The 217,906-nt window shown below is 59.8% G+C and carries 185 protein-coding genes, 11 pseudogenes and 2 riboswitches; of the genes and pseudogenes, 103 read left to right on the top strand and 93 right to left on the bottom strand.

Annotation, left to right across the window (positions count from 1 at the left end; all coding sequences use genetic code 11):
• On the top strand, positions 1-345 hold a 345-nt coding region (locus H3V53_RS02700), incomplete at its 5' end, for a c-type cytochrome (protein WP_336596608.1).
• 99 nt (positions 346-444) lie between these two features.
• On the opposite strand, the gene H3V53_RS02705 is transcribed toward H3V53_RS02700, so the two are convergent.
• Positions 445-2,532, bottom strand: coding sequence for a UvrD-helicase domain-containing protein (locus H3V53_RS02705; RefSeq protein WP_336596609.1), 2,088 nt, complete (start codon positions 2,530-2,532; stop codon positions 445-447).
• Between the two features lie 329 nt (positions 2,533-2,861).
• Here H3V53_RS02705 and H3V53_RS02710 point away from each other — a divergent pair, with 329 nt between their 5' ends.
• From H3V53_RS02710 to H3V53_RS02745, 8 genes are all read left to right on the top strand, one after another.
• Positions 2,862-3,911 (top strand): oxidoreductase, encoded by a 1,050-nt coding sequence (locus H3V53_RS02710; RefSeq protein ID WP_336596610.1) that lies wholly within the window; start codon positions 2,862-2,864, stop codon positions 3,909-3,911.
• Positions 3,912-4,124: 213 nt separating this feature from the next.
• On the top strand, positions 4,125-4,484 hold the full coding sequence (locus H3V53_RS02715) for a hypothetical protein (RefSeq protein WP_336596611.1): 360 nt from the start codon (positions 4,125-4,127) through the stop codon (positions 4,482-4,484).
• 228 nt (positions 4,485-4,712) lie between these two features.
• A riboswitch (glycine riboswitch) is annotated at positions 4,713-4,822 on the top strand.
• A gap of 52 nt (positions 4,823-4,874) precedes the next feature.
• A riboswitch (glycine riboswitch) is annotated at positions 4,875-5,017 on the top strand.
• 83 nt (positions 5,018-5,100) lie between these two features.
• Positions 5,101-6,219, top strand: a complete 1,119-nt coding sequence (gene gcvT / locus H3V53_RS02720; RefSeq protein WP_336596612.1) for a glycine cleavage system aminomethyltransferase GcvT — start codon at positions 5,101-5,103, stop codon at positions 6,217-6,219.
• 89 nt (positions 6,220-6,308) lie between these two features.
• Positions 6,309-6,689, top strand: coding sequence for a glycine cleavage system protein GcvH (gene gcvH, locus H3V53_RS02725; protein ID WP_054918217.1), 381 nt, complete (start codon positions 6,309-6,311; stop codon positions 6,687-6,689).
• A 64-nt stretch (positions 6,690-6,753) separates the two neighbouring features.
• A complete protein-coding gene (gene gcvP / locus H3V53_RS02730) occupies positions 6,754-9,684 on the top strand; it encodes an aminomethyl-transferring glycine dehydrogenase (RefSeq protein ID WP_336596613.1) in 2,931 nt (976 codons plus the stop codon).
• Between the two features lie 135 nt (positions 9,685-9,819).
• Complete coding sequence (locus H3V53_RS02735) at positions 9,820-10,956, top strand: alginate lyase family protein (RefSeq protein WP_336596614.1); 1,137 nt, start codon at positions 9,820-9,822, stop codon at positions 10,954-10,956.
• 101 nt (positions 10,957-11,057) lie between these two features.
• Entirely contained in the window at positions 11,058-12,446 is a 1,389-nt protein-coding gene (locus H3V53_RS02740; protein ID WP_336596615.1) for an L-serine ammonia-lyase, read from the top strand.
• Positions 12,447-12,537: 91 nt separating this feature from the next.
• Positions 12,538-14,238: a thiamine pyrophosphate-binding protein gene (locus H3V53_RS02745; protein WP_336596616.1), complete on the top strand. Its 1,701-nt coding sequence runs from the start codon at positions 12,538-12,540 to the stop codon at positions 14,236-14,238.
• A gap of 258 nt (positions 14,239-14,496) precedes the next feature.
• Here H3V53_RS02745 and H3V53_RS02750 read toward each other — a convergent pair whose 3' ends face one another.
• Together H3V53_RS02750 and putA are read right to left on the bottom strand one after the other, a co-directional pair.
• Positions 14,497-15,645: an ABC transporter substrate-binding protein gene (locus tag H3V53_RS02750; protein WP_054918229.1), complete on the bottom strand. Its 1,149-nt coding sequence runs from the start codon at positions 15,643-15,645 to the stop codon at positions 14,497-14,499.
• Positions 15,646-15,733: 88 nt separating this feature from the next.
• The gene (putA, locus tag H3V53_RS02755) at positions 15,734-19,675 is read right to left on the bottom strand and encodes a trifunctional transcriptional regulator/proline dehydrogenase/L-glutamate gamma-semialdehyde dehydrogenase (RefSeq protein ID WP_336596617.1); all 3,942 of its coding nucleotides are present in this window, start codon (positions 19,673-19,675) and stop codon (positions 15,734-15,736) included.
• 308 nt (positions 19,676-19,983) lie between these two features.
• Here putA and H3V53_RS02760 point away from each other — a divergent pair, with 308 nt between their 5' ends.
• Entirely contained in the window at positions 19,984-20,142 is a 159-nt protein-coding gene (locus H3V53_RS02760; RefSeq protein WP_336596618.1) for a hypothetical protein, read from the top strand.
• Positions 20,143-20,415: 273 nt separating this feature from the next.
• Here the strand turns inward: H3V53_RS02760 and H3V53_RS02765 are convergent, their stop codons facing one another.
• The 3 genes from H3V53_RS02765 to hemE all read right to left on the bottom strand — a co-directional run bounded on the left by H3V53_RS02765 (position 20,416) and on the right by hemE (position 25,873).
• Positions 20,416-21,840: a YeiH family protein gene (locus H3V53_RS02765; protein ID WP_336596619.1), complete on the bottom strand. Its 1,425-nt coding sequence runs from the start codon at positions 21,838-21,840 to the stop codon at positions 20,416-20,418.
• Between the two features lie 173 nt (positions 21,841-22,013).
• The gene (locus tag H3V53_RS02770) at positions 22,014-24,329 is read right to left on the bottom strand and encodes a primosomal protein N' (RefSeq protein ID WP_336596620.1); all 2,316 of its coding nucleotides are present in this window, start codon (positions 24,327-24,329) and stop codon (positions 22,014-22,016) included.
• A 440-nt stretch (positions 24,330-24,769) separates the two neighbouring features.
• On the bottom strand, positions 24,770-25,873 hold the full coding sequence (hemE, locus tag H3V53_RS02775; RefSeq protein ID WP_336596621.1) for a uroporphyrinogen decarboxylase: 1,104 nt from the start codon (positions 25,871-25,873) through the stop codon (positions 24,770-24,772).
• A 179-nt stretch (positions 25,874-26,052) separates the two neighbouring features.
• On the opposite strand from hemE, the gene H3V53_RS02780 reads away from it, so the two are divergent.
• Entirely contained in the window at positions 26,053-26,835 is a 783-nt protein-coding gene (locus H3V53_RS02780; RefSeq protein ID WP_336596622.1) for a transporter substrate-binding domain-containing protein, read from the top strand.
• Positions 26,836-27,620: 785 nt separating this feature from the next.
• On the opposite strand, the gene H3V53_RS02785 is transcribed toward H3V53_RS02780, so the two are convergent.
• From H3V53_RS02785 to H3V53_RS02920, 28 genes are all read right to left on the bottom strand, one after another.
• Entirely contained in the window at positions 27,621-29,351 is a 1,731-nt protein-coding gene (locus tag H3V53_RS02785) for an AMP-binding protein (RefSeq protein ID WP_336596623.1), read from the bottom strand.
• A 208-nt stretch (positions 29,352-29,559) separates the two neighbouring features.
• A complete protein-coding gene (locus H3V53_RS02790) occupies positions 29,560-29,985 on the bottom strand; it encodes a F0F1 ATP synthase subunit epsilon (protein ID WP_336596624.1) in 426 nt (141 codons plus the stop codon).
• A 156-nt stretch (positions 29,986-30,141) separates the two neighbouring features.
• Entirely contained in the window at positions 30,142-31,536 is a 1,395-nt protein-coding gene (gene atpD / locus H3V53_RS02795; RefSeq protein WP_054918193.1) for a F0F1 ATP synthase subunit beta, read from the bottom strand.
• A gap of 91 nt (positions 31,537-31,627) precedes the next feature.
• Entirely contained in the window at positions 31,628-32,518 is an 891-nt protein-coding gene (gene atpG / locus H3V53_RS02800) for a F0F1 ATP synthase subunit gamma (RefSeq protein ID WP_336596625.1), read from the bottom strand.
• 89 nt (positions 32,519-32,607) lie between these two features.
• The gene (gene atpA / locus H3V53_RS02805; RefSeq protein WP_054918188.1) at positions 32,608-34,149 is read right to left on the bottom strand and encodes a F0F1 ATP synthase subunit alpha; all 1,542 of its coding nucleotides are present in this window, start codon (positions 34,147-34,149) and stop codon (positions 32,608-32,610) included.
• A gap of 58 nt (positions 34,150-34,207) precedes the next feature.
• Positions 34,208-34,747 (bottom strand): F0F1 ATP synthase subunit delta, encoded by a 540-nt coding sequence (locus H3V53_RS02810; RefSeq protein WP_336596626.1) that lies wholly within the window; start codon positions 34,745-34,747, stop codon positions 34,208-34,210.
• 2 nt (positions 34,748-34,749) lie between these two features.
• Positions 34,750-35,220, bottom strand: a complete 471-nt coding sequence (locus H3V53_RS02815) for a F0F1 ATP synthase subunit B (protein WP_012402379.1) — start codon at positions 35,218-35,220, stop codon at positions 34,750-34,752.
• A gap of 138 nt (positions 35,221-35,358) precedes the next feature.
• Positions 35,359-35,628 carry a F0F1 ATP synthase subunit C gene (atpE, locus tag H3V53_RS02820; RefSeq protein ID WP_007180033.1) on the bottom strand — a complete coding sequence of 90 codons (270 nt, stop codon included), beginning with the start codon at positions 35,626-35,628 and terminating at the stop codon, positions 35,359-35,361.
• An 84-nt stretch (positions 35,629-35,712) separates the two neighbouring features.
• Positions 35,713-36,564, bottom strand: coding sequence for a F0F1 ATP synthase subunit A (gene atpB / locus H3V53_RS02825; protein ID WP_336596627.1), 852 nt, complete (start codon positions 36,562-36,564; stop codon positions 35,713-35,715).
• 156 nt (positions 36,565-36,720) lie between these two features.
• Positions 36,721-37,266, bottom strand: a complete 546-nt coding sequence (locus H3V53_RS02830; RefSeq protein WP_336596628.1) for an ATP synthase subunit I — start codon at positions 37,264-37,266, stop codon at positions 36,721-36,723.
• Between the two features lie 281 nt (positions 37,267-37,547).
• Positions 37,548-38,696 (bottom strand): SLC13 family permease, encoded by a 1,149-nt coding sequence (locus H3V53_RS02835; RefSeq protein ID WP_336596629.1) that lies wholly within the window; start codon positions 38,694-38,696, stop codon positions 37,548-37,550.
• 12 nt (positions 38,697-38,708) lie between these two features.
• On the bottom strand, positions 38,709-39,599 hold the full coding sequence (locus H3V53_RS02840) for a ParB/RepB/Spo0J family partition protein (protein WP_336596630.1): 891 nt from the start codon (positions 39,597-39,599) through the stop codon (positions 38,709-38,711).
• A 38-nt stretch (positions 39,600-39,637) separates the two neighbouring features.
• Positions 39,638-40,408 (bottom strand): AAA family ATPase, encoded by a 771-nt coding sequence (locus tag H3V53_RS02845; RefSeq protein WP_054918179.1) that lies wholly within the window; start codon positions 40,406-40,408, stop codon positions 39,638-39,640.
• Positions 40,409-40,456: 48 nt separating this feature from the next.
• Positions 40,457-41,134 (bottom strand): 16S rRNA (guanine(527)-N(7))-methyltransferase RsmG, encoded by a 678-nt coding sequence (gene rsmG, locus H3V53_RS02850; protein ID WP_336596631.1) that lies wholly within the window; start codon positions 41,132-41,134, stop codon positions 40,457-40,459.
• Complete coding sequence (gene mnmG, locus H3V53_RS02855) at positions 41,131-43,089, bottom strand: tRNA uridine-5-carboxymethylaminomethyl(34) synthesis enzyme MnmG (RefSeq protein ID WP_336596632.1); 1,959 nt, start codon at positions 43,087-43,089, stop codon at positions 41,131-41,133. The genes rsmG and mnmG overlap by 4 nt, the downstream gene beginning before the upstream one ends.
• A 173-nt stretch (positions 43,090-43,262) precedes the next feature.
• Positions 43,263-44,024, bottom strand: a complete 762-nt coding sequence (locus H3V53_RS02860) for an ATP-binding cassette domain-containing protein (protein ID WP_054918169.1) — start codon at positions 44,022-44,024, stop codon at positions 43,263-43,265.
• Positions 44,024-45,808, bottom strand: a complete 1,785-nt coding sequence (locus H3V53_RS02865) for a branched-chain amino acid ABC transporter ATP-binding protein/permease (protein WP_336596633.1) — start codon at positions 45,806-45,808, stop codon at positions 44,024-44,026. The genes H3V53_RS02860 and H3V53_RS02865 overlap by 1 nt, the downstream gene beginning before the upstream one ends.
• 4 nt (positions 45,809-45,812) lie before the next feature.
• Positions 45,813-46,868, bottom strand: a complete 1,056-nt coding sequence (locus H3V53_RS02870) for a branched-chain amino acid ABC transporter permease (RefSeq protein WP_336596634.1) — start codon at positions 46,866-46,868, stop codon at positions 45,813-45,815.
• A 220-nt stretch (positions 46,869-47,088) separates the two neighbouring features.
• Positions 47,089-48,249: an ABC transporter substrate-binding protein gene (locus H3V53_RS02875; protein WP_054918164.1), complete on the bottom strand. Its 1,161-nt coding sequence runs from the start codon at positions 48,247-48,249 to the stop codon at positions 47,089-47,091.
• Positions 48,250-48,495: 246 nt separating this feature from the next.
• Complete coding sequence (locus tag H3V53_RS02880; RefSeq protein WP_336596635.1) at positions 48,496-49,662, bottom strand: ABC transporter substrate-binding protein; 1,167 nt, start codon at positions 49,660-49,662, stop codon at positions 48,496-48,498.
• A gap of 29 nt (positions 49,663-49,691) precedes the next feature.
• A complete protein-coding gene (locus H3V53_RS02885) occupies positions 49,692-49,952 on the bottom strand; it encodes a hypothetical protein (protein WP_336596636.1) in 261 nt (86 codons plus the stop codon).
• A gap of 214 nt (positions 49,953-50,166) precedes the next feature.
• Complete coding sequence (locus H3V53_RS02890; protein WP_336596763.1) at positions 50,167-51,138, bottom strand: branched-chain amino acid ABC transporter permease; 972 nt, start codon at positions 51,136-51,138, stop codon at positions 50,167-50,169.
• Complete coding sequence (locus tag H3V53_RS02895; RefSeq protein ID WP_336596637.1) at positions 51,138-52,022, bottom strand: branched-chain amino acid ABC transporter permease; 885 nt, start codon at positions 52,020-52,022, stop codon at positions 51,138-51,140. The genes H3V53_RS02890 and H3V53_RS02895 overlap by 1 nt, the downstream gene beginning before the upstream one ends.
• 92 nt (positions 52,023-52,114) lie before the next feature.
• A complete protein-coding gene (locus H3V53_RS02900) occupies positions 52,115-53,332 on the bottom strand; it encodes an ABC transporter substrate-binding protein (RefSeq protein ID WP_336596638.1) in 1,218 nt (405 codons plus the stop codon).
• A gap of 106 nt (positions 53,333-53,438) precedes the next feature.
• Entirely contained in the window at positions 53,439-54,194 is a 756-nt protein-coding gene (locus H3V53_RS02905) for an ATP-binding cassette domain-containing protein (RefSeq protein WP_054918157.1), read from the bottom strand.
• On the bottom strand, positions 54,191-54,970 hold the full coding sequence (locus H3V53_RS02910) for an ABC transporter ATP-binding protein (RefSeq protein WP_336596639.1): 780 nt from the start codon (positions 54,968-54,970) through the stop codon (positions 54,191-54,193). Before H3V53_RS02910 ends, H3V53_RS02905 begins: the two co-directional genes overlap by 4 nt.
• A 249-nt stretch (positions 54,971-55,219) precedes the next feature.
• Positions 55,220-56,911, bottom strand: a complete 1,692-nt coding sequence (locus H3V53_RS02915) for a GMC family oxidoreductase (RefSeq protein ID WP_336596640.1) — start codon at positions 56,909-56,911, stop codon at positions 55,220-55,222.
• Between the two features lie 39 nt (positions 56,912-56,950).
• Positions 56,951-58,468: a CoA-acylating methylmalonate-semialdehyde dehydrogenase gene (locus H3V53_RS02920; protein WP_336596641.1), complete on the bottom strand. Its 1,518-nt coding sequence runs from the start codon at positions 58,466-58,468 to the stop codon at positions 56,951-56,953.
• A 149-nt stretch (positions 58,469-58,617) separates the two neighbouring features.
• Between H3V53_RS02920 and H3V53_RS02925 the strand changes: the two are divergent.
• Positions 58,618-59,516 (top strand): annotated as a pseudogene (locus H3V53_RS02925) (LysR family transcriptional regulator).
• 299 nt (positions 59,517-59,815) lie between these two features.
• The gene (locus H3V53_RS02930; RefSeq protein WP_054918151.1) at positions 59,816-60,346 is read left to right on the top strand and encodes a CYTH domain-containing protein; all 531 of its coding nucleotides are present in this window, start codon (positions 59,816-59,818) and stop codon (positions 60,344-60,346) included.
• Positions 60,347-60,365: 19 nt separating this feature from the next.
• On the opposite strand, the gene H3V53_RS02935 is transcribed toward H3V53_RS02930, so the two are convergent.
• Positions 60,366-60,857, bottom strand: coding sequence for an Lrp/AsnC ligand binding domain-containing protein (locus H3V53_RS02935; protein ID WP_054918149.1), 492 nt, complete (start codon positions 60,855-60,857; stop codon positions 60,366-60,368).
• 142 nt (positions 60,858-60,999) lie between these two features.
• Here H3V53_RS02935 and phhA point away from each other — a divergent pair, with 142 nt between their 5' ends.
• Together phhA and H3V53_RS02945 are read left to right on the top strand one after the other, a co-directional pair.
• The gene (gene phhA, locus H3V53_RS02940) at positions 61,000-61,890 is read left to right on the top strand and encodes a phenylalanine 4-monooxygenase (RefSeq protein WP_336596642.1); all 891 of its coding nucleotides are present in this window, start codon (positions 61,000-61,002) and stop codon (positions 61,888-61,890) included.
• A 122-nt stretch (positions 61,891-62,012) separates the two neighbouring features.
• On the top strand, positions 62,013-62,309 hold the full coding sequence (locus H3V53_RS02945; protein WP_336596764.1) for a 4a-hydroxytetrahydrobiopterin dehydratase: 297 nt from the start codon (positions 62,013-62,015) through the stop codon (positions 62,307-62,309).
• Between the two features lie 100 nt (positions 62,310-62,409).
• On the opposite strand, the gene H3V53_RS02950 is transcribed toward H3V53_RS02945, so the two are convergent.
• Entirely contained in the window at positions 62,410-62,640 is a 231-nt protein-coding gene (locus tag H3V53_RS02950; protein WP_054918143.1) for a DUF3717 domain-containing protein, read from the bottom strand.
• Positions 62,641-62,754: 114 nt separating this feature from the next.
• Between H3V53_RS02950 and H3V53_RS02955 the strand changes: the two genes are divergently transcribed.
• Both H3V53_RS02955 and H3V53_RS02960 read left to right on the top strand, forming a co-directional pair.
• Positions 62,755-63,441 carry a response regulator transcription factor gene (locus H3V53_RS02955; RefSeq protein ID WP_007581727.1) on the top strand — a complete coding sequence of 229 codons (687 nt, stop codon included), beginning with the start codon at positions 62,755-62,757 and terminating at the stop codon, positions 63,439-63,441.
• Between the two features lie 268 nt (positions 63,442-63,709).
• A pseudogene (locus tag H3V53_RS02960) lies at positions 63,710-64,936 on the top strand (sensor histidine kinase N-terminal domain-containing protein); the annotation flags it as partial.
• A 502-nt stretch (positions 64,937-65,438) separates the two neighbouring features.
• Here the strand turns inward: H3V53_RS02960 and H3V53_RS02965 are convergent.
• The 11 genes from H3V53_RS02965 to H3V53_RS03015 form a co-directional block, all read right to left on the bottom strand.
• Positions 65,439-66,302: a DUF2092 domain-containing protein gene (locus H3V53_RS02965; protein WP_336596643.1), complete on the bottom strand. Its 864-nt coding sequence runs from the start codon at positions 66,300-66,302 to the stop codon at positions 65,439-65,441.
• A 47-nt stretch (positions 66,303-66,349) separates the two neighbouring features.
• Positions 66,350-66,649, bottom strand: coding sequence for a hypothetical protein (locus tag H3V53_RS02970; protein ID WP_336596644.1), 300 nt, complete (start codon positions 66,647-66,649; stop codon positions 66,350-66,352).
• 472 nt (positions 66,650-67,121) lie between these two features.
• Positions 67,122-67,475: a RidA family protein gene (locus H3V53_RS02975; RefSeq protein ID WP_336596645.1), complete on the bottom strand. Its 354-nt coding sequence runs from the start codon at positions 67,473-67,475 to the stop codon at positions 67,122-67,124.
• Positions 67,476-67,534: 59 nt separating this feature from the next.
• Positions 67,535-68,716 (bottom strand): NAD(P)/FAD-dependent oxidoreductase, encoded by a 1,182-nt coding sequence (locus tag H3V53_RS02980; protein ID WP_336596646.1) that lies wholly within the window; start codon positions 68,714-68,716, stop codon positions 67,535-67,537.
• Positions 68,709-70,139: an FAD/NAD(P)-dependent oxidoreductase gene (locus H3V53_RS02985; protein ID WP_336596647.1), complete on the bottom strand. Its 1,431-nt coding sequence runs from the start codon at positions 70,137-70,139 to the stop codon at positions 68,709-68,711. The genes H3V53_RS02980 and H3V53_RS02985 overlap by 8 nt, the downstream gene beginning before the upstream one ends.
• A complete protein-coding gene (locus tag H3V53_RS02990) occupies positions 70,129-70,470 on the bottom strand; it encodes a (2Fe-2S)-binding protein (protein WP_336596648.1) in 342 nt (113 codons plus the stop codon). The genes H3V53_RS02985 and H3V53_RS02990 overlap by 11 nt, the downstream gene beginning before the upstream one ends.
• A 7-nt stretch (positions 70,471-70,477) precedes the next feature.
• On the bottom strand, positions 70,478-71,614 hold the full coding sequence (locus tag H3V53_RS02995) for an NAD(P)/FAD-dependent oxidoreductase (RefSeq protein WP_336596649.1): 1,137 nt from the start codon (positions 71,612-71,614) through the stop codon (positions 70,478-70,480).
• Positions 71,611-72,408, bottom strand: a complete 798-nt coding sequence (locus H3V53_RS03000; RefSeq protein ID WP_054921997.1) for an ABC transporter permease subunit — start codon at positions 72,406-72,408, stop codon at positions 71,611-71,613. The genes H3V53_RS02995 and H3V53_RS03000 overlap by 4 nt, the downstream gene beginning before the upstream one ends.
• Positions 72,409-72,412: 4 nt before the next feature.
• Positions 72,413-73,285, bottom strand: coding sequence for an ABC transporter permease (locus tag H3V53_RS03005; protein WP_336596650.1), 873 nt, complete (start codon positions 73,283-73,285; stop codon positions 72,413-72,415).
• Entirely contained in the window at positions 73,272-74,342 is a 1,071-nt protein-coding gene (locus tag H3V53_RS03010; RefSeq protein WP_336596651.1) for an ABC transporter ATP-binding protein, read from the bottom strand. The genes H3V53_RS03005 and H3V53_RS03010 overlap by 14 nt, the downstream gene beginning before the upstream one ends.
• Before the next feature lie 106 nt (positions 74,343-74,448).
• On the bottom strand, positions 74,449-75,513 hold the full coding sequence (locus H3V53_RS03015) for an ABC transporter substrate-binding protein (RefSeq protein WP_336596652.1): 1,065 nt from the start codon (positions 75,511-75,513) through the stop codon (positions 74,449-74,451).
• A 135-nt stretch (positions 75,514-75,648) separates the two neighbouring features.
• Here H3V53_RS03015 and H3V53_RS03020 point away from each other — a divergent pair, with 135 nt between their 5' ends.
• From H3V53_RS03020 to H3V53_RS03045, 6 genes are all read left to right on the top strand, one after another.
• A complete protein-coding gene (locus H3V53_RS03020) occupies positions 75,649-76,608 on the top strand; it encodes a LysR substrate-binding domain-containing protein (RefSeq protein ID WP_336596653.1) in 960 nt (319 codons plus the stop codon).
• 219 nt (positions 76,609-76,827) lie between these two features.
• A complete protein-coding gene (locus H3V53_RS03025; protein WP_336596654.1) occupies positions 76,828-77,424 on the top strand; it encodes a (2Fe-2S)-binding protein in 597 nt (198 codons plus the stop codon).
• Positions 77,421-78,431 (top strand): FAD binding domain-containing protein, encoded by a 1,011-nt coding sequence (locus H3V53_RS03030; protein ID WP_336596655.1) that lies wholly within the window; start codon positions 77,421-77,423, stop codon positions 78,429-78,431. The genes H3V53_RS03025 and H3V53_RS03030 overlap by 4 nt, the downstream gene beginning before the upstream one ends.
• A complete protein-coding gene (locus tag H3V53_RS03035) occupies positions 78,428-80,662 on the top strand; it encodes a xanthine dehydrogenase family protein molybdopterin-binding subunit (protein WP_336596656.1) in 2,235 nt (744 codons plus the stop codon). Before H3V53_RS03030 ends, H3V53_RS03035 begins: the two co-directional genes overlap by 4 nt.
• Positions 80,663-81,207: 545 nt before the next feature.
• Positions 81,208-82,791, top strand: coding sequence for a methyl-accepting chemotaxis protein (locus H3V53_RS03040; RefSeq protein ID WP_336596657.1), 1,584 nt, complete (start codon positions 81,208-81,210; stop codon positions 82,789-82,791).
• A 624-nt stretch (positions 82,792-83,415) separates the two neighbouring features.
• Positions 83,416-84,744 carry a protein kinase gene (locus H3V53_RS03045; protein ID WP_336596658.1) on the top strand — a complete coding sequence of 443 codons (1,329 nt, stop codon included), beginning with the start codon at positions 83,416-83,418 and terminating at the stop codon, positions 84,742-84,744.
• Between the two features lie 484 nt (positions 84,745-85,228).
• On the opposite strand, the gene H3V53_RS03050 is transcribed toward H3V53_RS03045, so the two are convergent.
• The 8 genes from H3V53_RS03050 to H3V53_RS03085 form a co-directional block, all read right to left on the bottom strand.
• A complete protein-coding gene (locus H3V53_RS03050) occupies positions 85,229-86,374 on the bottom strand; it encodes an extracellular catalytic domain type 2 short-chain-length polyhydroxyalkanoate depolymerase (RefSeq protein WP_336596659.1) in 1,146 nt (381 codons plus the stop codon).
• Between the two features lie 171 nt (positions 86,375-86,545).
• Positions 86,546-87,862 (bottom strand): MFS transporter, encoded by a 1,317-nt coding sequence (gene tcuC, locus H3V53_RS03055; RefSeq protein ID WP_336596765.1) that lies wholly within the window; start codon positions 87,860-87,862, stop codon positions 86,546-86,548.
• Between the two features lie 67 nt (positions 87,863-87,929).
• Complete coding sequence (gene tcuB, locus H3V53_RS03060; RefSeq protein WP_336596660.1) at positions 87,930-89,144, bottom strand: tricarballylate utilization 4Fe-4S protein TcuB; 1,215 nt, start codon at positions 89,142-89,144, stop codon at positions 87,930-87,932.
• Complete coding sequence (gene tcuA / locus H3V53_RS03065) at positions 89,131-90,540, bottom strand: FAD-dependent tricarballylate dehydrogenase TcuA (RefSeq protein ID WP_336596661.1); 1,410 nt, start codon at positions 90,538-90,540, stop codon at positions 89,131-89,133. Before tcuA ends, tcuB begins: the two co-directional genes overlap by 14 nt.
• 94 nt (positions 90,541-90,634) lie before the next feature.
• The gene (locus H3V53_RS03070) at positions 90,635-91,555 is read right to left on the bottom strand and encodes a LysR family transcriptional regulator (RefSeq protein ID WP_336596662.1); all 921 of its coding nucleotides are present in this window, start codon (positions 91,553-91,555) and stop codon (positions 90,635-90,637) included.
• Between the two features lie 630 nt (positions 91,556-92,185).
• Entirely contained in the window at positions 92,186-92,743 is a 558-nt protein-coding gene (locus tag H3V53_RS03075) for a carboxymuconolactone decarboxylase family protein (RefSeq protein WP_336596663.1), read from the bottom strand.
• Positions 92,744-92,900: 157 nt separating this feature from the next.
• Complete coding sequence (locus H3V53_RS03080; protein WP_336596664.1) at positions 92,901-93,794, bottom strand: LysR family transcriptional regulator; 894 nt, start codon at positions 93,792-93,794, stop codon at positions 92,901-92,903.
• Positions 93,795-93,908: 114 nt separating this feature from the next.
• Positions 93,909-94,817: a LysR family transcriptional regulator gene (locus H3V53_RS03085; protein ID WP_336596665.1), complete on the bottom strand. Its 909-nt coding sequence runs from the start codon at positions 94,815-94,817 to the stop codon at positions 93,909-93,911.
• Positions 94,818-94,921: 104 nt separating this feature from the next.
• Between H3V53_RS03085 and H3V53_RS03090 the strand changes: the two genes are divergently transcribed.
• The 3 genes and pseudogenes from H3V53_RS03090 to H3V53_RS03100 form a co-directional block, all read left to right on the top strand.
• Positions 94,922-95,728 (top strand): phytanoyl-CoA dioxygenase family protein, encoded by an 807-nt coding sequence (locus H3V53_RS03090; RefSeq protein WP_336596666.1) that lies wholly within the window; start codon positions 94,922-94,924, stop codon positions 95,726-95,728.
• A 277-nt stretch (positions 95,729-96,005) separates the two neighbouring features.
• A pseudogene (locus H3V53_RS03095) lies at positions 96,006-97,295 on the top strand (FAD-binding oxidoreductase); the annotation flags it as partial.
• Positions 97,296-97,849 (top strand): annotated as a pseudogene (locus tag H3V53_RS03100) (MFS transporter); the annotation flags it as partial.
• Positions 97,850-97,984: 135 nt separating this feature from the next.
• On the opposite strand, the gene H3V53_RS03105 reads toward H3V53_RS03100, so the two are convergent.
• Together H3V53_RS03105 and H3V53_RS03110 are read right to left on the bottom strand one after the other, a co-directional pair.
• On the bottom strand, positions 97,985-98,944 hold the full coding sequence (locus H3V53_RS03105) for a substrate-binding domain-containing protein (protein WP_336596667.1): 960 nt from the start codon (positions 98,942-98,944) through the stop codon (positions 97,985-97,987).
• A gap of 182 nt (positions 98,945-99,126) precedes the next feature.
• Positions 99,127-100,140, bottom strand: a complete 1,014-nt coding sequence (locus H3V53_RS03110; protein ID WP_336596668.1) for a substrate-binding domain-containing protein — start codon at positions 100,138-100,140, stop codon at positions 99,127-99,129.
• 166 nt (positions 100,141-100,306) lie between these two features.
• Between H3V53_RS03110 and H3V53_RS03115 the strand changes: the two genes are divergently transcribed.
• The 3 genes from H3V53_RS03115 (at position 100,307) to H3V53_RS03125 (ending at position 103,910) form a co-directional block, all read left to right on the top strand.
• Positions 100,307-101,902: a glycoside hydrolase family 68 protein gene (locus H3V53_RS03115; RefSeq protein ID WP_336596669.1), complete on the top strand. Its 1,596-nt coding sequence runs from the start codon at positions 100,307-100,309 to the stop codon at positions 101,900-101,902.
• Positions 101,903-102,013: 111 nt separating this feature from the next.
• Positions 102,014-102,268, top strand: coding sequence for a GntR family transcriptional regulator (locus H3V53_RS03120; RefSeq protein WP_054922050.1), 255 nt, complete (start codon positions 102,014-102,016; stop codon positions 102,266-102,268).
• A 25-nt stretch (positions 102,269-102,293) separates the two neighbouring features.
• Positions 102,294-103,910, top strand: coding sequence for a glycoside hydrolase family 32 protein (locus H3V53_RS03125; RefSeq protein WP_336596670.1), 1,617 nt, complete (start codon positions 102,294-102,296; stop codon positions 103,908-103,910).
• Between the two features lie 157 nt (positions 103,911-104,067).
• Here the strand turns inward: H3V53_RS03125 and H3V53_RS03130 are convergent, their stop codons facing one another.
• Positions 104,068-104,346: a hypothetical protein gene (locus H3V53_RS03130; RefSeq protein ID WP_336596671.1), complete on the bottom strand. Its 279-nt coding sequence runs from the start codon at positions 104,344-104,346 to the stop codon at positions 104,068-104,070.
• Between the two features lie 36 nt (positions 104,347-104,382).
• Positions 104,383-105,135 carry an adenylate/guanylate cyclase domain-containing protein gene (locus H3V53_RS03135; RefSeq protein WP_336596672.1) on the bottom strand — a complete coding sequence of 251 codons (753 nt, stop codon included), beginning with the start codon at positions 105,133-105,135 and terminating at the stop codon, positions 104,383-104,385.
• A gap of 778 nt (positions 105,136-105,913) precedes the next feature.
• Between H3V53_RS03135 and H3V53_RS03140 the strand changes: the two genes are divergently transcribed.
• Entirely contained in the window at positions 105,914-107,155 is a 1,242-nt protein-coding gene (locus tag H3V53_RS03140) for a cystathionine gamma-synthase family protein (RefSeq protein ID WP_336596673.1), read from the top strand.
• A gap of 36 nt (positions 107,156-107,191) precedes the next feature.
• Here H3V53_RS03140 and H3V53_RS03145 read toward each other — a convergent pair whose 3' ends face one another.
• Positions 107,192-108,052 carry an IclR family transcriptional regulator gene (locus H3V53_RS03145; protein WP_336596674.1) on the bottom strand — a complete coding sequence of 287 codons (861 nt, stop codon included), beginning with the start codon at positions 108,050-108,052 and terminating at the stop codon, positions 107,192-107,194.
• A 300-nt stretch (positions 108,053-108,352) separates the two neighbouring features.
• On the opposite strand from H3V53_RS03145, the gene H3V53_RS03150 reads away from it, so the two are divergent.
• The 8 genes and pseudogenes from H3V53_RS03150 to H3V53_RS03185 all read left to right on the top strand — a co-directional run bounded on the left by H3V53_RS03150 (position 108,353) and on the right by H3V53_RS03185 (position 116,165).
• Positions 108,353-109,444, top strand: coding sequence for an ABC transporter ATP-binding protein (locus H3V53_RS03150; RefSeq protein ID WP_336596675.1), 1,092 nt, complete (start codon positions 108,353-108,355; stop codon positions 109,442-109,444).
• A complete protein-coding gene (locus tag H3V53_RS03155) occupies positions 109,437-110,342 on the top strand; it encodes an ABC transporter permease (protein WP_336596676.1) in 906 nt (301 codons plus the stop codon). Before H3V53_RS03150 ends, H3V53_RS03155 begins: the two co-directional genes overlap by 8 nt.
• A gap of 38 nt (positions 110,343-110,380) precedes the next feature.
• On the top strand, positions 110,381-111,175 hold the full coding sequence (locus H3V53_RS03160; RefSeq protein WP_336596677.1) for an ABC transporter permease: 795 nt from the start codon (positions 110,381-110,383) through the stop codon (positions 111,173-111,175).
• 23 nt (positions 111,176-111,198) lie between these two features.
• Positions 111,199-111,516, top strand: coding sequence for a (2Fe-2S)-binding protein (locus H3V53_RS03165; protein WP_419539405.1), 318 nt, complete (start codon positions 111,199-111,201; stop codon positions 111,514-111,516).
• Positions 111,513-112,955: an FAD/NAD(P)-dependent oxidoreductase gene (locus H3V53_RS03170; RefSeq protein ID WP_336596679.1), complete on the top strand. Its 1,443-nt coding sequence runs from the start codon at positions 111,513-111,515 to the stop codon at positions 112,953-112,955. The genes H3V53_RS03165 and H3V53_RS03170 overlap by 4 nt, the downstream gene beginning before the upstream one ends.
• The gene (locus tag H3V53_RS03175; RefSeq protein WP_336596680.1) at positions 112,948-114,075 is read left to right on the top strand and encodes an NAD(P)/FAD-dependent oxidoreductase; all 1,128 of its coding nucleotides are present in this window, start codon (positions 112,948-112,950) and stop codon (positions 114,073-114,075) included. The genes H3V53_RS03170 and H3V53_RS03175 overlap by 8 nt, the downstream gene beginning before the upstream one ends.
• Before the next feature lie 20 nt (positions 114,076-114,095).
• The gene (locus H3V53_RS03180; protein ID WP_336596681.1) at positions 114,096-115,142 is read left to right on the top strand and encodes an ABC transporter substrate-binding protein; all 1,047 of its coding nucleotides are present in this window, start codon (positions 114,096-114,098) and stop codon (positions 115,140-115,142) included.
• A gap of 108 nt (positions 115,143-115,250) precedes the next feature.
• Positions 115,251-116,165, top strand: a pseudogene (locus H3V53_RS03185) (LysR family transcriptional regulator).
• A gap of 282 nt (positions 116,166-116,447) precedes the next feature.
• Here the strand turns inward: H3V53_RS03185 and H3V53_RS03190 are convergent.
• Positions 116,448-117,099: pseudogene (locus tag H3V53_RS03190) on the bottom strand (peroxiredoxin-like family protein).
• 308 nt (positions 117,100-117,407) lie between these two features.
• Between H3V53_RS03190 and H3V53_RS03195 the strand changes: the two are divergent.
• From H3V53_RS03195 to H3V53_RS03210, 4 genes are all read left to right on the top strand, one after another.
• A complete protein-coding gene (locus tag H3V53_RS03195; RefSeq protein WP_336596766.1) occupies positions 117,408-118,721 on the top strand; it encodes a DUF3422 family protein in 1,314 nt (437 codons plus the stop codon).
• A gap of 1,502 nt (positions 118,722-120,223) precedes the next feature.
• Complete coding sequence (locus H3V53_RS03200; protein WP_336596682.1) at positions 120,224-120,652, top strand: PRC-barrel domain-containing protein; 429 nt, start codon at positions 120,224-120,226, stop codon at positions 120,650-120,652.
• Positions 120,653-121,199: 547 nt separating this feature from the next.
• Complete coding sequence (locus H3V53_RS03205; protein ID WP_336596683.1) at positions 121,200-121,826, top strand: low temperature requirement protein A; 627 nt, start codon at positions 121,200-121,202, stop codon at positions 121,824-121,826.
• Positions 121,795-122,424 (top strand): low temperature requirement protein A, encoded by a 630-nt coding sequence (locus H3V53_RS03210; protein ID WP_336596684.1) that lies wholly within the window; start codon positions 121,795-121,797, stop codon positions 122,422-122,424. Before H3V53_RS03205 ends, H3V53_RS03210 begins: the two co-directional genes overlap by 32 nt.
• A 113-nt stretch (positions 122,425-122,537) precedes the next feature.
• Here H3V53_RS03210 and H3V53_RS03215 read toward each other — a convergent pair.
• Positions 122,538-122,687, bottom strand: a pseudogene (locus H3V53_RS03215) (CHAD domain-containing protein); the annotation flags it as partial.
• 87 nt (positions 122,688-122,774) lie between these two features.
• Here H3V53_RS03215 and H3V53_RS03220 point away from each other — a divergent pair.
• The 10 genes from H3V53_RS03220 (at position 122,775) to H3V53_RS03265 (ending at position 131,659) form a co-directional block, all read left to right on the top strand.
• Positions 122,775-123,005 carry a hypothetical protein gene (locus H3V53_RS03220; protein WP_336596686.1) on the top strand — a complete coding sequence of 77 codons (231 nt, stop codon included), beginning with the start codon at positions 122,775-122,777 and terminating at the stop codon, positions 123,003-123,005.
• 254 nt (positions 123,006-123,259) lie between these two features.
• Positions 123,260-124,504 (top strand): urea ABC transporter substrate-binding protein, encoded by a 1,245-nt coding sequence (locus H3V53_RS03225; protein ID WP_054922074.1) that lies wholly within the window; start codon positions 123,260-123,262, stop codon positions 124,502-124,504.
• A 61-nt stretch (positions 124,505-124,565) separates the two neighbouring features.
• Positions 124,566-125,447: an ABC transporter permease subunit gene (locus tag H3V53_RS03230; protein ID WP_054922076.1), complete on the top strand. Its 882-nt coding sequence runs from the start codon at positions 124,566-124,568 to the stop codon at positions 125,445-125,447.
• A 44-nt stretch (positions 125,448-125,491) separates the two neighbouring features.
• Positions 125,492-126,586, top strand: coding sequence for an ABC transporter permease subunit (locus H3V53_RS03235; protein WP_336596767.1), 1,095 nt, complete (start codon positions 125,492-125,494; stop codon positions 126,584-126,586).
• Positions 126,583-127,293, top strand: coding sequence for an ATP-binding cassette domain-containing protein (locus H3V53_RS03240; RefSeq protein ID WP_054922077.1), 711 nt, complete (start codon positions 126,583-126,585; stop codon positions 127,291-127,293). Before H3V53_RS03235 ends, H3V53_RS03240 begins: the two co-directional genes overlap by 4 nt.
• On the top strand, positions 127,290-127,997 hold the full coding sequence (locus H3V53_RS03245) for an ABC transporter ATP-binding protein (RefSeq protein ID WP_336596687.1): 708 nt from the start codon (positions 127,290-127,292) through the stop codon (positions 127,995-127,997). Before H3V53_RS03240 ends, H3V53_RS03245 begins: the two co-directional genes overlap by 4 nt.
• Positions 127,998-128,010: 13 nt before the next feature.
• Positions 128,011-128,997: an acetamidase/formamidase family protein gene (locus tag H3V53_RS03250; RefSeq protein ID WP_054922081.1), complete on the top strand. Its 987-nt coding sequence runs from the start codon at positions 128,011-128,013 to the stop codon at positions 128,995-128,997.
• 57 nt (positions 128,998-129,054) lie between these two features.
• A complete protein-coding gene (locus H3V53_RS03255) occupies positions 129,055-130,209 on the top strand; it encodes a transporter substrate-binding domain-containing protein (RefSeq protein ID WP_336596688.1) in 1,155 nt (384 codons plus the stop codon).
• Position 130,210: 1 nt separating this feature from the next.
• Positions 130,211-130,861 (top strand): ANTAR domain-containing response regulator, encoded by a 651-nt coding sequence (locus tag H3V53_RS03260; protein WP_336596689.1) that lies wholly within the window; start codon positions 130,211-130,213, stop codon positions 130,859-130,861.
• A 33-nt stretch (positions 130,862-130,894) separates the two neighbouring features.
• Positions 130,895-131,659, top strand: a complete 765-nt coding sequence (locus H3V53_RS03265; RefSeq protein WP_336596690.1) for an SDR family NAD(P)-dependent oxidoreductase — start codon at positions 130,895-130,897, stop codon at positions 131,657-131,659.
• Between the two features lie 15 nt (positions 131,660-131,674).
• On the opposite strand, the gene H3V53_RS03270 is transcribed toward H3V53_RS03265, so the two are convergent.
• Positions 131,675-132,109, bottom strand: a complete 435-nt coding sequence (locus tag H3V53_RS03270) for a MarR family transcriptional regulator (RefSeq protein ID WP_028369949.1) — start codon at positions 132,107-132,109, stop codon at positions 131,675-131,677.
• A gap of 160 nt (positions 132,110-132,269) precedes the next feature.
• Between H3V53_RS03270 and H3V53_RS03275 the strand changes: the two genes are divergently transcribed.
• The 7 genes from H3V53_RS03275 (at position 132,270) to H3V53_RS03305 (ending at position 139,794) form a co-directional block, all read left to right on the top strand.
• On the top strand, positions 132,270-133,358 hold the full coding sequence (locus H3V53_RS03275; protein WP_336596691.1) for a substrate-binding domain-containing protein: 1,089 nt from the start codon (positions 132,270-132,272) through the stop codon (positions 133,356-133,358).
• Between the two features lie 197 nt (positions 133,359-133,555).
• On the top strand, positions 133,556-135,073 hold the full coding sequence (locus H3V53_RS03280) for an amidase (RefSeq protein WP_336596692.1): 1,518 nt from the start codon (positions 133,556-133,558) through the stop codon (positions 135,071-135,073).
• Between the two features lie 40 nt (positions 135,074-135,113).
• Positions 135,114-136,340, top strand: coding sequence for an urea ABC transporter substrate-binding protein (locus H3V53_RS03285; RefSeq protein ID WP_336596693.1), 1,227 nt, complete (start codon positions 135,114-135,116; stop codon positions 136,338-136,340).
• Positions 136,341-136,374: 34 nt separating this feature from the next.
• The gene (locus H3V53_RS03290; RefSeq protein ID WP_054922088.1) at positions 136,375-137,241 is read left to right on the top strand and encodes a branched-chain amino acid ABC transporter permease; all 867 of its coding nucleotides are present in this window, start codon (positions 136,375-136,377) and stop codon (positions 137,239-137,241) included.
• A complete protein-coding gene (locus tag H3V53_RS03295; protein ID WP_336596694.1) occupies positions 137,238-138,362 on the top strand; it encodes a branched-chain amino acid ABC transporter permease in 1,125 nt (374 codons plus the stop codon). Before H3V53_RS03290 ends, H3V53_RS03295 begins: the two co-directional genes overlap by 4 nt.
• A complete protein-coding gene (locus H3V53_RS03300) occupies positions 138,359-139,078 on the top strand; it encodes an ABC transporter ATP-binding protein (RefSeq protein WP_035993574.1) in 720 nt (239 codons plus the stop codon). The genes H3V53_RS03295 and H3V53_RS03300 overlap by 4 nt, the downstream gene beginning before the upstream one ends.
• An 11-nt stretch (positions 139,079-139,089) precedes the next feature.
• Positions 139,090-139,794 carry an ATP-binding cassette domain-containing protein gene (locus tag H3V53_RS03305; protein ID WP_336596695.1) on the top strand — a complete coding sequence of 235 codons (705 nt, stop codon included), beginning with the start codon at positions 139,090-139,092 and terminating at the stop codon, positions 139,792-139,794.
• 438 nt (positions 139,795-140,232) lie between these two features.
• On the opposite strand, the gene H3V53_RS03310 is transcribed toward H3V53_RS03305, so the two are convergent.
• Positions 140,233-141,663, bottom strand: coding sequence for an MFS transporter (locus H3V53_RS03310; protein ID WP_336596696.1), 1,431 nt, complete (start codon positions 141,661-141,663; stop codon positions 140,233-140,235).
• A gap of 501 nt (positions 141,664-142,164) precedes the next feature.
• Positions 142,165-143,070 (bottom strand): DMT family transporter, encoded by a 906-nt coding sequence (locus H3V53_RS03315; RefSeq protein ID WP_336596697.1) that lies wholly within the window; start codon positions 143,068-143,070, stop codon positions 142,165-142,167.
• A 198-nt stretch (positions 143,071-143,268) separates the two neighbouring features.
• Between H3V53_RS03315 and H3V53_RS03320 the strand changes: the two genes are divergently transcribed.
• The 6 genes and pseudogenes from H3V53_RS03320 to H3V53_RS03345 all read left to right on the top strand — a co-directional run bounded on the left by H3V53_RS03320 (position 143,269) and on the right by H3V53_RS03345 (position 145,809).
• Positions 143,269-143,568, top strand: a complete 300-nt coding sequence (locus tag H3V53_RS03320) for a LacI family DNA-binding transcriptional regulator (RefSeq protein WP_336596698.1) — start codon at positions 143,269-143,271, stop codon at positions 143,566-143,568.
• On the top strand, positions 143,532-144,368 hold the full coding sequence (locus H3V53_RS03325; protein WP_336596699.1) for a substrate-binding domain-containing protein: 837 nt from the start codon (positions 143,532-143,534) through the stop codon (positions 144,366-144,368). The genes H3V53_RS03320 and H3V53_RS03325 overlap by 37 nt, the downstream gene beginning before the upstream one ends.
• Positions 144,365-144,859: a sugar phosphate isomerase/epimerase family protein gene (locus H3V53_RS03330; protein ID WP_336596700.1), complete on the top strand. Its 495-nt coding sequence runs from the start codon at positions 144,365-144,367 to the stop codon at positions 144,857-144,859. Before H3V53_RS03325 ends, H3V53_RS03330 begins: the two co-directional genes overlap by 4 nt.
• Positions 144,858-145,301: pseudogene (locus tag H3V53_RS03335) on the top strand (IS21 family transposase); the annotation flags it as partial. The gene H3V53_RS03330 and the pseudogene H3V53_RS03335, both read left to right, overlap by 2 nt.
• On the top strand, positions 145,298-145,684 hold the full coding sequence (locus tag H3V53_RS03340) for an ATP-binding protein (RefSeq protein ID WP_336596701.1): 387 nt from the start codon (positions 145,298-145,300) through the stop codon (positions 145,682-145,684). The pseudogene H3V53_RS03335 and the gene H3V53_RS03340, both read left to right, overlap by 4 nt.
• Positions 145,681-145,809, top strand: a complete 129-nt coding sequence (locus H3V53_RS03345) for an amino acid ABC transporter substrate-binding protein (RefSeq protein ID WP_336596702.1) — start codon at positions 145,681-145,683, stop codon at positions 145,807-145,809. The genes H3V53_RS03340 and H3V53_RS03345 overlap by 4 nt, the downstream gene beginning before the upstream one ends.
• On the opposite strand, the gene H3V53_RS03350 is transcribed toward H3V53_RS03345, so the two are convergent.
• The 3 genes from H3V53_RS03350 to H3V53_RS03360 are packed head-to-tail and all read right to left on the bottom strand — an operon-like array spanning position 145,784 to position 146,744.
• Positions 145,784-146,059, bottom strand: coding sequence for a hypothetical protein (locus H3V53_RS03350; protein ID WP_336596703.1), 276 nt, complete (start codon positions 146,057-146,059; stop codon positions 145,784-145,786). The two genes, H3V53_RS03345 and H3V53_RS03350, sit on opposite strands and share 26 nt — an antisense overlap.
• Before the next feature lie 47 nt (positions 146,060-146,106).
• Entirely contained in the window at positions 146,107-146,496 is a 390-nt protein-coding gene (locus H3V53_RS03355) for a type II toxin-antitoxin system VapC family toxin (protein WP_336596704.1), read from the bottom strand.
• Positions 146,493-146,744, bottom strand: a complete 252-nt coding sequence (locus H3V53_RS03360) for a type II toxin-antitoxin system Phd/YefM family antitoxin (protein ID WP_336596705.1) — start codon at positions 146,742-146,744, stop codon at positions 146,493-146,495. The genes H3V53_RS03355 and H3V53_RS03360 overlap by 4 nt, the downstream gene beginning before the upstream one ends.
• 154 nt (positions 146,745-146,898) lie before the next feature.
• Between H3V53_RS03360 and H3V53_RS03365 the strand changes: the two genes are divergently transcribed.
• Positions 146,899-147,165 carry a CppA family protein gene (locus tag H3V53_RS03365; RefSeq protein WP_336596706.1) on the top strand — a complete coding sequence of 89 codons (267 nt, stop codon included), beginning with the start codon at positions 146,899-146,901 and terminating at the stop codon, positions 147,163-147,165.
• A gap of 14 nt (positions 147,166-147,179) precedes the next feature.
• Here the strand turns inward: H3V53_RS03365 and H3V53_RS03370 are convergent, their stop codons facing one another.
• The 3 genes from H3V53_RS03370 to H3V53_RS03380 form a co-directional block, all read right to left on the bottom strand.
• Entirely contained in the window at positions 147,180-147,410 is a 231-nt protein-coding gene (locus H3V53_RS03370) for a hypothetical protein (protein WP_336596707.1), read from the bottom strand.
• Positions 147,411-147,740: 330 nt separating this feature from the next.
• Positions 147,741-148,367 (bottom strand): site-specific integrase, encoded by a 627-nt coding sequence (locus H3V53_RS03375; RefSeq protein WP_336596708.1) that lies wholly within the window; start codon positions 148,365-148,367, stop codon positions 147,741-147,743.
• Between the two features lie 55 nt (positions 148,368-148,422).
• On the bottom strand, positions 148,423-148,968 hold the full coding sequence (locus H3V53_RS03380) for a hypothetical protein (protein WP_336596709.1): 546 nt from the start codon (positions 148,966-148,968) through the stop codon (positions 148,423-148,425).
• A gap of 417 nt (positions 148,969-149,385) precedes the next feature.
• On the opposite strand from H3V53_RS03380, the gene H3V53_RS03385 reads away from it, so the two are divergent.
• Positions 149,386-149,787, top strand: a complete 402-nt coding sequence (locus tag H3V53_RS03385; RefSeq protein ID WP_336596710.1) for a hypothetical protein — start codon at positions 149,386-149,388, stop codon at positions 149,785-149,787.
• Between the two features lie 1,309 nt (positions 149,788-151,096).
• On the opposite strand, the gene H3V53_RS03390 is transcribed toward H3V53_RS03385, so the two are convergent.
• The gene (locus H3V53_RS03390; RefSeq protein ID WP_336596711.1) at positions 151,097-151,411 is read right to left on the bottom strand and encodes a DUF6471 domain-containing protein; all 315 of its coding nucleotides are present in this window, start codon (positions 151,409-151,411) and stop codon (positions 151,097-151,099) included.
• Between the two features lie 726 nt (positions 151,412-152,137).
• Here H3V53_RS03390 and H3V53_RS03395 point away from each other — a divergent pair.
• From H3V53_RS03395 to H3V53_RS03420, 6 genes are all read left to right on the top strand, one after another.
• The gene (locus tag H3V53_RS03395) at positions 152,138-152,956 is read left to right on the top strand and encodes a hypothetical protein (RefSeq protein WP_336596712.1); all 819 of its coding nucleotides are present in this window, start codon (positions 152,138-152,140) and stop codon (positions 152,954-152,956) included.
• 199 nt (positions 152,957-153,155) lie between these two features.
• Positions 153,156-155,246 (top strand): hypothetical protein, encoded by a 2,091-nt coding sequence (locus H3V53_RS03400; protein ID WP_336596713.1) that lies wholly within the window; start codon positions 153,156-153,158, stop codon positions 155,244-155,246.
• 110 nt (positions 155,247-155,356) lie between these two features.
• A complete protein-coding gene (locus H3V53_RS03405) occupies positions 155,357-156,043 on the top strand; it encodes a hypothetical protein (RefSeq protein WP_336596714.1) in 687 nt (228 codons plus the stop codon).
• Between the two features lie 72 nt (positions 156,044-156,115).
• The gene (locus H3V53_RS03410) at positions 156,116-157,297 is read left to right on the top strand and encodes a hypothetical protein (protein WP_336596715.1); all 1,182 of its coding nucleotides are present in this window, start codon (positions 156,116-156,118) and stop codon (positions 157,295-157,297) included.
• 2 nt (positions 157,298-157,299) lie between these two features.
• Positions 157,300-158,691: a TniQ family protein gene (locus tag H3V53_RS03415; RefSeq protein WP_336596716.1), complete on the top strand. Its 1,392-nt coding sequence runs from the start codon at positions 157,300-157,302 to the stop codon at positions 158,689-158,691.
• Positions 158,692-158,799: 108 nt separating this feature from the next.
• Positions 158,800-159,132: a hypothetical protein gene (locus H3V53_RS03420; RefSeq protein WP_336596717.1), complete on the top strand. Its 333-nt coding sequence runs from the start codon at positions 158,800-158,802 to the stop codon at positions 159,130-159,132.
• A 54-nt stretch (positions 159,133-159,186) separates the two neighbouring features.
• Here H3V53_RS03420 and H3V53_RS03425 read toward each other — a convergent pair whose 3' ends face one another.
• On the bottom strand, positions 159,187-160,755 hold the full coding sequence (locus H3V53_RS03425) for an integrase catalytic domain-containing protein (RefSeq protein ID WP_336596718.1): 1,569 nt from the start codon (positions 160,753-160,755) through the stop codon (positions 159,187-159,189).
• 1,801 nt (positions 160,756-162,556) lie between these two features.
• Between H3V53_RS03425 and H3V53_RS03430 the strand changes: the two genes are divergently transcribed.
• Positions 162,557-163,264 carry a papain-like cysteine protease family protein gene (locus tag H3V53_RS03430; protein WP_336596719.1) on the top strand — a complete coding sequence of 236 codons (708 nt, stop codon included), beginning with the start codon at positions 162,557-162,559 and terminating at the stop codon, positions 163,262-163,264.
• Positions 163,265-163,313: 49 nt separating this feature from the next.
• Here H3V53_RS03430 and H3V53_RS03435 read toward each other — a convergent pair whose 3' ends face one another.
• From H3V53_RS03435 to H3V53_RS03445, 3 genes are read right to left on the bottom strand one after another with little or no spacing between them, the layout of a single operon-like run.
• The gene (locus H3V53_RS03435) at positions 163,314-165,002 is read right to left on the bottom strand and encodes a M48 family metalloprotease (protein WP_336596720.1); all 1,689 of its coding nucleotides are present in this window, start codon (positions 165,000-165,002) and stop codon (positions 163,314-163,316) included.
• Positions 164,999-165,373 (bottom strand): hypothetical protein, encoded by a 375-nt coding sequence (locus H3V53_RS03440; protein ID WP_336596721.1) that lies wholly within the window; start codon positions 165,371-165,373, stop codon positions 164,999-165,001. Before H3V53_RS03440 ends, H3V53_RS03435 begins: the two co-directional genes overlap by 4 nt.
• The gene (locus tag H3V53_RS03445; RefSeq protein WP_336596722.1) at positions 165,370-166,872 is read right to left on the bottom strand and encodes a CHASE2 domain-containing protein; all 1,503 of its coding nucleotides are present in this window, start codon (positions 166,870-166,872) and stop codon (positions 165,370-165,372) included. Before H3V53_RS03445 ends, H3V53_RS03440 begins: the two co-directional genes overlap by 4 nt.
• Before the next feature lie 721 nt (positions 166,873-167,593).
• On the opposite strand from H3V53_RS03445, the gene H3V53_RS03450 reads away from it, so the two are divergent.
• Positions 167,594-168,424 (top strand): type II toxin-antitoxin system death-on-curing family toxin, encoded by an 831-nt coding sequence (locus H3V53_RS03450; RefSeq protein WP_336596723.1) that lies wholly within the window; start codon positions 167,594-167,596, stop codon positions 168,422-168,424.
• Between the two features lie 477 nt (positions 168,425-168,901).
• Here the strand turns inward: H3V53_RS03450 and H3V53_RS43540 are convergent, their stop codons facing one another.
• Complete coding sequence (locus H3V53_RS43540; RefSeq protein ID WP_419539407.1) at positions 168,902-169,534, bottom strand: helix-turn-helix domain-containing protein; 633 nt, start codon at positions 169,532-169,534, stop codon at positions 168,902-168,904.
• Positions 169,535-170,058: 524 nt separating this feature from the next.
• On the opposite strand from H3V53_RS43540, the gene H3V53_RS03455 reads away from it, so the two are divergent.
• From H3V53_RS03455 to H3V53_RS03490, 8 genes are all read left to right on the top strand, one after another.
• Entirely contained in the window at positions 170,059-170,901 is an 843-nt protein-coding gene (locus tag H3V53_RS03455) for a metallophosphoesterase (RefSeq protein WP_336596724.1), read from the top strand.
• Between the two features lie 39 nt (positions 170,902-170,940).
• Positions 170,941-171,804, top strand: coding sequence for a hypothetical protein (locus H3V53_RS03460; protein ID WP_336596725.1), 864 nt, complete (start codon positions 170,941-170,943; stop codon positions 171,802-171,804).
• Complete coding sequence (locus H3V53_RS03465; RefSeq protein WP_336596726.1) at positions 171,801-172,280, top strand: hypothetical protein; 480 nt, start codon at positions 171,801-171,803, stop codon at positions 172,278-172,280. Before H3V53_RS03460 ends, H3V53_RS03465 begins: the two co-directional genes overlap by 4 nt.
• Positions 172,277-172,570, top strand: coding sequence for a hypothetical protein (locus H3V53_RS03470; RefSeq protein ID WP_336596727.1), 294 nt, complete (start codon positions 172,277-172,279; stop codon positions 172,568-172,570). The genes H3V53_RS03465 and H3V53_RS03470 overlap by 4 nt, the downstream gene beginning before the upstream one ends.
• The gene (locus H3V53_RS03475) at positions 172,567-172,860 is read left to right on the top strand and encodes a hypothetical protein (protein ID WP_336596728.1); all 294 of its coding nucleotides are present in this window, start codon (positions 172,567-172,569) and stop codon (positions 172,858-172,860) included. Before H3V53_RS03470 ends, H3V53_RS03475 begins: the two co-directional genes overlap by 4 nt.
• A 123-nt stretch (positions 172,861-172,983) precedes the next feature.
• The gene (locus H3V53_RS03480) at positions 172,984-173,328 is read left to right on the top strand and encodes a hypothetical protein (RefSeq protein WP_336596729.1); all 345 of its coding nucleotides are present in this window, start codon (positions 172,984-172,986) and stop codon (positions 173,326-173,328) included.
• Positions 173,329-173,698: 370 nt separating this feature from the next.
• Positions 173,699-174,565: a helix-turn-helix transcriptional regulator gene (locus H3V53_RS03485; RefSeq protein ID WP_336596730.1), complete on the top strand. Its 867-nt coding sequence runs from the start codon at positions 173,699-173,701 to the stop codon at positions 174,563-174,565.
• 171 nt (positions 174,566-174,736) lie between these two features.
• Positions 174,737-175,726, top strand: coding sequence for a Wadjet anti-phage system protein JetD domain-containing protein (locus H3V53_RS03490; protein WP_336596731.1), 990 nt, complete (start codon positions 174,737-174,739; stop codon positions 175,724-175,726).
• An 810-nt stretch (positions 175,727-176,536) separates the two neighbouring features.
• On the opposite strand, the gene H3V53_RS03495 is transcribed toward H3V53_RS03490, so the two are convergent.
• From H3V53_RS03495 to H3V53_RS03505, 3 genes are all read right to left on the bottom strand, one after another.
• Positions 176,537-177,085, bottom strand: coding sequence for a papain-like cysteine protease family protein (locus H3V53_RS03495; protein ID WP_336596732.1), 549 nt, complete (start codon positions 177,083-177,085; stop codon positions 176,537-176,539).
• 7 nt (positions 177,086-177,092) lie between these two features.
• A complete protein-coding gene (locus H3V53_RS03500; RefSeq protein ID WP_336596733.1) occupies positions 177,093-178,082 on the bottom strand; it encodes a hypothetical protein in 990 nt (329 codons plus the stop codon).
• A gap of 92 nt (positions 178,083-178,174) precedes the next feature.
• Positions 178,175-179,557, bottom strand: a complete 1,383-nt coding sequence (locus H3V53_RS03505; RefSeq protein WP_336596734.1) for a DUF1906 domain-containing protein — start codon at positions 179,555-179,557, stop codon at positions 178,175-178,177.
• Between the two features lie 282 nt (positions 179,558-179,839).
• On the opposite strand from H3V53_RS03505, the gene H3V53_RS03510 reads away from it, so the two are divergent.
• The 3 genes from H3V53_RS03510 (at position 179,840) to H3V53_RS03520 (ending at position 182,783) form a co-directional block, all read left to right on the top strand.
• Positions 179,840-180,520, top strand: coding sequence for a hypothetical protein (locus H3V53_RS03510; protein ID WP_336596735.1), 681 nt, complete (start codon positions 179,840-179,842; stop codon positions 180,518-180,520).
• 290 nt (positions 180,521-180,810) lie between these two features.
• Positions 180,811-181,491 (top strand): carboxypeptidase-like regulatory domain-containing protein, encoded by a 681-nt coding sequence (locus H3V53_RS03515; protein ID WP_336596736.1) that lies wholly within the window; start codon positions 180,811-180,813, stop codon positions 181,489-181,491.
• Positions 181,492-181,961: 470 nt separating this feature from the next.
• Positions 181,962-182,783, top strand: coding sequence for a glycine-rich domain-containing protein (locus H3V53_RS03520; protein WP_336596737.1), 822 nt, complete (start codon positions 181,962-181,964; stop codon positions 182,781-182,783).
• A gap of 516 nt (positions 182,784-183,299) precedes the next feature.
• Here the strand turns inward: H3V53_RS03520 and H3V53_RS03525 are convergent.
• Positions 183,300-184,481: an MFS transporter gene (locus tag H3V53_RS03525; RefSeq protein ID WP_336596738.1), complete on the bottom strand. Its 1,182-nt coding sequence runs from the start codon at positions 184,479-184,481 to the stop codon at positions 183,300-183,302.
• A gap of 143 nt (positions 184,482-184,624) precedes the next feature.
• On the opposite strand from H3V53_RS03525, the gene H3V53_RS03530 reads away from it, so the two are divergent.
• The 5 genes and pseudogenes from H3V53_RS03530 to H3V53_RS03545 all read left to right on the top strand — a co-directional run.
• Entirely contained in the window at positions 184,625-185,140 is a 516-nt protein-coding gene (locus tag H3V53_RS03530; RefSeq protein ID WP_336596739.1) for a winged helix-turn-helix transcriptional regulator, read from the top strand.
• A gap of 991 nt (positions 185,141-186,131) precedes the next feature.
• The gene (locus H3V53_RS03535) at positions 186,132-186,563 is read left to right on the top strand and encodes a hypothetical protein (protein ID WP_336596740.1); all 432 of its coding nucleotides are present in this window, start codon (positions 186,132-186,134) and stop codon (positions 186,561-186,563) included.
• Positions 186,564-186,773: 210 nt separating this feature from the next.
• Positions 186,774-187,001 carry a hypothetical protein gene (locus tag H3V53_RS03540; protein WP_336596741.1) on the top strand — a complete coding sequence of 76 codons (228 nt, stop codon included), beginning with the start codon at positions 186,774-186,776 and terminating at the stop codon, positions 186,999-187,001.
• Between the two features lie 773 nt (positions 187,002-187,774).
• Positions 187,775-188,251 (top strand): GFA family protein, encoded by a 477-nt coding sequence (locus H3V53_RS43545; protein ID WP_473766653.1) that lies wholly within the window; start codon positions 187,775-187,777, stop codon positions 188,249-188,251.
• 1,750 nt (positions 188,252-190,001) lie between these two features.
• Positions 190,002-191,234: pseudogene (locus H3V53_RS03545) on the top strand (methyl-accepting chemotaxis protein); the annotation flags it as partial.
• Positions 191,235-191,685: 451 nt separating this feature from the next.
• On the opposite strand, the pseudogene istB reads toward H3V53_RS03545, so the two are convergent.
• From istB to H3V53_RS03560, 3 genes and pseudogenes are all read right to left on the bottom strand, one after another.
• A pseudogene (istB, locus tag H3V53_RS03550) lies at positions 191,686-192,333 on the bottom strand (IS21-like element helper ATPase IstB); the annotation flags it as partial.
• A gap of 3 nt (positions 192,334-192,336) precedes the next feature.
• Positions 192,337-192,978 (bottom strand): annotated as a pseudogene (gene istA / locus H3V53_RS03555) (IS21 family transposase); the annotation flags it as partial.
• Between the two features lie 126 nt (positions 192,979-193,104).
• Positions 193,105-193,917, bottom strand: coding sequence for an IS5 family transposase (locus H3V53_RS03560; protein ID WP_336596742.1), 813 nt, complete (start codon positions 193,915-193,917; stop codon positions 193,105-193,107).
• A gap of 1,123 nt (positions 193,918-195,040) precedes the next feature.
• Here H3V53_RS03560 and H3V53_RS43550 point away from each other — a divergent pair.
• Positions 195,041-195,274, top strand: coding sequence for an H-NS family nucleoid-associated regulatory protein (locus H3V53_RS43550; protein ID WP_419539411.1), 234 nt, complete (start codon positions 195,041-195,043; stop codon positions 195,272-195,274).
• A 917-nt stretch (positions 195,275-196,191) separates the two neighbouring features.
• On the opposite strand, the gene H3V53_RS03570 is transcribed toward H3V53_RS43550, so the two are convergent.
• Genes H3V53_RS03570 through H3V53_RS03580 form a run of 3 tightly spaced genes read right to left on the bottom strand, consistent with a single transcriptional unit; the run spans position 196,192 to position 200,307 of the window.
• Positions 196,192-197,544 carry an MFS transporter gene (locus H3V53_RS03570; RefSeq protein WP_336596744.1) on the bottom strand — a complete coding sequence of 451 codons (1,353 nt, stop codon included), beginning with the start codon at positions 197,542-197,544 and terminating at the stop codon, positions 196,192-196,194.
• A 13-nt stretch (positions 197,545-197,557) separates the two neighbouring features.
• Positions 197,558-199,129, bottom strand: a complete 1,572-nt coding sequence (locus tag H3V53_RS03575) for a class I adenylate-forming enzyme family protein (RefSeq protein WP_336596745.1) — start codon at positions 199,127-199,129, stop codon at positions 197,558-197,560.
• Between the two features lie 2 nt (positions 199,130-199,131).
• The gene (locus tag H3V53_RS03580) at positions 199,132-200,307 is read right to left on the bottom strand and encodes an acetyl-CoA acetyltransferase (protein ID WP_336596746.1); all 1,176 of its coding nucleotides are present in this window, start codon (positions 200,305-200,307) and stop codon (positions 199,132-199,134) included.
• A 313-nt stretch (positions 200,308-200,620) separates the two neighbouring features.
• Here H3V53_RS03580 and H3V53_RS03585 point away from each other — a divergent pair, with 313 nt between their 5' ends.
• Positions 200,621-202,186: a helix-turn-helix domain-containing protein gene (locus H3V53_RS03585; RefSeq protein ID WP_336596747.1), complete on the top strand. Its 1,566-nt coding sequence runs from the start codon at positions 200,621-200,623 to the stop codon at positions 202,184-202,186.
• Between the two features lie 135 nt (positions 202,187-202,321).
• On the opposite strand, the gene H3V53_RS03590 is transcribed toward H3V53_RS03585, so the two are convergent.
• Together H3V53_RS03590 and H3V53_RS03595 are read right to left on the bottom strand one after the other, a co-directional pair.
• Positions 202,322-203,269, bottom strand: a complete 948-nt coding sequence (locus H3V53_RS03590; RefSeq protein ID WP_336596768.1) for a GlxA family transcriptional regulator — start codon at positions 203,267-203,269, stop codon at positions 202,322-202,324.
• A 265-nt stretch (positions 203,270-203,534) separates the two neighbouring features.
• A complete protein-coding gene (locus tag H3V53_RS03595) occupies positions 203,535-203,741 on the bottom strand; it encodes a hypothetical protein (protein WP_336596748.1) in 207 nt (68 codons plus the stop codon).
• 1,215 nt (positions 203,742-204,956) lie between these two features.
• Here H3V53_RS03595 and H3V53_RS03600 point away from each other — a divergent pair.
• The 3 genes from H3V53_RS03600 to H3V53_RS03610 all read left to right on the top strand — a co-directional run bounded on the left by H3V53_RS03600 (position 204,957) and on the right by H3V53_RS03610 (position 207,547).
• A complete protein-coding gene (locus tag H3V53_RS03600; protein WP_336596749.1) occupies positions 204,957-206,264 on the top strand; it encodes an MFS transporter in 1,308 nt (435 codons plus the stop codon).
• A 101-nt stretch (positions 206,265-206,365) separates the two neighbouring features.
• Positions 206,366-206,809 (top strand): nuclear transport factor 2 family protein, encoded by a 444-nt coding sequence (locus H3V53_RS03605; protein WP_336596750.1) that lies wholly within the window; start codon positions 206,366-206,368, stop codon positions 206,807-206,809.
• Between the two features lie 213 nt (positions 206,810-207,022).
• Positions 207,023-207,547, top strand: coding sequence for a hypothetical protein (locus H3V53_RS03610; RefSeq protein ID WP_336596751.1), 525 nt, complete (start codon positions 207,023-207,025; stop codon positions 207,545-207,547).
• Between the two features lie 347 nt (positions 207,548-207,894).
• On the opposite strand, the gene H3V53_RS03615 is transcribed toward H3V53_RS03610, so the two are convergent.
• Entirely contained in the window at positions 207,895-208,854 is a 960-nt protein-coding gene (locus H3V53_RS03615; protein WP_336596752.1) for a carbon-nitrogen hydrolase family protein, read from the bottom strand.
• Between the two features lie 369 nt (positions 208,855-209,223).
• Here H3V53_RS03615 and H3V53_RS03620 point away from each other — a divergent pair, with 369 nt between their 5' ends.
• The 4 genes from H3V53_RS03620 (at position 209,224) to pdxR (ending at position 213,049) form a co-directional block, all read left to right on the top strand.
• Positions 209,224-209,439 (top strand): rubredoxin, encoded by a 216-nt coding sequence (locus H3V53_RS03620; RefSeq protein WP_336596753.1) that lies wholly within the window; start codon positions 209,224-209,226, stop codon positions 209,437-209,439.
• Positions 209,440-209,509: 70 nt separating this feature from the next.
• Entirely contained in the window at positions 209,510-210,145 is a 636-nt protein-coding gene (locus tag H3V53_RS03625) for an FMN-binding negative transcriptional regulator (protein ID WP_336596754.1), read from the top strand.
• 63 nt (positions 210,146-210,208) lie between these two features.
• Positions 210,209-211,456 (top strand): NAD(P)/FAD-dependent oxidoreductase, encoded by a 1,248-nt coding sequence (locus H3V53_RS03630; RefSeq protein ID WP_336596755.1) that lies wholly within the window; start codon positions 210,209-210,211, stop codon positions 211,454-211,456.
• Positions 211,457-211,573: 117 nt separating this feature from the next.
• Complete coding sequence (gene pdxR, locus H3V53_RS03635; protein ID WP_336596756.1) at positions 211,574-213,049, top strand: MocR-like pyridoxine biosynthesis transcription factor PdxR; 1,476 nt, start codon at positions 211,574-211,576, stop codon at positions 213,047-213,049.
• Between the two features lie 33 nt (positions 213,050-213,082).
• Here pdxR and H3V53_RS03640 read toward each other — a convergent pair whose 3' ends face one another.
• Positions 213,083-214,006 carry a DNA-3-methyladenine glycosylase family protein gene (locus tag H3V53_RS03640; protein WP_336596757.1) on the bottom strand — a complete coding sequence of 308 codons (924 nt, stop codon included), beginning with the start codon at positions 214,004-214,006 and terminating at the stop codon, positions 213,083-213,085.
• An 834-nt stretch (positions 214,007-214,840) separates the two neighbouring features.
• Here H3V53_RS03640 and grxC point away from each other — a divergent pair.
• From grxC to trxA, 3 genes are all read left to right on the top strand, one after another.
• Complete coding sequence (gene grxC, locus H3V53_RS03645; protein ID WP_336596758.1) at positions 214,841-215,104, top strand: glutaredoxin 3; 264 nt, start codon at positions 214,841-214,843, stop codon at positions 215,102-215,104.
• Between the two features lie 84 nt (positions 215,105-215,188).
• Positions 215,189-215,695, top strand: coding sequence for a DUF1993 domain-containing protein (locus tag H3V53_RS03650; protein WP_336596759.1), 507 nt, complete (start codon positions 215,189-215,191; stop codon positions 215,693-215,695).
• Between the two features lie 158 nt (positions 215,696-215,853).
• Positions 215,854-216,180, top strand: coding sequence for a thioredoxin TrxA (trxA, locus tag H3V53_RS03655; protein WP_336596760.1), 327 nt, complete (start codon positions 215,854-215,856; stop codon positions 216,178-216,180).
• A gap of 280 nt (positions 216,181-216,460) precedes the next feature.
• On the opposite strand, the gene H3V53_RS03660 is transcribed toward trxA, so the two are convergent.
• Complete coding sequence (locus tag H3V53_RS03660; RefSeq protein ID WP_336596761.1) at positions 216,461-216,904, bottom strand: hypothetical protein; 444 nt, start codon at positions 216,902-216,904, stop codon at positions 216,461-216,463.
• 458 nt (positions 216,905-217,362) lie between these two features.
• Positions 217,363-217,608, bottom strand: a complete 246-nt coding sequence (locus H3V53_RS03665; RefSeq protein WP_336596762.1) for a hypothetical protein — start codon at positions 217,606-217,608, stop codon at positions 217,363-217,365.
• Positions 217,609-217,906: the final 298 nt, after the last annotated feature.

The raw sequence follows: 217,906 nt of genomic DNA on the forward strand, positions 1-217,906 counted from the left end.
CCCGCGGACGCCGCCAGCGCGCAGGCCGCCGCCGCAATGGCAGCGATGGCGAACGTGCCGCAAAGCGCCGCGCCGGCGTCGGGCGCGACCCAGAGCGCCGACGCTTCGCTGGCGGGCAAGGCCCTGTATCAGCAGGTTTGTCAGGCGTGTCACGCGGCAGGCGTGCTGAACGCGCCGAAGTTCGGCGACAAGGAAGCGTGGGCGCCCCGCCTGAAGGAGCCCATGGATACCGTCTACAACTACGCGTTGCACGGCAAGGGGGCGATGCCGCCAAAAGGCGGATCGAACGCGTCGGACGCCGATGTCAAAGCGGCCGTCGATTACATGGTCAACGCGTCGAAGTAAGCACCGCGCACCTTTCCAGGCGCAAACGAAAATCCCCGCCTTCGAGCGGGGATTTTTTATGCCAACAGCATTTCGCGCAGCGTAAGCCGCTGCCGCCGATCAAGCCTTCTGCAGCAGCGCCTTGAGGCTCGCCAGGCGATCTTTCGGCGACATCGGCGCTTCTTCCGGCGTCGGCGGCGGCGCTTCATCCAGCCCCATCTCGGGAATGAATCGCGACGGCTCGCACACCACCGTCTCGCGCGCCCGCTTGCGCTTCTTGCACCAGTTCAGATGCAGGCTGCGCTGCGCGCGCGTGATCGCGACGTACATCAGGCGGCGTTCTTCCTCGATACGCTCGTCGTCTATCGGGCCATCGTCTTCCGAACCGCCGCGATGCGGCATGATGCCTTCCTCGACGCCCACCAGAAACACGTGCGGATATTCGAGCCCCTTCGACGCATGCACCGTCGACAAACGCACGGCGTCGGGATCTTCGTCCTTGCCTTCAAGCATCGACATCAGCGCGACCGTCTGAATCAGTCCAAGCAGATTCTTGCCGGTGTCGGCGAGACCGTCGGCGTTGTCGTAGCCGGTCTGTTCCGTGCCCGCTTCTGGCTCAGGTTTCGTGCCTTTGCGCTTCAGCCACTCAAGAAACTCCAGCACGTTTTGCCATTTCGACTGAGCCTGACGCTCGTCGAATGCGTCGTACAGGTAGGCTTCGTAGTGAATCGCCTCCATCAGATCGTCGAGCACGGACGACGCCGCATCTTTCTCGGCCCGATCTCGAAGACGCTGCATGAAATCACAGAACACGCGCAGCGGTTCGACCTGACGAGCCGACAGCCGCGCGTCGATGCCGCCCATGTACACGGCCTCGAACAGTGACACCTTCGCCTGACCCGCGAACGCGCCGAGCGCTTCGAGCGTCGTGTTGCCGACGCCACGGCGCGGCGTCGTGATCGCGCGGATGAACGCGGGATCGTCGTCGGCGTTCGCGATCAGGCGCAGATACGCGCACAGATCCTTGATCTCTGCCTTGTCGAAAAACGACTGGCCGCCCGACAGCACATACGGAATACGCTCGCGCCGCAGCACCTGTTCGAAGATGCGCGCCTGAAAGTTGCCGCGATACAGAATGGCGTAGTCGCGAAACTGCGCGCGGCGCTCGAATTTGTGCGCCGACAGCCGGAATACGACCGATTCCGCCTCGTGCTCCTCGTCGTTGCAGCCCGTGACGGTGATCGAATCGCCCATGCCGTGCTCGGACCACAGCTTCTTCTCGAACAGCTTCGGGTTGTTCGCGATCACATTGTTCGCGGCCGTGAGAATGCGCACCGTCGAGCGGTAGTTCTGCTCCAGCTTGATCACGTGCAGCTTCGGAAAATCCTTGCTGAGTTGCGCAAGGTTTTCGAGCGTGGCGCCGCGCCAACCGTAGATGGCCTGATCGTCGTCGCCGACCGCCGTGAACGCGGCGCGCGGGCCGGCCAGCAGCTTCACCAGTTCGTACTGGCACGCGTTGGTGTCCTGATACTCGTCGATCAGCAGATAGCGCAGCTTGTTCTGCCAGCGATCGCGCACCTGCTCGTTGGCCTTGAAAAGCTCCGCGGGCAGCCGGATCAGATCGTCGAAATCGACGGCTTGATACGCGTGCAGCGTCGCAACGTAATTGCGATAAACGATGGCGGCCTGATGCTCGTCTTCGTTCGATGCAATCCGCATCGCCTCGTCCGGCATGATGAGGCCGTTCTTCCACAGCGAGATGATCGTCTGGATCTTGCGGATAAAGCCCTTGTCCGTCGAGCCGACCTGCTCCTGGATCATGCCGAAGCAGTCGTCGGAATCCATGATCGAGAACTGCGGTTTCAGCCCGACGTGCTCGGCCTCCTGACGCAGAATCTGCACGCCGAGCGAGTGGAACGTGCACACCGTCAGCTGGTTGACGGGCACCTTGCGGCCTTCCTTGCCGGGCGCCGTCAGCGTCTTGCCTTCGAGCAGCTTGCCGACGCGCTCGCGCATTTCCGCCGCTGCCTTGTTCGTGAACGTGACGGCGGCGATGTGGCGCGGCTCGAAGCCCTTGTTTTCGATCAGATGCGCGATCTTCTGGGTGATCACGCGCGTCTTGCCGCTGCCCGCGCCCGCGAGCACGAGACACGGACCGTCGAGATAGCGCACCGCTTCGCTTTGAGCGGGATTCAGGCCTGCGGACATCGTGTGTGGATGAGTAGTGGATTGAGGGCGCGATGCGGGATGAACGGCCCGAGAACGTGTAACGAAACGGCGCCGGCGCGGCGCTCGTGGTGCGTCGCGTCAGGCGGCTTGCCGGCGCGTTGCCGAACCGCCCGCGATGCGCCACGCAATTGATTCCATGCGCTTTTTGCCGTTCGCTCGAGAGCCGCGATGTTAACACGAATGCCCTCGGGAATGCCGCGGCTTATGCCGTCCGGACAACGTCGGCGCGAGGCAAAGCGCGTCCGTGCCACAATTGCGGCGTTGCGCGCCGCCCCCCCTGCGGCGCGCCGCTTTTGCAGGAAGCACGCATGTCTTCATCGCTGAAAATTGGCTTGATGGGCTACGGCTTTGCGGGCGCCACGTTTCACGCGCCGGTGATCGAGCACTGCGGACGCGCGCACGTCGCCGCGATCGCCACCGGGCAGCCCGACAAGGCGCGCGAGGACTATCCGGATGCGCGGATCGTCGCCGATATCGACGCCCTGCTCGCGCTGGCCGACATCGAATGCGTCGTGATCGCGACGCCCAACGACACGCACTTCGACCTCGCGCGCCGCGCGCTCGAAGCGGGCAAACATGTGGTGGTGGACAAGCCCGTCACGCTGTCGGCCGCCGACGCGCGCACGCTCGCTGATCTCGCGGGTGGCAAGGGACTGCTGTTCGCGCCGTTCCACAACCGCCGCTGGGATGGCGACTTCCTGAGCGTGCGTGAACTGATCGCGAGCGGCGAGCTGGGGCGCATCACGCATTTCGAATCGCATTTCGACCGTTTCCGGCCGGGTATCCGGCAGCGTTGGCGCGAAGAGGCGTCGCGCGGCGGCGGGCTTTTGTTTGATCTCGGGCCGCACTTGATCGATCAGGCGCTGACGCTGTTCGGCGCGCCCGAAACGGTCTACGCCACGGTCAAGGCCTATCGCGACAACGCGAGCGCGCCGGATTACCTGCATCTGCTGCTCGGCTACGCGAATCACGAAGTGGTGCTGCACGCGAGCGCGCTGACGGCCATCGTCGCGCCGCGCTATACGATTCACGGCACGCGGGGCAGCTATGTGAAATACGGGCTCGACACACAGGAAGACCAGCTGAAAGCGGGCCTGCGCCCCGGTGACGCGGGTTTCGGCGCGGGTAACGAAGCCGGCACGTTGCGCGTACTGGAAGGCGAACACGAAGTGCAGCGCGAACTGCCGACGCGTGACGGCGTCTATGTCGATTTCTACCGCGCGCTCGCGGCCTCGATTCACGACGGCGCGCCGTTCCCCGTCAGCGCGCAGGACGCCGTGGATGTCATGACCATCATCGAACTGGCGAATCGCAGCGAGAAGGAAGGCATCCGTCTGCCGTTCGCGCGCGGCGTCTAACGAACGGGAGCGCGCGGCGCGCTTCCGTTTGCCGCCCGCCGTGGCGGACTTCACGACGCCTTTCGGGGCCTTGCAGATCGCAACCCCGTCCGTGCCGATCGCAGGATCGGCAAACAAACCGTTTAGAGAACACGCCTGCCGCACGTGATCGCGCGGCAGCGTCGTTTGCTGCTTCCCGCATTGATACGCAATCGATCAGAAAGGAGAGAACTTATGCAACGCATCATTCGCGCGCTGGGCGGCTTTGCGCTGGTTTCGTCGCTGGCCGCGTGTGTCCCGCCTCCGTCGCGGCAGATCGCCGAGCCCGGTCCGGCGGTCAATCCGCACGCCGCGGCCGTGCACCGCCTCGAACAGGTCGACGGCCGCATCGACAACATGGGCCGCCATATCGATGCCCGCGTGAATCAAGGCCACTATGCGCCGCCCGAAGGCGCCGCGCTGCACCGCCGTCTCGATACGATTCGCCAGGAGTCGCGCGACATGGCCGCGCAGCACGGCGGCGGTCTGACGGGCGACGAACAGCGCGTGCTGAATCAGGAACTGGATACGGCGTCGGCGGCGATCAACCGCTGATCGGCCGACGCGGCAAGCGCGGGCCCGAGCGAGGTCCGCGCTCTTCATCTATGTCCGCGTTCGCAGCACTCGCCGCGCGTGAGTGTTTTGCAGGCACGCAGTCGATCCGTCCACCCGTCGTCACGGCGTCATTTTTGACCGCCCGCGCGCCGCACCGCCCTGCAACGCAAGCCAGATACGGCGCGCGCGTCCCGAATTGACAAGCCACAGGCCCTCGCGTACATTCGCCGCACGCGTCGGGAGAGCGCGCCGCCTGCTGTCGTCCAGCTATCGCAGCAGCCAGCGCCGCCGAAGGGGCACACCCGCAAACTCTCAGGCAAAAGGACCGAACGCGTCGAAAAACCCCGCTTGTCATCCGGTCACAATGACCTCATACGAATGAGCGAGCGTTTTTCGCACTCTGGAGAGCGGCAGTAGCGCGAATGCACGTATCTGGCACGCGCAGGCTGCCCACCGAAGGGGCGCGCGTCACGCCCGTCAGCACTCGCTGATGGCGGCGCAATCTCTCAGGTATCGAGGACAGAGGGGGCATGCAGTTATCGCTCGTGGGCCCGAAATGGGGGCGCGAGGGGTTTCGCCGCATGGCCTTTCCTGTTTAGCGATGCCCGAGGCCCCGATGACCGAACTCAAACACACCCCGCTCCACGCCACGCACCGCGCGCTCAATGCCCGCATGGTCGACTTCGGCGGCTGGGACATGCCCGTCAACTACGGCTCGCAGATCGAAGAGCATCGCGCCGTGCGCACCGACGCCGGCATGTTCGACGTCTCCCACATGTGTGTCGTCGATTTCACGGGCGCACGCGTGCGCGCGTTCTTCGAGCGCGCGCTGGCCAATAACGTCGGCAAACTGCAGACGCCGGGCAAGGCGCTCTACTCGTGCGTGCTGAACCCGCAAGGCGGCGTGATCGACGATCTGATCGTCTACTACTTCGGCGAAGACCATTTCCGCGTCGTCGTGAATGCGGGCACGGCTGAAAAAGATGTTGCGTGGTTCAACAAGCTCAATGACGAAGAAGGCTTCGGCCTGAGCATCACGCCGCGCCGCGATTACGCGATCGTCGCCGTGCAGGGCCCGAACGCGCGCGAGAAAGTCTGGGCGACGGTGCCCCACGCCCGCGCCGCCAGTGAATCCCTCAAGCCGTTCAACGCCGCGCGCGTCACCGATACCCCGTTCGGCGAGCTGACCGTCGCGCGCACCGGCTACACGGGCGAAGACGGCTTCGAAATCATCGTTCCCGCCGATCACGTCGAAGCGCTGTGGAACGCGCTGCAGGCGCAAGGCGTGCGCCCCGCCGGCCTCGGCGCGCGCGACACGCTGCGGCTCGAAGCGGGCATGAACCTGTACGGCCAGGACATGGACGACAACGTGTCGCCCCTCGACGCCGGTCTCGCATGGACCGTCGATCTTTCCGCGCCGCGCGACTTCATCGGACGGGCGAAGCTCGAAGCGGATGGCTCGAACGCGTCGTTCGTCGGCCTGATCCTGCACAAGGACAACGGCAAGGCAGCGGGCGTGCTGCGCGCGCACCAGAAAGTCGTCACGCCGAACGGCGACGGCGAAATCACGAGCGGCACGTTCTCGCCGACCATGCAGGAATCGATCGCCTTCGCGCGCGTGCCGAAGGGCGTGCAGCCGGGCGACGTCGTGCATGTCCAGATACGTGACAAGGCACTTCCCGCCAGCGTGGTTAAACTGCCATTCGTGCGCAACGGCAAAGTGCTCGTCGGCTGATCGATCACACGATCAGCGTCACGGCACAACAACGTCGCGTGCGTCCCACTATTCAAGTCAAACCGAATCAAACCGTTTAGGAGCATCCGATGAGCATCCCGGCCGATCTGAAATACACCGAATCGCACGAATGGGTCCGCACCGAAGCGGACGGCACGCTGACGGTCGGCATCACCGACCACGCGCAGGAAGCGCTCGGCGACATCGTCTTCTTCGAAGTGCAGCAACTGAACCAGACCGTGTCGGCGGGCGATACCGTCGCCGTCATCGAGTCGGTGAAGGCCGCATCCGACATTTACGCGCCCGTGTCGGGCGAGATCATCGAAGCCAACGCGAGCGTCGCCGACACGCCGGACGCCGTGAATAGCGCGCCGTACGACAACTGGCTGTTCAAGATCAAGCCGGCTGCCGGCGCCTCGCAGGATCGACTGATGGACGCGGCCGCTTACGGCAAGTCGATCGGCGAATAAGTCTTTTACTCACGACGGGCGCGGCGTTCAGCACACAGGAACACCGCGCCGGCAGGAACACTCCATGAAGCTCGAACACCCGGATCATCTGATGAACCGCACGCCCCTCTCGCTCGCCGCGCTCGAAGTGCATGACGCCTTCGCCGAACGGCACATCGGCCCGGATGGCGCCGATCAGCAGTCGATGCTCGAAGCCCTCGGTTTCGCATCGCGCGCCGCGTTGATGGACGCGGTGATTCCGAAAACGATCCGCCGCCAGGACGCGCTGCCGCTCGGCCCCTTCGCCCAGCCGAAGAGCGAAGCCGAAGCGCTCGCCGCGCTGCGCGAACTCGCGGACAAGAACCAGGTGTTCCGCTCGTACATTGGTCAGGGCTATTACAACGCGCACACGCCCGCCGTCATCCTGCGCAACGTGCTCGAAAATCCGGCGTGGTACACGGCGTACACGCCGTATCAGCCGGAAATCTCGCAAGGCCGTCTGGAGGCGCTGCTGAACTATCAGCAGATGATCGTCGACCTGACGGGTCTGGCGATCTCGAACGCTTCGCTGCTCGACGAAGCGACGGCCGCCGCCGAAGCGATGACGCTGCTGCAACGCGTCGGCAAGCCGAAGTCGAACATTTTCTACGTGGCAGACGACGTGCTGCCGCAAACCATCGAAGTCGTGAAGACGCGCGCGAAGCCCGTCGGCATCGAGGTCAAGGTCGGCCCGGCTGCGGATGCCGCTGCTTCGAACGCATTCGGCGTGCTGCTGCAATATCCGGGCGTGAACGGCGACGTGCGCGACTACCGCGCGCTCGCTGACGCGATCCACGCTGCGGGCGGCCATGTGGTCGCCGCCGCCGATCTGCTCGCGCTCACGGTGCTCACGCCGCCGGGCGAATGGGGCGCGGACGTGGCTGTCGGCAACTCGCAGCGCTTTGGCGTGCCCGTCGGCTTCGGCGGCCCGCACGCGGCGTATCTCGCCGTGCGCGACGAGTTCAAGCGCCAGATGCCGGGGCGTCTCGTCGGCGTGACCGTCGATGCGCAAGGCAACCCCGCGCTGCGTCTCGCGCTGCAAACGCGCGAACAGCACATCCGCCGCGAAAAGGCGACGTCGAATGTGTGTACGGCGCAGGCGCTGCTCGCGATCATGGCCAGCATGTACGCCGTCTATCACGGCCCGCGCGGCCTGAAGATGATCGCGCAGCGCGTGAACCGCATCGCCGCGCTGCTCGCGCAAGGCGCGAAGCAACTCGGCTACACGCTCGTCAACGAGTCGTTCTTCGACACGCTCACGTTCGAGACGGGTCCGCGCACGCAAGCGCTGCACGATGCCGCGACGGCCAAGCGCATCAATCTGCGCCACGTCAGCGACACGCGCGTCGGCGTTTCACTCGATGAAACCACCACGCGCGCCGATCTGGCCGATCTGCTCGCGGCATTCGCGCAAGCCGCATTCGCCGAGACCGTGCCGCAAATCGACGAGCTCGATGCGAAGCTCGGTGCATCGAACACGTTCCCGGCATCGCTCGAACGCGAAAGCGCGTATCTGACGCATCACGTGTTCAACCGTCATCATTCGGAAACGGAAATGCTGCGCTATCTGCGCAGCCTGTCGGACAAGGACCTCGCGCTCGACCGCTCGATGATCCCGCTCGGCTCGTGCACGATGAAGCTGAACGCGACATCGGAAATGCTGCCCGTCACGTGGCCCGAATTCGGCCAGATTCACCCGTTTGCACCCGCCGAGCAAACCGTCGGCTACCGCGAAATGATCGATCAGCTCGAACAGATGCTGGTTGCCGCAACGGGTTACGCAGCCGTGTCGCTGCAACCGAACGCGGGCTCGCAAGGCGAGTACGCCGGCTTGCTGATCATTCACGCGTATCACGAGTCGCGCGGCGAAGGTCATCGCAATGTCTGTCTGATTCCCGCTTCGGCGCACGGCACGAATCCGGCGTCGGCGCAGATGGCGGGCATGCAGGTCGTCGTCGTCGCGTGCGATGCGCAAGGCAACGTCGATATCGACGACCTGAAGAAGAAGGCCGAGCAGCATTCGGCCAAGCTCGCGGCCATCATGATCACGTATCCGTCGACGCACGGCGTGTTCGAACAGAACGTGCGTGAAGTCTGCGAAATCGTGCACGCGCACGGCGGCCAGGTCTACGTGGACGGCGCGAACATGAACGCGATGGTCGGCCTCGCGGCGCCCGGCCAGTTCGGCGGCGACGTCTCGCACCTGAACCTGCACAAGACGTTCTGCATTCCGCACGGCGGCGGCGGACCGGGCGTCGGTCCCGTTGCTGTGGGCGCGCATCTGGCGAAGTTCCTGCCGAATCAGACGTCGACCGGTTACGAGCGCGACGCAAACGGCATCGGCGCGGTGTCGGCCGCCCCTTACGGCTCGGCGTCGATCCTGCCGATCTCGTGGATGTACATCGCGATGATGGGCGCGCAGAACCTGACGGCCGCGACGGAAACCGCGATCCTCAACGCGAACTACGTCGCGAACAAGCTCGCCCCGCATTACCCTGTGCTGTACTCGGGTCCGGGCGGGCTGGTTGCGCACGAATGCATTCTCGATCTGCGTCCCATCAAGGAAACGAGCGGCATCAGCGTCGACGATGTGGCAAAGCGCCTGATGGACTACGGCTTCCACGCCCCGACGATGAGCTTCCCGGTGCCGGGCACGCTGATGGTCGAGCCGACGGAATCGGAATCGAAGGAAGAGCTCGACCGCTTCATCGAAGCGATGATCGCGATTCGCAACGAAATCCGTGACGTCGAGGAAGGCCGCAGCGATCGCGAAGACAATCCGCTGAAGCATGCGCCGCACACGGCGGCTGTCGTCGTCGCGAACGAATGGGCGCATGGCTATGCGCGCGAAACGGCGGCGTATCCGCTGCCGTCGCTGATTGCGAAGAAGTACTGGCCGCCTGTGGGCCGCGCCGATAACGCATACGGCGACCGCAATCTGTTCTGTTCGTGCGTGCCTGTGGCCGATTACGAATAACGCCGATGTGTTGAAGTCGTGTGAACCGCGCGCCGCTTTCTCCCGAGCGATGCGCGGTTCTTCCCGCAGTCCTGTCGCTTGGCGCGTCAAACCGGTACCATCACACACCGAATCAGCCCAACGAAGGAGTTTCGCATGGTGCGACAGGTGCGAATGATGCAGCCGACGACACAGCGTACGCGCGCGCCGCAATATCCCCGTTCCGCTTTCCCGTTTGCCGCACTGCTGTTGCTGGCTGCCGCGTTCTGCGCACCGGCCGCCCATGCCGCAATGAATCTCTGCGCCGCGCCGGCGCTGCAAACCAGCGAGCGCACCAACGCCGATCCCGGCGTCAAGGCGCTCGTGAGCAATGTGCAGGCCCATCTGAACGAGCCGGCGCATGCCGTGCGCCAGTTGCATACGGAAGGCACGCTGCCGCACGAAGGCATCTACGATCAAAGCAAGGAAGCCGAGAAAGATCTCGACCTGTTGCGCGATGCCGCGCTCGCGTGGCGCGCGACCAGCGACGACCGCTATCTGAAACTCGTCGACCGTCTGCTCACCGCGTGGGTCACGACCTACGAGCCGTCGTACAACCCGATCGACGAATCGCCGTTCGAGGGCCTGATTCTCGCGTACGACATGACGGCGAGCGCGCTGCCCGTCAAGACCCGCAACGCGACGATGTCGTTTCTGACAAAGCTCGCCAACGGCTATATCGCGCAGATCGACGCGCAAAAGCGGCCGCTCGCGGGCACGTTCCGCAACAACTGGCAGAGCCATCGCGTGAAGCTGATCGCCATGGCGGCATTCACGCTCGATAACCGCAAGATGATCGAGAACGCGCAGCGCCTGTACGTGGAGCACATCAACGACAATATCGCGCCCGACGGCACCACCGTCGATTTCGGCGAGCGTGATGCACTGCACTACGTCACGTACGATCTGCAGCCGCTCGTGACGGCCGCGCTCGCGGCGCGCCGCCACAACCGCAACTGGCTCAACGAACGCGCACCGAGCGGCGCGACGCTCGCGGCCGCACTGAACTGGCTCACGCCCTACGCAACCGGCGAAAAAACGCACGACGAATTCGTGCATTCGAGCGTGCCGTTCGATGCGAAACGCCGCGAAGCCGGTTTGCCCGGCTATAGTGGGCAGTGGGACCCGAAGAATGCGGCGGAGCTGTACCACCTCGCCGCGCGGCTCGACGGACGCTACACGCCCGTCGCGCGCAAACTGGCACCGACGCCGCCCGCGTGGCTCGCCGTGTGCCTGCCGTTACCCGCGCGTTAAGCACGCGCTGCGCGCCGCGTGTCGATCACACACGGCGCATCGAGCTGCCGCGCTACCCGCGCAACGCAGCACAGACGAATCCTTTGTTAGCAGGAGCAGTGATGGCAGTCAGCGTTTTCGATCTCTTCAAAATCGGCATCGGTCCGTCGAGTTCACACACCGTCGGACCCATGCGTGCAGCGCTGATGTTCGCGCAAGGGCTCGAGCGCGATGGCCTGCTCGACGGCACGGCATCGGTGAAAGTCGATCTGTACGGCTCGCTCGGCGCAACGGGCAAAGGCCACGGCACCGATCGCGGCGTGATGCTCGGCCTGCTCGGCGACGCGCCCGACACCGTCGATCCCGACACCATTGCGGCTCGCCTCGAACAGGTTCGCACATCGCGTACGCTCGCGTTGCTCGGCAAGCACGGCGTGCCGTTCGTGCTGAAGGACAACATCTCGTTCTACCGGCAGGCACTGCCGGAACATCCGAACGGCCTCAAGCTGCGCGCATTCGATGCCAACGGCGAGACGCTGCGCGAATCCACGTATCTGTCGGTCGGCGGCGGCTTCGTCGTGACGGCGGGTGCGCCGAACACGAAAGTGCTCGCAGCCGTCGAACAATTGCCGTATCCGTTCCGCACGGGCGCCGAGCTGCTCGAAATGTGCAAGAAGACGGGCAAGAGCATCGCGCAGCTGATGTGGGAAAACGAGCGCGCATGGCACACGGACGAAGAAACGCGGGTCGGTCTGCTGAAAATCTGGGACGTGATGCAATCGTGCGTCGCGCGCGGCTGCGGCATCAACAATCCCGACGCCGAAGGCAATCTGCCAGGGCCGTTCCAGGTGAAGCGCCGCGCGCCGCAACTGTATCGTGCGCTCACGGGCAATCCTGAACGCGCCTTGCAGGACCCGCTGTCGATGGTCGACTGGATCAACCTGTACGCGATCGCCGTCAACGAAGAAAACGCGGCGGGCGGGCGCGTCGTCACGGCGCCGACCAACGGCGCGGCAGGCATCATTCCCGCCGTGCTGCATTACTACACCCGCTTCATGCCGCACGCGAACCAGCAAGGCGTGCTCGACTTTCTGATGACGGCTGCAGCAATCGGCATTCTGTACAAGCTGAACGCATCGATTTCCGGCGCGGAAGTGGGCTGCCAGGGCGAAGTGGGCGTGGCCTGCTCGATGGCGGCGGGCGCGCTCGCGGCCGTGATGGGCGGCACACCGCTGCAAGTCGAAAACGCCGCTGAAATCGGCATGGAACACAACCTGGGCCTCACGTGCGATCCCGTCGGCGGCATGGTGCAAATTCCATGCATCGAGCGCAACGCGATGGCATCGGTGAAGGCGGTGAACGCGGCGCGCATGGCGCTGCGCGGCGACGGCAGTCACTACGTGTCGCTCGATTCCGTCATCAAGACGATGCGCGAAACAGGCGCCGACATGAAAACCAAGTACAAGGAAACGTCGCGCGGCGGGCTGGCAGTGAACATCATCGAATGCTGATCGTCGAATGTTGTTGCCGCTTTTACGCATGACTTCGGCAGCGCGTACGGCGTAAGCTGTCGAAGCTCTTCTGACTGGAGGTGTCTTCGCAATGTCGCTGTCTTCCGATGCTTCATCCACGACTACGGGCGCGCGGCTCATCGTCGACGCGCTGTTGACGCATGGCGTCGAGCGTGTGTTTTGCGTGCCCGGCGAGAGTTTTCTGGCCGTGCTCGATTCGCTGCACGACGAGACGTCGCAGATCCAGACGGTCGTGTGCCGTCACGAGGCGGCCGCCGCCAACATGGCGGAAGCCGTCGGCAAGCTGACGGGCCGTCCGGGCGTGGCGATCGTCACGCGCGGGCCGGGCGCGACGCATGCATCGATTGGCGTGCACACCGCGTTTCAGGACTCGACGCCGATGATCCTGCTGATCGGCCAGTGCGCACGCGAGCATCTGGACCGCGAGGCGTTCCAGGAAATCGACTATCGGCGCATGTTCGGGCAGATGGCGAAATGGGTCGCGCAAATCGACGACGCGCGCCGCATTCCCGAGTACATGAGCCACGCGTTTCACACGGCGACGTCGGGCCGTCCCGGCCCTGTCGTGCTGTCGCTGCCGGAAGACATGCTGAGCGACGCCTGCGCAGTCGTGCCCGGCGCGCCTGCTTATCGACGTGTCGCCGCAGCGCCGGCGCCGCAGCAGATCGAGCGTCTGCGCAGCCTGCTCGAAGGCGCGAAAAAGCCGATGGTGATCGCGGGCGGCAGCGGCTGGACGCAGCAGGCCTGTGACGACTTGCGCACCTTCGTCGAAAACTGGCAGCTCCCCATCGGCCTCGCGTTCCGCTTCCAGGACACGCTTGACAACGAACACCCGAACTACGCGGGCGACGTCGGCCTCGGCATCAATCCCGCCCTCGCGAAGCGCATTCAGGACGCCGACGTGCTGCTCGCGCTCGGCCCGCGTCTGGGCGAAGCAACGACGGGCGGCTACACGCTGCTCGACATTCCGAAGACGAAGCAGACGCTGATCCATGTGCATCAGGGTGCGGAAGAACTAGGCCGCGTCTATGCTGCCGATCTGCCGATCGTCTCAGGCATGCCCGAGATCGCATCGATGCTCGCGGCACTGAAGCCGTCGGCGAAACCTGCGTGGGAAGGCACGGCGAAAGACGCTCACGACGCGTACCTCGAATGGCGCAAGCCGCGCAAGATTCCCGGCGACGTTCAGCTTGGCGAGATCATGCTGCAACTGCGCGAGCATCTGCCGAAGGACGCCATTCTCACCAACGGCGCGGGCAACTACGCGACGTGGCTGCATCGTCATTTTGCGTATCGCCATTTCCGCTCGCAGCTCGCCCCGACGAGCGGCGCAATGGGCTACGGCGTGCCCGCCGCGATCGCGGCGAAGTCGATGTATCCGGAGCGCACGGTGATTGCGTTTGCGGGCGATGGGTGCTTCATGATGTCGTCGTCGGAAATCGCAACGGCGATGCAGTACGACCTGCCGGTAATCTTTATCGTCGTGAATAACAGCCAGTACGGCACGATCCGGATGCATCAGGAGCGTCACTATCCGAACCGTGTACACGGAACGGGCCTGACGAACCCGGATTTCGCGGCATTCGCGAAGTCGTTCGGCGCGCATGGCGAATTGGTGGAACGCACGGAAGACTTCATGCCCGCGTTCAAACGCGCGCAAGAATCGAAGAAACCGGCAGTGATCGAAATTCGTCTGATTCAGGAAGCGAGCACGCCGGGCGCGACGCTGGAACAGGTGCGCGAGCAAGGGAAGAAACTGCGGGGAGAATAAACGAAAGCGAAGCAGCAACAGCGCCGGGCAGTTGAGGGCCCGTGAGGTCAAGCGGCTCGGTGTGAGCCGCTTTCTTTTGCCTACTGTCGGGCGACGGTTGCGCAGCAAACACCGTCACGCGGATGCCAGAGAAAAGCAAAGCAAACCGCAAAAAAACCAAAGCCTCGCAGAGCAAGGAACTCTACGAGGCCCAAACAAAAAACCATAGCAGCGCCAAAAGCAAAAAATCAAACCTTCAAGCGCCGCACGGCAAAAACCTTACTTACCACCCACGCTCTGCAGCGTCGTCCACTTACCGTCGACAACCTTGTACAGCGTGATACCGCCGTTCTTCAGATCACCCTTCGTGTCATAGGCGAGATCCTTCGTCGTCACAGCAGGCATGCTGGTCTTCGCCAGAACGGGCAGGTACTTCGCCGGGTCCGTCGAGTTTGCCTTCTTCATCGCGTCGAACATGGCCATTGCGCCATCGTACGCGTACGGCGAGTACGTCTGGACGTCTTCACCAAAACGCTTCTTGTACTTCGCGACATAGTCCTTGCCGCCCGGCATCTCTTCCAGCGGCAGACCCGCCAGCGAAGCCACCGTGCCGTTAGCCGCGTCGCCTGCAACCTGCAGGAACGTCGGCGTGTGGACCATTTCGCCGCCCATCAGCGGAGCCTTGATGCCGAGCGTCTTCATCTGCTTGACCATCGGCGCAGCCTGCGAATCGGCGCCGCCGTAGTAGACCAGATCAGGTTGAACCGACTTCAGCTTCGTCAGAATCGCCTTGAAGTCGACGGCCTTGTCGTTCGTGAACTCACGATCGACGATCGTGCCGCCCGCTGCCTTCGCTGCCTTCTCGAACTGATCAGCCAGACCTTGGCCGTAAGCCGTGCGGTCGTCGACGATCGCAATCTTCTTCATGCCCAGGTTCTTCACAGCGAACGTGCCCGCAACGGAGCCTTGCTGCGTGTCCGAGGTCATCATGCGGAAGGTCGTCTTGAAGCCTTGCTGCGTGTATTCCGGCGCCGTCGCCATGGCGATCTGCGGAATGCCGGCGTTCGCGTAGATGCGCGATGCCGGGATCGTCGTGCCCGAGTTGAAGTGGCCGAGCATGCCCTTGATGTTGTCGTCGACGAGCTTCTGTGCGACCGTCGTGCCCGTGCGCGGGTCAGCCTGGTCGTCGGCCACGTCGAGCACGAAGCGAACCTGCTTGCCGCCGATCACCGGCTTCGTCGCGTTCATGTCTTCGACTGCGAGCGTGATGCCGTTCTGGAAGTCCTTGCCATAGTGCGCCTGCGCACCCGTCATCGGGCCGGCGAAACCGATCTTCACGTCTTCGACCTGCTGGGCATGCGCAGTCCCCGCCAGCGACATGGCTGCGAAGAGCGTCGCGCCTGCCAGCTTTTTCATCGTGTGTTGCATATCTTCTCCTTGGTACCAGGTGTGGACGGCGCGGTGATCGGGGTCGCCGTCTCGCGCCATTTTTTTGAATCGATCAAGCGAGGTTCGCTCAGCCGATCGTCATCAAATTCGCATTACCGCCTGCTGCTGCCGTATTCACGCTCACCGAACGTTCCGTCAGCAGACGCTCGAGTGCGTAATCCTCGTCACCGCTTTGCAGCGCGCCTGCCGCGACGCCCTGCACCGACACGATCGGACCCGCGCGCTTCGCGACGTCCTTCACGAGCGCGAGCAGCTCGTCGCTGTCGCCTTCGAAGAGCACGGCATCGAACGATGCCTCCGCGCTCTTCTTCACGGCCGCATGCTGCTTGAGCGTGGCAGGCAGCGCCGCATACAGCTGCTCGCCCGCCGCGCCTTCGAACAGCGCCTTGTTGCCCGTCGCCAGCGCCGCCGCGAACTGCACGCGCGCGCCGCTCGCCGTCGACGCCACGCACAGCACCGTGCCGCGCGCGCCGAGCGTGTATGTGTTGCGCTCGCCCGTCGGACCGGACAGAACCGCCGTCGCGCCCGCCGGAACGTGCGACAGATAACCGTCGCAGCGTGCCGCCAGCACTGGCTCGCGCTCGGCGATCAGCCAGTCGCGCAACGCCGTCAGCGCCGCGGCAGGATTATCGCTTGCCGCGTTGCCGTTTTGCGCGCCATTGAGCGTGCTCTCGACCATCAGCGTGTTCGCGAGCGACTTCGGCAAGCCCGCAGGACGCGTCGCCAGCAGACGCTGCAGATAGAGCGCGCCGCCCGCCTTCGGACCCGTGCCCGACAACCCTTCGCCGCCAAACGGCTGCACGCCGACCACCGCGCCGATCACGTTGCGGTTCACGTAGATATTGCCCACGTGCGCGCGGCTGATCACGTGCGCGATGGTTTCATCGATACGCGTGTGGATACCGAGCGTCAGCCCGTAACCCGTCGCGCGAATCTGCTCAAGCAGCTTGTCGAGCGCGCTGCGGCGATAACGCACCACATGCAGGACCGGACCGAACACTTCGCGCTTCAGTTCGTCGATGCTGTCGAGTTCGATCAGCGTCGGCGGCACGAACGTGCCCGCGTTGCAGCCTTCCGGCATCGGCAGTTGCGTGACCTTGCGGCCCTTGTCGCGCATCGCGGCGATGTGCGCGTCGATGCCCCGCTTCGCGTCCGCGTCGATCACAGGGCCGACATCCGCCGACAGCCGATCGGGGTTGCCCACCGCCAGTTCTTTCATCGCGCCCGTCAACATTTCGAGCGTGCGATCCGCGACGTCATCCTGAAGACAGAGAACGCGCAACGCCGAACAACGTTGACCGGCCGAATCAAACGACGATTGCAGCACGTCCGCGACGACCTGTTCCGCGAGCGCCGACGAGTCGACGATCATTGCGTTCTGGCCGCCCGTTTCGGCGATCAGCGGAATCGGCTTGCCGTCCGGATCGAGCCGGTTCGAGAGCGTCTTGTTGATCAGACGCGCGACTTCCGTCGAGCCGGTGAACATCACGGCGCGCGTGCGCGCGTCAGCGACCAACGCGGCGCCGACCGTTTCGCCATCACCCGGCAGCAGTTGCACGGCGCCTGCGGGCACGCCCGCTTCGCGCAGAATGCGCACGGCTTGCGCGGCGATCAGCGGCGTCTGTTCAGCGGGTTTCGCGAGCACCGTGTTGCCGGCTGCGAGCGCGGCCGCCACCTGGCCCATGAAGATCGCCAGCGGGAAATTCCACGGGCTGATGCAGACGACAGGACCGAGCGGACGATGGGTATCGTTCGAGAATTCGTCGCGGATCTGCGTCGAGTAGTAACGCAGGAAGTCGATTGCTTCGCGGATTTCGGAAACGGCATTCGGCAGCGACTTGCCCGCTTCGCGCACGACGAGACCCATCAGCGTATGCATCTGCGCTTCGAGCAGATCGGCGGCGCGCGCGAGGCAATCGGCGCGCGCTTCGACGGGCGTCGCCTGCCAGATCGGCGCGGCGGCCACGGCGTGCGCGAGCGCGGCGCTCACGTGTTCCGGCGTCGCTTCGACGACCGTGCCGACGAGGTCGCGATGATCCGCGGGATTGCGCACGTCGCGCGCATTGCCGACGGCGATCTCGTTGTCTTCGAGCATCGGCGCGGCGCGCCACGGATGATTCGCGCTCGCGAGCAACGCCGACGACAGCGACGCCAGACGATGTTCGTTGGACAGATCGAGGCCCATCGAATTGGTGCGCTCCGCGCCGTACAGATTGCGCGGCAGCGGAATCTTCGCGTGCGGCGCGCCGAGCGGCACGACCTTCGACGCCTCTTCCACGGGATCGGCCACCAGATCCTTGATCGCGACGCTCTCATCAGCGATGCGATTCACGAACGACGTGTTCGCGCCGTTTTCCAGCAGACGGCGCACGAGATACGCGAGCAGCGTTTCATGCGTGCCGACGGGCGCATACACGCGGCACGGACGGTTCAGCTTGTCGCGGCCCGTGACTTCTTCGTACAGCGGTTCGCCCATGCCGTGCAGACACTGGAACTCGTACTGGCCGGGATAGTAGTTTTGGCCCGCGAGATGATAGATCGCCGACAGCGTGTGCGCGTTGTGCGTCGCGAACTGCGGATAAACGGCATCGGGCGCGCCGAGCAGCTTCTTCGCGCACGCGAGGTACGACACATCCGTGTAGATCTTGCGCGTGTAGACGGGATAACCTTCGAGGCCATCCACCTGCGCGCGCTTGATTTCCGTATCCCAGTACGCGCCCTTCACCAGACGCACCATGATCCGGTGACGGCTGCGGCGCGCCAGATCGACGATGTAGTCGATCACGAACGGGCAGCGCTTCTGATACGCCTGCACCACGAAGCCGATGCCGTTCCAGCCTTGCAGTTCGGGATCGAAACACAGTGCTTCGAGCAGATCGAGCGAGATTTCCAGACGGTCCGCTTCTTCCGCGTCGATGTTCAGGCCGATGTCGTAGCGGCGCGCGAGAATTGCGAGCGCGCGCACGCGCGGCAGCAGCTCGTTCATCGTGCGTTCCTGCTGCGAGCGCGAGTAGCGCGGATGCAGCGCCGACAGCTTGATCGAGATGCCCGGGCCTTCGTAGATGCCGCGACCGCCCGCCGCCTTGCCGATTGCGTGAATCGCCTGTTCGTACGATGCGTAGTAGCGCTGCGCGTCGGCTTCCGTCGTCGCGGCTTCGCCGAGCATGTCGTACGAGTAGCGGAAACCGCGCGCCTCGAACTTGCGGCTGTTTGCGAGCGCTTCCGAAATGTTTTCACCCGTGACGAACTGCTCGCCCATCAGGCGCATCGCCATGTCGACGCCCTTGCGGATCAGCGGCTCACCGCCCTTGCCGATCATGCGTGTGAGCGCCGACGACAGACCCGTTTCGCTATTCGTCGTCACCAGCTTGCCGGTGATCATCAGGCCCCACGTCGCCGCGTTCACGAACAGCGACGGCGCATGGCCGACGTGCGAGCGCCAGTCGCCCTTGCTGATCTTGTCGCGGATCAGCGCGTCGCGGGTCGCGCGGTCGGGAATGCGCAAGAGCGCTTCCGCGAGACACATCAGCGCGACGCCTTCCTGGCTCGACAGCGAAAACTCGTGGATCAGCCCTTCGACGCCGCCGCCCTTGCTCTTGCCGCGCAGCGTTTCGACCAGCTTGCCTGCGAGCGTCTGCACGTCGCTAGCGATGTTCGCGGGCAGACGCGCCTGACCGAGCAGGAACGGCACGCACTCCGGCTCGGGGCGTCGATACGCCGCCGTGATCGCCGCGCGCAGCACCGATTGCGGCTGCACGTTCTGCGCGAATTCGAGGAACGGATGCAGGCCGTCGCTTTCGTCGGAATCAGCCGAGCCGTCGGCCAGTTCCGTGGCGCCGTGGTGGCCCGAGAGTTCGGCGGGAAGCTGACCGTGTTCGATCTTTTCCAGGTAAGCGAAGATCGCCTGCTTGATCAGCCAGTGAGGAGTGCGCTCGAGCCGCGTGGCAGCATCTTTCAGCCGGGTACGCAGCAGGTCGTCGACTTTGACGCCAAGGGTGGTGCTCGCCATGTTTCCTTCTTCATACGCCGGGCGGACGCCGGCCAAAGACTAAAAAGTTGGCCGAATCGTACCCCTCTCAATAAAAAGGTGCAACCAATTCCATGAAACGGTTGCACCCTTATGAAAGCCTTGTCGTATAAGGGCTTGCGGCAAACGTGCACCGTCTGGATGCGCGCGGTTGCGCTCGGTGTTTTCCCTGGATCGCGATATTTTTGCAGAACCCTTATTGAAATCGAAATGCGGCCGTTATACCGGCCATGAAGTGCGCTTTGACGCACGGTACGGGGTAAGAAGGCCCGCTATAACGAGGTGACCAAATGGAAAAATGGATCGTGGTGATGGGGATCTGGATGATGTTCGCGACCTGCATGGTGCTGTTCATCCGGGGGGCAACGGGCGTGTCGCGCACCGAGCCGGTACCCGTCGAAGCGCACGACGACGAGCGCGAGATGAACATCGAGTCGCTGCGCGGCTGAGCGTGCCGCCTTCAGGCGGATACGTTCAACGCAGCGGCAAGAGAAGCGGCAAGAAGCGAGGGCAGCAGTCGCGCGGCGCGACGAGCTGATCATGAACGACGCACAAACGGCTGTCCGCGACGCTGGCGCCGAATCCCGAACTGAACACTGCGAGGCCCGGAATGCTCTGCTCAAGTGAATGCCGATCGTCGGCGCGAAACCGGCAATCGGCGCAGCAAGGCAAGCGCACATCGGGCTGCGCGCTGGTGGTCTCGTCGAGAACGGCGGGCGCGCTCACGAGCCTTGTCCCAGGCTATTCCAATAGGCTGCGAACACGTGCGCGGACAGCGCGTAGCCGATCGCGATATTGACGGCGACGCCCACCGTGAACGCGATGAACGGCTTCACGCCCGTTGCCGCGAGGGAGCGGAAGCGCGTTGTCAGCCCGATGCTGAAGAAGCAGAAGATGAACGCCCACGTGCGCAGCGCGGTGATCGGCGCGACGAATTCGGGCGTGACCACCTTGCGGTAATCGGCGAGCGTGTAGTGGCTGGCGACCCACGTCACCAGCGCCGACGCGATCACGAAGCCGATCACGAACTTCGGAAAGCGCGCCCAGATCTCGCGCGCATCGGCTTTCGCAGCGACGCCGCTATTGTCCGATTCCCAGCGCGTCGTCGCGACGATCGCGAGCAGGAACGCCCAGATGCCGATCCAGATATCGCGGCCCACCACCTTCATCAGCGTGAACGCCTGCAGCGACGCCTCCGGTGCGCCCGCAATCGCGCCGCCCGCGTGCTTCGCAAAGTCCCCGTAGGCTTGCGCCGCGGCGATACCGGCGGCGTCGGCGAATTCCGATGTGCCGATCCATGCGCCCGCGACGGCCGTCGATAAACCGAGCGAGCGCGACGCGAACGGCAGCACGAAAATCATCACGATCGCCCACAAGATGACGAGCGTGATCGCCACCGACGCGTGCTCGCGCTTCGCGCGCACGGCGCCCGCAATCGCAATCGCCGCCGACACGCCGCACACCGCGCCGCCCACGCCGAGCACGGCCGCAAAGCGCTTGTCGAGGCCGAGCGCTCTCGCCGCGACGAAGATCACGAAGAACGTGACGAGAGAGACGATCGTCGCCTGTCCGACCGCGACGGGGCCCGCCCAGACCAGCAGCGTGAACGGCAGCGTCGCGCCGAGCAGCACGATGCCGACCTTGATGTAAAACTCGACGCGCAATCCCGCCGAGAACCACTCGGGCAGCGTGAACACGTTCGAAATCAGCAGACCGAGCGCCAGTGCGACGAGCGGCGGCTCGAGGTTGTACTTCGATGCGTTGACCCACGCGCCCACCTCGAAAATCAGCAGCGACACGACGAATAGAATGGCGAACGACGCCAGGAAGTGTGTGATCCGCTGCTTCAGCACGGACAGGCTGATGCCGAACAGCGCGGCGAACACGACGAAGAGCGCGACGTAGTTGGGCGCGTGCTTTGCCAGGTCGCGGCCAGCCGCGCCGAGATCCGACCATTTGGCGGGCGCCGTCGCGAGCCATTTGATGCTGCTCCCCGAAGCAAACAGCGCCCACGCCACGACGATCACCAGCAAGCCGACCCATACGGCCCACCAGTCTTCCGTCGAAAAAAGTCCGCCGCCGCCTGTCGTTTGCGTGCGGCGCGAAGGCTGCGCGCCCGCCGGCAAGGTGTGTCTCGTATCGCTCATCGCAATGCCCGGTCTTGAGTTGGCGGCGCACGCGCTATCGATTTGTTGTGAAACATGCGCCGATTCGGCGAAATATAGTCGAGCTATAGACGGAAACGAAACGACCTTTCGTTTGATCGATATGACTTAAAGGGATTTGCGCGCAAATACGCGCGAGAAGGCGGCGCGGCGGCTCAGATGTCGAGCGGATCGACTTCGATGCTCCAGCGCAGCACGCCTTTGAGCGTACGGAGCGCCGGTTGCCATGCGCGCAACGTCGCCTGCAGCGCCGCTCGCGACGCGCTTTCGACGAGCAGTTGCGCGCGATGCACGTGCATCACCTTGACGATGGTGAGCGGCACGGCGTCGTACACGGTGACGCGGCTGGCCGCGGGAATCTCCGTAAGCAACGCCGCGGCCTGCTGCAGGAAGGCGAGCGCGGCGTCCAGCGTGCGGCCTTCGGCGCGCAGCATCGCCTGATAGACGAACGGCGGCAAGTGCGCATCGCGGCGCTCAGCGAGCGTCGAGTTGGCGAAACCGACGTAATCGTGACGGGCGAGCGCGTGATATAGCGCATGGGTCGGATAGCGCGTCTGCACCAGCACTTCGCCCGGCAGACCGGCGCGCCCCGCCCGGCCGCTGACCTGCATAAGCTGCGCGAAAAGCCGCTCGCTCGCGCGGAAATCGTGCGAAAAGAGCGCCGTGTCCGCGTTCAGGACGCCCACCAGCGAGACGCGCCGGAAGTCGTGTCCCTTCGCGATCATCTGCGTGCCGACGAGAATATCGACCTCGCCCGCATGCACATCCGAAAACAGCGCCTGCGCGCTGCCCTTGCGGCGCGTGCTGTCGGCATCGATGCGCAGCACCCGCGCGCCCGGCACGGCGCCCGCCAGCGCTTCCTCGACACGTTGCGTGCCGCGTCCGAGCGGCGCGATATCGACGTTGCCGCACTCCGGGCACGAGCGCGGAATGCGCGATTCCCAGCCGCAATGGTGGCAGCGCAGCGCGCGCTCCGGCTTGTGCAGCACCACATACGCGCTGCAACGCGGGCAGCCCGCGACCCAGCCGCATGCGTCGCAGGCCAGTTGCGGCGCGTAGCCGCGCCGGTTCAGAAACACGAGGCTCTGCTCGCCGCGCTCGAGGCGCGTCTTCAGCGCCGCGATCAACAGGCCCGACAGCCCTTCCACCGATGCGCGGCCGCGCCGCCGCTCGTCCTCGAGATCGACGAGTCGCACCGTGGGCAGCGCGGCGTCGGCGACAGCGCGGCGCGACAGCGTGAGCCGCCCGTAGCGCCCCTGATCGACCTGCCACCAGCTTTCGAGTGAAGGCGTGGCCGACCCCAGCACGACAGGCACGCCCAGTTGCTTGGCCCGCCAGATGGCCAGATCCCGCGCCGAATAGCGCAAGCCTTCCTGCTGCTTGTAAGCGGGGTCGTGTTCCTCGTCGACGACGATGATCGACAGATGCGGCAACGACGCCAGCACCGCGAGCCGCGTGCCTAGCACGATGCGCGCGCGGCCGGTGTGCGCGGCGAACCAGTTGTGGGCGCGCTCGCCCTCGGCCAGCCCACTGTGCAGCGTGACGATCGCGGTGTCGTCCATCGACGCAAAGCGCGCGCGAAAGGCCGCCTCGAACTGCGGCGTCAGGTTGATTTCCGGCACGAGGACGAGCGCCTGCGCGTGCGGATTGGCGGCCAGCAATCCCGCCAGCACGCGCAAATAGACTTCCGTCTTGCCGCTTCCCGTCACGCCATGCAGCAGGAACGGCGCGAAGCCCTGCGCGTCCCGTATCGCGTCGACGGCGGCCGCCTGTTCGTCCGTGAGGGTCGGCAGCGGGGTCGCTTGTGCGCTTTCTTGTGCGCTTTCTTGTGCGCTTTCTTGTGCGCTTTCTTGCGGATTTGGGTGCGTGTCGCCCTGCGCCGGGCGCGGCGCGGCAGGGTCGATCACATCGAGCGCGACCCAGCCTTTGGCTTGCCACGCGTCGAGCGTCGCGGAGGCCTTCGGATGGAGCGCGCGGGCATCGACAGCAGACAGCGAGTCGCTTTGCGCCAGCGCTTGCGCGAGACGGCGCAGCGCGCTCGCGCGGGCCGGCAACGCATCCGGCAGCGCCGCGTGGCCCGCGGACAGCAACCGGTAGCGCTCCTCGGGCGCGAACAGGCGCGCCCAACGCGAAGCATCGCGCAACGCCTGCGGCAGCGCCGGCAACGCGACCTCCCCGATGCCGCGCTGATAGTAGTCGGCTGCGAATTGTGCGAGTTGCAGCCAGTTTTCCGGGAGCGGCGGACACGCCGTGCAGACGACGTCCACCGATTTGAGACGGTCGACGGCCACGTCGCTGTGGGCGGTCACTTCCATCACGAGGCCGACGACGTGCCGCTTGCCGAACGGCACGCTGACGAGCATGCCCGGCTTCGGCGCCGACGCGGGGTCGCAGCGGTAGTCGAAAAGCGTCGGCAGCGGATGATCGAGCGCGACGCGAACGTAGGTTGAAGTCAGATCGTTGACCCGCATGAGCGCCGTTCGCGAAGGAAGTTGTTCACAGGCTGGAGGGCGTCGCCAAACTTAAAGTAAAACTTCAAATTCGGCGCTAAGTTTTGAATTTGCTTCGACAATTGCGCCCGGCCTCATTTTCCTGTGGATAACTTTGTTGAGAACTCGCCCCACAAGTCCCGCAGACGGCGTGGATACGGCCTCTTTGTGGGATAGCGCACATTCGTCTTAACAACCCGCAAAGCCTTGATACTTAAGGCGTCGATCAGAATTCCACGTACTTTTCAAGCTGCCGCTGGCGATCCAGCCCTCTACCGCGCCGCAGCGTGACGAATGTGCATAAGTCAAGTCTTGACAACGCGAAGAGCGGCTTTGGACGGCCCGTGGAACGCAATTTTCCCCTCTGGCCGGATGCCCGAGTCGCTGCACTGCAACACAAATGTCACATTTTGCCGCCCGCTTTAAACGGACGGGCGACCGGACCCCGCGCGAATGGCGCGGCTGTGACGATGCACTTCGTCGACCAGTTCGGCGACATGCTCAGGCGGCGTGAACTGCGAGATGCCGTGCCCCAGGTTGAAAACGTGGCCGGGGAAATTGCCGAAGCTGTCCAGTACCGCGCGCGCCTCCATGCGGATCGTGGCGGGCGGCGCGAACAGCACGGACGGATCGATGTTGCCCTGGAGCGCGACCTTCCCGCCGACACGCTCGCGTGCCTTGGCAAGGTTGACTGTCCAGTCGAGACCGACGGCATCGACACCTATGTCCGCAATGTCCTCGAGCCAGAGGCCGCCGCCCTTCGTGAAGGTGATGACGGGCACGCGGTTGCCGTCGTGCTCGCGCTTGAGCTGGCTGACCACCTGCTGGATGTAATGCAGCGAGAAGCGCTGATAAATGCCGTCGGCGAGCGCACCGCCCCACGTGTCGAAGATCATCACGGCCTGCGCGCCCGCTTCGATCTGCGCGTTCAGATATGCCGCGACAGCTTTCGCGTTGACGTCGAGAATGCGATGCATCAGGTCCGGGCGGCCGTACAGCATCGATTTGACGGTGCGGAAGTCGTCCGAGCTGCCGCCTTCGACCATGTAGCACGCGAGCGTCCACGGACTACCGGAAAAACCGATCAGCGGCACGCGCTGGCGCCCTTGCGCGTCGGTCAACGCGATACGGATCTGGCGCACGGCGTTGGTAACGTAGCGCAGCGTGCTGTCGATGTCCGGCACGGCCAGCCGCGCGACATCGTCCTCCGTGCGCACCGGACGCGCGAACCGGGGCCCTTCGCCCACCTGGAAATCGAGGCCGAGCCCCATCGCGTCGGGGACGGTCAGGATGTCCGAGAAAAGAATCGCGGCGTCGAGCGGATAGCGCTCGAGCGGCTGCAGCGTGACTTCCGTGGCGTAGTCGGGGTTCTTCGCGAGCCCAAGAAAACTGCCTGCGCGGCTACGCGTGGCGTTGTACTCCGGCAAATAGCGTCCGGCCTGGCGCATCAGCCAGATCGGCGTGTAGTCAGTGGGCTGGCGCAACAGCGCGCGCAGGAAGGTGTCGTTGAGGAGGTCGTAGGCCACGTTGCTCGCAACTGAAGGCAAAGAGGCATTTTAACCGGTGCGCGCCCGCCGCCGCCTTCGCAATGCTGGCAATTGCGGTTTGTCCTATGCCGTCCGGCCGATGTTCACCGATAGTTGCGCGGGCTATCATCAATCCCGCTGATTCCCACCAAACAACGATAAATGAAGGAGGAGACGTAATGAAAAAGGCTACCTTGGTCGTACTCGGTGCGTTGTGTTGTGCCGGCGCGGTTCAGGCGCAAGATGCCGCACCTGCGCCCGCATCGCGGCTCGACGATGTCCTTGCGCGCGGCACGCTGCGCGCTTGCACGACGGGAGACTACAAGCCGTATTCGTTTTATCGGCAGGACGGGCAGTTCGAAGGCATCGATATCGACATGGCTGAATCGCTCGCCAAGTCGCTCGGCGTGAAGCCGGAGTTCGTGAAGACGTCGTGGTCGAACCTGATGAACGACTTCGTCGCGAAGTGCGACGTCGCCGTGGGTGGCGTATCCACTACGCTGGACCGGCAGAAGCGCGCGTTCTTCACTGACGCGTATCAGATCGACGGAAAATCGCCGATCGTGCGTTGCGACGACAAGAGCAAGTACCAGACGGTGGCTCAGATCGACCAGCCGACCACGCGCGTCATTGTCAACCCGGGCGGCACGAACGAGCGTTTCGCCAAACAGTTCTTTCCACATGCCAACCTCACCGTCTATCCGGACAACGTGACAATCTTCAAGCAGATCCTGGCGGGCAAGGCCGATGTGATGGTCACGGATGCGTCGGAGACGTTGCTTCAGCAGAAGCTGAATCCGGGACTCTGTTCGGTGAACCCGGACAAGCCGTTTCAGTACGGTGAGAAGGCGTGGATGGTGCCTCGCGGAGATGTTGTGTTTCAGCAGTACGTCGACCAGTGGCTGCACCTCGCACGAGCGACAGGCGAATATCAGGCAATTTCTGACAAATGGCTTAAATAGCCGGCATTTGTGACGGCTCGGGCAGTCGCACTTACCGATTTCGATTTGCTACCGCCCGGCAAGGGCTTCCCGCGCACGGGCGTTCGATCAAGCGCTAACAAGTCCGTCCAGGACGGTGGATTTATGTTGCATTGCACCATTGCCGATTTGTACAGCGGACACGCCGCTCAAGGATGTATTGGTGGAATCCGTATGAGCATTGAGCTTCGGGCGTCCAGGGTCGTTGCTGGCTGAAGCCCGTACCGGGGTCGTTTGAGATTAGCGCAGCGCAATATTTATTTCGAACGACCGAGCGGAAGCCGCGAATTTTCACTCAAAAGGTATCGGTAATATTTGCCGGTCGTGTAAACTTTTGAAGCAAAAAATCCCGCCGCGCCTTATCTGGTGGGCGTTACAACCTGAAACACTTTGTTACCGCGCGGGCTAGGTAATTCGCCCACAATGCCTTTCACGGGTTCAGCAAGGATGCGGCCGGGTAATGGTGTCTGTAGACACGGACGGTCGGTCGGCATAGACCGAAGCTCTTTCCAAAGGGGCATCTCTGCTGGAGTCGTGATTGGCGCCCTTTCGCCAGTTTGCGGTTCCTCCAATGGTCTCCTCGCGCTAACCCCGTAGCGTGTGGTTTTTAGCGGGCTCCAGGCCCGCTTTTTTTTTTATCTCGCCAAACGTTTGCGCACCACAGTTCCATGGGCGCGGGCGTGAAAATCTCCTCCCCAAAAGCCAAACGCCGTGTGAACTGCACACGGCGCTTGCGTTTTCGATCGAGGATTACCGCCGCGTAGAGATCAGGCGGTCTTGTCTTCGCTCAGATGTAGTTCGTCGATCATTCGCTCACGCATCACGAATTTCTGCACCTTGCCCGTCACCGTCATCGGCAGTTCGTCGACGAAGCGGATGTACTTCGGAATCTTGTAGTGGGCGATCTGTCCGCGGCAGAAGTCTTGCACCTCTTCCGCCGTCAGATGCTCGCCGCCTCGCAAGACGATCCACGCGCAGATCTCCTCGCCATACCTGGCGTCTGGAACGCCGAACACCTGCACGCTCTGGATCTTCGGGTGGCGGAACAGAAACTCTTCGATCTCGCGCGGATAGATGTTCTCGCCGCCGCGAATCAGCATGTCTTTCAGACGTCCGACGATGTTGCAGTAGCCTTGCGCGTCAATAGTTGCGAGATCGCCCGTGTGCATCCAGCCGTCCACGATACTCTCGCGCGTTTTCTCTTCGTCGCCCCAATAGCCCTTCATCACGGAATACCCGCGCGTGCAGAGCTCGCCCGTTTCGCCGACGGGCACGATGTTGCCAAGCGCGTCGATCACTTTCACTTCCAGATGCGGCTGGATGCGGCCGACTGTAGTCGTCCGTTTGTCCAAGGGATCGGTTGTCGAGCTTTGGAACGACACGGGACTCGTCTCCGTCATTCCGTAGGCGATCGTGATTTCCGCAAGATGCATCTGCGACACGACGCGCTTCATCGTCTCGATCGGACACGGCGACCCGGCCATGATGCCGGTGCGCAGGCGGGTCAGATCGAATGTCGCGAAGTCCGGGTGATCCAGCTCGGCGATGAACATTGTCGGCACGCCGTGCAGCGCCGTGCATTTTTCTTCGGCGACGGCGCGCAGCGTGGCGCCGGGATCGAAGGCTTCGCCGGGGAAGACCATCGCCGCGCCCACCGACACGCAAGTCAGCACAGCCAACACCATTCCGAAGCAGTGATACAGCGGCACCGGAATGCAAAGCGAATCGTGCTCGGTGAGGCGCATCGCCATCGCGATATAGCGAGCGTTGTTCACGACATTGCGGTGCGTCAACGTCGCGCCCTTGGGGTTGCCCGTCGTTCCGCTTGTGAACTGGATATTGATCGGGTCGTTCGCGTCGAGCGTCGCGTCGATGGCGTCGAGCCTTGGCGTGTCGAGCGAAGTACGACCTTGCTCGATAACATCCGAGAACGTGAGCATGCCCGGCGTCTCGGTGTCGCACATGCGGATCACGATGCGCAAGTCCGGCAAGCGCGCGGCCTGCAGATCGCCAGGCGTGGCCGTGCCCAGTTCGGGCGCCAGTTCCTGCAGCATCTGCAGATACATCGACGACTTGAACTTCTCCGCCGAAATAATGGCCTTGCAGCCCACCTTGTTCAGCGCATATTCGAGTTCGGCGAGCCGATATGCCGGGTTGATGTTGACCAGAACGGCGCCGATGCGCGCCGTTGCAAACTGCGTCATCAGCCATTCGACGCGGTTAGGCGACCAGATGCCGACGCGATCGCCCTTCTGAATGCCAAGCGCGAGCAAACCTGACGCCAATACGTCGACTTCTTCTTTGAACTCCTTCCAGGTCCAGCGAATTTCCTGCTCGCGAAACACCACTGCGGGACGGTCCGGAAAGCGTCGAGCGGTGTCGACGAGAAACTGTCCGACCGTCGACTCGCTAAGCGGCACATCGGTTGAACCGCGGACGTACGAGAGGCCGTCTTTCGGTTCGATGAGCGCACCCACGCCTGCAGCTTGCGTTGCCATGGTGTTTGTCTCCAGAGATAAATCGCCGTATTGAAATGAGTTTGCGACCGATTGTGCGCCGGCGTTGCGCCGCGCGGCCATCAAGTCTTACCCGCAGCTTTCTAGCTGCTTCGGGCACCGGTATGATTTTGCTTACCTTTCCGTAAACGTCAAGCAGAAGATAAAAAGAAAGCAGCCGCGTGGGCTGCTTTCGGTGACGCTTTATTTCTTACTGCTGTCCGCGCAGCTTGCGCAGACGCTGGATCGCGGCCAGCTGCGCCGTCGCGTACGCGAGTTCTGCTTGCGCAGTGGCGTACTCGAGGTTCGAGCCGGTGTTCTGCAGCGCTTCTTCTGCGCGCTTGCGAGCCTGCTCGGCCTTCGCTTCGTCGAGATCCTTGCCGCGGATCGCCGTGTCGGCCAGAACCGTCACCGCGCCCGGCTGCACTTCGAGAATGCCGCCGGCGACGAACACGAACTCCTCTTCGCCGCTTTCAGATTCGATGCGCACCGCACCCGGACGAATCCGCGTGATGAGCGGCGTGTGGCCCGGCAGAATGCCGAGCTCGCCCGCTTCGCCCGGGAGCGCAACGAACTTCGCCTGGCCCGAGAAGATTTCCTCTTCCGCGCTGACGACGTCTACCTTGATGGTTGCCATTTATGTCGACTCCTGTCGGCGAGAGTTAGCGCTTTAGCGCGTACTCTCGTCTCATGCAACGCTGGTGAGCGTAGGACGAGGCGCCTGCTTTGCACGACCGCCGTCTTTCGACGGCGACACCGCGCTAGCCGGCGCCCGCTTCGTTACACCCAGCCTTTACTGGATCTTCTTGGCCTTTTCGAAGGCTTCGTCGATCGTGCCGACCATGTAGAACGCCTGCTCCGGCAGGTGATCGCACTCGCCGTCGACGATCATCTTGAAGCCACGGATCGTTTCCTTCAGCGGCACGTACTTGCCCGGCGAGCCCGTGAACACTTCAGCAACGTGGAACGGCTGCGACAGGAAACGCTGGATCTTACGAGCGCGTGCGACCGACAGCTTGTCTTCCGGCGACAGTTCGTCCATGCCCAGAATCGCGATGATGTCGCGCAATTCCTTGTAGCGCTGCAGCGTTTGCTGAACGCGGCGCGTGATCGAGTAGTGCTCTTCGCCGATCACGTGCGGGTCGATCTGACGCGAAGTCGAATCGAGCGGGTCGACTGCCGGGTAGATACCCAGCGAAGCGATGTCACGCGACAGAACGACGGTTGCGTCCAGGTGGCCGAAGGTCGTAGCCGGCGACGGGTCCGTCAAGTCGTCCGCAGGGACGTACACGGCCTGAACCGACGTGATCGAGCCCGTCTTGGTCGACGTAATACGCTCTTGCAGCTTGCCCATTTCTTCAGCCAGAGTAGGCTGATAGCCCACTGCGGAAGGCATACGGCCCAGCAGAGCCGACACTTCCGTACCGGCCAGCGTGAAACGGTAGATGTTGTCGACGAAGAACAGCACGTCGAGGCCTTCGTCACGGAAGTGCTCGGCCATCGTCAGGCCCGTCAGCGCGACGCGCAGACGGTTGCCCGGCGGCTCGTTCATCTGGCCGTACACCAGCGCGACCTTGTCCAGAACGTTCGAGTCCTTCATTTCGTGGTAGAAGTCGTTGCCCTCACGGGTACGTTCGCCCACGCCCGCGAACACGGAGTAACCGCCGTGCTCCTTCGCGATGTTGTTGATGAGCTCCATCATGTTGACGGTCTTGCCCACGCCAGCACCGCCGAACAGGCCCACCTTGCCGCCCTTCGCGAACGGGCAGATCAGGTCGATAACCTTGATACCCGTTTCGAGCAGTTCCGTCGACGGCGACAGTTCGTCGAACGCCGGCGCCTTCTGGTGGATCGAGCGCGTGGTTTCGGCCGCGATCGGGCCGGCTTCGTCGATCGGACGGCCCAGCACGTCCATGATGCGACCGAGCGTCGGCTTGCCGACGGGCACGCTGATCGGCTTCGCGGTGTTCTTCACCATCACGCCGCGACGCAGACCATCCGACGAACCCAGACAGATGGTACGAACCACCCCGTCGCCCAGCTGCTGCTGGACTTCGAGCGTCAGTTCCGAACCTTCGAGAATGAGCGCGTCGTAAACCTTCGGCATGTGTTCACGCGGGAATTCCACGTCGATCACCGCGCCGATGCACTGTACGATCTTGCCTTCTACCAAAGCAGTAGTACTCATCGCTTTTCCTTTAGATACTCAATTCTTCACTCGCGCAACGGCGCATTTCGGTGGACTCGCCAGATGGCGCTTCCGCGTGTCGACGTCAGCGTCAGACTGCTGCGGCGCCACCGACGATTTCCGACAGTTCCTTCGTGATCGCTGCCTGGCGGCTCTTGTTATACGAGAGCTGCAGTTCGTTGATGACCGTCTTCGCGTTGTCCGAAGCGGCCTTCATCGCGACCATGCGTGCAGACTGTTCCGAGGCCATGTTTTCCGCGACGGCCTGATAGACCAGCGCTTCGACATAACGCACCAGCAGTTCGTCGACGACCGTTTGTGCGTCCGGCTCGTAGATGTAGTCCCACGCCGTATTCGGCGTCGGGCTATCCTGCTCGCCTTCCTTGCGCTCGAACTGCTCCGTCGACAACGGCAGCAACTGCTCGATCACCGGCTCCTGCTTCATCGTGTTGATGAAACGGGTGTACGCGAGATACACGGCCGAAACCTTGCCTTCCGAGTACATGTCGAGCTGAACCTTCACCGCGCCGATCAGCTTCTCGAGGTGTGGCGTGTCGCCCAGTTGCACGACGTTAGAAACAGTCTTCGCGCGCAGGCGGTTCAGAAAACCGAGGCCCTTGCTGCCGATAGCCGTTGCCTCGACCGTCTTGCCCTGACCCTCCAGCTCCTTGAACTTCTGGAGCGAAGCACGTAGCACGTTCGTGTTCATGCCGCCGCACAGACCTTTGTCGGTCGTGACGAGGATGAAACCCGTCGACTTCGCGCTTTCGTTCGACACCATGAACGGGTGACGATACTCGGGCGTCGCACTGCTCATGTGCGCAGCGATATCGCGGACCTTGTCGGCGTACGGGCGAGCAGCGCGCATGCGCTCCTGGGCGCGGCGCATCTTCGATGCGGCCACCATCTCCATCGCTTTCGTGATCTTGCGCGTGTTTTGCACGCTCTTGATCTTGCCGCGAATTTCCTTCATTCCAGCCATAGCTTGCTCCTTGATCGAAGCAGCGCAGACGCGCTTGCACGCGCCACGCTGCTTCAAGGTCCGTTTATGCCTTGCGGATCACTCGCGGATCAATAAGCGCCCGACTTCTTGAAGTCCTTGAGTGCGGCGTGCAGCGCGCCCTCGTCGTCCTTCGACAAGTCTTTGTTGTCTTCGATGCGCTTGATCAGGTCAGCATGCTTCGACTTCAGGAATTCGCGCAGGCCCTTTTCGAAGGGCAGAACTTGCGCGACGTCCAGATCGTCGAGGTAGCCGTTGTTCGCTGCGAACAGCGACACCGACAGTTCCCACACTTGCAGCGGCTGATATTGCGGCTGCTTCAGCAGTTCCGTCACGCGGCGGCCGCGCTCGAGCTGCTTGCGGGTGGCTTCGTCGAGGTCCGATGCGAACTGCGCGAACGCAGCCAGCTCGCGGTACTGTGCGAGGTCGGTACGGATACCGCCCGACAGCTTCTTCACGACCTTCGTCTGAGCCGCGCCGCCAACGCGCGACACCGACACGCCAGCGTTAATTGCCGGGCGGATACCTGCGTTGAAGAGGTCGGTTTCCAGAAAGATCTGACCGTCGGTAATCGAGATCACGTTCGTCGGAACGAACGCCGTCACGTCGCCTGCCTGCGTTTCGATGACGGGCAGTGCCGTCAGCGAGCCGCTCTTGCCCTTCACTTCGCCGTTCGTGAATTTCTCGACGTACTCTTCCGAGACGCGAGCAGCACGCTCCAGCAGACGCGAGTGCAGATAGAACACGTCGCCCGGGTAGGCTTCACGGCCCGGCGGACGGCGCAGCAGCAGCGAGATCTGGCGATATGCCCAAGCCTGCTTGGTCAAGTCGTCGTAAACGATCAGCGCGTCCTGGCCGCGGTCGCGGAAGTATTCGCCCATCGTGCAGCCGGCGTACGGTGCCAGGTACTGCATCGCGGCCGACTCCGAAGCCGAAGCGGCGACGACGATCGTGTACGCCATCGCGCCCGTTTCTTCGAGCTTGCGAACCACGTTCACGATCGACGAAGCCTTCTGGCCGATCGCGACGTAGATACAGATCAGGTCCTTGCCCTTCTGGTTGATGATCGCATCGACCGCAACGGCCGTCTTGCCGCACTGGCGGTCGCCGATGATCAGCTCGCGCTGGCCACGGCCGATCGGCACCATCGAGTCGATCGACTTCAGACCCGTTTGCACCGGCTGCGACACCGACTTACGCCAGATCACGCCCGGAGCGATCTTTTCGATCGGGTCCGTCAGCTTTGCGTTGATCGGGCCCTTGCCGTCGATCGGGTTGCCCAGCGCGTCGACCACGCGGCCAACCAGTTCGGGACCGACCGGCACTTCGAGAATGCGGCCCGTCGTCTTGACGATGTCGCCTTCCGAGATGCTTTCGTATTCGCCCAGAATCACCGCGCCGACCGAGTCGCGCTCGAGGTTCAGCGCGAGGCCGTACACGTTGCCCGGGAATTCGAGCATTTCGCCCTGCATCACTTCCGACAGGCCGTGGATGCGCACGATACCGTCGGTCACGGAGATCACGGTGCCCTGGTTGCGAACGTCTGCGCTCGCTTCAAGGCCCTGGATCCGGCTCTTGATCAGCTCGCTGATCTCAGAGGGATTGAGTTGCATTATTCGCTCCTGATAGTCATTTCTGTTGCGTGCCAGCCGCCACAACCACGTGAGGGCTTCAGGCGGTCAGAGCCGTCTGCATGCTGGCGAGCCGCGCGCGGACCGAGGTATCGAGCACTTCGTCGCCGACCGTCACGCGAACGCCGCCGATCAACGACGAGTCCACCTGGACCGTCGGCTTCAGCTTGCGTTTGAATTTGCGTTCGAGGCTTGCGACGAGGTCGTCCAGCTGCGCACCTTCGAGGGGGAATGCGCTGACGATCAGCGCATCGGCCGCACCTTCGCGGGCGTTCTTCAACTCTTCGAACTGCGTGGCGATTTCCGGCAGAAGCGGCAGACGATGATTGTCGACCAGCATCTGAACCAGATTCTTCGCTTGCGCATTGTCCTTGAGCGGCGATTTCACCGCGGCCAGCAGCAGGTCGCTGATCTGTGCACGGCTGATTTTCGGGCTCGAGGCAATCGACAGCACATCGGGCAGACGCGCAACCTGTGCCAGCTCCTGCACGAATTCGGACCAGGCGGCGATGTCACCAGCTTCGGCCACGCCAAACAGCGCTTCTGCGTACGGACGGGCGATGGTTGCAAGTTCGGCCATGATCAGAGCTCGGCTTTGAGTTGATTCAGCAGGTCGGCGTGAGCCGCCTGGTCGACTTCGCGCTTCAGGATCTGCTCGGCACCCTTCACGGCGAGCGCGGCGACTTCGCCACGCAGCGCTTCGCGCGCCTTCACGATCTGCTGATCAGCGTCGGCTTTCGCCTGGGCAATGATGCGAGCGGCTTCGGCTTGCGCCTGCGCCTTGATTTCGTCGGCGACCGCGACGGCACGCTTTTCGGCGTCAGCGATGCGTTGCTGGCCTTCGTTGCGTGCCTGGGAGAGTTCCTGGTCGACGCGCTTGTGCGCGGCTTCGAGTTCCAGCTTGCCCTTTTCAGCGGCCGAGAGACCGTCGGCGATCTTCTTCGAGCGCTCGTCGAGGGCGTTGATCAGCGGCGGCCACACGAACTTCATCGTGAACCACGCGAGGATCAGGAACACGACCATTTGCGCAAACAGGGTTGCGTTGAGATTCACGGTGTTTCCTTAAACGTTGCTTGTTCGGAGGAGGAAACGGCAAGGCGCTCATCGATTCAGTGCTCGATCAGCGCCTTAGTGCCCGTTCCGCTTTGCGCCCTCATCAGTTATAGATCAGGCGCGCACTTCCGAGGAACCTCAGCCTGCCAGCTTCGACAGCAGCGGGTTCGCGAACGCAAACAGCATTGCCACACCAACGCCAATCAGGAACGCCGCATCGATCAGACCAGCCAGCAGGAACATCTTGGTTTGCAGCGGGTTCATCAGTTCCGGCTGGCGAGCGCATGCTTCGATGTACTTGCCACCCATCAGACCGATACCGATACAGGCGCCGATTGCACCCAGGCCGATGATGATGCCGATACCGATGGCGGTCAGACCCTGGATGTTGGCGATGAAAGCTTGCATGATCACTCCTTGTGAAAAGTCTTTTTGGAACTGGGATTTAAAAAACTACGATTCTGAAACTCTGATTCTTTGGCGACGCGCCGGTTAGTGAGCGTCGTGTGCCTGGCCGATGTACACCAGCGTCAGCATCATGAAAATGAACGCCTGCAGCAGAACGATCAGGATGTGGAAGATCGCCCACACGCTGCCTGCGATCACGTGGCCGATGAAGCCAAGCACCGTCGTGTCCGCACCGAAGTTCCAGATGCTCCCGAGCAGGGCAATCAGCAGGAACAACAGCTCGCCCGCGTACATGTTGCCGAACAGCCGCATGCCGAGGGAAACCGTCTTCGCGACGAACTCGATGATGTTCAGTGCAAGGTTCGGGATCCACAGCAGCGGATGCGCGCCGAACGGAGCGGACAGCAGCTCGTGCACGAAGCCGCCTGCGCCCTTGATCTTGAAGTTGTAGTAAATCATCAGCACGAACACGCCGAGCGCGATGCCGAGCGTGCCGTTCAGGTCGGCCGTCGGCACGATGCGGTGGTGCGAGATGACTTCGGACAGACCCAGCCAGCCGATCACGCGGCCCGGTAGGTCGACGGGGAGAAAGTCGAGCGAGTTCATCAGCGCGACCCAGACGAACACGGTCAGCGCGAGCGGCGCGATGAAAGCGCGGTTGCCGTGGATCATCGACTTCGATTGATCCTCGACCATTTCGACCAGCATTTCGACTGCGCACTGGAAGCGGCCCGGCACGCCGGACGTCGCCTTACGCGCAGCGAGACGCAGGATCAGGATGGTGACGAGACCGCACACGATCGACCAGAAGAGCGTATCGAGATTCCAGACGTGGATATCGAAGATCGACGTCTGATGAGCGGTGGAAAAATTCTGCAAGTGGTGCGCAATGTACTCGGACGGGTCCAGAGCGCGCGTTCCTTCGCTAGCTGCCATATCGTTAATGCCACCCAAATTGTCGAAAATTTTTCCGGGCCGCTCCCGCCGCAATGCTGTATTGCGGGAACACGCCAGCGCGGGCTTCTGTCAAACCCGCGCGCCTCGTGCTGACGTCACGTTGCTCATGCACGTGTCAGCGATGTCTCGTTTGCTTCACCGCCAGGCGAGCGCGACCCAGTACGTCTTGAGAGCGATGAGATAAGTCACGAGCAGCGGAATCCACCGCACGTCGTGATACCAGAATGCGACGGCAATAAACATCGCAATCGTTGTCCCCATCTTGAGCGCTTCGCCGATCATCCAGCTCATCACCGTTTCGGCGCCGCTCAACTTCTTAAGACGTGCCGCGAACAACGCGCTCGGCACCCAGCAAATCGCTCCCCCCAGGAACGCGGACAGCGCAGCATCGCCCGGCGGCTTGTAGAACAGCCACCACAACAGCGTCGCACCCAGGGACAAAACCATTTGCGCAATCACGACCTTGAGCGGTGTAACGCGCGATGGACGACTCACCTGCGGACCGAACAGCTTTTCAGCTTCAGCCCGCGTGAGCGGAACGATATTGTTATCTTGCTGCTCGGCATCCCACGCTTCGTCATGCGTTGCGCGCTGGTGACCCGGCGCTTGCGAACCGATGCGCTCTTCGCGGTGTTCGTCGTGCCGTTGCTGCGGCGTTTGGTTCGACGTTTTGACCGCCATCGCAGTGTTCCGCAAAGTCCTGTTTCAGCCCGCGAGCTTTCGCGCCGCTTACGGGGGTGCCTAGCAAATAAATCCGGGCGATTGTAAGCGATAGTTGCAGCCAATTCAAGACTTTAGCCCGACCAATAACCACCGTGAAACGGCGCTTCATGATGCGGGAAAACCCCGTTTTCAGCGCACCGGACGGCAAATGTAAGGCAGTCGCGGCCGGACAGGAACCGCGTCGCGCGATGCGCCGTGACGGCGGTTCTGGATGCTCATTTTCCGCGCGCGCACAAGTGTCAAAAATGCAACAGCAACCATCCGCCGACCGCGCCGCCGACCACCCAGAACGGGACCGAAAAGAGATGAAACTGCATCCACATTCCGCGCTGTCCTGAAAGCCTCATTGCAATGAGATTGGCCAGCGAACCGATCGCAAATCCGAATCCGCCGACACTCACTCCGAACGCCAACGCACGCCAGTCTTTCGAAAACTCAGCGAGCATGATCGCGGCTGGGACATTGCTGATGAATTGCGACAGTACTGCGCCTGCGGCATAGGCGCGCAGCGGCGTGGTGAGATGCAATTGGCCAACTGCGTTGTGTACCCAGGGCAATGCCGCGACGCTTCTTAAGACAATGAACATGAACACGAAGATCAACAGCAAAAGCCAATCGATCTTCAGGACAATTCGCGGACGCCAGAAGATAAATCCCAAGCCGACGCCGATCAGTCCGATCCCAGCTCGGTGGGCATCTGCGAGCAGGACGAACGCCACGAACAGTATCGCGGCGACACCCAGCAGCGGACGATCGACGGGGTGCGGCTCCGTGTCGCCCGACAGGTCCAACGGGATAGGCCTGAACGCAACTGCCGCGAGGGCGTACATCATCGCCATCAGCGCCAGGCACAACGGCGCAAGCGCCAGCACAAAGCCGCCGAACGATACGCCGCTCGTCTGCCACAGAAACAGGTTTTGAGGATTGCCGAGCGGCGTGAGGATCGATCCTGCATTGACCGCTATGGCAATGAAAATCACAAGGCGCTTGAGCGGCAGCGGCGTCAATTCGTTCAGCGACAAGGCGAGCGGCACGACAACGAACAATGCGACGTCGTTGGTGAGCAACGTCGACAGCGCCGCGGCGAGCGCGATCAACAACCAGGCGAGCCCGCGCTGCGAATGAATCCGGTGGACCACACGATGCGCGAGCCACATCAGGAATCCTGAATATTCGACAGCCTTCGTCAGGATCAGCAGCCCAGCGAGGGTCAGCACGGTTTGCCAGTCGACCAGCGAAGGCAAAGACTTCCACGGTCGCGGATGGAAAATCTGCAGCACGATCAACGCAGCGACGAGCACGGAAAGCACCGGCTCCTTCGCTACGTAGTGGATGATCGTGAGCAGCAGGCCTCGAGTTGGCTTGATGGCGTGTTCAGCAGTCGGCATCGGAAAGGCGTTTTACGATGCCGTCGCGTTGCCGCGCAACCGCGCAAGTATGCCTTCGAGCGCGTCAAGGTCGCCGAAATCGACGAGCACCTGCCCTCGTCCGCGACGTCCCAGCTTGATCTTTACCGTGGCGGCAAGCAGATCGGACAGTTCCTCTTCGAGCCGCCGCGTATCCCTGCCGCCGTCGTTGTTGGCCTTCGCCTTCACGGCGGGAGCGGCCTTAGTCGTTGCCGTAACCAGCTTTTCGGTTTCACGAACCGACATCCGCTTGTTGACCACCTGGTTCGCCAGCGTAATCTGCGTAGCGGCGTCGACGGCCAGCAATGCGCGTGCGTGGCCCATGTCCAGATCGCCGGCGAGCAGCATCGTCTGCACGGGCGAAGCGAGGTTTAGCAAACGAAGCAGGTTCGATACCGCGCTGCGCGACCGTCCAACCGATTCGGCTGCCTGTTCATGCGTGAAGCTGAATTCATCCAGCAGACGCTGGATGCCTTGCGCCTCTTCGAGCGGGTTCAGGTCTTCCCGCTGGATGTTCTCGATAAGCGCCATAGCGGCCGCCGCCTGATCAGGCACGTCACGGACCAGCACCGGCACTTCGTCGAGGCCCGCCAGGCGGGCGGCGCGAAAACGGCGCTCGCCCGCGATGATTTCAAACTTCTCCGGCGAAATGGGACGCACCAGAATCGGCTGCATCAGACCCTGCGAGCGAATGCTGGCCGCCAATTCCTGCAGCGCACCTTCGTCCATTCGCGTGCGTGGCTGATATTTGCCCGCCTGCATCTTGTCGAGCGGCAGCGTATGCGGCGCGCCGTTGATCTTCACCGCTTCCGTGATGTCCGCGCTTCCGCCAAGCAGTGCTTCCAGTCCCCTGCCCAGCCCCTTCTTCCGTGCTACTGCGTTCATCGTGGTTCCTCGGTCCGCTTTGGATGATTGGCGCTGCGTCATAGCGCTCGCACCCGTTCGATCATTTCCTGGCCGAACTGCACATAAGCCTGCGCGCCACGCGATGCGCGGTCGAACACGACGCCCGGCAGTCCGTAGCTCGGTGCCTCGGCCAGCCGCACGTTCCGCGGAATGACGACATCGAACACCTTGTCGCCAAAATGCTCCTTCAATTGTTCCGAAACCTGCTGCTGCAGCGTGATGCGCGGATCGAACATGACGCGCAGCAAGCCGATGACCTTCAGATCGCGATTGAGGTTCGCGTGAACCTGCTTGATGGTATTGACGAGGTCCGACAAGCCTTCGAGCGCGAAGTATTCGCACTGCATCGGGATGACGACGCCATGCGCGGCGCACAGGCCGTTCAGCGTCAATAGCGACAGCGCGGGCGGACAATCGATCAGCACGAAATCGTAGTCCTGGACGACGTGCGCAAGCGCCTCTTTCAGTTGACGCTCACGATTGTCCATGCTGACGAGTTCAACCTCGGCGCCGGCCAGTTCTCGGTTGGCGGGCAATACGTCATACGAAACAGCCTCCGACTTCACGCGTGCATCCGCCACCGACACGCCGTCGACCAGCACTTCGTACACAGTGTTTTCGCAAGCCGCCTTGTCGACACCGCTGCCCATCGTAGCGTTGCCTTGTGGGTCGAGATCGATGAGCAGGACCCGTTGTCCCTGCGATGCGAGGCTCGCGGCGAGATTGACCGCGGTTGTCGTTTTGCCGACTCCACCCTTCTGGTTCGCAACGCAGAAGATTTTTGCCATCTTTTAGGTGTCCCTTTGCAGCCTGTTTAATGAGATTTCGATCGAGCTTCAGTCTACGGTGACCTCGACCAGATGCCGCTCGGCGTCCAGCGACGGCACCTTTAGACGGATCACCTGCTTCACCCGTGCATCGCGCGGCAAACGCTCGATTTCCCCATCCGGTCGCACGCCCTTCATCGCCCAGATCGCGCCGTTTTCCGCGACGAGGTGACGGGCCAGTGTAACGAAATCCGCGAGTTCTGCGAATGCGCGCGAGACGATCACATCGAACTTTCCTGATACTTCGACGCCCGGCCGCAGATTCTCGACACGGCCGGTCACCACCGCGAGGTTCGCGAGGCCCAGCTCGGCCTTTGCTTGCGACTGAAACGCGGATTTTTTCTGGACGATATCGTTGACGGTCACGGACCATTCGGGGAATACGATCGCCAGCACGATGCCGGGCAGCCCCCCGCCCGAGCCGACATCCAGCACCGACGCCGCGCCGGATCGAGCGAGATGCGGAACGATCGAAAGTGAATCCAGAATGTGCTGAATCAGCATTTGCCTCGGATCGCGAATCGCCGTCAGGTTGTAGACGGCATTCCACTTTGCCAGCAATGCAACATAGTCGAGTAGCTTGTCATGCTGATCGCCGTTCAAAGCGATGCCGAGGTCGCGGACGCCCTCCCCCAGCAATTCAGCCAGCGACTCGCGAGTAGGCATCGTGTTCGGACGGGCCGTCATTGAGCCACCGGCGAGTTGTCCGCGCCCGTATCGACAGGCTTTTGCCCGCGACGGCCGAGACCGCGCTTGAGGTGAACCATCAGCAACGAGATTGCCGCCGGCGTGATGCCAGAAATACGCGACGCTTGACCGATCGTTTCAGGCCGGAACTGTGTCAGCTTCTGGCGCGCCTCGAACGACAAGCCGCGAACTTCCGCGTAATCGAGATTCTCGGGCAGCCGCGTACTCTCGTGCGCTTCGTTGCGCTCGATTTCACCGGCCTGACGCTCGATATAGCCTTGGTATTTAACGCCGATCTCGATCTGTTCCTTGATCTGGGCAAGCAGCACTTCATCGCCGGCCAGTGGCTCTGCAGGGCCGCATGCGCCTTCCCGCAATCCGCAGACACCGTCGTACGAAACACCCGGGCGGCGCAGCAGGTCCGCGAGGCTATATTCGTGATCGATAGGTTTGCCCAACAGCGCGGTGGCTTCGTCAGACGAAAGCGTCTTCGGATTGACCCAAGTCGTTCGCAGGCGCTCTGTTTCACGTGAAACAGCGTCGCGTTTGCGGCTGAAAGCGTCCCAGCGCACATCGTCGACAACGCCCAACTCACGTCCGATCTCCGTCAGCCGCATGTCCGCGTTGTCTTCGCGGAGGCTAAGACGATACTCCGCGCGACTGGTGAACATGCGATACGGTTCAGAGACGCCGCGCGTCACGAGATCATCAACCAGCACACCCAGATAGGCCTGATCGCGACGCGGGCACCACGCTTCCTTACCCTGAACGAACAAACCGGCGTTAATGCCGGCCAGCAACCCTTGGGCCGCGGCCTCTTCGTAGCCCGTCGTACCGTTGATTTGGCCCGCGAAGAACAGTCCATTGATTACCTTCGTTTCCAGCGAAGCCTTCAGGCCGCGCGGATCAAAGTAGTCGTACTCGATTGCGTAGCCGGGACGCAATATGTGCGCGTGCTCAAGGCCGACCATCGAACGCACCAGTTCGAGCTGAACGTCGAAAGGAAGGCTCGTCGAGATGCCGTTCGGATAGAACTCATTCGTTGTCAGCCCTTCCGGCTCGAGGAAGATCTGATGCGACTCTTTTGACGCAAATCGATGGATTTTGTCCTCGATTGACGGGCAATAACGTGGGCCCACGCCCTCGATGACGCCCGTGTACATGGGCGAGCGATCCAATCCGCCCCGAATGATCTCGTGCGTCTGCGAATTCGTATGCGTGACCCAGCACGGCACCTGACGCGGATGCTGTTCGACGCGCCCGAGGAATGAGAAGACGGGAATCGGATCGAGATCGCCCGGTTGCTCTTCAAGTTTGGAGAAATCGATCGTGCGCCCGTCGATACGCGGCGGCGTACCCGTCTTCAGGCGTCCTTGAGGCAACTTCAGTTCCTTGAGCCGCGCTGACAATGAGACAGCAGCCGGATCGCCCGCGCGTCCGCCCGTGTAGTTGTTGAGGCCGACGTGGATCTTCCCGTCAAGGAAGGTTCCAGCCGTCAACACAACCGCCCGCGAGCGGAAACGGACGCCAACTTGCGTCACCGCACCGACGACCTTGTCGCCTTCCACGATCAAATCGTCGACCGATTGCTGGAAAAGCCAAAGATTCGGCTGATTCTCCAAGCGACGACGGATCGCCGCTTTGTACAGCACGCGGTCAGCTTGCGCACGGGTCGCCCGGACTGCGGGGCCTTTGGACGAATTGAGGATGCGGAACTGGATACCGCCTTCGTCAGTGGCCGCCGCCATGGCGCCGCCGAGCGCATCAACTTCTTTGACCAGATGCCCCTTGCCAATACCGCCAATCGACGGGTTGCAGCTCATCTGGCCGAGGGTTTCGATGTTATGCGTGAGCAAAAGCGTTTTGTTGCCCATGCGCGCGGACGCCAATGCGGCCTCCGTGCCGGCATGACCGCCGCCGACGACGATTACGTCAAATTCTGTGGGATAAAGCATCGCGGATCTCACGCCGGAGCTCCGCGTGAGCCTAAAGAAAATTGTATGGGCGAAATTATAGCGGGTTCGCTTTTGGCCCGAATTCCGTCCAGACGGCATAGGACGAAAAAACGGCGTGTTTCACGTGAAACACGCCGTTCGTTTGACAGCCGGTCCGCAAGAAATTCCGTCGGCTACGCGACTTTTTTCGTCAGACCCAGATAGGTTTCAATCACTCTGGGGTTTTGGGCTAGCGCAATCGCCTCGCCTTCCAGAGCGAGCTCGCCTGTTTCGAGCACGTAGCCGTAATCCGAAATCTGCAACGCCGCACGCGCGTTTTGTTCGATCAGCAGGGTCGCGACGCCTGTTTGCCGCAGCGCGCTAATGATATGAAAAATCTCTTTCACAATCAGCGGCGCCAAACCCAGACTCGGTTCATCAAGCATCAGCAAGTCCGGTTTGCCCATCAGCGCGCGGCCAACGGCCAACATCTGCCGCTCACCGCCCGACAGCGTCCCAGCCGCCTGCCTGCGGCGCTCCTTCAGCCGCGGAAAAAGCTGAAAGACGGGTTCGAGCTGATCCAGGTAATTGCGCTCCCCCGCCCGCTTGCGTCGGTACGCGCCCAATACCAAATTGTCTTCAACCGTCATCGTCGCGAACAGTTCGCGCTTTTCCGGTACAAGACACATGCCGCGCGCGACGCGTTTTTCGACGGGCACGTGGCTCACGTCCTCGTTGCGGTAGATCACCGCACCCTTCGCATGCCCCGTCACCGGCAGCGCGCCCATGATCGCGTTGAGCAACGTCGACTTTCCGGCACCGTTTGGCCCGATTACCGAGACGATCTGGCCGGGACGCACGGCAATTCTTGCGTCGTGCAATGCCTCGACCTTTCCGTATCGAACGGATAACCCGCTTACTTCGAGAATCGGCGTATCCATTGTCTGCTCCGCCATCATTCCACCCCACCAAGGTACGCTTCCAGCACGGCCGGGTCGTTCTGCACGTCTTGTGGCAGGCCTTCCGCGATCCGCGTTCCAAACTCCATCACCACCAGCCGATCCGTGAGATTCATCACGAAATCCATGTCGTGTTCGACGAGCAGGACACTCATGCCTTCTTCGCGCAGCTTGCGCAGCAGCGTCGCCAGCTGCAGTTTCTCCTGATAACGCAACCCGGCCGCGGGCTCGTCGAGTAGTAGCAGAGTGGGATCGCAGCAAAGCGCACGCGCAATTTCCAGAATGCGTTGTTTGCCGAGCGCAAGACTGCCAGCCTCGTCATACATGTGCGCCTCGAGGCCGACGCGCCGGATTTGCCGTGCGGCTTCCGCCATCAGACGCGCCTCTTCGGCCGCGTTCAGCCGCACCACGCTGCGCCAGACGCCCGCATGTCCACGCAGATGCGCGCCGATTGCCACGTTCTCGAGCACGGTCATCCCTGGCAGCAGCTTGACGTGCTGGAACGTGCGCCCGATGCCGCGTTTGACGATTTCGCGTGAATTGAGCGCGTCGATACGTTCGCCCCGGAAAGTAATCGCGCCGCTCGTCGCTTGCAGAACGCCCGTCACCAGGTTGAACGTGGTCGATTTACCGGCGCCGTTCGGACCGATCAATCCGATGATCTGCCCCGCCTTCACCTCGAAGCTGACATCGTTCACCGCGACCAACCCGCCGAACTGCTTGCGTGCCCTATCGACGACCAGCAGCGATTCGCCGGCCGCCGGCTTGCTGCGCTGCGGCAACGCGTCGGCATGATCCGGCACATGCGCACGGCCACCCCGAGGAAAAATGCGCGCCACGTACGGCCAGACACCTTGGCGCGCGTACTGCAGCAGCAGCACCATCAGGATGCCGAATACGATGATTTCGAAATTGCCGTTCTCGCCCAGCAATTTCGGCAGCAGCGTTTGCAGATAGTCCTGAAGAATCGTGAGGATCGCCGCGCCCAGCACTGCGCCCCAGACGTGCGCGACGCCGCCGACCACGGCCATGAACAGAAACTCGATGCCGTGATTCAGGCCGAACGGCGTCGGATTCACGGCGCGCTGCAGATGCGCGTAGAGAAAGCCCGAAATCGCCGCGAGCACAGCGGCATAGACGAAGATCACGACCCGCATCCACGCCGTATTCACACCCATCGCCTCTGCCATCAATCCGCCACCGCGCAGCGCGCGGATCGCGCGTCCGGGCCGGCTATTAAGCAGATTCTGAACAGACACGACGGCGCCAAGCACGACGGTCCAGATCAGGTAATAGATATGGCGGCCGGATTCCAGGTTGATCCCGAGCACGTTGAGCACAGGAATGCCGTTGATGCCGTCGTACTTGCCGAGCATCTCCATGTTGCCGAACAGAAAGAACAGCGCGAGCCCCCACGCGATCGTCCCAAGCGGCAGGAAGTGCCCCGATAGCCGCATCGTCACCGCGCCCAGCAACAACGCGATCAAGGCCGTCAGCACGACCCCCACGATCAGCGCAAGCCACGGCGAAACGCCGAACTGCGTCGTCAGATACGCCGTCGCGTATGCGCCGACACCGACGAACGCCGCCTGCCCGAAGCTCGTCATCCCGCCGATGCCCGTCAGCAGCACAAGGCCGATGGCGACGATCGAATACAGTCCGATGTAGTTGAGCAGCGTGACCCAATACTCGGGTACGCGAACCGGTTGCGGCAGCACGGGCAACGCGAACATCACCACGAGGAACAACCAGAAGAACTTGTTTTGCATGATGCGTTTCATCGCGTCACTCCTCCTCTTCTTCCGCATGCGGGCTGGCGAGACTCCGCCAGAGCAGCACGGGAATGATCAGCGTGAACACGATCACTTCCTTGTACGAACTGGCCCAAAACGACGAATACGACTCCAGCAAGCCGACGAGTATCGAGCCCGCCGCCGCCAGCGGGTAGCTGACCAGCCCGCCGATAATCGCGCCGACAAAGCCCTTCAGGCCGATCAGGAAACCCGAGTCGTAGTAAATGGTCGTTAGCGGCGCGACGAGAATGCCGCACAGCACGCCGAGTCCGGCCGCGAGCGTGAACGCGAGGCGTCCCGCCTGTGTCGTGCCGATGCCGACGAGCCGCGCGCCCAACCGGTTCACGGACGTCGCACGCAGCGCTTTCCCGGAGATCGAGCGGTCGAAGTACAGATACAGCACGCCGATCAGCACCACGGCCACGCCGATCACCCACACGCTCTGCCCCGAGATCGACATGCTGCCAATGTTGAACGTCGAATCGGTGAACGCGTTGGTGCGCGATCCTTCCGCGCCGAACATCACGAGCCCGAGGCCGACCATCGCGAAGTGCACGGCGACGGACACGATCAGCAGCAGCAGCGTCGTTGCTTCCGCCACGGGCTCGTAGGCGAGGCGATAGACGAACGGCCCCATCGGCACCACGATCAGCATCGTCAGCGCGATCTGCGCGAGCATCGGCAGCGGTTGCGCGACGACGCCGCGTGTGATCGCATACACGGCGACGGGAAACAGCAGATACTTGCCGACCAGCGTCGTGAGCGTGCGCGCCGCATGGCGCCGGCGCTCAGGATGCCGCGCCATCGCGACCACGTCGACGACAAAGCAGGCGAGCCCCATCGCCATCAGCAGCCAGCAGGTCGCCGGAAACTTCTGCGTCTGCAATGCGGCGAGCGTCAGCGCGCCGTACGAGACGAACTCCCCTTGCGGGATGAAAATGGCTCGCGTCACGGAGAACACCAGCACCAATGCGAGCGCGAGCAATGCGTAGATCGCGCCCGTCGTGATGCCGTCCTGCGCGAGGATCGCCGCAATTGATAGATCCATACTTACTCGTCCTGGAACGTCGAAATTGAAACTGAGAAACAGTGAGAGCCAGCTGAACGCCTGCTGGCCGCCAAACGAAGCAGCGACACATAAAACAACTGCCGCGCCTGTGATACGGCGCGGCAGAGCTAGCCATTGTTATCGATCAGAAAATTGCTGCGTGGCTTGAGAGCGTTCTTAGACGCTCGCGCCACGCATCGCGCGAGAGGCGAGTACCGTCTTAGTCGTTCTGAAGCTTCCACTTGCCATCGGAGATCTCGACGATCACGCGAGCGCGCTTGTCGAGACCGTTGTGGTCTGTGGTCGTGATGTTCATGATGCCGTGCGAGAGTGGCAGATCCTTGACGTTCTCGAGTGCCTCGCGCAGCGCGACGCGGAATGCTTCCGTGCCCGGCTGGCCTTTCTTCAACGCCTCGGGAATTGCGCGTTCGAGCATCTGGCCTGCGTCCCAGGCATGGCCGCCGAACGTCGCGACAGAACCCACGCCGTACGCCTTCTCGTACGCATTCTTGTACGCCAGCGACGACTTCTTCACGGGGTTCGATTCGGGCAGCTGATCGGCCACGAGAATCGGGCCTGCGGGCAGCAGTTCGCCTTCGCAATCCTTGCCGCACACGCGCAGGAAGTCATTGTTCGCGACGCCGTGCGTCTGATAGATCTTGCCCTTGTAACCGCGCTCCTTCAGCGCCTTTGCCGGCAGCGCGGACGGCGTACCCGAACCCGCGATCAGCACGGCATCCGGATTCGCCGCCGTGATCTTCAGTATTTGCCCGGTCACGGAGGCATCGGTACGGTTGTAGCGTTCGTTCGCGACGAGCTTCAGATGATGCGCATCCGCTGCCTTGCTGAACACGTTGTACCAGTTCTCGCCATACGCATCCGAGAAGCCGATGAACGCCACCGACTTCACGCCATGCTTCTCCATGTACTCGGCGATCGCGTCGGCCATCAGGCCGTCGTTTTGCGGCGTCTTGAAGGCCCACGAGCGCTTCGCATCCATCGGCGAAATGATGGCCGCCGATGCCGCCAGCGAAATCATCGGCGTCTTGCCTTCCGAAACGGGATCGAGCATCGCGAGCGAGTTCGGCGTGACCGTCGAGCCGATGATGGCATCGACGTGGTTCTCGTCGATCAGCTTGCGCGTGTTCTGCACGGCACGGCTCGTGTCCGATGCATCGTCGAGCACGATGTACTCGACGCTCTTGCCGGCGATCTCCTTCGGCAGCAGCGCAATCGTGTTCTTTTCAGGGATGCCGAGCGATGCGGCGGGGCCCGTAGTGGACAACGTGACGCCAATCTTCACCTGCGCCATCGCCGTGCTCGCTCCGCAAACGAGCGCCATTGCGATCGCAGTACGGACCCATTGCTTTGTCGTTTTCATTGAATGTCTCCAAACGCTTTAAATGCGTGTCGTAATCCAGTTCGAGAACCGGGTAACTGAATCTAGTTATCGGGTATAAGCCTGCCAAGCATGGTTTTCCCTGCTCGTTGCAATTGCGTCAAATGCGGGCCTTACCGCTTTATGGTCTCCCCTGCTTTGCCTTGATCAATCATCTCGCGGGCAATAAAAAAGACGCGTCAACTACTCGCGTCTTTTTGGTTGGTTTGAATGCGTTAATCGCCTCGCTTATTCGGAAGCAAGCTTCCACTTGCCGTCGACGATTTGCACCATCACACGCGCCCGTTGATCGAGGCCCGCGTGATCGTTCACGCTCATGTTGAAGATGCCATGCGAACCCGCCATATCTTTCGTGCTTTCGAGCGCGGCGCGCAGCGCTTCACGGAATTGCGGCGTGCCCGGCTGGCCCTTCTTCAACGCGATAGGAATGGCACGTTGCAGCAGCAGGCCGGCGTCCCACGCATGACCGCCGAACGTCGAAATCGAGCCCGTGCCGTTGGCGCCTTCGTACGCATGCTTGTAGGCGAGCGAGGCCTTCTTCACAGGGTTCGAATCGGGCAGCTGATCTGCGACGAGCAACGGACCCGCGGGCAGATACGTGCCTTCGCAATCCTTGCCGCACACGCGCAGGAAGTCGTTATTCGCGACGCCGTGCGTCTGATAGTACTTGCCCTTGTAGCCGCGCTCGCGCAGCGTCTTTTCCGGCAAAGCGGCCGGCGTGCCCGCACCGGCGATCAGCACGGCGTCCGGGTTCTGCGACATCATCTTGAGCACCTGGCCCGTCACGGATGCATCGTTGCGCGCGAAGCGCTCATTCGCGACGACCTTGATCTTCGCGAGATCGGCGGCCTTGCCGAACTCCTTGAACCAGCTCTCACCGTAGGCATCCGAGAAGCCGATGAAGGCCACCGTCTTCACGCCGTGATTCGACATGTGTTGCGCGATCGCCGTCGCCATCAGGATGTCGTTCTGCGGCGTCTTGAAGACCCACGAGCGCTTCGCATCCATCGGTTCGACGATCGATGCCGCCGCCGCCATCGAGATCATGGGCGTTTGCGTTTCATTGGCGATGTCGATCATCGCGAGCGAGTTCGGCACGACGGTCGAACCGATCAACGCATCGACGTGGTCTTCACTCGTGAGCTTGCGCGCGTTCTTCACGGCTTGCGTCGAGTCGGTCGCATCGTCGAGCACGATGTAGTCGATCTTCTGGCCCGCGATTTCCTTCGGCAGAAGCGCGCTGGTGTTCTTCTCCGGAATGCCGAGCGAGGCCGCTGGGCCCGTTGCCGACACCGTCATGCCGATCTTCACGTCCGCCCATGCCACGCCGCTATAACTTGCGCACACGCCCGCCGCGACCAACGTCGCGCTGATCCACCGCAATGCCGACTTCATTCCGCTCCTCTACGCCCCGCTGTTCGCGTTCATTTGACTTTGACAAAGGCCGACCCGATGGTCGGCGAATGGCGAGTGTAGCGGACGCATACCGCGCGCGGCAAGCGCTTTGAAGGCTTTGAATCTTTAGGGAAAAACGCCGGGCACGGCGAATGAAGAGGCGCCAGATTTACAACCGGACGCGGCACGCGATGCGTGCGAAGCAGAAAAGCGAAACGGACGCCGGAAAGTAAAAAGCGCTGTTGGATCTGATCCAACAGCGCTTTTGTATGGGCACTTTTGTGCCTCATTGTCTCCTCGTTCTCCACCTGCAAAATTCGGTGCATCAGAGCTGTGTGAAGATTAAACGGGGACTGTGTCACGGGCAACTAGCATTTACCCTAGTGGTGCAGTGCCGCACAAAATTGGGGCGCATTCTTGTAGTTTCGCTCCGTAATCGCCTCATTTAGCAGCATCACACCGCAGCATTGAATCGTTCGGATGGCAAACCAATTTTCGGCCGGTTCACGCGCGCAAGGGTTTGACCCGCTGCACGATCTCGCCCACGATGCCGCGGCGAAACGCCAGCACGCAGGCAATGAAGATGAGCCCCGTCACGATCGTCGCGGATTCGCCGAGCGAGCGGAACCAGTCGACGCCCGTCACCGACGCGAGCCCGCTGCCGATGTCGCCGAGTCTGTCTTCCAGCGAGACGATCAGCGCGGCTCCCAGCAGCGGACCGAACAGCGTGCCCATGCCGCCTACGAGCGTCATCAGCACGACGAGACCGGACATCGTCCAGTACGCATCGCCGAGCGTCTCGAACCCGAGCACCAGCACTTTCAGCGATCCCGCCAGCCCCGCAAGACCCGCTGACAAAACGAACGCGAGCAGTTTGAAGCGGTTCGTGTCATAGCCGAGCGAAATCGCGCGCGGCTCGTTCTCCTTGATCGCGGTCAGCACCTGCCCAAAGGGCGAATGCACGATGCGTACGATCAGCAGGAACGCCAGCACCATCACGACGAGCACGACGAAGTACAACGTCAGGTCCGACGACAGACTCAGGATGCCGAACAGCTTGCCGCGCGGCACACCCTGCAGACCGTCTTCGCCGTGCGTGAACGGCGCCTGCAGGAACACGAAGTACACCATCTGCGCGAGCGCAAGCGTCACCATCGCGAAGTAGATGCCCTGCCGGCGAATCGCGAACAGTCCGACGACAAAGCCGAGCAGCGTCGCCGCCAGCGCACCCGCGATCACGCCCAGCTCCGGCGTCAGCCCGATCGTCTGGATCGAATAACCGGTGATATAGCCCGCCGTCGCAAGAAACATCGCGTGACCGAACGACAGCAGCCCCGTATAACCGATCAACAGATTGAACGCCGCCGCGAACAGCGCGAAGCACAGCACCTTCATCACGAACACGGGATACACGCCGGCGAACGGCGCGACGATGAGCGCAAGCAGCAGCAGACTGTAGAGCGCTTTTCTCTGCATCATTTTTCCTTGCCGAAGAGACCCGCCGGACGCACGAGCAACACGAGCGCCATGATCACGAAGACCACGGTCGCCGATGCTTCCGGATAGAACACGCGCGTGAACCCTTCGATCACGCCGAGCAGCAGGCCCGTCAATATCGAGCCCATGATCGAACCCATTCCGCCGATCACGACGACGGCGAACACGGTGATGATCATCGGCTGGCCCATCAGCGGCGAGACCTGGATGACGGGCGCCGCGAGCACGCCTGCGAACGCGGCGAGCGCGACGCCGAAGCCGTACGTCAACGTCACCATCATCGGCACGTTCACGCCGAATGCCTCGACGAGTTTAGGGTTCTCCGTGCCCGCTCGCAGATAGGCGCCAAGCCGCGTCTTCTCGATCACGAACCACGTCGCGAAACACACGACCAGCGACGCGACCACCACCCATGCGCGATAGTTCGGCAGGAACATGAAGCCGAGGTTGGTTGCGCCCGCAAGCGCAGAGGGCACGTCATACGGCTGACCCGACGAACCGTAGATCGAATGAAACACGCCTTCGACGACGAGCGTCAGCCCAAACGTGAGCAGCAATCCGTAAAGGTGATCGAGCTTGTACAGCCAGCGCAGCATCGAGCGCTCGATCAAGATGCCGAACAATCCGACGAGCACGGGCGCGAGCACCAGCATCACCCAGTACGGCAGATTGAAGTACGACAGGCCCATCCAGGTGAGCATCGCACCCAACATGAACAACGCGCCGTGCGCAAAATTGATCACGTTGAGAAGACCGAAGATCACGGCCAGCCCCAGACTCAGGATCGCGTAGAACGAGCCGTTCACGAGACCGAGCAGCAACTGGCTGAGCATCGCCGGTAGCGGAATGCCAAAGATATCCATCGAATCCGCCGTCAAAATGATATCGACGCAATTCGCTCACGCGACGCGACGGGCGGCACGTGCGCCGCCCGTCGCGTCCCGCTGCAAACCGCTTACTTCCAGAGCGCGCAGCGCGATTCAGCCTTGGTCGCGAACGCCTGTTCGCCAGGAATCGTCGCGGTGATCTTGTAATAGTCCCACGGCTCTTTCGAGTCCGACGGCTTCTTCACTTCCATCAGGTACATGTCGTGGATCATGCTGCCGTCCTGACGGATGTAGCCCTTCGCGTAGAAGTCGTCGATCTTCGCCTTGTGAAGCTGGTCCATCACCTTGTCGCTGTCGGTCGTGCCTGCCGCCTGCACGGCCTTCAGGTACGTGGTAACGGCCGAATAGTCCGCTGCCTGCAGACTGGTCGGCATCTTCTTCATCTTGTCGAAGTAGCGCTGCGCCCACTTGCGCGTGTTCGCGTCCTTGTTCCAGTACCAGCTGTCGGTGGCGACCAGTCCTTGCGTCGTTTCGAGTCCGAGGCTGTGGATGTCGGTCAGGAAGATCAGCAGCGCCGCAATCTTCATCGACTTCGTGATGCCGAATTCCTTCGCCGCCTTGATCGAGTTGATGGTGTCGCCGCCCGCATTCGCGAGGCCCAGCACCTGCGCCTTCGAGCCTTGCGCCTGCAACAGGAACGACGAAAAGTCCGATGCCGACAGCGGATGCCGCACGGTGCCGAGCACTTGCCCACCGTTCGCCTTGACCACGTCCGACGTGTTCTTCTCGAGCGCCTTGCCGAACGCGTAGTCCGCCGTCAGGAAGTACCAGGTCTTGCCGCCCTGCTTCGTCACGGCCGAACCCGTGCCTTTCGCGAGCGCCATCGTGTCGTACGCGTAGTGGACCGTGTACGGCGTGCATTGCTCGTTGGTGAGGTTATCCGCGCCCGCGCCGATGTTGATGTACGGAACCTTCTTTTCGCCCGCGACCTGGTTGGTCGACAGCGCCGTCGCCGAATTCGTGCCGCCGATGATCACGTTGACGCCGTCGCGGTCGATCCATTCGCGAGCGCGCGATGCAGCGATGTCGGCCTTGTTCTGGTGGTCCGCGTAGACGAGTTCGATCGGCTTGCCGTTGACCTTGCCGCCGAAATCGGCAATCGCCATGCGGATCGCTTCGAGGCCGCCCGGGCCGTCGATATCCGCATACAGACCCGACAGATCAGTGATATAGCCGATCTTGACGGTCTGGCCATCGGCCGCCTGCGCGCTGCCCGCAGCGAACATCGCACCCGCTGCAGCCGCGAAGCAGACGGCTGACAATCTGGCGAAAGTCTTCAGTTTCATGCGTGTCTCCTGTTTTCATGCTTGTGGTTATCAGAGGCATCTGGGTGTGTCGTGCGTCGTGCTCCCATGACGACCCCGCTTTGTGGCCGGGATGCGTCCACCCCGCTTAGACGCCGAGCAAATCGTGTAGCACCGGCATTTTGCTTTCGAGTTCCTTCGCACCGAAATGCTCCACGATGCGCCCATGCTCCATCACATAGAAACGATCGGCGAGCGGCGCCGCAAAGCGGAAGTTCTGTTCGACCATCACGATCGTGTAGCCGCGCGCCTTCAACGTCACGATCATGCGCGCGAGCGCCTGCACGATCACGGGCGCGAGTCCTTCCGAGATTTCGTCGAGCAGCAGCAGATTCGCGCCCGTACGCAGGATGCGCGCGACGGCCAGCATCTGTTGCTCGCCGCCCGACAGGCGCGTGCCCTGGCTCATCCGCCGTTCCTGCAGATTGGGAAACATCTGGTAGATCTCGTCGATGGACATCATCAACGACTTGTCGCCGACGGCCGGCGGCAACAGCAGGTTTTCTTCACAGGAGAGGCTCGAAAAGATGCCGCGCTCTTCCGGGCAATAGCCGACCCCGCAATGCGCGATTCGATGCGTGGGCATCGAAATGGTCTCGCGGCCGCCCACGCGGATCGACCCCGTGCGGCGCCCCGTGAGGCCCATGATCGCGCGCAATGTGGTGGTGCGGCCCGCGCCGTTGCGGCCGAGTAGCGTGACGACTTCGCCGCGGCTCACGGTCAGATCGACGCCATGCAGGATGTGCGATTCGCCGTACCAGGCCTGCAGCCCGGCGATCTCCAGCGCCGGCTCGCCGCTCACCACACTGACCGCTGCGTTTTCCTGTTCGCTCACTGTGCTCATGCATGCGCTCCGGCAAGCGCTGCGTCCGCACTGCCCATATAGGCTTGCATGACGAGCGGGTTCTTCGAGACTTCCGCGTATGTGCCTTCGGCGAGCACCTCGCCGCGCTGCAGAACGGTAATCGTGTCGGAGATGCCGGCAATCACATTCATGTTGTGTTCGACCATCAGAATCGTGCGACCCGCCGACACCTTTTTGATCAGTGCAGTCACGCGGTCCACGTCTTCGTGGCCCATGCCCTGCGTCGGTTCGTCGAGCAGCATCAGTTCGGGTTCCATCGCGAGCGTGGTGGCGATTTCGAGCGCGCGCTTGCGGCCATACGACAATTCGACAGTTGGCGTATCCGCGAAATCGGTCAGGCCTACCTGTGTGAGCAGATCGATCGCGCGGTCATCGAGCTGGCGCAGCGTGCGCTCGCTTCTCCAGAAATGAAATGCCGTGCCGAGCTGACGCTGCAAACCGATGCGAACGTTCTGCAATGCCGTCAGATGCGGAAATACAGCGGAAATCTGGAATGAACGGATGATGCCGCGACGCGCGATCTGCGCCGGGCGCTCGCCCGTGATATCGACGCCGTTAAAGACGATCTGACCCGCAGTGGGAACGAGAAATTTGGTGAGCAGATTGAAGCACGTGGTCTTGCCCGCGCCGTTCGGGCCAATCAGCGCATGAATCGAGCCGCGCTTCACGCGCAGATTCACGCCGTTGACTGCGGTAAAACCCTTGAACTCACGTGTGAGCCCGCGCGTCTCGAGTATCGTATCGCCGAGAATCATGTTCCCTTCCATGCGAAGTAAGGCGAAGCACTACCGCGTTTTATTCCGCGCAGATTCCGGCGCGACTCTTTTCCTTGGCGTTGAGACCCCCGTGCCAAATCGTGGCGTGGTGCACCAATGCGGACGGTGGTCCATGCCGCACCACGCAGCACGGATGCCATTGTCTCGCCAATGATGCAGCGCAATCATTGGGATTTGCACTTAGTGTTTGATGCGACCTTGAACGCGTCAAACGTTAAACGTTGCGCGTCATGCAACCGACATCGTAGAAGAGGTGGCCGTCGACATCGTGGCGCCCGCTCGCGGCGCGCGACGGTCTGCGCGGATCATGTCGCTCGCGCGTTCGGCGATCATCAGTGTGGGCGAGTTGGTGTTGCCCGATGTGATGGTCGGCATCACCGATGCGTCGACGACGCGCAGCCCTTCGACGCCGATCACGCGCAAGCGGTTGTCGACGACAGCGCCCGGATCATCGGGCGTGCCCATGCGGCATGTGCCGACGGGATGGAAGATGGTCGTGCCCACGTTGCCCGCAGCGGTCTGCAATTCTTCTTCCGTTTGAAACTGGATGCCCGGCAAGATCTCCTCGGGCCTGTACTGCTTCAATGCAGGCGCGGCCGCGATGCGGCGCGTCAGCCGCAATGCGTTTGCAGCCACATGCCGGTCGTATTCCGTCGACAGATAGTTCGGCGCGATCAAAGGCGCTGCATGAGGATCGCGCGATTCGATGTGCACGCTGCCGCGCGAAGTCGGACGCAAATGACACACCGACGCCGTGAATGCATTGAAGCGATGCAACGGCTCGCCGAACTTGTCGAGCGAAAGCGGCTGCACGTGATACTCGAGATCGGCGCGATCGAGCGACCTGTCGTTTGCATCCGACTTCGCGAAGGCGCCGAGTTGCGACGGCGACATCGACATCGGCCCGCTCTGCGTCAACAGATACTGCAGGCCGATCATCATCTTGCCCCACCAGTGCGCGGAGGCTGTGTTCAGCGTGCGCACGCCGTGCACCTTGAACGCCATGCGCAACTGCAAATGGTCCTGCAGATTCTCTCCGACGCCGCGCAGATCGCGCACGACATCGATGCCGAGATTCTGCAGACGCGCGCCGTTACCGATGCCCGAGAGTTCGAGCAATTGAGGCGAATTTATCGCGCCCGAACTCATGATCACTTCGATGCGCGCCTTCGCGAAGTACTCGGCGTCGCCGCGATATTCGACCCCAACGCACCGCTTGCCTTCGAACACCACACGTTGCGTGTGCGCGCCCGTGATGACGGTGAGATTCGGACGCGACATCGCGGGCCGCAAGAATGCTTTCGATGCATTCCAGCGAATGCCGCGCTTCTGGTTCACATCGAAAAAGCCGACGCCCGTGTTGTCGCCGCGATTGAAATCGTCGGTGGCGGGGATGCCAGTTTCTTGTGCTGCGCGTGAAAACTCTTCGAGAATCTTCCATCTGAGACGCTGCTTTTCGACGCGCCACTGACCGCCCGCGCCGTGGAATTCATTCGCACCGCCGTGGTGATCCTCGCTGCGTTTGAAGATGGGCAGCACCGCGTCCCACGACCACGAAGCATCGTTCGTGACCCGCGCCCACTCGTCGTAGTCTTCACGCTGGCCGCGCATGTAGATCATGCCGTTGATCGACGAGCAGCCGCCCAGCACGCGGCCGCGCGGATACGACAACGCACGGCCGTTGAGGCCGGGTTCGGCAAGCGTCTTGTAGAGCCAGTCGGTGCGCGGATTGCCGATGCAATAGAGGTAGCCGACGGGCACGTGTATCCAGTGATAGTCGTCTTTGCCGCCCGCTTCGAGCAGCAGCACGCTGACATCCGGATCTTCGCTCAGGCGATTCGCCAGCACGCAGCCCGCCGTGCCCGCACCGATGATGATGTAGTCGAATTCGCCTTCCAGTTTTCTTGTTGTCGTGCCCATCTTTGTCTCCTTCACATCGCTGCGCGCAGCGCGTTTTCTTTACTTCGCAACAGGCATCGTGAACTCCGCGCCCTTCGCAATGCTGTCGGGCCAGCGCTGCATGATGCTCTTGTAGCGCGTGTAAAAGCGCACGCCTTCTTCGCCGTATGCATGGTGATCGCCGAACAAGGACTTCTTCCAGCCGCCGAACGAATGCCACGCCATCGGCACGGGAATCGGCACATTGATGCCGACCATGCCGATCTCGATCTGCCGCGAGAACGCGCGCGCGACACCGCCATCGGACGTGAAGCACGACACGCCATTGGCAAACTCGTTCTTGTTGATCAGTTCGACAGCCGAGGCAAAATCAGGCACGCGCACCACGCACAGCACGGGCCCGAAGATTTCCTCCCGATAGATCTTCATGTCGGTCTTCACGTCGTCGAACAACGTGCCGCCGAGGAAGAAACCCTTCTCGTGACCGGGCACCTGATGACCGCGCCCATCGACCACGAGTTTCGCGCCCGCCTCGATGCCCGCATCGATATAACCCGACACTTTCTCGCGATGCGCCGCCGTCACGAGCGGACCCATTTCGGCTTCGGCTTCCATGCCGTTCATGATCTTCAGCGACTTCACGCGCGGCGTGAGCCTGTCGATCAGTTCGTCGGCGATATGACCGACGGCGACGGCCACTGAAATCGCCATGCAGCGCTCGCCCGCCGAGCCGTACGCGGCACCGATCAATGCATCGACGGCCTGATCGAGATCGGCATCGGGCATCACGACGAGATGGTTCTTTGCGCCGCCCAGCGCCTGCACTCGCTTGCCGTGTTTCGTGCCTTCCGTATAGATGTATTCGGCAATCGGCGTCGAGCCCACGAACGACAGCGCGCTGACATCGGGATGTACGAGCAGCGCATCGACGGCCACCTTGTCGCCGTGCACGACGTTGAACACGCCATCGGGCAAGCCTGCTTCCTTCAGCAATTCAGCAAGACGGATCGATGCCGACGGATCGCGCTCCGAAGGCTTCAGCACGAACGTGTTGCCGCACGCAATCGCGACCGGGAACATCCAGCACGGCACCATCATCGGGAAGTTGAACGGCGTGACGCCCGCGACCACGCCCAGCGGCTGACGCAGATTCCAGTTGTCGATGCCGCCGCCGATCTGATCGGTGAAATCGGTCTTCAGCAGATTCGGAATGCCGCATGCAAACTCGACGATCTCGATGCCGCGCATCACTTCGCCCTTCGCATCCGAAAACACCTTGCCGTGCTCGCTCGTGATGATCTCGGCGAGTTCGTCGTGGTGACGGTCGAGCAACTCCTTGAACTTGAACAGCACGCGCGCGCGTTTGATGGGCGCCGTCTCGCTCCACGCGGGAAACGCGGCTTTCGCGGCGGCGACGGCCGCATCGACTTCCGCGACGCTCGCGAGCGGCACACGCGACGTGACGGCGCCCGTGGCGGGATTGAACACATCGCCGAAGCGCTGGCTCGTGCCGTCGATGGGACGGCCGTTGATGGCGTGCGTCAGCGCGCGAACCTTGCCTTGATCCGTCTCGCTCATGTTGTCTCCTGGAAGAATGGTTTGTGATGATCGATGCTGCGGCGCAGCGGCGCGCGAGCGCGCATGATGGTCCAAGCGTAATCGGCAAGCGGGCCGCAAATCCAATGAGTAATGCTCAAATGCGATATAAGGCGCGTTAATATCAGCGGATGGACCTCACCCTGCTCCGCGCTTTCGCGACGGTCGCGCGCGAAGGCAATCTCACCCGCGCGGCCGCGCAGTTGCATCTGACGCAACCGGCCGTCAGCCTGCAGATCAAGAACCTGCAGACGGCGCTCGGCGTGACGCTTTTCACGCGCACTTCGCACGGGCTGGCGCTCACGCGCGACGGACAGGCGCTGCTGCCGCACGCGGAACGCGCACTGGCCGCGGCGGCCGATGTCGAGCGGGCGGCTGCGACGCTGCGCCAGGAAGTGCGCGGACGGCTGCGCATCGGCACGATTCTGGACCCGGCGTTTCTGCGGCTTGGCGGCTTTTTGCGGCAACTCGTCGAAACCTGGCCGCATGTCGAAACGCAGCTTCGCCACGGCATGTCCGGCTGGGTACGCGACCAGGTGCGCGCGGGCGAACTGGACGTCGGCTATTACATCGGCCAGCCCGACGACGACGACACGCGCGAGCCGGCGATCTTCCACGCCGTCACCCTTACACACTTCCAGTATCGGGTGCTGGCGCCCGCCGGCTGGAAAGACCGCGTCAAGGCGCGCGCGACTGGCGCTCGCTGGCATCGCTGCCGTGGATCTGGACGCCGCCCGCGTCCGCGCACAACCGGCTGCTCACGCGCCGGTTCGCGGATGCCGGCGTCAAGCCCGTCAAGGTCGCGGAAGTGGATCAGGAACCGTCGATGCTCGATCTCGTCAAATCGGGAGTTGGTCTGACGCTCGCACGCGATGCGACAGCGATTGCGGAAGCGCATGCGCACGCGCTGACGATCGTCGAAGGCGTCACGGTGCCGACCGAGCTGACGTTCATCACGCTCGCTGCGCACAAGGACGAACCGGCCATCGCCGCCGCGCTGAAGCTGATCGAGCAGCAGTGGTCGGCGTGAATGCTGGCGGGCGGCAACGCGTCGTGCGATATGAGGCGGACTCATGAAGCTGCGGCGATGTCGAGTGCGTATGTACCCTCATGCACCGTGGCCTTTAACCGCATCGCCATGTGCTTTTTGCTAGATTGACGTCTGGTCGACGTTTTTCCCCGACGCATTGACCAATGCGTCACCGAATCCCAGTCCGCTGTTTTCCGTGTTTCCTCTGGCTCTGCCGACCGGCTTGCGACGCCGGCAAACGGGGCGATTCAGTCGTCGTCAGCAGCCGTCCACGCATCTTCTTCCGACAGGAGCTTCACATGGCACGCAATATCGAAATCAAAGCCCGCGCCCAGCAGTTCGAGCAGCTTCGCGAGCGCGCCGCGGCACTTTCGCCTGACGCTCCGTTGATCTTTCGACAGCAGGACTTTTTCTACGACGTGCCGCGCGGCCGTCTGAAGCTGCGCCAGTTCGACGACGGCACCCCCGCCGAACTGATCTTCTATCAGCGCGACGACCGCGACGGCCCGAAAGCGTCGTACTACACGCGCAGCCCCGTCACCAACGCGGACGCGATGCACTCGCTGCTGGCCACCGCGCTGACCACGCGCGGCATCGTCACGAAGGAGCGCCACGTCTATATCGTCGGACGAACGCGGATTCATCTGGACCGCGTGGATGGGCTCGGCGATTTCGTCGAGCTGGAGGTCGTGCTCGCGCAGGACGACGACGAAGAAGGCGGCGAAGCCGAAGCGCACGCGATGTTCGCGAAGCTCGGCGTGCCGGAATCGGATCTGGTCGGCGTCGCGTATGTGGATTTGCTGAATCAGGAGCCGCTGAAGGCCGCTTGACCCTCCCCACGCCGCGAGGTCAGACGGCCGCCGCGCCCGGCGCCAGATGACCGAGCGGCAACGGACCGTTGCGCTTGAACGTGGTCAGCACGATGTTCGAGCGCACGCTGTCGACGCCTGGCACGCGCATCAGCTTCTTCATCACGAACGACGACAGCGCGTTCAGATCCGGCGCGACGATACGCAGCAAATAATCCGCATCGCCGACCACCGCGTGACACTCCAGCACTTCGGGCAGCACGTCGATCTGCTGCTGGAACTGCTCGATGATCGAATCGCCGTGGTGCTTCAGCTTCAGGCTCGTGAACGCCGTCACGCCCAGCCCGAGCTTTTCTGGGCGCAGCACGACGCGATAGCCGTCCACCACGCCGATCGACTCCAGCCGCTGCAAGCGCCGGCCGATCTGTGACGGCGAAAGCGGCACCTGCTCGCCTAGCTGCTGGTGCGTCGCGCGCCCGAAGCGCTGCAGGACGTCGAGCAGCGCAAGGTCGAAGTGATCGAGTTCAACCATGTAAACTCTCCGCATAGTTTCGCGAGTTCATGCACGATTATCGCATTTACGGTGCGTACTTTCGATAACTCGCGCCCTTTCCGCGCGTTCTCCGCTCTACACTTGCACGCCGTCCAATCTTGGGCGAGCCGCCCTGCCAGCCATGTCCGTTCCGAACACCGCGAAGCTCAAGGAGCAATTCGACGTCGGCCTGCAAACCCGCGCCGATTTCACCATCGATCAGCCGATGGATCGCTACGGCGGCGTCGATCACGCCGTCTGGAAGCAGCTCTACACGCGCCAGACTTCGCTCCTCGAAGGACGAGTCTGCGACGCGTTCCTGCTGGGCGTGAAGCGCCTGAATCTGTCGCCGGAAAACGTGCCTGCGTTCGATGACATCAATACGCAACTGATGCCCGCAACGGGCTGGCGCATCGTCGCCGTGCCCGGTCTGGTGCCGGACCAGGTGTTTTTCGAGCATCTGGCGAACCGGCGCTTTCCCGTCACGTGGTGGATGCGGCGCCCGGATCAACTCGACTATTTGCAGGAGCCCGACTGCTTCCACGACCTGTTCGGCCACGTGCCGTTGCTGTTCGACCCCGTCTTCGCCGATTACATGCACGCGTACGGCCGCGCGGCGCTCGCCGCGCACGCTGCGAACGCGTTGCCGCTGCTCGCGCGCCTCTATTGGTACACCGTCGAATTCGGCCTGATCCGCGACGACGCCAGCCCGAACGGCGTGAAAATCTACGGCGCGGGCATCGTGTCGAGCAAAGACGAGACGCTTTATAGCCAGCAAAGCGATGCGCCCAATCGCATCGCGTTCGACCTCGCACGCGTGATGCAAACGCAGTACCGGATCGACACGTTCCAGAAGACGTACTTCGTGATCGACGACTTCGCGCAGCTATTCGACCTCGCGCGAACCGATTTCGCGCCCCTGCTGGCAATGCTCGCCGATGCGGCACCGATTCCGGCGGGCGACATCCGCGCGGGCGATCGCGTCATCATGCGCGGCTCCGGCGAAGGCTGGGCGACGGACGGCGACATCTGAGGCGACGCTCTGCAGCACATCGCCAACCGTGAAAAAATAGAACTCGCATGGATGTACACAAGCGCGGCGGGGCCGATGCACCGGCATCGACGCAGCCGCGCACGACCTGCAGAGGTGACACGATGATCCAGAAACTTTCTTCTGAAGAACGCGCGACGCAGCTTGCGCAACTGGCTGGCTGGCAAGCCGTCGACGGCCGCGACGCGATCAAGCGGAAGTTGAAATTCGCCGACTTCAACGAGGCATTCGGCTTCATGACGCGCGTTGCGATCAAGGCCCAGGAAATGGACCATCATCCCGAATGGTTCAACGTCTACAGCACGGTCGAGATCACGCTGTCCACGCACGATGCGAACGGACTCACCGAACGCGACGTCAAGCTCGCGCGTTTCATCGATCAGATTTCGGCCGGGAAATAGCCTTGATTGAAAAACGGCCGCGAGCGGGAGTCGAAGGCCAGCGAAGCGAAGGGAAAGTCAGAAGTGAAAGCGTTTTGCAGGTAATCAGGCGACCAAACCTTCACTTCTTTAGGCCATTTATAAGGGACACGTAAGAATCCCATGCGGCGCGTGCATTCTGGTCCAAACCTTCCTGCGGCAGCGTAGTCTGTCGCTGTACAATCATCAGCGCATACGGCTTGGAGAGCGCGCTTGCCTCCTTGCACAGAACATGTTCGTCGCCACTCGAAGGCGAGCGCGTACGCCAGAAATTGATCGCGGCTTCCAGTTCGGAGATCGTAATATCGGACATGGCTTGCTGATCTTTTGAAGGCCGTATCGAACGGCTCGCCGCACGGCATTCTGTGCAGCAGGCGCCCCGCGAACCGCGTGCCTCTTGCCAACCCATTGTACTTGAGCGAAACCCATGCGACTCCTTCTGATCGAAGATGACCGCCCCATCGCACGCGGCATCCAAAGCAGTCTTGAACAAGCCGGCTTCACGGTCGACATGGTCCACGACGGCATCTTCGCCGAACAGGCACTGACGCAGAACCGCCACGAACTCGTGATCCTCGATCTCGGTCTGCCCGGCATCGACGGCATGACGCTGCTCTCGCGTTTCCGTCAGAGCAACCGTCATACGCCCGTGATCGTGCTGACCGCGCGCGACGAGCTGAACGACCGCGTCCAGGGCCTGAATTCCGGTGCGGACGACTACATGCTGAAGCCGTTCGAACCCGCCGAACTCGAAGCGCGTATCCGCGCGGTGATGCGCCGCAGCGGACCGCATGGCGACATGCCGCGTCCGGAGGTGTCGCTCGGCGGCGTGCGGCTGTCGGGCGTCGATCGCCGCATCTTCAACGACGACAAGCCGCTCGAACTGTCGCCGCGCGAGTTCGCCGTGCTCGAAATGCTGCTGCTGCGTCATGGCCGCGTGGTCAGCAAGGCGCAACTGCAGGATCACCTGACGCACTTCGGCGGCGATCTCGGCGACACCGCGATCGAAGTCTACGTGCATCGCGTACGCAAGAAACTGGAAAACTGCCGCGTCGAAATCGTCACTGTGCGCGGTTTCGGCTATCTGCTCCAGGAAATCCGCCAGGCGTCATAATGCACGTCAAGACCGTTGTGGTCTGACGGCGTCCGGGTGGTCCGACGCGCGGCCGCAAGCGCATCGACAATGCGCGGCGGTCGCCTGTGTCGTTTGGCCCGGCAGCGACGACGCGGCGTCGCGTGTGCTTCGCTCCGCATGCGTCATGCAGTTCGGGCGCAACTCACGTGCAGTCTGCGAGGCGCGCGCCGCTGAAACCCGCCGTTCAAACGTGTGGCTGATGCAGTCGATCGTTCGTCGGCGTCGGCCTTTTATCGCGGGTTCGACCATGCCCTATCCCGCCGCGAATAGTCTGCGCCGCCAGCTGCTGCGCCGCCTCGCCGCTCCCCTTTCGCTGCTCGCGCTGATGAGCGGCCTCATTGCGTACTGGCTCGCGTGGCAATACACGCAGCATGTCGTCGATCGCTCGCTCGCTGATCTCGCCACGGCCATTTCGAAGCAGATCCAGATTGCCGGACCCGACGCGCCGATCACCGTGCCGCCGCTCGCGCAGGCGATGTTCTCCGATCCTGTCGAACAGCTCGTGTACCGGATCAGCAACGGCGAAACCGAAATCGCCGGCGATCCGAAACTGCCGCTGCAAGGCTCGAACGTGCGTCGCATGCACTACGCGTACGTGTTCGAGACGGAGCATGAAGGCACGACGGTGCGCGTCGCGCAGGTGCGCGTCGATCAGCCGACGGGCAATCCCATCGTCATCGAAGTCGGCCAGCCTGTGCGACACCGGTTTCAGATCGCCGCCGAGTTTCTCGTCGCGATCATGATGCCGCTGCTGTTGCTGCTGCTCGCGGGCTGGGTGATCGTGTGGCGCGTCGTGAACCAGCAGCTCAATCCGCTGACCGATCTCGCCGATTCGCTGAACCGTCAGACGCACACATCGCTAGAACCCGTCGACGAAACCTTCGTTCCGCTCGAAATCCGTCCGCTCACGGGCGCGCTGAACGGTTTGCTCGATCGCCTGAAAACCGCGCTCGACGCGCAGCGCAAGTTCATCGCCGATGCCGCGCACCAGCTGCGCACGCCGCTCACGGCGATCAAGCTGCACGCCGAGCAGGCCGCCATCGCGCGTGATCCGCAGCAGACGCTCGCCGCCGTGAAGGAATTGCGTGCCGCTTCGGATCGCGCGGTGCGTCTGTCGAACCAGCTGCTGTCCCTTGCGCGCGCCGAGCCTGGAGAACAGGCCGCGCGTTTCGTGAATCTGGACGTCGCATCGCTTGCGTTCGAGACGGGCGCCGAATGGGTGCCGCGCGCGCTCGCCGTGCACGTGGACCTGGGTTTTCAGCGGCTGGATGATCCGTCGAACGATCATCCGCTCATCGCGCGCGGCAATCCCGTGTTGCTGCGCGAAGTGATCGCGAACCTGCTGGACAACGCGCTGAAATACGTGCCGCCGGCGCGCATCCACGGCGCGCGCATCACGATGACGGTCGCGCAAGCCGTCGTCGACAATGTGGAGATGGCGGAAGTCACTGTCGAGGACAACGGTGTTGCCGTAGTAGGTGCTGTGATAGCGGTCGCGCCCGATGCGTTCGTGTAGGTCGTGTAGCCGGAGCCTTGAACGTGCGTCGCGGTGCCGCCATAGTTGTTGGTCGCCGTGGTGCCCTGGCCATAGGTGTGCGTTGCGCTGCCGTACTGGTTGCTATAGGTGGTCTGCCCGGAGCCTGCCTTGTGCGTCGCGGTGCCGCCGTAGGCGCCCGTTGCCGTGGTGCCCTGGCCGTACGTGTGCGTGGCGCTGCCGCCGTATGGATTGCTGAAGCTCGTCTGCCCCGAGCCTTGCGTGTGCGTGGCCGTGTCGCCGTAGCGGTTGGTTGCGGTGGTGCCTTGGCCGGGGGTGTGCGTTTCGCTGCCGCCCCATGCGTTGCTGCGGGTCATCGATTCAGACCCGGACGGGCGCGACCAGCCGCCCGCGTGACCCCAGGCGCCGGCGGGGCCCGAGGCGAAGGCCGGAATCACGAAACCGGCCACGTAGATTGCAAGAGTCTTCACGAGGCGCCTCCTCATTGAGCGCTGGCGGCCCTCGCCTTCGGGGGCGGCTTGAGTCCGGGCGCGTTTGCGGCGTCGGGACGCTCGAATGCAATGGGCGCCGCGCCAGACGTGTCGGACGCCACGAACGCGTTTGCGGGAAGCTGCGGATCGAGCACCCAGTGCGTGAGCGCCAGCACATGGCGCAGGCGCGCGGGATCGTTCAGGTAGACCGCGTAGATGCGGCGCGGCAGCTTGTCCTCTGTGCCGATCCAGGCCTGCACGAACACGTCGCCCGTCACATAGGCGACCATGTCGGTCGTCGTGTCGTCGACGACGGTCGACCGGCCGATGTAGAACGCGATCTTCAATCCGTCGGCGATGTCCTTGTACGGGTCCGCGACGAGTACGTCGGTGAACGGAAAATAGATCGCGCCGACGTCATAGGCCTTCTTGAGCGCGTCGTCGATCGTCGGCGGCGCGTCGGTGACGGCCACGAGTCTCTCGGCGGGCGAGAAGGCCGTTATTGTCTTGCCGTCGTAATAGAACTCCGAGCGCGGACCGTCGCCGAGCGCGATCACCCGCAGCTTGTCGGGCCGCTGCATGAGGACTTCCGACCTGGTCGAGTAGACGAGGGGCGGGCCGATTCGGCTCGGGCTCTCATACGAGACGATGGCCGTGAACGCCATCGACTTCGCCGCCGCGAGGCGGTCGCAGGCGGACTTGATAACGTCGAGCGCGTGCTGGTCGAGTCCCGGCTGATAATCGGGCGCGGCCTGCGCCTGCTTCGCCGCGACTTTCGAGGGCACGTTCGCGCGTTGTTGCGCGCCGCCGCTCGCGGCCATGCAGACGCACAGCGCGGCGACCGCTGCGCGTCCGGCTGGTTTCCAGGCAGTCACCGCAGCCTCCGTGATCAAACGTAGCGTAAAGTCACGCCCGGCGACGATCAGGGGATCATCCCGCATTCGAACATCTTGTTGGCGATCGGCGCCGCCACGCGGTCGATGAACACGGCGCGCATCTGCGGGTCGTTGTGCATCGCCTGGACCGCCATCTGCTCGCCTTCCGGCTTCGGGCGGCCCTTTTTCTCGGCGCGCTCCTGCCACAGTTGCTCGCAGCTCGACTGCTGGTATTTCTGCACGATCCTGTTCGCGACGGCGTCGAGCATCGGGTACTGCTGGGCGGCGGCGACGTTTGCGAGCAAGAGCGTGCTCGCCATTGCACACGACAGACTGCGCTTTTTCATGATGTGCCTCGAAGGGTCCGGCAACGGGGCGGGATGATTCCCGACCTTCCTGCTTCCGGAGCCGTGGCTTGGCTCGATTTCGTCGGACACCCGGACCACTGGAGCCCCGCCGCATCCGGCCGCTCAAACCAGAGTACGAGGCCTCAGACGAGATTCATAGTAAACCTTAGTCTTATATGTCATACCTGTGCGAAGGGGTTCTGGTGTGACTGGCAATGTGATCAGGGAAAGTGACTTAACAAGCCGCTGTACTTGCATGTGTTCGTATGTAACCGGTTCGCCTGTGGCGGCGCTAGGAGGAGCATCTTGCGACACCTCTCGGACGCTTTCGGCGATCCGTTGCGCGAATACAGGAATGCCGCTCACTTGTCATAGAACCCGGCTCTGGGCGCAGGTGGGCACGAAAATCGAATAGCAGGCCGAAGTATAGTTTTCGGTGCCGCCTTAAAAACGGCTCGTCGCGAAGCCGCCGTTACGCCAGCGCGACGACGGCGATTTCGACCAGCAGTTCCGGCGCGGCGAGCTTCGCTTCGACGGTCGCGCGAGTCGGCGCGCAGCCCGGCGTAACCCACGCGTCCCACACGCTGTTCATGCCCGCAAAATCGCGCTCGATATTCGCGAGCCACACCTGGGCCGACACGAGGCGCGTCTTGTCGATGCCCGCCTTTTCCAGAAAGCCGTCGATCTTCGCCAGCACGCTCGCAGTCTGGGTTTTCACATCGGGCGCATGATCGTTCGACGTCTGGCCGCCGATGAACACGAGTCCCGCCGCCTTCACGACGCGGCTCATACGCTGATTCGTTTCGATTCTCACGATGTCGGACATCTTGCTTTGCTCCTAAGGTTTGAGTACAGGAAGGCGCGCCGGGCGGCGCGGGGGTGTGATCAGTGCGCGTCGGCGCCGGCTGTCTGCTGCGGCACGCGCTGGCGCGTAAAACGGTCGATTGCGAAGTCATCGAGCGGCAGTGAAGCCTTGCCGTCGAGCACGAGTTCGGACACGAGCCGCCCGCAAGCCGGTCCGAGCTGGAAACCGCTGCCGCAATAGCCGAACGAATAGACGAGATTCGACGCGCAGCGGCTTGGCGAGATCACGGGCAGTGCATCGTCGGTGAATGCTTCGACGCCCGCCCACGCGCGGTTCACACCGAGATGCCGCAAATGCGGGAAGAGATCGATGACGGTATTGGCGCTGCGCACGAGCCGCGCAAAATCGACTTCGCCATGCCGGCCGTGCAGATCGGCGATACCGATCAGCTTGCCGCCGATCACGACGGTGCCGTTGTCGAACTGCTTGAACGACAACGGACGCCCGGTTGCACCCAGCGTCGCGCGGCAGAACGGCGCGACGCGATGCGTGACCATCAGCATCAGCCCTTCCGGATGCACAGGCACGCGTTCACCCGCCTGTTCGGCCAGTTGTCCCGCCCACGCGCCCGCCGTGACGACGAGTTTTTCCGCGCTGAACTCGCCGCGCGGCGTCTGCGCGAACCAGCGCGTGCCGCGCTGTTCGATGCGGGTGACGGGCGTGCCTTCGAAAAACGCCGCACCATGCCGTTGCGCGGCGAGCCGGAAGGCGGTGGTGGTCTTGAACGGCAGCGCATAGCCGTCGCGCTCGACCCAGATGCCGCCCGTCACGTGCCGGGCAAGCGCCGGCTCGAGTTCGAGCACGCTCGCGCGGTCGATCAGCTTTTCGTGCGTGAAGCCGTGTGCTTCGAGTTGCGCCACGCGGGCGCGGCACTCGTCGAGTTCGGCTTTCGTTTCCGCGATCTTCAGTTGGCCGGACGGCACGAAGCCGCCATCGTCGCCGATCGTCTCGCGCAGGCTGTGCCAGATTTCACGCGACATCAGCGCGAGCGGAATCTCGGGCAGCGGCCGGCCGAGCGTGCGCACGCCGCCCGCATTGACGCCCGACGAATGCCGCGCGACGTAGTCGGCTTCGAGCACGGTCACGCTCGCGCCGCGCGCGGCCAGGTGGAACGCGCTGCTCGAGCCGTGCAGCCCGCCGCCGATGACCAGCACGTCGGCTTCGCGCACGGCGCTGGAAGAGGACAGGGCAGCGTCATTCACCGGCGAGTTCTCCTAGCGTCAGCGGCTTGATGGGCGGACGGATGCGGTAATAGCCGACTTCTTCCGGCGGCACCTTGCGCGCGTCGGCGATGATTTCGGTGACGGTCAGCCCGCACATGCGCCCCTGACACGGCCCCATCCCGCAGCGTCCGAACGACTTCGCCTGGTTCGGGCCGAGGCAGCCGAGTTCGACGAAACCGCGCACGTCGCCCGCCGTCACTTCCTCGCAGCGGCACACGACCACGTCGTCGCGCGGAATACGGTTCGTGTCGCGCGGGCGGTACAGGCTGTCCAGGAACGGACGGATGCGCATCACGCTCTCCAGCGCGCGGCGGTGCGTCGCGGCTTCGCGCTCGCAGGTGGCGGCATCGATTGCGCCGAGTTGACTGGCCGCCTGCAGCGCGGCGAGCGCGCCCTGTTCGGCCGCCGCCAGCGCACCGCCGATACCCCCGCCGTCGCCTGCGACGAAGATGCCCGGCACGTCGAGTTCGCCCCATGCGTCGGTGGTGGGTGCGAAGCATAGCTGCGCGGCGTCCCAATGGTGTTGCGCGCGCAACGACAGCGTGAACTGCGTATTCGGCACGACGCCCTGATGCAGCAGGATCACGTTCGCGTCGATCCGGTGCGCACGGCCTTGCGTCGTGAAGCTCAGCGCGGCTGCACGCTCGACACCTTGAGCATCCTGCTTCGACTCGACGCGCAGATCGTCGGCGGCTTCGTAGATGGGCACGCCCGCGGCGCGCAGCGTGCGGATCAGTTGCAGGCCCTTGCTCAGGAACGGCCAGGCGCGCAACGCCGACAGCAGATGTTTCTTCGCGCGCCAGCGGTCTTCGTGACGCGTGGTGTCGACCAGTGCGCGGATCGGCACGCCGGCACGCACGTATTGCCAGCCGAGCAGATAGAGCAGCGGACCGCAGCCCGCCAGCACGGGCGGCTCGGCGGGCACCTCGCCCGCGCTTTTCAGCAGGATCTGCGCGGCGCCTGCCGTCAGCACGCCGGGCAGCGTCCAGCCGGGAATCGGAAACGGCCTTTCCAGCGCGCCCGTGGCCAGAATCACGCGGCGTGCGTCGAAGCTGCCGACCTTGCCGTCCTTCAGATAGTGCACGGCGCGCTCGCGCGTCGCCTGCCACACGGACGCATGCGCGACATGCCGTGCGCCGGAGCGCGCGAACGCGTCGGCGAGCGATGCGCCCGCTGCATAGTCGGGGCCGAGAATCTCCTTGCGGCGCGCATCGGCGCGGCCGATCGCCCGATAAATCTGCCCGCCGACGGCGTCCTGCTCGTCGAGCAGCACCACGGACAGACCCGCGCGCGCGGCGCGCGCCGCCGCGCTCATGCCGGCGGGACCGGCGCCCACCACGACGACATCGACGGCTTCCGAAGGGAAACCCGACACGGTTTCCGGTGCGTAATCAGCGGGCATGAGCATCCTCCAGTGAAACATCGATGGGCGGCAGATCGCGCGCGCCTTCTTGCGAGCGGATGCGCATGCCGGCGCGCACTGTCACCATGCAGCTTTGCCGGCTCGGCACGCCGTCGATCTCGACGAGACACTCGAAGCACGCGCCCATCATGCAATACGGCGCGCGCGGCGCACCGGAGACAGGTGTCGCACGAAACCGCGCGATGCCGGCAGCGAGCAGCGCGGCCGCCACCGACCGGCCGCCTGGCACGCGCAGCGGCTGATCGTTGAACCAGATGTCGACGGGCGCATCGGCGCCCGGCAGGGCCTTGAAGAGCGGTGTGGAAGTCATGTCGGAATCAGTGAGCGGAAATGAGAGCAGGGGAGTCGAGAAAGCGCGTGCCCGACAGCGCCGGGATCTCGCTGGGCATCGCACCGCCGGCGATCCACGGCGCAATGCGCAGCGCGTGCGCGGCGGCCAGCGTCACGCCGCTATGGCAGGTGACGACGAACGCGCCGGGGTGACGCGCGGATTCGTCGTAGATGGGGAATCCGTCCGGGCTGTAGACCCGCAGCGCGGCCCACGTGCGCACCAGCCGCACGTTCTTCAGCAGCGGAAAGGCGCGCACGCCGCGCCGCGCGATGTCGGACAGCACGGGCGTGGTGGTGAAATCGTCGAAGCCGACTTCTTCCATCGAATCGCCGAATTGCAGCGTGCCTTCGTCGGTTTGCCGCACGTTGAGCGTCGGATAGCGCAGGAACGGCGCGACGCGCTCGCTGATCAGCACCTGGCCGCGGTTCGGCGCAACGGGCGCATGCAGGCCGACATGCGGCGCGAGCACGCGATTGCCGAGCCCGGCGGCGAGCACCACGCGCGCCGCGCGATAGATGCCGCGCTTGCCTTGCACCGCGAAGCCGCTGTTTTCTGGTGTGATGCGCAGCGCTTCCTCGTTGTTCACGAGCTTCACGCCGCGCTGTTGCATGCCCGTATGCAACGCGCGCAGCAGCTTGAGCGGATTGACGTGGCCGTCCATCGGCGTGTAGCTCGCGCCGATCACGTCCGGGCCGATTTCAGGGATACGCTCGCGCACCTCGCGTGCATCGAGCAGTTGATACGGGTAGTCGCCCAGTTCACGCTGCAAGGCGCCGAGACGCTTCGCGCGCTGGGCGATTTCAGCTTCGGAGAAAAAGAAGTGGAAGCCGCCCGGCTGGCGCAGCGCGACGTCGATGCCCGTTTCGGCGAGCAGCGCATCGGCGAGCGCGGGCCAGCGCGTCGCGGAGCTGCGCGACCAGCGCGCATACGGCGACAGTCCATAGCCTTTGCCCTGAATCCAGACCAGCCCGAAGTTGCCGCGCGACGCGCGGAACGCGCCGTCGTCCTGGTCGAGCACAGTGACCTTTGCGCCTTCGCGCGCAAGGCCCCAGGCGACGGCGGAACCGACCAGCCCGCCGCCCAGCACGAGCACGTCGGGTGTGGCGCAAGCGTGACGAATCATCGAGCTTCTCCAATCAGGATGCGGTCCAGTCCGACCATGCGGTCGAGCAGCACCATCAGCAGAACCGTGCCGACGATCAGCACCGCCGACACGGAAGCGACGAGGGGATCGATGGTCTGCGCGATCTGGTTGTACATGGCGACGGGCAGCGTGGTCGTGCCGGGTGTCGCGACGAAAATGGTCATCGTCAGTTCGTCGAAGCTCTGGATGAACGACAGCACCCAGCCGCCCGCGACGCCCGTGCGGATCATCGGCAGCACGACGCGGCGAAATGCGGTGAAGCGGCTCGCGCCGCACGACAGCGCCGCGCGTTCGGCATCGCGGTCGAGCCCGACCGCCGACGACAATGCGAGGCGCAGCGCATACGGCAGCACGATGATCACGTGCGTCGCGACCAGCGCCCAGAACGAGCCGCTCAGATGCAGCAGCGACAGAAAGCGCAGGAACGCGATGCCGAGCACGACGGCGGGAATCATCATCGGCGAGAGAAAGAAGCTCGTCAGCGCGGCGCGGCCCGTGAAGCGGTAGCGCGCAATCGCCAGCGCAGCGGGCACGGCGAGCGCGACGCCGATGGTCGCCGCCGCGAATGCCAGCCGCACGGAAAGCCAGAACGCCGACACGATGTCACCGTTCTCGAGAATCGCGCGAAACCAGCGCAGCGACGCGCCGTCGAAGGGCATCGAGATGAAGCCCTTGTCGGTGAACGCGACCAGCATCACGACGACGAGCGGCGCGAGGATGAAAGTCAGGAACAGCGCGTTGAACAGCAGGCCCCAGAATCCGTTCTGTTTCATGGCGTCACTCGAAAATATGCTTGAAACGGCGTTCGGCGAGACGGCTGCAACCCATCACGATCGCGACGTTCGCGATCAGCAGCAGCACGGCAATGCTCGCGCCGAGCGGCCAGTTCAGCGTGCCGAGAAATTCGTCGTAGGCGGCCGTGGCAACCACTTTCAGACGGCGCCCGCCGATCAGCGCAGGCGTCGCAAACGCCGACGCCGACAGCGCGAACACGATGATCGAACCCGACAGCACGCCGGGCAGGATTTGCGGCAGCACCACGCGGCGGAACACGCGCAGCGGCGAGCCGCCCAGCGACAGTCCGGCCCATTCGACTTGCGGATCGAGCTTTTGCAGCGTCGCCCACACCGACATCACCATGAACGGCACCAGCACATGCGTGAGCGCGATGATCATGCCTGTCATCGTGAAGACGAGGCGGATCGGCTCGGACGTGATGTGCATGGCCTGCAGCGCGTTGTTCAGCACGCCGTTGTTGCCGAGCAGAATCTGCCAGCCAAGCGTGCGCACGACCACCGAGATCAGTAGCGGGCCGAGCACGATCAACAGACACAACGACTGCCAGGGCCGCTTCATGCGCGCGAGCACGATTGTCTCGGGCACGCCGAGCAGCACGCTCAGCACCGTCACGGCCAGCGCGAGGCCCGCTGTGCGCAGGAAGATTTCGCCGTAGTACGGATCGGTCAGCACTTCGGCGTAGTTCTTGAGCGTGTAGGCGGCCTCGACGCCCGCCACGTCGCTGAATACGCGGAACGACAGCAGCAGGGTCAGCACGAGCGGCACGAACAGCAGGGCGCCGAACAGCAGCAGCGCGGGCGACGACAGCAACCACGGCGCGCTGCCTGTGCGCGAGTCGTCAAGCGTTGCCATGGGCGCTCTCCCGGGTCAGCACGCGCAAGTCGTCGTCGGTGAACGAGAGGCCGACTTCATGGCCTTCGCCGGGCGGCGGCGCGCCGTAATTCGGCTGCGCAACATGCAGCTTGCCGAGCGCCGTATCGACTTCGAGCAGCCACTGGTTGCCGATGAACACGCGGTTCGCCACGCGTCCATGCATGCGTGCATCGCCATTGGCGAGGCGCACCTTCTCGGGACGGATATAGACGTGCACCGCGCCTTCCACGTCGCGGCCTTCGTGCGGCACATGCAGCGTGGTGCCCGCCACGTCGACCACCGCGCAGCGCGGATTGCGCGCGCGCACTTCGCCCGGCAACGTGTTGGTGCGGCCGAGGAAGGTCGACGCGAACGGCGTGGCAGGGCGCTCATACGCATCGAACGGCGTGCTCAGCTGCGCGATGCGCCCCTTGTGCAGCACGGCGATGCGGTCGCTCATCGTCATCGCTTCGACCTGGTCGTGCGTGACGAGGATCGTCGTGATGCCGAGTCGCTTCTGGATCGCGCGCAGTTCGATGTGCATTTCCTCGCGCAGCTTCGCGTCGAGATTCGACATCGGTTCATCGAGCAGCAGCAGGTCGGGGCGCATCGCCAGCGCCCGCGCAATCGCGACACGCTGGCGCTGCCCTCCCGACAGTTCTTTCGGATAACGCCCGTCCAGCCCTTTGAGCCGAACCAGATCGAGCGCTTCGGCGATGCGCACTGCGCGCTCATCACGCTTCATGTTGCGCATTTCGAGGCCGAAGCCGACGTTGCCCGCCACCGTCATATGCGGAAACAGCGCATAGCTCTGGAACACGACGCCCATGCCGCGCTTTTCGGGACGCTCGTGCGTGATGTCCCGTCCGGCGAGCGTGATGCGGCCTGCGCTCGGCGCGACGAAGCCGGCGATCATCTGCAGGGTGGTCGTCTTGCCGCAGCCGGACGGCCCGAGCAGCGACAGGAACTCGCCGCGTTCGACGGACAGATCGAGATGCTCGACGGCAGTGAAATCGCCGTAGCGCTTCGAGATGCCTTGCAGGGTGAGAAAGGTCATGGCGTCGGTCCTGTGCGGAGTCGGGCGTAGGAACTGTGAAGCGGCTGAAGCGGCTATAAAGCTGCTATGAAGCTGCTATGAAGCGGCTATGAAGCTGTTGCGCCGCTCAGCGTTCGACCGAGCGGTTCCAGCGCTCCGTCCATTCGGTGCGATGCTGGTTGATCGTGGCCCAGTCCATTGCAGTCAGCTTGCTCACCTGTTCCGGACCGTACGGCACGCGCGCCGCGACCTCGGGCGTCAGCTTGACGGTCTTGTTGACGGGGCCGAGTCCGATTGCCTGCGCCTGCATCGCCTGCACTTCGGGGCTCAGCAGATACTGGATGAACTCCTGCGAGAGCTTGGGCTGTGCATTCTCGGCGAGCGCGCAGGCTGCCACCTGCAGCGCGACGCCGCCTTCCTTCGGATACACGAACTTGAGCGGAAAGCCCGTGTTTTGCAACGCAACGGCGCGGCCGCTGCCATACGGCGCGAGGATGACGTCGCCGGCCTGCATCAAACCGTCCATCTCGCCGGGCGTCGGCGCCCACGACAGCACGTCGGGTGCGACCTGTTTCGTCATCGCGTTGAAGCCTGGATCGATGTTCTTTTCGCCGCCGCCGTTCAGACGCGCGAGCATCACGAGCGTATGCAGTCCATACGTGTTGGTGATGGGTGGCACGCCGAGTTTGCCCTTCAGGCGCTTGTCGGTGAGCGCCTGCCATGAATCGGGCGCGGGCAGGCCGAGCTTTTTGAACGCCTCTTCGTTATAGCCGATGCCCGTCGCCACCATGCCGACGCCGACGGCCGTCGGGCCGAGCCGCGCGAGCGGATAGACGTCTTTCATCACGGGCGCATCCTCGACCTTCGCGCACAGGCCAAGCTGCATCGCCTGATACATCGGGCCGTCGTCCATCACCGCAACGTTGATCTGTTGATGGCCTTTCTGCGCCTGCAGCTTCGCGAGCGTATCGCTTGAATTGCCCGCCACATAGACGATCTTCACGTCATGCGCTTTCTCGAACGGCGGAATGACTTTCTGCCGGTACAACTGCTCGTTCGAGCCGCCGACGTTCGCGACATATAGCGTGGTTTCGGCGTGGGCGTGCAAGGGAGCGGTCAGACAGACGACGGACAGTGCGGAGGCGAGAGCGTGGAGCGTAGAACGGCAACGGCGGCGCAGCGATTCTTGCATGACGGCGATCTCCAGTCAGTGTGGGAATGGACGCTCTGGTGGCGTGTCCATGCATCACAGTCTGTGCCGTAATGGTCATATCGTCCAATACGAATAAAATAGCAATCCATACATGGCTGATATGGGTTGAAACCGATGAACCTGAAACATGTCGAGGCATTTCGGGCCGTGATGGTGGCCGGGTCGATGACGGCGGCGGCCAAAGCGCTTTTCACGTCGCAACCGAACGTGAGCCGTCTGATCTCGCAGCTCGAGCGCGAGACCGGCTTGCTGCTGTTCCAGCGAAGCGGCGTGCGGCTGATTCCGACCAGCGAGGGCACGGCGTTTTTCCGCGAAGTGGAGCGCGCGTATGTCGGCTTGCAGGGGCTCACGAATGCCGCTGCGCAAATCCGCAATCTGGGCAGCGGACGTCTGCGCATCGCGGCGATGCCTTCAGCGGGTCTCACACTCGTGCCGCATGCGATCAAGCGTTTTCAGGCGCTGCATCCCGATGTGACCGTGTCGTTGCATGTCAACACGTCGGGCACGGTGAATCACTGGACGGCGTCGCAGTTCTGCGATCTGGGTGTGGCGGTGTACATCAGCGAGGCATCGAATTGCGATGTCGAAATGCTGTCGAAGGTCGCCGCCGTGTGCGTGATGCCCGCAGCGCACCGGCTTGCTTCGAAGGATGTCATCAAGCCTGCCGATCTCGAAGGCGAGTCGTTTATCTCTCTGTGTCACGGCGACGGCACGCGCGCGCAGATGGACGAGGTGTTTCTGCGTGCAGGCGTCGAACGCAAGCTGGCAATCGAGGCGCAATACACGGCGATCTGCTGCGAGCTGGTGCGCTGCGGCATGGGCGTGACGCTCGCGCATCCAGGCGTGGCACTGGACTTCGCCGGGCCGGACATCGCGATCCGGCCGTTCTCGCCGGCGGTGATGTTTCCGATGTATCTGCTGTTCCCGCCGCACCGCCCGCGCGAGCGGCTGGCGTCCGCATTCATCGAAGTGCTGCGCGAGGAGCACGACGAGCTGATGGAGAAGATGGCGCGGATCGTGCCGGATCCAGCCCTGAAGAAGCCCCGCAAGCGAAGCGCGAAACGCGCTCTCTGATGGGCGACGGCGTCCCGGCTCCTGCGGTGCTGCCTTCGAATGTCGGGCTTGCACGGGCGGGCTTGTAGCGCGGTCTGCCATGCCTCCCGCTCGCCTGATCGTTCGCGCCGGGTCGCCGCGCAAGGCCCATGCGGCACGCGAAATGGTCCCCTATGTCGGTGGCCGCGCGTCACGGGGCATGGCGGATGCTCAGCACAGAGTTTCCACCAGGAGGCGACCATGACGAGTACCGACGCCCCGGCTGCGCTCGACGTAGCTGCTCGTGAAGGGCAACGCATCGCGATCACGCTCGACATCAATGGCGAGATTCGTCAACTCGACATCGAACCATGGACGACGCTGCTCGACCTGCTGCGCGAATGTTGTCGACTGACGGGAACCAAGAAGGGTTGCGATCACGGTCAATGCGGCGCGTGTACCGCGCTCGTCGATGGACAACGTATCAACACGTGCCTCGCGCTTGCCGTTTCGTACGATCGCTCGAAGATTACAACGATCGAGGGGCTGGCGGGCGATGAAACATTGCATCCGCTGCAGCAGGCATTCATCGATCGCGATGCGTTTCAATGCGGCTACTGCACCCCCGGACAGATCTGCTCGGCGGTCGGCATGCTGGAGGAAGGGCATGTGCACTGCGCCGACGACATTCGCGAACAGATGAGCGGAAATCTGTGTCGCTGCGGTGCTTACGTGAACATCGTACAGGCGGTGCTCGACGTCGCGGACCTGGACAGGCAACCGGGCCACGACAGTGCGATCGGCCGCCCGTATAACGACGCAGTGTCGAACGCAGGCGGCAAAGGAGGTGGGCGATGAACCGCTTCTCATACGACAGGGCAGCCGACGTCGCGCAGGCCGTGGCCGCACACCGCTCGACGGGCACGGCTTTTCTTGCCGGCGGCACCAATCTGGTCGATCTCGTCAAGGAGGGCGTCGCGCGCCCCGAGAAGATTATCGATATCCGCCGCCTGCCGCTGCGGGATATCCAGGAGACAGCGGAGGGCGGGCTGAAAATCGGGGCCCTCGCCACCAACTCAGCCGTTGCCTATCATCCCGAGATCATGCGTCGCTATCCGCTCGTGGCCGAATCGATACTGTCGGGAGCGTCGCCGCAAATCAGGAATGTCGCGACGATCGGCGGCAATCTGCTGCAACGCACGCGTTGCGTTTATTTCTATGACACAGGCACCCCGTGCAACAAGCGCGAGCCCGGCACGGGCTGCCCGGCAATAGCGGGCGTGAACCGTATGCATGCGATCTTCGGCGCAAGCGAACAGTGCATTGCCGTGCACCCGTCGGATCTGTGCGTCGCGCTGGCCGCTCTCGATGCAGTGGTGCACGTGAGCGGACCGCAGGGCGAACGTGCATTGCCCTTCGCGCAGTTTCACCGCTTGCCTGATGACACGCCGCATATCGACACCAATCTGGGTGACCATGAACTGATCACGTCGGTTGAACTGCCGAATGAAGGCTTTGCGTCACATCACGCTTATCTGAAGGTGCGCGATCGGGCATCGTATGCGTTTGCGCTCGTCGCGGTGGCCGTAGGCCTCGCGCTCGAGGGCAATGTCGTGCGCGAAGTGCGGTGTGCGCTGGGCGGCGTAGCGCACAAGCCATGGCGAGATCGGGACGCTGAGGACATGCTGCGCGGCAAGCCGCTCACACCGCAATCGGTGCGCGATTTCGCAAACGAAGTCGTGCGCGACGCGCACGGATATCGCCATAACGCGTTCAAAATCGAACTGACGACTCGCGCCATCATGCGCGCGTTCCAACAAGCGAGCCAGCGCGACCTTGGCGCGCAGAGCGAGGTTCAGCCATGAACGGTCACAGTGAAATCAGGCGTATGACAAGCGGCACGTCCGTCAATCGCGTGGACGGGAAGCTCAAGGTCACGGGAGCCGCGCGTTATGCGGCGGATTTCCACGCAGATGGCCTCGTATACGGTTTTGTCGTGTCAAGCCGGATTGCCAGCGGGCGCGTCCTGGCGATCGATGCGTCGGCGGCCCTTGAACTGGCGGGCGTGCTGCTCGTGCTCACACATAAGAACCGGCCGCAGCTACCCGTCTTTGACGGTGCATGGAAAGACCGGGTCGCGCCAGGCGGCATGCCGTTCGTGCCGCTGTGGGACGATCGCGTGTGGTATAGCGGGCAGCCCGTCGCGCTCGTTGTCGCGGAAAGCCTTGAGCTTGCGCGCCATGCCGCATCGCTCGTCCAGGTCGACTATGAGCGCTCGCCGCATCGCACGGACCTGAATGAAGCGCTCGCGGACGCTTATCCACCCTCACAGGAGAAAGGCGGCTTCGATCCACCGCCGGCACCGCGTGGCGATGCGCATGCGGCTCTCGACAAGGCACCCGTGAAAGTCGACCACTTCTACTCGACGCCCGCCGAATACCACAATCCGATGGAAATGCACGGATGCACGGTGGTGCCCGACGCACGCGGCAAGCTGACCGTCTATGAAAAAACTCAAGGTGTGGCGAACACCAGGCAGTACCTGATCAATGCATTCGGACTTGCGCACGAAGATGTCGACGTGATATCGCATTTTGTCGGCGGTGCGTTCGGCTCCGGCCTGCGACCACAATATCATTTGCCGCTCGCCGTGATGGCCGCGCGCGATCTGAAGCGACCTGTGCGGGTTGTTCTGACACGTCAGCAAATGTTCACCTTCTCGCATCGTCCCATGAGCGTGCAACGTGTCGCGCTCGGCGCGGACCACGACGGGAAGCTACGGGCCGTCATCCATGAGGCCGTATCGGAGACATCGCGGTACGAAGACTATTGCGACGTCGTCGTGAACTGGGCGGGACAGCTCTATGCATGTGACAACGTCCGCCTGGGCTATATGGTCAGCAAACTCGACTTGCCAACCCCGTCGGATATGCGTGCACCCGGCGCAGCACAAGGACTGTTTCCTCTCGAAGTAGCGATGGATGAACTCGCAGAGGCGCTCAATGTCGATCCCCTGCAACTGCGGCTCGTCAACTATGCGCAGCGCGACGGCAACAAGAACCTTCCGTTTTCCAGCAAGGCATTGCGGGAGTGCTATGAGCAGGGCGCAGCGCGCTTCGGATGGCAAAGCCGGCCGCTCGCGCCACGCTCGCTTCGCAAGGGGCACGAACTCATTGGCTGGGGCATGGCAACGGGTGTCTGGGACGCGATGCAGAATGAAGCCTCGGCGCGTGCCGAATTGTCGGCCGATGGACGGGTTGTTGTGTCGAGCGCTACCGCCGATATCGGTACAGGTACTTACACAGTCATGACGCAACTCGCAGCCGACGCGCTCGGACTGCCCCTGGAACAAGTCGAGTTCCGGCTCGGCGATACACGGCTTCCACGGGCGCCCGTTGAAGGCGGTTCGTGGACCGTGTCGTCGGTCGGCAGCGCCGTCCATGCGGCATGCACGCGGTTGAAGGCAAAGCTCGCGGTCCTCGCCCGTCAGCACGACGCTGCATTCGCGGAGCAGTCTGGTGAGGACGTGCGGATCGAAGGAACCGATGTTCGATTCGACGTGGTACCGCAGCGTCTGCCTCTGGCGGATCTTTTCACGCGTGCGGGTATCGACACGCTCGACGCCCAGGTCACCGTCACGCCGCATGACAAACAGGAGGCTTATTCGATGGGCACGCACTCGGCCGTATTTGCGGAGGTGCGCGTCGATGAGGCGCTCGGCACGATCCGGGTGACGCGCATCGTGAGCGCGGTGGCTGCCGGACGTATCGTCAATCCCAAGACGGCGGGCAACCAGATCGCAGGTGGCGCGGTATGGGGCATCAGCATGGCCCTGCACGAGTACGGCCAGTTCGATCATGAACTTGGGCGGCCGATGAACCACAACCTGGCCGACTATCATGTTCCCGTCAATGCCGACATTCGCGACATCGAGGTGATCTTCGTGAACGAGCACGACGATATCGTCAATCCACTGGGGGTGAAGGGTGTCGGCGAAATTGGCGTCGTGGGCGTAGCCGCCGCCGTCGCAAATGCCATCTGGCATGCAACTGGCAAGCGCGTTCGGGAACTACCCATTACGCTCGATAAACTCTGACCCGCGACGCCATGCGTTCTGCGTTTGCGCCTGTTCGAGCGTTTGGGCGTTGCGCCGCGAAGCGCAGACGATGACTGACGCAGGGAAAGCGTGAAGCGACAATGCACGCGGCGCCGTTCGTCACTATTCTCCGGCGCTGAGCTGGCCGCAGTAATCCAGACATCGTGAATCCGGCTGCCAGGCGTTGCGGCGCGCATTGCGCCGCACTGCAGCCCTGTCGTGACTGGCGCAAAGCCCCGCTGGTCTTTCGATCTTCGCGCAAAGTTCTGACCGCCGCGCTTGCCGCCGTCAGCGTCCGGAAATGCAGGTGCATGCTGCGCCGAAGAACGACATACTCGTATGCGAGCGTTTCCGCGTATCCGACCAAGCGCGATTGCCCGGCGGGTGATGAGCATGTTCTGGCGACGGCCGGAAAAACAGGCGCATGTGCCATCGTGTTCGGCGATGGTGGGTTAATCGATGGTTAGTGTACAAAGCCGTCCGGCTTTCTTGGCATACCGTCCGCCTCTCTCCGTGCGCGAACATGCCAGTGCGGTGCATCACCGTTGCATGGTCGCGCCATCCCTCGTCCTCGGGTCCAAGCGTTCGTGATTGCAAGTTTTTCGATCAAAACTCGCATAGCCATTGCGATGGCTGTGCTGTCTTTTCGTCTTCTGGTTGTCGGCGTGCTTGGTCTCGTCGGCATGACGTCGAGCAACGAAGTCGGGCGTGTCAGCTATGGCGAGCGCTTGCCCGGCGCCATCGCGATCGGCGACACGATGACGTATGTGTTGCGGCAACGCGTGACGCTGGATCGCGCGATGCTGCTCGAGGATGAACAGAAGGTGAGAAGTCTGCTGGACCTGGCTGGCCCGATGAAGACGCATGCACATGATTCGTGGGGACGCTACGCGTCATTGCCGAAATCATCAGAAGAGAGTCAGCTTGCTGAAGCGGTCGGGTCGAAGATGACAGCTGTGGAAGATATCTACGATAAGCTCACGGCGGCTATCGCAGCCAGGGATAAGCAACAAACCATCGACGTATCGGACGCGGGCTTTCGCATGTTCGTGGAGTTCCAGAAGAGTTGCGATCAACTCAACGACCACCGCACGCAATCGACGTCGAACGAATATCGGCATTCGGAGCGCGTATTTTCGACGTTCCGGGTCGTGACCGTTCTGGCATTGGTTGCCGGACTTGGCCCGGCGTTGCTGGCATACCTCAACATCAGGCGCGCAATCGGTGCGCCGTTGAAGACGGCACTCGAGCAAATCGGTAAAGTCGCGCGCGGCGATCTGTCGCAACGGATTGAAATGAAATCGCGCGACGAGATGGGGCTCCTGCTGCAAAGTCTGGAAGACATGCGTCAGGGTCTGGTTGAGACCGTCAAGGCGGTACGAAGCGGTAGCGAGTCGATCGGGCTGGCAGCACGGGAGATCTCGGCCGGAAACGTCAATCTCTCCGCGCGCACGGAAGAGCAGGCCGCCTCCCTGCAGGAGACGGCCGCGGGCATGGGCGAGATATCGGGTGGCGTGAAGCTCAATGCCGACAGCGCACACGAGGCAAGCCAGGTGGCGAATATCGCCATGATGTCCGCTGACAATGGCCAGCAGACGATGCGCGGCGTAACGACCATCATGGCGGATATACGCGTGCGCTCCGAGAACATGGCAGACATCATCGCCATGATAGAAGGCATCGCGTTCCAGACGAACATTCTCGTCCTCAACGCGGCGGTTGAAGCTGCGCGGGCAGGCGAGCAGGGCAAGGGGTTCGCCGTGGTGGCGGGAGAAGTGCGCACCCTGGCGCAACGTTCGTCGAGCGCGGCCAAAGAAATCAGGGACTTGATCGAATCTTCGGGCCAACTGGTTCGCCAGGGTTCCGAGCTGGTGTCGAAGGCGGGCGGCAGCATGTCGAATATATTTTCCGATGTGCGCCGCGTGACGGAGTTCGTCGGAGAGATCGCGAACGCATCGCGGGAGCAATCTTCGAACATTGGCGAGATTACACAGGCCGTCTCGCAGATCGACGAGGTTACCCAGCAAAACGCGGCGCTCGTCGAGCAGGTTGCGGCAGCCGCGCAAGCCCTTGAAGATCAGACACGGCAGTTGCAGTACTCCGTTTCGGCATTCTGTCTGCCGGTGTAACGGGACTTGAGCGGCGGACAAATCGTGGGCTTCGACCCGTTGTCTTACGCGCTACTACCGTGCGCATGTTCGAGCAGAAAATCTCGCAATAGCTTCGCACTCGCGCGACAGCACAGCGATCGACGGGCATCGCAACTCGCCTCACGATCAGCAACTGGTTGTCGAGCGCGTCATTCCGATGCTCTCGGCGAGGCAGGTCGAATTGCTGCGCGCGTGACCTTCGAGTGTAGCGGGATGATTCCGGCACGAAAATGCCGGTGCGACGGATGTAAAGTGCGCGCTCGACCTCGCGCTCGATCGGTACCGCGATGAGGCGGCTGGCGGTCTGGCAGTCGTTACCACGCGGGTCGATCGCATCCGTCGATCTCTTGTACGGATGCCAGAATCACGTTAGGTGCGTCAACGTCTGATCGTTCGAATGAAAGTGTGGAAGGACCCCGCTGGCGAGTTCTTGCAGCGTTTCCGTAATGGGTCGATGATTGCGTCTGGAATGCAGGGAGAGGTGTTGCACGCTGGCGGCGCGCATCGCCATCAACTCTGCGAGCAGCGCTTCGTGTCCCGCGTGGATCGAGCGATGCTGCACTGACCGTTTGCGACCTCTTGCCATTTTCTGACTATCGACACGTGAACACTGCTACTCTCGAAGAACTGCGTGACGGGCAACTCGCCGGTGCGCGACAGATCAAGCTCGCTTGCGGGCTGACCGAAATGCCACGCGAGATCTTCGATCTTGCCGATACCCTGGAAGTACTCGACCTGTCAGGCAATGCGCTCACATCGCTGCCTGATGACTTACCGAGGCTGCGTCGCCTGCGCATCCTGTTCGCCTCGAATAACCAGTTCACCGAGTTGCCGGCCGTGCTCGGCGATTGCGTGTCGCTGAGCATGGTCGGTTTCAAGGCGAATCGAATCCGGGACGTCTCGGGGCGAGCGCTGCCGGCTCTATTGCGCTGGCTGATCCTGACCGATAACGACATTGAAGCGTTGCCCGCGGAGATCGGCGAGCGTCCGAATTTGCAGAAGCTGATGCTTGCCGGCAACCGGCTGCGTTCGCTGCCCGAGACAATGGCCGCTTGCAGCCGCCTCGAACTGCTGCGTATTTCGGCGAACCGGCTCGACGCCTTGCCCGACTGGCTGTTGCACCTGCCGCGCCTTGCGTGGCTCGCCTACGCGGGCAATCCACTGAACGCCGCGCGCGAGCAGGCGCTGGCCGGTGCGCCGGCGTCTGAAATCGACTGGCATACGCTTGCGCTTGGACAAACGCTCGGGGAGGGCGCATCCGGCGTGACGCATCGCGCGACGCGTCTTCTGAGAGACGGGCATCCGCTCGAGGCGGTGGCCGTCAAGCTCTTCAAGGGCGCGGTGACGAGCGACGGTTTGCCGGAGCTGGAAATGGCGGCGTGCCTGCACGCTGGCCAGCACCCGAATCTCATTCCGGTGCTCGGCAAGATCACCCGTCATCCGCTCGACGAGCATGGCCTCGTGATGAATCTGATCCATCCGTCGTTCGGCAATCTCGCCGGGCCTCCTGACTTCGACTCGTGTACACGGGACGTCTATGCGGCCGATGTACTGTTCGACCGGCCGGTTGCGTTGCAGATCGCGCGCGGGATTGCATCGGCGGCGCAGCATCTGCATCGGCGCGGGATCATGCATGGCGACCTCTACGCGCACAACATCCTGCATGACGGCGCGGGGCATGTTTTGCTCGGCGACTTCGGTGCGGCGTCCCTTCACGATATCGGCAATCGCGCAATGGCGTCGGCACTCGAGAGGATCGAGGTGCGAGCGTTCGGCTGCCTGCTCGAAGAACTCGCGCAACGCTCGGCCCCCGAGGCCGATGATCTCGCCGCTGGATTCCATGCGCTGATCGAAGAATGTTTCGACGAGCGCGTCGAGATGCGGCCGTCGTTCGATGAAATCGTCGAGCGGCTGTCTGCGTTGAGCGTTTGAACGGAGCGGCCGCACCGCAATCGAAGCGGGCTCCATCAACGAGCCCGCGTGCTTCATGAGAGGCATGCATGAAATGCCATGAGTTGCGCGCCCGTCGATGACGCAGCGAACGCGCGCGGGTGGCGCGACATCCGCCGGGTCCGCTGTATGGCTTATCGCCATGATGTCTCGTGAGTGCGGTGCGCCCCATGCTCTCGAGGTCGCCCACGTCATCCTTGAAGCCGATCGGGTTCGGGCACTTGCCCGCGCGTCATTCCAGCGTATTGGCGTTCAGCCTCGAGTGAGCGCGGTTGTATATGACCAAACCCATGCAAAGCGCTAACCGACGCGAGCGAAGCACAGTTGCACGGTAACGAGTGCGCGCGATTTCACGGGTGCAACGCCGCGAGTGAGACAAGCGTCTGAACGCGCCGGTTAGATGGCAAGGCTTCCTCAAGCATCGCGCAAGGAGGGGCGCGCACGTTACTCTCATCCAGGCACGATCCTACGGTCGGCCAGTCACGCGCCGCACCATCGCGTAGAGCACCGACATCTGCAGGCCGCTCTTGAGGGCGTAGTTCGGATCGTATTGATTGGAGTAACCCCACCAGTCGAAGCATGCATTCGGATTCGTCGGCCCTGGCGCAGACGACGCAATCGTGTCGGGATACACGACCACCAGTTCATTTGTATCGGCCCATTCATTGATGCCGGCCTCGGTGACCCAGCGGTTTCCGATGAGTGACGCCTCCTGCAGACAGCCATGAAGGGCGAGCACGAATCCGCACGTTTTCCCTTGCGCGCACGCTTTGGGAACGAAAACGCTCCCCGTCGAACCCATGGAAAGGTTGGAAGACGCCCCAAACTCCGTTTGATCGAATGAAGACAGCGTACCCGACAGCTTCCCGTTGTTGCGCGGTTTTAATGGGCCGATGAACATCGTCAGCCACGTTTGGACTGAGTCGTAGACTGCGCCATTTGCCGAGCAGCGCACCATGTAGGGACTTCCGAGGGTGCCGCAATCAAGTTCGCCATCGGGCGATTCCCAGCCGTGCTCGGCGGGGTATGTATTGTCGAAATGAACATGGGCCCCATAGCGCTGGTATTCCGAATTGAGGTCAGCCATCTCACGCGGATTGACGACCTCGTCTTGCGTGCCGGACCACAGGTAGACAGGTTGCCCACTCAGGTTCGTTGCCGGGTCGATTGTGCCAAGGAACGATTGCGCATCCAGATACGCCTCGGATGCGGCAAGCGTGCTGTTGTACGACGCCTGATTCGTCGGAAGCGTCAAGCCGCCGCAGTTTGCCAAAGCGCTCGCGGCTCCTCCGGCGCCAGCACACCAGTACACTCCGCCAGCGTACACAGCGGCGCCTTTGAAGGTGGAAGAGTGAGCAACGTGCATCTGCACGGCCGCGAAACCGCCTGACGAAATACCCGCGACAAAGACCTTCGCCGGATCGATCTGAAAGCGCTGAAGTTTAATGATCCTGGACGCGTCGGCATTGGGGATACTGGCGACTGATGCCTTCGCAGAGGCTCCCAACGTGCCGGCGTCCGTACTGGCCAGATCGCCACCACCGCACCCGACGAGACTGATCGCTAATAAAACTGCCGACGCTAATCGTACGCCTGATGTCATCGTCATCATTGTCGCCTCCGCTCAGAGTGCTCATTGAACTACGGGCCACTCAGACGCGGACGCAGCAAAAATCGCTCCTGCAACGGTTGCGGTCGCAGGCTTGCTGGTACGGAAGAAGCGCCGCAACGCGTGAACGCATGGAAGCGGCGGGCGCGCGTGCGGCGGCTGACGCAGCAAGGTTCAGGCAAGCGATGCTGGCCTCGCGGCCGCGCCCTTCCGGCGATACAGCGCCAAGGTCGCGACGAGCCCACATACGGCAGCCATACTCAGCCAGTAGCCGGGCGCGGCCCTGTCACCCGTGAGTTGGATAAGATACGTCGATACGGCGGGCGTGAAGCCGCCAAAAACGGCGGTTGCGAGACTGAACGCGAGCGAGAATCCAGCCACGCGGACTTGGGCGGGCATGACTTCAGTGAGCGCTGCGACCATTGCGCCGTTGTACATGCCGAAGAAAAACGAGAGCCACAGCAGCACGATGAGCATGCGGCCGAAACTCGGCGCAGATGACAGCCAGGCGAGCGCCGGATACGAGGTGCAGATGGCGAGCACGGTGATGGCAATGAGAATCGGCTTGCGCCCGATGCGGTCCGAAAGCGCGCCACCGATCGGCAACCAGACGAAGTTCGAGAGGCCCACGCAGAGCGTAACGATCAGGCTATCGGCAGTGGTGAGCTTTAGCACAGCTTTGCCGAAGGTCGGCGTATAGACCGTGATGAGGTAGAACGTGGTGGTGGTCATGGCAACGAGGAGCATGCCCGCGAGCACCGTTCGCCAATTTTGCAGCATTGTGGCGAATACTTCGCGTGCACGCGGATGGTGGGTGCGCGCCTTGAATTCATCGGTTTCCTGCAGCGTGCGTCGCAGCAGAAAAATAACCGGCACGATCGCACAACCGACGAAGAATGGAATCCGCCATCCCCATGCGCCGATTTCGCTGGCCGTCAACAGGTCATTGAGCAGATAGCCGAGGGCGGCTGCGACCACGATTGCGACCTGCTGGCTCGCGGACTGCCAGCTCGTATAGAAGCCCTTGTGTCCCGGCGTCGCCATTTCCGCCAGATAGACAGAGACGCCGCCAAGCTCGGCGCCTGCGGAAAACCCTTGCAGCAAGCGCCCGAGCAGCACAAGGGCGGGGCCTAAAAGTCCGATTGTCGCGTATCCGGGTACGCACGCAATCAGGATCGTGCCGCTCGCCATGATCGAAAGTGTGACAATCAACCCTTTGCGGCGGCCCACTTCATCGATGTATGCGCCGAGCACGATGGCCCCCAGCGGACGCATCAGGAAACCCGCGCCGAACACCGCGAAGGTGAGCATCAGCGAGGCGAACTCGCTCGTCGCCGGAAAGAAGATGCGCGAGATGTACGTCGCATAGAAGCCGAAAAGGAAGAAGTCGAACTGCTCCAGGAAGTTGCCACTGGTTACGCGCAGGACCACGCCAACCTTCGAGGTACGACGGTGCGCGCTATTCTCGGCGTTGAGCGATGAGGGATGCATGAGTTGTCTCCATGGGTGTGTTATCTGAGTGCCCCGCCGATCGGAGGTATGGTCGTTACGACCGACCTCAATCCGAGCCGAGTTGCAGGCGGCTGGCCTGCCGCTTTTCGATCGATGACTTGAGGAGCGCCGCACATCGATAGATCCCATGGGCGAACTTGCCGTAGGGCAGCGTGGCGAAGAGCGCCATGACCACACCGAGGTGGAAAGCGAGGAGCCAGGCCATCGCAGCGGTGTCGCGCCATGCGAGGAGCGCGAGGCCCGAAGCGCTAGTCAACAGCAGCAGCGCGATGAATCCGCGGTCCATCGGGCGCTGCTTCGGATCGCCCCGGCCCGGATCGCGACGCAGGTTGAGCCAGAGCAGACCGGCCGGCCCAACGAGTAACCCGGCTCCACCGATGGTGCCGAGCAGCACGGGCAGGCTCAGAAGCGGGTAAGGCGCGTGCAGCTTGAGCGCATAGTGATAGAACGTGGCCACCACGGTTGCCGCAAAGCACAGCATGAAGCCGTAGAAAGTCAAATGATGGAAACGCCGCCGAGCGAGCGTGAAGGCATCGTTCGACTCGTTGCAGCCGTCGCCATGGCCCCCGTCGAGATACGTCAGGGTGAGCGCGTGCTTCGCGGCCTCGGCGATGGCCGGCGCGCTAGCTGTTCCCGCCGACACGTCACGCCAGAATCGCGACACGCCCACGCCGAGCGCGAGCATCGCGAAGCCGAAGACCGCGCCGAACATCGCCGCGAGCAGGTTATGCGGGAAAATCGCGTAGAAGTTGCCGGCCAATGCGCCCACGGATAGCGATCCCTTCAAGCCGATACCAAGCAGCAGGAAGAGGGCAAGTCCGATCGCGAGCGCAAGCGCGACGGTTAGTCCATTGCGCTTATAGAGCGCGCCCATCGGTGCAGGCCACGCATACTCCGCATAGGTTTCGACGCGGACTTTGGCCATCGCCTTCGGCACGTTCACGGCGAACTCATGTGGCGGCGCATACTGGCAGGCGTGATAGCACGCGCCGCAGTTGTGGCATAGGTTGGCGAGGTAGTTGACGTCCGCCTTGGCGAATTCGAGGCGCCGTGTCATCGCGGGAAAGACCGCGCAGAATCCTTCGCAGTAACGGCACGCGTTGCAGATTTGCATCTGTCGCGAGACTTCCGCTTCGTTATGCGTGAGAGGAAGTACTCGGATTATCGACGTCGTGGGCTCGCTGGTGGCGGCGTGGCGGCCCGTGACGGACGGCGGGGCGAGTTCCCGCGCTTCGCGGGCAAGTGCTTCAAGCTTCTGCACGTTGAACTCCGGTTTGATGAGCGGCCGCCATGGCGGCTTGGGCGCCGGCAATGCGTCCGAACGCGGTGCCAATCGACATGCCGACGCCCGCCGTATAACCTTGGCCGAGCACGTTGCCGGCCATCATTTCCCCCGCTACGAAAAGGTTTTCACTTGGGCGTCCGCCGAAGTGAACCTGGGCGCGGTGATTTACCTTCAGTCCCAGGTATGTGAACGTGATGCCGGGCCGCAATGCATAACCAGAGAACGGTGGGGTATCGATGGGCCGCGCCCAGTGGGTTTTCGCTGGCGTGAGGCCTTCAGTGCGGCAGTCGTCGAGTGCGGTATGGTCGAAGGTTCCCGCGCGGCAGGCAGCGTTGTAGGCCCGGATCGTCTCAACGAACGTCGCTTCCGGCAGTTCCAGTTGACGCGCCAGTTCGGGTATCGAATCGGCTTTCATGCCCGGGAAAACGGGTGGCATGAAACGCCCGATCGCCTTCGCGTCGATAATCGAGTAGCCGATCTGGTCGGGTTGCTGCGCGACCAGCCGCCCCCATATCGCATAGCGTTTCGGCCAAAAGTCTTCGCCTTCGTCATAAAAGCGGCGCGCGTCGCGATTGACCACGACTCCGAGCGACACGCAGTCGATACGCGTGCAGATGCCGCCGTCATAGAGGGGCGCGCGGGCGTCGATGGCAACGCAATGCGACTGCGACGGATCGCCGATAGCATCGGCGCCCGAGTCGATCATGTGCTTGAGCAGCACGCCCTGATTGAAGCGCGTACCGCGAATGAGGAAATTGTCGGCGGGCCATTCGCCGCGCTCGTTTTGTCCCCACGCTTCCCGCAGCCATTCCCGATTCGATTCAAATCCGCCAGCCGCGAGCACACAGGCGCGGGCTTCGAAGCGTTGTTCGCCGCTGTGCGCCGCGACGAAACGGTCTGCATCGAGTTCGATTGCGTCGACAGGCGTGTCGTAGCGGATTTGCACTCCGAGCGTCTCGGCGCTTCGGTAGTAGGCGTTCACGAGCGCCTTGCCCCCACCCATGAAGAACGCATTGGTTCGCGCGACATGCAGCGCACCGGAAAGCGGCGGCTGAAAGCGCACGCCGTGCTTGCGCATCCACGGACGGCATGTCGACGATGCCCGGATCACGAGTCGCGCCAGCGCCTCATTCGTGATGCCGCCGGTTACCTTGCGCAAGTCTTGCCAATATTCCTCTTCCGGATAAGCGTCGACCAGCACGTCTTGCGGCGCGTCGTGCATGCAGCGCAAATTACGCGTGTGCTGGGAATTTCCGCCGCGCCATTCGCGCGGCGCCGATTCGAGAAGCAGGACCGAGGCGCCGGATTCGCGCGCCATCAAAGCGGCGCACAGCGCGGCGTTGCCTCCGCCGATTACAAGAACGTCGACCATCTGAGTTGTCTCCTTTGAGGCAACTATAAGAAGCAGCGGTCGGCGCCGCTATCAGGGAGGCGGCAAGAGGTCTTCAGGTTTCGTGAAGGGTGGCTTAACGAAGCGCGGCGCCGGGCCAGCGGCCCGCGTCGACGGTGTCGCGCGCGACGTCGGCCAGCACGACGCGTGCGGCAAGCCCGGCGGGCGACAGTTCGTCGTCCGAGACGCTCGCGATCAGGTTCGGCCTCGTTGCGTATGCCTCCACGAGCGGCACGCTCGCCAGGGACGCATTCTCCGCGCGTGCGAGTGCCGCTCCCGGCTGGATCGTTGCGCCGAGCCCACCGCGTACGGCGTCCATGAGCATGGCGAGGCCGTCGACCTTGGCGGCGATGCATGGGGCGTAACCCGTGCGCTTGAATGCGGCATCGAGCAGTGCACGAAGGCCATGTGTGCCGCTAGGCAGGATAAGGGGAAGCGCGCCCAGTTTTGCGATTGAGGTCCGAGATTGCCTGGGCATGCCGGGCAGTGTCGAAGTGCCGATCACGAACAGGCGTTCGTCCAGCAAAGGGATGACGCTCCATCGTTGCGCGGGTTCTTCACGGAACAGGATCGCCAGATCGATTTGCCGCGCGCCGAGCATCGCGCCCAGATAGCCGGAGAGGCTTTCGACCATACGCAGCCGTACATCCGGATAGCGCTCGCGCATCGCTTGCATGAAGGCGAGGCCGATCACACCAGTTGTGCTCGGTGCGAGACCTACGCTGACATGGCCCGAAAGGCGAGCCTGGCGGGCGGCAACCGCGGCATCGTCGATGTGGCGCAGCGCGAGCTGCGCCTGACGCCAGAATGCCAGTCCGGCATCGGTGGGCACGACGCCGACGGAAGTTCGCTGCAGCAGGCGCGTCGAGAGCTCGCTTTCAAGCCGACTGATTTGCTGGCTGAGCGCCGACGTGACGACGCCCAGCTCAAGCGCGGCCTTGCCCATACTGCCGTGCTCAACGACGCTGACGAAATATCGTAACTGTCGAAGTTCCATCAAAACTCTCAGTGTTGGCGGTGCCGGAACTTAACTCGGGATTGTTCGGGCTCGAACGGCTCCTCGCGCTCGCATTGGGGCGCATGGTGGCCGAATCCGTATTTTACGAGCAGATCGGGACCGGCCTCGTTGTCCAGCACTACGGCGCGGCACGCGCAACGAGGCGGCGTCCGATACCCGGAACCGCATGCACGCGCAGTTTGCCGCGTGGCTCCAGCTGAGCGTCACGCGCCTCGGGTTCCGCCTGCTCTATGTCCGCCCGGATCGCGATACTGCGTTCATAAAAGCGTCGGACAGGCCGTTCTGAAAAGCCGCAAATGCTGCCAGTGCGACCGGACTGCTGCCGAGGAGACGGTAGAAATTCGGCACGACGCCCAGCTTTTGATAGACAACGTCCAGGATCGGCTTACTCTCGACGGGAGCATCGTCTCGCGTAGAGTGCAAGCGAGGCATCGACTGTTCCTTCACGAATCGACACGCCTGGCAGGCGCGACAATCCAGGGTATTGCATCAATAGAAGTGTTCCGACCGACCACGCGCGCATAGAAAATTGCGCGTGTTCAGAACGGAGCAACCAGCCATCGAGACCAGGCAGACGGACGCTTCACATGGCGCCCGTCCGTCCGGGTGTCAGGCGGCCTGACGGGCCCGGGTCTGAAGCGGCGGAAACGTCGCGTCGATGTCGGTCTTGAACGTGTTGTTGAAGAGGTTGGTGATGAAGCTGAACGCGGTCTCGGCGACGATGTCAACGATTTGCTCGTCGGTGTAACCCGCAGCACGCACGGCTTCGACATCCGCGTCTTGAATGTGACCGCGCGACGTGGCGATCTTGTAGGCGAACTGCAGCGCGGCGTCGGCCTTGGGATCGGTCGAATGACCGTCGCGATTGAGTTCCATGTCTTCCGGCGTCAGCCCCTGCAGCTTGGCGCCGAGATAGGTGTGCGCCGACAGGCAGTAGTTGCAGCCGTTCACTTCGGCGGTCATCACGTGGATGCGTTCCCGGGTCTTGTGGCCGAGGCTCTTGCCGAGCGCGCCGTGCATGTCGGCGATCGCCTTCAGGGCTTCGGGGGATCGCGAGATCAGGGCGAAGAAGTTCGGGATCACACCGAGAACTTTTTCGTAGTTCGCGAGGATGGGTTGTGCTTTGGCGGGAGCGGCTTCTTTCGAGGGGATTGCAAGGCGGGCCATGAGATTTCTCCGTTAATCCGAGCCACCGTGGCTTCGGTAGGAGAGATAGTAGTGACTTCCGCCCAAAACAATAATTGGTTATTTTTGAGAACCAAACTTCCACTCAGTGAAAGTATAGAAGGGTTGGAAAGAGGTGGATTCGGTAGAGCGAACGCCCTCAGGCCTTGCCCAGATCCGACATGGCCGACCGCAACCGGTCGGCTGCGAAGTCGAGGAAGACCCGCATCTTGAGCGGCAACAGGCGGCGCTCTCCATGGATGAGACTGACAGGAATCGACTCGACATCAAACTTCGGAAGGACGTGGACAAGCTCCCCCGTGCGGAGCGCGGCATCGCAGTGGTAGCGGTACACCCTCGTCAAACCGGTGCGCCGCAGCGCCGCCTGTACCGCAGCCTCAGCGGTGGTCACGGACAGGCGCGGAATGATGTTGATGCTGAAATCACGTTTGGTCGCGGGATCACGGAACCACCATGTCGCGGTGGAAGGGCCAGCGAAGACAACGCACGGAAGGTTTTCCAGGTCACCAGGGTGTTTGGGTACGCCGTGCGCAGCTAGCAGGTCCGGCGAAGCGCACACCAGTGTATCCATAGCGCCGACACGGGTTGCAATCATATTGCTGTCCGGCAACGTGCCAATGCGAACCGCCATATCAACGTGGTCGTCGTAGAGATGAAGATTCCGATCGGAGAGCACCAGTTGGACGTTGATCTCGGGATAGGCAGCCAGGAAGTCGGTTACGACGGGCAAGATGTACATGTGGCCAAACAACACCGGTGCAGTGAGAACGAGTTCTCCCCGAGGGGTGGTGTATTCGCCAGCCGCTGCTCGTTCGACTTCCTCGATGTCTTCCATGATGCGTTTGACCGACTCGACGTAAGCTTGGCCCGCATCGGTCAAGGTCAGCTTTCGCGTTGAGCGATGCAGCAACTTCGTGCCAAGGTACTCTTCGAGTTCGGTGACCTTCCGGCTGACGGTCGGGAGCGGCATATTCAAGGCCTTCGCCGCCGCCGTGAGGCTACCCTTTTCGATCGTGAGCAGCACGATCGACATTGCTTCCAATCTATCCATTTAGCTTCCCATCCAATTCAAGATGATCGTCTCAGCACGATGCACACGGTTTGCTGACAGTTTCGACTGGTAAGACTAATCTGTACCGCTTCGCGTTTATTCGACCTTCGCTTTTCGCTGTGCGTGCGCGGCTATCTCGCGCGCTAGCTGAACAAAAGAGCCCAGCGCAGCGGACGGATTGGGTTCCTTCCACGCGAGGTAGAGTTCGCTTTTCGCGTGCTGTTCGCGCAGAGGACGATAGACGACGTTGTCCATGTGCGTTCGTTGAACTGACGCGGGTACAAGCGTCACGCCAAACCCGGCGCTTACGAGGCCAAGGGAAGCGTAGATCTGCCCCATTTCAAAGCTCGTGGAAGGAGAGAATCCGGCAAGTGCGCACAGCTGGTTGATGGTGGCGTGATAGTCCGGTGCGACATCTTTCCGGTAATTGATGACGCGCAACTGCATACAGTCCTTGATGGAAATCTGCCGTTTGGCTGCGAGAGGATTGTCCTTGGCGATGGCAACGTAAAACGGCTCCTGGAGCAACAAGACGCTGTTCAGTTGAGTATCCGGCGGCAACGAGCGGACGAACGCCAGATCGACGTCCCCTCGGTCCAGAGCATTGATCTGTTCCGCAGAGGAAAACCATCGAAGTTCGACTGTCACCGCGGGATAACGATGCTGGAATTCACGCAGGAGCGGTGGCAGCAGTGTGTATGCGATGTGCTCGAAGAACCCGACCGCCACCCGGCCGATTTCCCCTCTTGCTGCGCGTTGCGAATCCACGATCGCGGAGTTCGTATCCGCCAGAATTCGCTTGGCCCGTTCTTCGAACACCTGGCCCGCCGACGAAAGAAACACTCGTTTGCCCCGTCGCTCAAAAAGCGCTACGCCGAGTTCCTCTTCCAGTTCCCGTATCTGCCGGCTCAACGGCGGTTGCGCCATGTGAAGTTCATCGGCCGCCTTCGTGAAGTTGAGTGTGCGTGCCACTACCAGAAAGTAGCGAAGATGACGTAGCTCCATTTGGAACCTTTTAGGTACCGATACGCGACTTATTATATCTTTTACATTGGACTCGAGGGGTCTTAGGATCATGACATCACACCAACAAGTCAGGAGATCCCCTCATGGAACTTACCGCGTCACAGTTGGAAGCGTACGAGCGCGATGGGTTTGTGGTTCTGCCAGAGCTTTTCTCCGAAGCAGAAATCGCGCATATGAAGAGCGAGTTGCGCCGAATCCAGAAGATTGACACCGACCATCTCGTGCGGGAAAAAACGGGCGGCATCGCAAAGACGATCTACAAGGTTCACGAGACGGAAAGTCCGACGGCATCGCCGGTTTTTCACTCCGCAGTGCGCTCTCCCCGATTGCTCGAGCCGGCACAACAACTGATCGGCGATGCGCAACTCTACGTCTATCACACGAAATGCAATTTGAAGACGGCAATCGACGGTTCCGTGTGGCAATGGCATCAAGATTTCGGCACCTGGCATATCGATGGCGTGAAAGAGCCGCTGATGACAACCGCGTTGGTCATGCTCGACGAGCCGACCGAAATGGGCGGATGTCTCTACTTCATCCCGGGAAGCCACAAACTAGGTTTACTCGATCCGGCATTCGATGAGGCAACCGGTTACCGCTTCTACGTGGTGCCCAAGCCGACCATGCTTGAAATTTTGTCCAGCCATCCCAAGGCCGTGCCTATCACCGGCCGCCCGGGAACAGTCGTGTTCTTCGACGCCAACATTGTGCATTCTTCGGGTCACAACCTGTCGGGTGACGATCGATGGCAGGCCTATGTCGTCTACAACCAGGTGAAGAACAAACCCGAAGAAGTCGAGCATCCGCGACCGGATTATGTGCGCTCGACCAATTTCGCTCCGCTCGAGGTTGGCTCAGACGAGATTCTCGACAGAGTTCAGATCGGTTGAACTTCCGCGGGCGTCACTCCCCAGGGCGCATATGCCTGGCGAGCAGCGGCGAGCCAGAACGTGGTTGCCAATCCGCGTACACGCTGCGTTCGGCAATCGCGGTCACATCAATCGAGCAAAGCCTTATCTCCGGAATGTCAGCGGCCGACGCGTGACCTCGCGCTTTCTCTCCAATGCGGCCATGGCAGCGGCGTGTCAGGCCTCTTCTTCCGATGGACGCGGGTGAAGCAAAGCGTAAGCAGAGTGCCGCGCAAGGACGCATGAAAGGTAAAGCGACATGAGGGTTATAAAGCTGGAAGAAGCTCGAGGCATTACCTCTGAAACAGCGTTTCTCGAAGCTTTGCGCATTGCGGGACTGGAGGTCGAGATTGACGTCAGCCATGCGACCCGCACGGTACTTGCAACAGACAATTCGATCTATCAACGCAGACCGGCCGCTGCCATTTTCCCCCGCAACGCCGCGGACGTTGAGCGCATCGCGCGGCTGCTCGCCGAGGAGCGATTTCGACGCGTCGTGGTGTCGCCCCGTGGCGGTGGTACCGGGACCAACGGCCAGTCATTGACCGACGGTATTGTCGTTGACCTGTCCCGCCACATGAACCGCGTCATTGAAATCGACCTGATTAAACGCACAGCAAGAGTTCAGGCAGGCGTCGTAAAAGATCAATTGAATGCGGCTCTCAAACCGCATGGATTATTCTTTGCTCCCGAACTGTCCACGTCGAATCGCGCCACGATTGGTGGAATGATCAGCACGGACGCCAGCGGCCAAGGCAGCTGTACCTATGGAAAGACGCGCGACCATGTCATCGCTCTGGAGACCGTATTGCTTGGAGGCGTTCCGCTCGTCTCCGAGCCGGTCGATGATGCAGCCCTCGATCAGCTTTGCGCACGGACGGATGTCGTTGGACGGGTCTACAAGACTGCCCGCGAAATTTCCGACAGCCAGGCTGAACTCATACGGGACACTTTCCCGTCGCTCAGTCGCTGTTTAACGGGCTACGATCTCGCGCATCTTCGCGAACATGACGGAAAGCTGAACCTGAACAGCCTCATCTGCGGCGCGGAGGGCACGCTGGGATTCGTTGTAGAAGCAACATTGAACGTTTTGCCGATACCTCTTCATTCAGCCCTGGTGAACGTCCAGTATGAGGGATTCATGGATGCGCTAAGGGATGCGCGCGCACTGATGGAGCATCAACCGCTGTCAATCGAGACGGTGGATTCCACAGTACTTGCGCTAGCCCGGGATGACGTTGTCTGGGCTTCGATATCCGAGTTTTTTCCGGACTATAACGAGGAACGAAGCACTCAGGGTATCAACCTGATTGAATTCAGCGCCGATGATCTCGTTCAGCTTCAGACTCGCATCGCTGAATTTGTCGAGCACATCAGCACGGACCAAAGCGTTCGGCGTCTTGGCCACACGATCGCCTGGGGAGATGTGGCGATTAGCCGTGTTTATGCAATGCGAAAGCGCGCAGTCGGCCTTCTCGGCAACGTACGCGAAAGGAGGCGGCCGCAGCCGTTTGTTGAGGACACGGCTGTCCCTCCGGAGCAACTTGCCTATATGCTGTGGCTGTACCTGACCTGGCTACCTGCTTATCTTGAGCGCGAGCGTCATTTGTCGCTCGCAATCACCGGATGGTTGGTGTCGATTTCGGCACGATTGGCATGTTATCGAGCGGCTTCGCCGCTGATCCGTTGCAGGCCCGCGGTATCGCGCCGGTTCGAAGCCGAAAATGGCCTATCTGTGTGGGTCTGATTGGTGGGGCTGTATTCACGGTTCCCGCTGCGTTCACGCCGAATCTGACACTTGCAATTCTCTATCTCAGCGTCGCAATGTTTTTTGTCCAGATGGCATGCGGTGCGAGTTGGGCGCTTGTGTCTGTGGCGGCGCCCCGGCACATGGCGGCATCCCTTGCGAGTATTCAGAACTTCGGCGGCTCGTTCGCGCCTTTTGTCACCGGTGTTGTCGTCGATCGGACGCATTCGTTTGTCGATGCGTTCCTTATCAGTGCTGGGATCGCGCTTCTGGCTGCACTCATCTATGCACTGGTGGTTGGAAAGCGCGTCGACGAGCCGAAGGTCGCTGTGTCGAAAACGACGCTCGCGACGTAATCGGTTTGCGCAGGGGGTATTTCAGATAGCGACGATGTAATCCGTGAACACGCCAAGGCCGATGTGCTGCAGACTGAGATCGCGGCCCTGCGGCATGAGAGGCGTTTCGCTCATGGTCAAAGAATGTTGCGATTGTCAGGCGCTGGTGCGTGTAACCAGCGTCAATGGCGTCTGAATGAACGCGGGCAAGTCGCCCTGTTTTTGCTGTTGCAGTAACGCCTGCAAAGCCACGTCGACGCCGTACACGGCCTGCTTGGCCGCGAACTGGTCTACCGTCGCAAGAATTCTCCCGTTTTTGAGCAGCGGCTTGATCGCATCGCTGTTGTTATATCCGGTGATAAAGACCGCTCCCGTTTTTTTCGCAGCACGCACGGCGTCGACCGCTCCCATGGCCATATTGTCGTTGCCGCACAGGAGGGCACGTATCTCCGGTTTTCGTGCGAGTATCGTCGACGCTGCCAATCTGCCCTTGTCGTACTCCCAGTCACCGGCTTCGAGCGCAACGACCTGGACATGCGCAGCCTTCATCTCATCTGTGAATCCCGCCGTGCGTTGCTGCGCATTGCGGCTTCCCGGCACACCTTCGACGATGCCGACCTGATCGCCACCGTGAAGCTTACTCGCGAGATAGCTGCCAACCAGCCTTGCGCCTCGACGGTTGTCCGGTCCGACGAACGGTACATGTACGCCTGCGGCGTTCAGCGCATCCGGGTCCAGAGGATTGTCGATCGTGAGCGTGATGATGCCGCGTCCTATGCACTCGCTCGTGACAGGAATCAGCGCCTTGGAATCTGCCGGCGCCAGGACGATTGCGCTGACGCGTTGCGAGATCAGATTGCCGACGATGCTTATTTGCCCGTCGGCATCGGTTTCGGTTGCGCAGCCATCCACGACAAGCTGGAACGGATGAGGGTAGTGCTTCTGGAACGTCTGGGCGCCATCGATCATCGTTCTCGTAAACGGATCGGACATGGATTTCAGCACGAGTGCGATCGTGTCGCTGCGGCTCGCCGCGCATAACGCGTTCGTCCAGACTAACCCCGCTGCACCGAGCGCGCTCCCAACGATGAATTGACGGCGTTGTTTATCAAGCATGGCTGGATCGATTCGAAAGCCGCGGATATCAGGCCGCCCGGCATGTTCCAGTGTACGCCCCCATTCCCGCCGGGACGGCAGTCTATGCTGATCGCACTGAAGCATGGCAGGTGTTCCCTTCGTGGGCGTCGTCGCAACCCATGCTCCGGCTTACGCTGTCCCGTCACAATGTCGGGTTGCAATCAACTTCTCGGGCCGTCCGTATCACCCGGATCGATGCGGGGTAACGCAAGCCGATGCGCACAACGTTCCCGGTCCCTGATGGCGTCCAACACGAGTTCGGCCATGGCTTTTCCAGACGCGTGGCCCGTCGGCTGCGTCACGGCGGTTACCGTGTACGGATGCGAGACATCCGAGGGCACCCCGTCATAGACGATCAACGAGACGTCGCTGCCCAACTTGCGCCCGCTATCGACGAGCGCGCGAAAGGCGCCCGTGCCTGCGAGGTTGTTGTCCACAAGCACCGCGCTTGGTGATTCGGTCAGGTTCAACAGCGCGGTCGCCGCAGCGTGGCCGCCTGCACTGTCGAATGAACACTCGATCATCAGCTCGGGCAAGGGTGCAATGCCCGCGTCTTGCAACGCGCTCACAAAGCCCTCCCGGCGCTGGACCGCAAACGTCATGGCAAGCGGCGCGCTGATCAGCGCGATGCGCCGGTGGCCGAAGTCGATTAACCGCTGCGTCGCGGCTCGTGCACCCGCTTCGTTGTCGAAATCGAACCACCAGTAAGGCCGCGCGCTATGGGTCCGGCCGTAAGCGACAAACGGAAAGTCCCACTCCTGGAGAAGCGCGATACGCCTGTCGTCCATCAGCGTGCGCGCCACGATCAGCGCGTCGACCGACCGGCCTTCGACGAGCCGGCGATACGTCTCCAGTTCCGCGTTTTGCCGGGCAGATGCAATGATCAGGTCCATGTCGTGTTCGCCGAGCGCCTCGGTAAGGCCCGCGACGACCTCGCAAAAACGTGGATCGCCCAGATCCCCGGCACCGAACGGATACACGATGCCGATCGCGTCAGCGCGGCCCGTCGCCAGCCTGCGCGCGGTGGAGTCTGCCTGGTACCCGAGCGCCCGGGCGGCCTCGATCACTCGCTGGCGGGTTGCCTCGCTGACATCGTCATAGCCGTTCAGCGCACGGCTGACCGTGGTCCTTGACAGACCTAAGGCGCTGGCCAGCGCCTTCAGATTCGTTTTCACTTTTCCCCCTCGCGGCTCCCGTCACCCCCGATGAACACGCGCGTACGTCGGGATGAGAAACACCGTCAGCATACCAAATTTGAGCGAAATTTTGACTTCCAAACCGGTTTGATCTACTATCCAAACCGGTTTGGAACTTTTCAAAACGACTTACAGGACGCTCTCCATGTACGCTGGCTATAACGCGCAAACCTTCCCGATCAACCCGCGCCTGCGCAGGCGCCTGCTGTCGGCGGCCTTGCTGTCGGCCGCTTCGCTACCCGCACTGGCTCAGACGGCGACGCCGGGCTTTCCGACGCCGACACCGCATTCTCAGCAGGCGTACGACCCCGAGAGCAGTTTCACGATGCGCTGGACGCGTGCCGATATCCGTCAGATCAAGGCGCAGTCGCACGCCGCCTCGGCGACCGACAAGAACTCACTGCCGCTTTCGCTGACCATGCCGGACATCCCGCAGGATTTCCCGCTGATCAACTCGAACGTCTGGGTGTGGGACACGTGGCCGCTGGCCGACATGCAGGCGAACCAGCTGGCATACAAGGGCTGGGAGGTGATCTTCTCGCTGACGGCCGATCCACATGCCGGCTATACGTTCGACGACCGTCACGTTCACGCGCGCATCGGGTTTTTCTACCGCCGCGCGGGCATCCCCGCATCGCAGCGGCCCGCGAACGGCGGCTGGACCTGGGGCGGTCATCTGTTCCCGGATGGCGCGAGCGTCAAGGTATTCGGCACGTCGCCCATGACCGATAACGCCGAATGGTCGGGCTCGGCGCGTCTCACGCACGGCGACAACGTCAGCCTCTACTACACCGCGACGTCGTTCAACCGGTCCGCCCCCGGCGGCGCCGACATTACGCCGCCGCAGGCGATCATCACGCGCGCCGACGGTCACATCCACGCCGACGACAGTCACGTGTGGTTCTCAGGCTTCGACGATCACGAGGCATTGCTCAAGCCGGACGGCACCTACTACCAGACCGGCGAGCAGAACACCTACTTCTCGTACCGCGATCCGTTTGTGTTCACCGATCCCGCCCATCCCGGGAAGACCTACATGGTGTTCGAAGGCAACACGGGCGGCCCGCGCGGCGCGCGCACCTGCACAGAAGCCGACCTCGGCTACGCGCCGAACGATCCGCAACGGGAAGACCTGAACGCCGTGATGAACTCGGGCGCGGTGTATCAAAAGGCCAACGTCGGTCTCGCGGTCGCGACGAATCCGCAACTGACCCAATGGAAGTTTTTGCCACCGATCCTGTCGGCGAATTGCGTCGATGATCAAACCGAGCGGCCGCAGATCTACCTGAAGGACGGCAAATACTACCTGTTCACGATCAGCCATCGCACAACGATGGCAGCGGGCGTCGACGGACCAGATGGCGTGTACGGCTTCGTCGGCAACGGTATTCGCAGCGACTTCTTGCCCCTGAACGGCGGCAGCGGTCTCGTACTCGGCAACCCTACCGACTTTTCGGCGCCGGCCGGTGCGCCGTACGCGCAGGACCCGAACCAGAATCCGCGCGAGTTCCAGTCGTATTCGCACTATGTGATGCCGGGTGGTCTTGTCGAGTCGTTTATCGATGCAATCGGCCCGCGGCGCGGCGGAACGCTTGCGCCGACCGTCAAGATCAACATCAAGGGTGACACGACGGTCGTGGACCGCACATACGGCAAGGGCGGCCTGGGCGGCTACGGTGACATTCCCGCGAACCAGTCGGCGCCGGGCAATGGCAACGGGCAGGGCGGCAACAGCCAGTAAGCCTGCTCGTGAGGCTTGCGGCCACCGCTTGCTGCAAGCCTCGACGGTCCCGATCCGCCTTATCCGCCTGAGCCGAGGACATTCCTTGCGCCGGCTCCTTACGAGTGCCGCATGAAGTTCTGGATTCCCGAATTGACCACCCGCACGCGCCCTGTGTATCTGGCCGTGGCTCACGAGATCGAAGCTGCGATTGACGCGGGCACGTTGCAACCTGGTGAGGCGTTGCCGCCGCAGCGTCTGCTCGCCGATTTCCTGGGTCTGCACGTTAATACGGTCAACCGAGCGTTACGCGAGACCGCGCGCCGCGGCCTGACTGCCGGAAACCGCCGGCACGGCACGGTCGTGTGCGGATCTTCCGGGCCATGATGCCTTCCTGATCAAAAGACATTCGATGCAAGCACCGCAACACCGATTCTTCAGGCCGCCCGTGCTGTCATCGTGGCTCTTTGCCGCGCTGGCCGCGACCGTCGCAGCATGCGCGCCGCCGTCTTCCTGCTTTGCGGCAAGCACAGCCGATACGCCACAATGGCGCTCCGCGCTTCACTACACGCCACAACGTAACTGGATGAACGACCCCAATGGCCTCGTCTACTACAAGGGCCTGTATCACCTGTTCTATCAGTACAACCCGCATGGGAACTTCTGGGGCGACATGTCATGGGGCCATGCGACGAGCCACGACCTGATTCATTGGGAAGAGCATGCCGTCGCCCTGCCTGCGAACCAGAGCGAGGAGATTTTCTCCGGCTCGGTCGTCGTTGATGCCCGCAACACGTCGGGGTTCGGAACGGCAAAGACGCCGCCCCTCGTCGCGCTTTATACGAGTGTCTACAAGGCGGGCTCCCGTCATGAAGCTGGTGTTCAGGCGCAGTCGGTTGCATACAGTACCGATGACGGCGTGACCTGGCGTCAGTACGCGCACAACCCGGTGCTGACGCTAAGTCCCGAGTCAAAGCAGTTTCGTGATCCCAAGGTGTCCTGGTTCGCACCGGGTGGCTACTGGTTGATGGCGACCGTTGTCGCCGATGCGCACGTCGTCAAATTCTACCGGTCCGACAATCTGATCGACTGGACGTTTCTGAGCGACTTCACGTTGCCTAATGTGCCGCACCGGGGCGCGCTCTGGGAAATGCCCGACCTGTTCGCCCTGCCACTCGACGGCGACCCGTCGCGACTGAAGTGGGTGATGATTGTCAACGTGAACCCATGGTCGATCGCAGGTGGATCGGGCGCAATGTATTTTGTCGGGCAGTTCGACGGCACACGCTTCGTAGCAGACGACGTTGCGCCCGCCGGCTCCGATCCCGCGCGGTACCATTGGCTGGATCACGGCGCGGACTACTACGCGGCAGGGACGTTCTCGAACGCGCCGTCAGGGAAGGCGGTGACGATCGGCTGGATGAGCAACTGGGACTACGCGAGTCATGTGCCGACCGCGCCGTGGAAGGGCGCGATGGCATTGCCGCGCGAACTCGCGCTGAAGACGATCGACGGCAGGCCGCAACTGATATCCGTGCCGCCGCCATCGTACGTGTCGATGGTGAAACAGCTTCCCGCAACGCGCATCGACGCAATCGACGTGTCGTCGGCCACGCGCGACCTTGCGCGGCCGGCGCGCGGCTCCGTGCAAAACATCAGGATGACCATCCGGCCCGACACGGCACAGCGCGTCGGTCTGATCGTGCGCGCGTCCGCCAGTGGTGACGTGGGTACGCGGATCTTCTACGACACTCGTATGCAGACGCTGATCGTGGACCGGTCGCGTTCGGGCAACACCTGGTTTTCGGGCGCATTCAGTAAGGCACACATTGTCAACCTGCCATTGAACGACGGCAGGCTCGATCTGCAGGTGGTGATTGACCGCAATTCGGTTGAGGTGTTTGCCGATCGGGGGCGCGCGGTCGTCACGGACCTGATCTTCCCCGCAGCCGGCGACAATCATGTCCGCGTTTTCGCAGAAGGCGGCGACGCCCGCTTCAGTGACGTCGCGATAACGGATATCGACTGACGCTTAACGTCAGCCAGGTACGCGTTACACGCAGCAGGACGAGCGGTGTGCAACCCGGAGAATGAAACTGAAGGGGGCGTATTACGCTAGAAGGCATCGTTGGCAGGCGCGTTGATGCAGCGTACCGCTCAGGCCGGACAACCGGCTGGCTGAAGACCTAATGCGGAAGCGCGACCATTTCGTGGCGAGTGATATCGCACGCGGCCCGGCGCGGATTGATTCGTTGCTGCTCGGCCCGGTCGACGCGAAGCGGAAGCTTCGCTACGTGCGGAGCGTGCCACTCGCCGTGTTTCAAGTTTTCCATGACCGATAAAGAGCTTCTCGAGCCCGCGATGGAGAGGAACTTTGCGGTCCAGTCTTCACGACGGAACATCGACGGGAGACGCATGAGCGTATTGACCGATCTCTCAAGCTGTCTGACTTCGTCTTTCAGCATCACACCACTCTCCACCTGTGCGATAAGGTCGATCCATTAGACCCGGCGCTCGCCATTGCATTCCGCGGCATCATAGAGCTCGGTCGGCGCTGCAAAACCCTTCAGGTCGTAATTCACCCCCTTGTTGCTGACAGCGTTCTCGCATTGGTCCCGAACGGCGCTCGTGACCAGAATTTGACCCGCTCGCGCGACGGACTGTGCGCGGGCAGCGGTGTTGACGACCGTGCCAATTGCCGTCAAATCGCGATGCGACTGACCAAATTCACCGAAGCTAACATTACCGCTGGCGATACCAACGCCAATAGACAGCGCCCCTTCAGTCAGGTCGAGATCCTTTGAAAGCTTGTTTCGTCGGACACCCCAGCGGCGCTGCATCTGTCGCGCCGCGCGCAATGCTTGTGCTGCGTGATTTTCCTGTCGGATCGGAAAATTGAATACCGCCATAACGGCATCGCCGATTGTCTTGTTTAGCAATCCGTCATACTCCCAGATCGCCTCGGCACACTCGTCATAAAACGCATCCAGAGCTAACGACATTTGATCTGGAGCCAGGTGTTGGGAAGCGGTTGTGTAGCCTCTTAGATCAGCGAAGAGTACGGTGGCATTGATGGTGATATTTCGGGCCTTCATGATACGGGTGAAGGCTAACTCGCAGAACGTGCAGAGGTTTGGATTCATCCGGCTGGGCCGTAGACCGACCATTCGATACGGGATAGAAAACGGACCACGCAACGCCACCGGGAGGTGTAGGGTTTGCCAGCACCCTTTGCAGATTTTCGAGGAATTCATCAGATCCCTCCCAACTGATCGGTGATGGTATGGGCTGCCCTGCGAAGGGGGGAGCCGATGATTCGTTAGACATTTCGAGCCCTGCTTCCGATGCTTCTGAACGGGCCGCCAGTGGCAGGTGATCCAGATTATGGGCCGCAAATCTCGGGATTGGAACAAGTCCAGGCGTTTGATATGCCTGCCCTTTGCAACGCCAAAATGACGTGAGGAGGATCGGGTGCCAATACAGACGGAGGAATTGGCTAAAGGCGCTCCCGCTGGCCGCGTCGCGCACGTCGCAGCGTGGCTGTGGCCCGGCGCTTACCCGGATTTGCCGCTAAAAGATGATGAATCAGTGCGACCACTGCGGCTCCTTCATCCACTGCTGCTGCAACGCGCTTCGTTGGTTGACAACATCAACTGCACCGCGCCATCTGGATGGCGCATCCGCTCGGAAAACCGCCATACGCATTGCGGTCGTTGTGCCAGATATACCGAGGGCAGCGAGAACACACACAGTGTCCTCGGAGAACGTACATAATTGCGATCCTCGCAGTTGAATATCGGAAGGCGGCGCAGGGCATGACGTGCGATTGAGTCCAACCACGCGTCAACGCCCGGTCTTTTGCAGACCTTCGCTAACGCTCCGTTTACAATTCGTCTTCGCCTTCCCGCCGAGCCTATTCGCTTTTGCCGTTCGCGAATTTCGAGAATTCGGGGGACGGCGATGGACATTTCGCGGCCATGAGTTACGGGAGATAATCGGCCGGAAACATTCGACTTGAGAGGCGGAGAAGGGATGGACAAGCAAGGCTTCACCACGAGCATCGTTCACGGCGACAGGATTGCGGGCACTGAGCACGGCGGCGTGCATCAGCCGATTCATACGTCCGTGCAATATGGCTTCGAGCGCGTCGAGGACCTGATCGGCGTGTTCCAGGGCACCAAAAAGGGCGGCTTCAACTATGCGCGGCAGGGCACACCCACGACTGCCGCGCTCGAGCGCAAGATCACGGGCCTCGAAGAAGGTGTCGGCACGGTCTGCTTCAGCACCGGCATGGCCGCGATCACCGCGACATTCCTGACGCTCCTGCGCGCGGGCGATCATCTGGTATCGAGCCGTTATGTGTTCGGCAACACCAACAGCCTGTTCGGCACATTGCGGATGCTGGGCGTCGAAGTCACGACCGTCGATGCAAGCGCCGTCGAGGACGTGAAGAACGCAATCCGGCCGAATACGCGCATGGTGTTCGTCGAAACCATCGCGAATCCAGGCACGCAGATTCCCGATTTGCAGGGCATCGGCGACGTGTGCCGCGAGCGCGGCATCGCGTATGTCGTCGATAACACGATTACCTCGCCAGCCTTGTTCAAGCCGAAGGCGGTCGGCGCGAGCCTCGTCGTCAACTCGTTGACGAAGACGATCGCAGGCCATGGCGCCGCACTCGGCGGAGCAGTGACCGATACGGGCCTGTTCGACTGGAGCGCGTATCCGAACATCGCCGATGATTATCGGCGCTCGGCAGCGAAAGAGCAGGGGCTTTTGCAGATCCGCAAGAAGGGGCTGCGCGACATGGGCGCGGCATTGTCCTCGGAGCAGGCGCATTCCATCGCGATGGGCGCGGAAACGCTCGCCTTGCGCGTGAAGCAAAGCAGCGACAACGCGCTCGCACTGGCGCAGTTTCTGGAAGGACACAAAGCCATCGGCAAGGTGTTCTATCCCGGCTTGAAGAGCCATCCGCAATACGGAATCGCGCAAGCGCTGTTCAAGGGCGCGTCGTGGCTGTTGTCGTTCGAATTGCTTGACGCGGCGCGCATGATCGAAGTCGTCAACGCGCTCGAGCTGCCGATCAAGGCGACCGGTCTCGCCGACACGCGGACGCTTATTATTCCCGTCGCGCCGACGATCTTTTTTGAAGCCGGTCCCGAAACGCGCAAGGCGATGGGCATTTCCGACGGCATGCTGCGGCTGTCGGCGGGTATCGAGGATATCGACGACCTGATCGCGGATTTCTCGCAAGCGCTGAAGATTGCGACGTAACTTTGGAAGCCCTGGTAGACCGACCCGGCTCGCGTGTCAAGCGATCGGCTCGGTCGTCATTGCACGCGTGAGTCCGTGCATCGGACGGCGCATTGCGACATCGAACGGATTGACCTGCGGACCGATGAGATCCGCCTGTCGTTTCAGCAACTCGACGACCATCGGCAAGCGGTCTTCGCCCAGTCGCGCGGACAACGTGCCGACGCTCAGCGCGGCAACCGCGCAACCGGTTCTGTCGATGATTGGCACCGCGACGCCCGCCATTCCCTCCAGTACGCCGCTGTTGCGTCCGGCGTAGCCGAGTTGCCTGACGCGCTCGATCTCCGTGCGCAAATACACTTCGTCGAGCACACCATAGCTGCGTAGCCTCGGCACGTTGAAGCGAATGATCTCTTCGCGCTCCGCTTCGGGCAGGAACGCCAGAATCGCAAGACTGCCCTGTCCGATGCCCAGCGCGACGCGCCCGCCGATATCCCCTGTGAACGAGCGAATCGGAAACGGCCCTTCACACATGTCGAGACACACAGCATCGAAACTGCTTTTGACAAGCAGAAAAATCGTGTCGCCGAGGCTCGCGCACAGACGCAGCAACGCGGGACGGCACAGCGCGCGCATCCCGCTCGGATTGCCTGCCTGCGCAGCAAGCGCAAAGAAGTCGACGCTGAGCCGATAGAGCTTCGTGTTCTGGTCCTGCTCGACCACACCTTCCGCGATCAGCGCATGCAGGATGCGGTGCACCGTGGCCTGCGTGAGTCCGACGGCTTTCGCGATGCGCGTCACGCGGCCGCCTTCGGGCTGAATCTCGCCCAACACGCGGATGACGGCGAACGCACGCTGCAACATGCCCGTGCCGGGCGCGTCGGGCTGCGCGGTGCCGGGTTGCTTCGAAGGTTTCATCGATGATCTCGGTCAAGATTCCACTAAACGGAATACTAGCCGAAGTTCGTGTCGAAAAACAAAGCCCGGCCGGACACGCGTGCAGAACCGCCGGAAGCTACAATTCGGTACTTTCACTGACAACGCATAGCGGAACGTTTCCAGGTGCCAAGCAAGCATGTATTCCATTCAACGAAAGAAAACGCACGTTTATATCGTCCATCGGAATTTCGAATTGACGGTCGGGAATTTGGCTAGCTAGAGTCGGTTCAACAGACACCCGTCGATTCAGCCGGTGCCCGCGCACCGAAAGGCCAGACCATGTCGTTTCTCACTTTGACTGACGTTTCGAAGTCGTTCGGCGAGCTGCACGCCGTCACGGGCATCAACCTGTCGGTGGAAAAGGGCGAGTTCGTCTCGCTGCTCGGCCCGTCGGGCTGCGGCAAGACGAGCACGCTACAGATGATCGCCGGTTTCATCGACACGACCCGGGGCCGCATCACGCTCGATGGCCGCGACATCACGCACATGAAGCCGAACAGGCGCGGCCTCGGCATCGTGTTCCAGAGCTATGCGCTGTTTCCGCACATGAGCGTCGCGCAGAACGTGAGCTTTGGGCTGGAGATGCGCGGCGTCGACAAAGCCGAGCGCGAGGACCGCGTGCGAGAAGCGCTCGCGCTGGTGCGGCTCGATACGCTCGCGCATCGCTTTCCGCGTGAATTGTCGGGCGGGCAGCGGCAGCGCGTCGCAATCGCGCGTGCCGTCGTGATCGCGCCGCCCGTGCTGCTGCTCGACGAGCCGATGTCGAATCTCGACGCGAAGCTCAGAGAGGACATGCAGTTCGAGTTGCGCGCGATCCAGCGCAAGATCGGTACGACCACGATCATGGTCACGCACGACCAGTCGGAAGCGCTGTCGATCAGCGATCGGGTGGTCGTAATGGAAGCGGGGCGCATCACGCAGATCGATACGCCGTATCGCGCCTACGAGCGGCCCGAAAACCGCTTCGTCTCGCAGTTCATCGGCAAGGCGAACATGCTGGCGGGCAAGGTGATCGCGCGCGACGGCGACGCCATCCGGATTGACCTCGGGCACGATCTGGCAGAGACGGGGAGCCTCGCGCAACTGTCGGCACACGGCCAGGCAATCGATGTCGGCGATGACGTCACGCTTTGCATCCGCCCCGAGAAACTGCGCCTGTGCGCGCCCGATGCAGGGCGTCTTGCGGGCAATGTCACGAGCCGCTTTTTTCTCGGCAGCCAGTGGCTTTACCGGCTCGACAGCCGCATCGGCGAAATGCTCGTGTGTTCTCAGAACGAGGGCAACGAGCCGTTTGCGGAAGGGGCGCAAGTCGGTATCGACTGGCATAGCGGCGCGATGCGCCTGATCGGAGAGGAGCGCGCCAATGGATAGCACGCTGCCCGCGACGCAAGGCGCAAGCCGCCGCGCAGTCCGCGCGCCGGGGCGCGCGTTCTTGCCGCTCTGGCTGATGAGCGCGCCCGCGCTGCTGCTCTTCGCGACCCTCGTTCTCGTGCCGCTGGCGATGACGTTCGCGTTGACCTTCTACCGCTTCGATCCCGCAAGCGGGCCGATTGCGGCGTTCGGACTTCACAACTACGTCGAGGTGCTCGGCTCGTCGTACTTCCATACGATCTTTCTGCGTACTTTCGGCATCGCGTTGCTGACGACGGTGCTGTGCGTCGCGATCGGCACGCCTGAAGCCTATGTGCTGTCGCGCATGCGCGATCCCTGGCGGTCCATCTTCCTGCTCGTGATCCTGGCGCCGCTGCTGGTATCGGTGGTGGTGCGCGCGTTCGGCTGGAGCATGCTGCTCAACACCAACGGCCTCGTGAACCAGGCATTCGCGGTCTTCGGGCTCGGGCCGTACAAGCTCGAATACACGACGTTCGCCATCGTCATCGCGCTCGTGCACGTGATGTTGCCATTCATGGTGATCCCCGTCTGGACCGCGCTGCAACGGCTCGATCCGCAGACGGAGAACGCCGCGCTGTCGTTGATGGCGTCGCCCGCGACGACACTGCGCCGGATCGTCCTGCCGCAGCTCGTGCCCGGCATCCTGTCCGGCGGCTTGATGGTGTTCGGCCTGTCGGCGAGCGCGTTCGCGATTCCGGGCCTGCTCGGCGGACGCCGCCTGAAAGTGGCGGCCACGGCCGTCTATGACCAGTTCCTGAGTTCGATGAACTGGCCGCTCGGCGCGACGATCGCGGTGCTGCTGCTGGTCGCGAATCTCGTCGTGATGCTCACCTACTATCGCGTGCTGGAACGGCGCTACGCCCGCAGCATGGGCTGACCGATATCGACGGGCAAACAACACCAGGCGAACTCATCATGCGCAAGAACGGCCCTATCGCACTCGCGTTCCATACGCTCGTGATTCTCTTCGTGCTCGCGCCGCTGGCGATCGTCGTGCTCGTCGCCTTTACGCCGGACGAAACGCTCACGCTGCCGACGCACAGCTTTTCGCTGCGCTGGTTCCGCGCGATTCTCGACTACCCCGACTTCATCACCGCTTTCCTCAATAGCGTGAAGCTGGCGTTTGCGTCGGCGACGCTGTCGCTCGTCATCGCGCTGCCCGCGGGACTCGCGGTCGGCCGTGCACGCTTTCCGGGGCGCAACTTCGTGAACGCGCTGCTGCTGTCGCCGCTGGTGATACCGGGGCTGGTGCTCGGCATCGCGATGCTGCGCTTTTTCGCGCTGATCGGCGCAACGGGTTCGTTCGCGTGGCTGATTCTTGCGCACATGGTCGTGATCACGCCGTTCGTGATGCGCCTCGTGCTGGCGTCGGTGAGCGGCATGGACCGCAGCATCGAGCACGCGGCTTCGTCGCTGGGCGCGGATGCGTGGACCACGTTTCGCCGCATCACGCTGCCGATGATCTTGCCCGGCATCACGGGCGGCTGGCTGCTGGCGTTCATCAACAGCTTCGACGAATTGACGATGTCGGTCTTCATCACGTCGCCGCAGACGGTCACGTTGCCGGTGCGCATGTACATGTACGCGACGGAATCGATCGACCCGATGATGGCCTCTGTGTCGGCGCTCGTCATTTTCATCACGGCGGGCGCGATGCTGCTGCTCGACCGCGTCTACGGTCTCAACCGCATCCTGATCGGCCAGCACTGATGGCTTCTTCCGCTCCCGCTCACATGACCAGTCCCAACAGCCAGTTGCTACGCGTGGCCGAGTCCGAACGCGCGCCGGTGTCCTTTTTCATCGATGGTGTGGAGGTCGGCGCGCTGACGGGCGACACCGTGCTGACGGCCCTGCTCACGCAGCAACGTCACGTACGCCGTAGCGAGTTCAGCGGCGAACTGCGCGCGGGCTTTTGCCTGATCGGCGCTTGCCAGGATTGTTGGGTGCGCTGCGAGAACGGTGCGCGCATACGTGCCTGTTCGACGCTCGTTCAACCGGGCATGCGCGTCGTGACGAACGGCGCGGCATCCGCCGCAGGGAGCACGCGATGAACGGCGACCAGCAGGTGGTGATCGTCGGCGCGGGGCCTGCCGGCGTGCGCGCCGCGCAAATGCTGGCGGCGGCGGGCCTCAGGCCCGTCGTCCTCGATGAAAACGCGCGCTGGGGCGGACAGATCTACCGTCAACCGCCCGCGGATTCGGGCTTCCAGCGTACCAGGGCGGCGCTCTACGGTTTTGAGTCGGGCAAGGCCGATGCCGTGCATCAGGCGATGCGCGAGATTCTTCCACGCATCGACTATCGACCTGAAACGCTTGTATGGGCATGCGAGCCGCGCCGGCTCGAAACGCTGTGCAATGGCCGCGAGATCAGCGTGCCCTTCACGCATCTGCTCATCGCGAGCGGGGCAACCGATCGCGTGCTGCCGATCCCCGGCTGGACCTTGCCGGGCGTCTATACGCTCGGCGGCGCACAGGTCGCGCTAAAGGCGCAAGGGTGCGCGATCGGGCGGCGCGTCGTGCTGGCGGGAACGGGGCCATTGCTGTATCTGGTTGCGTATCAATACGTGAAGGCGGGCGCGCGGATCGAAGCCGTGCTCGACACGAGCGGCTTCTCGAAGCAGGTCGCCGCAACGCCGAAGCTCCTGAGCCAGCCGTCGATGTTCGCAAAAGGCGTCTATTACGTTGCATGGCTGAAGGCTCGCGGCGTGAAAGTGCTGCGCGGCGTGACGCTCGTCGGCATCGATGGCGAGCAGGGCGTGACGGGTATTCGCTTTCGCGCGTCGCAAGCAGCTGAGGTGACGGCGCGCATCGACTCGATTGCCTGCGATGCCGTCGGCCTGGGTTTCGGGCTGCGGCCGGAAACGCAACTAGCCGATCTTGCCGGTTGCCGTTTTCGCTTCGACGAATTGAACCGCTGCTGGCTGCCCGAGCGCGACGCCGCCGGACGCAGTTCGGTACAGGGCATTTATCTGGCGGGCGACGGCGCGGGGATTGCAGGCGCGGATGCGGCGGAACTCGCGGGACGCCGCGCAGCGCTCGCGCTGCTCGACGATCTCGGCATCGCGCATCCACTGCATCGGGACGGCATCGATGCCGCGGCGCTCGAACGGCGTCTCAAGCGTATCGCCGTGTTTCGCACGGGCATCGAAGCGGCCTTCGCGCCGCCGCAACGACCGGCGAAGCAATGGCCCGACGACATGATCGTATGCCGCTGCGAAGAGATCGATGCGGGCACGCTGCGCCGATGCATCCGCGAAGGGGAGGCTAGCGAGATCAACCGCCTCAAGGCACTGACGCGCATCGGCATGGGACGCTGCCAGGGACGCATGTGCGGCGAGGCGGCCATCGCGCTTCTTAGTGACGAAACGGGATGCTCGCTCGAGGGCGCCGGTCGTCTGCGCAGCCAGGCGCCCATCAAGCCCATTCCCATTGCTGCGATGCTCTTCGACGACGACGTCGCGGCGATTCCCGAGGAGGCGCGCGATGAGTGATGCCGTGCACTATCAGGCTGTCATCGCGGGCGGTGGCCTCGTCGGATCGTCGGCAGCGCTCGCGCTTGCGCGGCGCGGCGTGTCTGTCGGCCTGTTCGAGCGGCGCTACTGCGGCGCGCAAGCGAGCGGCGTCAACTACGGCGGCGTGCGATGCCAGGGCAGGCCCGTCGAACAACTCCCGCTTGCGATGCGCGCGCGGCGTGTGTGGGACCGCTTGCCCGAACTGATCGGCATCGACGGGGAACTGGTTGTGTCTGGACATCTGCGTCTCGCGCGCCGCGAAAGCGATTTTGCCGTGCTCGAGACGTGGGCCGCGATGGCCCGCGAGCATGGGCTCTCAACCGAACTGATGAGCGGCGCGACGTTTCGCAAACGCTTTCCGTGGCTCGGCGAGGCGGTGCTGGGCGGGTCGTTGTGCATGAGCGACGGGCATGCGAATCCGCGCCTCGTGTCGCCTGCCTTTGCGCGCGCGGCACAAAGGGCAGGCGTGGTGGTCCGCGAACAAACGCCATTGATCGACATCGCGCACGACGGCACGCGCTTCCAGATTCGCGCCGGCGACGAGCACGTCACGGCCGACTGGCTCCTCAACTGCGCCGGTGCGTGGGCGAATACCGTGGCGGGCTTCTTCGGCGAGTCCGTGCCGATGCATCCGATCTATCCGAACATGTGGGTAACGGAGCCGCTGCCCCGTTTCGTCACGCACAACCTCGGCGTGGTAGGCGGCGGCGTATATGCGCGCCAGGTCGAGCGCGGCAACTGCGTGATCGGCGGCGGGCGTGGACACGGTGACGGCGAGTACGCGCAACCGTCGACGCAAACCACGCGTGCGGTGATGCGAGACGCCTGCGCGTTGCTGCCCGGATTGCGCGATGCGTTGCTGATTCGCACCTGGAGTGGTGTCGAAGGCGAGACGCCCGACAGCAATCCCGTGATCGGCGCGAGCCGGAAGGTGCCGCGACTGTTGCATGCGTTCGGTTTTTCGGGCGGCGGTTTTCTGCTCGCACCCGGAGTCGGCGAGGTGCTGGCCGACCTGGTCATCGACGGCGAGACGTCGACGCCGCTCGATGCGTTCGCAATCGGCCGCTTCGATCGAAGTGCCATTCCCGCTGTTCTTTAGTCATGTCAAGGAGACCCACGATGAAGCTGTCAAGCAAGGTCGCGGCGCTGGCCGCCGTGTTCGCGGTCGGCGCCGCCGCGCCTGCCTGGTCGCAAACCAAAACGATCTACATCGGCATGAACGGCGGGCCGATGGAAAAGGCGTACACGAGCCAGGTGCTGCCCGATTTCGAGAAAGCGAACAACGTGAAGGTGGTCGTGGTGCCGGGCACGTCATCGGATGTGCTGGCCAAGCTGCTCGCGAATCGCAACAGTCCGCAGATCCATGTCGCGTTTCTCGATGACGGCGTGATGGCGCGCGCCGTCAGCATGGGCGTGTGCCAGAAACTCGACGATTCGCCCGTGCTGAAAGAGCTGTATCCGTTCGCGCGGATGAAGGACGACATCGGCGCGGGCGTGCAACTGGGCATGACGGGCATCGGCTACAACACGAAGCTGTTTGCGGAGAAAGGCTGGGCGCCGCCGACTTCGTGGATGGACTTCGCCAATCCGAAGTACAAGGGCAAGGTGGTGTTTCAGTCCGCGTCGAGCAGTACGTTCGGCCTGCACGGATTTCTCGCGATCAACCGGCTGATGGGCGGCAGCGACCAGAACGTCGAACCGGGATTCAGCAAATGGTCGAGTACTGTCGGACCGAACGTCGTCGAATACATTCCGAATTCGGCCAAGCTCTCGGAGATGGTGCAGACGGGGGAAGCCGGCCTCTTTCCGTTGACGCCAACGGCTGTCGGCGATCTTCAGGACAAGGGCATTCCCGTTGCATACGCGAATCCGAAAGAGGGCGCCGTGTTGCTGCTGGTCGATCTGTGCGTCGTGAAGAACAACTCTGATCCGCAACTCGCCCAAAAGCTCGCGCAGTTCCTGTTGTCCGCGCCGGCGCAATCTAAGGCGGCTTCTGCCGGCAAGCAGATTCCGACCAACGGGCACGCCACGATGACGCCCGGCATGCAAAAGAGCCTCGGCAATGTAGACGACCTGGTGAAGAAGGTGACGGTCGTCGATTGGGATTCGATCAACGCGCATCGCGCGCAATGGGATCAACGCTGGAACCAGCAGATCGAGCAGTGATGCGTGAGATTCTCGCGAGAAACTTTCGCCCGCAGAGAGTTTGCGGCGAATCATCGCACAGCAGCCGCCGCGAAATAAGGACCTCGACGAGAAGGGGAGAAGCGCAGTATGGATCGACTGGCTGCAATGGAAATGTTCATCAGCGTGGCCGAGGCGGGTTCGTTTTTGGCCGCCGCGAAGCGGATGAACGTCGGCCAGCCGGCCATTTCCAGATCCGTTGCGCAGCTCGAAGAGCGGCTGGGCGCGCGGCTCATCCTGCGCTCGACCCGCGGCCTGACGATGACGGACGCCGGTCAGCGGTTCTACGAGCATGCGAAGCGCACGATCAGGGAGGCCGACGAGGCCGAACAGGTCGTCCGTCACGCATCCGACAGCCTGTCGGGCAAGCTGCGCGTGAGCGCGGCCGTGACGTTCGCGTGTCTTCACGTGTTGCCTTCACTGAACGCGTTCCTGAGTCGGCATCCGAAGCTGGAAATCGACCTTGTGCTCGATGATCGCAACATCGATCTGCTCGAGGAGGGAATGGACGTCGCCTTGCGGATGGGCTCGGTGGCGGATTCAGCGATGACGGCGCGCCGCATCGGACGAAGCCCGCGGCTCGTCGTCGGCACTCCCGGCTATTTCGCGCGGGCCGGCGTACCGATGTCGCCCGCCGACCTTGGCCATCATCAGGCGATCGTTTATTCGCAGCATGGCGGCGGCGAAACATGGACGTTCGGCCAGGACGGCACCAACGTAGATACGACGGTCACGGGACGCGTCCGCGTGAGCGCGGCCGAAGGCATGCGAACCGCGGTTCTCGGTGGAATGGGGCTTGCCGTCGCTTCGCACTGGATGTTTTCTCCCGAGCTGGCGTCGGGCGACGTGCAGGCCGTGTAGACCGATTGGACCTTGCCACCCGCCGACCTGTGGGCGGTCTTTCCTTCGGGACGTCTGGTGACGGCGAGGGCCCGCGCATTCGTTGCATTCGTCGAGGAGGCGCTGGCTCAAGCAACCAGCGGCCAACCCGGCACGCGAGGCTGACGTCGTTCACCACGCCGTCCATCGCATGCCGGCGCGTCAGATTATCCAGCGCGGCCGCTGCGCGTCGTGGTCTGCGAGGTCGACCCGCACAACATTGCCTGGGAAATCGGCATCGTCGCGCGCGGGACCGATCACCTGACGACTGGCTCGCGCGCGACGCTCTGAGAGCGCTCGGCCGATACGCTTGGTCGCGCCGGTGTCAGGAAAGTGCGTGCAGCCATGTCGCTTCTCACGAAAAACACCGAAGGGCACGCCGCGTGAGGCAGCGCGGCAGGTGAGGCGTCAGATGCTGACGGTTTTCTCGAGGATCGGAAGCATTTCCGACGGATCGGGGCGGTGCGTGTAATCCGGGTTGACTTCAGCGTACAGCACCACACCATCCTGGCCGATCACATAGCGGACGGGCATCGGGAGTGTCCAGCTCGCGTCGCCGTTGAACGCCGGCAGATCGTTCTTGAGGTTCTTGTACAGTTCGACCAGATAGTCGGGCAGATTGAAGCGCAGACCAAACGCCGCTGCTGTGTCGTTCCTGACGTCGCTCAGCACCGGGAAGCCCAGTTCGTTCGTACGCACAGACTTGCGGCTGTTGACGGCCGTCTGCGGCGAGATGGCCACAACGCTGGCGCCGAGCGCCTTGATCTGGGGCAGGGCTTCATTGATGGCCTGGAGTTCGAGGTTGCAGTACGGACACCAGACACCGCGGTAGAACGTAACAATGAGCGGTCCCTTCGCAAGCAGTTCTTCCGACGACACTTCGTTGCCGTCCTGATCCTTACACGCTCACCTGCCTTGATGGCGCGGGCTGCCTGCCCGCTAGCGACCAGTTCGGCCGTCGCGCGTTCCATGATCGGATGGATTTCGGGCGGCGCGTTGTACGGCGGCTTGCCGCCTTGAAATCGGCCTTGAATGCGTCGAGCTTGTCCTGGAGCGACACGGTGAGTCTCCGGTTAGTTACGCAGGGGTATCGGGTGACGAAGGCGAACAGTTCGCTCGTCTTGGGTCTCATGATCGGAGAACCGGCCTCGCGCCGGTAGGTAGCTCGGGCGAATAACCCCCATTCTTTAAAGGCGTGGACGCATGGAACGCTGAGTGATGTTCCAGGCGTGCGCACTATCAGAAAAACTGAAGGTTTCGATCAAAACAATGAGTTTTATTTGCGGGCACGAGTCTGCCATAGTTAAAGCGAGCAGATTCGTTGCAGAAAAGTTTGTCTGCGTGAGTAGCTAACCCGTAACGATACCGATCATGGACCATCCCTTACGCGCGACTTTGGCAGCTGAATTGCATGCTCGCCCATTTCTGAAGGTGGCCGAATCTGTTTCGCTGACGCACTACGCGATTTACGCGGAGCACAACGTCGCGATACACGAGACGCTGCTGAATTCTCTCTGCCGTGACACTGGAGTTCCGGCCCCGGAGGATGGCGCCACACACTATGCCGTGCTTTCGCCCTGTGGCTGGTATTTAAAGTGGGAACGGCATACCGAGTTTTCCACGTTCACGTTCGTTATCCCGCGTGAAGACGACGACCTCTTCGACGACGTTGCCATCAGGGGAATTCCCGAGAGCTGGTTCAGGCAGCTTGCTGGGAGCAGATTCGTCGCATCCCGTATGGAATTGATCACAGGACCCCGCGTGGATTCGGCGCGCGACGCAGTACGCCAGTGGATCGATGGCCCAATTCTCGTCGGCAGCAATGTCTTAGGTGGTGGACAGGTCTTCTGCGACTGGCACGTCCGGCCAGACGGGTTTATGCGCTTTCTCGTCATCGACGAAGGCTTTCGGGAAGAGCAGGGCGGAAGACTTTTGCAACGGCTCTACGAGATCGAGACGTACCGGATGATGGCGCTGCTTGCGCTGCCCATTGCGCGTCGCATGGGACGCGAGCTCGACGATATTCACTCCTCGCTTCAATCTCTGATGCAGAGCATGGACGTGCAAGCCACCGACAGCGACGATTCGCAATTGCTCGTCAAGCTGACGCACCTCGCCGTCCGCGTGGAGGCACTCTCTGGATCGGGTGGCCGGTTCAGCGCGTCGCGCGCTTACGAGAAACTGGTACTTGCCCGCATTAACGAGCTTCGGGAGGAGCGAATTGAGGGTATGCCGATGATCCAGGAGTTCATGGAGCGCCGCTTTGCGCCAGCGATGGAGACGTGTCGCAGCGTGTGGTCGCGTCACGAACAGATCGCAGCCCGGATCGCCCGAGCAGTCGATCTGTTGCGTACAAGAGTCAACCTTGCGCAGGAAAAGGATGTCACCCGGCTGCTTGCTGGCATGGAGCGCACAGCACGGAACCAGTTGCATCTCCAGCACGCCGTGGAGGGGCTGTCGGTGGCTGCAATTTCATACTACGTGCTGTCGTTGGCGGCAGCGGCGTTCAAGGCAATGCACGTGTTGAATCTCCCTATCGAGCCGGAGCTTGCCGAAGGTCTGGCGATAGGGCCAGTGGTCCTTGCGGTTATCGTCGTCACGAGGCGAGCGCGGGGCCGGCTTTTGAAGCGCAACGCAGCTGACAACGCCCACGTCGGACGTCACGTGAATCAATCGACCTGACCCACACGCTTTGCAAGGAACATCATGGCGTCCACGGAAAGCATTGATGCGCGGGAAGTGGAACGGCACAAGACGACCTCGGCGAGCGAGGCGTATGTCACGTCATATCGCTTGCTTTTGCGGGAACCGACGGTCCTTCTGGCTGTAGCTGTTGCTGCGCGCTCGATGCCCAGCCTCAGGGGGTCACTCCACCCGATCCGCTGAAAGGCGGGGGTGCGGACCAAATCCTGGACTGACGCAACTCCACACAATGATCGTGCCGGCATAATCGTTGGGGAGCCCCCCATCTACCAGCAGACGGGCCAGTGAGCGTGCGCTGTACATATACCCGAATCCCTGGCGGTCCGGTCGCCGTAATTGCCGTGGCCCATGATAACGATGTCGCCATCGACATGAGAGAACTCGTTGTTTGCAAACGGCGGGAAGCTAACGCGCATTCCGCCGCTCAGGTAGCATGAAACCGCTGATCTCGGCATGCCAGTCTTGATTGACGATACGGCGCGCCGGATTGGACTGGCCCATCGCATTCAGGTTCTGTATGTTCCAGTGAAACACGACGAAAATCGTCGTACTTGTTCAGATCGCTGCTACCTGCGGTAACGTTCGCCATGAAAGTTCCTCTCAAGCAAACAGGTAGATTGCCGAGGGTATCTTTTTGCTCTTTATTGCTTGGCCAGCTATCGATTTAATCCTTGCGTTTGAGTTGAGCAGAACGGCATTCCAGCATCCCGCTTTCCCAAGCGGAGCGGTACAAGCTGGCGTTCGAAACATTTCCTTGCCCCAGCGGAATTTCGGGGTGGCATAGCTCAGCGGGTAATGCCGGCCAAAAGAGGACAGTGCATCACTGTTCGCACTGGTGCTCGAATGGCGGCGCTGCCCTTTGCAAACGGTCACCGACCCGTTCCACTTGCAAGCGGCAATAAAGGTATTAACGATTTCGGCTGCGCCTTTCTGACAATACCCGCCGAACCTTGCCGCGAGCTATGTGACTCGATAACCGATTCCTCTGGGCGGCTAGAGATGCTATGACAGCGCTTCACGACCGGTCCGGGCGCGGCTCACACTGCAGATTTTTGATACATCTCGGCAGAAAAGAGAAAGAATCGCGCTCTTGGCGAGCTTACGCTTGACGTCATGGGCAATCAGTTCGGCGCAAAATCTGACGCCCTGGGTGAAATTACCTTTGGTTGAGATCGGAGCACCAGCGGCGCTGGAATTACGCCCATTCTGCTCATCGCCGTGTTCGCGGCGCTGTCAGGACGGGCCGCGGTGGTCGTCACAGGGCCCCGCCATCGCGCGAGCCGAAAAGACCAGTGGATTCCATTGCCGCCCGGCCTATGCAGACCCTGATCACTCAAGTGCTGCTGATAGCACTCAGCAACAGACCGCGCGGCTGCCAGCGTTGCGATTTCTCCGGCAAGCCGAACGGCCCGCTGCACCCATAAGAGGCCGCGGCCGCGCAGGGTGCCCCATTATTTAATAGTGCGCATCGGGAGTACATCATGCATGCAAAAATCGAAAAGGCTACAAGAATCCTCTCAGTTCTGTTCGCCGTGACGGCGACCGTGTTCCCGGCCGGCCCCGCGATCGGGCAGCAGCCCGAGGCCCCGGTCGCGGGCGCGGTACCTCTCGGCGTGAGCGTCACGCAAACGCAACTCGTGGCGAAGGGGTGGCGTGCATCGAAGCTAGTCCACACCGACGTGTACAACGAGAAAAACGAAAAGATAGGACGGATCGACGACCTGATTGTCGCGCCCGACGGGTCACTTTCTGTGGCCATTATCGATGTTGGCGGATTTCTCGGCATCGCCGCGCACCGCGTCGCTATTCCCGTGCAGCGGTTCAAGCAGATCACACCAAAAATGATATTGGACGGCGCCAGCAAGGATGCGCTGAGCAAACTCCCCGAGTTCCAATACGCCAAGGGTTGAAATCAGCCGTCGACAATCCGATATTCAATCTTTCATCTGGAAACAGGGGGCTAGCCATACTTCCCGATTTAGAGAAGTGGAACCCCTTCGGATTTTGTCGCCCTAGCCCTGAGCGAGCCCGACCCGACAACCCGGATTCACAAACCGAGGCGCCGCGTCATCTCAAGACTTTGATTCAAACGCGAGCGCGGACGTCCCGCGGTCGTTGTTTTGCTCGCAACATCCCGATTAATGACTAGCTATCGACGTGTCCGGGGGGCAAGCCGGAATGCGCGAGGTGTCACACGGCCCAGCCGCGCGTGACACGCGCGAGGCTGAATTGACCGTGCGTCAAGCGAGGCCTCTTGAGGGCTGCATTATGTTCATAAAAGTTGAGCATCTCCCACTGCAGACGCAATGCATTAAATCCTTGCGTAGTCAGCTTTTCTTAGCACTTTCTATTTTTATGTAAGCAGAACTAGATAATACAAAAGCCGCCTCGTCCAGCAATTCTCATCGCGACAACTAGCGGACGTGCCACCCGGCGCAAGCACGACAAAGAGGCGGTATGCATAACATAAAGTATTTCGAGTCCAATCGCCATACCACTTGGCTCGAGGCGTTCTTCGACCTGATTTTTGCGGTGACTATCGGTGACGTGACGCATATCTTGAGCCACACGCACGACGGTCATCTTGACCCACTCCAGTTCTGGAAATTCGTCCTGGTGTTCATACCTTTGTGGTGGATTTGGGCAAGCCACACGATGTATGCCAACCGCTTCGATGCCGATGACCGGAAGCATCGGCTCGCAACCCTGTTCATCATATTCCTGCTGATCATCATCTCAGGCCTGATCGACCGACGATTCCTGACTAGCTTTGAGGCCATCGTCGTCTGCTACGCCGGTTCAAAATACATCGTCGCCATCATGTATTTCGTGTCCAGATACCGCCATAAGGGAAGCGAGGCACTCACAATGGCAATTGGCTGGGTAATCGTCGCTGGCACCACCATCAGCCTCGCTTCGATCCTGTTCCCGGCACCACAGCGATATGTCGTGTTTTACCTTGGAATACTGTTTGATCTGGTCGTGTTCATCTTTTTTTTTGCCGCGTCGTCTCCAGGTCATCCCTGTGCATACCGAGCATCTCATCGAGCGTGTGGGCCTGCTCACGATTATCATGCTGGGTGAGTCCGTAAGCAGCCTGTCCACGGGACTAGCCAACATCAACTGGACTGTGGAGAGGCTGCTGACGGCCGCCACCGGCTTCGTGATGATATCGGGCATCTGGTGGGTCTACTTTGACAGTTTTCACCTGCTTACCAAGCAGAAGCTCACGACCGGCCATTCGGTCCTGTACTCGCACTTTTTCGTCTTCATTGGCCTGTCGATTTTAGCGAGCCTGATCCGGCACGCGACTTTGGACGACATGGTGGTATCCGATTTCCGGGTACTGTCGGTGATCGGGGCGGTCTGCTTTTTCATTGGAAAGCAGTACGGCTACTTCTTGGAGCGGCCCGAGTTGCGGCGCCAACTGGTCGTTAACACTCTCGTCGTCTTTGTGTTGACCGGGTTTGCCCTGCTATTGTCCAGAACCGGTTACATCTTGCTCGGTCTCACCGCTGCGGTGATTTGTTATGCTTTCCTCAGCCTCCGATACCTGAACGTCCCGCCCGAGCGTTACGACCGTCCGCGCGACAGCGCTGCCACAGGAGATCGAAACCGCGAGCCAAAGTCACGCAAACGCATGGCGCGCGCTCCTAAGCGACCTTTTGGAAATGCGGACTGAACCCACGTTTTGCAGTCCACCCGCGGATAAGAGGGTGCTGCTCGAGTGGTACCCAGGGCAAACGTGCGATGTTCCCGGCGGATAATGAACAGCGGCTAGGGATCGCTCGCGCAATCACGCGTTCCGCCTGCCACCGCCACAAGGCGCTTGAATGCCTCGGTGGCTTGCGTGGTCGCTTCTTCTCCAAGGCAGGAGGAGTATGTCCAGTACAAGGCTCGAAGCGTTCTCAAGGCCACGCGGAGCTGATGAAAACCCTTGTTCAGTGAGACGCTTCAGTTGACGATGCGCAACTGACATGCCCGCTGTCGGACGCCGTGCGCGGGCGCGGCTTCCGCCCGCGCGCGCTGCTCATGACGCTCTCCGGCGAAGGGCGCGATCTCGGCATTCTGATGGCCGAAGCGATGTTCACGCTCTCCATGCGAATGCGTCCACTGGGCTTGCAGACGCCGCTGCACGATATCGTCGACGCGGTTGCGGCGCAGAAGGTCCATATCGTCGCGCTGTCATTCACCGCGTCGCTGCCCCGCGCAGTCCGTTGCAAATGCAGTCCGCCGCGTTGGCGACGTACGCGCCGCGCGTGAGATCAGTTCGGGCGATTGGGCCGTCGCCACTATCGGCGATAGTTTCCCCGCGCGCGCAGACGTCAAAAGGATTTTTGATCAGCGTTGACAACGCAAAAATCGGCGCTTTAGACTGCATCCATTCCTCGCGGCCCGACAACGATGTCCGCCCGAGGGTCCGGCACAGAAGCCCCCTGACGAACCGTGTGTTCGTCAGGGGGCTTTTTTTTTTGTTCGCATTTTCGGGAGTTCGAGCCCACTACTGGAGAATCCGCATGTTGCTTAAGCCGTCCGGCTGGATGCGTCTGGCCCTCATAGCAGGACTTGCAGTCACGTCGCTTGTCACGAATGTCACGGATGCCGCCGAACCCGTGAAGGTCGGCCTGCTGGAAGACGCGTCGGGCAACTTCGCGCTGGCGACCATCCCGAAGATTCACGCCACGCAGCTCGCCGTCGACGAAATCAACGCCAAGGGCGGCATTCTGGGCCGCCCGATCCAGCTCATCGCGTACGACACGCAATCGGACAACACCAAGTTTCAGGAACTCGCGCGGCGCCTCGTGCAGACCGACAAGCCGGACGTGATCTTCGGCGCGTTCTCCAGCGCCTCGCGCGAAGCGATTCGTCCCATCATGGATCGCGCGCATCAACTCTACTGGTACGACAACCAGTACGAGGGCGGTGTGTGCGACACCAACACCTTCGTGACGGGCGCCGTGCCTGAGCAGCAGTTCTCGACGCTGATTCCGTGGATGATGCAGAAATTCGGCAAGAAGGTGTACACAATCGCCGCCGATTACAACTTCGGGCAGATCTCCGCCGAATGGGTGCGCAACATCGTGAAGGAGAACGGCGGCACGATGGTGGGCGAGGAATTCATCCCGCTGTCGGTATCGCAGTTCGGTCAGACCATCCAGAACATCCAGAAGGCCAAACCTGATTTTGTCGTGACCTTGCTGGTCGGCGCGAATCAGGCGTCGTACTACGAGCAGCAGGCTTCGGCGCATCTGAATCTGCCGATGGCGAGTTCGGTGAACGTCGGTCAGGCATATGAGCACAAGCGCTTCAAACCGCCTGCATTGAAGGACATGTACGTGACCGCGAATTATGTCGAGGAAGTCGACACGCCCGCGAGCAACGACTTCAAGAAACGCTTCCACGCGAAGTTCCCTAACGAGCCATACATCAATCAGGAAGCCGCCAACGCTTACGACGCGATATACCTCTACAAGGCAGCCGCCGAAAAGGCGAAGTCCACCAATCAGGATGCCGTGCGCAAGGCGCTCGAGAGCGGCGGCATCTGTACGGAAGGCGCGCAGGGCAAGGTTTGCATCGACCCGAAGAGCCATCATGCGAGCCATACGATCTTTCTCGTGCATGTGAAGGACGACCATTCCGTCGAGATTCCGAAGGTATGGGACGACGTGCAGCCGTACTGGCTCGGCAAGGTGGGCTGCGATCTGCCGAACAAGCCGGATCACCGTCAATACACGCCGTCGAATCTGCCGAAGAAGTCGTGACCCGAACGGGCGCGTCCGGATGGGTCGAAGGGCGCGCCCGTTCTCTGAAAGTGGAGCAATCATGGCCACCTTGTCGGTGCTCTATTCGCTGATCTATCAGTTCGGCGACAGCTTTGCGTATCTGGTGCTGGCCGCGCTCGGGCTGGCGGTGATCTTCGGCATGATGGGCGTCATCAATCTCGCGCATGGCGAGTTCATCATGTGCGGCGCGTATGTCACCATCATCTCGGCCAAGCACGGCATGCCGCTGCCGCTCGCGATGCTGCTCGGCGCGCTGGCTGCAGCCATGGCGGGCGTCGTGATCGAGCGGCTCGTGATTCGTCATCTTTATGACCGCCTGTTCGATTCCGTCGTGGCGACGTGGGCCATCAGCCTGATTGTGCAGCAGACCATGCTGCTCGTCGCCGGTCCGTCGCTCGAAGGTATCGGCACGCCGTTCGGCGCGTTCTCGCTCGGCGAGTATTCGTTCTCGACGTATCGCGCGGTGCTGCCGGGAATCGCGCTTTGCATTCTGTTCGCGCTTTATCTACTGTTCTTCAAGACCAACTACGGCGTCTGTGCGCGCGCGACGATACAGAACGCCAGCATCGCGCAATGCCTCGGCTTGCGCACGGATCGTCTCTACACGCTGACGTTCGCGCTGGGTGCGGGACTTGCCGGACTCACGGGCGCGCTCTACGCGCCGACCATGACGGCCGTGCCGACGATGGGCAGCAACTTCATCGTGCAGGCGTTCGTGTCGGTGGTCGTCGGAGGCGCAAATGTCATTGCCGGCACCACGCCGGCGGCCGGCGTGCTGGCAATCATTCAGGCCGCGCTCACCGCGTCCTACGGTCAGCTGTTCGGGCAGATCGGCCTGCTCGTCACCGTGATCGTGGTGATCCGGTTGATGCCGCAAGGGCTCGGCAACCTGTTCATGCGCTTGCGGCGGGAGGAGACGTGAAGCAATCGGCGAAGCAATCGGTGAAGCAATCGGTGAAGCAATCGGTGAAGCAATCGGTGACGCGAGCGCCACTGGCTGCGTCAGGCCCGGCATCGCGTGCGCTGCGTTACGTGCCGTGGGTCGTGGCGCTGTGTCTGCCGCTCTTCGTGGACGCGAACACGAGCGGCAATCTGGCCTACTGTCTGCTGTGGGCGTTCAGCGCGGTCGGGCTTGCGGCGATGTGGGGCTACGGCGGCATCCTGTCGTTCGGGCAGACCGCGTTCTTCGGCCTGGCCGGCTATAGCTACGGCATCTTCACGCTGAACTTCGGCGACACATGGTTCGATTCGTGGCTCGGCCTCGGCGCGGGCATCGCGGTGAGCGTCGTCGTCGCGGCGCTGATCGGCTACATGATTTTCTTCGGGCGCATCAAGGGCGTGTTCATCGGCATCGTGACGTTATCGGTGACGCTCGTACTCGAAACCTTCATGGCGCAGACGGCGGGGCCGCAATGGGCGATCGGCGAAGCGCGCCTGAACGGCTACAACGGCATGGGCGGCATGCCGCCGCTGACGGTTCCGTGGCCCGGCGGGCCGCTCACACTGGAGAACACGAGCTTCTACTATCTGGTGCTGCTCCTGCTGATCGCCGTCTACGCGTTCATGCGCAAGCTGCTCGACGGACCCTTCGGTCTCACCCTGATCGCGATCCGCGAGAACCCGCAGCGCGCGGAAATGCTGGGCGTCGATATCCGTCTTCATCAGTTGCTGGTCTTTGTGCTCGGCGGCACACTGGGCGGCGTGTCGGGCGCGCTGTACACGATCTGGGGCTCGTACATCACGCCGTCGACGATGGGCCTCACGGCTGCGGCCATGCCCGTGATCTGGGTTGCTACGTCGGGCCGCAAGAGCATCGGCGGCGCGATTGCGGGCACTGCGTTGCTCGTGTGGCTTTCGCAGAATCTCGCGGTATATGGCAGCCAGTACGCGTTGATCCTGATGGGCGCGATCCTGCTGGTCGTCGTGCTGGCCGCGCCCGAAGGCCTGCTGCCGTTCGTAGCAAGGCAATTGCGGCGCTTCGAGCGTGAGGGCCACCTTCGTAACGGCCGCAACCGTCCGTGTTTCGACGAACCGCTCAAGCAAGAGGAGGGTAAATCGTGACCGTGCTGCTCGAAACCCGCGCGCTCAAGAAACACTTCGGTGGTGTGCAGGTGATCAACGGTATCGACTTTCAGATCGACGCGGGCGAGATCCGCTGCGTGATCGGACCGAACGGCGCAGGCAAGAGCACGTTTTTCAAGCTCATCACGGGGGAGCATAGACCGTCCGATGGCAGCGTGCATTTTCTCGGGCGGGACATGAGCCATGTGCTGCCGCACGAGCGCATCCGTATGGGGATGAGCATCAAGTTTCAGATACCCGGTGTCTTTCCGGATCTGAGTGTACGTCAGCATTTGCAGCTCTCGCTGCATCGCGCGAAGGACGACCGGCCTGGAAGTATCGAAGAACTCTTGCAGCGCTTCTTGCTGGAACAGGAAGAGCATGTGCTTGCGCGCCATCTGTCGCATGGCAAGAAGCAATGGCTCGAAATTGCGATGGCCGTGTCGCTGCGGCCGAAGCTGCTGTTTCTCGACGAGCCCGTTGCGGGCATGTCGATCGAGGAAACGCATGCGACGGGCGAACTCATCAAGCGGCTTTCCGCATCCGGCCTGACGATGATGGTCGTCGAGCACGACATGACCTTCGTCAGGCAGATCGCGACACGCGTGACGGTGCTGCACGGCGGCAGGCTGCTCGCCGACGGCCCGCTCGAAGAGATCCTCGCGCGCGACGACGTCGCCGAAGTCTATCTGGGGAAGCAATCATGAGCGCACTTCTCGAAGTTGCGGACGTGGCAGCGGGCTATGGCGGCGGGCGCGTGCTCAACGGCGTGTCGTTCGGCATCGGGCGCGGCGACGTGCTGGCGCTGATCGGACGCAACGGCGTCGGCAAGACCACGCTGATGCGCACGCTGATCGGTCTCGTCAAGCTCGACGCGGGCCAGATCGTGCTCGACGGCGCGCCCATCGGTCATGAAAAGCCCTATGTGCGGGCACGCAAAGGCATCGGCTATGTGCCGCAGGGCCGCGAGATATTCGGCGCACTGACGGTCGCGGAGAACCTTCAGGTCGGCGCGCAGGCGAACCCCGACAAGGCAGCGTCGATGCGGGAGAAGGTTGTCGGTTACTTCCCCGTTCTCAAGACGCGCTACCGGCAAAAGGCGGGCACGATGAGCGGCGGGGAACAACAGCAGCTCGCCATCGCGCGGGCGCTCGTCAGCTCGCCGCAGGTGCTGCTGCTCGACGAGCCATCGGAAGGCATCCAGCCTTCCATTGTCGATCTGATCGGCGAGACGCTGCTGACGATCGCGCGCGAGACGGGCATCGGCGTGGTGCTGGTGGAGCAGGATATGGGCATGGTCGAGCGCATCGCGACGCGTTGCTGCGTGATGGACAAAGGCCGCATCGTGGACACGTTAAGCCCGGCGCAACTCGGGGATGAGCAACTGATACGCCAGTATCTGGCACTGTGACGGAGAACAGAACATGAAATGGCTAGAAGAATCGATCATGATGAAGCGCGGCGTCGGCGCCGATCGCGAACCGGTGGAACATCATCTGACCGAGGAACTGCAGAAGACCTTCCACTACACCATTGGGCCGTATTCGCAGCCGGTGCTGCACGTGAAGCCCGGCGATCGTGTGGTGGTGGACACGCGTGACGCGTTCGAAGGGAAGATCAAGAACGAAACGGATAAGCCATCGCAGGTGCTGACGGTGCCGTTCCTCAATCCGCAGAACGGTCCCATCATGATCGAGGGCGCGGAGAAGGGCGATGTGGTCGCGGTCTACATCGAAAAGATGTCGCCGCGCGGCGACGATCCACACGGCTTTTGCTGCATGATTCCAAACTTCGGCGGACTGACGGGCACCGATTACACGGCGCTCCTCAACGAGCCTTTGCCCGAGGTGGTGCGCAAGATCAAGATTGACGAAGAGAACGTGTACTGGAGCAAGCGCAACACGCTACCGTACAAGCCACATATCGGCACGCTGAGTCTGTCGCCGGAGCTCGATTCGATCAATTCGCTCACGCCCGATTCGCACGGCGGTAATATGGATGTGCCCGACATGGGGCCGGGCAGCATCACCTATCTGCCCGTGCGCTCGCCCGGCGGCCGGCTTTTCATCGGTGACGCGCACGCTTGCCAGGGCGACGGCGAAGTATGCGGCACGGCCGTCGAGTATCAGAGCACGACGACCGTGCGGGTCGATCTCATCAAGAAGTGGAAGATCGACTGGCCCCGGCTCGAAAACGAGGACGCCCTGATGAGCATCGGCAGCGCGCGTCCGCTCGAAGACGCGACACGTATTGCGTATCGCGAACTCGTGCTGTGGATGGCCGCGGAGTACGGCTTCGATAAGTGGGACGCGTATATGATGCTGAGCCAGGTCGGCAAAGTGCGGCTCGGCAATTTTGTCGATCCAAAATATACGGTCGGCGCGATGGTCGCCAAGCACTACCTCAAGTAAAACGATCTGCCGTGCGGGCACCGTCCCGCACGCATCATACGGAGAGCACGTCACGACATGGCATTGTCCGATCCCATCAGAGTTGGTCTGCTTTGCTCCACGAGCGGCTCGACGGCGCTTCTGGAGCAGTCGCAGTGGCGCGGCGCGTGCCTCGCGATGGACGAGATCAACGCGCGCGGCGGCATTGATGGACGCGAACTCGTTGCCATCCACTACGATCCGGGCTCGGACCCCGCCGTGTTTCGCGAGCTTGCCGAGCGTCTGATCGTGCAGGACGGCGTCAACGTGATCTTTGGCGGCTATACGTCCACGAGCCGCAAGGCAATGCTGCCCGTCGTCGAGAAGCACAACCGGCTGCTGATCTATTCGCAACAGTACGAGGGTTTCGAATACTCGGACAACATCATCTATAGCGGCGCGTCGCCGAATCAGAACGGCGTGCAGCTCGCCGACTTCATGACGCAGACGTTCGGCGCGCGCGTCTACTTCGTGGGCTCTCGCTACGTCTATCCGTACGAATGCAATCGGACCATGCAGGAACTGCTGCTTCAGCATCCGGAAGGCGCCATACTCGGTGAGCGCTATCTACCGCTTCAGGCGGATCGCGAGCAGTTCGCGCAGGTCGTTGCGGATATCGCGCGCAAGTCGCCCGACTGGATTTTCTGCACGGTGATCGGCGCGACCGTGCCGTATCTGTACGAGGCCTTCGCGCATGCGGGTTTCGATCCCGCGCGGATGCCGATCGGCAGCCTCAACACGTCCGAGACAGAAATTCATGCAATGGAACGCGGCATTGCGGCGGGACACTTCACGGCGGCGCCGTATTTCCAGAGCGTCGATACAGCCGAGAATCATCGCGCCGTGCGGCAGCACCAGGCGCGCTTCGGCGCCGATACACCGACCGACATGAACTGGGAAGCCGCGTACTATCAGATGCATATGTTCGCCGAAGCGTGCGCGCGCGCCGGTTCGGACGAAATCGGCAAGATCATGCCGCATTTGCTCGGCTCCGAATTCGCAGCGCCGCAAGGCAGGGTGCGGATCGATCCCGTGAATCATCACATGGCGCTCTATCCGCGTATCGGCCGCGCGAATGCGGACGGCCAGTTCACCGTGCTGCGCGAATCGAAGTTCGCCGTCGGCCCCGACCCGTATATGACACGCCAGACGCTCGGGGACTGGGTGACGAAGTTGAGCACGCGGGACTACTGACGTGAGCGCGCGCATGGGCAGAGACCAACGCAGCCTCACCAGTTCGATTCTGGAGCGCCATCCGCGCGTGGTCGTGTTCCATCCCGACGATGACGACGGCCAGACGCTCACGAACCATCTTCGGCGCATGGGCTTTCAGGTCGAGCGATGCTGGCCGCCGCTGGAGACACTGCCCGACAGGACGGATCTGGTGTTCCGTGCGCTGTTGCCCGAAGAGCGCGCGCCGAAGGACGAATGGTCCGGGCCGGATGCGCCGCCCGTCATCTGCGTGGTCGCGTATGAGAATCCAACCTTCATCGATCAGGCCATCAAGATGGGATCGGACGGCATCGTCACGACGCCGATTCGCGCCTCGGGCCTGCTGTCGACCGTGATCATGGCGCTCAATCATGCGCGGCGCTCGCGGCAGCACTTGCAACGCATTGCCAGGCTCGAGCAGAAGCTGCTCGACAGCCGGCATCTGCAGGAAGCGAAGGGCATTTTGATGACGATGCATGGCGTCAGCGAGAATGAAGCGTACGACATGCTGCGCGCCCAGGCGATGGAGAAACGTGTGTCGATCGACGACATCTGTCACTCTGTGATCCAGGCGGGCGAGGTGCTGCAAATCAAGCGCGGGATGATGCACGAGGATGGGCGCGGCGAAGACTGAATTCAACCGTAGGTTCAACAAGGGGCAACCAGCATGGACTTGCAACTGAAGGGACTGAAGGCAATCGTGACGGGCGGGACCAAGGGCATCGGTCTTGCCATTGCGCGTACGCTCGCGCAGGAAGGCGCCGACGTGGCCATCTGCGCACGTGACGAGGCGGCCGTGACGGCGACTGCGGGCGCATTAGCAGAACTGGGCGGCGCACGCGCGTCGGGCGCTGCCGTGGATGTCGCGGACGGCAACGCGCTGAAGGCATGGGTCGGCCACGTGGCGAAGGACTGGAGCGGGCTCGATATCGTAGTGGCCAACGTCAGCGCGCTCGCTATCGGCAACGATCTCGAATCGTGGCGCAAGGAGTTCGAGACCGACCTGCTCGGCACGGTCAATCTCGTGGACGCGGCCATGCCTTGGCTCGAAGCGAGCAAGGCGGCGTCGATCGTCGCGATATCGAGTGTATCGGGGCGCGAGATCGATTTCGCCGCCGGCCCATACGGCGTATTCAAGGCCGCACTCGTTCACTACATGCAGGGGCTTGCAAATCAGCTCGCGTCCAAAGGCATTCGAGCGAACACGGTATCTCCCGGCAACGTCTATTTCGAAGGGGGTGTGTGGGACTGGATCGAGCATAACGACGCGGCGCTGTTCGAGCGGGCGCTCGCATTGAATCCAACCGGGCGCATGGCCAGGCCGCAGGAAATCGCGAATGCTGTCGCGTTTATTGCGAGCCCGGCAGCGAGTTTCGTGAGCGGCACCAACTTCGTGGTCGATGGCGCACTCACGCGCGGCGTGCAGCTTTGAAGAGGGCGGCACGCGTCAACGCGGCCCCGACTCCTCGATAAACCGTTCTAGCAGACGCTTCAACTGCCTGGCGTTGCGAGGGCCGAGCGCTTCTTCGATGGCGGCGTGATGCGCGTCCACGCCCGGTTGCAGGCGGCCGAGCAGCTTGATGCCCCGGTCCGTGATGAAGATCAGCACCTTGCGGCTGTCGTAGTCGTCCGCCGACCGCTGCACCAGGCCGCGGCTCACGAGCTTGTCGACGTTCTTGGTCAGCGCGGGAAGATTGAGCAGGACCTGAGCGGCGAGTTCGCTCATCGAGTGGCCCGCCTCGTCGGACACCGCGTGCAGGATGCGCCAGTGCTCTTCGTTCACGCCTTCTTCGGCAGTCAACTGGGCGAGACTGAGCTTCATCTGCCGATGCGCGGATGCGATGAGCCAGGCGAGGTAGGAGGAGAGGTCGGTGTCCGGCATGGTAGATGCTTCGTAAAAGACGAATAGCTGAATCTTACGCAAATAAACTTTCTGCGGAAAGTATCGGTGCAAGTGTCCTCTGGCGCGTGCGCGCGATGGTGCGCGCACGCCATTCGTTGGTGCATCCTGAATCGTTCGAACCCGCCGCGTCGACCGTCTGATGAAGCCGCGTTCCCGTGCCTGCCGTCCAGGGCAGGAGATGACCATTGCGTTGTGCGTGCCGCTAGGCGGCGCGGCCGGACTTTGGGGGCCTTGCGCGCTCGCCTCGGCTCAACTCGCCGTCGATGAGCTGAACGCATCGGCGGGCATCGCGGGCCGCTCCTGCCGACTTTTGACCATCAATGCGGGTGACGACGCGCGCGGGCTCGACTGTGCGTTGAGCGATCTCGTCGGCGACGGCGCAATCGATGCGCTCGTCGGCATGCATACGAGCGCAGTTCGCCTCGATCTGCTCAAAGCCGTGGGCGGACAGCTCCCGTTCGTCTATACGCCGCTCTACGAAGGCGGCGAGCGCACGCCTGGCGTATTCGCAATTGGCGAAACCACGCGGCGCCAGCTCCAGCCGGCCATTCACTGGATCAGCAGGCAGCGCCGCCCGAAGCGGTGGTTCTTCGTCGGCAACGACTATGTATGGCCTCACGCGACGCATCGGCTCGCGCGACGTTACGTGCTCGACGCGGGGGCCGAAGTGGTCGGCGACATGTATCTGCCGTTCGGCGGAGGCGACCATGGCCAGGTGCTCGACGCGATCCGCAAGCGGCGAGCGGATGCCGTGCTGCTCTCGCTGATCGGCCAGGACACCATCGACTTCAATCGCGCGTTCGGCGAGGCCGGGCTCGCAACTCGCATCGTGCGGCTTTCGTGTGCGCTTGGGGAAAACGAACTGCTCGGCATCGGGGCGCGCAACACGGCGGAGCTGTATGTGGCCTCGGGCTATTTCGCTTCATTGGGCACGGATGCGAACCTCGCGTTCAAGGAACGTTATCGCGGGCGATACGGCGCGCGTGCGCCGACGCTCGACACCTTCGGTCAATCCACCTACGAAGGCATTCATTTTCTGGCTGCGCTGTTCGACGACGCCCGGCGCAGACGTCTGTCCGAGCAGGCAGGACTCGCGCAACTCGGCATCGCGCCGCTTTCGTTTCGAAGCGCCCGCGATTCAGCCTATGCGGGCGGACGAGTGAACCGCGTGCCCATTTATCTCGCGCGGGCCGCAGGCCATCATTTCGAAGTGCTTTCGCGGCTATAAGCGCTGCTTGCGTCATGTCCCATCGGGCTTCGTCCCATTTACTTTCCGCGGAAAATAAATTGTTGACGCGGAAAATATGTGTCCATACCATGGCTCGCAGATCGGGACATGTGCAGTCCGTTTGATCCCGTTCATTACGACACGCCTGCATCACAGCAGGTGACAGCCCGTCACGAATCCGTTCGAGTGAGGAAGCCATGGCAGTGAAACGTCCCACGCCCGCCCAGCTTGACGAAGTCGCCATCAGTCTTGGCATCCATCTGTCCGAGGCGCAGCTCGCTGCGTATCACACGTTGTTGCAGCTGAATTTCGACGCATACGATGTCGTCGACGCGATGCCGGACTACGTCCCACGCGTCACGTATGCGCGCACACCGGGTTATCGTCCGTCGGGCGAAGAGAACCGCTATGGCGCCTGGTACGTCAAGAGCGAAGTAAAGGGCGCGCCAACGGGCAAGCTTGCGGGCAAGACCGTCGCGCTGAAGGACAACGTATGCCTTGCGGGTGTGCCGATGATGAACGGCGCCTCCACGCTCGAAGGCTATGTGCCCGACGTGGATGCAACCATCGTGACGCGTCTGCTCGATGCGGGCGCGACCATTGTCGGAAAGGCCACCTGCGAGTACTTCTGCTTCTCGGGCGGCTCGCATACGAGCGCGCCGGCGCCCGTGCACAATCCGCGAAAGACAGGTTATTCGGCGGGCGGTTCGTCGTCGGGAAGCGCGGCGCTCGTGGCCGCGGGCGAAGTCGATCTCGCTGTCGGCGGCGATCAGGGCGGATCTATCCGCATGCCCGCCTCGTACTGCGGGATCTACGGCATGAAGCCCACGCATGGGTTGGTTCCTTATACGGGCATCATGCCGATCGAACTGACGATCGACCACACGGGACCGATGACGGCCAACGTGACGGATAACGCGCTGATGCTGGAAGTGCTGGCCGGCCCCGATGGCCTCGATCCACGCCAGTACGCAGGGCAGACCGCCAAGCCCTATTCGGACCTGATGAAAGAAGGTGTGCGCGGACTGAGGATCGGCGTCGTGAAAGAGGGCTTCGGATGGCCGCAATCGCTCGCGGAATCGGATGCGAAGGTGCGCGCCGCCGCCGATCATTTTGCGGAACTGGGCGCGAAGGTTAGCGAGGTATCGATTCCGATGCATCGCGTGGGCCCGTCGATATGGTTGCCGATCGCCGCCGAGGGCGCCACGCAGCAGATGATGAAGGACAACGGTCACGGCTTCAACTGGAAGGGCCTGTACGTCACGGGCATGGTGGACTATCACGCTGGCTGGCATGAGCGCGCGGACGAACTGTCGGAGACCTTGAAGATCACGATGGTGCTCGGCGAGTACTTCATCCGCCACTATCGCGGGCATTTCTATGCGAAGGCGCAGAACCTGTCGCGCCAGCTCACGGCCGCTTACGACGCCGCGTTCGCCGACTACGATCTGCTCCTGATGCCGACGCTGCCGCTCACGGCGACGCCACTGCCCAAGCCGGGCGCGAGTGTCGAGGAAATTGTCACGCGCGCTTTCGAGATGTTGCCGAACACCTGCCCGTTTGATTGCACGGGACATCCCGCGATGAGCGTGCCGTGCGGCACGGTCGACGGTCTGCCCGTGGGCATGATGCTGATCGGCAAGCATTGGGACGAAGCGACCATTTATCGCGGCGCCTACGCATTCGAACAGTCGATCGACTGGATGAAAGTCTGATCCTTGTGATCCTTCTCGCGTCTCTTTCCGGAACCCCTCTATGGACCGACGTGCGTTTCTGAAATCGTCTGCGGCATCGGTAGCCGCTGGAATGGCCGGCTCGTTTCCCTTCATCGCCGAAGCGGCCGACGAGATTCTTGTCGGCGGCATCACGGACCTGTCGGGCGGCCTCGATATCTACGGCAAGCCGATGGCGGACTGCCTCACCATTGCCGTCGAGGAGTGGAACGCGCAGGGCGGCCTGCTCGGCAAGCAGATCAAGCTGCTGAATTACGACCCGCAGTCGAGTATGCAGCTCTATACGCAGTTCGCGCAGCAATCGGCGTTGAAGGACAAGGTTGCGGTGGTGCACGGCGGCATTACCTCGGCTTCGCGCGAAGTCATGCGCCCCGTGCTGGACCGTTATCGCACGCTCTATTTTTACAACACGCAGTACGAAGGCGGCGTGTGCGACCGCAACACGTTCTGCACGGGCGTGACGCCGGGCCAGACTGTCGCGAAGCTGATTCCTTACGCGATGAAGCAGTGGGGCAAGAAGGTCTACGTCGTTGCCGCCGACTACAACTACGGCCAGATCACCTCGCAATGGGTAAAGAAGTTCGTCCAGGACAACGGCGGATCGGTACAGTCTATCGACTTCTTTCCGCTCGACGTCACCAATTTCGGCTCGACCATCTCGAAGATCGAGTCGGCGAAGCCCGACATGCTCGTGTCGGCGCTCGTCGGCGGTTCGCATATGTCGTTCTACCGCCAATGGGCGGCGGCGGGGCTGCACAGGAAGATTCCGCTGGCGTCGACGACCTTCGCGGGCGGCAACGAGCAGATCGTTCTCTCGCCCGAGGAATGCGATGGTTTCCTGGTCTCGTACAACTACTTCGAGAACCTCGACAACCCGGTGAACAAGGCGTTCAAGGACCGTTTTCACAAACGTTTCGGTGCGAACTACCCGAACATCACCGAGCTGGCGATGGGTACGTATCAGGGCTTCAATCTCTGGGCGCAGGGCGTGAAGAAGGCGGGCACGCTCGATCGCATGAAGGTGATCGAGGCGCTGGAGTCCGGGATCAGCATCGACGCGCCCAGCGGCAAGGTGTCGATCGATCCGGCGACGCATCACTGCGTGCTCAACGTGAGTATCGCGCAGGTGAAGAATCACAAGCTCGACATCGTGCAGACGTTCCAGAACCAGCCTCCCGTGGATACGAGCGCGGTGTGCAATCTCATCAAGAACCCGCGCGACAACCAGCAATACGTGATCAAGCTTTGAGGCGCACGCTGCGCCTTCATGGAGAGGAGCTACGATGGATCTTGCCGCGATCGTTGTGATTCAGGTGCTCTATGCGATCGCGAGTCTCGTCGTGATTTCATCGGGGCTCGCGGTCATCTTCGGCATGATGAAGGTGATCAATCTCGCGCACGGTGAATTCATGATGCTGGGCGCGTATGCGGCTATCGAGGCGATCCGCTTCGGCGTGAACCTGTGGGTGGCAATTCTCGTCGTCGCGCCGCTTGTGGTCGCACTGATCGGCGTTGTGCTGGAACGGGTCTTCATCCGGCGACTGTACGGCCGCATGATCGACACGATGCTGGCAACGTGGGGACTGTCGCTGTTGCTGATCGGCGTCGTCACGTCGATTGCGGGCAATACGACGGCGGGCATTTCCGCGCCGCTGGGCAACTTCACGATCGGCGGATACTCGGTGAGCAGTTATACGCTCGTCATCATCGCGGTTGCGGTGGTGCTCGGCGTCGCGCTGCGGTGGGTGCTGCTGCATACGTCGCTCGGCCTGATCGCGCGCGGCACGATGCAGAATCCGCAAATGGCCGACGCGCTGGGCATCGCGCCCGGCCGCGTGTATTCGGCTACTTTCGCCATCGGCGCGGCGCTGTCGGGACTCGCGGGCGCGTTGCTCGCGCCCATGACGGGTGTCGTGCCGACCATGGGCGGCGCGTTTATCGCCAAGGCCTTCATCACGGTAATTGGCGGCGGCCCGGCGATCGTTGCGGGACTGGTCAGCTCGTCGATGCTGTTCGGCGCGATCAATCAGGTCGCCACGTTTGCGTCGACGCCCGTGCTCGGCGAGGTCGCGCTGCTCGTCGGCGCCATCGTGATGCTGCGCCTTCTGCCGCGCGGCATCACAGGCCGCTTCTTCAAGGGGGCATTATGATGACGCCCGTCAACGCGACTCGCACTATGCCCGTCGCCGATGCGCTCTCGCGCTTCTCGCGGTCGTGGAAGAGCGCGGCACTCGCGCTGGCCGCCGGCTTGATCATGTTGATCGTGTTGCCGCGCGTGCTCGATGACTTCGCGCTCGTGCAGGCAACCGTCTACGCCGTCATGGCGATACTCGCGCTGAGCCTCGGCTTCGTGTGGGGCTTTGGCGGCATACTTTGCTTCGGCCAGTCGGCGTTCTTCGGTCTTGGCGCTTACACGTATGCGATCGCCGTCACGAATATGGGCGACAGCACCGTGCCGTTCATGCTCGCCATCGTGCTGCCTGCGGCCTTTTCGGCGGTGCTCGGCTATCTGATTTTCTACGGGCGGCTTTCGGATGTGTACATGGGCGTGATTACGCTCACTGTCACGCTGATTCTTTTCAACCTGGTCAACTCGACGGCCGGGCCGGAATGGAAGATCGGCAATGCGGCGCTCGGCGGCTTCAACGGTATTCCCAACATCGCGCCGCTCAATACGCCGGGCAATGTCGACGATGTGATCGGTCCACGCGGACTGTTCGAACTGTCGCTGGGCGCGTTGCTCGGCGTCTATTTCCTGCTGCGCGTGCTGCTCGCGTTCAAGATAGGACGGGTGATCGTCGCGAGCAAGGAGAACGAACAGCGTCTGCTGCTGCTCGGCTACGACTCGCGCGTCTACAAGCTCCTGACCTTCGTGCTGGGCGCGGCCATCGCGGGGCTGTCGGGCTGTCTCTTCGCGAACTGGGGCGCCTTCACGAGTCCGACGGTGTTCGGCCTCGCACAATCCGCGCAGATCATCATCTGGGTCATCGTCGGCGGGCTCGGGACGCTGGTCGGACCCGTGATCGGATGCGTGGCGATCCAATGGCTCACGACGCAGATCGGCACGCAGCAAACCATCAACTCCAACCTTGTGCTCGGCGCCATTCTCGTCGTGTTCGTCCTGATGGTGCCGAAGGGCATCGTGCCGAGTCTGGGCGAGCTCGGCATGCGGTTGTTCGCCGCCGTCCGGCGCACGCGCCGTTCATCGGGAGACACGCGCCACGTCGCGCAGGACGACACACACAGCGCTTCGCGCGAGGAAGCCGCATGACACAGCCGCTGCTGGAAACACGCAAGCTCAACGTCCGTTTCGGCGGCGTGCACGCGACTCGCGACGTCGACTTCTCACTCGCCGAGGCAGAGTTGCGCTGTGTGATCGGGCCGAATGGCGCGGGCAAGAGTACGTTCTTCAAACTGCTCACGGGGCAGGTCAAGCCGACGTCGGGCGAGATCCTGTTTCGCGGCAAGGACATCACCGCGATGCAACCGCATGAGCCCGCGCGTCTTGGTATCGGCATCAAGACGCAGGTGCCGAGCCTCTTCAACGGTCTCTCGGTGTGGGACAACGTGTGGCTGGCCGCACGGCGCGTGAATACGCCCATGCAGACCGAGCGGGTGACGCGGGACGTCCTGGAGCGCGTCGGCATGCTCTCGCATCGCGACGCGATCACCGGCTTGCTGGCGCACGGCGAGCGTCAGTGGGTCGAGCTGGCTGTCGTGATCGCCGCCGATCCACCGCTGATTCTGCTCGACGAACCCGCCGCGGGCATGAGCGATGCGGAAGTAGCGCGCACGGCGGAGCTGATTCGCGAGATCAACCGGCGCCATGCCCTCGTCGTGGTGGAACACGACATGAGCTTCATCCGGCGCATTGCAAGAAAGGTCACGGTGCTGCATCAAGGCGCAATCATTCGCGAGGACACGCCTGAGCGCATCATGAGCGATCCGTTCATTCAGCAAATCTATCTCGGCAAGAAGCCGCATTGACGGGAGGCGCGATGCTTGAAGCAAACGGCTTGTGTGCGGGCTATGGCGCCATTCCTGTGCTGTACGGCGTGACGCTGTGCGTCAAGAGCGGCGAGGCCGTCGGCATTCTCGGGCACAACGGCATGGGCAAGACGACCTTGCTGCGCACGCTGATTGGCGCGCTGCCCGCGACGGCGGGCACCATCCGCTTCAATCGCGACGACGTGACCGCGCTTGCTCCACACGCGCGCGCGAAAAGAGGCATGGCGTATGTCCCGCAGGGACGCGAAATTTTCCCGGCGCTGTCTGCCTACGACAACTTGCGGCTCGGCCTCGTGAAGACGGGGCGTAAGCCCGAAGCCGCGATCGATGCACTACTCGAGGATTTTCCGCGCCTTCGGCCGCTGCTGGACCGGGCAGGCGGAGCGCTCTCGGGTGGCGAACAGCAACTGCTCGCCCTGGCGCGCGCGCTGGCGGGTGAGCCGTCGATGTTGCTGCTCGATGAGCCAACGGAGGGCATCCAGCCTTCGATCATCGAGGAAATCGCCGAGACGCTCGTGTCGTTGCGAGAAAAGCGCGGCCTGACGATCGTGCTCGTCGAGCAGAACCTCGATTTCATCGCCGCCGTCTCGCAGCGGGTGCTGGTGATCCGGCGCGGGCGCATCGGCGATGAAATTCCGCGCGAGCATCTGAGCGACCTCGACAAGGTCAGCGAGTACACGGGCGTGCACGCCTAGGCGATCTTCAATCCATCGAGCGCGGCTGCGCACGCCGTCCGCCGTCCGCCGTGCGGTCGACGATCGCATCGCGCATCCGCACCGCCTGCCGATACGATGCGCGCATCCGTCCACTGCGTGACATCGCGATACGCCGCAAGCGGCGTACAGGGCCGATCGGGGCGGCATGGCTGCACCGCGAGACATTCGGGTGCGGCGCGCACCGTTTAGATCGCTTCGACATCGTGCAGCGCCACGGCACGCATCCAAGCGCCCACGCGAGGCAGGATCGTCCTGTGCGCGCAACCGTGCGCCGGCTGGCGCAGGAAGGGCGAACAGGAGGGGCGCGCTGGACGCGCGGCGACGAACGGTACGTAGCAGGCTTACGCACGGTAAGCCCGAACAGAATGGAAAGGGCGCTGTCGATGCAGAACGGCCGGCGTGGATCAGCGGACAAGGTCAACGGGCGTCGTCGACGGCGACCTGATAGGCAGGTGCCTCGTCATCGACTTTCGAGACCAGTGTTTCGAGCGACAGGCCTTTCGTCTCGATTCCCATCACCCACACGGCCAGCGCGGCGACGCCGAACGACAGCGCGCCGAGCGTGAATACGCCGCCTTGTCCGAAGATGGGCAGCACGACGCCGACCGCGTAGGGGCCGATCAGCGAGCCGATGCGGCCGATCGCCGACGCGAAGCCCGAGCCCGTGGCCCGGGCACCCGTGCCATACAGTTCGGGCGTATAGGTGTAGAGCGCGGCCCACATGCCGAACAGAAAGAACTGCATCACAAGGCCCGTGCAGATCAGGAGCGTCACGCTATCCGCGTGCAATGCGGTTTGGCCATACACGTAGGCCATGATGCCACCGCCCGTCAGCGACGCGATACAGGTCGGTTTGCGGCCCCAGCGTTCGACGAGCCACGCTGCGCACAAGAAGCCTGGCACGCCGCCCAGCGAAATGAGCACGGTGTACAGCACCGATTTCGTCACAGCAAAGCCCGCTTGCTGCATCAGCGCGCCGAGCCAAGATGTGAGTCCGTAGAAGCCGAGCAGCGCGAAGAACCATAGTGCCCAGACCATGATGGTTCGCTGGCGATACGCCGCGCTCCAGATCTCGCGAAACGCGCCGTGCCTCGAGGCCGCGGCCTGATCGGCGAGCATCGACGGCGCGGGCAGCGAACGGATGCCCCTCGATTTCATTACCTTCGCCTCGATCTGGTCGAGCACGGCGTCTGCCTGTGGCAGACGTCCGCAATGTTCGAGCCAGCGCGGCGACTCGGGCACAATGCGGCGCACGATCAGCACGAACGCGGCGGGAATCGCGAGCAGCGCGAATACCGTGCGCCAGCCGAAGTGGGGCAGTACAAAATACGACACGCAACCCGCCGTGATGAAGCCCAACGGCCAGAAGCCGTCCATCAATGCGACGAGGCGCCCGCGCGAGGCCGTCGGCACGAACTCGGATAACAGCGTTTGCGCAATCGGAAACTCCATCCCCATGCCGATACCGAGCAGCACGCGATAGACAATCAGTGCATCGACGCTTTGCGCGGTCGAGCACAAATACGAGGCGACGCCCCACAGCACCATGCTCCATTGGAAAACGGGGCGGCGTCCGAAACGATCGGCGAACAGGCCCGCGACGGCGGCGCCCAGCACCATGCCGAAGAAACTCGCGCTGGCCACGAGGCCCGCCGTGGCGCTCGACAAACCGAACTCGGTCTTGATAGAGCCGAGCACGAAGGTCATCGTGCCGAGGTCGACCGAGTCGAAGAAGAACGCAATCGCGATGATGAGGAAGATCGTGCGGTGATAGCCCGAAAACGGCAGGCGCTCGAGCCGCGCAGCGGCGCTCGGCCGCTTGACTGAAGAAGAAGCGGTAGTCGGCATGGCATCCTCGAATGGATGGAGGGAAAGGCCGGTGTTCTGTTGCTCCGGCTCGTGCCAGTAGACGCCGCCATTAATCCATCACATAGAATAGATTCGGCATTGCAGTGGAACGGGTGCGTCATTGCCCGACGACGCAAACGGGCCGGGCAATGCGAATGCGCGCGCATGCTCTGCGTCAGTGCATGGCTGACGGTCTGCGCGTCGCGCGCCGGTGCAACGTGTGCAACGCGATGCCTGCCGCCAGGATCGACCCTGCAGAATTCGATCGATGTGCGGGTATGGCTTTGGGGGCGGGCGGGCCGGCCAATTGCCGTGTCCGATTCGCCCGCAAAGCCAGATAGCTATGAATCATCACTAGAATTCGGTTGGCGAGCGCGCCAGCCTGACCAGTTCCGACAAGCTGGAACTTGGGGCGAGCCGTCAGGCAAGAAGAATAATCTTCGTCATCGTCGATTCAATCGGTCGGTTTTACGCGAGCGAGGGTTATCGGTGTAGGGGTATCTATCCGCGTGGCGCGCGTGCGGCGATGCCGACGCCCAGCATCGCGAGGGCCATGGACCACCATGCGAGCGATGGAAGCACTTCGCCCAGAAAGACGTAGCTCATCAGCGCGGCGCCCGGCGGCACGAACAGAAACAGCGATGCGACTTGCGAGACTCTGCCCGCGCGCGTCATCGCCAGCAGCAGAGTGATCGCGATCAGCGAATTGCCGATGACAAGGTACGCGAGAGTTGAAGCGAAGGTCACATTCCATTCGACGTGCGCGTGTTCGAATAGCGCCGCCATCGGCGCGCAGAAAACGAAACCGACGGAATACTGTACGAGATTTGCCGTGACGGGGTCTTGCACGGTGCCGTGACGCTTTTCGTAAAGCAACGCAGCGGTGATGCCGATCAGCGCGCCGATGGCCATGAGAACGGGGCCGGCTGACTCGACCTGTATGCGACCGCGCGCGACAATTACACCGGCAGCGCCTAGCAACCCCAGCAGTAGCCCTGTCCAGCGTCGCGCGCCCACGCGTTCGCCTATCAGACGCGGTGCGAGCACGCCGACCAGGATCGGTTGCAGCGAGACGATCAGCGCAAGTACGGAAGTTGCAATGCCTGCCGTCATCGCGAGATAGCTCAGGCCGAAGTACATCACCTGCACAAGAAAGCCGATTACGATCAGCGAACTCCACGCACGTGCGGAACGTGGCAACGGTGGACGGCGGATCGCGAACACGATGCCGAGAACGCCGACCGTGAGCGCGAACCGTATCGCGAGAAACGTGAGCGGCGACGCATAGCGCAGACCGATCTTTGCGACGGGAAAACCCGCCGACCACAGCAGCAGAAAAAGAACGGGCGCGCCGAGTGTGAGCCACGGACTGTCGGCTGCGGCAACAGCTTTGGATTGCTCTCTCATGGTCCTTTCACGAGTTTGATTTGCACTGTGCGAGATGTGATCGCAACTTGCGCGTGCATCGTTTGATAAGGGCATTCCGTCGTGTGGTGCGAAGTATCAGGTTTACCCGTAAAGCATGTGAACGTTCGCACAAACAGGTTACTTCGCAACGACGTCGCCTATAGTCAATCCATGTGAACGATCACATTGCGGTCGAAAATGAAATCTGACGAAAGCGCTCGCGTGCCCACGCTCAAGGATGTCGGCAAGCAGGCAGGCGTTTCCTACCAGACCGTTTCGCGCGTCATGAATGGCTCGGAACGCGTGAGCCCCGAGACCCGCGATCTCGTCATGGCTGCAGCGCAGCAACTCGGTTTCCGGGTGAACCGTGTTGCAGGAAGTTTGCGTACGAACCGTTCGCGCACCATCGGCCTGGGATATCCGACGTCGCGAACCTGTTTTTCGCCGAAGTGGTGGGCGGCGTGGAAGCAGAAGCGGCACTCAATCACTACTCGGTGATTCTGGCAAACAGCAACAAAAATCTCGAACGCGAACGCGCGGTGGTGACGGGCCTCATGGAGCGTCGCGTCGACGGTCTGATCGTCGCGCCGGCGGAAGGCGAGCACAGCTACCTGAGGCGCGATCTTCCCGAACGATTTCCCCTCGTCGCCATCAACCGTATGATCGACGATGCAGCCTGTAGCGCGGTACTCAGCGACAACGAGGGCGGCGCGCGTCTCGCTGTACAGTTTCTGCTGGAGCGCGGTCATACGCGGATCGGCGCGTTGTCCGGTTCGCCTGGGCTGATGACATCGCGCGAGCGCATCGCCGGCTTCAAGGCTGCGTTAAAGGAAGCGCGCGTGCCCGTGCGGCGTGAATGGATTCGCATTGCCGGGCTAAAGGCCGATACAGCCTGCACCTGCGCGCTGGCTCTGCTCGATAGTGCCGATCGTCCGAGCGCACTCTTTGCCACGAGCAACACGATTGCCGAAGGCGTGTTGCTGGCAATGCGTGAACTCGGTTTGCGGCGCAATGAAGATGTCGATGTGATCTGCTTCGACGATGTGCCGTGGGCGCGCCTCGTGGATCCGCCGATGCCTGTCATTGCGCAGGATACGCATCAGATTGGCAGACTCGCCGAGCGCACGCTGCTCGGCCTGATCGAACGCACTCAGGCGCTAGGCGATATCGCGCGTTTGCCGACACGTCTGCTGACGAACCAGATTGTGTTGCCCAGGCGCGCCGTGCAGAACACGGCTTCGCAGCAGGGCGCGCGTCGCGCACGAGTCGCGCTCAAGGCGCACGGAGCGCTGGAATGAACCCGACATCGTCCGTCGCCACGAACGGGCCTCGCCTGGCTCTGAGCCCTGTCACCCTTGCGCAGTGCGCGTTCGAGCAGGCATTCGCGATGACCGCGCGCGCGGGATTTGAGGGAATCGGACTGCGCTATGACCAGTTCGAACGATACCTCGCACAAGCCGGTTCGGTCGACGAGGTCAAGAGGTGGCTTCATGCATTCGGTCTTCAGTTTGCCGAAGTCGCCTTCCTCGCCGAATGGCAATACCACGGTGGCCTGCCGCTTGTGAGCCGCCGGCAGCGTAGCGGCGGCGCCGACGAGGCGTCCGTACGTTTGCGCGATCGTCTGCATGCGTTTCTCGCACACTGTGAGCAATTCGAATGCGCGAACGTTACTGCTGTGCCCGCGTTGCGCGAGTCGGGTGATCTCGATGTGGCGGCTGAAGAGTTTGCCGCACTGTGCGATATCGAGCGTCCGTATGGCGTGCGTTTGTGCCTCGAATTCATGTGGTGACAGGCTCGACTGCTATCTGTCGGGCGCGCTGGTGCATAGCACCTCGCGCGGCTCACGTGCCGGCGACAACCGCCGAGCACTGGATTACCGGCACTTTATTGAGAGCCTCAAACGCAAGCCGCAGGCCTTCAAGGGGCTTGCGTTTCGAGACGAGCTGTTTCCGCGAGAGGCGTATCGCCGGACGTGGGAACAGCTGGACGCGAGACTGACGCAACGCGACGCATGCAAAGTCATCGTCGGATTGCTCGCGCTCGCCGCGCTCGATGGCGTGGAGGCTGTACTGGCCGCGCGCCTGAACGCGTTGCTGGTTGACGGCAAGCTGCCTGATCTGAAGGCTCTACGCGAGGAGTTCGCGCCGCGTCACGCCGATTGCCCCGTCGTCAATGTCCAAATGCCACCCGCAAGCAGCTATGACGACCTGCTCGGCAAGGAGGTCGCATGAGCACGCCCGCTTACGATGCCGGCCGTCTTGCCTTGATGCTCAATGAACTGCGCCTGCCGACCATCGCCCGCCTGTGGCCCGGGTTTGCGGAGCGCTCCGACAAGGAGGGCTGGCAGGCCACGCGGCTCATTGGCGCACTGCTCGAACACGAACTGGCCGAGCGAGCCAAACGGCGCATCGAACGACACCGCGCCGAGTCACATCTGGACCCGACCAAGACGCTTGCGACCTTCGACTTCAGCATGGTGCCGATGGTGTCAAAGGCACACGTCATGGCGCTCGCGACCGGCGATTCGTGGCTTGAGAAAGGCGCCGCGGCGCTCCTGTTCGGCCCGCCCAGCCGTTCTCGGGCTGGAATGACGTGTTTCCTGATCCCGGCATGACCGTCGCTGCAATCGACCGGCTCGTCCATCACTCGACGATCTTCGTCGCACCGCCAGCGACAAACAGAACAACAGGCGCCGACAATCATTCGGCGACAATCAACAACAAGGAGCGACAACCATGACCGGATAACGACCGACAATCATCCCGGTCGACCGGCCAAAATGATTGTCGGTAAACCGGCCGTGCTGCTTGACGCTATCCAGCCTGAACTCGATTGCGCTTTCGCGGGCAATCAACTGGACAGGCACGGAACGATCAAGCTTGTCATTCAGCCCGCTCAAGAAGGTGCTCAGGAGCGAACCGGTCTGTCGCTCATGTGGCTCAAGCGACTGGACAATAACGATTCTGGTGAAGGAGAAGGGTGCATGCATGAGGGAGTCACATTCAACGGATCAGCGTGCCTGTCGCCCCGGCCAGACTAGACGTAGCGAACCGGAGCAAAATCATATCGCCTTATCTGCTCATTGTGAGTCAGCAGCACGATACCCTTCGCCATCGCCTGGCCAACAAGCAGCCGATCAAACGGATCTTTGTGAAGAGGCGGGAGGGCCGCGACTTCGAATGCGTGCTGGGCTTCAATGGGCAGTTCTTCATAAGCGGCGTCGAGCAGGTTCCTGCGGAGCACGCGCGCATCGACCTGAAAATCGTCTCGTCCGAGTGCGCTCTTGATCGCGATCTCCCACAGGCTCGCGACACTGAAGTACAGGATGTTTTCGGTATCCTCAATGGCTGTGCGTGCCTCGGCAGGCAAGGCAGGATCATCCGCGGCGGCCCAAACCAGGAGATGGGTATCGAGCAGCAGTTTCACGTTGCCTTGCCCTCAAACAGATCAGCGATCTCGTCGGCGCCCATAGTGTCGAAGTCAGCCGGCACCTTGATTTGTCCCTTCAAGAAGCCGATCCGCCGAGGCGATTTTCCGGGTTCGACATCAATGCGCACGACCTTGACCAGCGGCTTGCCGGCCTTGGCAATCACGAACGGCTCGCCACCACTGACGGTTTCCTCAATCAGCCGCGACAGATGCGTCTTGGCGTCATGGATGTTGTAGATCTGCATGGTTGCACCAATAAACTTAGTTCAATGGACTTAGTTTAATCTGCAAACTGCTGTCCTGCAATCGCTGCGGAAAAATGAATATCTTGTCGTTCGTTGCATCCTGTCGGATACCTGTATATATTAACAGTACTGTGTTTATATACAGGTTGATGCGATGGAACATCTCGTGAGGATCGTCAACGAAGCCGACCGCCAAGCCCTGGTGTGGCTTCGCCAGCAGGCGGGTGAGGCACGTGTCGAACGCGCTGCCCGGCAGCTTGGGCAAACCAGCAAGCCATTCGTGTCGGCGCTTTACCGCTATCTGGGGGTGCGCCGTCCGGTCATGCACCCAGCCGCCTCGGATCACGTGGCCGACCATTCCGTTGGCGACTACTATCTGGCACGCATCCGGCAGCAACTCGCCCGGCATATCGGCCGTTGAGAATGGACATGACCTTACGAACTTCGGAAACCGGCGACGCTGAAGAGTTCGATCTGGCAACCGCGCGGGCACTTCAGCGTGCGGGACAGGACCTGCAACAACTCATCGTCCGCATCGCACGGCGCCATGTTGACCGCCACAAGACCACCAGGCGAAACCACGGCCACGAAGTCGCATGGTGCAGGCGTGAACTGCTCGAGATCGAGGACCAGACATTCGGCGACCTTGGGTTTCAGGGCGGCCATTTGCCGGAAATCCTTGCCAGTTCTACCGGCTGCGCGACAGCCGTTTGCTACCGGCCGATTTGGACGCACCGGTCGACTGGGATCGTGACGATAGTAGTTCCACGCGAAAGTTTAAATGAGAAATCGACGTAAGTCATTGATTTCAAATGATGTGAATCCTCGATCTGCCCGCAATTTCAAAACATTTCGTGGATGGACTTCCACGAAAAGATTTGAAAAACTAGAAAACCCACCAAATTGTTTGTAAAAGTGCATGAGTCAGTGTGCGGTGAACACTAGGCTACTGGGAGTTTACGGTCTTCGCCTGCGGCTCTCGATATCGTTCGCGTACTAATCGGGTAGCCAGCCTGCCGGAAGCTTCCGCGTCTGCACTCGCTGATGTGCCTGTTCCTCAGACTCGCTCGCGAGATACGGAGCCGTCGATTCGAACTTCGCATGGCGTGCGAATCCTTGTGTCTCGCTCGCGCTGACGCCTGAACTTGCTACAGCTTTTATTCCCGTGTGGCGCAACCAGTGGGCAGATGCGTGCATGAGTTGTTCGCGCGCCAGCGACGCACCGGGCGGCAATCTGCCGGCTGCTTGAGCAAATAGCGATTTCAAGATTTGATGCAGTCTGCGGGCTCCGATCGGTTGAAAATTCAAGGTCGACTGAAGCACGGGCAATTGTCCAACCGAGCGGTCAAGTTTTACGCGGCGAGAAGACAGATGCGCCGTATATCGCGCAAATGCGGCCTCCATTTCCGCTGGCACCTTCATGTGACCATCGGGAAACGTCGTGTCTTCGGGTCGCCACCATAGAACGCCTTCAACCCTCACGAAGTCGTCCAACTTGTGACCTTCGATTTCACGAACACGCAGCGCAAGCCAGTAAAGGAACGCAGAAAGAAAGTGTAAGCGTTCATACTCGGCGATTTCACGCTCGTTCGTTTGGGGAAGTGCTTCAAGCGCGGAATGCACTGCCGCCCACGCTTGCTGGTCGAGTATACGGTGGATTGTCTGAGACGCCGGTCCATTAGTGCGAAGGTGCGTGTCCCGTCGAGGCGGGTTGCTTCGAAGACGGAATCGTTGAGTGTTGCACGTAGCCGATTTCCGTCAGGAATCTCATCAAAGAAGTCGTGACTGAGACCGATGTATTGCGCGCCTTATCCTGGAGCGCACCTTCAAACGGTCGCCAGTTGACGCTTTCTCTGCGGGTTTTACTGCCACACCATATGCTACGAGGTTGTGGATCGGCAAGGAATGAGGCATAGTCAGAAAAATCGCCAGTCGTCAATGCGGACAAAGGTTTTCCTGCTTCCGCCCACGCCCATAGCAGAATGCGATCCAATTCTCTTTCATACGCGCGAGCTGTTCCGGGAGATTCGCATTGGGCCAAGAAGCGCCGGGTAGCCAAGATGTCTTGAGCCGCAGCTTCGTTCAAGGAAGTCAAACTATCGGAACTCGTGATCGAAAAGGGTTGTTTCGCATCGAGAAATTCTATTGGTCGAATTGGCACCCCTCGATAGATGAAAGGCGAAGAAGCGGGTGAGGCCGTGTGCTGCAGGCCGACATATTTCATTTCACTCTCCCGACGGTGATTTGCTATAGGCCAGATCTGTGTTTGCTGATCGATGGCTGAAAGTGTTCCAAACTTTCGGCACCGCGCAGAGCAAGGAAATCCCAGTCTGGAAAAAATAGCGATGTAGGTGGTGAAGACCGTTTCGGACCCGTCGTTACGTGTCTGCTAAAACGTAGCGAAAGCTGGTCACAGGAAAAATCAATGCGAACCGATTTGTACTGTGCACTTGCGTATTGCGTGAGAGTGGTTCAAATGCACTCGAAGGGAGCAACGGACCGTAGCATCGAGGAAGCTACCGCGATTCCTCCATCCTTGCAACGGGTTCTACTCTCATCAGTGTCGCGTGAAGTCGTCCAGGCAGGGCGTAAGGCGACCACGTTGCATCTTGCGGCTGTCCTGAGAGACGAGGAGCTATCCTTGGTCGCCCTGACTCAGATCAGATGGAAACAGGAGAATCGAAGGCAGCGTGCTGAGTACAGCGCGGCGGCGATGGACACGTACTCAAATAATCAGATACGAGAAGGCAGCGCCAACCTCGTGTGTGCGCCAAATATTGACCCTGTCGAGGGATGGCTTGAGCTTGATAGAAAGCCGTCGCTCTTCGAGTCGCTATTGTCCTCCTGTCGCCGGTTGACGAGCCTCAACAGTGTCAGTTCGTCGCTTGCCACGGAACTGCTGGGCATCTGGATCGGAAAAACGCCCGGATATCTGGGGCGCAGGATTGATCTTCAATTGAGGAATCTCTCTCCCAAATCGTCGTTGCATTCAACTGCCGACGCAACTTTGATTTCGGACCTGTTCTCCATCAACTCGCGGTAGTTGAAAACTGCCCGCTACATCAAACCCCGGTCCTGGATTGTTGCGCTCATTGTGGCGAGCCGACTGGGACCTTTGAATCAGTCGTTGCGCAGAGCAGGGACGCGTATCAATGCAATCACTGCGACAACCTGTTCTCGACTGTGGAGCCAACGGAGGATGGGATCGCAATATTCAGGCAGGCGTTGGCCATATACGAGGGGCGCTTACAGTCCTGGCGGGAGTGGTTCAGAACAGCACAGATTGCGCTGTGGCCACTCGAACAGATCATCGAACAGAACAATGAAAACCTTGTGCATTGGTCTGCCTGGAGTGATGCGCGCCCGATGCTTCTTCGGGAAGCGATGCGTTTGCATCCAATCCCAGAGTGGTCAGAATGCTGGGATAGTCCAGGCACAAAGCTTCTTTCCTGGAGCCACCGGTTGCGAAACCCGCTGGGCCAACCGAGCATGCGTCAGCGCTCATTTCGCAAGGGTATCCTTGGCGTTCACGCCTCGGTGGTTGATCGGCTCGAAGGATATATCACTCGAAAATCTCGCAAGTGATCTCGAACTTCTCAGGTTCGGATTCGACCTCCCGACGCAGCAGCGCGATCTGCGTGAGATTGCGCTGGCGTGCCTGATTATGCGGTCCGGGAGGGACCACGCCGGACTCTGTGCCGAGTTGTTGTGCGCGATGCGATCTTCCTTTGCATCGACCAGGGCATTCGCTTCGGATGGCGCGATCATGCGGACTCAGTTCAAGGCGTACATTCTGTCGACATTCGGCGTATTGTTCGCCGCTTGCAGTCGGAATCAGCAGTCTATGGAGCGGCTGAGCAAGGAGACGTTTCAGGCGTTGGCCCCCGAAAGACTACACCTTTAGCGAACCTGCCAAGGGCCGACGGTCTTGCACTGTCGCTCAGCTATTCCGAGGTTGTGACCGCATGCCCCGTTCTGCCACTCTTTGATCCGACGAACTATGGGCGGTGAATTTATTTTAATTTAAATAATCAAAAAATTATGCAATATGAAATGAATCATGACGGGAAAAATCGGTCGAGAAACGTGTATTGGACTGGTGTTTCCCGGTTTGGTGTACGTAAATGCGAGAATATTAACAGATAATAACGATAAGATTATTTAGCCTGCTCCAGATCGATTAACTCTGATTGAGGGGTACTCATTTAGGCGCTGTTCGTTGACTTTTGCCATCTGCGCGAGCGACGGGGACATCCAAGCGTGGCGGGCCTTTCCGAGATGATGGGACGGAAATTTAGAGCGAACGAAGCCGCACCCATCTGCGGGCGGCAATCGGCGGAACTCAGCGGAGATTATTCCGCTGTTTCTATTTCTTCTTCGTCACGTTCAAGTCGAAGATTCTCTGGTATTCGCAGGTGTACATCCGTCGCTCCAATGCAACTCATAACGGCGATAAAGAAAGTCATTTTGTAAGTTCCGCGAGCAATTCTCTGATTCACGGAGCTATAGCTTTCCTTCCACCCTCGATCGCGCAACATCTGGGCAACCTGCTTATACGTGAGGCCGCGTCGATGAATCTCGTGCTTCAACGCTTCCTTCGCTTCCGAACGCAAGTCGATGGCCGCTGGGTCGCGCGTCACATCATCTTTCGTTTTGCCTTCAGTCATCTATGCCTCGTGTCATACAAGAAAAAGTGTCACCGGTGAAACTTTCGTCTTGCCACTGACGAATCCGGGTGCTAGTCTGTAGACGTACGCCGGAGCCAGCGACGCACAAGAAGCACGAATCATCACGAATCACCCCCGATAACCCTACTGCGAACTATAGCGCGTAAAGGCACCCGTTGCCTATGCGAGCTTAGTCACGCCTGGAGACAGAGCGATGCCTACGACGGTGTGTTTTTGCAGGTTATGTGCCGGTTGCGCATTCCGTGTAACCATCCGTGCAGTGCGAGAATGTTGCACCGGCACGCACCGCGCGCAATCTGTTGAATCCTCCGACGCTTCCGGAGATAACGTTGGTGACCGGCAGATTGCTGGGCGCAGCGCAAAACTCCCAGCGCTGAGCGCCGGGCTCTCGTGTGGTTCCGTGCTCGCCGCCAGAATGACTTTCAAGCCGAAGAAACGACCCTTGAGGTATTTTGGTTTGCGCAGGCCGGTTCCCGTAACGGACGCAAATTCTCTCCTGTGGGTGCACCTGGTGCCGATGACCAGCGACCGGCACTCGCGCGGAGACGAGATCGAAATCCGGTCCGCTGCGGAACATTCCTACCCCGGGATGAAGTGGGCCTTGCACCGATGCGAAGACGGACGAGTCATCTCGGCGACTTGGATGGGAGGCGGTGGAATGGACGTCACCACACTTGATCTTGTCCTGGTTGACGGAGGAAAGCTGTGAGTGTGCGTGACATTAACGGCGAGGCCCCCGTCGACGAATTCAAGGCGATGGAGTTTGTCAGACGACTTGAGGCCGATGCCTTCGCAAGGCAACTACACAATCCGCTTTCTGTCCGCACGACTCGCAGGGTCTCTGTGGCGGCCGCCAGATCGCCGGGGCGAGGCATGCGGACCCTGACCTATGCTGATTTTGAACACGGACGAGTTGCCGTACTGGGACAACTGCCACTAGTTGCAGCAATCATTGCTGAGTGGGAGTCCGACGTGGACAAGCATGGCTTTGGGGTGGTTGACGAGGACACGCTGTCGACAGAGGAAGACGATCTGGCGTACGGATCGCTGTTCCCGCTCATCAAACACTACAAAGATGGCCGGGTTGTCATGCAGGCATGTGCGGACGATGACAATCTCGAACCCTCGAAGCCACGCGTCTTGAGAATCAAGAGGCTGGCGAAGGAGAAAGGGGCAGAGTTCGAGATTTTCAATGCCGACAGTTTCCGGGCGCGAAAACAGCGATTTTGGAACTCCGCGCTACTCAACAGTATGTCGCATGCGGCGCCCACCGGTCGCTTTAATTTCTATCCGGAAGAATCGGCGATACGCCGATATTGCAAAGACCACCCCAAAACCTGCCTTCTGGAGTTGCAAGAGCTTCCCGATCTAGACGTAGGAAAGGTGCAAGGCGTCCTCGCACGTATGATCCGGACAGGAGAAGTCAAAATCGTTGGACGCGGTGATGTGTTGAACCAGAAGCCTTTCGCCCTGACAACTCCGCTCGAATGGACCGGTGGGATCCGTCTGGTGAAAACGAGCTGATCTGCGATAACTGGCTCTTGCATAGTCCGCATTCGGCATGCGGTATAAACTGATATTCCAAGTGCGGTCCCAGACCTGATTCAGTCTAAATCCGGTTCGCACGTACAACCTGTTGTTTGTGCATCGGTACCCTGGCGCACAGACACAATCATGGAGCTCTCAAAATGTCACCTTATTTATTTAGTACACTTAACAAGATATGGGAAAAATCAAGGCGATCAACCCAGGCAACGCGGACACATCGCTGTGGCCACGCCCTGTTGTCATCCCCGAACCAACCGAACGATATTTCGCTATTGAAACGGCGATTACCCTTCGCATGCGAGGCGCATCGCTTAAGGTCGCATGTAAGGAAACAGGGCTCTCGCCTTCGAATCTGTCGCGCCTTACGACTCGGGCTTTGGAGTACAACCCAGAAACCGGCGACATCCATGGTTTTAATGTGGCGCTGCCGTACTACAGATTTCAGCATGTGCCCGGAGAAGAAAGCCGCGCCACGCGAAGGAGCAAGAAGAAAGCCGAAGTGGGAGGTAGCGACAAAGGCGAAGGAGACAGGAACTCTGATGTCGACGCTGATGAGACAACCGAACTCGACGCGTATGAGGAGAGCAAGCCGGTTCGTGGTGGATGGAAGCTGACGAGAATCTTCGAGCGGTTTCCAGAAGTACAGGTGTTGGTCGAGGATAGTTATTTGAGGCGAGGGCGATACAAGCTCGAACCCAAAGTGGCCATCAGCGTAATTGCAACGAGAGTGCGAGACGCGCTGCGTGCACTAGGAATCCCGACACGCGAAGTGCCGGGTTATGAAGCAATCCGCCGCTATTGTCATCGTTTGATCGTAACGAACACCAAGGAGGTTCTCAGAGCGCGTCACGGAAATCAAGCGGCACGGAACTACGACAAGGAACGCTCCGGGTTGAATATATTCGAGGGCATGCCGATGTTGTCCGTTCGTCAGCTTGACTTCCATACGTGGGACGGCATCACAACGATTCTCGTCAAAGACCCGAACGGCTGCATCCAGAAGCTGGTCGTCAAAAGATTCAGCGTCGGGATCATGATTGACGAGAATCCGGGCGCAATTCAAGGATTTGTTTTCGTATTTGAACACGTGCCGTCGGCTGACTCATTTCTCGAAACTGTTGCATCAGCACTGAAACCGTATGATGCGGAGCTCGAGGTAGATGTAAAGATGTCGCTGTCCCCGAACGAGCCATGTGTGATAAGTGGACTAATCACGGGGCCGGAGAAGTGGAAGGACCTGCGGAACAACGCCTTTGCAGTTCTGAAGACGGACAACGCTTTCGCGATGATGTGCAAGGACTCGATTTCGAACACGATGGATGTGACTGGTTGTATGTTCCAGCTTGGTCCTGTCTATGCGTGGTGGATCCGGTCCAAGATCGAGCGTTTCAACAGGCATTTTGAAGCTCGTACAGGGCATCGCCTTCCGTCAAGTATGGGAAGAGGGCCTGGGGATCCGCTACGGGATAAGCCAGTCAAACACGCGCTCGGGTTCGATATTCGCGTGGAAGACATGGTTCAGGCGCTAGGTGCCTTCATCAGGGAGCACAACAGTGGCTACACGGGAAAACCAACACATGGACAGACACTTGAGCACATCATCAGGACCCAGCTTGATGACCGTGGATCGGGGGTATTCGCGCGTCCCTTGCCTCGAACACATCACGATGACTGGACGGTATTGGCGCACGTTGAGATCGCAACTATCTACTGTTCACCCAAGACTGGAACGGCGCCCTTCCTCAATCTCGCCTATTGTCGTTACACCCTTGTTGGCCACGAGAATCGTTTCGATCTTAACAAGAAGAAGGTATTCGTTGCAATGTACAGACCGAATGCAAACATTGCCCTTGGGATCGTCAAGGAGACGAATGAATTCCTTGGCTATCTCAAACCGGAGGCATTCTGGCGACGCTCTCCCGTCCCATTCCGCATGCGATCCCGGCTGGGCAGGTATGTGAAAGAGCGCCGGGAGGACGAGCGGGCGGACGGCGCGATGGACAAGTATCTGGAAGATCTGGGGCATACCGTCGCATCCGGAGAGGCGACTTCAAGGACGGCCCTGGATATCGTGGCGTTGAAGCAGCAGCAGGAACAGGCTGGACGAATCAAAGAGCTGTATCCGGCCGGAGGGGATCCGGAGCCTGTCAAAATACAGGACTCGAAGAGCGTTCCAGTCCGTAAAACGGTGCTCCTTTCCGATGATGTATCGGATTTGCCCCTCGCACCGACGCAAGAGCGCGACAAAGGACAGAGTTACTGGTAATGACTGAGCGGGATCATCGACGTCGGTCATGGATCACGACGTCGTCAGATGGAAAGACGTAGGTCAGATGTTTGTCGTCATTCTTTTGGCAATTCAATTAGGAGTTCGAAATGAAGCGTTTTGAGAGAAATATGCGAAAAACAAGCGTTGTGTCTGCGCAATTGTTTAGACGAAATCGAACCAGCTCGCGTCTTCTCCCACTGCCGGACAGCGAATCCCTGATTAGTCGGGATGGGGTAGTGGCCGCGAAGGACCGGACTGGTGAGCGCTTTTTGCACGAAAGGCGTCGCCATGAGGCTGATGCGGTCGGGTCGATCTATCAAACTTCTCGCGCTTTGTGGCCGGATATATCGGCGGTATGGTCCGTGGAGGAATATCTCGCGGTTCTGGGAAACATCAAGTCAAATGGCGAGCACAGCGGAAGATGCGGGCAGCAAGCCGTCCCTCGAAGCACGGTCAAGTCGATGTCCAGAAGGCGAGGCACAGCTGCGATTTTTTACCACACATATGAGACCAGCCCGATCGCTGCAGACGATCGAATACTTGATTTTGCAAGCTCGTGCGAAATCGAGCTCTGTAGGGAGTCGATCAACGCGATGAAGGACCGGCTCGTATCTCACATCGTGGACCGGGCAGGTTGCTCCTCACTGAAGGCGGCAGTGTTCGTGCTTCAGAACACGAGACACATGACCGAATTTGAGTGTTTGTTTCTGCAGCGAATCCGTCACGATCTTGCCGAAAAATGCTTGTCTGTATCGCTGATTACGGGCCCGCACGAGGTATTGAACCGGCAATAACAGGTCAAGTCCAGGTTGCCTGGACTTGAGCTAACAGGCAGTCCACACACTTCTGAACAGGAGAAATGTGAAATGTCAGCAAATCATGCCTTAAACCAGCAAGCTCCGAGCGCCGAGCCGAATCCAGTGTCCGACATTTCGGGCAGCGCGAACAAGGCGGAGCGCCCGGGTGCTGCTGTACAGTCGCCCTTCAGCGCCGTTATCCATCGGATTAGTGCGACGCCCCAGCGGCTGCATCCGGCTGTCGTGGCCCGTCGCAATCAGTTGCTACATCCGTTGATTGCGCAGACAGAGCCGATCCTCACTCCACCTGTTTCACGCATTTTCAGTGCAGTCGAGCAATCAGCACTGAGTGGCCTGTCGGGTAGCTACATATGCGGCAACCATAACGACGGTGTCAGTATGGCTATCAATTATTGTGAACGGACATTGCCGACCAGGATTCCGGGTATCGTCACGTTTCGTCACAACTTTGGTGCCTCTACTGACAGCGGAGACCGAGATAGCATATCCGCGTTCGCGAATTCCTGCGGTGTCGGGGTTGTACATGGGCGTACAGCTGATATACGAACACGCTTACTGCGTCATATCGTTGTTCGTACGCGTACTTCCGAGCTACGTACAGCGATATTTTTTCTCGACAACGTACATTATATGCACGACTGGGATATCGCTGTTCTCTACGATATTCGGCACGAACTGGTTGCGAATCATCTTTCGGTCAACTTCGTCGCTGGCACCTTCTACTCGGACCTCCCCGCTCTTGATGAGCGGCTAAAGCGGGAGGCCGCCTCTCGCAGCCGGAGGTCGGCAGTCGCACAACATCCCAGCCTTGAAAGTTCAATTATCGAACGCGATCTGGGTTTCACGAGCATCGGTACGCGTGACGAACTGGGAACGCTGTTCAAAGCGATCGATACATTGCGTGATCGATCCCAAAAATCATGGACAGCTCATTTCCTTCCTCAAGCGGTCAAGAAGGGCTATCTCTTTGAGAACGAGGCCGAAACCCTGTTCAGGATGCTGGACAAATATGATGGATGGGCGAAAGCGGGGTTTTCTGCGAAAGCGCTTTTCGCCTGCATCCGTAGGTTCCTCACAAAGGCGAAGGCTTTCGATGATAGCAGGTCAGCACCTGCAGGTCTGGACGAAAAATTGTGGGTCGAGGCTCTGGAAGCCAGCTGTTTTGTCGATCGCATGGATGAAAAAATGAGCGATGGTGTTCACAACGGCTATACCGGACCCGAGGCGTAGGAATGGATAATCCAGACACCATTGAATGCGAAACCGAACAGCCGTGGGAAAGCGGGCAAGCAGGCGAATTGTGGGCAGGTCGTGAATATCGACCCTTGCCCTATGAGTCTACTGCGTCGGTGGCGGGTCGGTTTGCGTATTGCAACGCAGTCAGTGGCCGAAGTGCCCTGAAGAAGACCATCGGCTACTACTGGGGCGCCTCGACAAGCCGATTCCCAAATGGGGTCAAACTCGATGCGGCCAAGCTGAAGAAACTCTTGAACTGGGATCTTCCAAGGGAGGAGCAGCAGGCGTTGGGAGTGTCTCCCGCACTTCTGAAGTGGATGTTCTGTGAACGTTTTCGGTATTGTCCCGTGTGCGCGCGCATGGGATATCACAGTTTCTGGCATCAGTTCCTCGGGATCGGTACTTGTCCGATACACCACAGCGCCTTGATGACGACCTGCCCGACGTGTAGAGATACAGTGGGTAGATACGGAGATGCTGTAAATGGTGTTGCAGGTGCATTTTTCTGCACGCGTTGCGGATCGTCATTGGTCGGTGAGGCATTTTCTCTAGCACAGCACGAGGTCCTTCGTGCGAACCAGTGTTGGCTGAACGTGTTCAGGCCACTGCAGAGATGGTTTTCGCAAGACAACCTGAGCCTGAAGCTGATTGAGCAGATCGTCATTCAGAACGATCTCCGCGCATGGTCGTGGTGCGAGCCGGGTACATTCCTCTGCTGCGCAGCACAGAAGATTGCCCCAGGCCCAATCGCGCTTCGACCACGTATGCCTGGCACACAGGTTACTGCATTGCATTGGAAGATACAGATGACCTCGAGTCAATACCCTGTGGACGCGCCGAGGGGGCGAAACTCGAATCTACAGCATCATTTTCCTGCGGTCTACGTTGCAACGCTAAGGAAATTGCACAGTTGGGTATTTGATGGTATGAATGGCGCACAGGCAGCTCGTGATATGCGATCGATCATGGAGACTGGATACCTATCAGTCGAGGGGAGAACAGCGCGCCAAATCGCCCTTGCGCTCTTTCGGGCCTGTTTCGAACTTTGCCCGTCTACTGTGTTTGGGTGGACCAATCCAGCAGAAGCAAGGGTGAAATCGAGTTTTCTTGTGCGCTCACAAGACCAATGGCTACAGCGGTTACCCCTTCGTGCGCTTCTCCTTGGTTCGTTCGCTATCTTGTTTCACAGCGTTTTGCGCCAGATGCAACAACACGATCGCGTGTCGCTGCTTGGGCATGGTACTGGTGTGCAGATCGGCGTGCCGCTTGTGCATTTGCCGAGCGACTCGTTACGCGTCGCTTCGAGTGAGATATGTGAAGGTTTTGTCCTATTTCCAACTATTCCAGGATTGGATTTGCACTCTATATGGCCGGCAGACCTTTGGTAACTCAAACGAGGCGACGCAATGCACGCCATACTGCGGAACGAGTGCCGAATAAGGGGGATGTGAGGATACGCGCGAAAGATGTTCGGGCTCAGATGGAGCCTTCCGTCAATGGATAAGCCGCGCGCCCGACAACGCGGATTTCATGATTTCCGGGAGATTTCATTAATGACAGAAGACAAAGCGATTGCAAAGCAACTTTCACAGGAAGTATCGGCAACTGACGATACAACGGCTGTTTGCAGCATTGCTCTTACGAAAAGACATGGCAGACTGATACCTAAGCAACTATCCGTTAAGCTTTATAAAGTATATGCAACGACGGAGATTGTATCAGACGTAGCTAGACAGACGTATTTTCTGGCCGGCAGTCAGCATTTCCTGTGTTTCCGTGCGAACTGCCGCCCGATGAACGTCAGAGATATTAATACCAGCGTGAGATAGAGGTCCTGGGCGGCGACAATTAACTTGACCGGCGTGTTGCCTCACGGGATGATGTTACCCCCGGGGAATTGTCACTGTCCGATTGTTTTGCGATGAAGGCTGGCGCTGCGTAGCGGCGCCAGCCTTCATCGCGTCGGAGTCACCGAGTATCCGGGTCACCAGTTCTCTGGCGCGGTTCGATCGCCATGCCTTCACGCGCCGCTGGAGGGTGCGCAACTGGGCGGTGGAATACATGGCGGGAGCCATCGCGGTGAGACGCTCGTGTAGCTTCTTCGCCGTGATGCCAGGCTCGGTTTCGAGCCATTGCTGTATTTTCGGCCACGTATGTTCGAACGGATCTTCGCGAGTGCGCCAGTCATGCGGGATTCGCGCTCTTCGGTGATGCGTCGGCCGGACTTCACCGGCCTGCCACGCTGTCCCGAGGCTCGCCAGGAAGTCCGCGATTGGAACGTCGATCCCTGTCCTGGTCTCCGTCGGTACACCGCCGGTAGCGCTGCATTGGGCAACGCGCTGCTGCGCTTCGCGCATTTGACGCAGCAAGTCCACAGGATCGAGCGCACGAAACCGCGCACGCAGACTGCGTTTCGTTGCCTCTGGTATCGAGGCAGCGCGCAGGACGCGCTCCAAGGGCGTCAGGGGTGCTTCATAGCGCTTCGTCACCTTCGCGCCGTGACGTGTCTTCGATTTCAGCTTGAATGATGGCTGGAAGAAGTTGATATAGAGCCGCGACACCTGGTAAAGCGAGGCAAGTGTTTCCGTGTCTTCGAGGCCTTGCAACCTGCCATAGCCAACGAGGCGGCGCACGATGGCGCCATTCTTCTGCTCGACCCACGCCTGATCGTTTTTCTTGTAAGCACGAGATCGCGTCAGCTCGATACCCGTTGCCCTGCAGAAGTCAAATACGGTTTCGTTCATGAAAGCGGAATCGTTGTCGCAGTCGAGACCGCGCAGTGGAAACGGTAATGCATGACTGACCCGCTTGATGTGCTCGACGACAAACGCACCGCTTCGAAATGGCATGGTCAGACATTCGGTCCAGCCTGTCGCGATATCCGTCATGACCAAGCTGTGTACGAAGTCGCCGTCAATCTTGGTGCCCCCGCAGTGCTCAACGAAATCGATCTCGAGATAACCGGGCAGAGGATCATTCCAGTCAGTGAAGGTGCGGATCGGGACCGCACGGCGAATCGCATTGCCGATTCCCCCAGCGCGCCGTCGTTGGCCGCTGAATGCCTGCTCGCGTATGTCACGCAGCAGCCGGTCAATGGTGGCAGCGCTGATCTGCTTGAGCCGCTGGCGCACGTCCTTTGATAGCGTCAGGTGACCATACCGTGTCATCGAATCGAGCAGCGTCGGGATGAGCGCTTTCCGCCGCTTGCCGCAGATCCGGTCGGCAGTCTCCCACAGCGTGATCAGCGCGGCACGCACCTCGTCGTCATAGCGTCGCTGAGGTCCGGGCTTCTTACCTGATGGCTGGGGCTCCCGGCACAGCACGCGGATCGCGTGCTTGCGGTGATAACCCGTCAATTCAATGAATTCGTCCAGAATCTGGCGTTTCTCGTCCCGGTCAGAACGGCGGTACCGCTCACCAACTGCCTCAGTCAATTCCCGTCGTGTTGTCATGCTGAGCCGCCTCGTCATAAGTCGCTCCCGCCAGCATTCTGACGGGTAGCAAATTACATGAGGCAACAGCCGCCGCCTGGTAGCAAAAAACCTGAGTCAATGCGCCGGCCGTGCTGCTTGACGCTGTCTAAGGTCCTTTCCGCGCTTTCACCACATAAGCCTCTCGAAGAGATCCAGAGATTTGCTGATCAATCGCGTCTAGTTGTGTGGCGGACCCGGAGCGACACTGAGGCGACTACAAGTCCGATCGATATTGACGCATCAGCATTGGTAGTAAGCATGCGAACATTCTCGATGACGGATGTCGGCGTGACTGCGAGTGTTGCGGCGCCTCGGTTGAGGGATGTCGACGTCGCTAGGGTGGCCAGTATCAAACTGCTGCCTAGCTGTGAGCGATTCATGCCTCCGTCGATTGATTTCCCATCTGAGAAGGCGCTAGCGCTGGCACGCATCGTCGATTCAATTTCACCGGCAGTTGCTTAATACCTGACTGCGCAGATCTTCGGTACGACTGGGCAGATTTCGAGCGAATTTTATACGTGCGAACCGAAGTCGATTCGACGAAGAACTAGATCGATCTGCATCTAGGAATCGTAAACGGTGGCAACTCGAAGCGTTGAGGGCTATGTTCAACGTAGACCATGCGTCCGCCTCGACATTGTGTTTGCTTTGGGCTCCGACGTCGCGGTCGCTCCAGTATCGCGAAGAAGAAAAATGGCGCACCAAACCACAGTCAGAATCGCTGGTCGCAACGCCAACACGCCGACTGTCTGGGAAGGTAGGTATCCGCAAATCCGTGGCCACTTGCAATGCTGGTGTGAAGAGCAATGCAAGCGAGTAAGGGATGCATCGATGTCTTTGAGCACGCCAGGATGGACCGCTTCGCCAGAGTGCTCCCGAAAAGGCTCACCGAGCTGCGTTAATGAGTTGAGCGACACCGACCTATGAAGTGAGTCCGTCGATGAGATTAATTGCATGGTCGGCGGCGTGCCGAGTATGTAGCGCGGATTTGCAGCGTAGCGCGCTTGTAGGTTTCTCATGCAGGAAGTAAGCACCAGAACTCGCCTCCTAATCCTGATCATCGTAGTCGTTGTAATTTCCATCGGCATTTGGGATGGGGCCAGTCTTGTGGGGGTTGCTAGGTCACTTCAGTCGCTACAACAGATGTTCGAGGGGCGTGCGCAGTCGCTTGAGGCAATTTCGATGATCAATAAACCGTTCGCGTAGCGCTTAGTCCCGAATCTGCATCTGGGAGACGGGTTTGAGGTCAAGAATTTCATGAAGCGACCGTTATCTATATCGTGGGATGTCGTAACGAAATCGAAAACTAGTTAATGATCTTCGTCATCTCGAGGCAATGGCATTCTGCGCGGCGGGGGACGCTATCCGCAAAGCCACGGGGAGACGAAAACCTGACGTCCTTCCGCTTGGACCGGTCACGCGCATGCTGGCCAAGGTTGAACTCGTCAGTGATATGCTTCGCATGATCGGCATATACCCGGAAAACGCCAGCGAGCCAACGGCAGAGTAGGCCGGTACATCGCTGAGCGTGGCGTCCGCATCATACGCCGCTATGTACCGTTTTCCCGCGATACAGCATGTAAGCGCCCGTATAGGGTAAGAAGCCCATAGTTACAATGAAAGCTGCGGTTGCAGCCAGGTGCGCGCGTGAATATGCAGAGACTTCTCAGCGTTGTCATAGGCTCGCAACTAGCGCAAGGAGGAGTGAAAAGTTTCACTACCCATGTTGCACAAGCTGCGTGCGCCCAGGCGATAGTTGGCGGACGCTTGGAGAAATCACGTGAAGTCGGGGCTTGGAGTTATGCATAAACGTCGTCGTTTTCTCGGACTAGGCACGATACTGACGTCGATATCTGCGTTCGCGCCGGTGCCGGTAATGGCGAAGTCATTTTTCGACGATGCCGGTGATTTACCGGCAGACTGGGGTCTCGAAATCGTCTCTGCCAGGCAGCCACCTGACGCGGATTTTTGCTGGCTCGCTGCGGCTACTATGGTTCTGTCGTGGCTCGGCGTGCGTCCCACTACGTTGGAATCTACTGCAAACTGGCTGGGTGGCGAATACCGTAGGCTCTACCACGATGGCGTTGGTCTACCAGTCGACATGATTCCGGAAATGGCAGCCAGACTCGCCATGGCGACGGCGCCGCTCGCATCTCTCAGTCTGGAGTGGTGGGAAGAGAAGATCGTTTGCGGACCCATGATTCTGATTGGCATGACGGACATCTCTCCAGGCCCGCACGCACGAGTGTTGATCGGGATGAGCCGTGAAGCAGGCTCCGGAGAGCTGAGGGTAAAATACATCGACCCTCTGGACGGATCGACGTCGTCCCGCTCAATGCGTGTTGTGCAGAGATTTTACGAAACGTTGCCAATCGGGCACATATCACAGCTTCCCCCCACGCAAGTGCTCTATTTCGACCAGCCGGCATTCGAATCACGTATACAATTCCGCGTTCGCGAGGGCGTCCGGGAAAGGGACCAACAATGATAGCTTACAGGCGAGCGAGCCACACCTGAAAAGCAACAACGGCTGGGCACTATTGCTTGAACCAGCGTTTTGAGGCGTTGTCTACAACCATCTTCGTGTGCGCGTCGATTTTCGCTTTCTGCTCGGCGAGTTCTGCAGGCGTCTGGCTCATGGCCAGACAGGACGGGCGATAGCTTGGCATTTTGATCGCGCAAATGTTAGCCATGTCTTTGCTTCGCTTGATGTCGCCGCTGTCCCGATAGAAGGCAATTACGTCAGGCCAGGTTGCCGGCGCCTCGCCGAAGTAGGCGAACTGTTGCTGCAGATAGTTTTGAGCCTGATCGCGGTTCTCCCCGAGCATGAGGTGTGCGAGTGCCAGTTGAAGTTTCCAGGAGCGCTCCCGAGAACTGAGATTGCGCATAAAAATCTGAGTCGTCGTCGGTTTGCCGGAGGCGCGGGCGAGCACTAGAAGGTTGCCCAGATAGAAATCTGGCATGCCATCATTAAGTGTCGGCCCAGATGCGGCCTGTTGTGCGAGCTTTAGTGCCTCCGGATACCGGCGCTGCGCCTGTAACATCTCGATCTGCGGAATAAGTGCGTAATGAGCGAGAATCAATTTAGTCTGGGGCTGGTTTCTGGCAGCTTCCCAAGGTTTGATGCGTGGCGCAGGCCGTTTGGCCGGCAGAAGCGAAGCAACCTCTTTGCTGAGATCATCTTCGCGGGCAGCGCCCTCTGGGTGCGTGTCCCGGATTGCGGCACTACCAGCCACGAGGGCGCCGTCGATGGCTTGCGTGGCGTCGAAGGATTTCTCCTTCAAGCTGATCTGGCCTTCGATCAGCGCGTCGTTGAGCTGACGGAGTGCGTCGTTGATGCCTGCAAGTGCCTGAAGGGGGGCGGCCGCGTCTGACGCGACGACAGGCGGTGGTGGTGATTTTGCGACAGATGCGAGCGTCTGCTTTCTTATCTGAACGTGGATTGCCTCATTCTGCGCTTCAAGAAGCTTTTTATCGCGATCCTTCGCCTGTCGATCGTAAGTATCGATGCGCTCGAGAAAAGCCTTAAACCCGTGAATGTACGAGTAGTTGCAGCGCAGACTGACGGTCGCTCCGAAGAGATCGGCCTGTTCTTCAATGTGACGTTGCCACGCAGGGATGAAAACCGTTGAACCGATGGTCTGAACGACCGCTATCTTGTCGAGACCATTCCATCCGTGGTCGGTGATGTTGCGGTTAACAATCGACCACGTGACACCAGCAAGGAGTGCGCTTGAGTCGCCTGCATTCTTAACGTCGTAGACAGCGTAGTGGTTCAAATAAATGTGGCCATATTCGTGAGCCAACAGGCCAAAGATTTCATCTTCGGATTCTGCTGATTGCAGCCATCCAATGGACAGGTAGATGTTGCCAGCTGGACTGGAACTGGCCTTGAGAGACGTTTCGGCGGTAATGTGCACGGACCCGGGCCAATCTGTCGTGCCCGTGACCGTCTTGATTTTCTGAAGCAGCCCGTTGAGATATCTCTCCATGTCTGGCATTGGAACAAGCCCGAACCCGTCAGCACGACGGTCATTCAGGTCTTGATTGATATCCGGCCACGTATGCTCTGGTGCCGGCGGAATATCGCCGGCCGCTTTCATCACTGCTTTCTGTGGCCCACCCATCGCGGAAGAAAGGGTCTCGGGCGCGGGCAAACCTGCACAGGACGTCAGCACCACAGCCAGAAGTGTGGCGCCGAGCGCCTTGTACTCTGATCGGATCATTTGCAACGGTCCGTTGACGCACCCAGGTCGGCCGCGATGGACGTACCTGCCGGCTGGCGCAAACACGATGCAGAAACGGTTCGATTGGCATGCACCATCATGGAGTCAACCCAGTAGTCTTTCCCTGCAATGTTCACAAGGTAGAAGTCATTCTTCGACTCCTTGATTTTCCAGGGCAACCCACTGACCGGCACAGACTTCGTGGATGCATCATCGCTCGGGCTGGAATACACCAGCAGAGGATCCTGTTTGACGCTGACGACAGATATAGTGTCCAGAGCCGTTGATGCAGCGAAGGCTGGCATGGCAACTGCCGCGCACGAGAGAAGGAGAGCGGTTACGGATTTTGCCGTTTTTGCTAGAGGACTCATTCTTCATTCCTTTCGGTTTCGGAGTGGGTAAGCCATTCGAGAAGCTGTTCGTTCCATTCGAGCCACTCAGCGGCCAAGGCGAAAGCAGCGACGTCGACGACCGTCAGAAAGCCAACGTTGAGAAAATGCTGCCCAACGATCAGCACGCCCAGTACAAGCACGACGGACAGCAGGAGATTGAGCGTTGATTTTGCGCACCAGCGGACTGCATCGATAGCCCTGTGCGCCAACCACCCGAGCACGTGCCGCCAGGAGACGTCGTCTTCGTCAACGGCTTGAGGCCACACCATCAACACTGGCTGTATTTCGGTCTCCCTCGTCGGCGCAGTGGCGAGCAGATGAACCTGGGAGGGGTAAGAACGATACCTACGCGGAATCTCTTTGTGCCGGGCTCTCCGGCGTCGTACCCGGTTCTTCACGACCCGGATCAGTGAGACTGCAACCAGACTCGAAACGGTGAGCAGCAGCAACTTCAGGTTGTCTGTGTCAGAGGTCAGCGAGAGAGAGGTCACTCGCTTGTAGTTAGCCCCGTAAGTCAGGAGGTTGTCGAGCGCCATGGCGTGGAGATACACACCCGGAATACGCCCACTGATCGGCGAATTGATGTAATCGCCGCCAAAGCGTCGAGCAGTGCCCAACAGGACAATTTTGTGGTTGATTTTTGACCCGATTGTCGGGTCAGTTTTCAACTCATATACATATACCGTGTGATGGAAGACGCAAACCGGCTTCTCGGCGTCTGCAAACTTCGCACGATGAATACCGGGAGGAGCAAGCTCCATCCATCCGTGATCTTTCCGACAGTACTGGTCGGACCCGGCTTCTTGGTCGGCGTCGGACGCGCCGTCCGGGCGCGTGGGCTCACTCGCGGCGATCCACGTCAAAGCATCCTGTGCGGGATGTAACCCCCAGGTCAGGGCCATCCGGGCGGCGGGATCTGGCAGACGCTCGCCGGTCACGTCTTCATACAGAGTCATTGCAGCGCTGCGTATTTCCTTCTTGCCGACGTATGATGCAAGCGGGTATTCCCATACGATGTGATCTATTTCATCGGCGGTGTAGGTGACACCAACCTGCGTGAGGCATCGGCCCTCCAGGGCTTGCACTGGCGCGATGGTCGTCAGCGCGCCGTCGGCCGTTGGCTGGCTGGCAAGGTAGACAGGAATGCCGGCACGCTTCAGTGCACAAATTTCGTTGAGAAGAGCGAATATGCTCCTGTCATTTTCGCGAAGGTCTCGAAACGCGATATCGAAAAAGATTGCTTTTGGCTTGTACACTGCGAGACCACGAAGCACTCGGGCGTAGTAGCCATAGTTAGGTGGCCAGTTTTCGTGTGCGTCTTCGAGAGTTGCATCATCAATCAATGCAACCGTGATAGCGTCGCGATTGCCTGAGCCATATGCTTCACCGGCGGCGGGAGCGTAAAGCCGTGCGGCCTTGCGTGTGGCAAAATCTTCGCCCAAGAGATGAGGAAGCAGCAGCGTAGCAGCGACGCCCATGCCGATTGCGAGAACAGCCTGCGCTAAGGTTTTGGCAAAAAAAAATTTGCCGAAAGGCGCGCATCGCGCCTTGAGTCTTGGTGCCGATTTTCATCTCGCAACTTGTCGATAACGCCTGTCGCCTGATCTGCAAACATGTGTATTACGCCTATCTTCCAGATATCGACCGGGTTTAGAAAAACTTTAACGCGTTCGTCGAACGCGGCGGCGGTCACATACTTTGTCGAAACCGGCGTTCAGGCGGTCATTCTCGAGGCCCAAGCTCAAGCTCAAGCTTGATCAGCGAATTGTCGTTACCAGCGCTATCAACCGCTACCATCTTCTGGAGACGTCCGTGCCATAGCGAGGAGAGCTTCCACAGCCGGAAGTTGACGAATCCGTACTTGAGCGCGCAAGGCCATAGGCGAGCTCCCTCCCGCCTGACAGCCCAGGTCAAACACAGAACTGAAGGGGGTGTTCGGGCTCGGAATTTTAGCGCCCAATTTCGACGCTGAAGCGTCAAGGAGCGTGTCCGTCGAGGCAGTCCTGTCGCGTAGACCAAAGATATGTCATCCAGGAGAACGAGGTTGACGACGAGACTAGTGGACCAAAGAATTGCCGGCTGCGACAATACGGATCAACATAGTTATGAAACAGAATAGGTAGAACATATCTGTTGCAAGTATGGTCGAGTATTTCTATACTATATTGAGGTTCAGCTCACAGGCCCTTCTATAAAAAAATGCGCCGCTCGAACACCAGGGTTTCTGACACTATTCGCTTTATTGACTACAGTGATGTTATCTCGATTCACGAGCAGCTAGCGGCGGATATGGCAAATACGGAAGATGCGATAAGTCCCGTGGGTGTTAAGAGCGATGGTCTTTTGCATTCGGCTGTCGGACGCCAACACGCCGGATTTTCGGGGTCTTTAAAGTACAGTAGCATTGAATCGAACGCCGCTACCTTGGCTTATGGAATTTGTTGCAATCACCCCTTTCACAATGGCAATAAGCGCACGGCTTTGGTTTCGATGTTGTGCCATCTGGACAAGAACGATCGCACATTCGATACAAAAGTCACGCAAGACGATCTTTACAATCTAATGAGAGATATCGCTGCGCATCGATTCGCAACCGATCGTGGCGGAGTCAAGGACAAGTCTGACGAAGAGATTGAGAAGATTTCTACGTGGCTGCGCAAGCGCGTCCGTAGAGTGGAGCGGAATGAACGACTGCTGACTTTTCGCGAGTTGCGTACGATTCTTCAACGATATGGATTCTTGCTCGAAAATCTGGATGGAAACAAGATCGACGTTATTGCCGTCGAACAAGTTACGGATGGCTTCTGGTTCTTCAAGACCATCAAAGAATCCAAGCGGCGAGTCATCCGGATCGGATGGCCACGTGACGGAGCGGTCGTCGCGCGACAGCTGTTAAAAGATATTCGTGAAGCTTGCCAACTAACAGAAGAAAATGGAATCGACTCGCGGATGTTCTATGCGAGCGAGCGCCCAGTCGATTACTTTATACACAGCTATCGGGGCGTACTTCGCCGATTGGCAAAAACATAGACATGTAGCCGCTGTCTCACTTGGCGGTCATTTTTTCAATTAAAATTCCGACTTGTTGGTTCAGCTGATTGCGACGGCGGCCGACCTTATGTCGACTTCGATAAGGCTTGCGGCGTCTCTTTTTCGGCGGCCGAGCCATTGCTCGTTCGACGAAGCCTCCCATTGTTGGATTGGTTATAAGCATTGCGAATGCCGTTGCGCTCTGAACACTGTCGATGTCGCCATGATGTCATGTACCGCGAGAACGGATCGAGAGCGCGAGTTTGTTGATACAGGACACCGGCCATGCTGCTGACACTATCTAAGCGGCGTAGCCGGATAGCTGTGCGCGGCCGCAAAAACGCAGAATTGCCGGAATGCAGTTACGAGTAAACGATCGGGGCACTAACTCCAGATACTCCGCAAAAATTGGTGCCTTTCACATCGCTTCATCGCTTTGCCCGCCTTCTTGAACTGTATCGGCGCTGAAGGTCACTGCTACTCATCAAGTGCATTTGGCCTTTGATCGGCCGAGGAAGCCATGTCTAGCTGCTCGGGAGGCCAAGACACAAAGCTGCCTGAGCTGGTGAAATGTAGGTTGCCTGGCGCAGCAGCGCGATCTCGCCGTGCTAGCCGAAGCCGGTATTCTCTGTCAGAAATAGGGGCTAAAACATCGACAGCCGTGCTCTTCATCTGATTCGCGATACTTTCAACGTCAGATAGGCACGGGGTAAACGCCAGAACTTCGATGCGATGTACATACGTTCGGAAGCGGCCAGAGGCTTCCGATAATCGTTCTTGGCTGAAACCGAATTCCTTTCTAAGGCGCGCAAAGTTCCCCGCCACTCGTATCTGTGATTCTTGGCCGCAATACGCGATATTCGAGGCGACATTGCCAGAGACCAGTTGCGGCACATCCAGTAGAAGGGCTCTAGCCAGTTGGTCGAGCGTCGGCAACCGGGGGTCTGCGATCAGTGACGGATCGTCCGTTTCGCGCTCAAGCCGGGTTATTACCCGACGAGATACACCCGAGATCCGGGACAGGGAATCCTGGGAGAGCCCTAAGGCTGAGCGACGCGCGCGCACGAATTGGCCCAGGAGCCCTGGGATTAGTTTGTTTTTGTTGGACATGTTGGCGCAAGCGTCGCCGACATGCGCCTAATTTGCTAGATAGCATTCGAGGCCACGCTAAATTAGTCCACGCCAAAAAAGTCTCAAAAGAGTATATACTCTCGGTTGCGACGATAGATTCTGGCGTCTGAATGGTTGCCGTTCGCCCGTGAAAGCCAGGTGGATTGCGTGCACGGCGTGGATGGGCTGTCGTCTCGCGGCTGCTAGGCAGCACTGTGCCGACGGCGTTGCGCCTCTCCGATGAGGCAATTGATAACAAGCGTTGCTGCTGGCGTCGTTGTAAACCGCGCTTCGATTGACGCGGTCGCTGAAGGGAGTGTGGACATCGCAATCGGAGTCGCAGGAAGTGCACATGCTGCCGGGCTGTGCCTGTGAATCGCCCGCATATGGCGGCCAACAAAGCGAGATCGAACGACTTAGATGGCGAGTCGGTCAATAGGGGGAGACGAGCCGCCCGAGCGAATTGCACCGATAGGGCATTCACCTGTCGGGCAACTCAAGGGTGTGGCTAATGGACGTGCGTCATGCGCGCTGCTTATCACCGCGTTGCGCACAGAGAAAGCTATGAGGTAGTAGAAACTTGCATGCGCGCACAGATTGCGTCTGATTTGCATCATGAGGTGGCCGTGAGCGGAAACACTCTGGTTCCGCTTCCGCTTGCAGCGGACGCCGAGTTGCTCGTTCTCGCCGGAGACATCCACGTCGGAACGGCTGCCATCGACATATATGGTCAGTATCCAGTGCCCGTTCTGTATGTACATGGCAATCACGAGGCCTACGGTCACGATTACCCAGAAATCCTCGAATCGCTGGAGAAGCGAGCACGCGGCACATCGGTGACATTTCTTGAGAAGAGAGGATGTGTGCTCGGCGATATTCGTGTGCTTGGAGCCTGTATGTGGACCGATTACAGCCTGAATGCATCCAGCCGGAAAGACGCCATGGAGCAAGCAGGGTCGTCCCTCACAGACTTTCGAGCGATCCGACGCAGCGAGAACGGCCTGCCGCTCCAACCAGAAGACGTATCTGTCTACCACCACGAAGCAGTCCGATGGTTAGTTCGGGAACTCGCGACACCGTTCACGGGAAAAACTGTAGTTATCACTCATCATGCGCCAAGTATCCGCTCGCTTCCTTCAACTGCGCGCGCGCATCGGCTCGCGCCGGCTTACGCTGCTGGCGTTGAATCTCTTGCTACTCAGGCAGATGTCTGGATACACGGCCATGTTCATGCGTCAGCCGATTTTTACCTCGGGAAATGTCGCGTGATTGCTAATCCTCGAGGTCGGCCGGGAAAGAATCGCAAGAATCCGTCTATCCACTATGAAAACGCACAGTTCAATCCTGTGCTGACGCTTGATCTATAGCATCCGAAAGGCATAACGATGACTGTTACGCGAAGAGCCGTGAGCGACGTGATTCTCGAACGCTGGACTATCCGTGAAACCAATCATGGGGAACGGCATTTTACTGGCTGGAACGTTGTTGATGCCGAGGGCCGCGTCAGTACGCCGATCCAGACATTTGATCCCGTGACGCGAACGGGAACGACGGCGAGCGGGAGTTGCTATCAGCTTCGCGGTCGAGCAGGCTACGACAAGGATGCAGAGCATGTCTGGCAGTATGCGGCCAGGATGTGGAAGATCACGTCGTGGATCGACGTCACATCGACCCTGGTTCCCGATTTCAAGAATCCGAATCCGCGATCTGACATGCAGGCTCCAACGGAGATGGCGAACGTTTCGTCGCTGAACGCCGACTCTGACTCTGCGCAGACGCAGTTCGACGCAGAACCAGCATCTAGGCTTGCAACAATCCGCTATCGAGCCATCGCTTACGAAGCCGAGCAGCCCGTCAACAGATCATTACCGAATCAATTGCGTTCTGAAGTTGTTGATGAAGGCAGGGTTGCGATCGTCGCGCTTGATCCTCCCGACAGCACCCTTGAATTCCTTGCTTGCGTTAGGGTGTTGCTCGGCGAGCGGGTCATGTCCAGGGCAACCCGACAGGCCTTCGTTGCTCTGCCATCTCGCACAATGGTCTTTATTGAAAGCGTTGAGCCGGGCGCTCACGTGGGGGAGAAAGTCGCGAAGCTAGACGTTACAGTCGATGTCGACGGTGTACGAGCGGGAATGTTTCTCGACGAGCGGCCACGTATCGATCTCGGGCCTCTCCAAACCATAAATGGTGAGGGCATCTGGCAGACAGTTCTTCGATTTTTGCCGACCGTCGAGGTCCAACGTGAGTCTGCACAGGATACCCAGTCATGAGCAACGCCTTGGAGGTAAGGTGGTGCGCGAAGGCATACCAGGGGCGCTTCCTCGACTCAGATGAGGTGCCCTACATATCTGAACTACGGGGTGTGTTTGCGCCTCTGCTGAAAGACCGCAACGAAAAATGTATACGACGGGTAATCATCGATGCTGTTCGCGTTGAGCTCAAGAAAACTGTACGAGCCGGTATTCCGATCGACAGCGATGCAATTGTGGCACCGTTTATGACCGTATCAGTCGAGCAGGTGGTTGAAGATACCGATGGTCGAAGTGTGATGGTTGCAGTGATTGCGCGCCTTCAGATGGTCAATGATGGTCGTCTCGTGCACGGAAACATCTGGATAGAGGGCACCGGGTTCGTCGAGCTTGAGTCTACGTACCTGGTCAATGGCGATGGTATTTGGGAGATTGCGGCACGTATTTTGGGTCCACTTCACCGCCCTGATCTGGTTCTTTGCAAGGAAGCGCAATGATGTCGAAGCCGAATCGGTTGAATCAGAAAAGACCGGGACGCGACCAGCAGACTACATCTGCGGGTGTAAGCGGAGTGGATGATTGCATTATTGTGATGGCTCGACATCTTCTCAATGGTTCACCGCGACATGTTGTCGATCTGCTGATTAGCCCAAGCTGGGAAGTGGGGCGATTGATGAAGGCGGCGATCGCAGAGGCGGTCTATCAACAGAAGACAGGTTTCATCCTGTCGAGCAATACCGAGGCGTCGCATGTGTCATTCAAGCACCGGCGGAGCACTTTCGAGTGAAAGTTCGTGAATTAATGGCACATCTTGCGCAGGCGGATCCAGACGCCGTGGTCCTTCTGTTTCCTCAGCATGCAGATAGCACTGACGGCGCCGAGTTGAAAGAAATCATCGTCCCTGAAAGTTCATGGGTACACGAAGTGGGCGAGGGTGGGGAGCTCGAAGTCTTTTATCCAGCAGAGCCACGAAAAGATGAAAATAGAGGCCCGATGCGAACCACGCGCGAGCGAGTCGTGCTGCTTGGCGAAGAGTTGGGCAACTACCGGTACTGGTCGTGCTGGCCAGACGTGTAAGGACCAATCAGAAACGATAGATTGGAAACCGGAGCTCTCTCGACAGAGAAGACTCTGGATTGTTTAAAATGCAGGTATCTTCACGGGCGCATATGCGCGATGGCTTGAAAGGAGTGTTATGACGTGAGTAGCACCATCGCGCTTTCAATCTTTCCCTCCGACAAGGTCAAGGAATTCCTTGCAAGTCAAGGGATGGTCTTCGATGCCGGACTGCACGGCGAGACGCTTTATGTGGAGGTGCGTGAAACACCTCTTATCCTGGTCCAGCTCGAAGCGGCAGGCATCTTCGACCGATCGAAGAGTAGCAAATGGGACATGCAGAGTTTGACTGCGTCTGGCGTCACGCTTTACCTGATGCATCCAGACGCGGGTGACGGCTATGTCTTTGTACCGCTGAGCAACATTGTGTCCATACATACTGTAAGCGAAACATGGACACAGGATGTCAAGAGGCATCGGATCGACTGACGCATTGAGGTCTATGTGAACGGTTCGATAAGGCCCGAGTGCGCGACTGACACAAAAACCTGTCTACGCAGGTCGAGGGCAAAGCATTGGCAGATGTGCCGGAAAGATGATGCAAGCGTCGCCGTTGCGTGCGTCGTTCACAGCAGCGCCGCAAGCGATTACCGGCGGCTTGCGAAGGTTAATGCGCCACAATTCCGATACACCGTGCAGCTAACCGCCCCTGCGTATATCGTCCACCAGACCAGCATAACCGATCTGCGTCGCGTCGATGCGACAGTCGCCTTGCCGTCTTGTTAAAGAGCATCATAGCTGTTGATGTATCGTGCAATAAATTGTATGCTGCAATTAATTGCACGATCACTATATTGGCATGGTACGCATGATTCCAGATTCCCCCTTGGCGCGCCTCGACGCGATGTGGCTAGTTTTGATCTGGGAGGGCGAACTCGGCCGGTCGCGCGTAATGAAGCTGTTCGGCATCGGAGAAACACGTGCGAGCCAATGGATCAAGGAACTGCGGGAAGCTTACCCGGACACGATGCTCTGGAATACGAGAACGCGCACGTTCAAAGCGATCGACGCTGGTTATGCGCGGTTCGAGCAGGAGTACAGTACGGCACGGCTTCGGGCCGCATCATTGTCTCGCTATCTTGCGCTGACGGGATTGCCGCTTGATGATCCGGGGCAGAGAGGAGATGGTATTCAATGGGCATCCTATCCGGACATGTCAGCGCCAGCGCCGGCAATCTTCTCGAGGCTAAGGCAGGCGATTTTGCGCCGTGAGATGGTGTCGATCGAGTATGCCTCGATGAACAATCCGGAACCACATCTGCGGCGAATCGCGCCGCATGGGCTGATCAAGGCCGGGCGGCGATGGCATGTTCGCGCGTATTGTGAGCGCGCAGCGGGGTTCCGTGATTTCGCCATTGGACGGATATCGGGTCTGGAGCAACTCGCAATCGAATCTGCCCATTTGGAAACTGAGGATACGGCGTGGAACACCTGGGTCAGGGTGGAGCTCGTTGCGCACCCGGGTCTCTCCTTACCGCAGGCACAGGTGATCCAGCGAGAATTTTTCAACAGTGGAAAGCGACGCGTCGAACAGTGTCGTGGCTCATTGCTGCACTATTTCCTGCAGGATCTGATGGTCGCTATCGAACCAGCGACACAACAGGCGCCCGATTACCAGCTTGCTGTCGCCAACCCACGGGAGATCGAGCCATGGCTGTTTCGTTAGGTGCTGGCAATGCCCAGCTTCTGGGTGGTGCAGCGGCGACGATGCTTTTCGCTCGCATACCGGACAAGATATTCGCGCCTCTTGCATCGCCCAATCGACACTTTTACTGGATGCTGCTTTGTCTGCTGCATCGACGTCGTTTTGGCCCGGACGCGCCCTTGCCGTCGATCGATGGTTTCCCCGCACGAGAAATTACACGCGACATTGAAGATGCGCTGCGTTCGCGTAGAACTCGCAGATCTGAGTCGGCTCGCCGATTTTCTGCAACTGGAGACCAATACATCCAAAATCGCTGTAGCGGGTACTGCCTTATCTCTTCATCTTTCGGCCTTCCCTGTGCTGGTTGAAGTACTGTCGTGTTGGAGCACGCTACGCAAGGTTCGTGGGTCTGGTCCAGAACACGTTCAGGACTGGATAGACGCGGTCGCAGTCATTGAATACATGCAGCGAAATCAGGAGGCGAAGGCCGATGAGCTCCCCATACGAGAGGTCAGTGCGCGCCTTTTCAAGGATTCGAAGCGTATTGAACGCATCACGGCGCAGCTTGACGTCTTACTATCAGGCAGCATCGAGAGCGAGGTCCGTCAATCTTCCGATGTCTGGCGCGAAATAGGTCTCGGGCGTGAGGAACAGCCTGTACGTATGGCTGGGGCGGTAGTTATACGACGCACACGCTTGACCTCGATACTTGACGAGCCGTATGCGGGCTTCCCTGCGAGCTCAGTACTCGGCGTTGAGGGACATCCCGACTACGTTCTGACGATCGAAAATCAGACTACGTTTCACACTGAGGCGAAGCGACGATGCATGGAGAATGTTTTGCTGATCTATACAGCAGGTATGCCTTCACCGTCCTGGTGTGCGATGTACGAGCGATTATTGTCATCGATATCAGCCGACGTGCCTATCCGGCACTGGGGCGACGTAGATGAGGGCGGTTTCCGGATTGCAGCGTACATTGCATCGACTGCTGCGAATGCCGGTCGCACATTATCACCGTATCGGATGAGCCCGGACGATGTACCGGAAGGCGCCCGTGTCAAGGCGGACGATGGGAAGGCAGCACGAATGGGTGATTTCGCGAAAAAGGCTGGTTGGTATGAGCTTGCGGCAGCCATACTCGATTTGAAGTTCACTGCTGAGCAGGAGTCGTTAGGTTGAGGTTGGTAGCGTTGACCAGATGTTGTGCGATGCAGCTTTCCGTATGTGTAGCGCATTCACAGTCTTGCTCTTTGATTCGAGCAGAAAAACATTTCCTGGGGGCGTCAGGGGGATGACTTTCAACGCAGGTCTGCTTGACCGAATGCTCTTTATCGAGCTGTGTAACGCCTGGATAAGCGCAGTCAGATCCGGTGCTGTGCTATGGGGGCACGACGATTCACTGTTCCCGATGCTAAGTCGTCACTCGATCAACAATAACTCCTCACCTCGCCTTCGCCGGACCATTTCGTACCTGGGCAACTCGCCGCATCAATTCGGTGCGAGTAAGCACCGACGGGTTGAGCTGGCGCTTGGTTGCAATGCGAGTTGGTATGAATCTGGGACTACGACCATGAAGCCACACCACAGTGATGAAAAGCGAAGGAAACGTAAGGAAGCGTAACTCGGCCGAAACGTTATTTTCCTCCAGCCATTTGAGGCCTGTCTCAAGCGCACGCTGCAGTGCTTCTGCCGACTCCTTACCCCTTACGTGTACGCTCGTTTCTTCGTTGTTCAAGGGCGAAAGGTTAACACTGGCCAGTGCACGACCACCCGAACTTATCAAAGCACGCCAGCCTGTTTGTGTAGTAGCGCGACGAGTCGCCCCACGTGCATACTGCTTTGGATCTGCAATATATAATGGAAATGGGCCATGAATAGTGAGGGTGCCGGCGATATCGTCGGCTTCTCCCAGGCCTGTAAGCGCTCGAGCGACCTGAGTTCCCACGGAATCCAGGTTCCCCGGATAAGGTTTACACGTCAGTTGCATGGCTAGTTTCCGGTCAAGTAGGTGTTACTCCATACGCCGCCATTTTTCAGAAAATTTGTCTGCAAATCCTCGAAGGCACATACACCGCTGCCATAGATAGGATCAGAGACCAGAATGTCCTTGATCGTAGAGGGGTTTGGTACGTCTTCGACTCCGGTGACGAGCAGAAAATGAGCACCGCCATCTGACCACCTTACCCGGACTGGGATAGCGCGTTCCTTGTCAACCTGATCTGAAAGCTTTTCAACAGACACAGCGCCGGTGCATTCGACATTGAAACCGAGAAAAGTCAGAACGACTTTCAAGTCTTGAGGTTGGTTGCATACGCTGCTATCGCCGTTGTCGCAGCACTCGCCACCCGTGACCTGTGATGCGATAGCGCATTGGGTGAGCGAGCCGGGTCCGCCAAAGGAGGTATTGATAGCGGCCGCAACTGCTGCCCAGCACCATTCGGATTGAATTTGCGGATCAACTGAAATCTTCAGTTTCCTGAAAGGACGAGAGGACGGTGGTTGAAACGGCAGATCGATTTGCGGTATTTGAGGCAGCATGATTTCCTCAGTAAATGCAGATATGCCCGTCACTCTGTGCGGCATTCTTGATTGCAGACATGGCTTCCGAATACGTCTTGCGTTTTACTATGGAGTTCTCCATCAATCCCGTTGCCAGGTTGGTAGCCGCGTCCGAAGACTGGAGATACTCGGCAACGGGTCCTGATTTCGGAGGAGCCGACTTTGTACCGGTGGCCCCCTGAGTTGCATTAATGACTCCGCCGCCCTTTGTGTTTTCTGTGCCAGACGATCCGGTTGCTGAACCCACGGCTCCCGCGAGGGCGCTATGAACATCGCCGTTGGTTAGAACCTTTCCTCGCGCAGCAAGCTGCGCCTTGCGATCGATAGCATAAAAAAGGCCTTTCAACGTTGGCAAGATTGCTCCTGCAGATGAGAGTTCTGTGTTTGCGGAGACGAGTGTCTCCGCAGCCCGACTTATCAATGCGTCTGCCCTGAACACTTGGAGCTGATCAGCGCTTGAAAGAGCTGCCGGGAGTTGTGATCGTTTTGCTTGCGCGTCGGCTAAGCGATCAGTCAGCAGGTCAATTGCGGCTGCCAGCTGATTTCGCTGTTTCGAGAGACCAGGATTCAACTCCTCGTCGACCTTCGCGCTCGACAACGAGAGGCAGCTGAGCTGCGTTGCTGCTTCCGAATAAGCATCCTGTTTGGTTTCTGGTGCGAGCGTCGAATATGTGAGTGCCCAAACACCGGCTGCGAGCGCCAAACCGATAATCCAATTGGCTTTGGCAGCACCGCTGGCAAAGCTTGCGACGGCTACGCTACCCGTACCAAGCAGAATGAGCGGCGCGTTATTCCCCCAAAATTCCTTGTTGCCCCAAGTTTGACTCCCGGCCTGGTATTCTTTTGCTCGCGCATCAAGCGCAGTCCTGACCGTGTGAATACTGCTTCCGTCAATAGGAGCCGCTGGTGGTACTGAACTGCACGCGCAAAGTACAACAATGGCCAGCACAAGGCTGCGAGTCAATGCTTTGTTCATCTCATCTGTTCCCGAGTGAGTACAGGCGTGCGCCTACGGAGCCGAACAAAGCCTTCGACGTACCTTCCGGTTGTAAGGAACCGAGCAAGTTTTTATCGAGCGCGTAGAAAGTATTCGATGGGCGTTCTTCCTTGCCCACTGGCGAAACGTTCGTGAGGCGCGTCGATATCGCGTCGATTGTCGGCAATCGTCATCTTGTCTGGGCCAGAGGTCGTAATCACCAGATAGACATGGTCTGACCCGGGTGGAGAAGTATTGTCGAAACACACACCGACATCACCGGGGATCTGATCACCGACAGCAGTCTTTGACCAGCCTCGATCCAACAGTATCTGCGCAATCTTGCCGGCGCCCCACGTCATGGGGACGTCGATTCGCGCCTGTTCCAGCAGCGCGCTGAGATGGGCCGCGCACCCATTCGTGGGGTACCCCGGAAGCGACGCAGCTGCTGTCTCGCGAGCCTCTTTGAGGCCGTCGGCCGAGCTGCCTTGTCGTATGAGCTCTGGAATATGTATTGCGTCGGCCGTAGGATGATCCTTGAGGGCAGTCGTTGAGGGCGTCGCGGAGTCGACCGCTGCAGAGATGGGCGCTTTGTCTGTGAGATACGCGCTGCTGACAAAACCGTCTGTGGCACCATCACCTTGCAAATCGACAGACATCCAGGAGCCGACTGATTTCAACGGATGAACCAGCGAGCCGAAAGCCAGGAGTCGAGAGACGTTAAACTCAACCCCGGGACCCGTTCGCAGATGCAGTCCACCACGAGCGTTTACGAACATCTGCATTGGGACGGTAGCTGGCGCCGCAGGAACCAGAGGAGGCTTAGGCGCCTGTTGTGCCGGCGAGAGCACAAAATCGCTGATGGCTCCGTCGCTCGCGGCGGTGTTGGGGTCGCATGCAACGCCTCCGATCTGAACAGGCATACCTTGGTTGAGCGCCCAGCGACGAGAATCCAGAAACGACTGATGTCCAGCCCACCCGGTAGACTGCGCCAGCCACGCGAAGCTGGCCAACCCAGCGTTGAGGATAGCATCACACGTTCGCCCGCTCCCGTAGACGCCGACGAGATAGTGCGGCAGATTTGAAGGAGCTGCAAAGGCGTCGGCGATGCCCTGAAAATATGGAATAATCCGGGTCCGAATTTCATCTAACGATGCATCGAAGTCAACACCAAAGTAGATTGCTGTGCCGGCTGGCTGATCGATTTCGTTGGCACCGTACTGGCGTGCATATTGGGCGTCCGCCACTCCGCAGGATCGATCGAAATTGGTTGCGATGTTTCCCTGCCGACTTTCGTGGACAATTCCGAGCCGTAATCCGGCCGCACAAAATTGGTTAGCCTCGGCGCGGGTCGGTCGCTTTGAGGGGCGGACTGTATCACGCGAGTAGTAGCGGATAACCGTTTTTACGCCGGCAGCAGCCAGCGCAGAAGCACGGCTACCGCACGTGCTCGACACATCAATGATGCTTGCCATGGTGGCCCTCTCTCTCGTGCGTGCGATCCGGTCTTGGGATCGAGCGAGTTCTTATTTCGTCGCTTAAATGCAGCAGGCCTTGTCATAGCGCTGTTGAAAAGCATCCGAAATGCACACGACACTAGGTGTGAGATAAGAGCCGGTATGTTCGGTGGCGCACACACCTGAGACGTTATGGGATAAGTAGATAACCGAGGCAGTTCTGCCTGATTTATGACCTATGGTGACAATTCTGAGAGACGGATTTTCGGCGAAGGGTAGTTGAACCCTCGGAGAATCGCGATGGATGATGAACAAACGTCACCGCCGGCACATGCTGGCGGAATAATTAGGTACGTAAGATCGTGCGAAGACAATCTACCTTTAATTGTGCTCTGCACATTGGTGCTTTTTATCGTCATATCTTCGATTTCTGCGTACCACCTCGCAGTAATTTCAGAAGACCATGGGGAGAGGGACGGCGGGTACGCTATCTGGCCGTTTGTCGTATTCGTTGCGCTTTCACTCGCTTTTTCGGCATGGTTCATCTCGTGCTTCACGGGCGATCAATCTCCGGAGAAAGACAGGCAGAGTTTTCGCTTCGCCTATGCCTTTACCATCACGGCGTTTGTAGTTTTGATGATCCCGGTTGCGAACCCATGGCAGCCCGATGTCATTGGGCCAATCAGTCTTGTACGGGGATGTGTTCTGGCTCCGGCTAATGAAGAGTCGTCAGTGCCTGGTGCAATCAGGTGCGTGAGAAGTGAGCCCGAATATCTGCCCCCGGAAGTCAAGTCGATGTATTCCCATCCCGGCGGCGATCGTCCTGCCAGCGGTGCAGTTGCTAGTACCGCTGCAACTGCAAGCGCCGCTATAGCTGCAAGCGCTGCCGTAGCCAGCGATGCGATGAGCAGCGAATCGCATCGCAGGGGAAAACTGAATCTCCCACACGACGGTACGCAGTGTGCGACAAACGAAGAATGACCCAAGGGCCGTGTATTGAGGGATTTTCGTATCCGTGGCTCGTCACACTAGGCAGATTCAACGGCGTAGTCATCCAGGAGAACCGACTTCTTGTGACAAGAAATGGCTCCACGACTCCGGCACAGGTGGCGTCAACCGGGGCAAGCGAGCCGAGTGCTTCGGCCTCGTTAAGCGCATCCTCACCTGAGGCAGCGTTTGACGCGAGGTGGTTCTCTACACGTGGAAGCATCATTCAAGGTGGGTTCGTTGTTCCATTCTACGTTGTGCTTCTTGCTTTAGTCGGAGGCGCAGTGAGCCTTGCTCGAAGAATTCCCGAATATCAGAAGCGCTGCGCTGACGACTACATGCCCACGCTGAAGCAATCGAAGCTCAGCTCTGTTCAGGTCAGAGAGGTGGTAGTTTTTCAGATTATGCAACTTGTTTCGACGCCGTTTATCGCCGTGGTCGCGTTTTATATATTCACACCCAACACCATGACCTCAGCAATCGGTGTGGCGTTTCTTTCGGGGTTCTCGTCCGAACTGACCTTGCTTCAAGTTCGAGGAGTCATAGAAGGGCTGCAGCCTCATTCCACTTCTTCAGGTAATCCTGCCAACAAGCCAGACCGTTCCGCATTGGGGAGCAGCAGCAATGCTCCAGTGCAACCAGCGACCCCATCGAAGCCTGAGTCGGAACCGGCGAAAACCGACGGATCGAGTGACGGTGCATTGCCAGCTGGTGGGTACACGGTATCAGGAATAGTTGTTGATGCGGCGGGTGAGCCAGTCGGTGAGGCAAAGATTCAGCTGGCAAACAGCAAAGTGACCGCGACGTCAGGGGCCGACGGCCGGTTCTCCCTTGAGAATGTACCTTCAGGAGATGAGCACGTGTCGATAAGCAAGGATGAGTTGCAGGCATCTCAAGATATAACAGCGGGTGAGTCAGCAGTCGATATCGGCCGCATAACATTGGGTGCTGGAGGCGCAGGATAGCCGTAACAGGTGGGTTTTGAGGTAAGAGAAGTATCCGTCAGCGAAACATTCACCAATGAGTAAATAGAGGCACGCTTCATTTCATTGACGCGCAAGTGGTAGCTTGCATGTCGCTAACGCAGAAGTCCCTCGGGTTTTGATGAGAGTGTTCACAGAATCGAACTGATTACGGAGCCTATTTCGAATAGTGTACGAGTCGGTCATTAAAAGCAACTTGCAACTCTCAAGAATTCTTCTATGTTTAAGTTGATGCAAATTAGATGCATGTTTGTTAAGCGCATGTAAACACATTTTGAATCGAGCTTGAATACGTACCGGTTTCGGTCGGAAATAGCTTGCATATCTGTCGATGGTAAAAAATAAATTCTGAAAAATACGACAAAGCGGCATGTGGATGAATGTCGCCAAGTAGCGCGCCGGAGATTACGTTCTCAATCAACTAGCAGCCATCTGACTATGGAGAGTTGGCGATGAACGCATCGGTCGAACGTAAAGTGGATGAGAAGCTCCATGAATTCTTGAAAAAACTTAATCGATTGGATTTTGGATCTCTTGCATATAGGCTAATGAATCCCGAGGACCGTCCGGGGTTTTCGGCAGAGAAAACCTTGGACGCGATCAGAAAATATAAGGGATTTTTATTTATTTGTTATGCGAATAAAGGTAAGGCAGTTTCACCATCGCGATACGTTGATTACGTTTGGCACACCCATATCGCAGACACAGAGCTTTACAGTGTTCAGAGTGCTGCTCTGTTTGGGCACTATCTTCACCATTTTCCTTTCTTTGGAAAACGAGGCGAGGCGGACGAAGAGGCATTACGGGCCGCCTCTGAGTCCACGCGGCAACAGGCCCTGGCATATTTCGGTTGGGATGAGGCCGGCTGGTGTGGAACGGGGCGTATCAAGCACTGGCCTCCACGACTGAATAGTGACCTTCGTGAACTTGTAAAGGTACTCTTTCCTGCGGGACCAGACGGACACGGCATGTCCCAGGAAGGGGATGCTGTCACCATCCAGGCGGGGAACTTCCGACATACTGTAGAGTACTTGCCACCGTATCCAGTCAACCCCGCTCTGAGAAACTGGGCGGCGCTGGATTGGGCACTTGAATGGGCGTTTTTCAAAATCCCCATTATTGTTTGTATGCCGGCCGAGCTTGAACTTCTCGATGGCGCGATGCGGTTTGCTCAAGAAGGTAGTTTGCTTGAAATTGAAGAGAAGCTAGCCAATGAACGACCTTCCCCCAACGACTACTCAGCTGAATCTGTCAGCTTGCGGTTGGCGGACTGAAGCTCGCGCCATCATCTGTTGGTGTCACGGCTAACAGGCGAATGCCCGAGATGATAGAACCGGGCATTCGCACTGCATGACCTGGCGTCAAATATGCTGGAGTCACGTTCTGCGTTCTCAATACGATTTGTGCAGCCAATCATTTACTTCGCAGTGCACGGTCTGAATCTGTAGCGCAGCGCATACTGGCTACGGAGTCAGTCGACCAGTCTGAATGGGTTTACGTGCAGATCGTGTGGGTTTGCGCGCCTCAAACGTTGCACTCATTTCAGATGCCTCTCGTACTATTCCCACTACAATCGACAGGACGGACAGTTGCTGGGAGGTGGTTGTATGACGAAGGCACGTCGCGCATGGGTGCAATATTTGTTGCGCAGGACGCGACCGACGCCGGTCCAGATTCGAGTCCGTGGAGTGAACCGGAGGCTCGCGGGACTGGTAAAGTCGTGTGGTTAACCAGCGTCGTTGACACAGCGCCCCGAAACGGTCTTCGGGACGCAGCTGCATGCAAGAGGATCAGGCTGCGGCTGTTGCCTTGTCGGTCGCCGCTTTCGCGACCGATGCAACGCGGGAAGTTGCAAGCTCCGAGGCAGCGAAGGCCAGTACCACGATCGAGCTTGCAAGGTAGCCGAGGTTATGGCTTCCTATAACCGGAATGGCTGCTGCGCCGATTGCACCCGCAATCGATACCCCAACGTAGGTCGCAGATGTATTCAGGCCAACAAGGACCGCTGCCATGGAAGGGTTGAGAGAGACGAGCCTGAACTGTTGCGGAACAAGAAGACCCCATGCACAGCCGCCCCAGACAAAGACCGCTAGCGCAGCGCTCCACAGATGTTTGCCCGTCAGGGGCATCGTAACGATGACAGCGATGATCGCCATCAGCATACCAATCACTACCTTGCGCGAGCCAATCTTATCGAGAACACGGCCAGTCATGAGATTCGAGAAAGTGCCGGCCATGCCCCACAGCACCAGCAGCGCCCCCAGAAGACCAGCGTTGCCCCCTGTAGCACGGTCAAACACAACTGCAAAATAGTTGTAGATGATAAAGGTCCCGATCTGCGCGAGCACAGTGGTCGCCAGAATCAGTCCAACTCGCGAATCGGCGAGAGGAGCGAAGCGCTTGGCCAGTGAGACTGCTGGTGGCAGCGCTACCTGCGGAAGCAGAGCCCAGATGCCAACGAACCCAGCGGCGCCAAGAGCCGAAACGAACCCCATGGTCCATCGCCAGTCGGCAAGCCCCCCAATCACAGCGCCGAGTGGCGTCCCCAACGCGGTCGCCGTGGTAAGGCCCGCAACGATTATGGACAGTGCGAAGCCCCGCCGCTCAGGTGCGACGAGCATCGTTCCGGTTCCGCTAGCCGTTGGAGAGAACATCGCGGCGCCGACGCCAGCTAGCGCGCGCGTAGCCAGTGCGAATGCGAAATTAGGGGCGAATGCGGTTCCAAGATTGGCAACGATGAATATCCCCATACCGATCATCAGGAGTTTTTTGCGGGAAATACCAGCCGCAAGGGCTGCGATCGTTGGCGCAAGCAGTGCAAATGTAAGTGCATATACAGTAATTAACTGTCCGGCGGCACCGATGCTTACATGAAAGTATTTAGAAAGCTGCGGTAAGATACCCGCGAAGACGAAACTGTCTGTCCCCAACGCAAACATGCCTACAGCAAGAGTTAATAGGCGGCGATCCATAAGACTCCCTAATAAGATAGTGCATAAAAGTTGCGTGACGAAACTATACAAACCAGAGTTTTGTCACGCAACGGATAAAATCGGGAAACACTTCCCCGGAATCTGGTTAAGTTGCGTGAAAAAACTGTGATATAAAACGGTCTATGTACAGGAAACGCTTCGACGATATGAACTGCTCCATCGCCCGAGCCCTCGATGAGGTCGGCGAATGGTGGACCTTGCTGATCGTGAGAGAGTGCACGCAAGGGTTGACGCGCTTCGATGAATTCCAGAAAGAGCTTGGAATTGCGCGGAACGTTCTTACGGCGCGACTTGAGCGGCTGATTGAACTGGATATTATCGAACGATATCCGCTGCCTGAGCGTGCAAATACCTATGGATACAGGCTAACGGATAAGGGAAGAGAGCTGTATCCCGTCCTCATCTCACTTATGCAATGGGGAGATCGATGGCTCTCTCGCGGTGGGAAGCCGCCGTTGACACTCGTGGACGTTGAAAGCGGCAAACCGGTGAAACCGATCGTCGTTCAAAGCAGGGACGGCAGAACACTATCGTATAACGATGTGCGGTTTGTACCGGGACCAGGTGCTACAGGTAGTACGCGGGCAGTTATCGACAAGCGGAACAAGCTTGTGCTGGATGAGCCGCCAGATGCGTGATCAATGCGTGGGAAAAAAGGACGCGACGCGCTGGACCCTTATCGCTATCAGCCAGTAGGCTACAGGTTGAAGGCCTTGGTGATTCGCTTTGTGATACGAATATTAGCTAATTGACGTCGAGACAATCACAAGGCGTCACGTTTGCAATGTCGCAGGCACTGTCTGCCAACATCAGGCAGGCTCTCTACGTTCCTCGCGGGGTCGCGGGTACGGCGCTGCGGAGCCGCTGTGTTCGATTTCGATGCCCTTATACGATGCCTGAAGTATCGCGACAACGATGCATCGTTCACAGGTTTCGTTGTGCATGTGAAAAGACCCGTCATCGGGGCTACATAGGCTGGGCCGACTAACCTCGCCGAGCGCGCTTTCGCAGGACAATACTGAGCATGAGTGGTGCTGCCACGTTCCAGCAACTCGTATCAATCTGATCTGAAAGCACATTTTAAACTTGCGCATGACACAAGCAATAGAGATGTCGAATTCTCCTGATGGCCAGCGTGACGCTAACCTTATGCTGCGGCGCGACTTCTATCGAGAAGCTCGCCCATTTCTTAGGTGGCTTGTGGGCACGATGCAGCCAGGTGGCTTTCACCACAGTTGGACGGCGAGGTCGATCAGAACAGGTCTGGCTCGTGGGGAGGTTTGGACTTGCGATTCGCTTTACTCAGCGTTTGAGCGTTATGCATGGCCGGTCCGATTGCCGGTCGAACACGGGATGCCACATTCTGGATGTGAGATCCGGGCGTTCGGAGAAACTCACGAGACGTTCTCGTGGCTTGGCCGTGAACTACGCTCGGCTATCGATGAAAACAACGCTGATAGATGCTTGCGACTTTCGAACGTTGTATTGGAGTGGGGCGGCGTGAGACACCGGCCCGCAATCGCGAAGGTTTTGCGGTCCCGAGGCGAATCACTACCATCGTATCTACGTGCGATACGACACCATTTTGCACGACAAGATCTATCCTGTAGAAACCCTGAAGAGTCCGTCGTGGTCGAGGGCGAACTGCTACCCATTGGCCTGGATTCCGGCACGACTAAAATTTTCTCCTCGGTCTGCGAGAATTTTGCAACTTCCGACGGCCGTGTCGGAGCAGCCTTAGGTGCGCTTGTTGCGCGTTGGAACGAGGAAGCCAACGGTGGGGATCACAAGGCCATTCCTGAGTGCCTTCGTTTTGGCCACTGGCCCCAGGACAAGAACAGGTGGCGTGATCCGAAGCCAGATCATCATCCACGGCACGTGTATCCGATTCTGTCCGAGGCGAACGGTTTGCGAATCGGCCAAAACCTGCGGGTTAATTGGGTCTGTCGTTTCCTCGCGACCGCAGCAAATGGGACAGGTTTCACCGTGTTTAAGTGCGCAGCGAAGCGTGTTCGCCCATTAGAGGCCGCACTTTTCATGGTGGGCTACGCAGTACGCTGACGAGACTGGCACCGGAAGTGTTGTCGACAGAATGCGAATCCTGCTTTCGACGGCTGGGCTCGAACCTGTCAGATCAGCCGCACAACCATGGGTTGGGTAGAGAGGCGATAAGCATAAAACGTATATAAATCAGTTGCTTGTGTGAATACTTTGACTGGACCCATGTTTTTCAGGTTCAATGCGTAACGATTTTATGACATCGGGATTGCAATGAACCTCGAAGACGTGAACGGCGTTGAAATCGAAATCAATCTGAAAGACGTCAGTCGTGTGATTTTAGGGCTCCGCCAGATAGAAGTGTATACGAAGGACAATACTCTTATCAAAGTCACGGCATCCGTTCTCAACCTGCTAAGACTGATTGACGCCGAGGCTAGTCAATCGTGCAGGCTTCGTTACAAAAAAACCTCGAGATCATCCATGCTGTCATGGCATTGAGAGCATTTCTATCAGCGACCTGGGCACGTGTCTATAGCCGTGGTCGGTTTTCCGGATAACGCGGATGCAGCCACAACGGAAGATGTCAGCAACGCTTCATCGCTGAACAGGCGAGATTCCGGCGCGTTACGCGTCTCGCTTCGTGTGTTCTCGATCGATTTCTCCCAGAGAGTGCGCTGGTTATTGCACTTGCAGAAAAATGCGTAAACAGCAGGCGGAATCACCGGGCCAAATGTGGCTATCGGCGTGTACGTGAATGTCGAATGAGTGTTACAGATCCAATCCAGCGCTGCTGGCCAAGACAAATGCCGCTGCGGCACTAGCTAGAGAAAGCAAACTTGGGTACGAGAATAGAGCATGGTTGCACTTGCGTCCCGTCGGCAGCGCTTCGCTCCAACTCGGCCCCACCCTCGTTCCGCCTTCGTCTATCCGAATCTTCGTGGAAATTGCCTTCCTGGAGAAAACCGACGAGCCGAAGGCTCGAGTCGAAAACAGCCAGTGCAATCGTCGAAAACCAGGAAGGTGCTCCCCGGAAATTGGCGAAATTAGACGACACAACTTGAAGTAAGATTGCCGGCGTAACAAGAAAGGAGTCGAGGGCAATCCTTCCGCGCTTATTGTAGATAAGACTGACGAATAGTGAATGACTGGGATTGTTGACCACAACATAAACGCCGATGCCCAGGGTCAGCAAGCGACGGATTTGATTCTGAAATCATGGCTCGCTTGAATTTGCTAAGGTCGGACCGGTAGTGATTGAAAGAGGAAATGCGATGGAAGGTACAACTTGGCCACTTCGGCTAGCGGGCGGATGTCATTGCGGAGCCCTGCGCTATGCATTGACCCAACCTCCGCTCTTCGTTATGGCATGTCACTGCACGGATTGCCGTCAGATGACGTCAAGCGCCTTTTCCATTGGAATGCCGGTCCTGGCTAGCGGTTTTTCTTTCTCTGGCGACACCAAAGCCTATGCGAGGCCGGCGGATAGCGGCAATGAAAGCTGCGCGCACCGTTGCGTGAATTGCGGTGGCTGGACGCACACGACAAGCAGTGGGCGACCGGACATCGTTGTGGTTCGACCGGTAACGCTCGATAAATCGGATTGGGTAAGACCGATAGCCCAGATTTTTACCCGTAGCAGCCTTTCCTGGACGAAGCTAAGCGTGCCACTTAGCTATGAGACGGGTTTTACTGACTCGACTGCTCTGGTAACGGCTTTCTCGGGCTCTGGTATTACTCCGAGAGGCTAGTATGACGGAGCGTGTCAGGCCTGTCGCTTCAAGTAAGGAAGGCTTGATCACGTCGGATCGAGACACCGCTTGAGGGAAGATCCGGTCCGGGACATGCGCACCTGGTCCGGCTCCTATGCTGAACGTCTATCAGACATCGCTACGTCTCTGTGCGTGTTGGCGAACGGAAAAAGATAGTGATCTTGATTCACGATGCGCTCTCGGCGAAAAAGTCATTAGAAAAGAAAGAGGGTCGCGGAGTGCCAGTATCCAATGAGGATCGAGCCTCATACGACTTTGAGTTCAACTGCCCAGCGATGATCAATTGACTCAATCACCGAGCAAATATTGCACTGGATATAAACGGGAAGCGAGCGTAAGATTTTGTACACGCGGTTTGTTTGGATCGAGTCTTTTGGATAGGGTTTCCGGACCCCGTTGTCCTGTGGAGAGCGCACGATGTGATTTGTTGCTTGTTGCGCAGACGATTGCTCAACGTGAGAGACCTAAAATGGCCTATTATAAATATTCGAACTTCCTACACTCCTTACTCCGGCATCTATCGCTGTGATGGCTGCGGGGGAAGTTGCGTCTCGACGCTAAACAAGCCGCTGCCACCTCAAGACCATCATCAGCATAATCCGGGGCAGGGCGCAGTACGCTGGCGACTCGTGGTGAAAACGCATTGGCGCTAAAAAGGACGAGAGAGGCCCGATTCGCGCGGTATTTCAGATGTGTACTCAATCCTTCTTCTCGTGAACGAAAGGTTTCGTGCTGGGGCGCCGGGGCACTAACCAATGATTTCTGAAGAGCCGCGTTGCTCAAACCAGCAGCACCGAGTTGCTGTTGCACCTCAACGAGTCTTCAGGCTAGCCGCTCTTACAGTCCTTGAAGCCGGACCGTAGACTGGCAACGCGAGCCGTTAGCGGTTTAATCGCACACTGACCTGCCTGCAGGCAGGAATTTAGCGCAGCCCTGGCTTTTCAGGCACCGAAGGCTCGTGTGTTTGTCCTTTGGAATTTCTGGTTTTCAACTGGTAAACATCAATGATTTGATGCTGCCCACTAGCTCTTTTGGTCTTGCGGGCAGCCCGCTCACGAAGTGTCCAGGTGCACGGACGCTGACGCGGCGTCCGTGGCGTCTTTGCAAGGCTTTCGAGAGACGCCATCATCACACCGTATCAGGGCTTGCGGAGCAGGAAATGACAGATTCGCACACGCTAAGACTAGCGGTCTGTCTGATTCCGCGTCTCACTATTGGAAGGCGATTTTTCGGTCGCAACATGCAGACCTTGTCAGTGCCCGCAGGCGCTCCCACACCAGCTTGTTCCTTGCCCGGTATCCATGCCTCTTCAGGGGCGTTCGTTGCAGCACCCGTCGTTACCTCGTAACGGGTTTTTTTTGTAAAAAAGACGCCAAAGATGCCGTTAATCAGGTCATCTCTGATAGGCAATTCTGTTTGGCAGCGAGCAGGTTTCTACGCAGGGCGCGACAATAATCACAAGACGCTCAGGTTGTTTGGGTGTAGTTGCACTAACCTCGGAGGCTGCTGCGGCAACTACGGGTATGAGAACGATAGGAATAAAATGGCGCGTATGTTTCAAACGGTGCGGTTCAAGCTCATTGGGGCGCTTGGTGTGTGCGTCGCAATCATAGCTGCGATGGGGACGTTTGGTGCGGTCGGTCGGTAATGCCCCCGTCCGGTAAGCGGGATCAGAAGTAGAATTTCCAGCAAAGGGAGTTCTACGCAATGAAGAAGTCGAAGTTCACGGATAGCCAGATCATGTTCGGAAGACGTCGAACTGAACCGGCTTCAGGCTACGAATTCCGTAAACCGATCGGCATCTACCTACCGAACAATATTGACGATAGCGATCGTTCTGGTTGCGGTGGGCTTGTCTGCCACCGTTGTCGTAGGCTTTTTGCTGCTACGGGCAATCTTGCGCCCTCTGGAAGGAGCTATTTATGTGGCGAAGGAAATTGCAGGTGGAAAGCTTGGCAACAATCTGAGTGTCGACAGCGGTGGAGAATTCGGCGAGTTACTCGCTGCTCTCAAGACAATGGACGAGCAGTTGTCGTCGACCGTACGCCGTATTCAGACGTCGGCTGGATCGGTGGCTCTTGCTTCGGACGAAATCGCCACAGGCAACATGGATCTTTCAGCGCGCACGGAAGAGCAGGCAGCATCGCTGGAAGAGACCGCATCAAGCATGGCGCAAATGACGCAGACGGTAAGACAAAATGCCGATAATGCTAGGCAGGCTAATGCCCTCGCGACGAGCGCGGCAAGTCTGGCGGACGCTGGAAACGAATCAGTTCAGGCGATGGTGAGTACGATCGGGCAGATTAGTAGCAGCTCGTACAAGATTTCTGAAATCACGGGCGTAATTGAGGGTATTGCGTTCCAGACGAATATCCTCGCGCTAAATGCGGCAGTGGAAGCCGCACGAGCAGGCGAACAAGGGCGAGGATTTGCTGTTGTGGCCAGCGAAGTGCGCAGCCTGGCGCAGCGCTCGGCATCAGCGGCCAAGGAAATCAAGGATCTTATCAATTCTTCCGTCTCGATGATCGAGGACGGAGCGAAACAGGCTGCGGATGTTGGCGAAACAATGGGACAGGTCAAACGATCTATCCGTAGTGTTTCTGACATCGTTGGGGAAATCGCGACCGCATCAGAAGAGCGGAGGCGAGGGGTTGAGCAGATCGGCCAGGCGGTGACGCAGATGGACGAGGTCACGCATCAGAATGCGGCACTAGTAGAACAGGCTGCCGCCTCTGCCCAGTCTTTGCAAGAACAGGCTCAAGATCTCAGCGGAGCGGTGTCAATCTTCCAATTATCGGACCGGATGGCGCAACAACCAGTGAAGCGCCAGGCAGCGGCTCGCGCGCCTTTGTCGTCCAAGGATGCACCCGCGTCGCAACACAGGCAGGTGGATACGAAGCCGACAATCTCAGGCAAACTATCCGATGAAAAAAGCAAAGCTGAGAGCTGGGAAGCCTTCTGATACTGCGTTCCCGGGACATTGTTGAAGGCGAGCAGCAGCCCGGGGTGCTGTTCCGCCTTGACAAGCCTTCAGGCTGACCCCTCAGACAGTCCGCGAAGTCGGACTGCAGGCTGGCACCGGCAGCCGTTTTCCGTTTAATTGCGCACCAGCCCGCCCGCTGCAGGTTCATTCAAACGCAGCATAGGCTTTTTCAACACTGGCGGTTGGTGCGTATTCCCTCCGGAGTTTCTCGCCAGAAACGCGCTGTAGAGGTTGCGCTGAACGCTTCTTCTACCGTCACCGAACAAGTGCTTGCGCTGGCTCAGCGGCTTCTTCTTTGAGATAAGCGGGAAATATAAGCGCTATGCCACACGCCTGCGCACGCAGACATGGCTATCTGTCAACGCCGATTGAATTCTGACCCGCCTTTCGGCGATTCGTCGAAGTAAATCTGACCCACCCGGGCCCTGTGTCACGCGGCTGCTTTCGCGCCTGTCCGCGTTCCTGTTTGTCCTGCTTTGCGCTTGTCTTTCAGCCGGTAGCTCTCACCACTGATTTGCACGATATGGGCGTGATGCAGAAGCCGGTCGAGCATGGCAGCGGTGAGCGTCTGGTCGTCGGCGAACGCTGTGGCCCACTGTGTGAACGGAAGACTGCTCGTCAACACGATAGAGCCGCGCTCGTAGCGTTTGGCGACGACATTGAAGAACAGGTTCGCTTCCTCGCGCCCGAACGGCAGATAGCCGATTTCGTCGATGACGAGGAGCCTCGGCCCGACGACCGCCCGATTGAAGAACTCCCGCAATCGATTTTGCTGGTTCGCCGTCGCCAGTTGCATCATCAGGTCCGCCGCCGTGATGAAACGCGTCTTGATGCCGGCCTGTGTTGCCCGATAGGCCAGTGCACTCGCGAGGTGTGTCTTGCCAACTCCCGACGGGCCGAGCAACACGACGTTCTCGGCCCGCTCGATGAACGCCAGGCTTCCCAGTTCCTGTATTTGTGCCCGTGGTGCACCGCTGGCGAAGCCGAAGTCATATTGCTCCAGGGTCTTGATGGCAGGCAGCGACGCGAGTTGCGTGAGTGTGTGGCGCTTACGCTCTTCACGTGCGCCCAGTTCCGCCTAGCCGTAGGTCTCGGCCACCGCAAGCAGTTGGGTGTTCCATCGATGCTCGCCTTCACCAAACGCGTCGCGCTCGATGACCACGGACTTCGCGTTATCGAACAGCACGTGCTCGGGCGTGCCGCCGAAGTAGACGAACGCTTCGCGCAGGCACTCGCACAGCGTTGCGGCGTCCTCGCCAGCGGTAAAGCGCACGAAGCTCGCGCGGCTGTATCCAAGCGTCGCCACCAGCGCCAGCAACGGCGCACGGCCGCGACGGATGACCGTGAAGTCGGCCTGCATCTGTTTGCCCGGCGGTGTCTCGAACCGAACCACCGGCTCCGCTTCATGGCGCTTGTACGGTGCCAGGAACGCCTTGAGCTGGCTGATGCCCCCTTCGTAGCCAGCTTCCTGCAGCTCCCGATGCAGCACTGTTGCCGGAATCCAGTGCGGGCGCGCGGCGGCAACACGTTCGAGCGCGTAGTCCTTGAACGGATCGAGCTTCGTCGGGCGTGGCTCGCGTTGCTTGTAGCGGCCAGCCTGGTCGTCGCGCAGATAGCGACGCACTGTGTTGCGTGACAAGCCCGTCTGTCGCGCTATCTCCCGTACCGCCGTTCCCCGCCTTGCCAATACCTTGATTTCCACTGCTTGCTCCTGAGTCAGCATCGGCGGCAAAAAGCCGCCATCCTCTCCCAGGTGGGTCAGGGTTACCTCGGCGGGTGGGTCAGTTTCACATCGGCACTAACAGCTATCTTCGCTTCAAGATTCCTCGATCACAGAGACTAGACCGTGTTATGAACTTTGAAGTACTGGCACTGCATGCACGAGCATAAGCATGGCGAAGACCACGAAATGAAGACCGGCAAGAGTTTCAGGTAATCGCTCATAGTCCCGCGCGAGGCGGCGAAAGCGGTTGAGCCAGCCAAAGCTGCGCTCGACCACCCATCGCCGGGGCAGCAGCACGAAATCTTTCTTTGCTTCCTGCAGTTTGATGACCTGCAGATCAATGCCTTCATTGCTGGCGGCCCGCGCAGCGTCTTCACCTGTGTATCCTTGATCCGCGAAGGCCACCTTGACCGTTTCTCCCGTGATTTCCTGCACCTGTCGCGCGAGCTCTGCCACCTGCGCGCGCTCCTGCTCGTTGGCGGGCGTTACGTGCACCGCGAGCAAATGTCCCAGCGTGTCGACTGCAATATGGACCTTGCTCCCACGCTTGCGCTTGTAGCCGTCATAGCCCGCGCGCGGACCGCTCTCGCAGGCGGACTGCATTGTCCGGCCATCTAGAATCACGGCGCTGGGCTGGCCCTGCCGTCCTTGCGCCACACGGATGATCGAGCGCAAATCGCAGACCATGTTCTCAAAGCAGCCTGCCTGCAGCCATCGCTGGGTCTGCTGGTACACCAGTTCCCACGGAGGAAGGTTGTTGGGCATCATTCTCCATGGCGCACCAGCGCGCACGATCCAGCGCAACGCGTTAAACATTTCTCGCAGTTCGTACTTGCGCTGCGGTGCTGCTTCATCCATCAGCGTCAGATACGGCGCCGCGAAGCTCCACTCTTCGTCGGACGCATCTGTCGGGTAGGGTTTGCGCTTTTCTCTTGTCATCCCTCCAGGGTACCAGGTACTACAAAAAATTCCTAACACGGTCTAGGCAGGGCGCTCGATGAATATCAATGCGACGTCAAGGGAGGGGGCAAGGATATCGCACGCGGCGAATGCCAGGGTGGTAACTGTCGTTGTCGCGATTGCAACTGCGACGCACAATAAGTAGGTCTTCATACAGCGCATTGTTACGGAAGTATTTATTGGCACGATCATAGGTGTAAACGATCTGGCTTGCTCGTGGATTGCCATTTCAGAGGGCCTTACTGTAATTACGGATGAGGCGATACATCGTATCCAGATGGTAGAAAGTGCGCGAAAGTCGAGAATTCGTTGTAACGGCAGAGTGCACTGCTGAGTGGTCCTTTTGCGCGATGCCATGACGCGTGGACCATTGTTGTACGGCCTGCAATGGTCGGTTTAGTAGGCGCTACTGGCGGCGAAGCAATATCGGTTTCAGAAAATGCAGCCTGCCCCACGGACCACATAGGCGGAAGGATGCCGGTAAATCGTCCGTATTAATCGAGGGAAGACGGCTTCTCCCGGCTGCTCGCGGCTCAGATGCGCCAGCGGGGCACCAATGACCATTCGCTGATACGCTCAATTCGGGACGCAGGTTTTATCAAGGGAACCATAGGCCGAGAAAGCTCGAAGTAGCATTGAAAGGAAGAGTTAGGCAGTGCTACTGGTATTAGCGGGCCCGCGTTCTGAGAGGACGCCACTTCGGTCGAGTGCATGATTGTTTTGATAATTCGAAAAAATACTTTTCTTTGTTTTGATCTGACGCTATAGTTCAGTTGGATCCGGCGATACTGCTAAGGCTAAGGTATGCATGGCCGGAGTCGTTGCTCCTCAACAACTCTCATATCATTGCATATGGCTACCCTATCTCAGATCGAACAGCGGATTGCGAGTTTGCAAAAAAAAAGCTGATGACCTTCGCCGGAAGAAATCCGCATCGGTGATTACAAGCATCAAGAAAATGATGGCCGACCACGGGCTGACAGTTCAGGATCTTGAGGCGGACACGGAAACGCCGCGCAAACGTGGTCGGCCGGCTGGATCTAAAAATAAGACAGTCGCCAACCATGAGCCAGCCATTCAGGGGCTTCAGGCAGATACAGAAATGCCGCGCAAACGTGGTCGGCCGGCTGGATCGAAGAATGGCTCGCGATCCTCTACGAACAAGCTGGTTGCCAGCAAGGTGGCACCCAAATACCAGGATCCTGTTTCGGGTGCAACTTGGAGTGGCCGGGCTCGGCCTCCTGCATGGATCAAGGACGTTAAAGATCGCAGCAAGTTTCTTATCGAGCCACCCGCAGCTGGAGCGTCAGCGTCCAGGAGTGCAAAACGTACGTGACGTGACGTCTTCCCCCGCAGGCCCGTCTGGTGCAATCTCGGATGGCGTTGCGTTGTGAATGTGCTAAAAAAAGGGCACGGCAGTTAGCCGTGCCCTTCGACTTGAGCTACAGGGTTGGAGGAGCGCAGCTTAGTCGATAAAACCCAAATGTCGTACCCGCACACAAACCTTTACCCGGCAGTTGCGAGGTTACGCAACTCATGCTGGCAGATATAGACGAAGTTTGTAAATTGAGTTTTTACAAACGACTAACAATTAAGACGATCTGCCCGTACCGGCCGTCGACGCGGACGACGATGATCGCGAAGAGCTCGAAACCTGCGCTAATCGCAGAACTCAAACCAGCGGCGTAGCACCTGCTATCTTAGCCGCCTAGCTCCGCCCCTCTGAGGTCTGTTTCCAATTTGCTGAAAAAATATTCAACGCGCCCGTTGATCTCAGATGATCTCTGCGTTATGAGCAACAAACAGCCTTTAGCGGCACCCGTTTGCCGAGGCTGTGGCCGCGTCGTTTGTGAGGGGGCAACGGCGCAGCAGTATCTGGTACAGGATTTTGACCACTCCTAGCACTGCAAAGACTCGTTCGAGAGCGTCAATCAGGACCAGCACCAACAATTGAATTCACGTACAAAGTGTGCAGAACGCTTTGAATCGAGGCGCGCCCGGATGCAATCTAAAGCAGCAGCGGGATGGTTTTTTCTGTTTCATAATGTGAAATAACGTTCAAGGATTTCAATCCATACATGAGGATGTCACACAGTATCCAGATCATACTTCAGACAGCATGTAATCGAAAAGATTTTGTTGACCAGCAAGATAGCTCGATGCGCCAGAGCACTGGACGCTACGGCGCAAAAAGAAACCGCAGCGACACGACACCGGACGGACTTGGTCGGCCCGGTCCCACGCAATCGTTCTCTATATGTTTCTTTGAGTAACCAGAGTGCGCTCGGTCATTTGATACATTTCGGGGGTCTTGAAAGCATTTTCCGTACCAGCTTGGGTTGAATCCGAGCGTCGGAGCGCGGAAAGCGCTATGAGCGATGCAACACCCGTTGCTACGAAGAAGTACGATGGTGAAGTGATATCGCCTGTTCGCTGGATCAGCCAGGTCGAAATCATGGGGGTACTTCCACCGAACACTGCTACTGGAACGTTATAAGCCATTGCTATGCCAGTTGACCGTACTCGAGTCGGAAGCAATTCGCTCATTAGCGCATAGGTCGAGGACGCGTAGAGTCCAAAAAGAACGGCGACTGACATCAGCGGAAGTGCGAAGCTTGCCGGAGTAGCATGAGGTGCTGCCCTGAAAAGCCAATACATGGCGAGAGTGGCCAGGGTGCCTGTTGCGATGAGAAACGGCTTGCGACCGTAACGGTCAGTGAACATGCCACCGAATGGCATGACGATGGCCGAAGCCAGACTGGAGATCAGGGCGAAGAACAACGTCGTACCGCTACCAAACTTAAGAATATGCGACATGAACGTCGGCGCGAAAGTCAGTACGAGATAGAAGATCGAGCTGTGTAACGTTATGATGAAAAAGACCAGCGTGATCGAACGTTTCCACTGGAAAACTTCCCGTAGGGGTGCTTTGGACACGTTGCCAGAGTCGGCGAGTGCGCGAAATTCCGGGCTGTCCTCAAGCTTGAGCCGGATGTACATGGAAACCATTCCAAGCGGGCCTGCCAGCAGGAAAGGAATTCGCCACGCCCAGTCTTGCATCGCCTCCGAACCCAGGGCGAATGTCATTCCATTTGCAACCGCACCGCCGAGGACAAGTCCGAGGACGGCTGTGACCATTAGCCAGCTAGTCGAGAATCCACGCTTACCGGGGCCGGCATACTCTGATATGAAGCTGGTTATCGTGCCGATCTCGCCGCCAGCTGAGAATCCTTGCACACAGCGGATGAGCACGAGCGCGACTGGAGCGATAATGCCGACATTATCGTAGGTCGGGAGGAAACCGAGAAGACATGTGGAACCGGCCATCAACGCCAGCACGGTTATCAGTGTTTTTCTGCGTCCAACACGGTCGGCGAGAGGGCCGAAAAATAACCCACCCAATGGTCTCAGAAAGAAGCTCAGTGCGAATGCAGCGAAACTGCTCAGCAGGCTTGTCATCGGGTCGTTAGAAACGAAAAAAGCTTTCCCGATGTAAGCAGCCAGAAAGCCGTACACTCCATAGTCGTACCATTCAATCAGATGGCCCGTGGTCGCGCCTAGAAATGCACGGCGGCGCTGGATGCAGGTATCTCCAATGTCTTTCACTTTTTATCCTTTTTTAGTTGATGCGGTCAGCGTGAGCACGAATATCTGGCTCCGCAGCCTCAGCAGGCGCGAGTAGCGCGCGTAGTGCAGTCTTTGCAACCTTTCCATACCCATTTTTCGGCAGCTCATCCAGGAACACGTATCTTTTGGGCTTTTTAAATGAGGCCATCCGATCGACGAACCACTTTGTTAATGTAGCCTCACTCAAATACGCAGCCTTTTGAACGACAACGAACGCGACTACTACTTCGCCCCATTCAGAATCTGGTTGACCCGTAACCGCAACCTCCTTGACCGAGGGGTGCGAGGCTAGAATTTCCTCCACCTCTCGCGGGTATATGTTGCTGCCACCCGAAATCACGACGTCCTTGGATCTGTCCGTCAATGTGAGAAGGCCATCAGGATCGAGATAACCAATGTCTCCCGTACGCAGCCATCCATTGACGATTGTTTCGTTGGTTGCCTGTTCGTTATGCCAGTAGCCTTGCATCACCGTAGCGCCTCTCACCATGACTTCACCTCGCACACCAGGCGCTACGGGCACCCAATCGTCGGACAATACTCGCAGCTCGATACAGGATTGTGCGTAGCCGACAGATGAAGCGATCCGGTTCCAGTCTGGCCGCGAGCGGTCGTTGATAGCATCTTTTGGGACGGACGTGATGGTCATGGGTGACTCGCCCTGACCATAGATCTGGATAAATCGTGGCCCCAGGATCTCGATGGCGCGATCAAGGTCGGCAACGTACATCGGTGCACCGCCAATAATCACTGAACGAATACCATCGCCCCGAAGGCCGTCGCGCTCGGCGGCATCCACCAGACGCTTGATCATCGTTGGGGCGGCAAAGAACGATATGTTTCGAACAGCAGCGCTAACACGAAGGACTTCATTCGGGTCAAAACCACAGCTTTCCGGCACAACGTGTGCTGCTCCAGAACGTACAAAGACGAAGTTGTACAGGCCCGCTCCATGAGACATAGGTGCGGCGTAAAGAATCGCATCGTCTTGCGTAATGGGTTGTACATCGATGGCATAGCAGAGCGCCATGGCTGTCAGATTGCCATGCGAAAGCATGACGCCCTTTGACCGGCCAGTTGTGCCCGATGTGTAAAATAGCCATGCGAGGTCGTCCGAACTGCGAAGCAACGGACGCTTCAGGAAATCATTATTGCCGGCAGATGATATAAGTGTCGCGATCGCTTCTTGCGATAATTCGGTACAACCACTGGGCAGCGTACCCTCCTGGAAGCGCACGCCGTCCTCCGTAAAGACGAGTTGCGCTTCGGCGTCGCATACAATCTCAGCGGCTTCCGCAGGATGCAGCTTCGAATTGATCGGGACGGCGATTCCGCCACACCACCAGATGCCGTATAACAGTACGAGATAGTTGGTGGTGTTGTTCATGAAAATGGCGATCCTGTCTCCCGGCTGAATTCCGTGCCGCTGCACCAGAAGTCTCGCCGTGTGCCGGGCAGAAGCCCGGAAGCCGACATAGTCAGCTACAAGAACCTCGCCATGCAGCAGGGCGGGATTCGTTGGCCAACGGTCAGAGGCGTCTGCGAGCCAGTTGGCGATATTCACTTTCACGACCTCCTGGCCTGTAGCACTGATGCATAATTCGCGACAGCCATTCCGCCCATATTGAAGATCAGCCCGAATTCGGCGCCTGGAGCCGGAATGCCAATTGGTGCACCTGTTAGCTGTCTGAACGCAAGAGCGTGCATGGACACTCCGGTCGCACCCACCGGATGGCCCTTTGCCTTGAGTCCGCCCGAGAGATTTACGGGAAGGCATCCGTCTGCGAATACGGTGCCTTCATCGAGCACCTTGTGCCCTTGACCGCGTGGCGCGAGCCCCATTGCCTCATAAATAAGAAGTTCAGCGATCGTAAAGCAATCGTGGACCTCTGCGAAATCGATGTCTCTGAGGGTGAGATTCGCGTTCTGTAGTGCGGCCGAGATGGCGCGTTGAGCGCCCTCAAACGCAAGAATGTCGCGACCACCGATGGGCAGCGTGTCGCTAACATGCGTGGCAGCCTTCACGGCAACTTCACGGGCGAAATCCTTTGCTCGATCTGCTGATGCCAGGATAATCGCTGCGGCGCCATCCGTAATAAGCGAGCAATCGGTCAGTCGAAGTGGTGCAGCAATGACAGGATTGGTCGGGGAAACTTCGTTGCAATAGTCGACCGACACCGCCCGGTGCATCTGGGCGAGTGGGTTGGCCATCGCGTTCGCGTGGTTTTTGGCTGCGATCCGAGCCATGTGATACATCGGATCCTGATAGCGTTCGTGATATTGCTGCGCGGTTGATGCAAAAAGTTGCGGAAAGCTTTGCGTAGACTCGAACCAATCGTTCTGGTAACCAGCGCCGGCCAGTGCACGCGTTACTTCCTCGGTCGAGTTGGAAGTCATCTTCTCTGCCCCAACGACCAGCACCAGATCCGCTGCACCGGATCGAATCGCGTTCATACCAGCGTGGATCGCAGCTGACCCTGATGCGCACGCGTTTTCGCAGCGAGTGGCGGGCTTGAAACGCAGATCCTTGTCGGCCTGCAGGACGAGCGAAGCGGGAAACCCATCCGGTACCAGCCCTGAGTTGAAATGCCCCAGGAAGATTGCGTCAATCTCGGCTGCGTCTATGTGGCCATCGCGTAGCACTTCTTGCGTAGCGGCTACGATCAGATCCTCCAGGGTCTGGTCTTTGAGGCGGCCAAATGCGGTATGCGCGCTCGCTACAATCGATACATCTTTACTCATCTTTCCTCATCGCGGCTGCCTGTCACCGTGGCGGATAAACGTTGCATAAACCTCCAGGCTTTGAGGTACGCTCCGTTAACGTCTACAGGGCGAAGCATTGCGTTCGCATCTTCCGCATGACGTTGCGAGGAATGTATCGCCAGCGATGGCATCTGGGCAGTCGTTCGACTACACCAGGGTTACCCCGGGCTTACGAGGTCATTAATACGCTACATTATTATGGATGTTGCTCATAATCCGATGGTGATGGGAGTGCGGAATTGACATGCGTGGAAGGCCAAGAATTCCTGTTCCGTTGTCCGATGAAAGCATCATGCGCCTGAGGGAGGTTGCGGGAAGTGCGGTGGAACCGCAGATGGTAGTCGTTCGCGCTCATATCGTGATGGCGTGCCTGAATGGAACGAGCAACAAGGATGTCGCCGTTGCCTTTGGCGTTTCGGAGCATACGGTTTCCAAGTGGAGAAAGCGCTTCGCGGCGTACGGTATTGATGGTCTCCGTGACAAGCCTCGACCGGGTGCTCCGAAGAGAGTTTCTGGGCGCAGCTTGCAAGCGCTTGTGGATATTGGATGCCGCCCAGGCGGCGATCGCCCAAGTGCAGGGACGGTCGCCGCCACACTTGGTGTTTCACGCTCTACAGTGGCGCGTATCTGGAGAGAAAGCCACGCGAACACTGCTCGAGAAGTAGATAGAACACCTCACGCCGCCGCTCGCGGATCTCCGCTCGAGATGATCGGGATTTATCTAGCTCGTGACCTGAAGGTCGTTGCAATGACGATCCCCGACCTGGCATCTCGACGGTGCGCTTCAGACAGCGGAATAGCGTCTGGCAGAGGGGGTGTGCATTTTTTCTCGGACTCAGATTCGATGCTTTTGACGGCCGTTGCTCGCGTAGCCGAAGTCAGAAAACCAAACAGGGCGACTGACAGCATCCTCGGATTTATAGAAACGATCGGCGCTGCCTCTGCTGGACGCTCGATTCATTTACTATGCTTCGGTGAGCGTGCCAATTGGGTAGAGCAGCTCGTTTCCGACTCGACAGATAATGGGGAACTTACTGTTCATCCGTTTGCGTATTGTGGTCCCTTGGAGTCCATGCTGGAAAGAGCTGTCGGGGAAGTCGCACGAGACTTGCAGGCGGAGCGCGAACTCGTGCTACCACAGGAGCTTTTCACTTCGATGAGAATCTTTCTCACCGGGGATGCACATGGAATGAAGGCAGACTATTTTTGCTGGTCCATTCTGGGCTCTAACTTTGAGCAGCTGTCGCGCCCTCTGGCGCGTTCCGACGACTTCGAGGCGCAAGCCACTGAAAATAGGGTCGCCGCTCATCGTAGCGATCTTGAGCTCGCATTCGATATGGCACCGGTTGGGCTCCTGGTTTCGCGCCGACGGATGGTCGATCGTTATAACCAGGCCTTCTGTGGAATGTTTGGGTATCGAATGACCGATCTGGCTGGCAAGTCCCTTGAGCTTCTGTATCCTTCTTACGACGAATTCGTCCACGTCGGGGAGCGCGCACTACCGATCATGCGGGACACTGGCCTGTACTCCGACGAGCGTATTATGAGGCGCGTCGATGACAGTTTATTCTGGTGTCATGTTTCGGGTCGTGCTATTGACCGCAACGACCCTTTCGCGGCGGCGGTATGGACCTTTGAGGACATGTCAACCGTCAGGCGTGTCACGACCGAATTAACTGTGCGTGAGCGACAGATTGCACAATTTCTGGTCAATGGACGGAGTAGCAAGCAGGTGGCAAAGGACTTGAATATCAGCCATCGAACGGTTGAAGCCCATCGTGCCCGGCTGATGCGTAAGTATGACGTACGCACGACGAATGAACTCGTGGCCCATCTTATCGGGCGGCAAAGTGCTTGAGTGCACGAGACAGTAGCCTGCGTCGTCCTTTTGAAGTAGCTTCGAGGAGGCAGTACGCAGAGGAGGCCGGTCTTTCACAAATATTCCAGCCACAGCCTCTGCTGGATTGCCTAGCAGATTGGCTTTTAAATCATCCTAAGGTCTGAACCTCGCTCGAATTTGACTCGGAGTGATGTGGGCCAGGCGTTGGAACGCCCGACGCATTCGCTGCTCGTCGCCAAAGCCGTAACGTGACGCTATAGTGCTGAGCGGCGTGTCGGTTTGTTCGATTGACTCGCGGGCCGCATGGACGCGCATCATCTCAACGGCTTTCGCTGGAGTGGTCCCAATGCGAGCAATGCAAGCTCGAGCGAAGGTCCGAGGGCTCATATGGGCCTTCTCCGCCAGAATTTCTGCTCGTAGATCGCCGCCGAGATTATCCGCAACCCAGGCAAATAAGGATTCGAGCGGGCCACCAGCATCAGCGATCTGGCTTGATAGGACTGAGCTGAATTGTGATTGGCCGCCCGGACGTTTCAAAAACACGACGAGCTCTCGTGCCACTTGAAGAGCGGTAGTCACCCCGTAATCTTTTTCGATGAGTGCAAGGGCCAGGTCTACACCTGCACTGACACCGGCCGAAGACCAGATCGGGCCATCTTGGACCCATATCGGATCGCGTTCCAATGTGACCTCTGCGAAGCGGCTCGCAAACTCGTCGCAATACCGCCAGTGCGTGGCAGCCCTGCGCCCTTGGAGCAAGCCAGCTTCTGCAGCGATAAATGCGCCCGTACAAACGCACGCGACCCGTGCTGAATCAGCGGCGAGCCGTTGCACTGTCTCTACTAGCATGACGTCTCTGGCGGCTGTTGGAGCGTTGAGGCCGCCGGGGATAACAAGCGTGTCAATTTTGCCGGTTAGCTGGGCTGCGGAGACGCTTGAGAATGAAAGGCCCGGGCAGTCGCTCTCAACGGAACCGCCCGATACCGAGGCAATTGTAACGTCGTATCTGCCGCTACCCGCAACGGCAAAGGCTTGCGCGGGACCCGCGACATCGTATGAGGCTACGCCGTGATATATGAGGAAGCAAACCTTGTGAGACATCACGATCGTGGCCTTCGGATATTGGGCTGCATTGTTGGTCGGGGCATGTCCCGAGTATGCAGGGCATTCTATCTGAAGAGCCGTCCGAAAGCGTGGGTACGCAGTGCCGGTCGCTATCTGTACAAATGACGCAAGTCAGGCAATCACGTGACGAGGATCCAATGGCGGTGGCTTGGAAGGCGCTGCGTGTCATCCGGCAATGCTGGAACGACGCTCGGTCCTACCCGCCGCGTCGCACCAGCCAAAATAAGGGGTATCGTATCGCTCAGTGCATCGTCGGTAGTTCGGCGGAGATTCCGCAATCGATGCAATAAAGATCGACCTCCGCAGACGACATTCCGAACATCACTTTCCGAAAGCCCTCGGGAGCTACAAAGGCTTGAACGTCGAGCTTTCCCTCGTCCAGGTCAACCGCGTTTTCGTCGATAAGACCTATCTTCCCGCACTGTGTGCATGTGATTGCAATGGCCATGTCTTGAATCCTCCTACATCAACTACATAAGGAGATTTAACAAGTGCTATTTATGCAGCAGTCCGAACAGAAGACATTACTTTCAAACAGTCCGCATTCTTTGCAATCGCCCGACCTATTCGATGAGTCCCGTATCACTGCACCGATATGACTATCGGTTGTCATCCCATCATCTCTCGGTCTTGCTCGAGATGACGGCGGCGAATCTCCCGTTTAGTGAAAAATAACCAAACAGCAGGGTGGCGTAAAGGTCAAGTAAGCGTCATTTTTTGCCAGGCAGGCCGGGCATGTATCGGCCTGAAATGATGGTGAAAGTTTGAAAGGGTCGCAACGTACGAGCTTACATCTAGCTAAGGCGGTACGTCAGTCGGCGCGACCGACGATTGCGCCTTGGTTGGCGAAACAACCGTATCGGCACATGGCGTTCGTTACCCGGTTGTTGCGGCAAGTGGCGCGCGACGTCATCAGGCCCGCGCCGCCCACTTGGCTAGAACCCGTTCAAGGCCAGCGCGATCCGCTATCGCGTGAACTTTGTGTCCAGCAACCGAAGTTTTTTGCCAACTACGAACACCCCACAGCCCGAACGAAAAGACCGTCGGAATTTCCAGCCGGCTGCTCGGGTCGAGTCCGACTGCGCCGAGCAACGTGCGATGCGTGACCCGCGCTGCTGGAGTGGTCGAATGTTTGTGCAAATTCAACGGTTAGATCTGCAAAATCTGCAAAGCCCTGCGACCGTTTCGCGCGGTTTGAATCCTGCCATCACTGCGGCGAGCGTCATATGTCAGATCGAACACACGGGCTAAACGGGCTGACCCCGACCAAACAAGTCATCCCTTGCTGTGGCAACTTCCCAGCCTCATTGACTGACGTTTACATAAGAACAAGACACATATCTCTCCCGCGAGGCCGTGATCGAACGCGTTTCTCATCAATCGTATGCAATGTGTTTGGGAATTGGCACATCGAGATTGGAGCAAAGTGGCACTGTTTGGCCACTTTGTGGCGATGCATATTCGAAACAGACAAACGGGCATAGAGGGGAGACGGTGGGCATATCGCAATAGCAGACACGGGTACGGGTATCGCGGACAAAAGAAAAGATGGAGCGGGGACATATAGGTAAGGGCCACGTTCGTCACTTGATGTTTTACCTGAAAGCTAGTTTTATTTGCTGCGCACTTAATTATCCTTTTAATAAATCATGTGGTGAGGACTATGCGCTCGACTTTGCAGATTGGAGAAATTGGTGTTATCACTTCTGACGAATCTCGGCTATATCGTCGGATAACATGGCGCATAATCCCGCTTTTGATGATGTGTTACATGCTGGCGTTCCTCGATCGCACTAACATCGGATACGCTCGGCTCGCAATGCTGTCGGATCTCGGATTCTCCGAGGCAGTTTATGGATTGGGCGCCGGGATTTTTTTCATCGGTTACGCTGCATGCGAAATCCCAAGCAACCTGATCATGCATCGCGTTGGAGCAAGGCGCTGGATATCGAGAATCATGGTGACCTGGGGAACGTTGTCGGTACTGATGATGTTCGTGAAAACGCCAGCGATGTTCTACGTACTACGCTTGCTGCTCGGTATCGCAGAAGCTGGTTTGTTACCTGGTGTCATCCTTTACCTAACCTACTGGTACCCCGCGCACCGACGCGGCCAGGTTGTTGCTGCTTTCACAGCTGGGCTTCCTCTTTCGGGAGTCCTGGGCGGACCGATTTCCGGATGGATTATGCGCCAGATGGCTGGCGTTCACGGTTGGGCGGGCTGGCAATGGCTGTTTCTGCTGGAAGGGTTGCCAACGGTACTGATCGGGGTGTTTGTCTTCTGGTATCTGGATGATCGTATCGAGCGAGCAAAATGGCTAAGTGATTCGGAAAAACTTCTGCTTTCTGCCAATATCGCCGAAGACACCAAAGACGTGTCACATACGTCTTTGCTGGGTGTATTCAAAGATCCGCAGATTTGGATTTTCTGCGTTATTTATTTCAATATCTTGCTGGGTGTAACGGCGATCGCATTCTGGCTTCCGGCAATCATTCAATCCACTGGCGTGAAGGATACGTTCCACATCGGTTTGCTCGGTCTGATTCCTTACGGCACGGCTATTGTCGCAATGGTGAGTTTCGGAAGAAGCGCAGATCGGAACAGGGAGCGCAGGTGGCATATGGTGATTCCCATGATCATCAGCGCGCTCGGATTTTCGCTGATAGGGTATGGCGGAAGTCAAGTGATCGTAATCGTCGGATTAACGGCTGCCGCCGCTGGATCTATGGCCTCAATGTCACTTTTCTGGGCGTTGCCGACTGCTGTACTCAGTGACAAAGCGGCTGCGGCCGGGATTGGGTTAATCAGTTCGATTGGGATTGTTTCTGGATTTGTAAGTCCATATATGTTTGGTGTGGTTAAAACTCTTACTAACAGCATTGTTCCTGCTTTATACGCTCATTCAGTGTTGCTTCTGGTAGGGGCATTACTTGCAATTTTCCTGGTTCAGGCCCGGCTGGTTAATAAATAAGAAATAACGATGTTTTTTGATAAATAGCATCGAAAAATGATTGTATGGTCCCGCAGTGGCATGTCTTTCATTGTGCAGTGCCCGTGAATAAGGAGATAGAAGTGAGTGATCAACTAACGCAGCACCAGACTGACATCGAACCCATTACGTGGGAAGCAGCAGAAACTGCGCTTCGGTTATCAGAAGAGCGATTTCAGGCAGGTGACATTGAAGGCCTGATCTCAAAGTACGACGAGGATATTGTCATCAGGTTTGCTTCATTGCCGGATATGCATGGACGGGAGACGGCGAAGCGGTGGCTTGAGAAGCGACTGAAGCGGCAACTGAATTACACCTTGAAAAAGGTGTTACTGGCGATTGATGGGCAGAAGGTGATCAGAAGCTGGACCGGGCACTGGATCGATTCCGAGACCGGCAAGAAGATGGAAGGGCGCGGAATCGAGTACCTCGAGTACCGACATGGAAAAGTGGTCATGTGGGACGCGTGCTTTCACGTTTGGGAAGACGGAAAACGGCTTGAACATGAGTATTTTGAACTTCCATAACACGTCAGTCTGAACGGGCCTGAATTTGAAGGTGCGCAAAAAACTGCTGGCTGGGATAGCCTGCGCAGCACAATAGCCGCTCTTGCTGAGCGAGCGGCGCAGGCGCTGCCACCATGAATGCTTTTTGCAGTCTTGGGCGATGAAAGATTTCGAGCTACAGGCAGACCTTCACGCTCGCTAGTTGAATACAATTAATCGACCCTGAAAACTATCATGAAAATTGCTCGTATTGCCGCAATCATCGTAGCACTCTGTGCTTCCAGCGTCGCTGCATTCGCTCAAACAAATCAACCTGCCTCAAACACCGGGATCAGCAAGCCACCGAGTTCAGTCGCGTCGCACATCAAGTCAACCTACGTGCGGGTAATCTTACCTAATTCGCAAGCACAACCGCTTATTGATCGATACACGCACGATTTGAACGGGCGCGTACATTACGATTTCGAGATGCGCGATATCAAGGCGCGAATGATCGGGATCACATCGCCTCATGGAAATATATCAGCGCAAATCACCGATAACGCAGCGTCCTTTGACCAGTGGCGACGAGACACAAGACTGCTCTACGAGGTCGACGATGTGCCGGCGACATTGAAGGCAGCAGAAGAGGCCGGCTTCAAGATCGTCCAACCCCTCAATCGAACTGTGTCTGTGTGGCAGGGCCGGTATGAGGTTGTACCTGGTTTCGTCGTGGAGGTTGTTACGTGGCTACCTGGCAAGGAACCTCGCAACGACTAGGGGTTGCGGATAGAGCTTGGCGGTTGAGCTGATTGCCTTTAACGGACGAGTCGAGCGAAGAAATACCACTGTCTGCGACAGGGTGGACTCTCACGGCCCACTCTTGTCGCTGCAGCGAGGTGCCAGTTATCAGCGGGCGGAAGTTGAAGTTTGAAAACCTCGGGGCAGAGTCAACAGTGATGATGCTCGCGCCTTATGTTTCGGCACTGGCGATCGATGACCCCGCGAAGACAAGTTACATTAGATTTACGAAGCTGCGCACCTTCGAGGATGAGGGCGCAGCAACCTTTGCGAATCGATGCGCCGGATCGTGTAGTTCTAAGTTGTGCCTCGCCTCGTCATGATGCTCATCGCGAAGAATCGGTGTTTTCCTCGATGACCCGACGAATTGGCTCACGATTGATGCGAAGCTGGAGCACATCAGGGCGTGAATAGTGTCCGCCAGCATCAGCTGCAGCTTTGGCGACGATTATATTTTCACGCGAACCCTCAGCCATCAAGATGGTCTCGCCCTGGGCTGGCCCAGCAATTAGTTCTCCGCGCGGGTCGATGATCATACTGTCGCCGGTATGTTCCCACACCAGGACGTCCTTTAAACGATCGGGCGTGTTGGCACGGGTGCGCAGTCCGCCAACAAGGATGACGTAACAGGCGGCTTGTGAGGCAAAAGCTCGTGAAAGTAGCTTTTGCCGACTATAGACGGGAAGTGGGGAAGGCGGCGCAGCGCCTTCTCGCCCCGGCCAGGCTGCAATGTGGATATCGACGCCTTCGGCGGCGAGTGCATAGGTCGGCAGGATCATGTTGTGCTCCCAACAGTTCAGGCCGCTAATGCGACCATAGGGCCTTTCATAAGTCCTGAGACCGACTCCGTCACCCTCGCCCCAGATCGCACGCTCGGAATACGTGGGTTTGAGCTTACGATGACGTCCGAGGATTTTTCCCTCGCTGCCGATAAACAAAATTGTGCAGTAGACGGTGCCTCTGGTCACCGAGTCTCGTTCCAGTATCCCTATAACAACGTCGATGCCAGCCTGTTTTGCGGTCGCACATAGCTTGTCGGTCGTAGGACTCGGAATTTCGACGGCACTGCCCACATACTCTGCGACATGATGATTTGACTGTTGAGGACCTGCATGAACAAAAAATGGGAATCCTGGCAGCCAACATTCGCCAAAAGCCGCGAGCGTTGCACCCTGTGCACCTGCATCCAGGATCAACTTGCAGGCTTTTTCCAGAGAGGCATCCATATCGAAGGGGATCGACTCGGCCTGAATCGCTGCCAGTTTGAACTTGTCGATAAGAGGCATGTTGAACTCCAAAATTCGCAGTCGTAGGGGAAAATTATCTTGGCAAGCCTTTTGAAACGATAGAAATATGCGGCGCCAAAAATGCAGCAGACAGTGCCACTTTGCGTCGTTTGTAATGAACCATTCTCATAGACGCTGATTTATATTGAAATTCGGGTGCTCCCTCTGATAGCGGAGTGGACCGCTGCACGGCCTGAACGCCCGAGAGGCTTCGCCCGTCAAGATTCGAGCGGATGACGTACATGTGCGGGAAATGGACCAGCTCATTAAGGCGAAAATGGAGCTTCCGTATTCGAAGCTGCAGACGGACGATAAGACTTACGGTCGATAACGGCCTTTATCTGTTTCCTTTCCCCTAGAGGCTAAGCCATGACCATCGAGTCTTCAATTACTGCCCCGGGCACAGCATCCGCCGAGCCGTTCAAATCGTGGCTTTGTGTTATCTGCGGGCTGATGTATAGCGAAGAAGAAGGGCGTCCAGAGGATGGGATTGTCGCTGGCACACGCTGGGAAGACGTCCCCGGTAACTGGATTTGCCCGGATTGCGGTGGGACGAAAAGCGACTTCGAGATGGTTGAAATCTGATCCCGTAACTGTCGCTACGCCTGAAATATTGCAGCTGTCTATCAAAAAGCAGTTTTACCCCGGAGTTTACATGTACGTACCCGCGCACTTCGCCCCGCCTGACGTCGAGTCCCTTCGTCAACTGATCGTAGACCATCCTCTGGGTGCGCTCATCACCAATACGGGAGGCGAACTGGATGCCAATCACATTCCATTCGAGCTCGACCGTAATGCAGGCGAGCACGGTATTCTCAGAGCGCACGTTGCACGTTCCAACAGCGTCTGGACAGAAGTTAAAGACGGAGACGAAGTGCTGGTCATCTTTCGTGGTGACGAGGCCTACGTTACGCCTTCCTGGTACCCGAGCAAGCATGAATTTCATAAGCAGGTGCCTTCATGGAATTACCGCGTCGCCCACGTGCATGGCCGCATAACCGTGCGTGACGATGAAAAATATGTGCGCGGCGTGGTTGCACGTCTGACGCGAACGCACGAGGCATCCCAACCCAAGCCCTGGAAGATGACAGACGCGGAGCCTGAATACCTGGAAATGATGCTCCGCAACATAGTCGGAATAGAGATTGAGGTGATTCGGTTAGGCGGGAAGTTCAAACTGAGCCAAAACCGTGAACTGAGAGACCGTGTAAGCCTCGGCGAAGCGCTCAAGGCACAGGGTGACGTAGAACTTGGCCAGGCGACGCTCGATAGCATTCAGCAAACCGCATGAGGCTGTTATCCACACCTGAGACGACGAGGGTGTGACCGACTTTTCCTGCCGTAGGAGTTGTGAATGGACGCACGTGCAGTGATTGTGGGTGCCGGGCACAGTGGTGGCAAGGCTGCACAAGCTTTACGCAAGCGTGGCTGGACCGGCCCGATTACATTGGTTGGTGATGAAAGTCAGCCGCCGTATGATCGCCCACCGCTGTCCAAAGCAGTGCTACTGGGCAAGAAGAGTGTCGGGTCATGCCTTTTTCGCCCGGATGAATGGTATAGAGAGCAGAGCATTGACCTGATTCTTGAGCGGAAGGTCACAGCTATCGATCGGCAGCGCAAGTGCATCGTTCTCGACGACGAGCAATGCATTTCATACGACTGTCTCCTGATTGCGACGGGCGCTGAACCGAATCCGCTGCCGATCCCGGGCGCCAATTTGCCCGGCGTGAGTGCATTCCGAACGGCGGACGACGCAACTCGAGTGTCCTCGTACCTAAACCCTGGAACGCAGGTCGTTATCGTCGGAGCTGGGTTCATCGGGCTTGAAGTTGCCGCTGCTGCTGTTGAGAAAGGATGCGTGGTTACCGTGCTCGAGATGGCATCGGCACCTCTCGGTCGTGTGTTGCCGAAGATTGTGGCTAGCGCCCTGACGGAAATCCATTCCCAACGAGGAGTGATGTTTCGCTTTGGCGTGTCGGTCGCTGAAATCGAAGGTATCGAGCGGGTAGAAGCCGTACGCCTGGCTACCGGTGAACGCGTGTCATGTGACCATGTGGTGTATGGCGTTGGTGCGCGTCCCCGCACTTTCCTCGCAGAAGAGGCCGGCCTGCACGTTAGCAACGGCATTCGGGTCGATTCCTCTCTTAGAACTACAGATCCAGACATCTACGCATGCGGCGACGTGTGTTCTTACTACAGCGCGCGTTACAAGCAGGATCTGCGGCTTGAGTCCTGGAAAAATGCAGAGGATCAGGCCGATCTTGCGGCCCGGAGCATGCTTGGGCACGAGACCTCATATGATGAATTACCGTGGTTCTGGTCGAATCAATACGAAGTCGCATTGCAGGTCGCAGGTTTGCCAACGCTGGGTTCGATAACCATCTCGCGCCCGGCTGGCCGGGGGGTTTTGTTTTTCTCTCTCGACGAATCGGGCGTCTTGATGGGGGTGTGCGGGCTTGGGCCAATCCCCGATATCGCTGTTCCGGTGCGTCTACTGAAGGCCTGGATCGACTCAGGGGTTCACCTGTGCGTGGATCGACTAACTGACGTGACCATCCCGCTAACCGACGCACGCAATTTTGAACTGGCTGCGGCGTCGTAGTCGGTTTAGTCGAACGAGTACGGCGAAGATACCTGATTATTGAAAGGAAACTGACAGCGTGTGCGACGGCTATAATCGGTTTTGATCATTCATAGCTGGCGTCCGAACGCGAAAGCAATGTCAAAGAAAACAAACACAGTCGAAGCTCCCGTACTGGGTGCGATCGATAAAGTGGCGGGGCACGTAGGCAAGCAACTCGCCAGCATGTTGCGCGATTCGATTTCGCGAGGCGATCTGAGGCCTGGAGAGCGTCTCCCGTCGACTCGCACGCTTTCAACGTCGCTGGGCATTGCACGGGGAACAGTAACAGAGGTATTCGGGCAGCTTATCGCAGAAGGCTACCTCGAGGCGAAAATAGGCGCCGGAACGTTGGTCGCGCACACGATCGCTGATCCGCAATGGGAGACGAGTTCACCGCGACCGGAGCCGGATAGTTGCAACGCTCCTGTCTTACCCACCAATGCAGAACGTTACGCGGCTGTCGCTCGGACGCTTACTCCGCTCCCTGGGATACCGTTCGCCATTGGAGTCCCCCGAGATGAGGTCGCGCTGGACGACAACTGGCGCAGGCTGGCGAATCGAATTCGCTCGACGCAAATAGCAGCACCTTCCAGTTACAGTGACCCGACTGGTCTCCCAGCCTTGCGGAAGGCCATTGCGGATTACGTGCGCAAATCCAGGGCAGTCGTCTGTTCGCCTGAGAACGTGATCGTGCTAAGCGGGACGCAGCAGGGTCTCTTCGTCGCATCTAAGGTGCTGCTATCGCCGGGAGATGTGGCCTGGGCTGAGGATCCGGCCTACCCAGGCGTGACTGCAGTCTTGGCCGATGTCAATGCGCACGTTCTGCGTGTACCCGTTGACCCGAATGGAATGGACGTCGAGTATGCGATCGGCACGCTCAATGCTGCGCGTGCGGTCTTTGTCACACCTTCGCACCAGTATCCGCTGGGAATGCCTCTGAGCATGAGCCGGCGGAAGACATTGCTCTCATGGGCTCGCGAGAATGGGGCCTGGATTGTCGAGGACGATTACGATAGTGAACTGCGGTACGCCGGTCACCCCTTTCCATCGATGCAAGGGCTTGCCCCGTCACGGGTCATCTACCTTGGGACGTTCAGCAAGGTGCTCGCGCCATCACTCAGGCTAGGTTACGCTGTGGTCCCAACGCCACTCGTTGAAGCCTTTAATGGTGCCCGGCAACTGATGGACCGGCATGCACCGACCGGTGATCAATACGTCGTTGCCTCGTATATGCAGGAGGGCCATTTTGAAGCACACATCCGTCGTATCAGAGGCATTTATGCGGACCGTCGCGCAACTCTGATTGCAGAGATTCAGAAACAAATATACGAAGTCGAGGTGCAACCGAGCGACCAGGGCTCCCATCTGATCATCTGGTTCAGAGACCCGGTTGAAGATCGACAGGTCGCCGCACGCGCTGCAGCAGCTGGAATTGCAGTGAAGGCTATTTCCCCGATGTACGCTGGGCCTGGGCGTCGGTCAGGCCTCATGCTCGGCTTTGGTGGCTTTTCGACAGAGCAGATCGAGCAGGCGGTTGCAAAACTTGCAGTGGTGATCCGAGAGTTTGCGTGACAGTACGGTGCTGTGAGCAGGCAAAAGAGAGGTTTAACCACCGCCAGCGCGCCCGGACTCCATGGCAAATCCGTTCCAAAGATGAATCGCAGCATAAGCTCGCCATGGCCGCCAAACTTCGCTTCTAGCTTTCTGCTGGCCAGGTCGCGTAAGTGCAGGGTCGCGTTTTGTGATCGCATTCATCAGAACGAGGTCGGATGCCGGCCAAGCATCGGGGTCTCGAAGCGCACGCATTGCTACGTATTCAACGGTCCAAGGCCCAATTCCGGGCAACTCAAGCAGCGACGTGCGAATCATGGCGCTGTTTGCCTCTCGGTTGTCCAGCGGGAGGGCCCCGCTGGCGACGGCGGCCGCGACAGTCTGCACAGTCGCAACACGTTTTCCCGGCATTCCGATGCCCGAGAGATCTGCTGCTGCCAACGCAGCAGGTGTCGGAAAACGCCATGCAGTGCCCTCATGCGGATGATCCTCGATTCGCTTGCCTGCGCGCTGAACGATTCGCCCCATCACAGTCGTTGCGGCCTTGACGCTAACCTGCTGTCCTACGATCGTACGAACGACAAGCTCAAATGCTGACCACGCGCCTGGCACGCGCAGACCGGGCGAAAGTTCGACCAAAGGGGCGAGCCATGGATCGGCCGAAAAACATTTGTAGATGTCTTTCGGATTAGTTTTCGTATCGAACATGCGTGACATAGGCTCGATGAGGTCATCAGCGTGCCTCGCTACCGAGCCGTCAATGGTAGCAACCAGGCACTTTCGCTTCGAGTGCAAGCGGACTTCCATGGTGCCGTCGTCTTCGCCCCACTCAATGGCTCGGCGATACACGCCGTCCTCGACGGCTTCCACCCCAGCCGACGAGCGGCCGTCAAAAAACTGAAGCATCTTGTGCCAGTCAAACGGGGGTTTGAATGGCAGTTCGACTACTACCGCGCGTGATGAAGAGGTGTGCTTCATAGAAGGTCAAAATTCGGAAAAGAGAGTTTCGCTTTCGCTGTTTATTGAAGCCGGCCAAGTCACTAGAGTGTTCCCCCATGTCGTTTGCGAATGTTCCAGAGCGCAGCGACAGTGCTCCGCATCTTCAACCTTGTCGGATCGGGCAATGGATACCGTCCTGGTCGCTAACGAAACGTGCACCCGTTCGGCGGCCGATAAGGAGGCTATCAGGTTTTGCCGAAGACCACCGCTGGGGAGCTTACTTTAGGGAGCGCCGCCGATTGAGCGATCTGGATGACGATGATAAGCTATATTTTAGCTGGAATATTACGGGCTGGTTTTGAATCCCACTAAAATTGGGGACAAAGCAGATTTCAAAATCAGGATGAGGTGAATTCGCTTCGGTGCTATCTGGCGACAGGCGATCGAGCGAGCGGTAGTGTCACCGGTCACCGGTTGTGGAGCGAGCGCATGAATGTGTTAGTGAAGATTGGTGTTGTATCCACCGCCCTGGTTTTTCCGCTTTTGGTATTCGGCCAGACGGGCGGTTCGGGTGGAAGTGCAAGCGCATTGCAGGCGCAACAAAGTGGGCCACGCAGCACAGGTGGGCATGAAGAGGATACTTACCGGTCGACGGGAGCCGTTTCAAACGGAAGCCGTGAGACCGGCACCGACGGCAGTCGAGTCGGATCCGCTGGGAGCGACGGGACATCACGCGAAATTACAGTGAGTTCGTACTCTCCTCCGATTGCAGTTTGGCGACGATAATCGCATATGCTGGTTGCGGATTACATCGATCGATGATGAGCCCCGCGTGGCTTGGGATCGCAGCGTGCGGCTGAAAAAGGAGTAAAGATGAGCAAAGTAATGATGTATAGCCGACAGGTCTGTCCATATTGCGACAGGGCTGAGGCGTTGCTTCGGTCTCGTGGCGTAGACCAGATCGAAAAGATCATGGTCGATACGAATACCCAGGGCCGGGACGAAATGATGTCCCGTACCGGTCGACGAACTGTGCCCCAGATTTACATTGGCGATACGCATGTAGGTGGTTTCGATGATCTGGCGGCACTGGATCGAGCTGGCGGTCTAAGAACGCTGCTCAATGGTATCAGTTAGTGTGAAAGCAAGCGAAAAACGGGCGGTAGCTAAAAATCTGCGCTGTTTTTTCTACGCAGAAATGCGGCAATAGAGGGTCTTGATATGTATCAGCAAGCGATCGCACAATGCACACAGGCTTTTCTATCCTTTGAGAAGATGCTCGAAAAAGCCGAAGCACATGCGGAGCAAAAGAGGTTTGACGTTAATGTGCTTATGCATAGTCGGCTGGCTCCTGACATGGCGCCATTCCTCTATCAGGTTCAGAGCGCATCTGATTATCTCAAAGCCGGCGCCGCATGGTTATCAGGGCAAAGGCCGCCTCGCCTTGAAGATAATGAAAGAACAATCGACGAGGTCCGCGCTCGCATCCGTAAAACGGTGGAATTCACACGGAGTGTCGCATCCGAGATGTATGCAGATGCCAGCAGCCAGCGCGTGAAGGTTTCCTGGAAACCGGGCAAGATTATTGAGGGCCAGGATTACTTGTTGCAGATCACTATTCCGAATGTCTATTTTCATGTAGCAATGGGATACGCGATCCTACGTAAGGATGGAGTGGATGTTGGCAAGATGGACTTCCTGGGGCCGATAAATTTCGTTGATGCGTGAACGTAGACGGTAGAAAAGCGCCAACCTTTGTTGCACTACCTGGCAATGCCACGGTAACAGGATGGCAAAGCAGCAATGCGAGCGGCAGCCGCTCGCATTGTTTGAATCAGTTGGGGTGAGCATCCGATTGTGACCCTGGCATAACGGAGCTGATGAAAATGAGTGACTTAATCAAACACGTTAGCGATGCATCGTTTGAAGCTGATGTCATCAAATCTGGCAAACCAGTGTTGCTAGATTTTTGGGCGGAGTGGTGTGGTCCATGCAAGGTGACGGCCCCAGTGCTGGACGAGATTTCGAAGGACTATGGTGATCGTCTACAGGTTGCAAAGCTGAACGTAGATGACCATCAAGAGACTCCGATGAAATTTGGCGTTAGAGGAATCCCGACTCTGATGCTCTTCAAGGACGGAGTGCTGAAAGCGCAAAAAATCGGGGCGTTGACCAAGTCACAACTATCCGCATTTCTGGACAGCAATTTGTAGCAAAGGCGCTATTTTGTTGGGGGCTTCTTCTTCGAGAAGTTCCCTTTTCGCGGCTGCTGATTGTCAATCGCGCGCGTCTATATCGTGCGACGCCCGTACGAGCCGGGCAGTAGATCGTTTTTTTTTGCCAAAGCTGAAAATTCGGCGCGATCTTCAACAAGGGCGAGCAGGAATGATCGGCCTCCATGAGCGCCAACTGGCGCACGTATGTGTCCGGCGTGCGAGTTCGCCAGAATTGATGTGCGTACCCTGCAGCGCTGGAAGGCCTATGAGGGGCTCGTCAAACACGAAGCCCGGGCCGGCCCGGCGCGACTTGCTCGCTGCGAGTGCACGCCTTGAGTCCGGAGGACCGGGCAAACGTGCTGCGCGTTGCCAATGAGTCGCGATTTGCCGACATGCCACCGAACACGCCGCACATCTGGTGCGCCAAACGGCGCGAATAAACCGCCACTGGCTGGTTGCTGCCCTCGAGGCCAAACCCGCACCGCACGGCGACGTTGGCGCGGCTCTGAATTCCACCACCGTGCTGGGGATGCCGCACTGGCTGGGCATCAAGCCGTCGTACTCGTGACCCCGGGTTAGTGGCGACCATGCCTTCCTTGACGCGCTGTTCCGCATCGCGAGGTACCGGCCGGACTTTCTCGCTACGGGCTTCGACGACGTGAACGCGGCCCGGAGTTCGGCTGCTGAATTCGTGCAGTGGTACAACGTCGAGCATCGTCATAATGGCACCCGCCATGTGACGCCCGCGCACCGTCATGCCGGCGTGGATTGCGTATTTCTCGCGGGCACGTCACACCCTGTATGTGAGAGGCGCGTGAATACAATCCGGCCCGCTGGTCGCGTCACACACGCAACTGGACACTGATTGAACCTTGGTCGCAGATAAAAAGACGCCGACAATTGTCGGCGTTGAAGGCCTCGAAATTCGGGGCGAACCCAAGGCTAAGAGGAGACTGTTTTCCATAACACGCAGGCGTGAGTATGTCGGGTCATCAGTCTGTTTAAATCTTCGGGATTCTGATTGTCTGAAAATACCGACCTTGACGCCGATCCGGCGCCCACGTTATTGCTTGCGCATAGACTCTTTTACTCTTAAAGCGCAGAATCACCAATGTCGTTTGGTCATAATCCTGACGACTCTGCCGTATTTAGTCGTTACTGCGAGATTTTTGCCCCGATTCAGTTCGACGCCGTCAGATTTGTTCCAGCATCCACCGTAGCATCATTCGGAACTGCTGCTTTCACGCCTGATTGCGACGCTGCTCGTTCAGCTGCCAGCGTTTGAGCACTCTGGCCGCGCTGAGATGCCGATGCACCAACGTCCGGTCGATAAAAAGGAGCAGGGCCATAACCACTCGCAAATGCGCCGGACGAAATGGTTATCAAGCTGGGCACGAGAAGCGCGGCTAATGTCTTAAGTTTCATGATGATGTCTCCACAGATAAATTGAGAACCAGGAATGCTGGCAAATATTCGCGCTTTTTTGGACGCGACGAACAGTAAACACAGTCTATCTGTTCGATTGGTTAACTTAAACTGCGCACGTGGAAATCAGTTTTCCTTATTTTGTACAATTTAGGCAAATTGATGCTGACGTTTTTTAAGCGTCAGCTGGGAAACAGCTGTAAGCGTTGCTTCACTACCGTCTGTTCATAGGTGCTCGAAATCGGCAACCTAGTTCCCACCAGATCAAGTGGGAATCAGAACGATGGAAACGAAGGCG

The organism is Paraburkholderia bengalensis (assembly GCF_037126505.1).
In the GTDB taxonomy this organism is placed as follows: Bacteria; Pseudomonadota; Gammaproteobacteria; order Burkholderiales; family Burkholderiaceae; genus Paraburkholderia; species Paraburkholderia bengalensis.

Excerpts from the sequence above, each read along its gene's own strand:
- H3V53_RS02705 (WP_336596609.1), bottom strand. The coding sequence starts at position 2,532 with ATGTCCGCAGGCCTGAATCCCGCTCAAAGCGAAGCGGTGCGCTATCTC.
- H3V53_RS02710 (WP_336596610.1), top strand. The coding sequence starts at position 2,862 with ATGTCTTCATCGCTGAAAATTGGCTTGATGGGCTACGGCTTTGCGGGC.
- H3V53_RS02715 (WP_336596611.1), top strand. The coding sequence starts at position 4,125 with ATGCAACGCATCATTCGCGCGCTGGGCGGCTTTGCGCTGGTTTCGTCG.
- gcvT (WP_336596612.1), top strand. The coding sequence starts at position 5,101 with ATGACCGAACTCAAACACACCCCGCTCCACGCCACGCACCGCGCGCTC.
- gcvH (WP_054918217.1), top strand. The coding sequence starts at position 6,309 with ATGAGCATCCCGGCCGATCTGAAATACACCGAATCGCACGAATGGGTC.
- gcvP (WP_336596613.1), top strand. The coding sequence starts at position 6,754 with ATGAAGCTCGAACACCCGGATCATCTGATGAACCGCACGCCCCTCTCG.
- H3V53_RS02735 (WP_336596614.1), top strand. The coding sequence starts at position 9,820 with ATGGTGCGACAGGTGCGAATGATGCAGCCGACGACACAGCGTACGCGC.
- H3V53_RS02740 (WP_336596615.1), top strand. The coding sequence starts at position 11,058 with ATGGCAGTCAGCGTTTTCGATCTCTTCAAAATCGGCATCGGTCCGTCG.
- H3V53_RS02745 (WP_336596616.1), top strand. The coding sequence starts at position 12,538 with ATGTCGCTGTCTTCCGATGCTTCATCCACGACTACGGGCGCGCGGCTC.
- H3V53_RS02750 (WP_054918229.1), bottom strand. The coding sequence starts at position 15,645 with ATGCAACACACGATGAAAAAGCTGGCAGGCGCGACGCTCTTCGCAGCC.
- putA (WP_336596617.1), bottom strand. The coding sequence starts at position 19,675 with ATGGCGAGCACCACCCTTGGCGTCAAAGTCGACGACCTGCTGCGTACC.
- H3V53_RS02760 (WP_336596618.1), top strand. The coding sequence starts at position 19,984 with ATGGAAAAATGGATCGTGGTGATGGGGATCTGGATGATGTTCGCGACC.
- H3V53_RS02765 (WP_336596619.1), bottom strand. The coding sequence starts at position 21,840 with ATGAGCGATACGAGACACACCTTGCCGGCGGGCGCGCAGCCTTCGCGC.
- H3V53_RS02770 (WP_336596620.1), bottom strand. The coding sequence starts at position 24,329 with ATGCGGGTCAACGATCTGACTTCAACCTACGTTCGCGTCGCGCTCGAT.
- H3V53_RS02780 (WP_336596622.1), top strand. The coding sequence starts at position 26,053 with ATGAAAAAGGCTACCTTGGTCGTACTCGGTGCGTTGTGTTGTGCCGGC.
- H3V53_RS02785 (WP_336596623.1), bottom strand. The coding sequence starts at position 29,351 with ATGGCAACGCAAGCTGCAGGCGTGGGTGCGCTCATCGAACCGAAAGAC.
- H3V53_RS02790 (WP_336596624.1), bottom strand. The coding sequence starts at position 29,985 with ATGGCAACCATCAAGGTAGACGTCGTCAGCGCGGAAGAGGAAATCTTC.
- atpD (WP_054918193.1), bottom strand. The coding sequence starts at position 31,536 with ATGAGTACTACTGCTTTGGTAGAAGGCAAGATCGTACAGTGCATCGGC.
- atpG (WP_336596625.1), bottom strand. The coding sequence starts at position 32,518 with ATGGCTGGAATGAAGGAAATTCGCGGCAAGATCAAGAGCGTGCAAAAC.
- atpA (WP_054918188.1), bottom strand. The coding sequence starts at position 34,149 with ATGCAACTCAATCCCTCTGAGATCAGCGAGCTGATCAAGAGCCGGATC.
- H3V53_RS02810 (WP_336596626.1), bottom strand. The coding sequence starts at position 34,747 with ATGGCCGAACTTGCAACCATCGCCCGTCCGTACGCAGAAGCGCTGTTT.
- atpE (WP_007180033.1), bottom strand. The coding sequence starts at position 35,628 with ATGCAAGCTTTCATCGCCAACATCCAGGGTCTGACCGCCATCGGTATC.
- atpB (WP_336596627.1), bottom strand. The coding sequence starts at position 36,564 with ATGGCAGCTAGCGAAGGAACGCGCGCTCTGGACCCGTCCGAGTACATT.
- H3V53_RS02830 (WP_336596628.1), bottom strand. The coding sequence starts at position 37,266 with ATGGCGGTCAAAACGTCGAACCAAACGCCGCAGCAACGGCACGACGAA.
- H3V53_RS02835 (WP_336596629.1), bottom strand. The coding sequence starts at position 38,696 with ATGCCGACTGCTGAACACGCCATCAAGCCAACTCGAGGCCTGCTGCTC.
- H3V53_RS02840 (WP_336596630.1), bottom strand. The coding sequence starts at position 39,599 with ATGAACGCAGTAGCACGGAAGAAGGGGCTGGGCAGGGGACTGGAAGCA.
- H3V53_RS02845 (WP_054918179.1), bottom strand. The coding sequence starts at position 40,408 with ATGGCAAAAATCTTCTGCGTTGCGAACCAGAAGGGTGGAGTCGGCAAA.
- rsmG (WP_336596631.1), bottom strand. The coding sequence starts at position 41,134 with ATGACGGCCCGTCCGAACACGATGCCTACTCGCGAGTCGCTGGCTGAA.
- mnmG (WP_336596632.1), bottom strand. The coding sequence starts at position 43,089 with ATGCTTTATCCCACAGAATTTGACGTAATCGTCGTCGGCGGCGGTCAT.
- H3V53_RS02860 (WP_054918169.1), bottom strand. The coding sequence starts at position 44,024 with ATGGCGGAGCAGACAATGGATACGCCGATTCTCGAAGTAAGCGGGTTA.
- H3V53_RS02865 (WP_336596633.1), bottom strand. The coding sequence starts at position 45,808 with ATGAAACGCATCATGCAAAACAAGTTCTTCTGGTTGTTCCTCGTGGTG.
- H3V53_RS02870 (WP_336596634.1), bottom strand. The coding sequence starts at position 46,868 with ATGGATCTATCAATTGCGGCGATCCTCGCGCAGGACGGCATCACGACG.
- H3V53_RS02875 (WP_054918164.1), bottom strand. The coding sequence starts at position 48,249 with ATGAAAACGACAAAGCAATGGGTCCGTACTGCGATCGCAATGGCGCTC.
- H3V53_RS02880 (WP_336596635.1), bottom strand. The coding sequence starts at position 49,662 with ATGAAGTCGGCATTGCGGTGGATCAGCGCGACGTTGGTCGCGGCGGGC.
- H3V53_RS02885 (WP_336596636.1), bottom strand. The coding sequence starts at position 49,952 with ATGAGGCACAAAAGTGCCCATACAAAAGCGCTGTTGGATCAGATCCAA.
- H3V53_RS02890 (WP_336596763.1), bottom strand. The coding sequence starts at position 51,138 with ATGCAGAGAAAAGCGCTCTACAGTCTGCTGCTGCTTGCGCTCATCGTC.
- H3V53_RS02895 (WP_336596637.1), bottom strand. The coding sequence starts at position 52,022 with ATGGATATCTTTGGCATTCCGCTACCGGCGATGCTCAGCCAGTTGCTG.
- H3V53_RS02900 (WP_336596638.1), bottom strand. The coding sequence starts at position 53,332 with ATGAAACTGAAGACTTTCGCCAGATTGTCAGCCGTCTGCTTCGCGGCT.
- H3V53_RS02905 (WP_054918157.1), bottom strand. The coding sequence starts at position 54,194 with ATGAGCACAGTGAGCGAACAGGAAAACGCAGCGGTCAGTGTGGTGAGC.
- H3V53_RS02910 (WP_336596639.1), bottom strand. The coding sequence starts at position 54,970 with ATGATTCTCGGCGATACGATACTCGAGACGCGCGGGCTCACACGTGAG.
- H3V53_RS02915 (WP_336596640.1), bottom strand. The coding sequence starts at position 56,911 with ATGGGCACGACAACAAGAAAACTGGAAGGCGAATTCGACTACATCATC.
- H3V53_RS02920 (WP_336596641.1), bottom strand. The coding sequence starts at position 58,468 with ATGAGCGAGACGGATCAAGGCAAGGTTCGCGCGCTGACGCACGCCATC.
- H3V53_RS02930 (WP_054918151.1), top strand. The coding sequence starts at position 59,816 with ATGGCACGCAATATCGAAATCAAAGCCCGCGCCCAGCAGTTCGAGCAG.
- H3V53_RS02935 (WP_054918149.1), bottom strand. The coding sequence starts at position 60,857 with ATGGTTGAACTCGATCACTTCGACCTTGCGCTGCTCGACGTCCTGCAG.
- phhA (WP_336596642.1), top strand. The coding sequence starts at position 61,000 with ATGTCCGTTCCGAACACCGCGAAGCTCAAGGAGCAATTCGACGTCGGC.
- H3V53_RS02945 (WP_336596764.1), top strand. The coding sequence starts at position 62,013 with ATGATCCAGAAACTTTCTTCTGAAGAACGCGCGACGCAGCTTGCGCAA.
- H3V53_RS02950 (WP_054918143.1), bottom strand. The coding sequence starts at position 62,640 with ATGTCCGATATTACGATCTCCGAACTGGAAGCCGCGATCAATTTCTGG.
- H3V53_RS02955 (WP_007581727.1), top strand. The coding sequence starts at position 62,755 with ATGCGACTCCTTCTGATCGAAGATGACCGCCCCATCGCACGCGGCATC.
- H3V53_RS02970 (WP_336596644.1), bottom strand. The coding sequence starts at position 66,649 with ATGAAAAAGCGCAGTCTGTCGTGTGCAATGGCGAGCACGCTCTTGCTC.
- H3V53_RS02975 (WP_336596645.1), bottom strand. The coding sequence starts at position 67,475 with ATGTCCGACATCGTGAGAATCGAAACGAATCAGCGTATGAGCCGCGTC.
- H3V53_RS02985 (WP_336596647.1), bottom strand. The coding sequence starts at position 70,139 with ATGCCCGCTGATTACGCACCGGAAACCGTGTCGGGTTTCCCTTCGGAA.
- H3V53_RS02990 (WP_336596648.1), bottom strand. The coding sequence starts at position 70,470 with ATGACTTCCACACCGCTCTTCAAGGCCCTGCCGGGCGCCGATGCGCCC.
- H3V53_RS02995 (WP_336596649.1), bottom strand. The coding sequence starts at position 71,614 with ATGATTCGTCACGCTTGCGCCACACCCGACGTGCTCGTGCTGGGCGGC.
- H3V53_RS03000 (WP_054921997.1), bottom strand. The coding sequence starts at position 72,408 with ATGAAACAGAACGGATTCTGGGGCCTGCTGTTCAACGCGCTGTTCCTG.
- H3V53_RS03005 (WP_336596650.1), bottom strand. The coding sequence starts at position 73,285 with ATGGCAACGCTTGACGACTCGCGCACAGGCAGCGCGCCGTGGTTGCTG.
- H3V53_RS03010 (WP_336596651.1), bottom strand. The coding sequence starts at position 74,342 with ATGACCTTTCTCACCCTGCAAGGCATCTCGAAGCGCTACGGCGATTTC.
- H3V53_RS03015 (WP_336596652.1), bottom strand. The coding sequence starts at position 75,513 with ATGCAAGAATCGCTGCGCCGCCGTTGCCGTTCTACGCTCCACGCTCTC.
- H3V53_RS03020 (WP_336596653.1), top strand. The coding sequence starts at position 75,649 with ATGAACCTGAAACATGTCGAGGCATTTCGGGCCGTGATGGTGGCCGGG.
- H3V53_RS03025 (WP_336596654.1), top strand. The coding sequence starts at position 76,828 with ATGACGAGTACCGACGCCCCGGCTGCGCTCGACGTAGCTGCTCGTGAA.
- H3V53_RS03030 (WP_336596655.1), top strand. The coding sequence starts at position 77,421 with ATGAACCGCTTCTCATACGACAGGGCAGCCGACGTCGCGCAGGCCGTG.
- H3V53_RS03035 (WP_336596656.1), top strand. The coding sequence starts at position 78,428 with ATGAACGGTCACAGTGAAATCAGGCGTATGACAAGCGGCACGTCCGTC.
- H3V53_RS03050 (WP_336596659.1), bottom strand. The coding sequence starts at position 86,374 with ATGATGACGATGACATCAGGCGTACGATTAGCGTCGGCAGTTTTATTA.
- tcuC (WP_336596765.1), bottom strand. The coding sequence starts at position 87,862 with ATGCATCCCTCATCGCTCAACGCCGAGAATAGCGCGCACCGTCGTACC.
- tcuA (WP_336596661.1), bottom strand. The coding sequence starts at position 90,540 with ATGGTCGACGTTCTTGTAATCGGCGGAGGCAACGCCGCGCTGTGCGCC.
- H3V53_RS03070 (WP_336596662.1), bottom strand. The coding sequence starts at position 91,555 with ATGGAACTTCGACAGTTACGATATTTCGTCAGCGTCGTTGAGCACGGC.
- H3V53_RS03075 (WP_336596663.1), bottom strand. The coding sequence starts at position 92,743 with ATGGCCCGCCTTGCAATCCCCTCGAAAGAAGCCGCTCCCGCCAAAGCA.
- H3V53_RS03080 (WP_336596664.1), bottom strand. The coding sequence starts at position 93,794 with ATGTCGATCGTGCTGCTCACGATCGAAAAGGGTAGCCTCACGGCGGCG.
- H3V53_RS03085 (WP_336596665.1), bottom strand. The coding sequence starts at position 94,817 with ATGGAGCTACGTCATCTTCGCTACTTTCTGGTAGTGGCACGCACACTC.
- H3V53_RS03090 (WP_336596666.1), top strand. The coding sequence starts at position 94,922 with ATGGAACTTACCGCGTCACAGTTGGAAGCGTACGAGCGCGATGGGTTT.
- H3V53_RS03105 (WP_336596667.1), bottom strand. The coding sequence starts at position 98,944 with ATGCTTGATAAACAACGCCGTCAATTCATCGTTGGGAGCGCGCTCGGT.
- H3V53_RS03115 (WP_336596669.1), top strand. The coding sequence starts at position 100,307 with ATGTACGCTGGCTATAACGCGCAAACCTTCCCGATCAACCCGCGCCTG.
- H3V53_RS03120 (WP_054922050.1), top strand. The coding sequence starts at position 102,014 with ATGAAGTTCTGGATTCCCGAATTGACCACCCGCACGCGCCCTGTGTAT.
- H3V53_RS03125 (WP_336596670.1), top strand. The coding sequence starts at position 102,294 with ATGCAAGCACCGCAACACCGATTCTTCAGGCCGCCCGTGCTGTCATCG.
- H3V53_RS03130 (WP_336596671.1), bottom strand. The coding sequence starts at position 104,346 with ATGCTGAAAGACGAAGTCAGACAGCTTGAGAGATCGGTCAATACGCTC.
- H3V53_RS03135 (WP_336596672.1), bottom strand. The coding sequence starts at position 105,135 with ATGAATTCCTCGAAAATCTGCAAAGGGTGCTGGCAAACCCTACACCTC.
- H3V53_RS03140 (WP_336596673.1), top strand. The coding sequence starts at position 105,914 with ATGGACAAGCAAGGCTTCACCACGAGCATCGTTCACGGCGACAGGATT.
- H3V53_RS03145 (WP_336596674.1), bottom strand. The coding sequence starts at position 108,052 with ATGAAACCTTCGAAGCAACCCGGCACCGCGCAGCCCGACGCGCCCGGC.
- H3V53_RS03150 (WP_336596675.1), top strand. The coding sequence starts at position 108,353 with ATGTCGTTTCTCACTTTGACTGACGTTTCGAAGTCGTTCGGCGAGCTG.
- H3V53_RS03155 (WP_336596676.1), top strand. The coding sequence starts at position 109,437 with ATGGATAGCACGCTGCCCGCGACGCAAGGCGCAAGCCGCCGCGCAGTC.
- H3V53_RS03160 (WP_336596677.1), top strand. The coding sequence starts at position 110,381 with ATGCGCAAGAACGGCCCTATCGCACTCGCGTTCCATACGCTCGTGATT.
- H3V53_RS03165 (WP_419539405.1), top strand. The coding sequence starts at position 111,199 with ATGACCAGTCCCAACAGCCAGTTGCTACGCGTGGCCGAGTCCGAACGC.
- H3V53_RS03170 (WP_336596679.1), top strand. The coding sequence starts at position 111,513 with ATGAACGGCGACCAGCAGGTGGTGATCGTCGGCGCGGGGCCTGCCGGC.
- H3V53_RS03175 (WP_336596680.1), top strand. The coding sequence starts at position 112,948 with ATGAGTGATGCCGTGCACTATCAGGCTGTCATCGCGGGCGGTGGCCTC.
- H3V53_RS03180 (WP_336596681.1), top strand. The coding sequence starts at position 114,096 with ATGAAGCTGTCAAGCAAGGTCGCGGCGCTGGCCGCCGTGTTCGCGGTC.
- H3V53_RS03200 (WP_336596682.1), top strand. The coding sequence starts at position 120,224 with ATGCATGCAAAAATCGAAAAGGCTACAAGAATCCTCTCAGTTCTGTTC.
- H3V53_RS03205 (WP_336596683.1), top strand. The coding sequence starts at position 121,200 with ATGCATAACATAAAGTATTTCGAGTCCAATCGCCATACCACTTGGCTC.
- H3V53_RS03220 (WP_336596686.1), top strand. The coding sequence starts at position 122,775 with ATGACGCTCTCCGGCGAAGGGCGCGATCTCGGCATTCTGATGGCCGAA.
- H3V53_RS03225 (WP_054922074.1), top strand. The coding sequence starts at position 123,260 with ATGTTGCTTAAGCCGTCCGGCTGGATGCGTCTGGCCCTCATAGCAGGA.
- H3V53_RS03230 (WP_054922076.1), top strand. The coding sequence starts at position 124,566 with ATGGCCACCTTGTCGGTGCTCTATTCGCTGATCTATCAGTTCGGCGAC.
- H3V53_RS03245 (WP_336596687.1), top strand. The coding sequence starts at position 127,290 with ATGAGCGCACTTCTCGAAGTTGCGGACGTGGCAGCGGGCTATGGCGGC.
- H3V53_RS03250 (WP_054922081.1), top strand. The coding sequence starts at position 128,011 with ATGAAATGGCTAGAAGAATCGATCATGATGAAGCGCGGCGTCGGCGCC.
- H3V53_RS03255 (WP_336596688.1), top strand. The coding sequence starts at position 129,055 with ATGGCATTGTCCGATCCCATCAGAGTTGGTCTGCTTTGCTCCACGAGC.
- H3V53_RS03265 (WP_336596690.1), top strand. The coding sequence starts at position 130,895 with ATGGACTTGCAACTGAAGGGACTGAAGGCAATCGTGACGGGCGGGACC.
- H3V53_RS03270 (WP_028369949.1), bottom strand. The coding sequence starts at position 132,109 with ATGCCGGACACCGACCTCTCCTCCTACCTCGCCTGGCTCATCGCATCC.
- H3V53_RS03275 (WP_336596691.1), top strand. The coding sequence starts at position 132,270 with ATGAAGCCGCGTTCCCGTGCCTGCCGTCCAGGGCAGGAGATGACCATT.
- H3V53_RS03280 (WP_336596692.1), top strand. The coding sequence starts at position 133,556 with ATGGCAGTGAAACGTCCCACGCCCGCCCAGCTTGACGAAGTCGCCATC.
- H3V53_RS03285 (WP_336596693.1), top strand. The coding sequence starts at position 135,114 with ATGGACCGACGTGCGTTTCTGAAATCGTCTGCGGCATCGGTAGCCGCT.
- H3V53_RS03290 (WP_054922088.1), top strand. The coding sequence starts at position 136,375 with ATGGATCTTGCCGCGATCGTTGTGATTCAGGTGCTCTATGCGATCGCG.
- H3V53_RS03295 (WP_336596694.1), top strand. The coding sequence starts at position 137,238 with ATGATGACGCCCGTCAACGCGACTCGCACTATGCCCGTCGCCGATGCG.
- H3V53_RS03300 (WP_035993574.1), top strand. The coding sequence starts at position 138,359 with ATGACACAGCCGCTGCTGGAAACACGCAAGCTCAACGTCCGTTTCGGC.
- H3V53_RS03305 (WP_336596695.1), top strand. The coding sequence starts at position 139,090 with ATGCTTGAAGCAAACGGCTTGTGTGCGGGCTATGGCGCCATTCCTGTG.
- H3V53_RS03310 (WP_336596696.1), bottom strand. The coding sequence starts at position 141,663 with ATGCCGACTACCGCTTCTTCTTCAGTCAAGCGGCCGAGCGCCGCTGCG.
- H3V53_RS03315 (WP_336596697.1), bottom strand. The coding sequence starts at position 143,070 with ATGAGAGAGCAATCCAAAGCTGTTGCCGCAGCCGACAGTCCGTGGCTC.
- H3V53_RS03320 (WP_336596698.1), top strand. The coding sequence starts at position 143,269 with ATGAAATCTGACGAAAGCGCTCGCGTGCCCACGCTCAAGGATGTCGGC.
- H3V53_RS03330 (WP_336596700.1), top strand. The coding sequence starts at position 144,365 with ATGAACCCGACATCGTCCGTCGCCACGAACGGGCCTCGCCTGGCTCTG.
- H3V53_RS03340 (WP_336596701.1), top strand. The coding sequence starts at position 145,298 with ATGAGCACGCCCGCTTACGATGCCGGCCGTCTTGCCTTGATGCTCAAT.
- H3V53_RS03345 (WP_336596702.1), top strand. The coding sequence starts at position 145,681 with ATGACCGTCGCTGCAATCGACCGGCTCGTCCATCACTCGACGATCTTC.
- H3V53_RS03350 (WP_336596703.1), bottom strand. The coding sequence starts at position 146,059 with ATGCATGCACCCTTCTCCTTCACCAGAATCGTTATTGTCCAGTCGCTT.
- H3V53_RS03360 (WP_336596705.1), bottom strand. The coding sequence starts at position 146,744 with ATGCAGATCTACAACATCCATGACGCCAAGACGCATCTGTCGCGGCTG.
- H3V53_RS03365 (WP_336596706.1), top strand. The coding sequence starts at position 146,899 with ATGGAACATCTCGTGAGGATCGTCAACGAAGCCGACCGCCAAGCCCTG.
- H3V53_RS03370 (WP_336596707.1), bottom strand. The coding sequence starts at position 147,410 with ATGGCCGCCCTGAAACCCAAGGTCGCCGAATGTCTGGTCCTCGATCTC.
- H3V53_RS03380 (WP_336596709.1), bottom strand. The coding sequence starts at position 148,968 with ATGAAATATGTCGGCCTGCAGCACACGGCCTCACCCGCTTCTTCGCCT.
- H3V53_RS03390 (WP_336596711.1), bottom strand. The coding sequence starts at position 151,411 with ATGACTGAAGGCAAAACGAAAGATGATGTGACGCGCGACCCAGCGGCC.
- H3V53_RS03400 (WP_336596713.1), top strand. The coding sequence starts at position 153,156 with ATGGGAAAAATCAAGGCGATCAACCCAGGCAACGCGGACACATCGCTG.
- H3V53_RS03405 (WP_336596714.1), top strand. The coding sequence starts at position 155,357 with ATGAAGCGTTTTGAGAGAAATATGCGAAAAACAAGCGTTGTGTCTGCG.
- H3V53_RS03410 (WP_336596715.1), top strand. The coding sequence starts at position 156,116 with ATGTCAGCAAATCATGCCTTAAACCAGCAAGCTCCGAGCGCCGAGCCG.
- H3V53_RS03415 (WP_336596716.1), top strand. The coding sequence starts at position 157,300 with ATGGATAATCCAGACACCATTGAATGCGAAACCGAACAGCCGTGGGAA.
- H3V53_RS03420 (WP_336596717.1), top strand. The coding sequence starts at position 158,800 with ATGGATAAGCCGCGCGCCCGACAACGCGGATTTCATGATTTCCGGGAG.
- H3V53_RS03425 (WP_336596718.1), bottom strand. The coding sequence starts at position 160,755 with ATGACAACACGACGGGAATTGACTGAGGCAGTTGGTGAGCGGTACCGC.
- H3V53_RS03435 (WP_336596720.1), bottom strand. The coding sequence starts at position 165,002 with ATGATCCGATCAGAGTACAAGGCGCTCGGCGCCACACTTCTGGCTGTG.
- H3V53_RS03440 (WP_336596721.1), bottom strand. The coding sequence starts at position 165,373 with ATGAGTCCTCTAGCAAAAACGGCAAAATCCGTAACCGCTCTCCTTCTC.
- H3V53_RS03445 (WP_336596722.1), bottom strand. The coding sequence starts at position 166,872 with ATGGGCGTCGCTGCTACGCTGCTGCTTCCTCATCTCTTGGGCGAAGAT.
- H3V53_RS03450 (WP_336596723.1), top strand. The coding sequence starts at position 167,594 with ATGCGCCGCTCGAACACCAGGGTTTCTGACACTATTCGCTTTATTGAC.
- H3V53_RS43540 (WP_419539407.1), bottom strand. The coding sequence starts at position 169,534 with ATGTCCAACAAAAACAAACTAATCCCAGGGCTCCTGGGCCAATTCGTG.
- H3V53_RS03455 (WP_336596724.1), top strand. The coding sequence starts at position 170,059 with ATGCGCGCTGCTTATCACCGCGTTGCGCACAGAGAAAGCTATGAGGTA.
- H3V53_RS03465 (WP_336596726.1), top strand. The coding sequence starts at position 171,801 with ATGAGCAACGCCTTGGAGGTAAGGTGGTGCGCGAAGGCATACCAGGGG.
- H3V53_RS03470 (WP_336596727.1), top strand. The coding sequence starts at position 172,277 with ATGATGTCGAAGCCGAATCGGTTGAATCAGAAAAGACCGGGACGCGAC.
- H3V53_RS03485 (WP_336596730.1), top strand. The coding sequence starts at position 173,699 with ATGGTACGCATGATTCCAGATTCCCCCTTGGCGCGCCTCGACGCGATG.
- H3V53_RS03490 (WP_336596731.1), top strand. The coding sequence starts at position 174,737 with ATGGTTTCCCCGCACGAGAAATTACACGCGACATTGAAGATGCGCTGC.
- H3V53_RS03495 (WP_336596732.1), bottom strand. The coding sequence starts at position 177,085 with ATGCTGCCTCAAATACCGCAAATCGATCTGCCGTTTCAACCACCGTCC.
- H3V53_RS03500 (WP_336596733.1), bottom strand. The coding sequence starts at position 178,082 with ATGAACAAAGCATTGACTCGCAGCCTTGTGCTGGCCATTGTTGTACTT.
- H3V53_RS03505 (WP_336596734.1), bottom strand. The coding sequence starts at position 179,557 with ATGGCAAGCATCATTGATGTGTCGAGCACGTGCGGTAGCCGTGCTTCT.
- H3V53_RS03510 (WP_336596735.1), top strand. The coding sequence starts at position 179,840 with ATGGATGATGAACAAACGTCACCGCCGGCACATGCTGGCGGAATAATT.
- H3V53_RS03520 (WP_336596737.1), top strand. The coding sequence starts at position 181,962 with ATGAACGCATCGGTCGAACGTAAAGTGGATGAGAAGCTCCATGAATTC.
- H3V53_RS03525 (WP_336596738.1), bottom strand. The coding sequence starts at position 184,481 with ATGGATCGCCGCCTATTAACTCTTGCTGTAGGCATGTTTGCGTTGGGG.
- H3V53_RS03530 (WP_336596739.1), top strand. The coding sequence starts at position 184,625 with ATGTACAGGAAACGCTTCGACGATATGAACTGCTCCATCGCCCGAGCC.
- H3V53_RS03540 (WP_336596741.1), top strand. The coding sequence starts at position 186,774 with ATGAACCTCGAAGACGTGAACGGCGTTGAAATCGAAATCAATCTGAAA.
- H3V53_RS43545 (WP_473766653.1), top strand. The coding sequence starts at position 187,775 with ATGGAAGGTACAACTTGGCCACTTCGGCTAGCGGGCGGATGTCATTGC.
- H3V53_RS03560 (WP_336596742.1), bottom strand. The coding sequence starts at position 193,917 with ATGACAAGAGAAAAGCGCAAACCCTACCCGACAGATGCGTCCGACGAA.
- H3V53_RS43550 (WP_419539411.1), top strand. The coding sequence starts at position 195,041 with ATGCCGCGCAAACGTGGTCGGCCGGCTGGATCGAAGAATGGCTCGCGA.
- H3V53_RS03580 (WP_336596746.1), bottom strand. The coding sequence starts at position 200,307 with ATGAGTAAAGATGTATCGATTGTAGCGAGCGCGCATACCGCATTTGGC.
- H3V53_RS03585 (WP_336596747.1), top strand. The coding sequence starts at position 200,621 with ATGCGCCTGAGGGAGGTTGCGGGAAGTGCGGTGGAACCGCAGATGGTA.
- H3V53_RS03590 (WP_336596768.1), bottom strand. The coding sequence starts at position 203,269 with ATGTCTCACAAGGTTTGCTTCCTCATATATCACGGCGTAGCCTCATAC.
- H3V53_RS03595 (WP_336596748.1), bottom strand. The coding sequence starts at position 203,741 with ATGGCCATTGCAATCACATGCACACAGTGCGGGAAGATAGGTCTTATC.
- H3V53_RS03600 (WP_336596749.1), top strand. The coding sequence starts at position 204,957 with ATGCGCTCGACTTTGCAGATTGGAGAAATTGGTGTTATCACTTCTGAC.
- H3V53_RS03610 (WP_336596751.1), top strand. The coding sequence starts at position 207,023 with ATGAAAATTGCTCGTATTGCCGCAATCATCGTAGCACTCTGTGCTTCC.
- H3V53_RS03615 (WP_336596752.1), bottom strand. The coding sequence starts at position 208,854 with ATGCCTCTTATCGACAAGTTCAAACTGGCAGCGATTCAGGCCGAGTCG.
- H3V53_RS03620 (WP_336596753.1), top strand. The coding sequence starts at position 209,224 with ATGACCATCGAGTCTTCAATTACTGCCCCGGGCACAGCATCCGCCGAG.
- H3V53_RS03625 (WP_336596754.1), top strand. The coding sequence starts at position 209,510 with ATGTACGTACCCGCGCACTTCGCCCCGCCTGACGTCGAGTCCCTTCGT.
- H3V53_RS03630 (WP_336596755.1), top strand. The coding sequence starts at position 210,209 with ATGGACGCACGTGCAGTGATTGTGGGTGCCGGGCACAGTGGTGGCAAG.
- pdxR (WP_336596756.1), top strand. The coding sequence starts at position 211,574 with ATGTCAAAGAAAACAAACACAGTCGAAGCTCCCGTACTGGGTGCGATC.
- H3V53_RS03640 (WP_336596757.1), bottom strand. The coding sequence starts at position 214,006 with ATGAAGCACACCTCTTCATCACGCGCGGTAGTAGTCGAACTGCCATTC.
- grxC (WP_336596758.1), top strand. The coding sequence starts at position 214,841 with ATGAGCAAAGTAATGATGTATAGCCGACAGGTCTGTCCATATTGCGAC.
- H3V53_RS03650 (WP_336596759.1), top strand. The coding sequence starts at position 215,189 with ATGTATCAGCAAGCGATCGCACAATGCACACAGGCTTTTCTATCCTTT.
- trxA (WP_336596760.1), top strand. The coding sequence starts at position 215,854 with ATGAGTGACTTAATCAAACACGTTAGCGATGCATCGTTTGAAGCTGAT.
- H3V53_RS03660 (WP_336596761.1), bottom strand. The coding sequence starts at position 216,904 with ATGACGATGCTCGACGTTGTACCACTGCACGAATTCAGCAGCCGAACT.
- H3V53_RS03665 (WP_336596762.1), bottom strand. The coding sequence starts at position 217,608 with ATGAAACTTAAGACATTAGCCGCGCTTCTCGTGCCCAGCTTGATAACC.